Here is a 230,686-nt window from a genome sequence, read left to right as displayed (position 1 = left end):
CCCAGCGCGCCTGCGGCCAGGGCACCGCCGCCGGCGCCAGACAACAGCCCGCTCAAGGCGCCACCTTGGTTGCCGGAAGGCTTGGCGGCCTTGTTTTGCAACAGGTCCTGGCCGGATTTAAGTAGCTGGTCGAGCAGGCCGCGGGTATTCATGGTGACCACCTCAAGGGGCAAAAAAGACTGCCTTGAGGTTATGACGAAGCCGAACGGAGCGCTGCCAAGGATTTGCTTCCAGATGTTGCTTGAGCAAGCCTGGCCATTGATTAAAAAGATATACACTGCCTGCCATACATAAAACGCGCTCACCGAGTAGCCCCGTCATGATGACCTTGCGCCAGATCCGCCATTTTATCGCGGTGGCCGAAACCGGCTCGATCTCCGCGGCCGCCCAGGCCGTGTTCATTTCCCAATCGACCCTGACCCTGGCCATCCAGCAACTGGAGGAAGAGATTGGCGTGAGCCTGTTCAACCGCCACGCCAAGGGCATGACCCTGACCCACCAGGGTCATCAGTTCCTGCGCCAGGCGCACTTGATCCTGGCTACCGTGGACAACGCCAAGCGCAGCCTGCAGCAAAGCACCGACCAGGTGGCTGGGCAGTTGATCGTCGGGGTGACCAGCCTGGTGGCCGGCTACTACCTGGCGGACCTGGTGACCCGCTTCCAGCGTGCCTACCCCAATGTCGAGATTCGCGTGATGGAGGACGAGCGCCCCTACATCGAGCATCTGTTGGTGAGCGGCGAGATTGACGTCGGCGTGTTGATTTTGTCCAACCTGGAAGACCGCCATGCGCTGCAGACCGAAGTGCTCACCCACTCGCCCCATCGTTTGTGGCTACCCGCACAACACCCGCTGCTGGAGCACGACAGCATCAACCTGGCCGACGTGGCGCGTGAGCCGCTGATACAGCTCAATGTCGACGAAATGGACCGCAACGCCCAGCGCATCTGGGCCGGCGCGGGCCTGGCGCCGCATATTACCTTGCGCACCGCGTCCACCGAGGCTGTACGTAGCCTGGTGGCGGCGGGGCTGGGGGTATCGATCCAGCCGGACATGACCTACCGCCCCTGGTCGCTGGAAGGCGACATCATCGAGGCCCGGCCGTTGGCCGACCTCAGCCAGACCCTGGACGTCGGCCTGGCCTGGCGTCGCGGCACCGCCAGGCCGGCGTTGGTCGACCCGTTTTTGACCGTCGCCCGCGAACAACCGAACGGTGGGCGCAGGCTATCGATTTAATCGAATGCTGCGTTCAGTATTTAGAATTTGTAGACCGCCTGCCCGCGCACTAGTCTCTTCCCATCCAGACGCAAGGGCGCGAGGCCGGCTTCAAGGAGCCACACCTTGCCTTCCGATGACAAGAGATCCCGCAAAATGGCCAGCGCCCCCACTCCCCTGCCCACCCTGTTGTTGATCGACGGCGAACTGGTCGCAGGGCTGGGCGTGGCCGAGGCCATCATCAACCCGGCCACCGCCGAAGTGCTCACCCACATCGCCGAAGCAAGCCCCGAGCAGGTGGAAACGGCGATTTTGGCCGCCCACCGGGCCTTCGCCGGCTGGTCGCGGACCACGCCGCAGCAACGCGCCAACATTCTGCTGGCCATTGCCGACGCGGTGCTCAAGCACGCCGACCACCTGGCCCGCCTGGAAGCGCTGAACTGCGGCAAGCCCTTGCACTTGGCGCGCCAGGACGACCTGAACGCCACGGTGGACGTGTTTCGCTTTTTCGCCGGTGCCGTGCGCTGTCAAACCGGGCAATTGGCCGGTGAGTACGTGCCGGGCTACACCAGCATGGTGCGCCGCGACCCGATCGGCGTGGTGGCCTCCATCGCGCCGTGGAACTACCCGATCATGATGGCCGCCTGGAAAATCGCCCCGGCCCTGGCTGCCGGCAACACCCTGGTGTTCAAGCCGTCCGAGCACACGCCGCTGTCGATCCTGGCCTTGGCGCCGATCCTCAATGAACTGCTGCCGCGCGGTGTGCTGAACATTGTCTGTGGCGGCGGCGAGGGCGTTGGCAGCCACCTGGTCAGCCACCCGAAGGTGCGCATGGTGTCGCTTACCGGCGACATCGTCACCGGGCAAAAAATCCTTCAGGCCGCGGCCAAGACCGTCAAGCGCACCCACTTGGAGCTGGGTGGCAAGGCACCGGTGATTGTCTGTGACGATGCCGACATCGACGCCGTGGTGCAGGGCGTGCGCAGCTACGGCTACTACAACGCCGGGCAGGATTGCACCGCCGCGTGCCGCATCTACGCCCAGGCCGGCATCCACGACAAGCTGGTGGCCGAACTCGGAGCGGCAGTCAGCAGCCTGCGCTTTGCCGGCAAGCGCGACGCCGACAACGAACTGGGCCCGCTGATCAGCTCGCGCCAGCGCGACCGCGTGGCCAGCTTCGTGGAACGCGCCCTGAGCCAACCGCATATCGAACGCATTACTGGAGCCGCCGTTCATTCGGGCCCGGGCTTCTTTTATCAACCAACGCTGCTGGCCGGCTGCAAGCAAACCGACGAGATCGTCCAGCGCGAGGTGTTCGGCCCGGTGGTCACCGTGACCCGCTTCGAGCACCTGAGCCAGGCGGTGGATTGGGCCAATGACTCGGAGTACGGCCTGGCTTCGTCCATCTGGACCCAGAACCTGGACAAGGCCATGCAAGTGGCCGCGCGCCTGCAATACGGCTGCACCTGGATCAACAGCCACTTCATGCTCACCAGCGAGATGCCCCACGGCGGCCTCAAGCGCTCGGGCTACGGCAAGGACCTGTCCAGCGATTCGTTGCAAGACTACAGCGTGGTGCGCCACATCATGGCGCGCCACGGCGACCACCTGAATTGACCCGACTATTCTAATAACCAGCTGCACCGCTGCACCCGTTCGACACTGCCCCGACCATAATTTAAAGAAGAGGGAAAACCATGTACGTGCACAAGACGGCACTGCTCAGCGCTTTGACCACCGCCCTGCTGGCCAGCGCCAGCCTGCAGGCCGCCGAGCCGCTCAAGGCGGTGGGCGCCGGTGAAGGCCAGCTGGATATCGTGGCGTGGCCTGGGTACATCGAACGGGGCGAAAGCGACAAGGCCTACGACTGGGTCACCGGCTTTGAGAAAGAGACTGGCTGCAAGGTCAACGTCAAGACCGCCGCCACCTCCGACGAGATGGTCAGCCTGATGGCCAAGGGCGGCTACGACCTGGTCACAGCCTCCGGCGATGCGTCGCTGCGGTTGATCGTGGGCAAGCGCGTGCAGCCGATCAACACCGCCTTGATCCCCAACTGGAAAAACCTCGACCCACGCCTCAAGGATGGCCCGTGGTACGTGGTCAACAAGCAGACCTACGGCACCCCGTACCAGTGGGGCCCGAACGTGCTGCTGTACAACACCAACACCTTCAAGACCGCGCCCACCAGCTGGGGCGTAGTGTTCCAGGCCCAGGACCTGCCCGATGGCAAGCCCAACAAGGGCCGCGTGCAGGCCTACGACGGGCCGATCTACATCGCCGATGCGGCGCTGTACCTCAAGAGCGCCAAGCCGGAGCTGGGCATCCAGAACCCCTACGAGTTGACCGAAACCCAGTACAAGGCCGTGCTCGACCTGTTGCGCGCCCAGCATCCGTTGGTGCACCGCTACTGGCATGACGCGACCGTGCAGATGAGCGACGTGAAAAACGAAGGCGTGGTGGCGTCCAGCTCCTGGGGCTACATGGTCAACGGCCTGAAAGCCGACAACCAGCCCGTGGCCTCGACCATTCCCAAAGAGGGCGCCACCGGCTGGGCCGACACCACCATGCTGCACGCCGACGCCCAGCACCCCAACTGTGCCTACAAGTGGATGGACTGGTCGCTGCAACCCAAAGTGCAGGGCGACGTGGCCGCCTGGTTCGGCTCCTTGCCTGCCGTGCCGGCCGCTTGCCAAGGCAGCGAGCTGCTGGGCGCCGAGGGCTGCAAGACCAACGGGTTCGATCAGTTCGACAAGATTGCCTTCTGGAAAACCCCGCAGGCCGAGGGCGGCAAGTTCGTGCCGTATAGCCGCTGGACCCAGGATTACATCGCGATCATGGGCGGCCGATAGGGCCGACTCGCGGATAAATCCGCGCCTACCGTTTGTGTAGGAACGGATGTATCCGCGCCCCCTTCACATCGATTCAACTGACCACCAGAAGTCCATGGCCGGGCCTTTTGTGCCGACCCGCGCCTATCCGGAGCACCGCATCATGACGCTTGCAGTCCAATTTACCCACGTTTCCCGTCTATTCGGCGAAGTGAAGGCCGTAGACCGGGTTTCCATCGACATCCAGGACGGCGAGTTCTTTTCCATGCTGGGCCCATCGGGCTCGGGCAAAACCACCTGCCTGCGCCTGATTGCAGGCTTCGAACAACCCAGTGCCGGCTCCATCCGCATCCATGGCCAGGAGGCCGCAGGCCTGCCGCCCTACCAGCGCGACGTGAACACCGTGTTCCAGGACTATGCGCTGTTCCCGCACATGAACGTGCGCGACAACGTGGCCTACGGTTTGAAAGTAAAAGGCGTGGGCAAGGCCGAGCGCCTGCAACGCGCCGAAGAGGCGCTGGCGATGGTCGCGCTGGGCGGCTATGGCGAGCGCAAGCCGGTGCAATTGTCCGGTGGCCAGCGCCAGCGCGTGGCCCTGGCCCGCGCCCTGGTCAACCGCCCGCGGGTGCTGCTGCTGGATGAACCCCTGGGGGCCCTGGACCTCAAGCTGCGCGAACAGATGCAGGGCGAATTGAAGAAGCTGCAACGCCAACTGGGCATTACCTTCATCTTCGTCACCCACGACCAGACCGAAGCGCTGTCCATGTCCGACCGCGTGGCCGTGTTCAACAAGGGCCGCATCGAGCAGGTCGACACCCCGCGCAACTTGTACATGAAGCCAGCCACCACCTTCGTCGCCGAATTCGTCGGCACCTCCAACGTGCTGCGCGGCGAACTGGCCCGGCACTTGAGCGGCAGCGACCAGCCCTTCTCGATCCGCCCGGAACACATCCGCCTGGGCGATGCCACCGTGGCCAGCCACGAAGTCGCCGTCAGCGGCCTGCTGCACGACATCCAGTACCAAGGCAGCTCCACCCGTTACGAGCTCAAGCTCGATGGCGGCCAGACGCTTGCCATCAGCCAGGCCAACAGCGAGTGGCAGGCCCACGACAGCCCTCTGCAACCCGGCCAGCGCCTGAACGCTCGCTGGGCCCGCGAGGCCATGACCGCCTTGCGCGACACGGCCGCGAGCGAGGGCCTGTAACATGACCCTGGCCCTGGAAAAACACCTGCCGGCGCAGAACGTCTCGCCACTAAGGCGCTTCTCGAACCTGTTGTACCGCAAGCCCAACCTGTACTTGGCGATGCTGTTGATCGCGCCCTTGATCTGGTTCGGTGCGATCTACCTGGGCTCATTGCTGAACCTGTTATGGCAAGGGTTCTACACTTTCGACGACTTCACCATGGCGGTCACCCCCGACCTGACCCTGGCCAACTTCGCGGCGCTGTTCAACCCGGCGAATTTCGACATTATCCTGCGCACCCTGGGCATGGCCGTGGCGGTGTCGATCGCCAGCGCCATCGTCGCCTTCCCGATCGCCTATTACATGGCGCGCTACACGACTGGCAAAACCAAAGCGTTTTTTTACATCGCGGTGATGATGCCGATGTGGGCCAGCTACATCGTCAAGGCCTATGCCTGGACGCTGCTGCTGGCCAAGGGCGGCGTGGCGCAGTGGTTCGTGCAGCACCTGGGCCTGGCGCCACTGTTGCAGCTGGTGCTGCAGATTCCGGGCGTGGGTGGCAGCACGCTGTCCACCTCGCACCTGGGGCGGTTTCTGGTGTTCGTCTACATCTGGTTGCCGTTCATGATCCTGCCGATCCAGGCATCGCTTGAGCGTCTGCCGCCTTCCTTGCTGCAAGCCTCCGCAGACCTGGGCGCCAAGCCACGCCAAACCTTCCTGCAGGTGATTTTGCCGCTGTCTATCCCGGGCATCGCCGCAGGTTCCATCTTCACCTTCTCGCTGACCCTGGGCGACTTCATCGTGCCGCAACTGATCGGCCCGCCGGGTTACTTCATCGGCAGCATGGTGTACGCCCAGCAAGGCGCCATCGGCAACATGCCCATGGCCGCGGCCTTTACCTTGGTGCCCATCGTGCTGATCGCCGTTTACCTCTCAATCGTCAAACGCCTGGGGGCTTTCGATGCACTCTGAAAAGGCTTCACTGGGGCTGCGCATCGCCGCCTGGGGCGGGCTGGTGTTCCTGCACTTCCCGATCCTGATCATCTTTTTGTACGCCTTCAACACCGAAGACGCGGCCTTCAGCTTTCCCCCCCGGGGCTTCACGCTCAAGTGGTTCAGCGTGGCATTCGCCCGGCCTGACGTGCTGGAGTCGATCAAGCTGTCGCTGCAGATCGCCTGCGTGGCCACGTTGATCGCCATCGTGCTCGGCACCCTGGCTTCGGCCGCGTTGTACCGGCGCAACTTCTTCGGCAAGGAAGGCATCTCGCTGATGCTGATTTTGCCGATCGCCCTGCCGGGCATCATCACCGGTATCGCCCTGCTGTCGGCGTTCAAGACCCTGGGGATCGAGCCTGGCATGTTCACCATCATCGTCGGCCACGCCACCTTCTGCGTGGTGATCGTCTACAACAACGTGATCGCCCGCCTGCGCCGAACCTCGCAAAGCCTGATCGAGGCCTCGATGGACCTGGGCGCCGACGGCTGGCAGACCTTTCGCTACATCATCCTGCCCAACCTCAGCTCCGCGTTGCTGGCCGGCGGCATGCTGGCGTTCGCGCTGTCGTTCGATGAAATCATCGTCACCACCTTCACCGCCGGGCACGAACGCACCCTGCCGATCTGGTTGCTCAACCAGCTCAGCCGGCCGCGCGACGTCCCGGTGACCAACGTGGTCGCCATGCTGGTGATGCTGGTGACCATGCTGCCTATCCTGGGCGCCTACTACCTGACACGCGGCGGCGAAAGCGTGGCCGGCAGTGGCGGCAAATAAACCCTCTGTCACGGGAACAACACCATGCAAACCCAACTTTTAATCAACGGCCAACTGGTCACCGGCGAAGGCCCTGCACAAGCGGTGTTCAACCCTTCGCTGGGCCGCGTGCTGGTGGAAATCAACGAAGCCAGCGAAGCCCAGGTCGACGCGGCCGTGCGCGCCGCCGACAACGCGTTCGACAGCTGGTCGCAAACCCCGCCCAAGGACCGCTCGCTGCTGTTGCTGAAATTGGCCGACGCCATTGAAGCCCACGGCGAGGAACTGGCCAAGCTTGAGTCGGACAACTGCGGCAAGCCCTACAGCGCCGCGCTGAATGATGAGATCCCGGCGATTGCCGACGTGTTCCGCTTTTTCGCCGGTGCCAGCCGCTGCATGAGCGGCTCGGCCGGGGGCGAATACCTGCCGGGCCACACCTCGATGATCCGCCGCGACCCGGTGGGCGTGATCGCCTCCATCGCGCCGTGGAACTATCCGCTGATGATGGTCGCCTGGAAGATCGCCCCGGCCCTGGCCGCCGGCAATACCGTGGTGCTCAAGCCGTCCGAGCAAACCCCGCTGACTGCCCTGCGCCTGGTTCAACTGGCCAACGACATCTTTCCCGCCGGCGTGCTCAACCTGGTGTTCGGCCGCGGCCCAAGCGTGGGCAGCCCGCTGGTAACCCATCCGAAAGTGCGCATGGTGTCGCTCACCGGCTCCATCGCGACCGGCGCCAACATCATTTCCAGTACCTCGGACAGCGTCAAGCGCATGCACATGGAACTGGGCGGCAAGGCGCCGGTGATCATCTTCGACGACGCCGACATCGATGCCGCCGTGGAAGGCATCCGCACGTTCGGGTTCTACAACGCCGGGCAAGACTGCACGGCTGCCTGCCGCATCTACGCCCAAGCCGGCATCTACGAAGCGTTCGTCGAGAAACTCGGCGCCGCCGTCAGCAGTATCAAGTACGGCTTGCAGGACGACCCGGCCACCGAGCTGGGCCCGCTGATCACCGCCCAACACCGCGACCGCGTCGCCGGTTTCGTCGAGCGCGCCGTGGCCCAGTCGCATATCCGCCTGGTCACCGGTGGCAAGGCAGTGGAGGGCAATGGCTTTTTCTTCGAGCCCACCGTACTGGCCGATGCACAGCAGGACGATGAGATCGTGCGCCGCGAGGTATTCGGGCCGGTGGTATCGGTCACGAAATTCGACAACGAAGCCCAAGTGCTGGGCTGGGCCAACGACTCGGACTACGGCCTGGCCTCATCGGTCTGGACCGCCGATGTCGGCCGCGCCCACCGCCTGGCCGCCCGCCTGCAATACGGCTGCACCTGGGTGAACACCCACTTCATGTTGGTGAGCGAGATGCCCCATGGCGGGCAGAAGCTGTCGGGTTACGGCAAGGACATGTCCATGTACGGGCTGGAGGACTACACCACCGTGCGGCATGTGATGTTCAAGCATTGATGTGAAGAACGGCGCGTAAGAACCCGAGTGTAGGAGCGGATTTATCCGCGAACCAAACAACTCGCATACCACTGAAAAAACAACAATCAGGGGCGGCCGCAAGGCACGCCCCCAGCTCCTTACAACCAGAATCTGCCGACCCAACGGAGACAGACACACATGAGCACTTCCCCCGACATGGCCGCCGCCGAACGCGACGCCGAACAGCTCAGGCAACTGGGCTACACCTCCAACTTCAACCGCAGCATGAGCCTGTGGGAAAACTTCGCCCTGGGCTTCACCTACCTCTCGCCGGTGGTGGGCGTGTACACCTTGTTCGGGCTGTGCCTGGCCGCCGGCGGGCCGCCGATGTTCTGGGCCTACCTGCTGGTGGGCATCGGCCAGATGCTGGTGTGCCTGATCTTTGGTGAAGTGGTCTCGCAGTTCCCGATTTCCGGTGGCGTGTACCCGTGGGCGCGCCGCCTGGTGGGCAAGCGCTGGGCGTGGATGGTCGGCTGGATCTACTCCATCGCCCTGTGCGTGACCATTGCCGCCGTGGCCGTGGGTGCCGGGCCTTACCTGGCGGTGATGCTGGGTTTTGAACCGAGCAACAACACCAACATCGTCATCGCCTTGGTGCTGACCCTGTTCGCCACCCTGGTGAACCTCAGCGGTACCAAGGTGCTGGCACGCATCGCCATGTTCGGCTTCATCTGCGAACTGGTCGGCGCGCTGATCGTCGGTGTCTACCTGTTGATCTTCGAACGTCACCAGCCGTTCAGCGTGCTGTTCAACACCTTCGACATCAGCGTCAACGGCTCTTACCTGCCGGCCTTCCTCACCGCCTCCCTGGCGGGAATGTTCCTGTACTACGGCTTCGAAGCCTGCGGCGACGTGGCCGAGGAAACCCCCAACCCCAGCAAGAAAATCCCGGTGGCCATGCGCATGACCATTTGGATTGGCGGCATCTCGGCGATGTTCGCCTGCCTGGCACTGATCCTGGCCGTGCCGGACATGCAGGCGGTGATCAACGGCACCGACAAGGACCCGGTCACCACCGTGCTCAACAACGCCTTCGGCAGCATTGGCTCGCGGGTGATCATGGCCGTGGTGATGGTCTCGTTCATCTCCTGCGTGATCAGCCTGCAAGCGGCCGCCAGCCGCCTGTTGTACTCCTACGCGCGCGATGAAATGGTGGTGGGCAGCGGCCTGCTCAAGCGCCTGTCGGCCAGCACCCAGGTGCCGGTGAACGCCCTGTTCGTGGCCGGCGTGCTGCCAGCGCTGATCATCATCCTCGGGTTTTTCCTGCAGGACGCCGTGGCCACCATCGTCAGCTTCGCCGCCATCGGCATCTACCTGGCGTTCCAGATGATCGTGCTGGCCGCGCTGTACGCCCGCACCCGTGGTTGGAAACCCAGCGGTCAATTCACTCTGGGCGCCTGGGGCCTGCCGGTGAACATCGGCGCGCTGCTGTATGGCATCAGCGCCATCATCAACATGGCCTGGCCACGCACGCCGGATGCGGCGTGGTACATCAACTACGCGATGGTGGTGACCACCGTGGTGGTGATCGGCCTCGGCCTGGTGTACATGTGGCTGGCCAAGCCGTATGACAAGGGCACTGCGCCGGCGGGAGACGCCTGGAAGATCGGCCGCTAAGGGCTTCACCCGATACCCTTTTGGATGACACCGGCCGCACACGCGGCCGGCTCTGAGGTAAATTCCTGAACCGTTGTAATCCCCTTCCGAACCGCCTTTCAGTGGGTTGCAGCGGCCTGGAACTCAAGCCATATTGCCCCTGCAACGCCCCTATCCCTTCTCAACGCAGACACCGGCGAACAGGACGTATATACTATGCGTATATCCTTTAGTGAGATATTTGCAATGACCTTCGCCCGAGTCTTTCAATCCGGCAACAGCCAGGCCGTGCGCCTGCCAAAAGAATTCCGCCTGGATGTCGATCGCGTCGAGATTTTTCGTCGCGGTGACGAGATCGTCCTGCGTGAACACCCCGTCAATGCCAGCGCTATCTTCGACGCGCTCACGCAATTGCCCGCCGATTTCATGGAGGGGGGCCGCGACGATAGCGCACCACAAGAACGCGAGAACTTCTGATGAGCGTGCGCTACCTGCTGGACACCAATATCTGCATCTACATCGCCAAGCACAACCCGGCCTCGGTCAGGGAGCGCTTCCAGCGCCATAGTGCCTCGGAACTGGCAATGTCCGTCGTCACGCTGGGGGAACTGCGCTTTGGTGCACAAAAAAGCCAGGCAAGGGAACGCTCCCTGCTTGCCGTCAACCATCTGCAGTCCTTGATCCAAGTGGCTGAACTGCAACCCTGCGTGGGTGAGCACTACGGGGAAATCCGTGCGCAGCTTCAGGCCAGCGGTCAGGTCATTGGCAACAACGACCTCTGGTTGGCCGCCCATGCTCGCAGCAATGATTGGATTTTGGTCAGCAACAACGTGCGCGAATTCGAGCGGGTACAGGGCCTTCAGGTAGAAAACTGGGTCCCGTAACAGCGGGTGCATGCCCCTGTTGCATCAAGTTACATACGAAGTTTTTTACCGCGCTTGCGAACCGATCGCCCGTTTTGTTATCTCTTATGGGTTGGTTGCGTTTGGCCGAGGGCATGTCCAGACCTCTACTCCGATCCTCTCGGGCTGCCAGGATGCGGCGCGGGGTTCTATACAGGCTTTATCTATGCACCGCAGGCACCTCCTCAAGGCATCCATGGCCCTGGCGGCCTATACCGGGCTGTCGGCCAGCGGGCTGTTTGCCGCTCACGCCCTGGCGGCCACCGCCGATGGCGAGGCCGAGAGCTTCGACTTCGATTGGCTGCAGGCCCAGGCTAAAAAGCTCGCGGCCGCAGGCTACGTGAACGGCAAGCAAACCCTGCCGCCGACGCTCGCGAACATGACGCCGCAGCAGTTCAACGCCATCCAGTATGACGCCAAGCATTCCTTGTGGAACGAGCTCAACGGCCAGTTGGACGTGCAGTTTTTCCACGTGGGCATGGGCTTCAAGCAACCGGTGCGGATGTACAGCGTGGACCCGGCCAACAAAAAGTCCCGCGAAGTGCATTTCCGCCCGCCGCTGTTCAACTACCAGAACACCGGCGTAGACACCGCGCAGCTCAAGGGCGACCTGGGCTTTGCCGGCTTCAAACTGTTCAAGGCACCGGAGATGGCCAGCCATGACGTGCTGTCGTTCCTGGGCGCCAGCTACTTCCGTGCCGTGGATTCCACCGGCCAGTACGGCCTGTCGGCACGCGGCCTGGCCATCGACACTTACGCCAAGAAGCGCGAGGAGTTTCCTGACTTCACCAAGTTCTGGTTCGAGACACCGACCAAGGACAGTACCCGCTTCGTGGTCTATGCCCTGCTCGACTCACCGAGCGCCACCGGCGCCTATCGCTTTGACATCGACTGCCAGGCCGAGCGCGTGGTGATGGAGGTGGACGCCCACGTGTTCGCCCGTACCGCCATCGAGCAACTGGGCATCGCGCCGATGACCACCATGTTCAGCTGCGGCACCCACGAGCGCCGCATGTGCGACACCATTCACCCGCAAATCCACGACTCCGACCGCCTGGCCATGTGGCGCGGCAACGGCGAGTGGATCTGCCGGCCGCTGAACAACCCGGCCAAGCTGCAGTTCAACGCCTTCGCCGACAAAGACCCGAAAGGTTTCGGCCTGGTGCAGACCGACCACGAGTTCGCCAGCTACGAAGACACCGTGGACTGGTACAGCAAGCGCCCAAGCTTGTGGGTAGAACCCACCACCGCCTGGGGCGAGGGCTCGATCGACCTGCTTGAGATCCCCACCACCGGCGAGACGCTGGACAACATCGTGGCCTTCTGGACACCGAAAACCCCGGTGGCCGCCGGGGACACCCTGCATTACGGCTACAAGCTGTACTGGAGCGCCCTGCCCCCGGTAGGCACGCCACTGGCACGGGTACACGCCACCCGTTCCGGCATGGGCGGGTTTATCGAAGGTTGGGCACCTGGCGAGCATTACCCCGAGGTGTGGGCCCGGCGCTTTGCCGTGGACTTCAAGGGCGGTGGTTTGGAACGCTTGCCCGAAGGCACCGCGATCGAACCGATCGTCACGGCGTCCAACGGCAAGGTGCAGGACTTCAACGTGCTGGTGCTGCCAGACCGCGGCTATCGGATCACCTTTGACTGGTACCCGACCAATGACAGCGTCGACCCGGTGGAACTGCGCTTGTTCATCAAGACCAGCGACCGGACGTTGAGCGAGACGTGGCTGTATCAGTACTTCCCGCCGGCGCCGGACAAGCGCAAGTACACCTGATAGGCCCTTAGCGTGTTTTTCGCGAGTAAATCCGCTCCTGCAGGAGCGGATTTACTCGCGAACCGCTCAATCGCGCAAATCGGATTCGTGAATCGGCTGATCCCGATGCGTCGCCCGCTGGTACTGCGCAGGCCACGTTGCCTGCTTGCCGCCCAGGTCATCGTCGGCATGCAACGGCCAGTACGGATCACGCAACAACTCCCGCGCAAGCAAAATGATGTCTGCCTGGCAGGTGCGCAAAATGTGCTCGGCCTGGGCAGGCTCGGTGATCATGCCCACGGTGCCGGTGGCAATCCCCGACTCCTTTTTCACCCGTTCGGCAAAGCGCGTCTGATACCCAGGCCCAGTTGGGATCTCGGCATTGGCCGCGGTACCGCCCGACGACACGTCGATCAAATCCACCCCGATAGCTTTCAGGCGCTTGGCCAACTCCACGGTTTCGTCCGGGTTCCAGCCATCTTCCACCCAGTCGGTGGCCGACACACGCACGAACACTGGCAAGTCTTCAGGCCACACGGTACGAATCGCCTCGGTCACCTGCAGGGTCAGGCGAATACGGTTTTCGAACGAGCCGCCGTAGGCATCCTGGCGCTGGTTGCTGATGGGCGATAAAAATTGATGCAGCAGGTAACCGTGGGCAGCGTGCACCTCGACCACCTTGAAATTGGCCGTCAGCGCACGGCGGGCCGCCTCGACGAAGGCCAGGATCACTTCCTGGATCTGTGCTTCGTCTAACGCCGTGGGCGCCGTGTGGCGCGGGTCAAAGGCGATTTTCGATGGGCCGACCGGCACCCAGCCGCCCTCGCTCACCGGAATGCTGCCGGGTTTGGCCAGCCAGGGCTTGTAGGTGGACGCCTTGCGCCCGGCGTGGGCCAGTTGAATGCCCGGCACCGCGCCTTGGGAGATGATGAAACGGGTGATGCGCTGCAAGGGCTCGATCTGTTCGTCGTTCCACAGGCCCAAGTCTTCGGGGGTGATGCGGCCATCGGCGGTCACCGCCGTGGCTTCGGTAAAGACCAGCCCGGCGCCACCGGCGGCGCGGCTGCCCAAATGCACCAGGTGCCAGTCGTTGGCCAGGCCGTCGACACTGGAATACTGGCACATGGGCGAGACGGCAATGCGGTTGGGCAGGGTCAGGTTGCGAATGGTGTAGGGTTCAAGCAGCAAACTCATGGGTCACCTCTGGGGGCAGTGTTCGGACGTCAACACATCAGCGTGTTTAGAGCCTAGTCGACAACACCGCCGCCGGGAGGGTTCAGCGCGTTTTCTCAGCGCGGCTCCATGTGCGCGATCATCAACTGCACGGTTTCGTTGCCGCGAAATTCATTGAGGTCCAGCTTGTAGGCCAGCTCTACCCAGCGCACGGTGGGGTTGGGCCAGATCTCGCGGTCGATGCCAAAGGCGATACCGTCGAGCTTGACCGAGCCGCACTCGCTCTTGAGTACCACTTTCAGATGCCGCTCGCCCACCACGCGCTGCTCCACCAACTGGAACACACCGTGGAACAGCGGCTCGGGGAAGTGCTGCCCCCACGGCCCGGCATGGCGCAACGCGCGGGCCAGTTCCAAGTGAAATTCCTCCACGGCCAGGCTGCCGTCGGTCAGCAGGCGGCCGGTCAGGTCTTCTTCCTGCAATTGGCGGCGCACTTGCTGATCGAAAGCCTCGGCAAACGCCGGGAAGTTGCCTTCCGGCAGCGACAGGCCAGCGGCCATCGCATGCCCGCCGAACTTGCTGATCAAATCCGGGTGCTTGGCAGCCACCGCGTCCAGCGCATCACGGATATGAAAACCTGGCACCGACCGTGCCGAACCCTTGAGCATGCCCTCCCCGGCATCAGCGAAGGCGATGGTGGGCCGGTGATATTTCTCTTTCAGGCGTGAGGCCAGAATCCCGATCACGCCTTGGTGCCAGTCCGCATCGAACAGGCACAGGCCGAACGGCATCGATTCCAGCGGCAAATCCTTGAGCTGGGCCAGCGCCTCGCGCTGCATGCCTTGCTCGATGGATTTACGGTCCTGGTTCAACTCGTCCAGTTGCCCGGCCATTTCCCGCGCCAGCGCCGTGTCGTCGGTCAACAGGCATTCGATGCCCAGGCTCATGTCGTCCAGGCGCCCTGCCGCGTTCAACCGCGGGCCGAGGATAAAGCCCAGGTCGGTAGACGTGATGCGGCTGTGGTCACGCTTGGCTACCTCCAGGATCGCCTTCAACCCCGGCCGCGCCCGCCCGGCACGGATGCGCTCCAACCCTTGGTGCACCAGGATGCGGTTGTTGGCGTCCAGCGGCACAACGTCGGCGACGCTGCCCAAGGCGACCAGGTCGAGCAATTCGCCAATGTTCGGCTGTGGCTTGCTGTCGTAGTGGCCCAGGCTGCGCAAGCGCGCGCGCAGGGCCATCAGCACGTAGAAAATCACACCCACGCCTGCCAAGGCCTTGCTGGGAAACTCGCAACCGGGCTGGTTGGGGTTGACGATGGCATCGGCCGCCGGCAGTTCGTGGCCGGGCAGGTGGTGGTCGGTAACCAGTACCGTCAGCCCCGCCGCCTTAGCCGCCGCCACGCCTTCGACGCTGGAAATACCGTTGTCCACCGTTACCAGTAAGTCGGGCTGGCGCTCCAGGGCTACCTTGACGATTTCCGGGGTCAGCCCGTAGCCGTATTCGAAGCGGTTGGGCACCAGGTAGTCGACGTGGGCCGCGCCCAGCAAGCGCAGGCCCAGCAGGCCCACGGTGCTGGCAGTGGCGCCGTCGGCGTCGAAATCGCCGACGATGAGGATGCGTTGGCGACGCTCCAGCGCGACCACCAGCAAGTCTACCGCCGCATCGATGCCCTTGAGCTGCTGAAACGGGATCAACCGCGCCAGGCTCTTGTCCAGCTCGGCCTCCGATTGCACCCCGCGAGCCGCGTACAGGCGGGTCAGCAGGGGCGGTAATTCACCGAGAAAGGGCAGGATGGCAGGTAGTTGACGCGGTTCGATACGCATTGGGTGGCGGCGGCTTCTCTGGTTTAAAAAGTGGATAGGGGCAAAGGCGACGACTCAGCCGCGCTCGCCCATCAGCCATTCAAGCTGGACTTCATGCTGGCCACGGTCGTCGGTGACGAAAATCGTGCCTTCACTGATCATCACATCCCACTTGATCACGCGCGGCATGTCTTTGGCCAGGGTCTCCAGGACTTCCTGGGGCACGCCGGCGACGTTGACGTTTTTCAGGTTTTTCACCGTGTCCAGCACTCGGGTCTGCCAGACACGCAGGCTGCCGTAGGCCAGCAGGCTGGTGCGTTCGGTGCGGCGCGAACACCAGGTCAGGCGATCGGCGTCAGGCTGGCCCACTTCGATCCAGTGCAGCACGCGATCGTCCAGGCTTTTTTCCCACAAGGCAGGCTCATCGACGTCCGACAGGCCGCGACCGAAGGACAACTGTTCGTTGTACCAGAAGGCATAGGCCAGCAGGCGCACGGTCATGCGCTCTTCGGTTTCGGAAGGGTGGCGGGCGATGGTCTGCTTGACGCTCTCGTAGACCCCACGATCCAGGTCGGTGAGGTTGAGTTCGAATTTATAGGTCGTGGAGGGCTGTGCCATGAAAGGGGCTTCTTGCTGCGAGGAAAGTCGCACAGTCTAACCGAATGCGTGGCGCTTCACCGAATCGCAGGCAAAAGAAACCCCGGGCAGTGGGGAGGCTACCCGGGGTTAAACAGAGCCCCATTGGGGCCCGCACGACAGGGAGACAATCACCGGAGCTCAATGGTTGCCCCCTGCCCTTACTGAATCTGAGCATAGGTGCGCAAGAAGGTTCCCTACGCGTGCAATGAATTCATGGAAGCTGTCTGCGCAGCGTTGCGCAGGGCGGCAATCATGCACGGTTGCAGGCGACCTTCGGCCACCATCAGGTCGCGATGCAGGCCGTCGACCACATCGGTCAGGGCGCGCTGCTCGCTCAATTGATGGGCGCTGACCTGGCGTTCCAGGACCACTGCCCCCTTTGAATCACGCAACACCACGCGGCATTGCTGTTCCAGACCCGACGCCGTCACAGTGACCTGGTAGGGCGTCAGCGCTCGGCTAAGCAATAAGCTGATTCTTTCCATCTCGATCACCACTCAATTGTTATAAACCAAAGGTGTCTATCAAAGACTACGGCCAGGTGCGAAAAGTTCTAAACCTGCCGCGTCTTGAACGTGAACCAGCTATCAGAGCTTGCCCTTGGAATATGACAGATTTGCTGCGCCTGTCGAAAGCCCCGCTGGGCTGCGGAACCACCGTGTAGGCAACGGACTACAAAAAACGCCGACATCGGAACAGATGTGCCAGACTTTGCCGCAGGAAACGGACCGCCCGGAGTGCTGCACGCCCTTGAATGCCCCAACCCATACCCCCCTGCGCATCCTCCTTGCCGACGATCACCCGATCTTTCGGATCGGCTTGCGCGCCGTGATTCAGCAAGACCCCGGGCTGACCGTGGTCGGTGAGGCCAGTACCCCGCTGGAGGTCACCCAATGGCTGGCCGAAGGCGAATGCGATTTGCTGATCACCGACTTCATGATGCCAGCGGAAAACCAGAACGACGGCCTGCGCCTGCTGGAAACCATTCGCAGGCATTGGCCCGACCTGCCGATTCTGGTGGTCACCATGCTCAGCAATCCCGGGCTGTTCCGCGAAATGCTGGCGCTGGGGGTAAAGGGCGTGTTGAACAAGGCCAGCCTGGTGAGTGAGCTGCCCATTGCCATTGCCCATGTGCAGCGCCAGAAGGTGTTCATTGCCGAATCCATCAGCCAGGCGTTGCTGCAAGACGGCGAGGTGCGTCCCGACAAGCTGCTGGAGCGCGACCCGTTGTCCCCGCGCGAGCTGGAGGTGACCCGGCTGCTGGCGGGCGGGCTGTCCGTGAGCGAGATCGCCGCGCAGCTCAACCGCAGCAAACAGACCGTCAGCGCGCAAAAGGTCAACGCCATGCGCAAGCTCGGCGTGCCCAATGATGCCGCGCTGTTTATCTACCTGCAGGAACACGGCCTGAGCTGAGGCTCAAGCCGGGCAGTCCTCGGCCGCATTCCAGACGTGAGCCTGGGCGTTGGCCAGCCATTGCTCCAGTGCCGCGCGGGGCATTGGCCGGGCCACGTAGTAACCCTGCAACGCGGGCGCTCCCAAGGTACCCAGCGCCTGGTAATCGCTGGCCGTCTCGATGCCCTCCACAACCACGTCCAGGCTCATGCGCCGGGCCATGATCAGCGCCCCGGCCACCACCGCCGCCTTGCGCCCATCCTCAGCCATGCCGCGGACGAACTGGCTGGGGATCTTGATCTCGGAAAACGGCAACTCCAGCAGCCGCTGAATGTTCGAGTCCCCGACCCCATAGTCGTCCAGGCTCAGCCGACAACCGATCATGCGCAAGCGCAGCAGGGCTTCGACCTGCTCCTCGCTGGCCGTGGTCTCGCGGTTCTCCACCACCTCCAGGGTCAGCACCCGCGCCGGCAACCTATGCTGCTTGAGCAACGCCACGAGCTGAGGCGCAAACGTGCGATGCTCCAGCATCGCCGGCGGGATGTTGACCGACACTGACAGGTGCCGGCCGCTGGCATCACGGGTGTGCGCGCTGAACTGCAGCGCCGTGTCGAGCATGTGCCAGGTCAGGGGTTCCATCAGGCCGGCGTAGCTCACCAACGGCAAGAAGCTTGCCGGTGACAGCACGCCACGCTGCGGGTGGTGCCAGCGCACCAGCGCCTCGACCCCCAGCAGTTGCCCGTCCATCGCCACCTTGGGCTGGTAGTAGGCTTGCCATTGGGCTTTGAGCTGCGGCAACTCCTGCTCGGTCAGTTCGCTCAAAGGCACCAGCTCGTGCACTTCAAGCAGCGGTGGCAGGCGCTCGGCCTGCACGTCGCGCTGGCGATAGCTTTCCAGCAGGCGATGCAAGGTAGCCGGGGACGCAGGCTTTTGCAGCGCCGCCAGCACCCTCAAGCCCAGGTGGCGTGCCAGTTGCGCGACGTTGTCGAGCACGTTGCGCTCCACGCTGCTAAGGATGATCAGGGCCTTGGCCTGGCCGGTGCTGGCCAGGTGGCGAATCATGTCCAGCCCATCGGCGCCTTCCATTTGCAGGTCGCAGATCGCCACGTCGACGGCGCCGCGGCGCTCCAACGAGCGGCACGCTGCCTCGACGCTTTCAGCCGTCAGCACGTCGAACACGCCGCTGGCATTGAGCATCTGATGCAGGGCCATCAGCTGGAACGGGCTGTCTTCGAGAATCAGGACTTTAAGTGAGTGCATGGGAATACCTCCAGGGCATCAGGCGCGACCAGTGGGTTGCGTCTGATGCCACTGTAGGATTCGAGACAATCCTGTCCCATAGGACAAGTCTGAAAGTAGTGCGGGAAAAATCTAAAGATAGGTTTTTATGTCTTGCCGCAAACGCGCGATGGCCATTTTCAGCGCAGGCCAGCGGGCGTCCAGTTCTGTTGCTGATGCCTGTTGGCGAACGGCATCGAGCCCGGCGCAACCGCGCGCCAACTCGCCCGCATCGATCAGGCAGGCGACCCCCTTGAGCCGGTGGAGCGCAGCCTTGAGGGCTTTCCAGTCGCGGGCTTGCACGGCCGGTTCCAGGGCGTCGTACTCTTGCCCAAGGTTGTTGAGCAACTCTTCGAGCATCTGCCGCATGACAGCAGGGTCGGCCTGGGTCATGCGGCGCAAGGTATCGATGTCGAAGGCGTGGCCGGCGCTTACCTGCTCCAACAGTCGGGCCAGGTGCTCCAGGGCCAAGGGCTTGACCAGGCATTCGTCCATGCCGGCTTGCAGGCAGCGCTCGCGCTCATCGCTCATGACATTGGCGGTGCAGCCGATGATCGGCGTGCGCGCCCGTCCCTCCTGGGCCTCTGCGCTGCGGATAGTGTGCGCCAGGGCGTAGCCGCTGATGCCGGGCATGTTGCAGTCGGTAAGGATCACGTCGAACGTCTGCTCACGCCATAGCCGCAAGGCGCTTTGCCCGCCTTCCACGGCCTGCACCGTGTGCCCCAGGTAGTTAAGTTGCTGGCTCAACACCAGCCGGTTGGCCGACAGATCATCCACCACCAACACCCGCAAGGGCCGCAGCGGCCCGCGCGGTGCTTCGACGCTGCCGGCCTTGGCCTCGCGGGCGCGGCTCAAGGGTATTTCGATATGCACCGTAGTGCCTTGGCCGGGCTCACTGCGAAGGGTGATCTGCCCGCCCATCAACTCGATCAATTGCCGGCAAATACTCAGGCCCAGACCGGTGCCGCCCTGGTCGCGCGCCGCAGCCACGTTCGCCTGGGCATAGGGTTTGAACAAGCGCGCTTGCTGCTCGTGGCTGATGCCCATGCCCGTATCGCTGACCACGATGCTCAAGGCATGGGGCGACTGCCAACCCACCTGCAAGGTCACCCCACCCTGCTGGGTGAACTTCAGGGCATTGCTCAACAGGTTATGCACCACTTGGCGCAAACGCAGCGGGTCGAACCAGTAATTGCCCTCGATCCGTGGTGCCATCTCCAACGTCAGGGCTAACTGCTTGTTGGCTGCCTGCACGGCGAACAGCTTGACCATGCCCTCGAAAAACGGCCGCAGCGCCGTGGCCTCCGAGACCAACTGCAGGCTGCCTGCCTCGATCTTGGCCAGGTCCAGGCTGTCACCGATCAGGGCGATCAGCTCGCGGGCTGATTGGTAGGCCACCTCCATCGCCTCTGAAGGTGCCTGCCCGTTGGCGCGCGCGGTTTCCCGCTCCAGCTCCAGCAAGCCGATGATCGCCGCCATGGGGGTGCGGATCTCGTGGCTCATGGTGGCCAGGAAAGCGCTCTTGGCCTGGTTGGCTTGCTCGGCCACCAGGCGCGCTTCCACAAGTTCCACCTCCAATTGCTTGCGCTCGGATATGTCGATCCAGCCACCCAACAGCCCTTGCAACTTCCCGTCGGCCCGGTAGAACGGCACCATCCATTGCCAGGCGTCCATCCGCCGACCTTGCAGGGTCAGTTGGCGGTCTGCAAACAGCGGCTTTTGATCGGTCAACAACCGCAGGTAGTCAGCGTGCATCTGCGCGGCCATGTCCGGGGGCAGCAGCTCGACCTCTGGCAGCAGGCGACCTTGCACCCGCTCGAAGCGGGTCGAGAACACTTCTTCATATTTTTTATTGCAGGAGATCAACCGACCTTGCAGGTCGCGCACGTACACCGGGTTGGGGATGCCATCCAGCAATGCCCGCTGGAACGCCAACTGGTCGCTCAGCGCCTCTTCGGCTTTTTCCCGTTGCAGGATCTGCACCTTGAGGCGGCTGCTCCAAATCAGCGACAGCAGACCGAACAACAGTGCCGCGGCCACGGCCCACCACACCCACTGGGCAATGCGCTGCCAGACCGGCTCGGCGTTGTTGCCCGCGCCCAGCCACTTGAGCCGAACGGCGCGCAACTCGGCCACGGGGTACGCCTCCAAGGCCTTGTTGAGGATGCTCAACAACAGCGGTTCAGCGCTCGCCACCGCAAAGCGTTCCGGCGCCCAGAGCCCATCCACACTGCGACCCACCTTCAACTCCCCAGGCGCATAGCGACCCACGGCGCGGTAGGCGCCCACCTCACTGTCGATGGTGGCCGCCGCCTCACCCTTGCGCACCAGTTCGCGCGCCTGCTCCAGGCTTTGCACCAGGCGCAACCTGACGTGCGGATACTGCTCGCGCACGATCGCCTCCATGGCATGCTGGGCCGGCAAGGCCAGAACCCGGCCATTCAACTCTTCCAGAGAGTTGATGGGCAGGTCTTCATCGCGCACGATAAACACCCAGGCCTGGCCGCCGAAGGAGTGGGTGAAATTGAGGAACTGCTTTCTATCCGGGGCTTCCGACAGTGTCGTGTTCATGTCGGCCTGGCCGCTCTTGAGCATCTCCAGGCTCTGGGCAATGGAGCCGGACGGCAAATAATCGAACTGCAGGCCGGTCAGTTGCGACAGGGTCGACAGCACGTCGTTGTTAAGCCCCACCCAGCTCCCCTGGCGGTTGCGATACAGGTAAGGCGAGTACTCGGTGGCTGCCACGCGAATGTGCGGGTGGGCCTTGATCCAGTCCTGCTCGACGCGGCTCAGTTCGATGCGTCGCTGGGCGATGTCCATGCCCAGGCCTGTAGTCCAACGTTGCAACACTTCACGGCGCAGGGGTTCGTCGATGCTGGCCAGGGCTCGATCGACCATCGCCCCCAGCGGCCCGTCTCTGGCGCGGGTGGCAAAACTGAAGTCGGCCGCAGGCAAGGCGCTCAGGCCCACCACGCGCAAGCCCATGTAGGGGCGCAGGGCATTGTAGGATCGCACGATCACTTCGTTGCCGATAAACCCATCGACCTCGCCCTCTTTCAGCGCCTCCAGGCCACTGGCAAGGCTGGGGGCGATGATGATCTCGCTGTCGGGGTAGGCGCCATGGATCGTCTCCAGGTTGCAGTAACCATCCACCACCGCGATTTTCTTACCCACCAGGCCTGCAGTGGGGCTTTCACCCGCGCGCATCACCATGACCGCGCGGTCGGCCATGTAGCCCTTGGAGAACTGCAGCCCGGCGGCATTGCGTTCGAACCCATTGGCGCTGGTAAGCAGGTCGATATCGCCGCTCTGCAAGGCCTGCACGGCTTCTTCGCGGCGCGTGTAGCCCATGACCTGGAACGGTTCGTCCAGGCGCCGGCCGATCAGGCTGAGAAAGTCGGCGCTCACGCCCTTGTAGCGGTTGCGGTCCACGGTGATGTCGACCGGCTCGTAGTCGGCGATGGAAATACCCACCCGCAGCACCCGGTGCTCACGCAACCAGGCGTGCTCGGCCGGGCTCAGGGGCATGCGCTCGAGCTCCACCAGCGGCGCCACCAGGTTGAACGGCAGGCTTTGCGCCGCCCGCACCGTTGCGCTGGCGCCCAACAGCCACAGCAGGCTCAGGCACATCAGCACCCCACAGCGTCGTCGTAACCCACTCATCCGCGCATCCCTGAACCCCAATCAGCCTGTCCATCCGATGAGCAAGTTTGACACGTACCAACGAAAAAGCCCGTCGGGCGACGGGCTTTTAAGTGTTGCAGATCTAGTCAATCACAGCGGTTTGCCGCGGTTGCCGTGTTGGGCCACAAAGGCCTGCACGGTTTTCAGGTCGTTGGGCAGCACGGTGTACTTCTCTTCGCGCTCAAACAGGTCGGTCAGGTGCGCCGGCAGTTCCAAGGCCTTGCCAACGCCGGCCTTGAGCACGGCATCGGGGAATTTCACCGGGTGCGCGGTGCCCAGGATCACCATTGGGGTGTCCAGGCTGCGGCGGCACTCGCGCGCGGCCTTGACGCCGATGGCGGTGTGCGGGTCCAGGACCTCGCCCGTCTGGGCGAACACTTCGGCGATGGTCTCGCAGGTTTGCTCGTCGCTCACGGCCAGGGAATCGAACAGCTTGCGCGCCTCGGTCCAACGGTCCTGGTCAACGCTGAACGAACCGGTTTGCTTGAAGGTGTCCATCAAGCCGGCCAGGGTAGCGCCGTTGCGGCCATGCAGGTCGAACAGCAGGCGTTCGAAGTTCGACGAGACCATGATGTCCATGGACGGCGACAGCGTGGCGTGCAGGGTTTCCTTGGCATACTGGTTGCCGCTCATGAAGCGGTGCAGGATGTCGTTGCGGTTGGTCGCCACGATCAGTTGGCTGATCGGCAAGCCCATGTTGCGCGCCAGGTAGCCGGCGAAGATATCGCCGAAGTTGCCGGTAGGCACCGAGAACGCCACCGAACGTGCCGGGCCGCCCAACTGCAGGGAGGCGTGGAAGTAGTAGACGATCTGGGCCATGATCCGCGCCCAGTTGATCGAGTTGACTGCCACCAGGCGCGTGCCCTTGAGGAAGCTCTGGTCGGCGAAGCTGTTCTTGACCATCTCCTGGCAGTCGTCGAAGTTGCCTTCCACGGCGATGTTATGCACGTTGTCACCAAACAACGTGGTCATCTGCCGGCGTTGCACCTGCGACACGCGCTGGTGCGGGTGCAGGATGAAGATGTCGACGTTTTCGCAGTGCTTGCAGCCTTCGATGGCGGCGGAGCCGGTGTCACCGCTGGTGGCGCCGACGATCACCACGCGCTCGCCACGCTTGGCCAGCACGTAGTCCAGCAGGCGACCGAGTAGTTGCAGGGCGAAGTCCTTGAACGCCAGGGTGGGGCCGTGGAACAGCTCCAGCACCCATTCGTTGCCATTGAGCTGGCGCAACGGCGCGACAGCACTGTGGGCGAAGCCTGCGTAGGTGTCTTCGAGGATTTTTTTGAAGTCGGCATCTGGAATGCTGCCGGTGACGAACGGGCGCATCACCCGGAACGCCAGTTCGTGGTACGGCAGGCCGGCCCACGAGGCAATTTCTTCCTGGGTGAAGCGTGGCAGGTTTTCTGGCACGTACAGGCCGCCATCGGTGGCGAGGCCTGCAAGCAGCACGTCTTCGAAATTCAGGGCCGGCGCTTTACCGCGAGTACTGATGTAACGCATTTTTCAAACCTTTCTGGTTTGAGCTTCAGGCTTGAGCCTCAAGCTGCAGGTGGGCGGCATGCGGCGCGCCTCCTCTTGCAGCTTGCAGCTTAGCGCTTGCAGCTCCCGTTAATTAAGGTGTTCCACGCGGATACGAACCACCGGGGCAACCACGTCCTGCAGGGCTTGCAGGGCGGTAATGGCATCGTTCATGCGCTGCTCGACCACGCGGTGGGTCAGCAGGATCATCGGCACCAGGCCGTCCTGCTCTTCCACTTCCTTCTGCATGATCGACTCGATGTTGATGCCGCGCTCCGAGAGGATGCTGGCCACCTGGGCGAGCACGCCGGGGTGGTCCTTGGCCTGGATACGCAGGTAGTAGGCGCTTTCGCAGGCTTCGATCGGCAAGATCGGGTGCGCCGACAGCGAGTCCGGCTGGAAGGCCAGGTGCGGCACGCGGTTCTCAGGGTCCGAAGTCATGGCACGAACCACGTCCACCAGGTCGGCAATTACCGAGGAGGCGGTCGGCTCCATGCCGGCGCCAGCGCCGTAGAACAACGTGGAACCGGCCGCGTCACCGTTGACCATCACCGCGTTCATCACGCCATTGACGTTGGCGATCAGGCGATCGGCAGGGATCAGCGTCGGGTGCACGCGCAGTTCGATACCGCTGGCGGTGCTGCGGGCCACGCCCAGGTGCTTGATGCGGTAGCCCAGCGCCTCGGCGTAGTTCACGTCGGCGGTGGTCAGTTGGGTGATGCCTTCGGTGTAGGCCTTGTCGAACTGCAGCGGGATACCAAAAGCGATGGAGGCCAGGATGGTCAGCTTGTGCGCCGCATCGATGCCTTCGACGTCAAAGGTCGGGTCCGCTTCGGCGTAACCCAACGCTTGGGCTTCGGCCAGCACGTCCGGGAAGGTACGGCCTTTCTCGCGCATCTCGGTGAGGATGAAGTTACCGGTGCCGTTGATGATGCCCGCCACCCAATTGATGCGGTTGGCCGACAGGCCTTCGCGGATCGCCTTGATCACCGGGATGCCGCCGGCCACGGCCGCTTCGAAGGCGACGATAACGCCCTTTTCGCGGGCCTTGGCGAAGATTTCGTTGCCGTGCACGGCGATCAGCGCCTTGTTGGCGGTGACGACGTGCTTGCCATTTTCAATGGCCTTGAGCACCAGATCACGAGCGACGGTGTAGCCGCCTATCAGCTCGATGACGATGTCGATCTCCGGGTTCGTGGCCACTGCGAAGACATCGTTGGTAATGGGGGTACCGGTAATCTGGCAATTCGGGTTGGGCGAACGCATGGCAATTTGAGCCACTTGGATTCCACGCCCGGCACGGCGGGCAATCTCCTCGGCGTTGCGCTGAAGTACGTTGAAGGTGCCGCCACCGACGGTACCTAACCCACAGATGCCTACTTTGACCGGTTTCACTCTGAACTCCCCAAGAAACGGCCGACGCTGAGTCGGCCGTGGTAAACAGCCGCACACCGGGTGCGGCTCAGTGTTTATGGCCTGGCGGTACTTTCCGTCAGGCCTTGATCTTTGACGCCTTGCACATTACGACTTGCCTTCCAGGGCCAGCTTGGTCACCTGTGGCGCCGGCTGGTAGCCGGGGATCATCTGGCCGTTTTCCAGGATGATGGCCGGGGTGCCGCTGACACCGATCGACTGGCCCATCTCAAACTGCTTGCTGACCGGGTTGGCGCACTTGGTGGCGCTCACGTCCTTGCCATTGATCAGCTTGGTGAGGGCGCCCTTGCGGTCGCTGGAGCACCATACGGCCTGCAATTGCGCGTCACCTGGCGAACCCAGGCCCTGGCGCGGGAAAGCCAGGTAGCGCACTTCGATGCCCTGCTTGTTCAGCTCTGGCACTTCTTCGTGCAGCTTGTGGCAATACGGGCAGGTGGTGTCGGTGAAGACGGTGATGTGGGCCTTGGTTTCGCCGACTGCAGGGAACACCACCATTTCATTGGCAGGGATCGCGTTGATGGTCTTGGCGATGGCCTGGCGCTCGGTTTTCTCGGTCAGGTTGACCGGCTTGCCGTCTTGCATCTGGAACAGGTAGCCCTGCATCACGAACTGGCCATCGGCACTGGCGTACAGCACGCGGCCACCCTTGAGCTTGACCTCATACAGGCTGTTGAGCGGGCTTGCGCTCACGCTTTCGATCGGGACGTCCAGCTGCAGAGACTCAAGCGTCTTGCGGATGGTCTGCTCGGCCGTGTCGGCCAGGGCAAAAGTGCTGACCAACGCAATGGCTGCGGCGGCGAAAATCTGGGTCACGCGCATTGAGAACTCCTGAGGCGGCGGACAAAAGGGGGCCCGAAACACGATGAGCATCGCCAATAGAGGATGCGCGTTCGGTGCCCGCTTTACAAACCCGCCAAGCCTACCACATTCGGGCTGCATGGCCGACTCCGGCTGACGCAAAGCCTGTGCGCTGATCGGCAGTCAGCCCCGTGGATGATGCTGGGCGTGCAAGTCTTGCAGACGCGCCCGCGCCACATGGGTGTAGATCTGTGTGGTGGACAGGTCGCTGTGGCCCAGCAGCATCTGCACCACGCGCAAATCGGCGCCGTGGTTGAGCAAATGGGTGGCGAACGCGTGGCGCAGGGTGTGCGGCGACAGCGACTTGCTGATCCCGGCCACCTGGGCCTGGTGCTTGATGCGGTGCCAGAAGGTCTGGCGGGTCATTTGCTCGCCACGCAGGCTGGGGAACAGCACATCGCTGGGGCGCCCGTTCAACAGGTCGTTACGCCCGTCGCGCAGGTAGCGCTCGACCCAGTTGATGGCCTCCTCGCCCATGGGCACCAGGCGCTCCTTGCTGCCCTTGCCCATCACCCGCAGCACGCCCTGGCGCAGGTTGACCTGATCCAGGGTCAGGCTGACCAGTTCGGTCACCCGCAGGCCGCAGGCGTACAACACCTCCAGCATGGCGCGGTCGCGCTGGCCGATCGGTTCGCTCAGGTCGGGGGCCTTGAGCAGCGCCTCAACGTCGGCTTCCGACAGGGATTTAGGCAATGGCCTACCCAACTGCGGCATATCGATTTGCAGGGTCGGGTCTACCGTGATGAGCTTTTCACGCAACAGATAGCGATAAAAGCCACGCACGCCGGAGAGGAATCGGGCCGTGGAGCGAGGTTTGTAGGCTTGGTCCACGCGCCAGGCCAAATGATCGAGGATCAGTTCGCGCGCGGCGCTGTCCAAACTCACCCCGCGCTCCTGCAACCAGCCGTTGAACAGCGCCAGATCACTGCGGTAAGAGTCACGACTGTTGTCGGACAGGCCCTTTTCCAACCATAAGGCGTCCAGGTACTGGTCGATCAGGGGGTGTTCGATGGCGGGCATGGCAACTCGGATTAAAAACTCGGACTAGGCTTGGTTAGCCTACCCATTCTCAAGGAAGCCTGAATGAATGAACAACAGATATTACTGGCGATAGGCGGCATCGGGCTGGCCGCCCTCGGCAGCCAGTGGCTAGCCTGGCGGCTGAAGCTGCCAGCAATTTTGTTTCTGTTGCTGAGCGGCATTATGGTGGGGCCGATCCTCGACTGGCTAGACCCAGAGCTGTTGTTCGGGCCGTTGTTGATGCCGTTGGTGTCTTTGGCCGTGGCGCTGATTCTGTTTGAGGGCAGCCTGACGCTGCAGCTGTCAGAATGGAAAGAAATCGGCAGCGTGGTACAACGGCTGGTCACGGTGGGCGCCCTCTCCACTTGGGTGGTCATCACCCTGGCCACTCATTGGCTACTGGGTTTCGACTGGCTACTGGCCCTGCTGTTTGGCACCCTGACCCTGGTCACCGGGCCCACGGTGATCGTGCCCATGTTGCGCGTGGTGCGCCCCAAGGCGGCCATTGCGAACATCTTGCGCTGGGAAGGCATCGCCATCGACCCGATTGGTGCCCTGCTGGCAGTGGTGGTGTACAGCTTCATTATCGCCAGCGCCGCGGGCGAGGGCCTGAGCCACAGCTTGCTGACCTTCGCCGGGGTGATTGGCTGCGGCGCCGTGTTCGGCATCGCCGGCGGCTGGCTGCTGGGCACGGTGATGCGCAACGAATGGCTGCCCGAATACCTGCACAACCTGGCGTCCCTGGCCTCAGTACTGGCGATCTTTATTGCCGCCAACGAAGTGATGCATGAATCCGGCCTGCTGGCAGTTACGCTGATGGGGCTGTGGCTGGCCAATATGAAAGACGTGGACGTGCGGCAGATCCTGCACTTCAAGGAAAACCTCAGTGTGCTGCTGATTTCCGGGCTGTTCATACTGCTGGCGGCGCGCCTGGACCTGATCGCGTTGATTGCCCTGGGCCCGGCAGTGCTGGCCCTGCTGGCGGTGATCCAGTTTATCGCCCGGCCGATCAACGTGCTGCTGTCCACTGCCGGTTCCAGCCTCAACTGGCGCGAACGGGCCCTGCTGTCGTGGATCGCCCCTCGGGGTATTGTCGCCGCGGCAGTGTCGGCGGTCTTCGCCATCCGCCTGGACGAAGCCGGCCACGAAGGCGCGCTGTTGCTGGTGCCACTGACGTTCGCGGTGATCATCGGCACTGTGCTGCTGCAGAGTGCCACCGCCCGCCCCCTGGCGCGCTTGCTGAAAGTGGCAGAGCCGGCACCCAGTGGCTTTTTGATTGTAGGCGCCAACCCGCCGGCCCGGGTCGTGGCCAAAGCCTTGCAACAGTTGGGCAGCCGGGTGATGTTGACCGATTCGAGCTGGGAAAATATTCGCGCCGCGCGCATGGACAACCTGCCCACCTACTTCGGCAACCCGGCTTCGGAACACGCCGATGCGCACCTGGACCTGGTCGGCCTTGGGCACCTGCTGGGCCTGTCGCCGGCAGGTGAACTCAATACCTTGGCCTGCACGCGCTTTCGCCATGACTTTGGCCATCGCCGGTTGTTTTCCCTGGCCAGTGGCCTGGAGACTACCCGCAGCGACAAACACCGGGCCAGCCACGAACACCGCGGCGAAACCCTCGGCAGCCCGGCGCTGACCTATACCCAACTGGCCCAGCAACTGCACCAGGGTGCCGAGATATACAGCACCCAACTCACCGAGGGCTTTGGCTGGGATGACTATCAGGCCCTGCACGGCGAGCGTGCCACCTTGTTGTTTGCCCGGGACAACAGCGGTTGGGTGCATGTGATCACCGATGGCAACCCCATGGACCCAGGGCCAGGGTGGACCCTGGTGTCATTGATACGCCAAGCGGGCTAACCCGGCCTGTGCGCGAGCCCATCCGCGAACAGGTCGAGACAAAACACACAGGCACAAAAAAGCAGCCCGAAGGCTGCTTTTTTTGCATCGGGTCAGACTGGACTCAAGCCAGTTTTTCCTTGATGCGAGCTGCTTTACCGGACAGGTCACGCAGGTAGTACAGCTTGGCTTTACGCACGTCACCACGACGTTTCACGGCCATGCTGTCGATCTGCGGGCTGTAGGTCTGGAAAGTACGCTCTACGCCAACACCGTTGGAGATTTTACGAACAGTGAAAGCACTGTTCACACCACGGTTACGCTTGGCGATAACAACGCCTTCGAACGCCTGCAGACGAGCGCGATCGCCTTCCTTCACTTTCACCTGAACGACAATGGTGTCGCCCGGGGCAAAGGTCGGGATCTCTTTGGTCATCTGCTCGGCTTCGAGTTGCAGAATGATTTTGTTGGTCATGCTGTGCTCCTAAGGTAAATCACTCGATCTACCATCGATACGTTAACTATCGTTCCGCTCACTAAGGTACTCAGCGAGCAGCTTGTTCTCTTCTCCAGAAAGCGAGCGTCTTTCCAGAAGATCGGCGCGTCGTTCATAGGTCCGCCCAAGGGACTGCTGCAAACGCCATCGCCGGATGTGTGCGTGATTGCCGCTAAGCAATACGTCGGGAACACGCTGATCCGCATATACCTCCGGTCGGGTGTAATGCGGGCAATCCAGCAGCCCATCCGTGAAGGAATCTTCCTCCGCGGAGTCCGCATGCCCCAAAGCTCCGGGCAGCAGTCGTGTTACCGCGTCTATCAGGACCATCGCCGGCAGCTCACCGCCAGACAACACATAGTCACCAATCGACCACTCTTCATCGACATGAGCCTGAATAAACCGCTCGTCAATGCCTTCGTAGCGACCTGCAATCAGAATCAAAGACTCCGACGTTGCCAGCTCGCGTACCGCCTGCTGATTCAGCTGACGGCCTTGTGGCGACAGGTAAATCACCTTCGCCGACTCCCCCGCCGCGATCCTGGCCTGGGCCAGTGCGTCTTCCAGGGGCTTGATCTTCATCACCATGCCCGGACCACCGCCAAACGGCCGATCGTCCACGGTGTGGTGGCGATCTGTGGTGTAGTCCCGCGGATTCCAACAGGTCAGCGTGAGCAGACCCTGTTTCACCGCACGGCTGGTAATGCCGTACTCGCTGATAGCGGAAAACATCTCGGGGAACAGACTGATCACTTCTACGCGCAGGCTGGCCATTGCCTAGAAGTCCGCATCCCAATCAACCTTCATCTCGCCCGCACCCAGGTCGACAACCAACACGCATTGCTCCGTATAGGGCAACAAGCGTTCGCGATCATCCAGGCTGCCAGCGCAAGGCCGCACCACCATCACATCGTTTGAGCCGGTCTCCAACAGGTGATCGATCTTCCCGAGCAGTTGCCCAAGTTGGTCGATAACCTTAAGACCTTCCAGTTGGTACCAGTAGTACTCGCCGTCGGTCAAATCAGGGAACAGGTTACGCGGCACGCAGATCTCATAACCGGCCAGAAGCAACGCTTCGTCACGGTCTTCGAGACCCTTGAGCTTTGTGACCAGGAACTTGCTTTGTTGCAAGCGTCCACTGACCAGCTCTACCTGCTTGTCCACGCTGCCTTCACGCTTGAGCGTCCAGGTTTTGTAGCCCAACAGGTTGTCAATCGGATCAGTAAAGGAATACACCTTCACTTCGCCGCGAACGCCGTGAACCGAAAAAATCTTGCCGATAACGATCAAATCATCAGCAGTAGTTGGCGTCGCGTTCATATTGCTCAGGCCGCAGCCTTGGCATTTTCCTTCAGCAACTGAGCAACGCGCTCAGAAGGCTGTGCACCAACGCTCAACCAGTGGTTGACGCGCTCTTGGTTCACGGACAGGCGGATTTCCTGACCACGAGCAACGGGGTTGAAGAAACCAACGTGCTCTTTGTGGGAACCGTCACGCGGGTTGCGGGAGTCGGTTACGGTCAGTTGGTAAAATGGGCGCTTTTTAGAGCCGCCACGGGCAAGACGGATGGTTAGCATTGAACATCGTTCCTGTAGTCGGTGCTGCAAATCATAATGCACAGCGGGCACACGGGTGCCCGAAAGGCCGCATATTCTCAATGAATACACGGACTTTTGCAAATGCCTTTTTCCGGCGCCCAACAGCGCGCCTGGCCGATCTGCTTGAAAGCCATCACCTGGATGGCAAATGGACCCGCATTACCGCGGGTTTGCTGCATCGCCCGCATCGCTGCAGGCGAAAGCACGGCCTTGAAGGCCCGCGCCAATTCGATCACATCTTGGGCATGCCACCGCCGCCGGGCAGCATGCCGCCCATGCCGCGCATCATTTTGGCCATGCCGCCTTTGGCAGAGAACTTCTTCATCATCTTCTGCATCTGCTTGTGCTGCTTGATCAAGCGACCGATATCCTGCACCTGCGTGCCGGAGCCCATGGCAATGCGGCGCTTGCGCGAACCACTGATCAGCTCAGGGTCACGGCGCTCGGCCGGGGTCATGGAATTGATGATGGCTTCCATCTGCTTGAATTGCTTCTCGGCGGCGTTCTGGGCGCTGCCCATTTGCGACAGGTTCACGCCGCCCATGTTCGGCAGTTTGTCCATCAGGCCGCCCAGGCCACCCATGTTCTTCATTTGTTGCAGCTGGTCACGGAAGTCTTCGAGGTCGAAGCCCTTGCCCTTCTTCAGCTTTTTGGCCAGTTTGTCGGCCTTGTCCTTGTCCAGGGTCTGCTCGGCCTGCTCGATCAGGCTGAGCACGTCGCCCATGCCCAGGATCCGCGAGGCGATACGATCCGGGTGGAAGGGCTCGAGCGCATCGCTCTTCTCGCCCATACCAATGAACTTGATCGGCTTGCCGGTGATGGCACGCACCGACAGCGCGGCGCCGCCACGGGCGTCGCCGTCGACCTTGGTCAGGATCACGCCGGTCAGCGGCAACGCATCGCCAAAGGCCTTGGCGGTGTTGGCGGCGTCCTGGCCGGTCATGGCGTCGACCACGAACAAGGTCTCGACCGGCTTGATGGCCGCGTGCAAGTCCTTGATCTCGCCCATCATCTGCTCATCGATGTGCAGGCGACCGGCGGTGTCGACGATGACCACGTCGATAAATTTCAGCTTGGCTTCTTTAATAGCAGCCAGGGCGATGTCGACAGGCTTCTGGGAAAGGTCGGATGGGAAGAAGGTCACGCCCACTTCGCCGGCCAGGGTTTCCAGTTGCTTGATCGCCGCCGGGCGGTAGATGTCGGCCGACACCACCATCACGGTCTTTTTCTTGCGCTCTTTAAGGAAGCGCGCCAGCTTGCCGGCGGTGGTGGTTTTACCCGCGCCCTGCAAGCCTGCCATCAGCACCACGGCCGGTGGCGTGGCGTTGAGCGACAAATCTTCGTTGGCCGCGCCCATCAGGGTTTCGAGTTCGATCTGCACGATCTTCACGAATGCCTGGCCCGGCGTCAGGCTGCGCGATACCTCGGTACCGACCGCACGCTCCTTGACCTTGTTGACGAAGTCCTTCACCACCGGCAAGGCGACGTCGGCTTCAAGCAACGCCATGCGCACTTCACGCAGGGTGTCTTTGATGTTGTCTTCCGTCAGCTTGGCCTTGCCAGTAACGTGGCGCAGCGTCTGAGAAAGACGGTCGGTAAGGTTTTCAAACATGCGCGATCCTTTCAGGCTCAGTTGAACCGAGGTTTAAGCAGCCCGGCCCACAAGTATGCTCAGGGAGCCTGCGGCAAGGGCAGGTCGGCGATTATAGCGAAGAGTGTTGCTTACGGACACCTTGACGCTTGCAGTCTTTCACGCAACCCAGCTTCTATGCCAAACTCAGCGCCTTTAGAGCTCGCTTCACAGGACTTATGCTCCCCTTGTCACCCAGTTTGCTACCCAGCATCGCCGCCGCCGTCCTTTATGCCGCTGCGACCACTTATCAGGGAATCCGTGTCAGCCAGGGCGCCAAGGCCGATCAACGCCTGCTGTACCTGCTCGGCGCACTGGCCGTCGTGGCCCAGGCCTACGCCCTGGCCTCGCAAATGATCACGCCGCTGGGGCTGAGCCTGAATTTTTTCAGTGCCGCCAGCCTGATCGCCGCCGCCGTGATCACCCTGACCCTGGTGGCCTGCACGCGCATCCCGGTGGCCAACCTGCTGTTGCTGCTGTTCCCGCTGGGCTGCGCGACCACCCTTATCGCCCAATTCGTGCCCTCCGGCACTGTGCCGCTGATCAACGAAGAGCCCGGCATCCTGGCACACATCCTGTTGTCGATCCTGGCCTACGGCATGTTCACCATCGCGGTGTTCCAGGCCTTGTTGCTGCTGGTGCAGGACTATCAACTCAAGCACAAGCACCCCAGCGGGTTAATCCGCAACTTCCCGCCACTGCAAACCATGGAAAGCCTTTTGTTCGGCTTTTTGTGGGCCGGCTGGGGGCTGCTGTCGTTGTCGCTGATTTCCGGCTGGCTGTTCCTGGACAACTTGTTTGCCCAGCACCTGGTGCATAAAACCTTGCTGGCGTGCCTGGCCTGGATCGTCTTCAGTGTGTTGTTGTGGGGCCGTAACCGCCTGGGCTGGCGCGGCCACAAGGCCATCCGCTGGACGCTCGCCGGTTTCTGCCTGCTGATGCTGGCCTATTTCGGCAGCAAGCTGGTCCGCGAATACATTCTGCATATCTGACGACAGGGACTATGGACAATCTGCCGTTAGGCCCCCTGCTTGGCGTTCTCGCACTGGCGCTGCTCTGGTCGGCGCTGTTCAGCGCCGTGGACGCTGCCCGCCAGGTGATCGGCAGCCAGCGCCCTCACGAACGCTCTGGTGACCGCCCCACCCTGGATTTCCCGCTGGAAAGCCTGATATTGGCCACCACGGTGAGCAAGGTGATTGTCGTGGTGCTGGGCACCGTGCTGGCCACCTGGCAGTGGCAAGCCCACGGCTTGTGGGTCGCAGGCCTGGTGGCCACCTGCAGCTTGCTGGTGTTCGCCGAATACCTGCCGCGCCTTCTGGCCACGCGCCACCCCGAAGCCTTCATTACTCTGGGCAATGCCTTGCTGCGGCCGATCTTCAAGGCGCTCGCGCCCGCTGCCTGGCTGCTTAATGGCATCGCCCGGCTGATCCTCAAGCCGTTCGCCAGCAAGCCCGGCCCGGTCAACCAACATGGCGACGACGACAACCTCACCAGCCAGTTGATCGAAGAACTGGCCCAGGACGCCCGCGCCAACAAGCCGCACCTGCTCAGCGGCATTCACGCGCTGGACAGCATCACCGTGAACGATATCCTGGTGCCGCGCAGCGAAGTGGACGGGATCAACCTGGACGAGCCGATCGAAAAGATCATCGAACAGCTGATCATTAGCCGCCACACCCGCCTGCCGGTGTATCACAACGATATCAACCAGGTGGAACGGGTGCTCAACACCCGGCAGATCAGCCACCTGCTGCCCAAGGCCGAACTGACGATCGAGCAACTGCTGGCGGCCTGCTACGAAGCCTATTTCGTGCCGGAAAGCACGCCGCTGCAACTGCAACTGCTCAACTTCCACAAGCAACAGCGGCGCCTGGGCGTGGTGGTGGACGAATACGGTGAAGTGCTGGGCCTGGTGACGCTGGAAGACATCCTCGAAGAAATCGTCGGCGAATTCGAAGACGAGCACACCGTGGACAACCCGCACATCCATCCACAGGTCGACGGCCGCTTTGTGGTCGACGGCGCTGCCTCCATTCGCGAGTTGAACAAGAGCCTGGGCTGGCACCTGCCCAGCGATGGCCCGAAAACCCTCAATGGGCTGGTGACCGAGGCGCTGGAAAGCATCCCCGATTGCGCGGTGTGCCTGAAAATCGGCCGCTACCGCCTGGAAATCCTGCAAGCCGAGGAAAACCGCGTTACCCGCGTGTTGATCTGGCACACCAGCGCCCTGCCCAAAGTCATCTAGACGTGAGCGCAAGCGCTTCCCTATAATCGGGACGCTTACCCAGCCCCGCCGGAACGCGTGCTTACCCGCACTTCGCGTGCCCCGGCCAGTCAGCCGCCAGGCTGAACCCCGTGTTACCTCGCGCCAGCCTTCACACCTTGAACGGCTATTCGCGCCCGGCCCTACCCTCCCCGGCCTAGAATCAGCACCACACCTATAAAAAATTCTGTCAGGGATACCCACATGACAAGCACTTATGCTGCCAGCAGCGCCGACAAGCCGGTGAATTCCACCGCGCGGGTCGCCACCGCCAGCTTTATCGGCACGGCCATCGAGTTCTACGATTTCTACGTGTACGCCACCGCGGCTGCGCTGGTGATCGGCCCGGTGTTCTTCCCGCAAACCTCCGGCACGGCGCAGATGCTCTCGGCGTTCCTGACCTTTGGCATCGCCTTCCTGGCACGCCCGCTGGGCTCGGCGCTGTTCGGCCACTTTGGCGACCGGGTCGGCCGCAAATCCACCCTGGTAGCCTCGCTGTTGCTGATGGGCATCTGCACCACGCTGATCGGCGTGCTGCCCGGCTACGACAGCATTGGCGCCTGGGCACCGATCCTGCTGTGCGTGCTGCGTTTTGGCCAAGGCCTGGGCCTGGGCGGCGAATGGGGCGGCGCGGCGTTGCTGGCCACCGAAAACGCCCCGAAGGGCAAACGCGCCTGGTTCGGCATGTTTCCGCAACTGGGGCCATCGATCGGCTTTCTGGCGGCCAACGGGTTGTTCCTGACCCTGGCCATGACCTTGAGCGACGAGCAATTTCGCAGCTGGGGCTGGCGCCTGCCGTTCCTGCTCAGCGCCCTGCTGGTGATGGTGGGCCTGTACGTGCGCCTGAAACTGGAAGAAACCCCAGTGTTCGCCAACGCCGTGGCCCGCCACGAGCGGGTGAAGATGCCGCTGTTCGAACTGTTCGGCCAATACTGGAAGCCGATGCTGCTGGGCGCCGCCTCCATGGTGGTGTGCTACGCGCTGTTCTACATCTCCACGGTGTTTTCCCTGAGCTACGGCGTCACTACGTTGGGTTATAGCCGTGAAAGCTTCTTGGGCATGCTCTGTTTCGCGGTGCTGTTCATGGCCCTGGCCACGCCGATTTCCGCCTGGCTGAGCGACCGCTACGGGCGCAAGCCGGTGCTGGTATTCGGTGGTGTGCTGGCCATTGCCTCGGGCTTTTTGATGGAGCCGCTGCTGACCCAGGGCTCGACCACCAGCGTGGCACTGTTCCTGAGTATCGAGCTGTTTTTGATGGGCTTCACGTTCGCCCCGATGGGTGCGTTGCTGCCGGAGCTGTTCCCGACCCGCGTGCGCTATACCGGCGCTTCGGCGGCGTACAACCTGGGCGGTATCGTTGGCGCGTCGGCTGCACCCTTTGCGGCGCAAAAGCTGGTCGCGATGGGTGGGCTGAGCTGGGTGGGCGGTTATGTGTCGGCAGCGGCGCTGCTGAGCGTGATTGCCGTGCTGTGCCTGAAAGAGACGCGGCATGACGATTTGAACAAAATCGCCTGAGGCGGGCGCCCTTGCGGACGCCATCGCAGGCAAGCCTTGCTCCCACAAGTTCAGGTAATCCGCTCTTGTGGGAGCGAGGCTTGCCCGCGACGGGCCCCCTGAGCCTTACAGTTCTACTTTAACCGCCTGGGATGCACGGGTGGCCTTGGAGCGTGCGGCGTCGATCGACTCGTCACGCGCCAGGGCAACACCCATGCGGCGCTGGCCGGCGACTTCTGGCTTGCCAAACAGGCGCAAGGCGGTGTCCGGCTCGCTCAAGGCGGCGCCCAGGTTGGCGAAGGCGGTTTGCGTGGAGTTGCCTTCCACCAGGATCACCGCCGAGGCCGATGGGCCGAACTGGCGGATCAGCGGGATCGGCAGGCCGAGGATGGCGCGGGCGTGCAGGGCAAACTGCGACAGGTCCTGCGAGATCAGCGTGACCAGGCCGGTGTCATGCGGGCGTGGCGAGACTTCGCTGAACCACACCTGGTCACCCTTGATGAATAATTCCACGCCAAACAGGCCACGCCCCCCCAAGGCTTCGGTCACAGCCTTGGCCACGCGCTCGGACTCGGCCAAGGCCACTGGGCTCATGGCTTGCGGCTGCCAGGATTCCTGATAGTCGCCCTTCTCCTGGCGATGGCCGACCGGCGCGCAGAAGGTGGTGCCACCGATGTGACGAACGGTCAGCAGGGTGATCTCGTAGTCGAAGTCGATAAAGCCTTCGATGATGACCCGGCCTTTACCGGCACGGCCGCCTTCCTGGGCGTAATCCCAAGCCTTTTGCACGTCATCGACGCTTTTGAGCAGGCTCTGGCCCTTGCCCGACGAGCTCATCACCGGCTTGACCACACAGGGGAAGCCCAAGTCGTCGACGGCCTTGCGGTAGTCTTCGAAGGTGTCGGCAAAGTGGTACGGCGAGGTCGGCAGGTCCAGCTCTTCGGCAGCCAGGCGGCGGATGCCTTCGCGGTTCATGGTCAACTGGGCGGCGCGAGCAGTCGGGATCACCGTGAAACCTTCGCTTTCCAGCTCCACCAGGGTGGCGGTGGCGATGGCTTCGATTTCCGGAACGATGAAGTGCGGTTTCTCGGCCTCGATCACTGCGCGCAGGGCCGCACCGTCGAGCATGTTGATCACATGGCTGCGATGGGCAACCTGCATGGCCGGCGCATTGGCATAACGGTCCACGGCAATGACTTCAACGCCCAGGCGCTGCAGTTCAATGACCACTTCCTTGCCAAGCTCGCCGCAGCCACACAGCAATACGCGCGTCGCGGTGGGCGACAATGGAGTTCCGATACGGGTCATTTCAGGTCCTCAGGGGAACGGATGATCGAGGGCCGCCCAGCGTGCAGCCCACCAAGGGGCGGCATTTTACATCAATCAGCCGGCCACTGCGCTGCGGCGAGCGCGCCAGGCCATCGCCAGCCACACGCAGGTCACGCCGGCGAACTTGGAGGCCAGGGCGGTGAGGATCACCGGCGCCGTGAAGGCGTCGATCATGCCGAAGAAAATGAAGGTGTCCAACGGGATGCTCAGCGCCGAGCTGATCCACAGGCGGTCATGCAGCGGGCGCTTGGTAATGGTGAACACCAGCCAGTCGATCAGCTCGGAGGTACCAAACGCCACGGCGCTGGCCAGGGCGATGGCAGGGTCGGAGGTGACGTAGGACAGTACCAGCGCCACCAGCATAGCGATGAACGCGCCATGGCCGAAGCGGGTTTGCACCATGTCGCGCAGGATAAACACCAGCCCGCCCCAGGCCGACCAGATGATGTCCAAGTGCGGCGCGGCAGAGAAGGCGAAGTTGATCAGCACGACGCTGGCAATGTAGGCGGTGAGGAACAGCATGGGAACTCGGCGTAAAAATTGAGAGGGGATAACTTTTCGCGGATAAATCCGCTCCTACACGCTCAGGAGCGGATCTATCCGCAAAAGGAACACAGCAGATTACGACCCTACGGAAAACAGCATGCCGCTGGCCTTCGCGCGCTCGTAGCACAACACCAGCACCTGGCGGCGCTCGATATTGTCCATGCGGCCCCAGCGGGTGATTTCGTCGGCGGTGCGCTGGCAGCCGGTGCAGATATCGTCGTCATCCAGTGCGCACACTTGCACGCAGGGCGAGGCGACGGGGCGTTCGCTGGTCATCAGTCTTCCTGTACGGCCAAATCCCGCGCATAGCGCTGGGCATTGTGAACATAGTGGGCGGCGCTGGCTTCAAGCATCTGCTTCTGGGGCTCGGTCAGCTCGCGGACGATCTTGCCCGGCGAACCCATTACCAACGACCCGTCGGGGATCTCCTTGCCTTCGGCGATGAGCGCGTTGGCGCCGATGATGCAGTGCTTGCCGATTTTCGCGCCGTTGAGGATCACCGCATTGATACCGATCAGGCTGTAATCGCCCACCGTGCACCCATGCAGCATCGCGTTATGGCCAATGGTAACACCCTTGCCGATGGTCAGCGGGATGCCTGCGTCGGTGTGCATCACCGTGCCGTCCTGCACGTTGCTGTTCTCGCCGATGTCGATCAGTTCGTTGTCGCCGCGCAGCACCGCGCCAAACCACACGCTGGCACCGGCCTGCAAACGCACCTTGCCGATCAGCGTGGCGTTGGGTGCGGCCCAACTGGTGGGGTGGGTTTCGACGCGAAAGTCGCCCAAACGGTATTTCATCGGCACATCCTCAGGGTCAGGCGGATCAAGGCGGCTCGAAGCTCCGCTCAAATTGAAGTGAAATGCTCAGGGGGCCGGTGCAGGCTGATGTCGGCGTCGTACACCAGGTTGATCAGCTCCACGATCATGATCGCCGACAACCCCCAGATCTTGTACTCGCCAAACCGATAGCTGGGCACATACCAACTGCGGCCCTGGTAGTCGATGCGATGGGTGTGCTCGCGCGGGTCCTGGCGGAAGAACTCCAGTGGCACGCTGAACACTGCGGCGATCTCGGCATCGTTGGCACGGTATTCGACAAAATCGGGAATCAGGCCGACGAAGGGCGTTACCTTCAGGCCATGCTTGGAAATCAGCGGGCTGAGCGGCCCGATGATTTCGACCAGCCCGGGCGGCAGGCCGATTTCTTCTTCGGCTTCGCGCAGGGCGGTGAACACCAGGTCCGGGTCTTCGGGGTCGCGGCGCCCGCCAGGGAAGGCCACCTCGCCGCCATGGGTAGACAGGCCCGAGGCGCGCAAGGTCAGCACCAACTCCGGCGACTCGCTGCGGGTGATGGGCAACAGTACGGCAGCCTCGGGGAAACGCTTGTCGGTCTCCAGGTTACGCGGCGTGTGGCTGCTCACTCGGCGAAGTAGCTCGTCCAGCATGGGATCTCTCATTGTTCTGCCTACCCTGCATCATGCACCAAAGCCGCTCCCTTGCCCAACCCCTGCGCATGCAATCGACGGCTTGCGAATCAAGGGGTATAGGCGCCAAGATAGGTCGAGCGTTCAGGAAGCCCGACATGAAATTCTGCAACCAGTGCGGCAACCCCGTAGACCAGCGCATCCCCCAGGGCGATACGCGCCTGCGCTATGTGTGCGGCACCTGTGAAGTCATTCACTATCAAAACCCCAATATAGTCGCCGGTTGCATCCCCGTGTGGGGCGAGCAGGTGTTGTTGTGCCGCCGCGCCATCGAACCGCGCCTGGGCTACTGGACCTTGCCCGCAGGTTTCATGGAAAACGGCGAGACCCTGGCGCAGGCCGCCGCCCGTGAAACCGACGAAGAGGCCTGCGCGCGCGTGCGCGACCTGCACCTGTACACCCTGTTCGACCTGCCGCACATCAGCCAGGTGCACGTGTTCTTTCGCGCGCAGCTTGCCGACATTGACTTTGCCGTGGGCGAAGAAAGCCTGGAAGTGCGGCTGTTTCACCAAAGCGAGATCCCTTGGGCGCAGCTGGCTTTCCCAACGGTGGGGCGTACCTTAGAATGTTACTTCGCCGACCGGCTGGAACAGCACTACCCGGTGCGCAATGAATTTCTGGGCCCCCTGCTGGCCATCAAGCCGCAGCCCTGACACAGACAGACTTAATTTACCTGCAGGATTGATCGTTAACATGCGTTGGTTGCTCGCCTTTTTCTGTCTGTCGTTTGCGTCGCTGTCTTCGGCTGCGTTCACCCAAACCATCGTCACCAAGCCCCTGTCCCAGGTGCCCGCTGCCGTGACCCCGGCCCTGCCACCTTTGGACCAGGCGCAGATCGACAAGGTGCTGGTGCTCAAGTCCAGCCGCCAACTGCAACTGATCAGCCACGGCCAGCCACTCAAGAGCTACCGCATCTCCCTGGGTAAGCAACCGCGTGGCACCAAGGAGCACGAAGGCGACCGCCGCACCCCAGAGGGTTTCTACTGGCTGGACTGGCGCAAGGTGAGCGACCGCTTCAACCTGGCCATCCACGTGTCGTACCCCAACATCGGCGACGCCGCCCGCGCCCGCCGCGAAGGCGTGGACCCGGGCGGCATGATCATGATCCACGGCACGCCGATCAACGATGAATACCCGGAGTGGTACTTTAATACGCTGGATTGGACCGATGGCTGCATTGCCATGAAAAACGGCGACATGCAGGAGGTGTGGAGCCTGGTGAAGGATGGGACGATGATTGAGATTCGGCCTTGACCTGATAGACCTAGGCGTACGCTTCGCGGATAAATCCGCTCCTACAGAGTGGTAGTGTTCCTGTAGGACTTAACCGCGAAAAGGCTACCGCAGCGGCTCAGGCCAACGGGCAATGCTCACAATGCCCCACCCACTCCACCTTGTACGCCAGGCAGCACGCACGCCGCTGACGCGCGCCATCGGCCTTGTACCGTACCGGCGCGTATAAAGGATTAATCCGCCCATCCGCAGAGCGCCGCGATTCCAGCAAAGCCTGCGCCGGTGCAACGTTGAGCCCCAAAGCCTGCAGCCGCCGCACATTCAACTCCAGGTAATCCCCGGCATTGCCCCACAGCACCGCAGGCGGCACCTCGCCGTAGGCACTCAGCTGCTCGATGAACGGTCGCAGGTTGGCTTGCACCCAAGGCTCCAGCGACTCATCCGCCGCCCCCGGCTCGCCAGCGTGCAGCAAAACAATCGCCTTGGGCAAGCCGCGCTCATCCAGCACCATGCCGATTTCATCCAGCGCCAAAGGCAAATACCAGCCGTAGGCTAACTGCGACACCAGCATCGCCGGCAGCCAGTGCATGAAGTAGTACTTGGCCCACTGCGACACCAGCACGGGCTTCTGGCTGGGCATCAGGTCCGGGCCGTAGATGTCGATCAACATGACGTCCAGGCGCGTCGGTTGCAGCAATTGGGGCAAGGGTTCAAACGGTTGATCGTCAACCAGTGGCAGCAACCCGCCCATGAACGAGGCATACGGGCCCGCTTGCCAATCCGGCCAGGGGCTCATGCGTCCTCCTGCCGGCGCGGCCAGACCAAGGTGAAGCACGCGCCGCCCAGTTGCTTGCCGTGGCTGATCGATACCCGGCCGTTATGCCAGTGAATGATGCGCCGCACGATCGACAGCCCCAAGCCGTGCCCACCCGAGGCGCGGGTGCGGCTGTCGTCCAGGCGGGTGAACGGCGTGAAGAGTTTTTCCCAAGCGGTTTCCGGCACGCCCGGGCCATCGTCCTCGACGTCGATGCGACAACGCTGCAAACCGATGCGAAAGCTCAAAGTGACCTGGCTTTCAGCATGGCGCAGGGCATTGCTCACCAGGTTCTGCACGGCCCGGTGCAGGTAGCGCGGCGCCGCCTCCACCCAAGCGCCATCATCACTGGCGTGCACGCAGCTGCCGCGCTGCACGCGCACGCCAGGGCGCAGCGGCGAGAGCTCGGCGATCACCTGGTCGAGCAACGCCTCCAGGTCCACCCGTTGAAAATCCAGCGCCGGGGCATCGCCCTCCAGGCGCGCGTAGGTGAGCATTTCGTCCACCAGCCGGTCCAGGTCCTGGATGTCGCCGTCCATGCCCATCAGGTATTTGTGCCGCGCTTCATCGCTGCGGGCGCTGCCGAGCATCTCCAGGCCAAAGCGCAACCGTGCCACCGGCGTGCGCAGTTCATGGGACACCGCCCGCACCAACTCGCGCTGCATGTTCAGTGAGCGCTGCAAGTGCTCGGCCATGCCATTGAAGGCCGCCGCCAGGCGCCCTACCGAACCGCCCTCGCCGCTCGGCACGCGGGTGTCCAGGTTGCCTTGGGCGATATGAGTGGCGGCGGACTCCAGCACCGATAAACGCCGCTCCAGGCGCCGCACCAACAGGTAGACGATCAAGCCCACCAGGCACAGCCCCAACGCAGCGATCAGCACCAGCAACTGAGGCGGGTATGGGTTCATCTGGTACAGCGGGCCGATTTCCAACACCCATGGGGTGCGGGCGATACCGGCGAACACGCGGATCGAATCGCCATCGCGGCCCAGCGCCATCACCGTGTCGCCCTCGTCCACCCGACGGCGCTGGTCGGTGTCCATGTCGGCGCGCTCCGGGGTCATCAGCCGCACCTCGAAGCCGAAGCCCTTGTCCTGCTTGAGCTGCGCGAGGCGCTGAGGTTGTTCGTTGATGGGGAAGCGCATCAGTTCGTCGGCCAGCAGGTAAATGGTCGCCCGCGCCAGTTGCTCGCTGATCTGCTGCACTTCACCGGTGAGCATCAGCGCTTGCTGGCCAATGCGCCGATAAACCTGCACCGCATGGGGGCCAGTGGGTGTTACCAGCGCCATGCCCTGCAGCACTTGGTTGCGCTGGCCACTGTCCAGGCCGGCGCCTTCCAGCGGCTCGATGCTCAAGGGGATGCCCAGCAAGCGCCCCCACAGGGCCAAGGCGCGCTGGCGTTCGATGGCGTCCATGGGCGCCAGGTTGTCGGCCATTAGGGTCATGGTGCCGTGGGCCAGGCGCTCACGGTATTGCTGGCTGCGATGCTCATTGAGCCAATGCAGGCTGAGGGTCGCCAACACGGCCACCAGCACCATGGCCGCCAGCATGCCGCCATAGATGCGCAGGAAAATCGAGTTCACGGCAGCATCGCCGCGGCAGCCTGCGCCACGAACAGGTAGCCCTTGCCACGGATGGTCTTGATCAGCCGCGGGTGGTCGGGGTCGTCGCCGATGCGCGGGCGAATCCGCGAAATGCGGATGTCGATGGAGCGGTCCTGACCGTCGTAACCGGTGCCGCGCAGGGCCACGAAGATTTCCTCGCGCGACAGGATGCGACCGGCATTGGCCACCAGCAGCCATAAAAGGTCGAACTCGGCACTGGTCAGCTCCACCCCATGGCCGCGCAAGGTGGCCTCGCGCAGCACGCTGTCCACCACCAGCGGGCCATACTGTGCACGGGTTGCCGGCAACGGGCTTTCGCGGCGGCGCAGTAGCGCCTGGATGTGCGCCAGCAATAGGCGCGGCCGTACCGGCTTGCACAGATAGTCGTCGGCGCCGGTGTCCAGCCCCTCGACCTGGTCGAGTTCGTCAGTGCGCGCGGTCAACATCAGGATCGGCCCGGCATAGCCGTCGCGCACCTTGCGGCACACGCTCAGGCCGTCTTCGCCAGGCAGCATCAGGTCGAGTACCACCAGGTCCGGCTGCTCGGCCAGGATACGCTGCACCGCCACGCTGCCGTTGCCTTCGATGGTCACCTGCAAGCCGTTGGCCTGCAGGAACTCGGCGGTTAACTCAGCCAGCCTTTGGTCATCTTCCACGATCAATACTTGCCAGGCGTGGGGCTGCACGGGCACCTCTGCATTCGATGGGATAGGCGGCATTCTAGCAACGCCGGGGCAGGTGCACACGCGGGATTAAAAACGGCTCGGTGAAACGTTTTTTCTGTGGTAGGGTGCGCGCCCGCCGAATTCCAGCAGCCTGTTTTCAGCCGTGAAAATCGATGACAAACGGTCCCGCGCAGGCCAGATAAGGCCTACAAGGGATTCAGGTGTTTCACACACAAATTACCCACAAGTTATCCACAGATCTCAATCTTGCATTACCGCCCCGACCGCACTATCTTGTATCCCCAGCGCGGGAAAACACTACATGTTGGGTTTTGATCAAAAACCCAAGCACAAGTCTGGCGCTAAACTCAAGTCTTGACTCGGCATTTTTTACCCCCCGAGCAAGCGTTTTTTTCATGCCCTGGCGCACACGCGAAAGGCAGCAGTGAAGCGGTACGGGTGTTGCAACGCAGAACGTGCAGGCCTAGCAGTTTTCAACCAGGGATGGGATTTCGAAGAAGCCTATTCCAGACCATTCGTAACATGAACACCCGGCGATCCGGGGGGTGTGACAACGTCGTGCAGCACAGGGCCCCAGTCAATGGCGTGCCCCGTTGCCACGTTCTTGTGCCACAGGTCGCCCGGTGCGCTGCTTCGAGATGGAACGGTAGGCACCCCCATGGTGCCTAAACAAACATTAAGAATGTGGAGACACAGATGCAAACCGACACAACTCGCGAGAACCCGCAAGGCCAGGTGCCCCAGGCAACAGACTCCAACCAGGATCTGAACGCCACCGCGCCCGGTCAATTGCGTGTGATCAAGCGTAACGGCACTGTCGTTCCTTACACCGATGACAAGATCACCGTCGCCATCACCAAGGCCTTCCTCGCAGTTGAAGGCGGCACCGCTGCTGCCTCGTCGCGCATCCACGACACCGTGGCGCGCCTGACCGAACAGGTCACTGCCACCTTCAAGCGTCGCATGCCTTCGGGCGGCACCATCCACATCGAAGAAATCCAGGACCAGGTCGAACTGGCGCTGATGCGTGCCGGCGAGCAGAAAGTAGCCCGCGACTACGTGATCTACCGCAACGACCGCTCCAAGGAACGCGCCACCCGCGCCCCGTCCGAAGCCCCGGTCGAAGCCCACCCAAGCATCCGCATCACCCGTGACGACGGCAGCTTCGCGCCGCTGGACATGGGCCGCCTGAACACCATCATCACCGAAGCGTGCGAAGGCCTGGAAGAAGTCGACGGCGACCTGATCCAGCGCGAAACCCTGAAAAACCTCTACGACGGCGTCGCCCTCAAAGACGTCAACACCGCCTTGGTGATGACCGCGCGCACCCTGGTGGAGCGTGAGCCGAACTACTCGTTCGTTACCGCCCGCCTGTTGATGGACACCTTGCGTGCCGAAGGCCTGAGCTTCCTGCAGGTAGCGGACAGCGCCACCCACCACGAAATGGTCGACATGTATGCCAAGGCCCTGCCTGCCTACGTCGCCAAGGGTATCGAATTCGAACTGCTGAACCCGGTGCTGGCCACCTTCGACCTGGAAAAACTGGGCAAGGCGATCAACCACGAGCGCGATCAGCAATTCACCTACCTGGGCCTGCAAACCCTGTACGACCGCTACTTCATCCACAAGGATGGCGTGCGCTTCGAACTGCCACAAATCTTCTTCATGCGCGTGGCCATGGGCCTGGCGATCGAAGAGAAGAACAAAGAAGACCGTGCGATCGAGTTCTACAACCTGTTGTCGTCCTTCGACTACATGTCGTCGACCCCAACCCTGTTCAACGCCGGCACCCTGCGCCCGCAACTGTCCAGCTGCTACCTGACCACCGTGCCAGACGACCTGTCGGGCATCTACGGCGCCATCCACGACAACGCCATGTTGTCCAAATTCGCCGGCGGCCTGGGCAACGACTGGACGCCTGTGCGTGCACTGGGTTCGTACATCAAGGGCACCAACGGCAAGTCGCAAGGCGTCGTGCCGTTCCTGAAAGTGGTGAACGACACCGCCGTCGCGGTCAACCAGGGCGGCAAGCGCAAAGGCGCCGTGTGCGCCTACCTGGAAACCTGGCACCTGGACATCGAAGAATTCATCGAGCTGCGTAAAAACACCGGTGACGATCGCCGTCGTACCCACGACATGAACACGGCCAACTGGATCCCCGACCTGTTCATGAAGCGCGTCTTCGATGACGGCAAGTGGACCCTGTTCTCGCCCAACGAAGTGCCTGATCTGCACGACCTGACCGGCAAGGCTTTCGAAGAGCGCTACGAGTACTACGAAGCCCTGACCGAGTACAACAAGATCAAGGTGTTCAAAACCATCCAGGCCAAAGACCTGTGGCGTAAAATGCTGTCCATGCTGTTTGAAACCGGCCACCCATGGCTGACCTTCAAAGACCCGTGCAACCTGCGCTCCCCGCAGCAGCACGTGGGTGTGGTCCACAGCTCGAACCTGTGCACCGAGATCACCTTGAACACCAACAAGGACGAGATCGCCGTTTGCAACCTGGGCTCGATCAACCTGCCGAACCACATCGTGAACGGCAAGCTGGACACCGCCAAGCTTGAGCGCACCGTGAACACCGCAGTACGCATGCTCGATAACGTCATCGACATCAACTACTACTCGGTGCCACAGGCCAAGAACTCCAACTTCAAGCACCGCCCGGTGGGCTTGGGCATCATGGGCTTCCAGGACGCCCTGTACCTGCAGCACATCCCGTACGGCTCGGACGCTGCCGTCGAGTTCGCCGACAAGTCGATGGAAGCGGTCAGCTACTTCGCCATCCAGGCTTCTTGCGACCTGGCCGACGAGCGCGGCGCCTACGAGACGTTCCAGGGTTCGCTGTGGTCCAAAGGCATCTTGCCACTGGACTCGCAACAGATCCTGATCGAAGCCCGTGGCCAGAAGTACATCGATGTGGACCTCAACGAATCCCTGGACTGGGCGCCGGTACGTGCCCGCGTTCAGAAGGGTATTCGTAACTCCAACATCATGGCCATCGCACCGACCGCCACCATCGCCAACATTACTGGCGTATCGCAGTCGATCGAACCGACTTACCAGAACCTGTACGTGAAATCGAACCTGTCGGGCGAATTCACCGTGATCAACCCCTACCTGGTTCGCGACCTGAAAGCCCGCGGCCTGTGGGACTCGGTCATGATCAACGACCTGAAATACTACGATGGTTCGGTGCAACAGATCGAGCGCATCCCGCAAGAGCTCAAAGACCTCTACGCGACTGCTTTCGAAGTGGACACCAAGTGGATCGTCGACGCCGCCAGCCGTCGCCAGAAGTGGATCGACCAGGCTCAGTCGCTGAACCTGTACATCGCCGGCGCCTCGGGCAAGAAGCTGGACGTGACCTACCGCATGGCTTGGTACCGTGGCCTGAAAACCACCTACTACCTCCGTGCCCTGGCCGCGACCAGCACCGAGAAGTCGACCATCAACACCGGCAAGCTGAACGCCGTGTCGAGCGGCGGCGACACCTCGCCGCATCCAAACCGCCCCGGCCGGCCCAGCGCCCGTGCCAAAAGCGTGCGCGATCGACGAGCCGGATTGCGAAGCTTGCCAGTAAAGCGTAGCTAGCAACACGATAAGGCCAACCTTCGGGTTGGCTTTTTTGTGCCTGCTCGGTAACTGTGCAAGCAAAGCTTGCCCGGTAAACTGTGGGAGCAGAGCTTGCTCGCCAGAGGCCTTTCCCTGCTGGTGCAATACCAAAAACTGCTACCCTCCCGCCTAATCCCGTCGACCTCGTGAAACCTCCCATGGTCAAAACCGCTCGCCCGAAAAAAAGTCCGCCAAACCTGCTGGTTTTGCACATTGAACTGCAGGCCACCGAACCCGACGGCCTCCTGCCGATTAACAATCAAGCCCGCAAAACCCTGACCAAGGCCCTCAGCGGCACCAAGGCCTTCGACTACCTGTACGACTTCGGCGACGGCTGGGAACACCGCATTACCGTCGAAACCACCATCCCTGCTCCACCTCGCAAACGCGTGCCCTACTGTATCGAAGGCGCCAACGCCTGCCCGCCGGAAGACGTGGGTGGCCCACACGGCTACGAAGACTTTCGCGCCGCAATGACAGACTACAACCACCCTCGCTTTCATGACGCTCAAGACTGGTACGGCCCATGGCTGTTCAACCCGGAGCGGTTCAATCTGCGCGAAACCAACGAATACCTCAGGGACCTGCTGCCCTAACTCGCGCGGTGTAGCCGCTGCTGCCAGCCTGCGCTGGCAGGCACAGGCCGCTACACCCCCTGTGAGACCGGACGAAGCTTGGAAAACACCTACAATCTACACACCCAACCCCGCCGCGCCCTATCGCCGCATCGTTAGAAACTTCTCGCAAACAACCTTGCGATCCCGCCCCCAAAACACTATATTTAGTGCCTACAAACGACCGTTAACACCACATACGCGATTCATACGCGTATCCAGGCAAAATCTGTTTGCAAATCAAGGGCCCCAAAAAGCCCCACCCTAAATAGCGAATTGATTGCGCTACGATGAACACGGACGCTGCAATATTCCGTATAATCGCATCCCCCAACATAGGGCAAAAACCATGATGACTTGCGTACCTGATTTCGGCCTCAACCCCGCCGTTCCTCGCAAGCGTCACTGCTGATTCCGATCATCCGCAGCGGTTGCCGCGAAACGTAGCAACTGGGCAAATCCGAACCCATTAGAAATGCTGTCCGTCGAGCCTTCGTGCGCTAAACGGCCAACGGCAACCTCATCTTAAAATCCAAACGGTCACCCCCGCGTGACCCTCGAGCAGGAGCCTCATCACCATGCTGAGCTGGGACGAATTCGACAAAGAAGACGCAGCAGAACCCGCCAAAGGCGCAAACGCTGGCCACGCCAGCGAAGCGGCCATGGACAAACTCGACAGCGCCGGTGCCGGTGCTGCCCAGGAAGCCCGTGCCGTCACCGCCAATGACTCTGCCGCGATCATCAAGGCCAAGGCCGCCCTCGACAAACTCGACGTCGCCGAAGGCCTGGCCGAGCTCGAAGGCTCCGCGGCCCGTGTCGCCGTTGACGAAAAGCGCATGATCAACTGCCGCGCCGACCTCAACCAACTCGTACCCTTCAAGTACGACTGGGCCTGGCAGAAGTACCTGGACGGCTGCGCCAACCACTGGATGCCGCAAGAGGTCAACATGACCGCCGACATCGCCGTGTGGCGCAACCCCGAAGGCCTGACCGACGACGAACGTCGCATCGTGATGCGCAACCTGGGCTTCTTCAGCACCGCCGACTCCCTGGTTGCCAACAACCTGGCGCTGGCCGTGTACCGCCTGATCACCAATCCGGAGTGCCGCCAGTACATCCTGCGCCAGGCCTTCGAAGAAGCGATCCACACCCACGCCTACCAGTACTGCATCGAATCGCTGGGCATGGATGAAGGCGAAATCTTCAACATGTACCACGAGATCCCATCGGTCGCCAAAAAGGCAGCCTGGGGCCTGAAATACACCCGCGCCATCTCCGACCCGGAATTCAACACCGGCACCGTCGAGACCGACAAAGAGCTGCTGCGCAACCTGATCGCCTACTACTGCGTACTGGAAGGCATCTTCTTCTACTGCGGCTTCACCCAGATCCTTTCCATGGGCCGCCGCAACAAAATGACCGGCGTGGCAGAACAGTTCCAGTACATCCTGCGCGACGAGTCCATGCACCTGAACTTTGGCATCGACGTGATCAACCAGATCAAAATCGAAAACCCGCACCTGTGGGATGCTGAGTTGAAGGAAGAGGCTTCGCAGATGATTCTGCAGGGCACTCAGCTGGAGATCGAATACGCACGTGACACCATGCCTCGCGGCGTGTTGGGCATGAACGCGGCGATGATGGAAGATTACCTGAAGTTTATTGCTAACCGTCGGTTGTCGCAGATTGGGTTGAAGGAAGAGTATCCAGGGACTACTAACCCGTTCCCTTGGATGAGCGAGATTATGGACTTGAAGAAGGAGAAGAACTTCTTTGAGACTCGGGTTATTGAGTATCAGACGGGTGGGGCTTTGAGCTGGGATTGATGTTCAATCTAGCTTAGGTCTTATAAAGGAGGTCGCCGAGAGGCGGCCTTTTTTTTTGCCAATCGATTAGAACCCACATCTGACGGACCGATGACGGCTGAAGCTATCGAGGATGCCTCTGCGGCGTTTAAAAAGGCTCTGATTCGGGCAAATCAACCGTGGTGAAGTGACGATATTTACTGGAAGGATCCTTGAGCATCATAGTAGGTTACTCTATCGTGAATGTGACCAATTCAAATGTCGGAAGCGCTACGCACTAAAACATCTATTAAGGGGAGATCAGTGCGGTCTACAACCGTTCTTAGTACGAAGCTGGAGCGCAGGCTCTTTATGCCCAATACTGGGCCAAGTGTTTCTGCCAAAAAAGACTGGAAATGATCAATATCGCGTATGACAAGTTTCATCATTGACCCTTAAATAGCGACCACAAGATAGGGTTTAATAAACTGATAGGATTCCACCATCGAACTGATGGTAGAGAATGCCAGCAACCCGCCCATGGTGATGTTGAATATCGCTACGGCGCGACCGCTGTTCAACAGCGTTTGAAAGCGCTCGCCGACCAAAGCCCATACGCCTACGCTGGGGATACTGATGATTCCGTAAATCAAGCCAATCAACAAAAAAGTTGAAACATGGCTGCCGCTATTGGTATAGGTGGTGATAGCCCCCATGGTCATGATCCAGGCCTTGGGATTGATCCATTGAAACACCGCCGCGTTGATAAAGCCCATGGGCCGCTCGACTTTACCTTCACCCGTTGCCGCTCCGGCGTTGGCGATCTTCCACGCCAGATACAACAAATAGACAATGCCCACCACCCGCATGGACTCCAACAAAACGGGCGATTGAATCAGAATGCTGCCCAAGCCGAACCCGACCATGGCTACCATCAGGCCAAAGCCAAAGCCAATTCCCACTATATGTGGAATACTCCTTTTAAAGCCGAAATTAACCCCCGATGCGGTTAGCATAAAGTTGTTGGGGCCAGGCGTTACCGAAGTAACAAAAGAATAAATAACAAATGAGATAAGCGTTGCAGCTTCCATAATATCCCCCACCGAGTGAGGCTGCGCCGCAGCGCAGCCCATTACTTATAAGCGACCGAGTCGAGCAAATTGCCAATGCGCTTGAAACCTTCCTGCAACTGCGCCGCATCGCGGGCGTAGGTCACGCGAATTCCTTGGGTATAGCCGAACACTTCTGCCGGCATCACCAGCAACCGTTCTTCGGCCAATAGCCGTTCGGCGAACGCCATGGAGGTCATCGGCAGGTTCAAGTTAAACCAGGCAAATGGCGTATTCTGTGCCGTAATCAGTGTCAGTGAATCCTTGTATTGCTCACTGAAGCTCATTAACTGCGTCAAGCCCGAGGTTAAATATTCGTTATAGCGCGCAATATTGCCAGGCGCATTGTCCAGTGCAGCAATCTAAATATTTTCACACAGCAGTGAATTGGAAACGCTGGTATAACGCTTGTAATTGACCATTTTTTCAATAGTGCTTTTATCGCAAACTGCCCAGCCGATCCGTAACGCAGGCAGGCCGAAAACCTTGGAAAGACCGCTGACCAAATTCGAATCGCTCGCCAGGGAGGCAACCGATTGTTTAAAGTCCGTCAGGTATTCCTCTTCGTTGAGCACGCGAACCCCTCGTGCACTGCAAAGCTCGTGAACCTCGTGCCACTCACGCGGGCTGATGGCCGAACCTATCGGATTACTCGGCGAGTTCAAAATCAGCAGCTTGGTATTGGAGGTAACCGATCGCCTCAACTCATCGATTGGGAAGGGGCTACCCGGCTTCCACGTTAGCATGATGACCATAACGTCCCTGAAGCCATTGCCTGGGATTTTGTGAGTGATGGGCGTTGTGTAATGCTCAAGCGATTGATCATCGATAAGCAACGCCGCACCTGGCTCCAACTCGCAGTTGAACAGCTCAGTTGCTGCTCGCTGACCCACCGGGCGAAGGAGCGTGAGGCCACCGTAAATATTTTTAGCCGCCAGGCTGACGATCAGGAGGTGCTCAAATCCATCACGATGAAACCCTTCCGGAGCGGGCCGACCGATGTCCTCCTCGGACACGGTGATCCGAATCTGATGGCAACCCAGTTCAAGCTTCTGCTGGCCGCCAGGCTCAAAACAGGGGATGGCCGTAACCAGTTGCTGGACAGCGCCTCGTGTGGCAGCCGATAGCGGATCGAATACCCGACTTACGCCGCCCATGTAGGCGTTCAAGCTGGGGGACTGAATAAAATCACAATCTTCCTGCCAGTAGATCTCGTGCCCCACCAGCAAGCCTTGAGAAAAGGCCCGGAACCGGTAGGTATTACCGGGTTTCATGTAGCGATCTTGGCTCAGCGTTTCAAACGAAGCGAACAGCGCCTGGGGAAGGCTGCTGATATCAAACGGCAGTAAACGGTAAGGCGAGTCTTTCAAAACGGCTTCTAGCATCATGCTGACCTTATCCGAATGGTCTAGTTACACCCCCTATTCCTTAGCGATCACCGGCAGCCAGCCGGCAGGACAGGGAAAAATAGTACACCCTCTCAATCATCGCTAGGCTTACAGGCCTGATGGATGAGAGCCGGAGGAATTTACGCAAAGGAGACAACATTGTCTACCCTACCAGAAAAAAGTGTTTTCCGTTGACTTTCCAAACCACCTGAATTAATTTCCGTGCGCCTCAAATAATGCAACGCTTACTCACAACTACAACAAACACCCTGAAAATGGAATCTTGCACGCTTGTACAAGGTGCTCAATGGAGCTGTAGATGCTGGTTTCTATCAAAAAAACAATGTTCTCAATGATCCTATATCTGCAACGGTCGACGCGACTGCCAAGCCGCACACGCTTGTGCTTCAGTGGCCTTTACAGGTAGGCATCGAACATATTATTCAGCAATTGGACTTAGATAGTTTTCTCGCGCAAGATGCCAGTTTTTGTCAAGCGCATTGCGCTCAGGTAAAAATACATTGGCGAACGCCTTTACGTCCAACGACACTAATGCGCTGTTCGAAATCCATGCGAGCTTGTACCTTCTTTATTCACTGCATACCTGCCAACCTGAAAACCCCGCTGCATTCAATCAATACAACCCGCACCTCACGACTTTCAGGCTGATGATCGAGTCTGAATGGATGGCCTTTTTAACTCGAGAAGCCCCGCCTATTCAAACCGGCGGCTCCGAGTTGATCGTATCTAACATAACGAGCCTGTGGAAAAACCATCGAGCGTCCCACCACCCGCTGTTTGACTTCTTGGAAACGAATGCAAACCGAGCGCAGATGATTAAGTTTTTTGAATCAGACAGCGCCTTGAACTTGCGCTTCTTCGATTTAATTGCATTAAGCCTAGTAGGTACGCAGGACAGCGCTAGGGCAGAGTTGGTCCAGAATCTCTGGAATGAGTCAGGCATAGCCGCAGAAACAATCCAGTATTACTCAGAGCACATTACAGTCGACGTGGTACACGGGCAGGGCTGGTTAGACAATGTCATCCAACCTACGGTACTGAGAACCCCCAACGCTGAATCGGAAATTCTATTAGGCGCCTGCCTTCGCCTTGCGTCGTGCGCCCGGTATTACGATACCCTGCTGGACACCATCAACGCGCTAGACCTTCCCTGAATCCATTGAAAAACGACCGGTTTCATTCCGGTCTTTTATATCAACGTGATACCATCTGCCACCCTTAATTTTTAGCAGGTGGTACACGTTTGGACAAGCGACAGCACATCCTCGATACCGCCCTGACGCTATTTAACCAGAGCGGTTATCATTCGGTTGGTATAGATTCTATTATCTTGGCAGCCGGCGTTGCGAAAAAAACCTGCTACCGCTATTTCCCTAGCAAGTCCGATCTGATTTGCGAAGTGCTTGAACAACGGCTTGAAGCTTGCCAAATATCCCTGACAGCGTTTGTCATGCCGGCCCACACGCCAATGGCTCGCCTGGAACGGGTTTTTGACTGGCACGCCGAGTGGTTTTTACACCCTGATTTCTTTGGATGCATGTTCGCACTGGCGGCAGCTGAGTTTCCCGATAGAACCAGCCGAATGCATATTATCAGCGCACGTCAAAAGCGTGGGCTGATCGCTTTCGTTCGCGACCTTCTTGTTCCCCTTTGCTCCCATCAGCGCGCCGAACAACTCGCCCCGATACTAGTTATGTTGCTGGACGGCGCGACCCTGGCAGAAAAAATTTTGGGTGAGAAGAACTCCGCGCAAGAGGCGTGGAAAATTGCCGCTCAGTTGCTGACTGAGCCGTGCGGTTGAGAAGCCATTCACCTGATCGGGCATCGTTGCAGAGGGAGCCCATTTAAAAGCGGCTGAACAGGCTCTGGATGCCTTCGAAAATGAGCCTGGTATTCGAGTGATTCCCCCATTTTTTCCGCTAAAGGTATTCATTGATCTGCCTAGCTCTACCACACCCCGTCAATACCCACATCAACACCCGACACTTCCTGCCACACAACTCGCCCGCCATCACGACCCCACGCTGCTGCAGATCGATTTCCCCACCCGCATACCCATATTCCCTGTACGCCGTACTCCCCTCGCCCGTTCGCGTGGCCACGACCACTGGCAGCACCTCGGCGATGGCGCCTAATCGTTGCGCCCAGGGCTCAGGCACATGCCCGGCACCGAACCCGTTCACTACCAAACCCGCATACCCCAACGGCACCACTTGGTCGAGCACCCTGGTTTGCGCACCCAACGTGGCTTCCAATAAGGCCACGTCGTGATCGGTATGTTCGGGTACCGGCAGCGGCGTGCGCGCTTCGGGCGCCCGTATGTAAACCAAGTGCCCTTGGGCCATGACGCCGACCGGGCCGTGGCCTGGTGAGGTGAAGGCGTGCAACGCCAGGCTGTGGGTCTTGCGTACGTGCCGGGCGGTGTGAACGCGTTCGTTCATCACAACCAGCACGCCACGGCCGCGGCTTTGCGGGGCCAGGGCGACGGTAGCGGCGGTAAGCAGGTTGGCGGGGCCGTCGGGTTGCGGGTGGCTGGCCGGGCGCATGGCGCCGGTGAGGATCAGCGGGGTGTCGTGGGGCCAGAGCAGGTCCAGGAACCAGGCGCTTTCTTCGAGGGTGTCGGTGCCTTGGGTGATGATGACGCCTTGTACGCCAGCTTTCACTTGAGCATCAGCCCAGTGCAGTGCGTCGAGCAGTTGCTTGAAGCCGAGCGAGGCGCTGGGGACCAGTTGCAGCGTTTCAGCGTGCACCTGGGCCAGGTGGGCGAGTTGCGGTATGGCTTGCACCATGGCGAGTGCGTCCATGGCGGGAACCACGCCGGCGTTAGCGTGGTTGGCTTTCATGCTGAGGGTGCCGCCCAGGGCGGCGATGGCGAGTGTGGGTAGTGGCATGGAACGCTCTAGCAAGTAGTTGGCGGTGATCAGGAGGTCTCGATGGACGCGGCGATGGCGCTGCACCAGGACCGAGCACACCACGCCAGGTGGGTTTAGCGCGGCAGCAATGGGTGTAGGTGGTAGCCGAGCATGCTGTCGTACAGATCGCTGCGGCGGTTGCGAGGCAGGTCGTTAAGGCTGTTCCAGATTGGCGCGCTGCGGGCGTCCATGAGGTCGACGTCGGCGTAAAGGATGGTCTGCTCTTCCGCCGAGGCCACTTCGCTGATGGGCCAGCCACCGGTGCCGGCGATCAGCGAGCAACCCAGGAAGCGCTCGCCGCGGTCGCTGCCGATGCGGTTGGCGGCGGCAATGAACACGTTGTTGACGTGGGCAGCGGTGATGGTGAGGTATGAAGCCATACACTGACCGCTGGCATCGAACAGGGGCGGTGGTGTCCACACCCAGTTGTTGAGGGTGCAGATGATGTCGGCGCCCTGCAGGGCCAGCAGGCGTGGCGCCTCGGGGAACCAGATGTCCCAGCAGATCAGCAGGCCGATGCGGCCAATGGGAGTATCGAATACCGGGAAGCCGAGGTTGCCGGGGGTGAACCAGAGTTTCTCCTGGTTCCACAGATGGGCCTTGCGGTACTTGCCGATGAAGCCGTCGGGGCCGACTAGGGCCGCGGTGTCGTAGAGCATCACGTCGTCGCGCTCGACCAGGCCTACGGTCAGGTAAACACGGTGCTCACGAGCAAAGTCGCGAAAGCGCTTCATGGTCGGGCCGCTGGGCACGTGCTCGGCGTGGGCGAACGCTTCTTCTCGGTTGGTGAAGGCGTAGCCGGTGGTGGCCAGTTCGGGCAGCACAATCAGATTGGCACCCTGCTCTACTGCTTGGTGGGCCAGGAGCAGGACGTGGGCGAGATTGGTCTCGCGCTTCTCCGTGCCGACCTGAGGGTCGAACTGAATGACGGCGATACGAACCGGGCTGGCTGGGGTGGACATGGGGGCTGACCCTCTTGTTTTTCACTCGGGTGAACGGGGTTCCCATAAGAAACTATTCCCGAGAGTGAGCCAGTCAGCGGTTTCCGGTAGGCCCGTAAGACTGTTCCCAAGTGGAGAATGCAGCCGTTGCCAGGCTGGGAGAGAGGGATTGGGGAGCGAAGATCGTCGCGTGGTGTTTCTTGGGGTGGGTGTGCTTTTCGCGGCTGAATCCGCTCCTACAGGGATCGCCGTCTGTAGGAGCGGATTCATCCGCGAAAAGATCACCACACATCCATCAAGCCAGAAAAGACAAAACCCCCACCTGCGTTAGCAGATGGGGGTTTCGGAATTTAATCTTGACGATGACCTACTCTCACATGGGGAAACCCCACACTACCATCGGCGATGCATCGTTTCACTGCTGAGTTCGGGATGGGATCAGGTGGTTCCAATGCTCTATGGTCGTCAAGAAATTCTGTAGCCAGGATGCCGTTGCGGGCACTCCAGCGAATCGGGTATGTGATGTTTGTGAGTTACAAATTTTCGGATAATGCGTCTTCACAACACCGCAATCTGGTCGTTCGACTCAAATTGCTTGGGTGTTATATGGTCAAGCCTCACGGGCAATTAGTATTGGTTAGCTCAACGCCTCACAGCGCTTACACACCCAACCTATCAACGTCGTAGTCTTCGACGGCCCTTTAGGGAACTCAAGGTTCCAGTGAGATCTCATCTTGAGGCAAGTTTCCCGCTTAGATGCTTTCAGCGGTTATCTTTCCCGAACATAGCTACCCGGCAATGCCACTGGCGTGACAACCGGAACACCAGAGGTTCGTCCACTCCGGTCCTCTCGTACTAGGAGCAGCCCCTCTCAAATCTCAAACGTCCACGGCAGATAGGGACCGAACTGTCTCACGACGTTCTAAACCCAGCTCGCGTACCACTTTAAATGGCGAACAGCCATACCCTTGGGACCGGCTTCAGCCCCAGGATGTGATGAGCCGACATCGAGGTGCCAAACACCGCCGTCGATATGAACTCTTGGGCGGTATCAGCCTGTTATCCCCGGAGTACCTTTTATCCGTTGAGCGATGGCCCTTCCATACAGAACCACCGGATCACTAAGACCTACTTTCGTACCTGCTCGACGTGTCTGTCTCGCAGTCAAGCGCGCTTTTGCCTTTATACTCTACGACCGATTTCCGACCGGTCTGAGCGCACCTTCGTACTCCTCCGTTACTCTTTAGGAGGAGACCGCCCCAGTCAAACTACCCACCATACACTGTCCTCGATCCGGATAACGGACCTGAGTTAGAACCTCAAAGTTGCCAGGGTGGTATTTCAAGGTTGGCTCCACGCGAACTGGCGTCCACGCTTCAAAGCCTCCCACCTATCCTACACAAGCAAATTCAAAGTCCAGTGCAAAGCTATAGTAAAGGTTCACGGGGTCTTTCCGTCTAGCCGCGGATACACTGCATCTTCACAGCGATTTCAATTTCACTGAGTCTCGGGTGGAGACAGCGCCGCCATCGTTACGCCATTCGTGCAGGTCGGAACTTACCCGACAAGGAATTTCGCTACCTTAGGACCGTTATAGTTACGGCCGCCGTTTACCGGGGCTTCGATCAAGAGCTTCGCGTTAGCTAACCCCATCAATTAACCTTCCGGCACCGGGCAGGCGTCACACCCTATACGTCCACTTTCGTGTTTGCAGAGTGCTGTGTTTTTAATAAACAGTCGCAGCGGCCTGGTATCTTCGACCGGCATGAGCTTACGGAGCAAGTCCTTCACCCTCACCGGCGCACCTTCTCCCGAAGTTACGGTGCCATTTTGCCTAGTTCCTTCACCCGAGTTCTCTCAAGCGCCTTGGTATTCTCTACCCAACCACCTGTGTCGGTTTGGGGTACGGTTCCTGGTTACCTGAAGCTTAGAAGCTTTTCTTGGAAGCATGGCATCAACCACTTCGTCGCCTAATGGCAACTCGTCATCAGCTCTCGGCCTTAGAATCCCGGATTTACCTAAGATTCCAGCCTACCACCTTAAACTTGGACAACCAACGCCAAGCTGGCCTAGCCTTCTCCGTCCCTCCATCGCAATAACCAGAAGTACAGGAATATTAACCTGTTTTCCATCGACTACGCTTTTCAGCCTCGCCTTAGGGACCGACTAACCCTGCGTCGATTAACGTTGCGCAGGAAACCTTGGTCTTTCGGCGTGGGTGTTTTTCACACCCATTGTCGTTACTCATGTCAGCATTCGCACTTCTGATACCTCCAGCAAGCTTCTCAACTCACCTTCACAGGCTTACAGAACGCTCCTCTACCGCATCACCCGAAGGTGATACCCGTAGCTTCGGTGTATGGTTTGAGCCCCGTTACATCTTCCGCGCAGGCCGACTCGACTAGTGAGCTATTACGCTTTCTTTAAAGGGTGGCTGCTTCTAAGCCAACCTCCTAGCTGTCTAAGCCTTCCCACATCGTTTCCCACTTAACCATAACTTTGGGACCTTAGCTGACGGTCTGGGTTGTTTCCCTTTTCACGACGGACGTTAGCACCCGCCGTGTGTCTCCCATGCTCGGCACTTGTAGGTATTCGGAGTTTGCATCGGTTTGGTAAGTCGGGATGACCCCCTAGCCGAAACAGTGCTCTACCCCCTACAGTGATACATGAGGCGCTACCTAAATAGCTTTCGAGGAGAACCAGCTATCTCCGAGCTTGATTAGCCTTTCACTCCGATCCACAGGTCATCCGCTAACTTTTCAACGGTAGTCGGTTCGGTCCTCCAGTTAGTGTTACCCAACCTTCAACCTGCCCATGGATAGATCGCCCGGTTTCGGGTCTATACCCAGCGACTAAACGCGCTATTAACACTCGCTTTCGCTACGCCTCCCCTATTCGGTTAAGCTCGCCACTGAATATAAGTCGCTGACCCATTATACAAAAGGTACGCAGTCACAGAACAAAGTCTGCTCCCACTGCTTGTACGCATACGGTTTCAGGATCTATTTCACTCCCCTCTCCGGGGTTCTTTTCGCCTTTCCCTCACGGTACTAGTTCACTATCGGTCAGTCAGTAGTATTTAGCCTTGGAGGATGGTCCCCCCATATTCAGACAAAGTTTCTCGTGCTCCGTCCTACTCGATTTCATGACTAAGAGATTTTCGCGTACAGGGCTATCACCCACTATGGCCGCACTTTCCAGAGCGTTCCGCTAATCTCAAAGCCACTTAAGGGCTGGTCCCCGTTCGCTCGCCACTACTAAGGGAATCTCGGTTGATTTCTTTTCCTCAGGGTACTTAGATGTTTCAGTTCCCCTGGTTCGCCTCTTAAGCCTATGTATTCAGCTTAAGATAACCATCTTATGATGGCTGGGTTCCCCCATTCAGACATCTCCGGATCACAGTCTGTTTGCCGACTCCCCGAAGCTTTTCGCAGGCTACCACGTCTTTCATCGCCTCTGACTGCCAAGGCATCCACCGTATGCGCTTCTTCACTTGACCATATAACCCCAAGCAATCTGGTTATACTATGAAGACGACATTCGCCGAAAACTTGTAATTACTCACAAATTTTACCTTAGCCTGATCCGTTACCAGTGAAAGTAACGTTCAGTCTATCTTTCTATCACATACCCAAATTTTTAAAGAACGATCTAATCAAAAGACTAGAAATCAATATTCTCAATGGAATACTCATTTCTAAGCTTTCAGAAGCAGTTTATGGTGGAGCCAAACGGGATCGAACCGTTGACCTCCTGCGTGCAAGGCAGGCGCTCTCCCAGCTGAGCTATGGCCCCATACAAAATTGGTGGGTCTGGGCAGATTCGAACTGCCGACCTCACCCTTATCAGGGGTGCGCTCTAACCAACTGAGCTACAGACCCAATTTCGAGCGCGTAACTGTTAGCGTTGAGCTATCAGCTTGGAGCTTAAAGCTGCTTCTATCGTCTTCTTCAATGAATCAAGCAATTCGTGTGGGAGCTCATGATACAGCTGATGTCGTCGATTAAGGAGGTGATCCAGCCGCAGGTTCCCCTACGGCTACCTTGTTACGACTTCACCCCAGTCATGAATCACACCGTGGTAACCGTCCTCCCGAGGGTTAGACTAGCTACTTCTGGTGCAACCCACTCCCATGGTGTGACGGGCGGTGTGTACAAGGCCCGGGAACGTATTCACCGCGACATTCTGATTCGCGATTACTAGCGATTCCGACTTCACGCAGTCGAGTTGCAGACTGCGATCCGGACTACGATCGGTTTTGTGAGATTAGCTCCACCTCGCGGCTTGGCGACCCTCTGTACCGACCATTGTAGCACGTGTGTAGCCCAGGCCGTAAGGGCCATGATGACTTGACGTCATCCCCACCTTCCTCCGGTTTGTCACCGGCAGTCTCCTTAGAGTGCCCACCATAACGTGCTGGTAACTAAGGACAAGGGTTGCGCTCGTTACGGGACTTAACCCAACATCTCACGACACGAGCTGACGACAGCCATGCAGCACCTGTCTCAATGTTCCCGAAGGCACCAATCCATCTCTGGAAAGTTCATTGGATGTCAAGGCCTGGTAAGGTTCTTCGCGTTGCTTCGAATTAAACCACATGCTCCACCGCTTGTGCGGGCCCCCGTCAATTCATTTGAGTTTTAACCTTGCGGCCGTACTCCCCAGGCGGTCAACTTAATGCGTTAGCTGCGCCACTAAGAGCTCAAGGCTCCCAACGGCTAGTTGACATCGTTTACGGCGTGGACTACCAGGGTATCTAATCCTGTTTGCTCCCCACGCTTTCGCACCTCAGTGTCAGTATCAGTCCAGGTAGTCGCCTTCGCCACTGGTGTTCCTTCCTATATCTACGCATTTCACCGCTACACAGGAAATTCCACTACCCTCTACCATACTCTAGCTTGCCAGTTTTGGATGCAGTTCCCAGGTTGAGCCCGGGGATTTCACATTCAACTTAACAAACCACCTACGCGCGCTTTACGCCCAGTAATTCCGATTAACGCTTGCACCCTCTGTATTACCGCGGCTGCTGGCACAGAGTTAGCCGGTGCTTATTCTGGCGGTAACGTCAAAACACTAACGTATTAGGTTAATGCCCTTCCTCCCACCTTAAAGTGCTTTACAATCCGAAGACCTTCTTCACACACGCGGCATGGCTGGATCAGGCTTTCGCCCATTGTCCAATATTCCCCACTGCTGCCTCCCGTAGGAGTCTGGACCGTGTCTCAGTTCCAGTGTGACTGATCATCCTCTCAGACCAGTTACGGATCGTCGCCTTGGTGAGCCATTACCTCACCAACTAGCTAATCCGACCTAGGCTCATCTGATAGCGCAAGGCCCGAAGGTCCCCTGCTTTCTCCCGTAGGACGTATGCGGTATTAGCGTTCCTTTCGAAACGTTGTCCCCCACTACCAGGCAGATTCCTAGGCATTACTCACCCGTCCGCCGCTGAATTCAGGAGCAAGCTCCTGTCATCCGCTCGACTTGCATGTGTTAGGCCTGCCGCCAGCGTTCAATCTGAGCCATGATCAAACTCTTCAGTTCAATACTGCAATTAGGTTTTGAGAAAACCTTATAAACTTGGCTCAGCAATCGTTGGTTACATCTTTGATTTCTCGCGGAGGTAACTTGTGATGCTGATAATCTTTTTGACTATCAGTCTGAGTCACAAGCACCCACACGAATTGCTTGATTCAATTGTTAAAGAGCGGTTGGTTGATTCTTTCGTCTCAACCGAGGCGCGCATTCTACGCTTTCCTCAGAGCCTGTCAAGCGTTTATTTTACGAAGTTTTCAGAGATTCTCTAAGAACTTCAAACACTTGGCTCGCTTCGATCTCTCGTTGCGGGAGGCGAATTCTACAGCGTTTCAAACCGCTGTCAACCACCTTTTTCACCGCTTCCGATCTACAACATCGAAGCACTTCCTCACTGCTTACTTCGCTTAACTCTTTGTTTCCAAAGAAGTTTTCCGTTTCGTCTGCGCCGGAAGTGGGGCGAATTATAGAGAGATCCACAGAGGCGTCAAGCGCTTATTTCAAAATGCTGCAAGCTTTAAGCTACAAGCCGCAAGAGGAGCGCCTACCGCCTTCACTTGCAGCTTTTAGCTGGGAGGTTCAAGCTGAACTACTATTAAGGTAGCTACGCCCTGAAGCAGCTCGGTCCCCACGGCGGCCGGGCAGGTGGCGCAGGCACAACCGCCGTCATGGGTCCTTAGCGGGCACGCATCATGAAAACTGTCTCGATCAAGCGCTGTATTCTAATGAGTGTGGTCCTGGCGTTTGCAGGCCTGTCATTACCCGTGTCAGCCGGTGGTTACTACGGCCATGGCGGTGGGGGCGGCTACCACGGTGGCGGCGGATGGCATGGCGGGGGCAGTTGGCACGCAGGTAACTGGTGGGGGTTTGGGCTGGGCGTGGGGTTAGGCTACCTGGGCGCAAGCGCCGTCAATTCCTATTACTACTCAAGCTACCCGACCTATTACTACCCGGCGACGCCTGTGTACTACGCCCCGGCGTACAATTACGTCCCCGTGCAAACAGCCCCGACCTACACCTACCAGGCCGTGCCTGTACAGACGGCAGCCAGCCCTCCCTCACCACCACCCTCGGCACCTAGCTGGTATTACTGCGCTTCGGCCAGGGGCTACTACCCCAACGTGCGTGAATGCCGCGAAGCCTGGCAGATTGTACCTTCCACCCCACCTGGCGCCATACGCTGACACGCGTTGCGCCAAGCGATCCAGTGTTTGGCGCAACACTCTATATAGAGTAGAGACCTGCAAGATCAGCCCCTGGGCGCCATGACCACGCCCTGGCCAATATCACTTTCATCACCTTGGCCAGCAAACAGGTCGACACGCGCATGGGCAATCAGCTTGGCCCTCACATTGCTGGCGTTGGCTTTTTTGCCGGTACGCGTGATGGCTTCCCACCACAAGGCCGCCACGCCGGCCACGTGCGGGCAAGCCATGCTGGTGCCGCTCAGCGTTGTGAAGGTGCCGCCGCGCCGCGCAGACAAAATATCCACACCCGGCGCGCAGACACTGGGCAAGGTGTTGGAAAAGTCTGCGACTTTAAAGCGATCGCCCTCACGCCCTACTGCCGCCACGGATAAAACATCATCGGCTGCCGCGGGTAGTGACGCCGCGATACAGAATTTTCCGTCCACTTGGCGGCGACTTTCGTTGCCAGCCGCTGCTACCACCAGCGGGCACACACCAAAGGCAGCGCGCGCCTTGAGCAGCCCCATGATGGCGTCGAACATGCGCAGGTTACCCCGGTAGGCTTCCAGCGCATTGGAGGTGGCCAACTCGACGGGCCAACCGCTACTGGTCATTGCCTTGACCATCCCAGGGAAATCAAAGCCCAGCGATAGGGAAATAATGTCGGCTTTCATGTGGTACGCCCACAACAAGCCGTCAAACACCATGTCGGAGGTGCCATCACCATCGTTCTGCAGCACCTTGCCAATCAAAGCCTGCTTGATGCCGGGGGCGACGCCTATGCGCACAGGGTTGCCACGCCCAAAGATCGTACCGGCGCAGTGAGTACCATGCCCATCGGTGTCACCGTTACCATCCCCGCTAAAGTCTTTTTGTATGAGTTCGACGCCCTCGAACGCCGGGTGCTTGGCCTCGATGCCGGTGTCCAGCACTGCCACGGTAACGCCCGCACCTGTATAGGGCGTATCGTTAGCCCCCACGGCTGCAAGCCCCCATGCGCTGCCCGCCTCACCGGCACCACTGGCGGCGGGTCGGATCAGGCTGATTGGCATTTTGGGGGCGAGCACCTGTACTTCGGGGTCGGCTTGCAGTTCAGCCACGGCTTTGTCCGGGATACGCTCGACGGCGAGGTTTATCTGCTGGCCCTCGACGCTGCTTGCCCCCGCCTTACCAAACAAGCCGCGGGCAGGCGTGGCCACACTGCGGCGCAATACGATGTAGTCCTTCATCAGGTCGTTCCTTAAACGGATGCATGAAGGTCGTAGACTGCGCCTGATGGGCGCTAAAGAGCGGCTGGAATGGTTTCCGTGAAATCGGGGCGCGTTAGTCAGCGGCCCCACAGCACTTTTTGTACTTCTTGCCACTGCCACAGGGGCATGGGTCGTTACGGCCTACCTTGGGCTCTGAACGAACAACCTCGGCCGGCGCGTCTTGCTCCGGCGGGCGCAGTGCGAACCAATAGTCGAACAGCGTAACCGCAGCCACGTGAATAAGGCCGGTCACCGCTTCCTCGGTGCTGACCGCGTCCTCGGTGCTGACCTCTTGATCGGCTTGGTCAGCGCCGATCACGTCCACACCCAACGTGTGCATCGTGATCATCTGCAAATACCCGGCTTCGGATTCGGGCAGTTGCGCCCAACCATCGCCCAGGGCCGTGCCGCGCTCATACCCCTGGCACCAATCGCGGATATCCAGCCCCTCGCGGTGCTCCGCCTCGTTATAGATCGGCGAAAAGTCGTCAGGGTATTCGCCGAGCATCAGCGATACCTGATTTAGATGCTGGATCAACAGGTCAAAGAAGCGCTGATAGACCTGCTCGCTTTTCCACTTGGGCAAACAGCGCGGCCCACCCCAAAACGCGGCGTACCAGTCATTGAAGTGGATGGCTTCTTTATAGGAGATGACCGCCGCGAAAAAACCGTCCATTTCCGAGATGGAGCGCACCGATACGTCGGTGGCATGCAGGTCCAGTTGGTCTTGGATGAAATCGAACTGCTCGAAGGTCAGCGGCTCGTTGCTGATGGTGTAGGCCATGGGGTACTCGTGGATGTAAGACGTTAGGCTCTGTACGGAACGATCCAAGGATATCACCCAGTCAGCATCACACCCGCACTTGGGTAATCCCCAGCAACCCGGCCTGCTGCACAATCTCTCGCGGCGAAGCATCTGCCGTTGGCATGATCAAGCTGTTTTCCGAATCCCCGAAGTGCAGTTGCAACAGGTGCAGCGCCGCCAAGTGCTCGGGCAGCACGTCGTCCTCCAGCTCGAAGGTATGTTGACGCGGTTCGCCATTGAAGGCGTAGCTGACGGGGTATTGATGCAAGACAGTCATGGCAGGCCTCTATGTAATTCACCAGGTAGATGCACTACAGACTGCCAAGGCGGGCGCGGATTCAATGAGATTTGCCGGGCACAAAAAAAGGCGACCCTATTGGATCGCCTTTTTCACACCGCCCAGCAGAGCGGATTTTGTTTGGTAGGCGCGATTGGACTCGAACCAACGACCCCCACCATGTCAAGGTGGTGCTCTAACCAACTGAGCTACGTGCCTGCTGTGGGGCGGCATTTTACGCACTTGTGATTGGCTGTCAACTGACAGGATGCAAAACCTGTAGGATGCGCTCCACAATCAACACACCCGTTTCTGATCTGGCATTCCCATGAAGGCCACGCACCAGGAGATCCAAGTGACCACCGCTGCCGTCAAGACCACCCTGATCACCCTGCTGCTGGCGCTTCTGCTGGCTCCACAGGCCCAGGCACAAACCCACACGCAAGCACACGCCAAGCACCCGGCCAAACACGCGCCGGCCAAACCCAAGGTGCTGAAAGTGTCGACGCTCAAGGGCAGGTTCAGCTTCACCCTGCCCAACGACTCCAAAGGCTACAGCGCCAATGCCATGCAGGATGGCGATGAAGCCTCCGGCGCCCAGGGGGCCAAAGGCACGATGTACACCAACCCGACTGAAAAACGCGTGGTCATCGTGTCGCAAATGCCTACGCCCACGGGGCAGAAAGTCGGGGACTATGACGCGACATTCCTGGACACCACCGTGGCCGACTACCTGAGCCAGCAAAGCGCTGCCCTGCCTGACTTCAAGAAGCTGGGCGACAAGGAGTTCACGGTAAAGGGCTTAGGTGTGCGGCAGATCGACAGTTCGGCCACCCAGGGCGGAGGCCGGACGTTGGCGACGACGTTTTTGGCCGCCTCCGGTACCACTCTGTCCATCGTGCAGGTGATTTCCCGGTTCGATGATCAAAAAGGGCATGACGCCTTGGTCAAGAAGATTGCGGGCATGCGCTGAGGTACGCCCTGCTCCCTCAATGCAAACAACACTGCTTATACTTCTTGCCACTGCCACACGGGCACGGGTCGTTGCGCCCCGCCCGCACTTCGGCGCGGGCCGGTTGCGGTGCCGCGCGGCGTTGCAGCCAGTAGGCGTGCAGCGCGATGGCGATACCGTGCAGCTGATCGATGGTGTCTTCGATGTCTTCGTCCGGCAGTTCCGTGCCCTGAAGGTCTTCTTCGTTCAGGGTGTGGATGGTGACGAAGGCCAACAGGTCTTGCTCATCATCGGGCAGGCCGTTCCAGCCGCCGCCCATGTCCACGCCGCGCTCATAGCCCAGGCACCAGTCGCCCACGCTCAATTGCGAGGTTTGCTGTTCATCATCGAAGATTTCGCTGAAGATCGGTTCGTATTGTGTTTGGTCTTCTTCCAACACCGTGGCCAAGTGGTTCATGTGCTGGATCAGCAGGTTCATGAACCGCTCGAATTCCTTTTCGCTGTTCCATTTGGGCAGGTAGCCCGCGCCGCCCCACAACGCCGCGTACCAGTCGGAGAACTGAATGGCGATGGGCCCGGAGACGATGGCGGTGAAAAAACCGTCCAATTCGGACACGGTGCGCACCGACTGTTCGCTGGGGTAACGCTCAAGGGCTTCCTGGATGAAATCCAGCTGGTCGTCGTTCAGCGGCTCGCTGCTGAGGGTGATGGACATGGGCGGGGCTCGCTGTGGGTAAAAGGCATTAATGGTCATATTAGAAGCCAAAACTGACGCAACGGCCAGACTTGCCTGACGCCTTCTTCATGCAGTGCCGGGGAACACCAGCCTGCATCGCGCACTCGTACCACCAGAGGCTGAACGATTCAGCCCTCCTCACTCACCCTCAGGAGCGCGCGGCATGGCAGGTACAGTGGCAGATTTCATCACTCAATCGCTCAAGCAGGTTGGCGTCAAGCGGGTATACGGCGTGGTCGGTGACTCGCTGAACGGCTTCACCGATTCGCTGCGCCGGTTGGGCGGCATTGACTGGATACACATGCGCAACGAGGAGTCGGCCGCCTTTGCCGCTAGCGCCGAAGCGCACCTGACCGGCGAGTTGGCCGTGTGTGCGGGTAGTTGCGGGCCGGGCAACTTGCACCTGATCAACGGCCTGTTCGATGCTCACCGCAGCGGCGTGCCGGTATTGGCCATCGCCGCGCACATTCCCAGCAGCGAAATCGGCATCGATTATTTCCAGGCCACCCACCCGGAAAGCCTGTTCAAAGACTGCAGCCATTACGTTGAACTGGTCAGCCGCGCCGACCAATTGCCGCAAATACTGGAACGCGCAACCCGCGTGGCCATCGCCCGCCGCGGCGTGGCCGTGGTAGTGATCCCTGGTGACGTGGCCTTGGAAAAAACCGAGGCCAAGGTGCCCAAATGGCAGGCGCCTGCCCCTGCACGGGTATTGCCCAACGAGGAGGAAATCCAGCGCCTGGCGCAGTTTCTCAATGCTGGCAACAAGGTCACTTTGCTGTGCGGCGCCGGGTGCGCCGGCGCTCACGCCGAGGTGATTGCCCTGGCCGAGCGCCTGCAAGCGCCGATCGTGCATGCATTGCGCGGCAAGGAGCACATTGAGTACGACAACCCTTACGACGTTGGCATGACCGGGCTGATCGGCTTCGCCTCGGGCTACCAGGCGATGATGAGTTGCGACACCCTGTTGATGCTGGGTACCAACTTCCCCTACCGGCAGTTCTACCCCGAGCATGGCCGTATCGCCCAGGTCGACCTCAAGCCCGAGGCCTTGGGCAACCGCTGCCCGTTGGAGCTGGGCTTGCTCGGTGATGTGAAACAAACCTTACAGGCTTTGCTACCCAGCCTTACGCCACACACCGACACCTCCCACCTGGCCACGGCACGCAAGGACTACCAGGATACCCGCCGCAAGCTCGATGCACTGGCGGAAAGCGGCCCCAACAGCGGCACAATCCACCCGCAATACCTCAACCGCCTGGTGAGCGAGTTGGCCGCAGACGATGCAATATTTACCTGCGACGTCGGCACCCCCACGGCCTGGGCGGCGCGCTACTTGAAAATGAACGGCAAACGGCGGCTGGTGGGCTCGTTCAACCACGGCTCCATGGCCAATGCCATGTTGCAGGCCATTGGTGCCCAGGCCACGTACCCCGGCCGGCAGGTCATTTCGCTGTCGGGCGACGGCGGTTTCGCCATGATGATGGGCGACTTCCTGACCCTGAGCCAACAGAAGCTGCCCGTCAAAGTGATCGTGCTGAACAACGGCACCCTGGGTTTCGTCGAGATGGAAATGAAAGCCAGCGGCCTGGTGGATGTCGGCTGCGACCTGCACAACCCCAACTTTGCCGCAATGGCCCAAGCCATGGGGGTCAAAGGCATCCGCGTGGAGAAACCCCAAGACCTGGAAGGCGCCCTGGCCGAGGCACTCGCCCACGACGGGCCAGTGCTGGTAGACGTGGTCAGCGCCCGCCAGGAACTGATCATGCCGCCGAACATCACCGCCACCGAAGCCAAGGGCTTCAGTTTGTTCATGCTACGGGCGGTGATGGATGGCCGAGCCGGGCAGCTGATTGACTTGGCCAAGGTCAACCTGCTGCGCTAATCGAAACCGGGCGGCCTGGCGCCGCCCTTGTTCAAAGTGTCATAAAGCCATCATCTAAGCCTGTTACAAACCGGGTCGTAGTTCTCAAACGAGCCTGGCCCTGTGAAAGTACTGTCGCTTTTTGCCCGCACCTCCCCCACCACGCTGCCGGTGCTGCGCCGTCTGAGTATCGGCCAACGTCTGCTGGCAGGCTTTGGCCTGTGCGCCGCTTTACTGATCGCACTGGGGGCGTTCTGTATCGTGGAAATGCAGCAGTTGCGCCACCAAGGCGAGTTGATCGAGCAAGGCCCGCTGTCGAGCATTGCCCAGGCCGATGCAATTGCCCTGGACCTGAGCAAGTTGCGCACTGAGGCGGCGCTGTTGCTGGTGTACGCCAACGATCCGGCGGAGCTGTCCAACCGCAAGATCGCCCTGGAACAATTGTCGGGTGAAGTGGAGCAGGGCTTCGGCCATTACCTGGCCCAAGTACCGGAGGGCACGGAGCGTGATTCGATCAAACTGCTGCAAGACGCCGCCCAACAGTTTGTCAGCCTGTTCAAGAACGCCATCGCGCTGGTCGAGCAGAAACAACTGGCTGAGGCCACCCACCTGTACAGCAACGACCTGACCAACCAGGGCGGCATGATGGACATGCAAGTGCAGTTGCTGCGCGAGTTGAACAAGCAAACCTCGGCCCAGGCGCTTGAAGTGTCTGCGCACACCTTCGAAAAAACCCGCCTCGCGGTCCCCGCCACTGTGGCCGTAGCCCTGGGGTTGATGTTGCTGTTGGCCTGGCGCCTGAGCGTGAGCATCACCCGCCCCCTGCGCCAGGCGCTGCACGTGGCCAAGACCGTGGCTGCCGGCGACCTCAGCCAGCCAGTGGTAGCCCACGGGCAGGATGAAGTGGCGCAACTGTTGCGCATGCTCGGGCACATGCGTGACCAGTTGCACGGCGTGATCAAACAGATCGGCGGCGCGGTGGGCCGACTCAACTCGGCCACCCAGGAGATGGGCGCGATCATGCACGACAGCGCCCAAGGCTTGCAGCAGCAATACAATGAGATCGAACAGGCGGCCACGGCCGTGACGCAGATGAGCCAAGCCGTGGAAGAGGTGGCGGGTAACGCGGTATCCACCTCGAGCGAGTCGCGTTCATCCAGTGCGGCGGTCAACGAAGGCCAGCAACAGCTCGATGCCACCATGGCCGACATCAGCGAACTGGCCGATCAGGTTGAGCAGGCCAGCGAGCGCGCGCAGCACCTGGCGGAAAAAACCCTGGGCATCAGCAAGGTGCTGGAAGTGATCCGCTCCGTGGCCGACCAAACCAATCTGCTGGCCTTGAACGCGGCGATCGAAGCGGCCCGTGCCGGTGAGGCCGGGCGCGGTTTTGCGGTGGTGGCCGATGAAGTACGCGGGCTGGCCCATCGTACCGGGGCTTCGACCCGCGAAATCGAACAGATGATGGCCAGCATTCACAGCGGCACCGGGCAGACGGTTCAGGCCCTGGCTGACAGCGCCGCCCAGGCCGGCCGTACGCGCCAGCGCGCGCAAGTGACCAAGGATGTGCTGGGCAGTATTTCCCGTTCGGTCAATGGCATCGACCAGCGTAACCAGGTGATCGCCAGTGCTGCCGAACAGCAGGCCCAGGTGGCGCGGGAAGTGGACCGCAACCTGGTGCGCATCCGCGACTTGTCGTTACAGACGGCCACCGGCGCGACCCAAACCAGTGCCGCCAGCCAGGAATTGGGCCGCCTGGCCAATGAGCTGGACGGGATGCTGGGGCGCTTTTCGCTGTGACAGCCTCGACACAATTACTTACAGCCATTAGATTAGCCGCGCTCCCGGGAATGACTCCCGGGCTTTTACCGATGGAGCTTCACTTGAAAAGCGCTTACAAAACCCTCGCCGCCCTGCTGTGCACCGCCGCCCTCGCCGCCTGTACCGGCACCCCGATGAAAACCCAGCAGTTGGACAGCCAGCAATACACCGTGATCGGCCACAGCGAGGCCAGCGCCACCGGCATCATGTTGTTCGGCATTATCCCGATCCAGCAAAACACCCGCTTCGTGCGCGCCCAGCAGGCAGCCATCAAGGCCAAGGGCGGCGATGCCCTGGTCAACACCCAGGTTCAGGAAAAATGGTTCTGGGCATGGGTATTGAGCGGTTACACCACCACCGTTTCGGGTGACGTGGTCAAACTCAAGAACATTCAGTAACACCGCACACATGCTCCTGTAGGAGCGGATTGATCCGCGAAGGGCGCGCCGCGGTATGCTTTTCGCGGATCAATCCGCTCCTACAGGGCTAGGTTAACCTTTAGGTAGTTCCAGCCTCACCCCACCCGGATGTTGCCCAAGCACGCTCCACGGCAGTACCGACCATTCTGGCGATTCGCAGGCGCGCATCACCCGCGCGAACCCAGGCCCGAAATAGATGCCCTTGGCCGTGAAGTGCCAGGACGGAAAATTCCAGATTTGCGGGTCGCTGTAGTCGCAGTCGTTTTCATCCGCTGGCTTTTTCATTTCCTCGGGGTACAGCTTCTGAAATTGCTGTACGAGGAACGGCGCCAGGTACTTTTCCCGATAAGCACTGTAGGTATCGAACGTAACCGAGCCGTCCTCGGCATCGCCGTTGCCATCGGGCCGGTCATAGTGCCAAGGCGCACCGTCGCCCAGCCACAGCACGTCTTCCAGGGCCAGGGCCTGGCCGGTGTTCACGTTAAGGTTGATCGGGTTGTCGCCGAAGTCGGGGTGGGCCCCGCCGCAGAAGTAACTGGTGAACACGCTGGCACTGAGCACCGCTGGCGAGAAATAGGTCGGCGTCACGGTCTGTTCGAAATCACCCTCGCCAAACCGGCTGCTATTAAGCATGCACTCCTGGTAACTGATGACCTCACTCCACAGGCGCGCGCGCAAGACCGGGTTGACCCGTGCCAACGCGTCGGCGGGGTAGCCCGAGGTGACCTCGAACAGGCTGATTTTCGACTCGGTCTCGGCCTGCCACTTCAAGCCATACCCCATGAACGTCTCGGCCTTCCCGGCGGCCAGCGGCAGTTGTGACAACCGCAGGTATTCATAAGGGTCGTGCTCGCGCAATTGCACGAAGAACGGGTCGGCATTGCCCGCCGGCGGCAGTTCGGCCCGGTGCAGTTTGACCGCCAGGACCTTGCCCTTGGGGTCGAGCCACTGGCCCTGCCAGCCCCCGGCGTTATCGCGCGTTAGGTTGAGTTTGGGCCGGGGGGTATCCTGATAGTCATCCTGGCCTTCATCCAGGCTCAGCTCATCGTTTTGCAGGGCACCGCTCAGGGCCAGGTCGCGGTGGTACTTCACATAGAAGTAGCGCCCGCTGACCTGCGCCGGGTCGGCCAGTTGCAGTTCCACCACGACGGGCATCGCGCCCAGGGTGCCGCTGTACACCTGATTGATGTCGGCGGCGTAAAGACGGTTGCAAAGCAAGCCCAGCAACAACAGCCAAGGGCGAAGGCGTCCGTGTGACATAACAATTCCCTGCATGAATTCGTGGCGTGATTATGATTCAGCCCACAAGCCTGCGATAGCTTAACCAATGGGCCTGGCGGTACCGAACAGGCTGACCTGAGCCAATTGACCGCCCGTTTCGGTCAGGCGCAACGGCGCGGTGCCGCCCGGCATCAGCACTTCGACCTGCCCAGCCGTGACCCAGCCGGCCTGCCACGCCGCCGAAGCCACCGCACTGGCACTGGTACCGGACGACTCGGTGGGCCCTTCGCCGCGCTCGAACACACGGGCCATTACCCGTTGCACACCGGTCAATGCCGCCCATTGCAGGTTGACCCCGGCCGGGCAGGGTTCGCCGCTGCCCTGGCCATTGTCGCGGGCATAGGCAATGCGGGTCAGCGCGGCGCCCAACACCGGCGCACGCAGCTGCGCCATGCTCGGCAACTGCTCGGGCGCAGCCAGCAAGGTGACGCAATGGGGGTTGCCAATACGCACGAACTGGCTGGTGTGCCAAGCCGGGTCCAACGCCTGCAGGGGGGCAACAGTCACGGGCAGGGGTGTCTGGGCAAACCCTTCGGCGCCCACCGCCAGCGGTCCGAAGCCGGGTGTACCCAGCTCCAGCCAAAAACCCTGCACGCCATCGACGGTCGCCGGGTCAACCTGCACCGGTGCCAGCGCACCGGCTTGATCGTGATGCACCCGCAGCGCGAAGGGAGCCGTGCCCACCACCCCGCTGTCGGTCAGTGCCTGGGAAAAAATCGTCAGGCCATTGCCACTGCGTTCAGCCAGGCTGCCATCGGTGTTGACGATCAACAGGTCGAACGGTGCCTGCTGTTCAAAGGGCCCCACCAGCAAGCCGTCGCTGCGATGGCCCTTGGCACCGGCCGGGCGGGTGCCAGCCGGCCAGGCGCAAATGGCCTCGATGGCCGCCATCGCCCACTGCTCGCGATGCTGGGCGGCAGCCTGGGGCGTGGCGGGCAGGTCGATACCCAATTGGCGCAGATGGTCAGGGCTGGCAACGGCATACAGGTTGCCACGGGCGTCGTAGAGAGTCGGCATGGAAGGGCTCGATAGGCATGGGACAATTCTTGCAACATTAACGGTTTTACCGCAGCCGCGCCCAGCCCAGTAACATGGCCCTTTACGCAGCCCAGGGCCTGCCCCATGACCGCCTCCCCTACCCGCCGCCCTCGATGGTGGCCGTTGCTCGCATTGACCGTGTTAATTGGCATCGGCCTGCCTTATGGATGCTCGCGCCTGGCCTACAAGGAGCGCGAGCTGATCTTCAGCATCGAACCGGGCACTGCCAGCTGGTTCACGGGCGTACCCAGCGGCGTCAAGCAAATGGACATCCCCTTGGCCACGGGGCTTTCCAGTAGCCAATACATTCACGGCTGGTGGTGGCCGGCCAGCCGTGCCGACGCGCCCGCCGTGCTGTACCTGCACGGCACGCGCTGGAACCTGACCGCGCAGGTGCGGCGCATTTCCACCCTGCGCAGCCTGGGTTTCTCGGTGCTGGCCATCGATTACCGAGGCTTTGGCGACAGCCCCGGCGACCTGCCTTCCGAACGCAGCGTTTACCAAGACGCCCAAGCCGCCTGGCAACGCTTGGTAGCGCTGCAGCCGGCCGCCGACAAACGCTACATCTACGGCCATTCCCTGGGCGGGGCGATCGCCGTGGACCTGGCCGAACACCTCAACCAAGAACACGAACCCAAGGCTGCCGGGCTGATCATCGAGTCCACCTTCACCGACATGGGCGCCGCCGCCCAGGCCGTGATCAACACGTCGCTACCGATCCGCTGGCTCATGTCGGAGAAGTTCGACTCCATCGACAAAATTGGCGACGTTGGCCTGCCCGTGCTGATCGTGCACGGCACGGATGACCGCTACGTACCTTCGCGTTTCAGCCGCGCTTTATTCGACGCGGCGGCACCGCCCAAGCAGCTGTTGCTGGTGCCCGGCGGCACGCACAACAACAGCATGTCCATCGGCACCGCCCAATACGCCCAGGCGTTGAACGAAGTGTTCGGTTTGCAGGCGCGGTGACGCAACTATCCGCTGCCCCCCGGGGTCATTGATGTAGGGCGACAGCCTTGTCGCCATCGACCTTAACTGGATCCAGGCAGCCCCATGGAAAATGACCAAGGCAAGACCCCGGGACTCTCTGCCAGCGAGCAGCAGGAAGTCCACGAAAGCCAGCCACCACGCGCCGCCGTGCTGCACGAAATCATCCGCACCGAAGGCGATCACGAGCTGGAGCGCAGCGTAGCCGCCCTGTGGTGGTCTGCCCTGGCCGCAGGCTTGACCATGGGCCTGTCGCTGATGGCGATGGGCTTGTTCAATTCGCGCCTGCCCGAAGGCGAAGCCAGCAAGGTGATTGCCAGCCTGGGCTATTCGGCGGGCTTCCTGGCGGTGATCCTGGCGCGCCAGCAACTGTTTACCGAAAACACCCTGACGGCGGTTTTGCCGGTCATGACCAAGCCCACGCTGACTAACGCCGGGCGCTTGCTCAGGCTGTGGGGCGTGGTGCTGGCGGGTAACCTGGTGGGCACATTGCTGGTGTCCTACGTGATGCTGCACTTACCGATTTTCGACAGCAAGACCGACGCCGCCTTTCTGGAAATTGGCCGCAAGGTGATGGAAAACGACATGGGCCAGATGTTCTCCAAAGGGATCATCTCCGGCTGGATGATCGCCACCATGGTCTGGATGATCCCCTCGCTGGAAAGCGCCAAGGTGTGGGTCATCATCCTGATCACCTACCTGATGGCACTGGGCGACTTCACCCACATCGTCGTGGGGTCCGCCGAGACCTCTTACCTGGTATGGGCAGGTGAATTGTCGTGGCGGGATTTCTGGGTAGCCTTTGCCGGGCCTACGCTGGCAGGCAATATCATTGGCGGGAGCTTCATCTTCGCGCTGATCAGCCATGCGCAGATCCGCAGCGAGAGTGGCAAACCGCCGGAAGAGAAGCCGGCGGCGGCACGCTCCAAAAAAACCTAGGCCTTTATCGAAGCTCCCCCGGGGCACCGGGCCGCACTTGGGGCTGCTGCGCATCGCCGCTCGCCCCACCCAGCATCCACCACTTGCGGCCCGTTTGCGGGTTCAGCAGGTCCACCCGTTCGCCCATCTGTGGCGTACTCACCGGCACCTGCCGGGCCTCGGCCAAGGCTACGATGCGCTCGAACGGCTCGTTCCAATCGTGGATCGACAAATCGAACGTGCCATTGTGAATCGGCAGCATCCACTTGCCACGCAAATCGATATGCGCCTGCAGGCTTTCTTCAGGCTGCATGTGCACATGGGACCAATTGACGTTGTAGGCCCCCGTTTCCATCAGCGTCAGGTCAAAGGGCCCGTAGGTGTCGCCAATGGTCTTGAAACCGTCGAAATAGCCAGAGTCGCCGCTGAAAAATACCCGCCAACCCGGCTCGATCATTACCCAGGAAGCCCAAAGCGTGCTGTTGCTGTCGAACAGCGTGCGCCCGGAAAAATGCTGGGTAGGTGTGGCCGCAAAGCGCGTGCCGTCGATTTCGGTCTCTTGCCACCAGTCCAACTGGCGGACCTTTTGCGCGGGGATGCCCCACTCGATCAACCGATCACCCACCCCAAGGGTGGTGAGAAAATATTCGGTCTTGCCGGCCAACTGCCTGACCGCCTGTTCGTCGAGGTGATCGTAGTGGTCGTGGGAAAGGATCACCGCCTTGATCGGCGGCAGCTCGGCAATGCTGATGGGCGGCTGATGAAAACGCTTGGGGCCGGCCCACTGCACCGGCGAGGCGCGCTCGCCGAACACCGGATCGGTAATGAAAAAACACTGGCTTACCTTGAGCAAAATGGTCGAGTGGCCCAGGCGCCAGAGGCTGTTGTCGGGTGCCGCCAGCAATTGCTCGCGGGTCAGCGCCTGCACCGGCAGCGGCGCCTGAGGCCGGGTACCCTTGGGTTTGCTCAGTAACAGGTATTTGATGCCGATGCGCAGCTTTTTCAGAAAACTGTCACGGGGCAGCACGCGCTGATTGCGATACTGGCCATCCTGCTTTTGCGAGGCCATGTCTGAAACAGGGACGGCAGGGGTCGGTGAGTCGAGCATAAGCAACAGTACTCCGAAGATCAGGGCAGCGTGTAGAGCATACGCTTGTGTACAAGGCAATGAAGCCTGTAAACGTGACAAAGCATTTATCTTTGAAAAAGGGACGTCCGGCTGCTGAATAGGCTTGCAAGGCCACTTTCAATGCCGCCCCAGTTGCCTGACAATGCGGGAGAAATTAAGGCGACAAACGGTACTTCCTGTACAGCTAGACTTTTCTTGTACAGGAAACAGGAAACTCCGTGGCCAGGTGAACCGCGCATTATGGAAAATAACATCGGCAAAGGGCTTTCGTTTGCCAGGCGTATCTATGTACCGCGCATCATTGGCACGGCCTTCAGCCTGCTCAGCGTGTATGTGGCCGTCACCCCGCTCAACCTGCCCACCTGGCTGTTGGTACTGCTGTTGATCAACGGCCTGGCCTGGCCGCACCTGGCCTATCAACTGGCCTGCCGCTCGCCCACCCCGTTCGCTGCCGAACGGCGCAACCTGTTAATGGACTCGCTGTTCTGTGGCTTTTGGGCCGCGGCCATGCAATTCAACCCACTGCCGGCCGCCACCATCCTGTCCATGGTCACCATGAACAATGTCGCGGCAGGCGGGCCGCGGTTGTTCATCAAAGGGTTGATGGCGATGCTTGCCGGCTGCCTGGGTGCCATTGCCCTGCTGGGCCTGGGCTGGCAGCCGGTCACGACGCCCCAGCAAGTGCTGGCCTGCCTGCCCATGCTGACGCTCTACCCGCTGGCCGTGGGCACCGTGTGCTACCGCCTGGCAATTCGCCTGTCGGAACACAAACGCACGCTCAGCACCCTGAGCCGCACCGACAGCCTCACCGGGCTGCTCAACCATGGCGCCTGGAAAGACCTGCTGCATATGCGCTATCACCACTGCCGGCAAGCCCAGGACCACGCCATCATCGGGCTGATCGACATCGATCACTTCAAATCCATCAACGACAGCTTCGGCCATATCGTCGGTGATGACGTGCTGCGCCACTTGAGCCAGGAGTTACGCAACAACGTGCGCCCCAGCGATCTGGCCGGTCGCTATGGCGGTGACGAGTTCTGCGTGATCCTGCCGAACATGACCATGAAGCAGGCGCGCGAGGTCATGGAGCGTCTGCGCCAGGTGTTCGCCAACTATCGCCACCCGCGCGCGCCACAGTTGCGCGTCAGCCTGAGCATCGGCCTGGCGACCTGGCGTCGCGAATTTGCCGACGCCGCGACCTGGCTCAACGAAGCCGACAAAGCCTTGTACGTGGCCAAGAACACCGGGCGCAACCGGGTCAATGTATGCGCGGCCGACTTGCTGCTGCCCAAGTAACCCGTTCCCGCCCTCGCCCGGACGACCGGTAGGGGGTCAGAGGAACAAAAGGGATCCACGGCCGTCGACATGCACAGGGCTATCAGAAACCGCCCTGCCGGCCCGTGCTCAGCCGTTGAAGACGAACAGGGTCATCACGTTGTTCCATGGATTGTTTCGTACGTGACGAAAGTCAGTAAGGACCAGCACAGCAATGGACATCGCCGCTGACACTTATGGGTCTGCCTCTGCTCATAGCCTGCACACCCGTAAATTGATCGCCCTGATCGGCGGGCTGTTCGCCCTGGCGTTTGCCATCGCCATCGCCGCCCTGGTGCACATCGCCTACCGGTTGAATGCCGACGAGAGCCAACAGAGTTACTTTTACGCCCAGAAAGCCTTGCAAGCGCGCATCACCACTTCGCAAAACCTGCTGACCAGCTATGCAGTGTGGAATAGTGCCTACCAGCATCTCAATGCGGCCGATGCCAGGCGCTGGGCGTTTGAGGAGCGCAACCTGGGCGAGTCGCTGTTCACCCTCAACGGTTACGAAGGCGTGTTCGTGCTGGACCGCCAGGCCACCCACTATGCGCTGTTCAACGGCCAACCCACCAATGCGCAGGCGCAAACCTTCGTCGGCACGGCACTGCTGCCGATCATCGAGGCGGCCCAAGCGCACAGCGAAAGCGCCGCGCCTGTCAGCCGGTATGCCCTGTTCAACGGTTGGCCGGCCCTGCTCAGTGCCTCGGCGATTTTGCCGGACGACGGCAGCGCGGTACCCGACGCCGCGCGCACTCGCGTATTGCTGTTCGCCGACCTGCTGAGCCCGGAAAAAGTCAGCCGCCTGGGCGACGATTACGACCTGCCCCATTTGCTACTGGAAAGCCATGACACGGGCCTGGCGGGCAAACCGCGCCTGCCGCTGGGCGACACTGGCTACGACCTGACCTGGGAACCGCGCCGGCCTGGCTCGCAACTATTGTGGTCAGTGGTGCCGCCACTGACTGCCGCCGTGGTGGTGCTATGCCTGTTGATGGCCTGGCTGTTTCGCTACGCGCTGCGCACCTCGGAACAAATCGACGACAGCTACCGCGTGCTGAAAATCAGCAACCGTGCGCTGGAAGCCAGCGAAGAGCGCTTCCGCGCCGTGGCCGAGGCGGCCTCGGACTGGATCTGGGAAACCGACGCGCAGGGCCGCCTCAGTTACCTGTCCACGCGCTTTACCGTGGTCACCGGGTTTACCGGCCAGGACTGGCTCGGCCAGCCCATCGAAAAACTGCTGACGTGCGAAACCATGCCGCTGGGCCAATGGCTGCGCACCCTCGACGGTACCGGCGGCAGCCTGCGTTGCGCCTACCGCGACCATGCGGGCCAGTTGCGCTACTGCAGGGTTTCTGCCAGGGCGATCCATGGCGACGGCCAGGTACAGGGGTTTCGTGGCACGGCAAGCGATGTGACCGATGAAGTGGCAGCCCATGCGCAAATTCAACACCTGTCGCTGCACGACGCCCTCACCGGGCTTGCCAACCGCAACAAGCTGACGCGCTACTTCGAGGAGGCTGGTGCGCGGCTCCCCGGCCCGACGCCGTTGACGCTCATCCTGCTGGACCTGGACAACTTCAAGCCGATCAATGATGCCCTGGGCCACCCCGTGGGCGATGCGGTATTGCTGGAGGTGGCCACGCGCCTGCGCGAATGCACCCGTGAACACGACCTGGTCGCCCGGTTAGGCGGCGATGAATTCGTGCTGGTGCTCAATGCAATCGACAGCGACAAGGAAATCGATCGCTTCTGCGCGCGGTTGATCGAAAGCCTGCACCGGCCCATCCTGCACCAGGGCCAGCGGTTGCACATCGGTGCCAGCCTGGGCATCGCCCAGTCCAGCCGCCAGGGGCTGGGCGTGGACGAGTTGATACGTTGCGCCGACATCGCCCTTTATCAGGCCAAGGCAGCCGGCAAGAACACCTGGCGGTACTTTTCCGAACACATGAACCAGCAGATCCAGCAGCGTCGCCATCTGGAAAACGAACTGCGCCAGGCCATCGGCAACCAGGAGTTCGTGCTGCACTTCCAACCCCGCTATCGGGTCGATGACATGCAGATCGTCTCGGCCGAAGCGCTGGTCCGCTGGCAGCATCCGGTGCGCGGCCTGTTGGGCCCGGACACCTTTATCGCGCTGGCCGAACAAACCGAATTGATCGTGCCGCTGGGCCGCTGGGTGCTGCACCAGGCCTGCCTGACCGCACGCCAATGGCCGGAGCCCATGCAAGTGTCGGTCAACCTGTCACCGGCGCAGTTCAGCCACGGCGACGTGGTCCACGACGTGCGCGAGATCCTTATGCAAACCGGCTTCCCTGCCCACCGGCTGGAACTGGAGGTGACCGAGAACGTCATGTTCAATGATGTCGACGGTGCCCTGCATACGCTCAAGGCCCTCAAGGAGCTGGGCGTACGCCTGAACATGGACGACTTTGGCACCGGCTATTCGTCGCTGGGCTACCTGCGCACCTATCCATTCGACAGCCTGAAGATCGACAAACGCTTCATCGCCGCCATGGACCGCAGCGGCGGCGACCGCGCCGTGGTGCAGGCCATCATCAACCTGGGCAAGGCCATGGGCCTGATGGTCACGGCAGAAGGGGTGGAAACCGAACAGCAACTGCACAGCCTCAGCCTGGACCTGTGCCATGAAGTACAAGGCTTCTACCTCAGCCGGCCGCTGGACGCACGGGCCTTGGAGCTGTTGTTCGAGGCGCAAAGCCCAGCCCGCGCAATGCCTGTGATCGCCCCTGCCTGACTGCCCTGCAAGCAACAATGGCAAAACATTCGATACAGATCGCGCCCGCCTCGCTAAACTCATCGAAAATAACTCTGGTGCGAGCGCGTGTTCGCCCTCCGTTTTGCGAAGTGAAGGCTCATGGGGAACTCTGTCGCCAACGATATTGCCACGATTGGCCGTATCCATGCTGTGCCCGCCATCCTGCAAGTGATCTGCGAGACCACCGGCATGCGCTTTGCCGCAGTGGCCCGGGTCACTGAAAACTCCTGGACCACCTGTGCGGTGCTCGACACCCTGGGGTTCGGCTTAAGCGTGGGCGGCGAACTGGACGTCACCACCACCCTGTGTCACGAAATCCGCAGCAGCCACCAGACCGTGGTGATCGACAAGGCCAGCGAAGACGACCAGTACTGCAACCATCACACGCCGCGCATCTACAGCTTCGAAAGCTATATCTCGGTGCCGGTGTTTCGCGCCGACGGCAGTTTTTTCGGCACCATCTGCGCGCTCGACCCGCGCCCGGCCAACCTCAAGGGCAGCGCCATCCAGCCGATGATGGAGTCTTTCGCCCGGGTGCTGTCGATCCAGATGGAGAGCGAAGAGAGCCACCAGCGCACCGAAGTGGCGTTAGCCAAGGAACGGGAAAAAGCCGACCTGCGCGACCAGTTCATTGCCGTGCTCGGCCATGACCTGCGCAACCCGCTGTTTGCCATCACCGCAGGCGCCGAATTGCTACAGCGCAGGCTCTTGGATGCCAAGAGCCAGACCATCGCCCAGCACATCCTCACCTCGGGCCTGCGCGCCACGCGCCTGGTGGAAGACGTGCTGGACTTCGCCCGCGGGCGCCTGGGCGAAGGCATTACCCTGAACCGCGCGCCGTGCGAGGACTTGTCGGCGGCAATGATCCACGTGGTGTCGGAAATTCAGCGGGTGCACCCTGACCGGCTGATCCGCCTGCGCATCGGCGATTTGCAGGCCATCGACTGCGACCGAGAGCGGGTCACGCAACTGCTGTCCAACCTGGTGTCCAACGCCATCCATCATGGCGCCCCCAACGGGCCGGTGGACGTCTCGGCCGATTTACTCGAAGACACCTTCGTGCTGGGCGTGCACAACCTGGGCAAACCGATCGAGGCCGCCGTGCACGCCAAGCTGTTCCAGCCCTTTACCCGCCTGAGCAACGACGCCCCGCAAAGCGGCCTGGGCCTGGGCCTGTACATTGCCAGCCAGATCGCCGTGGCCCATGGTGGGCGCATGGAAGTGCTGTCTACCGCTGAGGCCGGCACGTTGTTTACCTTCCGCATGCCGCTGGCCTGAGCCGCCGCCTTACCAGGTGGTTGCCTGCCCGAAGCGGTTGAGCTCGAACACCTTGGCCTGCGTGAACCGCTCGCGCAGCCAGCGCGCCGCAGTGCCGGGGTGGCCATCGCGGGCCCACAGCAGGTCCACCCCCACCAGCCAGTCGGTGTGTGGGTAGGCCTGCAACTGCAACTCCACCAACTCACCGGCGGCCAGCTCCCGTTGCACCAACTGGTGCGGCAAGGTTGCCCAACCCAGCCCCGCGCGCACCATCGCCACCAGCGCCAGGTAACTTTCGGCTCGCCATAGCTGGGTGGACCGCAGGTATTCGCTGCTCGGCAATTTATCGGCGTGGGCACTGAACGCCAGGCGCCGATGGGCATGCAGGTCGGCAAAACTGACCTGGGCTTGCCGCGCCAACGGGTGATCGGGGTGGGTCACGTGGGCCATGATCAATTTGCCCATCTGCACGAAATCCAGCGCCTGCGGGTAGTTGGGCTGCGAGAACGCCAGGCCCAGGTCGGCCTCGCCCTTCATCACCAACTCGCTGACGTCGCCATGCACCGGGTGGCGCACCACCAGGTCGACGTAGGGAAACACCTCGGCGAACTCGCTCAACACTGGCATCAACTGGGTGTAAGGCACCTCGATCGCCAAGGTAAGGCTGGCCTCGGTGTGTTGCGCCAGGCTGTCGGCATGCCCCTGCAACGCCAGGCAGCGCTCTAACACGGCCTCGGCCTCGATCAGCAACGTGCGCCCGGCGGCGGTCAGCGTCGGTAGCCGGCTGGTGCGATCAAACAACTCCACGCCCAGGTCCGCTTCCAGGTTGGCGATGCCGGCACTGACCGTCGATTGGGTTTTGCCCAGCGAGCGCGCCGCTGCCGAAAACGAGCCGACCTTTACCGCCATCACAAACAGTTGCAACTGATCAAAGGAAAAGCGCACCCATCACCCCGCCAACCATCGTTTTAACCGATGGTTACTCATTTGTTCCATCGTCTGCAACCGGTGAATATCCCATCAGGCCAGCCCGCTGCCCGTGGATCCGTCGCTGAGCCGCTCACCCCAAGGCACTTAGAACCTAACAAAGCCCTCCAGGAGTATTTGCCATGAGCCGCAAACGGATTCACCCGGTGGATGAGCTATTGCCCGCCCGCCAACTGTTGACCTTCGGCCTGCAACACGTATTGGTGATGTACGCCGGCGCCGTCGCTGTGCCGCTGATCCTGGGTAGCGCCCTGGGTCTGACGCCCGAACAGGTGGTGCTGTTGATCAATGCCAACCTGCTCACCAGCGGCATCGCCACGCTGATCCAGACCTTGGGCGTGTGGAAGTTCGGTGCGCGGTTGCCGCTGATCCAGGGCTGCTCGTTCATTGCCTTGGCGCCGATGATCATGATCGGCAAAAGCTTTGGCCTGAACGAAGTGTTTGGCGCGGTGATCGCCGCCGGCGCCATGACGATCCTGCTTGCGCCGGTGTTCAGCCGCCTGTTGCGTTTTTTTCCGCCGGTGGTGATCGGCAGCCTGATCACCATCATTGGCATCTCCTTGATGCCCGCCGCAGCCATCTGGGTGGGCGGCGGCAACCCGGACAGTGCCGATTTCGGCGCGCCGGCCAACCTGCTGCTGGGCCTGGCAACCATTGCCGTGACCTTGCTGATCTATGCCAAATGCTCGGGGTTGGTCGGCAACCTGAGCGTGTTGCTGGGGCTGATCGTCGGCAGCCTGATCGCCGCCGCCTGTGGCATGACTGACTTCCAGCACATGAGCCACGCTGCCTGGTTCGAGCTCAGCTCGCCCATGGCCTTCGGCGCGCCGAAGTTTTCCCTCACGCCCATTTTGATCATGACCCTGGCCATGCTGGTGATCATGGCCGAGACCACCGGCAACTGCCTGGCCATTGGCAAGCTGGTGGGCAAACCCACCACGCAGCAAACCTTGGGCAATGCATTCCGGGCCGATGGCCTTAGCACCCTGCTCGGTGGCTTTTGCAACAGTTTCCCCTACAACGCCTTCACCCAGAACACCGGCCTGATCGCCCTTTCCAACGTCAAGAGCCGCTTCGTGGTGGCCGCTGCCGGCGCGATCATGGTGTTGATGGGGCTGTTCCCCAAACTGGGCGCGCTGATCGCCGCCGTGCCCACCCCGGTGCTCGGCGGCTGCGCCATCGTGATGTTCGGCATGACCACCGTGGCTGGCATCCAGGAGCTGTCGCGGGTGACCTTCGAAGGTACCCGCAACGGCATCATCGTCGCGGTGTCGGTGAGCGTCGGCGTGCTGCCGATGTCCTTTCCCGCGTTGTTTGCCCATGTTCAAGGGCCGCTCAAGCTGGTGCTCGACAGCGGCATCTTCCTCGGCGCGATTTGCGCGGTGGTGCTGAACCTGTTGCTCAACCCCCAGAGCCGATCCGCATCGGCCACCCTGCCACACCAGGAGACTGTATGAACGCCCTGACCACTGCCCCAGACACCCTCACCGCCTTGGACCTGGATTTGCTGCGCCAGTCGATTGCACTCTCGCAGGCGTCGCGCGAGCGCGGCCGCCACCCCTTCGCAGCGCTGGTGGCCGACCGTGAAGGCACGGTAATCGCCAGCGCCGGCAATAACTCCATGCCGCCGCAAGGCGACCCCACCCAGCACGCCGAGTTGGTGGCCGTGGCCCAGGCCGCCAAGCTGCTGAGCCCGGCAAAGCTGGCCGAGTGCACCCTGTACAGCAGTGCCGAACCTTGCTGCATGTGCGCCGGCGCCGTGTACTGGACCGGCGTGGGGCGGGTGGTGTACGCGCTGTCGGAGCATGCATTGCTGGGCCTGACGGGCAGCCACTCGGAAAACCCGACCTTTGCCCTGCCCTGCCGCGAGGTGTTTGCCCATGGGCAGCGTACGATCGCGGTGCACGGGCCGCTGCTGGAAGCGCAAGCAGCGCAGGTGCACGAAGGCTTCTGGCGGTAGCTCAGCGCATCCCGACGGTCACCAACTCCACCAACCGATCCAGGCTCTGGCCCCAGCCTTCATGAAAGCCCATTTCTTCATGCGCCTGGCGATCGGCGGCTGTCCAGTGCAGGGCGCGGGCGGTGTAGCGGGTCTTGCCATCGACGTCTTCCAGGGTAATCACCGCAGTCATGAACGCCCGAGGCGAAGGCACCCAGCCCGGCTGGAAAGCGTCGGTAAAAATCAGTTTCTCGGGGGCTCGGATCTCCAGGAACACCCCAAGGTTGGGGTACTCGCTGCCATCGGGTGCGCGCATCACCGTGCGAAAGGCGCCGCCCACCCACAACTCCAGTTCGCACACCGGCGTGGTCATGCCGTGGGGGCCCCACCATTGGCGCAGCAGGTCAGGCTCTACCCAGGCGCGAAATACGGTTTCACGGGGGGCGTCGATCAGGCGGGTGATGGACAGTTCGAAATCGGCACTGGGCGCGCCGGCGGGGTGAAGGCTCATTTTATTGTTCTCCTTCGAAGGCTTTCGGGCAGTCGAGCAACTATAGGCTGCGCCCTGCCATTTGGGCGACCAGCCGATATCTGGCACGGTTGTTCCGCTCGACCACGCGACGCTGTATCTTCGCCGCTACAAATCTCTCAAGGACTGAACCGTGTCGATCCACCTGGCGTGCCACAGCACACTGACAGGCGCGCAACGTGAACAGCTGTTGACGCTTGACGTGCTGCCCGAACAGAAAGCTTTCTGCGGCGACATCCATGGCGCGCTGTACACGCTGCTGGACCGCCCCAACCCGAACATTCGCGGCTTTGCCCTGCTGCACGATGCGGTGCCGGTGGCTTTTTTGCTGCTCAAGCGCCCGCCGTTCCTACCACCCTGGGCCGATGAAGACGCCGCCACCCTGCATGCCTTGCAGGTGGACGCGCGCCTGCAAGGTCGCGGTTACGGCCGCGCCTGCCTGCAAGCGCTGCCCGCCGTGGCCCGCCAGGCATGGCCGCAGGTCAACCAACTGATGCTGTCGGTGGACCAAGGCAACAGCGCCGCCCATGGCCTGTATCTGAGCGAAGGCTGGGTCGACACCGGCACCGCTTATCGGGGGCGCGTCGGTTACGAACGGCGCCTGGCGCTCACGCTGCCGGCGTGATGCGATAGGCGCAGCGCCGGGCGTTGGCCAGCAGGTGCTCCACGCGCTCCACCCGCGCCTGCAACACGGCCTGGAACACGGCAAGCTCGGCTCGGCAAAAACCTTGGCAGGCCGTGGCCGCGGCGCAGATCGGGCAGTGATTTTCCACCAGCAGCAGCGAACCATCGGGCGCCTCGCTCCATTCGGCCATGTAGCCTTCCTGGCTACGCAACGCCACCAGCCGGGCAACGCGCTCGCGCAGTTCGTCGACACCGGCCAGCGCCTGCCGATAGGTGTCCTGGGTCTGCTGCTCGCGAACCTCGATCAAGCGCTCGATGGCCGCCTCGCCGAACGTCTCGCGCACCGTGTTCAACAACTGCACGGTGAGTTCGGAATGGGTGTCGGGAAAGCGCCCGTGGCCAGCGGTGGTCAGTTGCCAGTGCTGCGTGGGCCGACCTACCCCTTGTGCCTGCGCCCGCGCCTGGACCAGCCCGCTGGCGGCGAGTTTGACAAATTGCTGGCGCGCCGCTTCCGCCGTGGTGCCGAGCAGTTTGCCGGCATCACTGGCCTGCAATGGCCCGCGTGTCTTTAGCAGGTACAACAGTCGCTCGGCGGCCGATTGGAGATTTTCCACGTTTTGCGTTGACAAATTATTGGATCCTGCATTTCAATAGAACAAGAAAAAGCTTGGTTAATTTAGCGCACTGCGCCCGATCGAGCAATCCGAATCAGCCTTGAGAGACTGCCATGAACACGCAAGCAAGCACCTGGAGTGAATTGCTGTCGGGGCGCAATGCCGCGCGCTCGGTCGCCCTGTCCGGCGGGGTCGCCCTGCACGCGATCAATATCTACATCGCCACCACCATCCTGCCCTCGGTGGTGCAGGACATCGGCGGCTTGCACCTATACGCCTGGAACACCACGTTGTTCGTGGTGGCCTCGATCCTGGGCTCGGCCCTGACCGCGCGCTTGTTGCAACGCGCCGGCCCGCGGGGTGCCTATGGCGTGGCCGGTGGCCTGTTCCTGCTGGGCAGCCTGGCCTGCAGCCTGGCGCCGAACATGCCGTTGATGCTGGTGGGGCGCTCGGTGCAGGGCCTGGGTGGTGGGCTGTTGTTCGCGTTGTCGTACTCGATGATCCAGCGGGTGTTCGACGAACGCCTGTGGCCGCGGGCCATGGCGTTGATTTCAGGCATGTGGGGCATCGCCTGCCTGATTGGCCCGGCCATCGGCGGCATCTTCGCCGAACTGCACGTCTGGCGCGCCGCCTTTGGCAGCCTGATCCCTATCACCCTCGCCTACCTGCTGCTGACCTTCAGCGTGCTGCCACGTGCTGAAGCCCAGCGCCCGGCCGCCGGCCGCTTGCCGGTCACGCAATTGCTGTTGCTGGTGGCCGCGGTATTGGCGATCAGCCTGGGCAGCCTGTCGCAGGCACCCCGGTGGAATCTGGCCGGCATGGGCGTGGCGGCCGTGCTAATGGCCTGGCTGCTGGCCAAGGAGTCGCGCAGCGCTACCCGCCTGCTGCCCAAAGGGGCGTTGCATCCGCGTTCGCCGCTGTTCGCCCTGTACGGCACCATGGCGCTGTTGATCATCGGCATGACCGGTGAAATTTTCGTGCCGTATTTTTTGCAACTGCTGCACGGCCAAACACCCCTGCTAGCCGGCTACCTTGCCGCATTGATGGCAGTGGGCTGGACCACGGCCGAGCTGCTCAGTGCCGGGTGGCTGGGCGCGGGCGTTCGCCGCGCGATCGTCGGCGGCCCGGTGTGCGTGCTGATCGGCCTGGTGTTGTTGGCTGTGTTCAGCCCCGTTGCCGGTGGCGGCGATTGGACAGTGCTCGGCCCGATTTGCCTGGGCCTGACCTTGATCGGTTTCGGCATTGGCCTGGGCTGGCCGCACCTGCTGACCCGGGTGCTGCAAGTGGCGCCACCTGAGGAGCAGGAAGCGGCGGCCTCGTCGATCACCACCGTGCAGTTGTTCGCCACCGCCCTGGGCGCGGCAATCGCGGGCATGATTGCCAACCAGGCCGGGCTCAATGCACCGGGTGGCGTCGAGGGCGCGGCGCAGGCGGCGCGCTGGTTGTTCGGGGTGTTGAGCGTGGCGCCGTTGCTGGCAATCGCATTGGCGATAAGGAGTGCAGCGATTCGTTTTTAACTGGCGCGTGCCCGCCCACCGACTGTTACGATTGTGTTTCACAATATTTTGATCCGTCCACCACTAGAGTGGCAGCCCCCGCGAAGGGGTCAAATTGATCAAAGACAACAGAACCAAAGAAATGGGGTGCGTGGCAGATGAGTCAGGGCAGACGGTTACCGAGTGTCAGTTCCACTCGGCTAGTGGTGATGTTTTCATTGGCGTTGGTGCTTTTTTACAACCTGGCCACTTGGCACGCACTGGCTGACCTGATCACGCTGCAGGGCGCCAAACGGATGGGCTTCTACCTGTCCTTCGGGCTGTTCCTGTGGGCGGCCATCACCCTGTTGCTGACGCTGGTGTCGTTCCGGCCACTGCTCAAGCCGGTGCTCACCCTGGTGGCGCTGCTGTCTGCGGCGGCCGCCTACTTCATGAACAACTACGGCATCGCCATCGACACGGTGATGCTGCAGAACGTGATCGAAACCAACCCTGGCGAAGCCAAGGCGCTACTCAGCCCGAAACTGTTTGGCTACCTGCTGGTGCTGGGGGTGTTGCCGTCGGCCTTGATCTGGTGGCTACCGGTCACCTATCGGCGCTTCTTTACCGGGCTGTTGAACAAAATCCTGGTGATCGTCGGGTGCCTGGTGGTGGTCGCCGCGTCCGTGGCTGCGTTCTACTCCACCTACGCGCCGATCTTCCGCCAGGAAGACAAGCTCACCCACTTCATCAACCCCACCAACTATATCTACGCGGCCGGCAAACTGGCCAAGGGGCGGCTGGGCATCAAGCAGAACTTCGTGGTGCAACCGGTGGGCGAAGACGCGGTGATGAGCCCCCAGGCCAAAGAGCGCAGCAAGAAGAACCTGATGATTTTCGTTGTGGGTGAAACCGCCCGTGCCGATCACTTCTCGCTCAACGGTTACGGCCGCGATACCAACCCGGAATTGGCCAAGCTGGACATCCTCAACTTCACCCAGGTGCACTCGTGCGGGACCTCCACGGCTGTCTCGGTGCCGTGCATGTTCTCCAAGTTCCCGCGCAGCGACTACAGCGACAAGAAGGGCAAGACCAACGAAGGCCTGCTGGACATCCTGCAGCGCTCCGGTGTGCAAGTGCTGTGGCTGGACAACAACAGCGATTGCAAGGGCACTTGCCTGCGCGTGCCTCATCGCGACATTCCCAAGGACCAGCCGAGCAAGTTCTGCGACGGCACCAACTGCCTGGATGAATCCTTGCTGGTGGGCTTGCAGGACACCATCGACAGCCTCAAAGGCGACGCGATCATCGTGCTGCACGCCGATGGCAGCCATGGCCCCGAGTACTACGACCGCTATCCCAAGGAGCTGGAGAAGTTCAAGCCGGTGTGCCACACCAACCAGTTGGGCAGCTGCACCACCGATGAGCTGGTGAACGTGTACGACAACACCATCCTCTACACCGACTATTTCCTGTCCAAGGTGGTGGGCTTGCTCAAGACCAACCAGGAACGGTTCGACACCAGCATGATCTACGTGTCAGACCACGGTGAGTCACTGGGCGAGAACGGCATGTACCTGCACGCGGCGCCCTACGCCATTGCCCCAGAAGCGCAGATCCACGTGCCCATGGTGATGTGGTTCGGCCAGAACGCCTTGACCGACCAAGGCATCGACCGCAAGTGCCTGGCCGCCAAGCGTGACGAAAAGGACTTGAGCCACGACAACCTGTTCCACTCGGTGCTGGGCCTGTTCCAGATCCAGACCGGCGTGTACCAGTCTGGCCTGGACATGTTCCACGACTGCCGCCAGGTCAGCCCTTGAGCGGCAACCACACTTCCAGCACGCCGGTGTCGGTGAGCGGGTCGTAGTCACTGCTGTAGCGCTCGAACTCCGGTGCCTCGGCCACCTGTAAACCGGAGTTGGGCAGCCAGTCGTTCCAGATGCTCTGGAACGTCTGGCCTATCCCCGAGATATGCCCCTCGTGCTTGAACACCGCGTAACGGCGGGGCGCCAACTTGATCCAGCGAAACTCGTCGGGCAGGCCTTTCTCGGTCTCCACTTGTACCCCGGCGATGTATTCGAAGCCGCCTTCGCCATCGGGGTTGCAGCACACGCCGTAACTTTCGTGCCCCACCTGCCCTGGCACCTTGCCCAGATATGGCTGGAAGTCCTTCCACAGCGCGGCGATACCACTGTTGGTTTCCAGGGTGTAGCGCTCGCCAAATCCGGCAACGATCAGGGCCGGGCCTTGTTCAAAACGGTCCGGTTGAAGACCGGTATCAGGTGCATCCGACATAATCACCACTCATCCATAAAAGGGTTTTGCAACTCTAGCCGTTTATGGCCTGGTTGCCATCACGGGGGGCCTTGCGTTAATTTTCAGACCCTTCCCCCTGCGCAAAGGTCCGCCATGGCCCTGATTACCGAACAGTGGCTGGCGGGCACCGTCGTCGAATCCTCGTGGGTACGGGCCCAGGCGGCCAGTTTCCCGCGCCACACCCACGACGAATACGTGCTGAGCGCCAACCTGGCCGGCCATGAGCGGATCTGGCTGGACGGCCAGACCCTGGACGTACCACCGGGCAGCGTCACTTTGTACAACCCCATGGCCGTGCAGGGTTCGGAATTCGGCCCGCTAGGGGTCGAATACATCAGCCTGCACCTGGATGCCGAGGCCGTGCGCCGGGTCATCGTCGACAACCACCTGCCAGGCCCCAACCGTTGCCCGGAGTTTGCCCAGGGTGTGTTGCAGGGTGAGGGGCTATACAGCGCCATCGTCGAGTTTGCCCAGGTAGCACCGGGGCGCGTGGCCGAGCAGGAGGAGGCGTTGCTGGGTTTGCTGGGCCAATTACTGGAACCGGCCACCACGGCCGCCGGGGAGCATGCGCTCGCCATGCGCCAGGCCACGCATTATCTGCGCGCGCATCTGGGCCAGAAAGTGGAGTTGGACGAGGTGGCGGCCGCCGTGGGCCTGAGCAAATACCACTTTGTACGCTGCTTCAAGAAAGCCACCGGGCTTGCGCCCTTGCAGTACCTGATGCAACTGCGCCTGATCGAAGCGCGCCAACGGCTGCGCAAGCGCCAGCCGGCAGTGGATATCGCCGATGAGCTGGGGTTTTACGACCAAAGTCATTTCATCAATGCGTTTCGCAAGGTGATGGGGGTGACGCCTCAGGTCTATGCGGCGGCGCACCACCCTTACCCGGGCGGGTTTAAGCAAATTATATAAACGCTACAAGAAAGACCCCTCTCCTTGAGGGAGAGGGCTGGGGTGAGGGGGATAACAATCACAGCATCAAATCAATGCTCGCCAAGGGTTCCGACATTCACTTTCTTGACGTGCTTCTCTTTGCGTTTCTCTTCGGCTGTACGAGTCGGCTTCTTCTTGCCGGCCTTTTTTGCATCCATACCTTTCATGGACGTGCCCTCCGCGTGATGGATGTCCTATAGGTATATCACCTATTACAGAACAGCCATCGCCTGCGAGCCTTGCACGATGAATTCCCGATAGCCGGACATGATCACGTACACCGCGAAGTAACAGAAGATCGCCGCCGAGGCCATGTACGAGTATTTCAGCAGGCGATTGCCCAGCAACTTGCCGCCTTGGCTGGCCGCCGTGCAAATGAACACGCACCACAGCACCCCGGCGCAAAAGAACCCGGCCAGGAACAACCCCGCGCTCATCCCGCCGCCGCCACCGGAACGCGAAATCAGCGTGCCGCCCACTGCCGCGAACCACAGGATCGCCGTGGGCGAAGACACCGCCAGGAAAACCCCACGGCCAAATTCCTTCAACCCCGAATTGGCCACCACCTCGCCGGATACGGGCAGCCCAGTACTGGGGTGCAGCGCCGTCAGAATCATCTTCAGCGCAAAATACACCAGCAGCACCGACCCACCAATCCACAACACCCAGCGCACCCACTCGTACTGCAACAGCACGGTCATGCCCGCCAGCGCCAGGATGGCGTAGAACAAATCCCCAAAACAGGTGCCCAGGCCCAGCCAGAAACCCTGCAGGTAACCGCGCTGCATGGCCAGGGTGATCATGGCGATGTTGGCCACGCCAATGTCCAGGCACAACGACAGGCTCAGTAAAAAACCACTGGTGAACTGCATGCAAAAAACGTCCGCTGATCGAAAGTGGCGCTATTAAGCCAGAAGCGGGGGGTGGGGGTATTGGAAGAAATTGCGCTTGGGCACAGGTTCTGCAACAGCAAATATATCGCGCTGCATCATATATCGCGTCACGATGTACAGGTTCGACAAACCCCTAACTGATATGCACCCAATTGATATCAGATAGTCCGCCACCCGGGCTTTATTAATAGCCCACCCCCTCATAGGATGGACTGCATCACTCCCCCTCGAGTACTGCCCCCATGAACGACGCGCTCCAGACGCTGGGTATCGGCACCCCGATCATCCAGGCCCCCATGGCGGGCACGGCAACACCGGCCATGGCTGCAGGCGTCAGCAATGCCGGTGGCCTGGGCTCCATTTCGATTGCGGCGGTGAACGCCGAAGCAGGCCGCGCGATGATTGGCGAGTTGCGCAGCCTGACCGACGCGCCGTTTAACGTGAACGTGTTTTGCCAGGTGCCGTCCACGCCCAACGCCGCCATCGAGCAGGCTTGGCTCAAGCACCTGCACCCCTGGTTCGCCGAACTCGGCGCTGCCACGCCCGGCTCCCTCCACGACATTTACTCAAGCCTGTACAACGACGAGGCGCAATTGCAGGTACTGCTGCAAGAACGCCCCGCCGTGGTCAGCCTGCACTTGGGGTTGCCGCCACAAGCGTGCATCGACGCCCTCAAGGCGGCCGGCATCGTACTGCTCGCTTCGGCCACCTCCCTTGAAGAGGGCTTGCGGGTCCAGGCAGCCGGGATCGACATGGTGGTGGCGCAAGGCTTCGAGGCAGGCGGCCACCGCGGGATTTTCGACACCCAGGCGGTGGATCAGCAATTGACCACCCATCAATTGGTCAGCCTATTGGTGCAACACCTGGATGTTCCGGTGATCGCCGCTGGTGGCCTGATGGACGGCCAGGACGTGGCCGGCGTGCTCGCCCTGGGCGCTTGCGCCGCGCAATTGGGCACTGCGTTCGTGCTGTGCCCGGAGTCTGCCGCCAACGCCGGCTACCGGCAGATGCTCGCCAGCCCAAGGGCCTCTGAAACGCGCCTTACCACGGTGATTTCCGGGCGCCCAGCGCGGGGCATCGTCAATCGCTTTATCCAGGAAGTCGGCGCACCAGGCCACCCACCGGTGCCAGGTTTTGGCATTGCCTACAACGCCGGCAAAAAGCTGATCGAGGCGGCCAGCAAGGCCGGCACCCCCGAGTTCGCCGCGCACTGGGCCGGCACCGGAGCGACTCGCGCGCGCAGCTTGCCGGCCGGCGAACTTGTGCAGGTGCTGCACGACGAATACCTGGCCGCGAGGTCTACTCTGTGAAGCGATAACCACTAAAAAGGGGTTTCACATGAGCAAGGATTCGACACTGGGCATGCGCACGCTGGCGGTGCATGCCGGGCAAACACCCGACCCGACCACGGGCGCCGTGGCCACCCCCATCAGCACCGCCTCGGCCTACTCCTACGGCGACTTCGATAACGGCGAGCGGCGCTTCTGCGGCGAAAGCCCGGGATACGTCTACAGCCGTTTCGCCAACCCCACGGTCGCCGTTTTCGAAGCCAAGATGGCTGCCCTGGAAGGTGGCGAGAGCGCGGTGGGCTTTACCAGCGGCATGTCGGCAATCTGCTCGACGGTCATGGCCCTGGTGTCGGCCGGTGATGAGGTGATCCACGTGGGCACCCTATATGGCGGCACCGAAGGGGTCATGCGCAACCTGTTGCCACGCTTCGGCGTGCGCTCATTGCACGTGGCCACCGCCGCCCAATTGCAGGCCGCGATCACCCCCAACACCCGGCTGATATTCACCGAAACCCCGGACAACCCCATGCTCGGCATCGTCGACCTGCAGGCCGTGGCGCAGGTGGCCAAGGCGGCGAAGATCCTGACCGTGGCCGACAACACCTTTGCCACCCCCTGCCTCACCCGGCCGCTTGAATGGGGCATTGATGTGGTGGTGCATTCGGCCACCAAGTTCATCGGCGGCCACGGCGACGCCACAGGTGGCGTCGCCATTGGTAGCAAAGTTTTGATGGAAAAGGTCCGTACGGTAGGCCTCAAACAGTTCGGCGGTTGCCTGAGCCCGTTCGAGGCCATGATGTTGATCCGCGGGTTGAAGACGCTGCCGTTGCGCGTCGAAGCGGCCTCGATCAGTGCCGAACGCATCGCCCGGTTGCTGGCGGCGCACCCGGCCATCGACCGGGTGTTTTACCCAGGCCTTGAAAGCCACGCCGGCCATGCCGTCGCCAAACGCCAGATGAGTCGCTTTGGCGGCTTGATGTCGTTCGAGCTCAAGGGCGGGCGGGCAGCGGCCCGAACTTTCCTGGACCGCTTGGCCTTGGTCACTCAGGCCGTATCACTGGGCGACACCGATTCGCTGGCCTGCCACCCCGCCTCCACCACCCACAGCGCCGTGGCCGCAGACATTCGTTTGCAGTACGGCGTAACCGAGGGTTTGGTGCGCTTGAGCGTGGGGATCGAAGACGTGCAAGACCTGGAAAACGATATCCGCCAGGCATTGGCGGCTATCGTTTAGCAGGCTTCAGACGCGGCCGCTGTCGGCGCGTTGCAGCAAGTTCCAGGCAAAGCCTGCCAGCCAGATCAGCTCGGCAAAATAGTTGATGCGCTGGTAGGCACCAAAGCCCACGTCACCTTTGGTGGCCGCGAACATCAGCGGCATCGCCGTAACGGCTACCAGCGTACACACGATGGAGAAAAAGCCGAACCCGCGCCAGCCGTCACGGCGCACACCCACGAACATCCAGATCGTACTGGCCGCCAGCAGGCTGAGCAGCATGACCAGGCCGGACAGGTTGTGGATATTCTGCGAAACAGAAGGAATCGATGGCGCGCAACCCGCGTCACACGAGAACAACCCGGTGCTCAGGCTGCCCAGGCCGTGAAGGATAATCAGCAGGCCGCTCAAGCGCACCCAACCGCCTTGCTTGAAGGTCAACACCACGCCCAGGCCAAAGGCGATGAACAACAAACCCAACGGGAAGTTGTTAATCAATGGCGACAACACATGAACGGGGGAATCGACCGCGCCGAGCACACTCATGGCATGGTTGATTTGACTGTAACCGGGGTAATAACTGCTGGCGATAATCAACCCCAGCAATAGCCATATCGGGGTAATCAACCCTGCCCAGTACAATGGTTTTAACGTGCTTGCCTTCAACGGTTTCACTCCTGGCCTATGGACGGCGACGGCCGACCTTACTACAGGGAGCGAATCGGGTCACGATGAAAGCGCGTGGCCGATGCGCACACCTACCGCTTGAAGGGTGTGCGAAGGCCCGCAGGGCTTAGCTCTGGCTGCACCCGTTACCCATCACTTTGTATTCGATGGTGTGGCGCTGACCCTGGTGGTCTTCGTAAGTCATGGTCGCCGGCACCACTTCACAGACATTGGGCACGGTTGACATGTCGATGACCTTGGCAATATCCAAGTGGGTAGAATAAGTGTATTCCTGAACAGCCGATTTGTTGGAACTTTCCACGCTGGCCGCTGCCGCAAAAGTGGAAACACCCATCAACGCAAGTGCAATTAAACTTTTCATTTTGAGGAAGGCCTTTAAAGCAATCTCGGTGATTGACTTCATTTGCCGGTGCTGGCTGGAAGAAGTTGTTACGCAGACTTAACAGTTAGGCGTAACACGAAGTACCTGTCCCGCCGTTATTGCGTGGGGACAGGTATATATTACAACCTGCGGATAAATATTAAAGATCAAACACGGACATGCACTGTTGTAAAAACCGTAACAATACCTAGACCTGTGTGCCATTCACCGCGCTGGCGAGCGCATCGCGGCACTCGCCCAGCGCCTGCTTGATGAACTCATGCTGGGCCTTGATCCGCCAGGCCGGCCCCACCAGCGAGATGGCATAGGCCCCCTGCTCGGTGTACAAACCGGTTGCCACGGCGCCGACGCCGACCATGTGCTCCTCGCGGTCGTAGGCGAAGCCTTCAGCGCGCACCTGCTGCAGTTCCTGCAACAACTGCGGCAGGGTCAACGTATTGGGCGTGAGCGGCTCGACCAAGCCTTCGAGCAGTTGCGCCACGGCTTCATTGGACTGGCGTGCCAACAGCACCTTGCCCCCGGAAGAGGCAAACACCCTGAGGAAGTTGCCGGTGCTGGGCGCCACGCGCAATTCCTGGGTCGACACCACCGAGTGCAGAATCAGCAAGTCGCTGCCGCCACCGTAATACAGCACCGCGGTCTCGCCGCTGCGCCGGGACAAGTCTTCCAGATAAGGCCGGGCCATTTGCGAAAAGTCGACATGGCTGTGCGCGGCCAGGCGCATCAAGGCCGGGCCCAGGCGCACGCCACCGGCGCCGCGCACTTCCAGCAACTGCTCCAGCGCCAGTGCATCGACCAGGCGCTGCACCGTCGAGCGGGGCAGTTCAATGCGCTTGGCGATGGCTCCTAGACTCAACCCCGCAGGCTCGCTCTCCAGGCAGCGCAGAATGGCGGCCGCTCGGGAGATGACCTGTATACCGCTTCGGTCGGATTCTGAAATCATACGATTGCCTCATGTATCACTGGACAGTACACTGTACCGATTATGCCATTCATTGCGCTGCGGCGCTTGGGATATTTCGTGTCTGCTCCCCCTGCTCCCCCACCCAGCCCGGCCCCCTTCGGTTGGCGGCTGGCCCTCGGCCTGGTCGGCGTGCTGATCGCTGCCCTGACCTCGGGCATCAATGATCGCGTCACCGACATCGCCCTGCCAGACCTGCTGGGGGTATTCGGGCTGGGCCATGACGAAGGCACCTGGATCACCTCGGCCTACAGCGCGGCTGAAGTCGCGACCATGTTGATCGCGCCCTGGCTGGCGGTGACCTTCTCGTTGCGACGCTTTGCAATCGTCGTGACATTGCTCTTTAGCCTGTGCGGCGCACTGTGCCCGTTTGCGCCCAACCTGGAAAGCCTGCTGGCCTTGCGTGTGCTTCAAGGCATGGCCGGCGGCTGCCTGCCACCGTTGCTGATGACCGTGGCGCTGCGCTTTTTGCCTTGGCACATCAAGCTGTACGGGCTGTCGGCCTATGCCCTGACGGCAACCTTCGGGCCCAACCTGGCCATGCCGCTGACCGCCCTGTGGACCGAGGGCTCGGATTGGAAGCTGGTGTTCTGGCAGATCATTCCTGCGGGGCTTATGGGCGCCGCGTTGATTGCCTTCGGCCTGCCCCAGGATCCGCTGCGCCTGGAGCGCTTCAGGCAACTGGACTGGCGCGGCATGCTGCTGGGCTGCGGTGGCATCGCCATGCTGGTCATCGCGCTCACCCAAGGCGAGCGCCTGGATTGGTTGGAGTCGCCGCTGATTTGCGTGTTGCTGCTGGGCGCGGGCGTGACCTTGCCATTGTTTCTGATCAACGAATGGTTCCACCCGCTGCCGCTGTTCAAGCTGCAATTGCTGGAGCGGCGCAACTTTGCTTTCGGTATCACCACCCTCACCCTGTTCATGTTCGTGAGCCTGGCCGGCAGTGCCATCCCTGCCGCCTACCTGACGGGCGTGCAGGGCTACCGGCCGTTGCAAACCATGCCGATCGCCCTGTGCATCGCCCTGCCGCAACTGATTCTGGCGCCCATGGTGGCCTGGGTGATCAACCGCAATTGGGTGGATGCTCGCTACGTAATCGCTGCCGGGCTGGGCCTGTTGAGCCTGGCCTGCCTGGGCGGTTCGCTGCTGACCGGCGAGTGGGTTCGCGAGGATTTCTATGCCTTGCAAGCCCTGCACGCCATCGGCCAACCGATGGTGGTGGTGCCGCTGTTGATGCTCGCCACCGGGGTGATTCACCCGATGGAAGGCCCGTTCGCCTCCTCTATGGTGAACACCCTGCGCGCGCTGTTCTCGGTGATTGCCGGCAGCGTGCTGGAAAACTTCATTACCGCCCGCGAACACTTTCATTCCAACACCCTGCTCGACCAGTTGGGCAAAAGGGCCCAAGGCTTGAGCCCCGAAACACTCGTCGGCATTGCCGGGCGCGTGCGCGGGCAAGCCTACGTGCTGACCTTCAGTGATGCCTTCATAGGCTTGCTGGCAGTGATTGCGGTGCTGTTGATCGTGCTGCTGACCTTGCCCAAGCGGGCTTACCCACCGCAACCTCCGGTATCGCCATGAACCATAGAACCGCTGTCTCCCTCGCCGTCGTCGCCGTCGTTTTGTGTGCTGCCTATGGTGGCTACCGCTTGCTGGGCCACAGCTCGGTGCAAAGCACCGACGACGCCTACGTCACCGCCGATTCAGTGCGGGTATCGGCCCGGGTTTCCGGGCAAGTGACCGCCGTGGCGGTGCAAGACAACCAGTCGGTCAAGGCCGGGCAACTGCTGGCGCAACTGGACGACCGCGATTACCTGGCCACCCAGGCCGCCGCCACGGCGAACGTCAACGCCGCGCAGGCGCAACTGAAAAACCTGGCCGCCGGCATCGAGCGCCAGGGCGCCGAGATCGACCAGGCCAGCGCGCGTATCCGTTCCACCGCCGCCTCCCTGAAGTTCGCCGAGGCCAACGCCCAGCGTTACCGCAACCTGTCCAACAATGGCGCCGGTACTCAGGAAGAGCGGCAAAAAGCCGAGTCCGAGCTGCTGGGCTGGCAAGCATCCCGTGACCGCGACGATGCCGCCAAGGTCGGGGCGCAAAAGAGCCTGGACGTACTCAAGGCCCAGCGTGAAGTGGCCCAGGCTACCCTGGCCAAAGAGCAAGCGGCGCTGCAACAGGCCGACCTGAACGTGTCCTACACCCGCATCCTTGCGCCCGCAGACGGCATGGTCGGCCAGCGCTCGGTGCGCACCGGCGCCTATGTCACCCCAGGCATGCCCTTGCTGGCCCTGGTGCCCTTGCATGATGCCTACGTGGTCGCCAACTTTCGCGAAACCCAATTGGCACACATGGCCTTGCAGCAACCGGTGCAAGTGCGTGTCGACAGCTTCCCGGACAAGGTCTTCAAGGGCCACCTGGACAGCGTCGCCCCGGCCACGGGCCTGGCCTTCTCGGCCATCGCCCCGGACAACGCCACCGGCAACTTCACCAAGGTGGTGCAGCGCATCCCGGTGAAGATCGTCTTCGAACCCGACCAGCCTGGCCTGGATCATTTGCGCGTGGGCATGTCGGTCATCGCCCGTGTCGACACCGCCCGGGAGCAACACTGAGATGAAACGCGCGGCACTTTTGCTCACCCTGGCCAGCCTTGGCGCCTGCAGCGTGGGCCCCGATTTTCAGAAACCCCAGCCGGCCCTGCCGGCCCACTGGGGCCCGGCCACCCGCAGCGCGGCCGTCGACCGCCAGTGGTGGCAGCAATTGGGCGACGCCCAGTTGACCGCCTTGGTGGAGCGCGCCGCCGAAGCCAACCTTGACGTACGCACCGCCGCCAACCGCTTGGAGCAAAGCCGTATCGCCCGCCAGGTCAGCGGCAGCCAGCAATTGCCCGGCGTGAGCCTGGGCGGCAGTTACCAGCGTGAACGCAACAGCGCCGTCGGCCTGCTGGATGCCTCCAACCGCAGCGGCAAATCGTCGTTCGACCTGTGGAGCAGCGCCGTCGACGCCAGTTGGGAAGTCGACCTGTGGGGCCATGTGCACCGCAGTCTCGAAGTGGCTGATGCCGAGGTCGACCTGAGCCGGGCGCAGCGCGATGGCGTGCTGCTGAGCATCAGCGCCGAAACCGCCGCCGACTACCTCAAGCTGCGGGGCGTGCAGGCGCAGATCGCCGTGGCCCGGCAGAACCTGGACATTGCCCGGCACAGCCAACAGCTGACCCAGACGCGCTTCGAGAACGGCGTGACCACCAACCTGGACACTGCCAACTCGGCCGCGTTGGTGGCCACCATCGAGGCGCGCCTACCGATGCTGCAGGCCGAGCAGGCGCGGTTTATCAACGCCCTGAGCTTCTTGCTCGGTGCTGCCCCCGGCGCCTTGAACGACGAATTGCACGAGCCCAAGCCCATTCCAAACCCGGCCCCCGACGTGCCCCTGGGCCTACCCTCGGAACTGGCGCAACGGCGCCCCGACATCCAGCAAAGCGAGGCCGCCCTGCACCGTGCCACCGCCGCCATCGGCGTGGCCAAGGCCGATTTTTACCCGCGGGTCAGCCTGGGCGCCAGCTTCGGGTTCCAGGCCATTGACGGCTCGGACCTGGGCGCCTGGAACTCGCGCCAATGGAACTACGGCCCCAGCCTGTACTTGCCGATCTTCCAGGGCGGCCGCCTGACCGGCACCCTGCAGCTGCGTGAACATCAGCAACAGGAAGCCGCGCTCAACTATCAGAAAGTGGTGCTGGGCGCTTGGCATGAAGTGGACAACGCGCTCACCGACTACAGCGCCGAGCAGCAGCACCATGCGGCCCTGAGCGAGGCGGTACGGCAAAACGAATTGGCCCTGACCACCGCCCGGGAACGCTACCGGGGCGGCGCCATCGATTTCATCAACGTACTGGGCGTGCAGCGCTCGCTGCTGGAAACCCAGAGCGCCCTGGTGGACAGCAGCACCCAGGCCGCCCTCGACCGGGTGCTGCTGTATCGCGCCCTGGGCGGCGGTTGGCCGCAATGAACATCGGCCCGCTGGATGAACCCCAGCGCCCGCTGCTGGCCAAGTTCTACAAAGCCCATCGCTCGGCCATGCGCGCACCCGCCCAAGCGCAGCCGTGGGTGGCTCGCGCGCCGCACATTATTGGCGGCCTGTGCCTGACGCCGGTGGCCGACGGCGCTTGGCTGACCGGGCTATTGGTCGATCCGGCCTGCCGCGGGCAGGGCGTTGCCAGCCAATTGATCGGGCAGGCCCTGGCGCAACAGGCCGGTGCCGTGTGGCTGTTCTGCCACCCGGACCTCATGAGCTTTTACGCCCGATCAGGCTTTGCCGAAACCGGCCGGCTGCCACCACCACTGGCCGACCGCCTGGCCCGCTACCAGCGCAGCAAACCGTTGCTGGCCATGGTGCGCTTAGAACCGCCAGCAAGGTCGACCGAACAAAAAGTGTGATCGCCAGGATTGCCCTGCGTGCTAGTGTCCAGAGCAGTCTGAACACATCAAGGATCGGTATGAAATTCACTTCAATGGCCGCCCTGGCCTTTGCAGCACTGGCACTGCCGCAGGCCCAGGCGGCCTCCTCCGACATCGCTGCGCACACCTGGGACCAGGTGCTGCAGGGCAGCTGGCGCGCACCGGAAAACAGCGTGCGCGATACCTACCGTCACCCGCGCGAAACCCTGACCTTCTTCGGTTTGAAGGCCAACCAGAAAGTCATCGAGATCACCCCGGGCGGTGGCTGGTACAGCGAAGTGCTGGCCCCGTTGCTCAAGGACCATGGCCAGTACATCGCCGCCCTGCAGGCACCGGCCAGTGGCGATTACTTTAAAAAGGCCGCCGCCGGGCTCAAACAGAAGTTCGCCGCCGACCCTGCACACTACGCCAAGGCCACTTCGGTGGAATTCGACCCCAAGGCCCCACGCTTCGGCGCGCCCAATTCGGTCGACAGCGTGCTCACCTTCCGCAACGTACATAACTGGGTGATGGCCGACACGGCACCGGCCATGTTCAAGGGCTTCTACAGCGTGCTCAAGCACGGCGGCACCCTGGGCGTTGTGGACCATCGTGGCAAGCCGGGTGAATCGGTGGATGAGATCAAGCAAAGCGGCTACCTGCCCACCGACTACGTGATCAAATTGGCCACTGATGCCGGCTTCAAACTGGCCGGGCAAAGTGAGGTGAACGCCAACGCCCGGGACACCAAGGATTACCCGCAAGGGGTGTGGACCCTGCCGCCCGTGTTGCGCGAAGGCGACAAGGACCGCGCCAAATACGTGGCGATCGGCGAATCGGACCGCATGACCTTGCGGTTCGTCAAACCGTGAGGGCGTAGCGCCTGGTTCGCGGTGTCTGGGAAAGCCTCACTGTAATTCAGACGATAGGAGCGGATTTATCCGCGAAGAAAGCGGCGCGGTGTGTCTGATGCTCTGCAGTATGGCTTTCGCGGATTAATCCGCTCCTACGGGGTGATGGGTATGCCTGGGGGTAACTTATCAACCGAAGCCCCACCACCGCTTTCCCTGACCCAACGCAATCAACCCACAAATCCGCTGCGCTACACTCCCTGCGTTCACTTCAAGGAGCGTCGCCATGGGCACCATTGTGTTCAGCAGCCAACACTACGACCAAGACAGCTTCACCTCGGCCAATACCCAAGGTGTCGAGCTGCACTTCCAACCGGCCCGCCTGACGCTGGACACCGCGCCGCTTGCCAAAGGCCATGAAGTGGTCTGCGCCTTCATCAATGACGACCTTGGCACCCAGGTGCTGGAAGTATTGGCCGCCGGCGGCACACGGCTGATAGCCCTACGCTCGGCCGGCTTCAACCATGTCGACCTGCCCACCGCCAAGCGCCTGGGCCTGAGCGTGGTGCGGGTGCCGGCCTACTCGCCCCACGCCGTGGCCGAGCACGCGGTGGCGCTGATCATGGCGCTGAACCGCTGCACCCACCGCGCCTACAACCGCACCCGCGATGGCGACTTCACCCTGCACGGGCTGACGGGCTTTGACCTGGTCAACAAGACCGTGGGCGTGGTCGGCACCGGGCAGATCGGCGCCACCTTCGCCAAGATCATGCAAGGCTTCGGTTGCCAGTTGCTGGCCCACGACCCCTACCCCAACCCGCAGGTGCAGGCACTGGGCGCGCGCTACCTGCCGCTGGATGAACTGCTGCAACAGGCGCAGATCATCAGCCTGCACTGCCCATTGACCGAAGGCACCCGGCACCTGATCAACCGCCAGTCCCTGGCGCACATGCAGCGCGGCGCCATGCTGATCAATACCGGGCGCGGCGCCCTGGTCGACACGCCGGCCTTGATCGATGCGCTCAAGGTCGGCCAACTGGGCTACCTGGGGCTGGACGTGTACGAAGAAGAGGCCCAGCTGTTTTTCGAAGACCGCTCCGACCTGCCGCTGCAGGATGACGTGCTGGCACGGCTGCTGACCTTCCCCAACGTGATCGTCACCGCCCACCAGGCCTTCCTCACCCGCGAAGCCTTGGCCGCCATCGCCGAGACCACCTTGGGCAATATTTCCGACTGGGCGCACGGCCGCCCGCGCAATCTGGTCGAGGCTTGAGCGCCGGGCGTGCTAGCATGCCGCGCAGATTTGGAGGACCCATGGTCGAACACGATTTTCGCTACAGCCTGCTTAACCCGCACCACACCCTGATCGAATGCCGCGCCCTGGCGCCGGGTCGTTATCAGGTCACCGGCAACGGTGGCTCCATCCACAACGACGACGTGTTGCTGGTCACGCTCAAAGGCAGCAAGGACTTGTCCATGCGCCTGACCGTGGAAAAAGTACGCCACTTGATCAACCCGCCCGGGCAATGGGTAGCTGTGTCGCGCGGCCCGGTGTTCGGCGAGTTGGCCATCCACCAGTGGAAAGTGCAGTGCAACAGCTGCAACAAGGAAATGGAGTTTGAGTTCGCGGTGGATGCAAAACTCGGCACCAAGGCACAAAAGCCGGCCGCCGCCGCACGCATTGCCGAACTGGGCTGGGCCAGCCAGGGCGACAAGCACCTGTGCCGTCAATGCCAGGGGGCCAAGCCGTGAGATGCGTCCTGCTGTTGGCCGCCGTGGGCGGCGCCTTGGCGTTGGCTGGCTGCGCCGACAAACCACCGCGCCTGAAGCCTGAGCGCAGCTATGTGCTGGAGTGGATCGGTGATCGCCCGCTGATCGACAACAGCCACGTGACCCTGACCCTGGGTGACGACGGCCGCGCCTATGGCAACGCCGGCTGCAACCACTGGTTCGCGCCGTACACGCTGCACCACCACACCCTGACCTTCGGCGAAGTGGGGCACACGCGCAAACTTTGTGCGCCGGCCTTGATGGAACAGGAAAACCGCTTTGTAGCGGCCCTGGAAACCGTCAAGCGCTGGGACGTGTCGCCTACCCAGCAGATCCGCCTGTGGCCCGAACAGGGCGAACCGCTGCGGCTCTGGCCAGAAGAAGAGTAAGCGGTCAAGCCAGGCTCGCCGCGGCAGCTGCCGCTTCGCGAGCCTGGGCGTCGGCCAGGCGGTACAACTCGATCGTGCCGTCCCAATGCTCGATCAGTGCCGTGCAAGACTCCACCCAGTCGCCGCAATTGAGGTACTCCACCTCCCCCACCCGGCGAATCTCGGCGTGGTGAATGTGCCCGCACACCACCCCATGAAAACCGCGCTTCACGCATTCGTGAGCAATGGCCTCTTCAAAGTCACTGATAAAACTCACCGCCGTCTTGACCTTGTGCTTGAGGTACGCCGACAGCGACCAGTAGCCATAGCCATAGCGCGCCCGCCAGTGATTGAGCCAACGGTTCAGCGTGAGCGTGAACTCGTAGGCCGAATCGCCCAGGAACGCCAGCCAACGGTGATAGCGGGTGATCACATCGAACTGATCACCATGGATCACCAACAAGCGACGACCATCGGCGGTCAGGTGCTCGGCCTCGTCCACCAGTTGGATATTGCCCAGCACCAATTTGGAATAACGCCGTAGGAATTCGTCGTGGTTGCCGGTGACGTAGATCACCTCGGTGCCGCGCTTGCTCATGGTCAGCAGGCGGCGGATCACGTTGGTATGCGCCTGGGGCCAGTACATGCCGCCGCGCAGTTTCCAACCGTCGATGATGTCGCCCACCAAGTACACCTTGTCGGCGTGGTAGCCCTTGAGGAAGCGCGACAAGTGTTCGGCCTGGCAGTCCCGCGTGCCCAGGTGCACATCGGAAATCCACAGGGTTCGCACGCGTTGCTTGCGGCTGGGGCGAGCGTGTTCGGCGCTGGTCATCGGCATGTTCCCAGTAGGGTTTGCCAGAGCTTGGCGGCACGCAGTGAAAGCCATATGACGCTCGCGCGGCAATTCGATGACAACGCGCCAGGGTGTAGACTGCGCCACGGCCCGGCCATCAAAAGGACTGCAATGAACCACCGTACCGCACTTGGCGCCATTCACCTGGGCGCACTGTTGTTTGGCCTGAGCGGCGTGCTGGGCAAGCTGGCCATGGCCTCGGCAGTGGTCGTGGTGTTTGGCCGGGCCGTGTTTGCCGTGCTGGCGTTGGGCGTTTTCACCGGCGTCTCCGGCGCCTGGCAGCCGATGGCGCGCCGCGACGTTCGTCGGCTGGTAGTGGCCGGGGGCTTGCTGGCGGCCCACTGGGTCAGCTTTTTCATCGCCGTGAAAGTGGCCGGCGTGGCTGTGGCCACCCTGGGCTTTGCCAGCTTCCCGGCGTTCACGGTGATCCTGGAGGGCTTGGTGTTCCGCGAGCGGGTGCGCCGCCACGAACTGTTCATGGTGCTGCTGGTAAGCGTCGGGCTGGCGCTGGTCACCCCCGCCTTCGACCTGGCCAGCCAAGCCACCAACGGCCTGCTGTGGGCAGTGCTCTCTGGCCTGACCTTCGCCATGCTGTCGTTGCTCAACCGCGCCGGCAAAGGCGTGCCGGCGGTGCAGTCGGCGCTATGCCAGAACGCCGTGGTCGCCCTGTGCCTGCTGCCGTTCGCCATGCCACAGCTCGGTGCGGTGCGAGCCTTGGATTGGCTGTGGATCGGTTTGCTGGGCATCTTTTGCACGGGGCTTGCCCACAGCCTGTTCGTCGCCAGCCTGAAAGTGATCAAGGCGCGCACCGCGGCGGTGATCTTTGCGCTGGAGCCGGTGTATGGGATTGGCCTGGCGTGGCTGATCTTCAGCGAGACGCCGACAGCGCGGATGTTGCTGGGGGGAGTGTTGATTGTGCTGGCCATTGTTTTAGCCAGTTGGATAGCACCAGGGCCCCGCGCTAAACCCGATCGTTATGCCCCAGGTCACGCACCGGATCGATAAGGTCGCGCACCCGCTGCTTCAACACCTTGGCCTCTGGGAACCCGCCATCGGCCTTGCGCTCCCAAACCTGCACGCCATCGCAGGTGATGCGAAACGCCCCGCCCGTGGCCGGCTCCAGCGCCACGCGGGCGAGGTTGTCACTGAAGGTGCTCAACAGTTCCTGGGCCAGCCAGGCTGCGCGCAGCAGCCATTGGCACTGCGTGCAATAAGTGATGACAATTTCGGCTTTGGATTCGCTCATGGGCGCAGGGCTCGTCGAAGGGTACAGGGGCTTATAATACCCGCCTTTGTCGCTAGCCCGGATGCCGTCGATGCGCCGCTTCATCTCCTGCCTGTTGTTGATCCTCGTACCGCTGCTGGCCGAGGCTGTCGAAACACCCCGCCCCAAAATCGGCCTAGTCCTATCCGGTGGCGCAGCCCGTGGCCTGGCCCATATCGGTGTGCTCAAGGCGCTTGAAGAACAGGGCGTCCAGATCGACGCCATCGCCGGCACCAGCATGGGCGCGGTGATCGGTGGCCTTTACGCGTCCGGCTACAAGATCGATGAGCTGGAAAAGCTGGCCTTGAAGATCGACTGGCAGCAAGCCCTGTCCGATGCCCCGCCCCGGCGCGACGTGCCGTTTCGACGCAAGCAGGATGACCGCGACTTTTTGGTCAAACAGAAACTGAGCTTTCGCGACGACGGCAGCCTGGGCCTGCCGCTAGGCGTGATCCAAGGCCAGAACCTGGCACTGCTGCTGGAAAGTCTGCTGGCCCACACCAGCGACACCCGCGATTTCGACAAACTGCCCATCCCCTTTCGCGCCGTGGCCACCGACATTGCCAGCGGCGAAAAAGTGGTGTTCCGCCGTGGCCACCTGCCCCAGGTGATTCGCGCCAGCATGTCGATCCCGGCAGTGTTCGCCCCGGTGGAACTGGACGGCCGCCTGTTGGTGGACGGCGGCATGGTCGACAACATTCCCCTGGACGTGGCGCGCCAGATGGGCGTGGACATCGCCATCGTGGTCGACATCGGCACCCCCTTGCGCAATCGCAAGGACCTGACCACGGTGGTAGACGTGCTCAACCAGTCCATCACCCTGATGACCCGGCGCAACTCCGAAGAGCAACTGGCCGCGCTCAAACCCACCGATATCCTGATCCAGCCCTCGCTGGCAGCCTTTGGCGTGACCGACTTCGGCCGTGCCCAGGCCATGATCGACGCCGGCTACCGCGCCACTCGCGTGCTGGACGCGCGCCTGGCGGCCTTGCGCCCGGCGCAACCGCAAAGCAGCGAACTGGCCGTGGCCCGCTCACCCAGCCAGCGCACGCCGGTGATCACCGCGATCAAGGTGGAAAACGACTCCAAGGTCAGCGATGGGGTGATCCGTTATTACATACGCCAGCCCATCGGCCAGCCGCTGGACATGGGCCGCCTGCAAACCGACATGGGCACCCTGTACGGCCTGGATTTTTTTGAGCGCGTGCAATACCGCGTGGTGCACAAGGGCCAGGACAACACCCTGGTGATCAGCGCCCGGGGCAAGCGCAGCGGCACCGATTACCTGCGCCTGGGGCTTAACCTGTCCGATGACATGCGCGGCGACAGCGCCTTCAACCTGGGTGCCAGCTACCGGGTCAACGGCATCAACCGCCTGGGCGCCGAGTGGCTGACCCGGGCCCAGCTCGGCGACCAGCAAGAACTCTACAGCGAGTTCTACCAGCCCTTGGACGTGGGCTCGCGGTATTTCGTGGCGCCCTACCTGAGCCTGGAATCGCAGAACGTCGAAAGCATCCTCGACAACGACCCGGTGGCCGAATATCGATTGGAACGCTACGGTTTTGGCCTGAACCTGGGCCGGCAAATCGGCAACAGTGGCGAGGTGCGTTTCGGCATCGGCGAGGCCTGGGGCAAGGCCGACGTGCGCATCGGTGACCCCGACCTGCCCAGCGTCAGCTTCACCGAAGGCTTCTATGCGCTGAAGTACTCATTCGATACCTTCGACAACGTGTACTTCCCCCATGATGGCGAAGACATCAGCCTGAGCCTGCACCAGTACGACCCAAGCCTTGGGTCCGACCAGCGCTACCGGCAGTGGGAATTCAAACTGGACAAAGCCTTGAGCCAGGGCCCCAATACCTGGGTATTGGGCGGGCGCTATGGGCGCACCCTGGACACCGCCGAAGTGGTGACCTCAAGCTTTTTGATCGGTGGCGCTCGCCAATTGTCAGGCTTTCGCCAGGACTCCCTGGCCGGGCAGAACGTCAGCCTGATGCGCGCCGTGTACTACCGCCGCCTGACGCCGCGCTCCTACCTGCCGCTGGATTTCCCGCTGTACATCGGCGGCTCGCTTGAACGCGGTCGGGCCTGGAACAACGACAATGACTTTGACAGCGGCTACATCAATGCCGGCAGTATTTTCGTGGGTTTCGACACACCGCTGGGGCCGCTGAACTTCAGCTACGGGTTGAATGACAACAACGAGAAGGCGCTGTACCTGAACCTGGGGCAGACCTTCTAGCCTGCCCCGTGGCGATCACGCTCAGGCGATGCGTGCGAGCAACTGGCGTGCGGCGTGCTTGCACGACTCGTCGCCTTCGCGCAGCAATTCGTGCAGCAAGTCGGAGGCGCTTTTCAGGTCGCCCAGGTCGATGCAGCTTTGCGCCTGCTCAAGTTTTTCAGCAGACTCCTGCTGGCTGTCCAGGGCGTCAAAGTCGACAGTCAGGGCGTCCAGTTCCGGCAGGTCGGCATCGGCCACGAAGTTATCGAGGAACGCGTCGTCCAGGCCATCGATATCCTTGTCGCTGGCCTCATCAGCCTGCAAGAAGGTCTCGTCGCTGTCGGCGAAATCGCTGAGGAACTGCTCGTCGGGCATTTCGACCACCTCGGGCAGCTCCTTGAGGTTGGAGGCGAACGCCGCATCGACCATGCCGGGTTCATCGTCCAGATCCAGTTCGGGGGTCGACTTGCCACGTGTCGGCACGGCGGTTTCGAACGGGCTGACCAAATCCCAGTCGGCATCCATGGACAAGTCGTCCAGGTTCAATTGGAACTCGTCGAGGTGTTCGCCAGCGGCCTCTTGCGGCGCCGGTTCAGCGATTGCCGCGACCAAGGGCGCAGCGGCTGCCACCACCACCGGCGTGACCACCGCCAGCTTGGGGTAGCGGCCATGGATCTCATCGATGATCTGGGCGCTGTAGCCCATGCCCAGCAGTGCCTGGCGCTCGTGCTCGAAGCCTTCGACGTTACCCTGCATGCCCAGCACTTCCAGCTTGCGTACGCGCAAGTCGGTGCGCTCGGGCTCCTTGCCCAAGCCGTCGTCGAGAATGCCCAGGGCCTCGTTGAACCGACCGTAGGCGATGTAAATGCTCGCGCCATCCAGCGCGTCGGTGGTAGGCGAGGTTTCCCGGCGCACGGCCGAGGTGGCCAGGGACGCGGCCACCGACTGCGAGGCTTCGGCGGCCATGGCGCCCAGCACCGTGGCCGATGCCATGGGCGCTGAGGGTAAGTCGTCCTGCTCGGCCAGCCATTGTGCATTGGCCAGCGACTGTTGACGCTTGCGTCGCTGCAACAGCACCAATGCCACCAGCAAGGCAATTACCGCGGCGGCGGCGAGTACCTGCAACCAGGGGAAGTCGGAACCTTCATCGATGGGCTCAATTGCGATCGGAGCAGCTGGCGTCACCGCCGGCCTGGCTGGCGGCACTAGCGCAGCAGCAGGTGCCGGGGCCTTGTTGGCTGCCAGTTGGCTCTCAAGGTCCGCGACGTGCTTGTCCTTGTCGGCCACTTGGCTTTCCAGGCTTTGGAGGCGCGCTTGCAGGGCATCGAAGTCTTTTTGCAACTGCTGGTTTTCCAGCACGGTCGACGCCAGTTGTTCAGGGGCCGCTGGCGCTTGCTCGGGCACCGCCACTGGGGCCACCGCAGGCGCTGCAGCGCCACCCGGCAGCACTGCCGCGTCTGGCAACAACAGGCTCTGGCCCACCGCCAAGTGCACGGACTCGGGGTTCAGTGCACGAATCTCGCGCACCAACTGGTTCATCGGCACGGTGGTGCCGGCCGCCTGCAGGCGCTTGCCGATGGACCAGAGGTTGTCACCCTTGGCCACCACGTAGCGTTTGCCTTGGCTGGCTGCCGGCAACGGGCCAGCTGTCGCTGTCGCTGCCGCTGCCGCTGCCCGTGGGACTGGTGGATTGTCCTCGGTGGAGGTCGGCCCGGTGTTGGCCGCGACCCGCGCCGTGCCAAACGCAGGCGTCGGGAACGGCGCCGGGGCCAAGGCGGCGGTACCAGGCGGGTCGAGCAGCAGGGTGAACTCGCGCAGCAACTGGCCACCCGGGCGGTTTACCTGTACCAGGAAATTCAGGTAAGGCTCGGTGACCGCCTTGCTCGACACCACGTGAATCACTTTGCGCCCATCACGGAACATCGGCGTGAAGCGCAAGGTGTTGAGAAAGAAGATACGATCCACGCCGGCCCGGGCGAACTCGTCGGCACTGGCCAGGTTGGCCGTAAGGTCCGCTTCTTCAAGGCCTGCAGTGTCCACCAGTTCGATGTCGGCGTTCAGCGGCTGGCCCAGCGAGGAGTGCAAGGTGATATCACCCAGCCCCACGGCGCCGGCCAAGGTCGAACAGCCCAAGGCACCGATTGCCAGCAGCCGCGCCAGAGGTTTGTGCAAGGAAGATTGCGGGGTGCGCCTGAAACAGGCCATGAAACGCTCTAGCATGAGTATCCCTTGAAAAACCGGCATCCAATCACTCTGTTATAGCGGGCTTGGCGGCCTTTCTCAAAGGCCGGGGACACCACTTCAATCAGGACTTCTTTTCCAGGTTGGCAAGAATCTGGGTGTGCACGCGCATGGCAATGCGCATGTCCTCTTCTTCGATGCCCACGAACAGTTCGATCCGCAGTTGGTTGGCGATCGCCTCGATCTGCTCGATCAACGGCCGTGCCGGCGCGCACAGCAGAATTTTCTTGGCCCGGCGATCTTCCAGCACCGCCTGCCGCGCTACCAGCCCCTGAGACTCCAGGCTATCGAGCAAGCGTGCAAGCGTGGGGCCTTCGACACCCACGCTCTGGGCCAATTCACGCTGGGTGGGCGCCTCTTCGAAACGGGCCAGGTGCAACAACACCAGCCAGCGTGCCTGGGACAAGCCCAAGCCAGCCAAGCGACGGTCCAGTTCAGCTCTCCAGCCCCGCGACATGTGGGCCAGCTGCATTCCAAAGCGGTGTTGATCAGTCAACGGCATAAGCAACTCATGGGTGAAAGTCGATACTAATTATTAGTCAGCTAACCATGACCTTCGTCCAGAGGCAAGACTCATGCCTGTACCTTTTTGTTAATTGCAATACACCCTTGTTCAGCCTGCAAGAATTCAGACCTCGAACTCTGATTGCAGAGCGGCCCGCACACAATAAAGCACCCCCTCGGGCACACGGCCGCTGAACAGCGGGGCAATCTGCGCGACCGGTGGCAACTCACCCTCGCCGTCCAGGAACGCGTCCTGAATCTCGCCCAGCAAGTCTTCGGGCAGGTCCAGCGCCTGCTCGATCGACAATTGCTGCTGGCCGATGGCTTCGGCCAGCAGCGAATAGACGTTTTTCTCGCTGCACTGCAATTGGCCAGCGATCTGCGCAGGCGTCATGCCGGCGCGGGCCAGGCTGATCAATTCGTGACGGATATCGACCACCACCTTGGGCGCCTCGGCCTGGCCACCCAGCACCTCCAGGAACGCCTCGCCGTAACGCTCCAGCTTGCGCGCCCCCACGCCACTGACCCGGGCCATCTCGGCCATGCTGGTGGGTTGGCTGCGCAGCATTTCGAGCAACGTGGAGTCGGGAAAAATCACATAAGGCGGCACCGCATGCTCTTCGGCCAGCTTGCGCCGCAGGGCGCGCAGGGCTTCCCACTGCTCGCGCTCCTCGCCACGCACCAATTGGCTGGCGGGGCTACCGGAACTGCTGCTGGCGGCTTTTTGCGGTTTGAGCTCCTTGCGCAGCTCCAGGGTCACTTCACCGCGCAGCAACGGCCGGCAGCTGTCGCTCAGGCGCAGGCCGCCGTAGCCTTCAAGGTCAACGTCGGCCAGGCCCCGGGCAACCAGTTGGCGGAACAGGCTGCGCCATTCGTGCTCGCTGCGCGCCTTGCCCACGCCCCACACCGCGAGCTTTTCGTGGCCGAAGCTGCGGATCTTTTCGTTGTCCTTGCCCAGCAGCACGTCCACCAGGTGGCCGACACCGTAGCGCTGGCCAGTGCGGAAGATCGCCGACAAGGCCTGGCGTGCCGGCTCCGTGGCGTCCCAGGTTTGCACGCCGTCGACACAGTTGTCGCAATGGCCGCATGGGTTGGGCATGTCTTCGTCGAAGTAGCCCAGCAGCGACTGGCGCCGGCAGCGGATCTCTTCGCACAGCGACAGCATGGCATCGAGTTTGTGCTGTTCGACACGCTTGTGGCGCTCGTCACCCTCGGAGTTCTGCAGCATCTGCTTGAGCATCACCACGTCTTGCAGGCCGTAGGCCATCCAGGCGTCCGCCGGCAAGCCGTCACGGCCGGCCCGGCCGGTTTCCTGGTAGTACGCCTCAAGGGACTTGGGCAAGTCCAGGTGGGCGACAAAGCGCACGTTGGGCTTGTCGATGCCCATGCCGAAGGCGATGGTGGCGACCATGATCAGGCCCTCCTCGTTGAGGAAGCGCTTCTGGTTGGCCGCGCGGGTATCGGACGGCAAGCCTGCGTGGTACGGCAGCGCCGGGTAGCCTTGTTCACACAGGAAGGCGGCCACCTCGTCGACCTTTTTACGCGACAGGCAGTAAACGATACCGGCATTGCCGCGCCGCTCGGAGAGGAACACCTGCAACTGCTTGCGCGGTTGTTCCTTGGGCACGATGCGGTAAAAAATGTTCGGCCGGTCGAAGCTGGACAGGAAACGCTCGGCGTTCTGCAAGTGCAGGCGCTCGACGATTTCTTCGCGGGTGCGCTTGTCGGCCGTGGCGGTCAGGGCGATGCGTGGCACGTCCGGGAACTGTTCGGCCAACTGCCCCAGTTGCAAGTATTCGGGGCGGAAGTCATGGCCCCATTGCGACACGCAGTGCGCTTCGTCGATGGCGAACAGGGCGATTTTAAGGCCGCGCAAAAAGTCCAGCATGCGCGGCTGCACCAGGCGCTCGGGGGCCAGGTACAGCATCTTCACCTCGCCACGACGAATGCGTGCGGCCAGGTCGCGCTGCTGCTCGGCGTTCAAGGTGGAGTTCAACGCCGCCGCAGCCACGCCCAGTTCATCGAGGGTGGCGACCTGGTCGTCCATCAGTGCGATCAGCGGCGATACCACCACCGCCAGGCCTTCGCGCAACAGCCCGGGCACCTGGAAACACAGCGACTTGCCGCCGCCGGTCGGCATCAGCACCAGGGCGTCGCCGCCGTTGGCCACGCGCTCGATAATGGCACCCTGGCGACCGCGAAAGCTGTCATAGCCGAAGATGTCTTTAAGGACGCGCTGTGCCTGTTCGAGCATAAAAACTCCAAAAATCGCGGAACACTCCAGGCCTTGCAGGCTGGACGAAAATCTCGTTCATATCACGTGCAAATACGTAAGGGGCCATTGCTGCCCCGCCGTGTAACGGCGTGAAACGATGAAAGCTGGGCAGTATACCCGACCGCTCAAGCCCTCAGGGCGCCGTCGATAAGCCCATGTTTTACGTCGCGGGTGGCGCGCAGGCCTCAACAAGGCCTAGAATTCACTATCGATATTCTTCAAGGTAGCTTTTTAATGTCCTTCGCTGAGCAATTAACCCGCCTGCAAGCCTTCCTCGACGCCGACGAGCTGCATGACGAGGCGCTGGACTATGTCGCCGCCCACGGCTATCTGACCGCCTTGGCGATCTGCTCCGAAGTGGTCCCGGACCGCGAATGGATCGACGCGCTGTTCGCCGAAGAGCCGCATTACACCGATGACGCCCAGCGCGCCGAGATCGAAGCCACGCTGATCAAACTCAAGGAACACGTGGGCCGTCAGCTGGCCAGCGAAGAAGAGTTCGAGCTGCCGTGCGACCTGGACCTGGGCGACGACCCGGACGATTCCGAGCTGCGCGGCTGGTGCATCGGTTTCATGGAAGGCGTGTTCATGCGCGAAGCGGCGTGGTTTGAAACCGCTGAAGACGAAGTGAGCGAGATGCTGCTGCCGATCATGGTGGGGTCCGGCCTGTTCGACGATCAACCGGAGTTTTCCGACATCGCCGCCGATGCCAACCTGATGGACGACATGATCGTACAAATCCCCGAGGCGCTGACTGCGCTGTTCCTGCTGTGCAATGCCCCGGACGAGAAGCCGGCGATCCTCAAGCCTCGCCATCACTGATAGCGGTGCGCCCTTCGCGGATAAATCCGCTCCTACAGGGAGCGGATTCTTCCGCGAAGCAAATCCCACCACCCTGTAGGAGCGGATTCATCCGCGAAGCAGGCAACTCGGTTACATCAAGAACAACGTCGCCAACCCCAGGAAAATAAAGAACCCGCCACTGTCGGTCACCGCCGTGATCATCACGCTGGAGCCCATGGCCGGGTCGCGGCCCAGTTTGGCCAGCGCCATCGGAATGGTCACCCCCATCAGCGCCGCCAGCAACAGGTTGAGCGTCATCGCCGCCGTCATCACCAGCCCCAGTGACCAGCTGCCGTACAGCAGGTAGGCGACCACGCCAATCACCCCGCCCCAGATAATGCCGTTGATCAACGACACCGCCAGCTCCTTGCGCAGCAAGCGCGAGGTATTGCCCGTGCTCACCTGGTCCAGCGCCATGGCGCGCACGATCATGGTGATAGTCTGGTTGCCCGAGTTGCCGCCAATCCCTGCAACGATGGGCATCAACGCGGCCAAGGCCACCAGCTTTTCAATGGAGCCTTCAAACAGGCCGATGACCCGCGAGGCGATGAACGCCGTGATCAAATTGACTGCCAGCCACGACCAACGGTTGCGCAGCGAGCGCCACACCGAGGCGAAGATGTCTTCCTCTTCGCGCAAGCCAGCCATGTTGAGGACTTCGGTTTCGCTTTCTTCACGAATCAGGTCGACCATCTCGTCGATGGTCAGGCGGCCGATCAGCCGCGAATTCTTGTCGACCACCGGGGCCGAGATCAGGTCGTAACGCTCGAAAGCCTGCGCAGCGTCGTAGGCGTCTTCATCGGGGTGGAACGACACCGGGTCGTTGGCCATGACTTCGCCAACCTGCTTGTCCGGGTCATTGACCAGCAAACGCTTGATCGGCAGCACGCCCTTGAGGATGCCGTCGGTGTCCACCACGAACAGTTTGTCGGTGTGGCCTGGCAACTCCTTGAGGCGGCGCAGGTAACGCAACACCACTTCCAGGCTGACGTCTTCGCGGATGGTGACCATCTCGAAGTCCATCAACGCACCGACCTGCTCCTCGTCGTAGCTCAGGGCCGAACGCACGCGTTCGCGCTGCTGGGCGTCGAGGGTCTCCATCAGCTCGTGAACGACGTCACGGGGCAGCTCGGGGGCCAGGTCGGCCAGTTCATCGGCGTCCATCTCCTTGGCCGCGGCCAGGAGCTCGTGATCGTCCATGTCGGCGATCAGGGTTTCACGCACCGAGTCGGACACTTCGAGCAGGATGTCGCCGTCGCGTTCGACCTTGACCAACTGCCAGACGGTCAGGCGGTCTTCCAGGGGCAAGGCTTCGAGTATGTAGGCAACGTCGGCGGAGTGCAGGTCATCGAGCTTGCGTTGCAGCTCTACCAGGTTTTGCCGGTGTACAAGGTTTTCCACGCGGTCATGGTGCTGACCTTCCTGACGGTGGGTCAGGTCTTCGACGACACGCTGACGCTGCAGCAGCTCGACCACTTGGGCCAGGCGGTCCTGCAGGCTGTCTTGCGGCTTTCTTACTTCGATTTCAGTCATAGGCGAACTCCATCCCCAGCAGCGGAGCACGCCTGGGGATCAATCAGTCGATTCTTGATTGGTGACACAAATTATTGAGTAACTACTGGGTAAGTCCATGGAAATGTTCCAAAGCCCCGGCGGGGCTGACGGGCGCAATCATACACCGCTTGTAACGGGGTGCGGCTAAAAAAACTGGCTAGAACAAGTGGTTGCGACCGTTTTCTCATATGGGATGAGACGACAAGCCTTGAAGGAAAAACACACGTTTCGGGATGTGTCGGTGCCCGCCGAAAAAACGCGGACAAAAAAAAGCCCGAATCTTTCGATTCGGGCTTTTCGGTGTATGGTGCACTCGACAGGATTCGAACCTGTGACCGCTCGGTTCGTAGCCGAGTACTCTATCCAGCTGAGCTACGAGTGCACGATGGTATTTTAGTACAGCACCAGGTTACCACTGGCTTGAAGCAGAAACCTCTTTCGTTACCGAAACAGACTTCTTAAATGGTGCACTCGACAGGATTCGAACCTGTGACCGCTCGGTTCGTAGCCGAGTACTCTATCCAGCTGAGCTACGAGTGCATTTGTTGCCGCGCATTATAGGTCGTTAATTTCTTTTGTAAAGCACTTTTTCTAGTAATTTCAAACACTTACCGAAGAAGCCAGAATCTAACGCACTAAACAAATAATGGCGGAGAACGGGGGATTCGAACCCCCGACACCCTTTTGAGGTGTACTCCCTTAGCAGGGGAGCGCCTTCGGCCACTCGGCCAGCTCTCCGCAACACGGGGCGTATAATAACCATCCTTTTCCCCGTTTGCAAACCTAAAATTCAATAAAAATTAATGACTTGGTTCTTCGTCCTTCTCTTTCTTGATTCTCAGGTAAATTTCCTCACGGTGAACGGCTACCTCCTTGGGGGCGTTGACACCGATCCGCACTTGATTTCCTTTGACGCCGAGCACGGTCACGGTGATTTCGCCATCGCCAATGATAAGGCTCTCTGCGCACCGACGAGTCAGAATCAGCATACCTTTCTCCTCACGCAATACAGTTCAGGGACACACAGTCTGCAAAAAAGGGCTTGGGCCTACAGCCAGTTGGCCATAGCCCTACGCCTAAGTATTGACCAGCGCGCGCAAAACACGCGCACCGCTCAAAAAAACAAAAGGCGCGGACTAGCCGCGCCTTTTGGAAAACGTGTTACTCGCCCTGTCGGGCCGCGTCCAGCTCGAAAGCGGTGTGCAGTGCACGCACGGCCAGCTCCAGGTACTTCTCTTCAATGACCACCGACACCTTGATCTCGGAGGTGGAGATCATCTGGATATTGATGCTCTCCTTGGCCAAGGCCTCGAACATCCGGCTGGCCACACCTGCGTGCGAACGCATGCCAACGCCTACGATCGACACCTTGGCGATCTTGGTGTCGCCGATCACCTGGCGCGCGCCGATTTCGCTGGCGGTGTTCTCCAGCACCTGCAGGGCCGCCTGGTAGTCGTTGCGGTGCACGGTGAAGGTGAAGTCGGTGGTGTTATCGTGCGAGACATTCTGCACGATCATGTCGACTTCGATGTTGGCCGCGCTGATCGGGCCCAGGATCTTGAAGGCCACGCCCGGGGTGTCTGGCACGCCACGGATGGTCAGCTTGGCTTCATCGCGGTTGAAGGCGATGCCGGAAATGATCGGCTGTTCCATGGATTCCTCTTCATCGATAGTAATGAGGGTGCCCGGACCCTCCTGGAAGCTGTGCAACACGCGCAGCGGGACGTTGTACTTGCCGGCGAACTCGACGGCACGGATCTGCAACACCTTGGACCCGAGGCTGGCCATTTCCAGCATCTCTTCGAAGGTGATCTTGTCCAGGCGCTGGGCGCTGGAAACGACGCGCGGGTCGGTGGTGTAGACACCGTCGACGTCGGTGTAGATCTGGCACTCATCAGCCTTCAGCGCGGCCGCCAGGGCCACGCCAGTGGTGTCCGAGCCGCCACGACCCAGGGTGGTGATATTGCCGTGCTCGTCCACGCCTTGGAAACCGGCCACGACAACCACACGCCCGGCCTTCAGATCGCCACGAATCTTCTGATCGTCGATCTGCAGGATGCGCGCTTTATTGTGCGCGCTGTCGGTGAGGATGCGAACCTGGTTACCGGTGTAGGAAACGGCCGGGATACCGCGCTTGATCAGCGCCATGGCGAGCAAGGCGATGGTGACCTGCTCCCCGGTGGACACGATCACGTCCAGTTCTCGTGGAACCGGCTGATCACTGATTTGCTTGGCCAGTTCGATGAGGCGATTGGTTTCGCCGCTCATCGCAGAGAGTACAACCACCAGGTCGTCACCGGCTTCGCGGAATTTTTTAACCTTCTCGGCCACCTGCTCGATGCGCTCGACGGAGCCGACGGAGGTGCCTCCGAATTTCTGTACGATCAAAGCCATTTCAATGCCGCCTCAGCCCGTGAAGGGCGCCCATTAAACATTCATGCTACGTAAAGCACCTGGCGCCGCTACTAGACAACGGCCCCAGGGACGGCTCAGGCCAGGGTCACAGACCCTGTTCGACGAATGGCACGGTCAGCGCCAGCGCGGCATCCAGTGCGCCGGCATCGATGCCGCCACCCTGGGCCATGTCTGGACGGCCACCGCCCTTGCCACCGACTGCCGCAGCAGCCTGTTTCATCAGATCGCCAGCTTTAAGCTTGGCGGTCAGATCCTTGGTTACGCCGGCAACCAGCACAACCTTGTCTTCGTGAACACCGCCGAGCAGGATAACGCCCTGGCCCAGTTTGTTCTTCAACTGATCGACCAGCGCGAGCAATGCCTTGCCGTCCTGGCCATCCAGGCGGGTAGCCAGCACCTTGACGCCTTTGACGTCCACGGCGGCGGCCGACAGGTCGTCACCGGCAGCGCTGGCGGCCTTGGCCTGCAGTTGCTCCAGCTGTTTTTCCAGGGTGCGGTTGCGCTCAAGCACCGCCGACAGCTTGTCGATCAGGTTGTCGCGGCTGCCCTTGACCAGTTGCGCGGCTTCCTTGAGCTGCTCTTCAGCGGCATTCAGGTAAGCCAGGGCATTGGCGCCGGTGACTGCTTCGATACGGCGCACGCCGGAGGCCACGCCACCTTCGCTGGTGATTTTCAGCAGGCCGATGTCGCCGGTACGCTTGGCGTGGATACCGCCGCACAGCTCGACGGAGAAATCGCCGCCCATGGTCAGCACGCGCACGGTGTCGCCGTATTTCTCGCCGAACAGCGCCATGGCGCCCTTCTCACGCGCCTGGTCGATCGGCATTTCTTCGGTCTGCACCGGGGTGTTCTTGCGAATCTCGGCGTTGACGATGTCTTCCAGCGCCTTGATCTGCTCAGGCTTGATCGACTCGAAGTGGCTGAAGTCAAAGCGCAGGCGCTGGCTGTCTACCAACGAGCCTTTTTGCTGGACGTGATCGCCCAATACCTGGCGCAGGGCAGCGTGTAGCAAGTGCGTGGCCGAGTGGTTCAACGAGGTGGCCTGCTGCAGGCTTTCGTCGACCACGGCGCTGACGTCGGCGCCGACCTTGAGGTTGCTCAGCACTACCACGCCGTGGTGCAGGAACGCGCCGCCGGTCTTGGTGGTGTCGCGTACGTCAAAGCGCGTACCGCCAGCCAGCAGGTAGCCACGGTCACCGACCTGGCCGCCGGACTCGCCGTAGAACGGCGTGCGATCGAGGATCACCACGCCCTCCTCGCCTTCTTTCAACTCTTGTACCGCGGCGCCGTCTTTATAGAGGGCCACCACTTTGCCGTTGCCGTGGGTGCTGTCGTAGCCGGTGAACACCGTGGCCACGTCGACCTTGATCAGGCTGTTGTAGTCCAGGCCGAACGAGCTTGCCGAACGGGCGCGCTCGCGCTGGGCCTGCATTTCACGCTCGAAGCCGGCTTCGTCCAGGGTCAGGTTACGCTCACGGGCGATATCGCCGGTCAGGTCCATCGGGAAGCCGTAGGTGTCATACAGCTTGAACACCACGTCGCCCGGCACCACGGTGCCCTTCAACTCGGCCAGGTCGCCTTCGAGAATTTTCAGGCCCTGCTCCAGGGTCTTGGCGAACTGCTCTTCTTCAGCCTTCAGCACGCGCTCGATATGAGCCTGCTGGGCCTTGAGTTCCGGGAAGGCTTCGCCCATCTCGCCGACCAGTGCGGCGACGATCTGATAGAAGAAGCTGCCCTTGGCGCCCAGCTTGTTACCGTGGCGGCAGGCGCGACGGATGATGCGGCGCAGCACGTAGCCACGGCCTTCGTTGGACGGCAGTACGCCGTCGGCAATCAAAAAGCCGCACGAACGGATGTGGTCGGCCACCACTTTCAGCGAAGCCTGGGCTTCGTTGGCGCAACCGATGGCCTTGGCCGAAGCGGCCAGCAGGCTTTGGAACAGGTCGATCTCGTAGTTGGAGTTCACGTGTTGCAACACGGCACTCACGCGCTCCAGGCCCATGCCGGTATCCACCGATGGCGCTGGCAGCGGGTGCAGCACGCCATCGGCGGTGCGGTTGAACTGCATGAACACGTTGTTCCAGATCTCGATGTAACGGTCGCCGTCTTCCTCTGGCGAGCCGGGTGGGCCGCCCCAGATGTCGGCGCCGTGGTCGTAGAAGATCTCGGTGCAAGGGCCGCACGGGCCGGTATCGCCCATCGTCCAGAAGTTGTCGGACGCATACGGGGCGCCCTTGTTGTCGCCGATGCGCACCATGCGCTCGGCCGGCACGCCGATTTCCTTGGTCCAGATGTCGTACGCTTCGTCGTCGCTGGCGTACACGGTGACCCAGAGTTTTTCCTTGGGCAGGTTCAGCCACTGCTCGGAGGTCAGGAAGGTCCAGGCGTAGGTGATCGCGTCACGCTTGAAATAGTCACCGAAGCTGAAGTTGCCGAGCATTTCGAAAAAAGTATGGTGACGGGCGGTGTAGCCGACGTTTTCCAGGTCGTTGTGCTTGCCACCGGCACGCACGCATTTCTGGCTGCTGACCGCACGGGTGTAGGCACGCTTTTCCTGGCCCAGGAAGCAATCTTTGAACTGGTTCATGCCCGCGTTGGTAAACAGCAGGGTCGGGTCGTTGCCCGGGATCAAGGAGCTGGAGGCGACACGGGTGTGGCCTTGCTCTTCGAAGAAGCGAAGGAAGGCTTCACGGATTTCTGCGCTTTTCATAGGTTCTTCCACGGAGACTGCGGCCAGAGGCAAGTGCATAACGTCAATTGACGTAGCGACGGCAAAGGGCCGCATTATATCGGCCCTTGCGCCTCGGTACAGTGTGTTTATACGTTCTGGGCCGTCTATTGGACGGCCAGTCGGTCATTTACGGGCGAAATCGGCGAATAAGGCGATGACTGCGTCGATTTGCGCGGTGTCTACATTCAAATGGGTGACCATGCGCAAGCGTGCAGCCGCACTCAGGGCGATGCCTCGCTCGGCGGCCAGGGCCTTCAGGGCCTCGGCACGCTCGCCCAAGTGCACGTACACCATGTTGGTTTGCACCGGCTCCACCTCATAGCCCAATGCAAGCAGGCCTTCGCCCAAGCGGGCGGCGTTTGCATGGTCCTGGGCCAGGCGATCCACCTGATGATCCAATGCATACAGCCCGGCCGCCGCCAACACACCGGCCTGGCGCATGCCGCCACCCACCATCTTGCGCAGGCGGCGAGCCTTGCCGATCAGCTCGGTGGAACCGCACAGTACCGAACCCACTGGCGCGCCCAGGCCTTTGGATAGGCACACCGACACCGAGTCGAAATGCCCGGCGATCACACGGGCGTCAACCCCCAGTTTAACCGCCGCGTTATACAGCCGCGCACCGTCCAAGTGCAGGGCCAAGCCGTGTTCACGGGTCAGCCGACGAGCGGCTGCCAAGTAGTCGAGCGCCAGCACCTTGCCTTGCATGGTGTTTTCCAGGGCTAGCAGACGGGTGCGGGCGAAGTGAAAATCATCGGGCTTGATCGCTGCAACCACCTCGGCCAGGTCCAGCGAACCATCGGCCTTCACGGTCAAGGGTTGCGGCTGGATCGAACCGAGTACCGCCGCGCCGCCGCCTTCGTACTTATAAGTGTGGGCTTGCTGGCCAACGATGTATTCATCGCCGCGTTCGCAATGGGCCATCAACCCCAGCAGGTTGCTCATGGTGCCGGTGGGCACGAATAGCCCGGCAGCAAAACCTAGCCGCGCGGCAAGCTCTGCCTCCAGGCGGTTGACGGTCGGGTCTTCGCCGTACACGTCATCGCCCAATGGCGCCTGGGTCATGGCGTCAAGCATGCCGGCGGTGGGCAGGGTGACAGTGTCGCTTCGAAGGTCGATGGCGGGCATGAAGGCTCCTCGGGGTAGGGTCGCACGATGGCTACAGGTGGCGATTTTCCATGTGCCACCGCTTATTACTGAGGCCTTGCGTGTTGATAATCAAGAACAAATGGATGAATACAGCTTCACCTACGACTAAATCGTTAGTTGCCAAACGATGCACTTATTCAAAATATGTGATAAAAAATCCCCGCCGCCACGCAAAGGCGGCAACGTTCTCAGGGCGGGGTGCGATTCCCCACCGGCGGTAATGGCGCGCAATGCGTCTAGCCCGCGAGCGCTTGGCAGGCCAACAGCCTGGCAAGGTCAGCAGACCCGGTGTGATCCCGGGGCCGACGGTCATAGTCCGGATGAAGAGAGAACGGGATTGGCACCGAAGGGCCGCAGGCGCACGCCGCGTACCCTGGAATCCCATTCGATCCAACTGCCCTGTTTTTTTATTAAACAGGAGTCAACGTAAATGCAACCCACTGCAATCGATAGCAAAAGCCACCCGAACGAGCGCATCGCCTTTATCCAGGCCTGCTGGCACAAGGATATTGTCGATCAGGCCAAAAAGGGCTTCCTCGAAGAAATCGTCAAGCTTGGCTATCAGGAAAGCGATGTCGACGTGTACGAAGTCGGCGGCGCCTTTGAGATCCCCCTGCACGCCAAGCTGCTGGCCAAGACCGGCCGCTATGCCGGTATCGTCGGTGCGGCCCTGGTGGTGGATGGCGGGATCTACCGCCACGACTTCGTCGCAGGCACGGTGGTCAACGCACTGATGCAAGTGCAGCTGGAAACCGAAGTGCCGGTGTTCTCGGTGTCGCTGACGCCGCACAACTTCCATGGCGAAGAGCATCACCACTATTTCTTCAACCACTTCCTGCACAAAGGCCAGGAAGCGGCGCGTACCTGTGCCGATACCCTGCAAAAGGTGCGTGCGCTGCGCCGGTTGCAGCCACAGCACAAAGTCGCGGTCTGATCGATTGCGTTGAATGCATCGCGGATAAATTCGCTCCTACCGGTGTAGGAGCGGATTTATCCGCGAAAAGGACCACCCGCTCTTAAACCAACTGCGCCCCATCACTGGGCACAACCAGTATCCCCGCCCGCAGCCCATTCTTCACCTTGGGGTTCGGGAAAATAATCCGCGCCCCCTCCTCCTCTACCACCCAGCGGGTACCGGCCAAATCATCGGCCAGCAAATAGCCCTTGGGCAGCTCAGAAAAATTCTCGATATCGGCCGGCAAATGCAGGCGGAAGGCATCGCTGTGCTTGATGATTTCCCGCGCCACGCTGAATAGCTGCATGCCATTGAGCGATTGCGCCTCATGGGCCGGCTCCTCGCCCGCGATCAATTGCTTGAGGCGGGTTTCCAGGCGTTCCAGGTTCACCAGCTGGTTTTGCCCGAAAGGCCGCGCCTTGCCCAGTTCCAGGGTAAAGGCCTCGGCATCGAGCGTTTCATAGGTGAAGGCGGTGAAGGTGATCGACGCCTTGCTTTGCAGCAGCACCGCGTCCATGCCGGCGGCACTCAGGCGGGCCAGTTCGCTGCGCGAGTGGGCGCGGCCTTCCTTCCAGGGGTACAGGGCAAACTGCTCGATGCGCGAACCGCGAATCGCCGTGTGCAGGTCATAGTGCAGGCGGGTGCGGTCGGGCACGCTGAAAAAGGTCTTGGCCAGGCGTTCCAGCTCGCAGGCGCGCATGGCTTCGAAGCCGCTGGACATCTCGTGCCGGCCATTGAACAGGCGGTTGACGTCCTGCTCCAGGTACCGCTCGCCGCGACGAATCGCTTCGGGGTTGCCGAACAGGAACAAAATACGGGCGCGGGGCTTGAGATCACCCCGGGCGATGTCATGCAAAAGGGTATCGAGCAACTCGATCGGCGCTGTCTCGTTACCATGGATGCCCGCGGACAGCAGCAGGTCCATGCCGTTATCGCGAGCCTCGGGCGGGCGGACCTCCAGGGCCCCCTCGCCCAACCAGCGCATTCGCACGCCTTCGACGGTCAGCTGAGTTTTCTCTGCGGGCTCACGGCCGGCGAGGGTCAATTCAAGCAGCTTGCCGAGGGCGAGCATAGGCGTCAGTCCTTAGTGTTGGTGGCCACAATCCGGGCCATGGACATGATCGTCCTCCTCGCCAGCGTCGGCGGGTTCCATTTCCAGTTGCAGGCTGACCAGGTTGGTGGCCAGGGGGCGCAACAGCAGGTTGGCGTATTCGGCGTCGTCTTCTTCGACGTCGACACCGATCAGCAACTGGCCGCGGCCGTCTTGCTGGATCCATACCTCTTTGCCTTGCCAGATCACCGCAAGGCGGGTGCAGGAGGTTTCCAGCTGGGTGCCGTCGGTGTCTTCAAGAATCAGCCGCAGGGCGTCGGTCATAGGGGAAATCTCTTCAAGGTTGGAGTTGGAATGGATAAACCGCGCCCAGTTTAAGGATTTGCGTCAGTTCATCCAATGCCGTCCGGCATTCCACCAGCAATTTAGGGTCGGCCAGGTCGCTTTCGCTGAGGCGATCGCGGTAGTGCTTGTCGACCCAGACCGTCAGCGTGTCATACAGCGACGGCGTCATGATCACCCCCGGGTTGACCGCGGCCAGCTCGGTTTCATTCAACGCCACGCGCAGGCGCAGGCACGCCGGGCCGCCGCCGTTCTGCATGCTCTGCTTGAGGTCGAACACCTTGACCTCGGCAACCGGCCCGCCCTGGGCGGTCAATTGCTGCAGGTACTGCCAGACGCGCTCATTGGCGCGGCACTCCTCGGGCACGATCAATAGCATCGAGCCATCGGCGCGGCTCAACAGCTGGCTGTTGAACAGGTAGGAACGCACTGCGTCCTCCACCGCGACCTGGGCGCGCGGCACGCACACCGATTGGAAATTGCCGCCACGTTTTGCCAGTTTAGCCTGCAGTTCGCCAAGCATCGCCTCGGTATCGAGGAAGGCGTCTTCGTGATGGAACAACAGCTCGCCATTGCCCACCGCGATCACGTCGTTATGGAACACGCCCTGGTCGATCACCGCCGGGTTCTGCTGTGCGTAGACCACGCCGTCATCACTCAGCCCGTGCAAGCGCGCAACGGCCTGGGACGCTTCCAGGGTCTGGCGCGCGGGGTATTTTTGCGGCGCTGGGTAGCGCGTGTCGAAGGCGCTGCGGCCAAACACGAAGAACTCGACCCCGGCCTCGCCATAGCGGCGGCAGAAGCGCGTGTGGTTGGCCGCACCTTCGTCACCGAACTGACCAACGGCCGGCAACGCGGCGTGATGGGCGAAGTGCTGGTCATTGGCGAACATGGCCCCCAGCACGCGGCTGGTGGTGGGGTGTTCGATGCTGCGGTGGTATTTGCAATTGAGGTTGGCGGCGGTGAAGTGCACGCGACCATCAGCCGTGTCGGCACTGGGGCTGACCGTGGCGGCGTTGGCCACCCACATGCTCGATGCCGAGCAACTGGCAACCAGCAGCGGCATCGCCTCGCGGGCCGCGCGCTCGATCACCTGGGCATCGCTACCGGCAAAGCCCAACTTGCGCAGGGCGGCGACGTCCGGGCGCTCCTGGGGGGCCAACACGCCTTGCTGGAAACCCATGTCCATCAGCGCTTTCATCTTGGCCAGGCCTTGGCGCGCCGCTTCCCGCGGGTTGGAGCCCTGCTGGCTGTTGCTCTGCGAGGCCACGTTGCCGTAGGACAAACCACCATAGTTATGGGTCGGCCCTACCAGACCATCAAAATTCACTTCATAGGCTTTCATCGGCAAGGCTCCATGGATCTGATTTTTATAGGCAACGTCACAGCGTGATACCGGGGCTCAGGGTGGCGGGCAAGGTCACCTGCGGGGCTTCCAGCGAGGCCACCGGGTAGGCGCAGTAGTCGGCGGCGTAATAAGCACTGGCGCGGTGGTTGCCCGAGGCGCCGACGCCGCCGAAGGGTGCACTGCTGGCCGCACCCGTCAGTTGCTTGTTCCAGTTGACGATGCCGGCCCGGCTTTGCAGCCAGAACTGCTGGTAGCGCGCTTCGGAGTCCGACAGCAGGCCGGCGGCCAGGCCGTAGGCGGTGTTGTTGGCCTCGGCGATGGCCGCGTCGAAATCGCGGTAGCGCAGCACTTGCAGCAACGGCCCGAACAGCTCCTCATCAGGGCGATCGGCCACGTCGGTCACGTCCAGAATGCCGGCGGTCAGCAAGGCGGCGCCAGGCTGTGGCTGGGTCATGGCCAACAGGCTGGTCGCGCCCTTGGCCAGCAGTTGTTGCTGGGCCTCAAGCAAAGCCTGTGCGGCCTGCAACGACACCACCGAGCCCATGAAGGGCGCAGGCTGTTGGTCGAATGCGCCCACCGTCAGGCTGGCGGACACTTGAACCAGGCGCTTGAGCAACGCGTCGCCCCACGCGCCCTGCGGCACCAGCAGGCGACGGGCACAGGTGCAACGCTGGCCGGCGGAAATGAACGCCGACTGGATGATGGTGTACACCGCAGCCTCCAGGTCTTGGACCTGATCGACCACCAGCGGGTTGTTACCGCCCATTTCCAGGGCCAGGATCTTGTCTGGGCGCCCGGCGAACTGGCTGTGCAGCAAGTTGCCGGTGCGGCTGGAGCCGGTGAAGAACAACCCGTCAATACCCGCGTGGCCAGCCAGGGCTACGCCGGTTTCGCGGGCGCCTTGCAACAGGTTCAGCACGCCAGCCGGCAGCCCGGCTTCGATCCAGCACTTGACCGTCAGCTCGGCAACCTTGGGCGTCAGTTCGCTGGGCTTGAACAGCACCGCGTTACCGGCCAGCAGCGCCGGCACGATGTGCCCGTTGGGCAGGTGACCGGGGAAGTTGTAGGGGCCGAACACCGCGACCACGCCATGGGGCTTGTGCCGCAACACGGCAGTGGCATCAGCCAGCGGGCCACTTTTCTCGCCCGTGCGCTCGCGGTAGCTTTGCACCGAGATCGCCACCTTGTTGACCATGCTGGTGACCTCGGTGGCCGCTTCCCACAGGGGCTTGCCGGTTTCTTCACCAATGCACCGGGCCAACTCGTCGGCATGGCTTTTCAGGCTGGCGGCGAAGGCTTCCAGTACCCCGATGCGCTCTGCAAGCGAGCGCTTGGCCCACGCCGGGAACGCCTGGCGTGCGGCCTGCACGGCCTGGTCGACCTGCTGCGCCGTAGCGCCGCGGCCTTGCCAGATGACCGCCTGGCTGACCGGGTTCAAGGAATCGAACGCCTCACCGGCACCCGCCTGCCACTGACCATTGATGTACACAGTGCTCATCATTTGCCCTCCCGGGCAGACATCGGTACGGCGCGGACCTGATCGCCAGCGCTCAGGCGCAGGCGCTTGGCGGTCAACGGGTCAACCACCAAGGTGCCGGCCGCCAGGCGCGCCGGCGCTGCGGTCACGCGACAGTCCTCGCGTTTGCGGTTGTGAATGAGGTACGGCGTGGCGTCGTCGCCCGGCGTGCCGATGGCCAGCACCAGCGCCTGACTGTCGTGCACGGCGCGGATCTTGTTGGTCGGGCATTCCACCGACGGGCCGGCGTCGAAGATGTCGACGTAGCCTTGATAGATGAAGCCCTCGCTCTTGAGCATGCTCAGGGCAGGCTCGGTGTCGGTGTGCACGCGGCCGATCACGTCACGTGCCGGTTGCGACAGAAAGCAGGTATACAGCGGGAACTTGGGCATCAGCTCGGCGATAAAGGCTTTGTTGCCCACGCCGGTCAGGTAGTCGGCCTGGCTGAACTCCATCTTGAAGAAGTGCCGGCCCAGGCTTTCCCAGAACGGCGAGCGGCCATTTTCATCGGACATGCCACGCATCTCGGCAATGATCTTGTTGCCGAACAATTGCGGGAACTCGGCAATGAACAGCAAGCGCGCCTTGGCCAGCAACCGGCCATTGAGGCCCGTGCGGTAGTCGCCATGCAGGAACAGCGAGCACAACTCCGAGTTGCCGGTCAGGTCGTTGGCCAGGAAAAGCGTCGGGATCTCCCGATAAATGTTCAGCTCCTGGGAAGCGCTGACCGTCAGCCCCACGCGGTAGTTGTACCAGGGCTCACGCAAGCCCACCGCGCCTGCGATGGCGGAGATGCCGACCACCCGGCCGTCATCGTCTTCCAGCACAAACAAGTAGTCCGCGTCGCCCCGCTCGGCCTCGCCGCGAAAGGTCTTCTCGGCCCAGCCTACGCGGTGCGACAGGCGCTCCTCGTTGGCCGGCAAGGTGGTCAGGCCGGCGCCGGTGCTGCGCGCAAGCTCGATCAGCGCGGGTAAATCGCTGCTGCGTACGGGACGAACGATCATGCTTTCTCCTTGCGCAGGCCTGTTTGCAGGCCCGCTAAACTCGACCTGTGCTTAAACCGCGACCAGGCGCACGCTGGCGCCCTCGCCCACACCCAATGCCTCGGCTGCCGCAAGGCTCAGGCTGACCGGCTTGCCGGGTACCCAGTCCAGTTCCAGCAGCACCGCGCGGTAATCCTGCAACTGCGCGTTGGCCACCAGGTACTGGCGCCCGCCCTTGTTGCTGACGTCTTCGATTTTTACCGGCACCACGCGGCTCTGGGCGATCGAGCGGATGCCCGAAACCCTGGCGTGCAGGGTGGGCCCGCCGTCGAAGATGTCGATGTAGTGATCGGTTTCGAAGCCTTCGCGCATCAGGATGTCGAAGGTGATCTGCGCCCGCGGGTGCACCTGGCCCATGGCTTCCTGGGCGGCATCGGGCAGCAGCGGCACGTAGATCGGGTAATGCGGCATCAGCTCGGCCAGGAACGTGCGACTTTTAAGCCCGCACAGGCGCTCGGCCTCGGCATAGTTGAGGTCGAAGAAGTTGCGCCCGATGGCGTCCCAGAACGGCGAGTCGCCCTGCTCGTCGCTGTAGCCGACGATCTCGGTCACCACCGAATCGGCAAAGCGCTCCGGATGGTTGGCAACGAACAGCAGGCGGCCACGGGAGTTGAGCTCCGACCAAGCGCTGCCGACCAGGTCCGGCACCACGTAAAAGCTGGTCAGCAGGCTGTTGCCGGTCAGGTCATGACACTGCGACAACACGTGGATCTTGTTATGGATCTTCAGCTCGCGCGAAGCGTGCACGAAGGTCTCATTACGGAAACTGTAGAACGGCTCGGAATACCCGGCCGAGGCAACGATGGCCGAACAACCGACCAGGCGACCGGTGTCGCTGTCCTCGAGCACGAAGAAATAGCTTTCCTCGCCATTGAAGCTGACTTCGGCGGCAAACGACGCCTCGGAGGCGGCGATCTTGTCGCTGAGGCGGTCGACATCGTCCGGCAAGGACGTGACACCAATCGGGCTGTCCGCGGCCAGGCGCTGTACTTCACCCAGGTCAGCCATTTGCGCGGGGCGCATCACCAGCATGGTGTCACTCCTTGAATAATACCGGTCAAAAGTGGCGAACCCGCAGCGCAGGCCCGCCCGAATGCCTGAAATCAGGCTTGAGTCAGGGACGCCACCGCTTTCTCGAAGCGGTTAAGCCCCTCATCGATGTCTGCGTCTTCGACTACCAGGCTTGGCGCGAAACGCACCACGTCGGGGCCAGCCTGCAGAATCATCAGGTCATGCTTTTCGGCGGCGTTGAAAAAGTCCTTGGCCTTGCCCTTCCAGGCATCGCTCAACACGCAACCAATCAACAGGCCCATGCCGCGTACTTCGGTGAATACGCCGTAGCGCTCGCCGATCTGCTCCAGGCGGGCCTTGAAGCGTTCGTGCTTGGCTTTGACGCCGCCCAGCACCTGCGGGGTGTTGATCACGTCGATCACCGCTTCCGCTACCGCGCACGCCAGCGGGTTGCCGCCGTACGTGGTGCCGTGGGTACCAACGGCCAGGTGCTTGGCCAGGGCTTCGGTGGTCAGCATGGCGCCGATCGGGAAGCCGCCGCCCAGGCTCTTGGCGCTGGAGAGGATGTCTGGGGTGACGCCGTAGTGCATGTAGGCGAACAGCTCGCCGCTGCGGCCCATGCCGCTTTGCACTTCATCGAACACCAGCAGCGCGTTGAACTGGTCGCACAGCGCGCGGGCGCCCTCAAGGTAAGCCTGGTCGGCTGGCAGCACGCCGCCCTCACCCTGGATAGGCTCCAGCACCACGGCGCAGGTCTTGTCCGAAACGGCGGCTTTCAATGCGTCCAGGTCGTTGTACGGAACATGGGTGATGCCGGTGATCTTGGGGCCGAAGCCGTCGGAATACTTGGGCTGGCCGCCCACGCTCACGGTAAACAAGGTGCGGCCGTGGAAGCTGTTGGTGGCGGCGATGATTTCGTATTTGTCTTCACCGAAACGATCGAATGCCACGCGGCGGGCCAGCTTGAACGCGGCCTCGTTGGCTTCGGCGCCGGAGTTACAGAAGAACACGCGCTCGGCAAAGGTGGCGTCGACCAGCTTGTGCGCCAGGCGCAGGGCCGGCTCGTTGGTGAACACGTTGGAGACATGCCATAGCTTGTTGGCCTGTTCGGTCAGCGCGCCAACCAGCGCCGGGTGGGCGTGGCCCAAGGTGTTGACGGCAATGCCACCGGAGAAATCGACCAGTTCGCGACCGGCCTGGTCCCAGACTCGGGAGCCTTCGCCGCGCACGGGAATGAAAGCGGCCGGGGCATAGTTGGGGACCATTACCTGGTCGAAATCGGCGCGTTGCACCTGGGCATGCTCAACGGACATCGGAGTCTCCTGATGAGGGCCGCCTGCCGGATAATGGCAAGCGATGGGGGGATTGTAAGGACAGATTCGCGCCCGACCTTGCCGCCAAGCGACAACTTCTTATAGCGCCAAACCGGGAAATATCGGGGTTTTCAAGGATGCGACATATAGGGTCGCAAAGGCGCAGTTTAAACGCAGACGCGGGGAATGTCCGTACGGGTTCATCAGGCGGTTCGCGGGGTGTTTTTCGCGGACCAATCCGCTCCTGCAGGGAGCGAATTGATCCGCGAAGGGTTCACCCTCGCTCGGCAGGCACCGACGACAACTCGAACGGGCTGCTGCTGCGCCGGTGGTTGCGATCTTCACGCGGCGTTGCGCCGAAGAAATTGCGGTAGGCGCTGGAGAAGTGCGGGCCCGAGGAGAAGCCGCACGACAGGCCGATCTGGATGATCGACTTGCTGGTTTGCATCAGCATCTGCCGGGCCTTGTTCAGGCGCAGCTCCAGGTAGTACTGGCTGGGCACGCGGTTGAGGTACTGCTTGAAGATCCGCTCCAACTGGCGGCGGGACACGCACACGTGCTGGGCGATTTCGTCGGTGGTCAGGGGCTCTTCGATGTTCGCCTCCATCAGCAACACCGCCTGGGTGAGCTTGGGGTGGCTGGAACCCAGGCGGTTCTGCAGCGGGATGCGTTGGCGCTCACCGCCTTCGCGGATGCGCTCCACCACCAGCTCTTCCGACACCGCGCCAGCCAGCTCCGCGCCGTGGTCGCGGGCCAACACGGCGAGCAACAGGTCCAGTACCGACAGGCCGCCACAGGCGCTCATGCGGTCGCGATCCCAGTCGAACAGGTGGCTGGTGGCGATGACCTTGGGGAAGCGCTCGGCAAAGTCATCCTGCCAACGCCAGTGCACGGCGGCGCGGTAACCATCCAGCAGGCCCAATTGCGCCAGCGGGTAAACCCCCGCCGACAGGCCACCCACCACGCCGCCGGCACGCACCAGCTGCTTGACCGCACTACCCAGGGCTTGCGACAAGGTGCCGGGCGGCTCGTCGGCCAGCAAGAACAGCTTGGCGCAACCCTCAAGGCGCCCCACCCAAGGTTCGCCCGGCAACTGCCAGCCGCCTTCGGTGGGCGGCTCGGCCTGCAAGAACAGCAGCTCGTAGACCACTTCGGGGTGCACTTTCTGGGCGACGCGCAGCGCCTCCTCGGCCAGCGCCAGGGTCAGGGCCTTGGTGCTGGGCCAGATCAGAAAACCGATTCGTTGGGCTGTCATGGAGTGCGGTCCGAAACCTGTTCAGGGTCAATGCCGAATGCCGTATTGCACTCTAGCGGGTAAAGCCGGCATTGCCCGAGTCAAAACCCGCAGCATGCACCTTTGCGGGCCGCAGTGGCAGCCCGCAACTGTTTCAAACGACGACTACTTCAAGCTGCCGGACAGAAACTGCTGCAAGCGCTCGGACTGCGGGTTCACCAGCACTTCGCGCGGGTTGCCGCTTTCCTCGACCCGCCCCTGATGCAAGAACACCAACTGGTTGGAGACTTCGCGGGCAAAACCCATTTCGTGGGTGACCACGACCATGGTGCGGCCTTCCTGGGCCAGCGACTGCATCACCTTGAGTACGTCACCCACCAGTTCCGGGTCAAGCGCCGAGGTCGGTTCGTCGAACAGCATCACCTCAGGCTCCACCGCCAACGCCCGGGCGATCGCCACGCGCTGCTGTTCACCGCCAGACATATGGCCGGGGTAGGCACCCTTGCGATGGGCCACACCGACTTTGTTCAGGTAGTGCTCGGCCTTTTCCAGGGCTTCCTTCTTCGGCACGCCCAGCACGTGCACCGGCACTTCGATGATGTTTTCAAGGGCGGTCATGTGCGCCCACAGGTTGAAGTGCTGAAACACCATCGACAGGCGCGAGCGCATGCGCTGCAACTGCTTGGCGTCGGCGGCGCGCAGGGCGCCATCCTTGCCGGCGACCAGCTTCAACTCTTCATTGTTGAGCAAAATCTTCCCGGCGTGGGGCTGTTCCAGCAGGTTGATGCAGCGCAAAAAAGTACTTTTGCCCGAACCACTGGAACCAATGATGCTGATCACATCGCCAGCCTTCGCGGCCAGCGACACGCCCTTGAGCACTTCATGGCTGCCGTAGCGCTTGTGCAGATCCTGGACTTCAAGTTTGTACATGTTATCGGCTCTCACAAAAGCGATCAGTCGTTGAGCAGGCGCCCGCGACGAAGTGGTTGGCGCCCCGCTACCTTGGCCAGCCAGAAACCGGGCTGGGCATAACGCAGTCGTTCAATGGCGAAAAGCACACCGGCGGTACCGGCGCACATCGTGGTCACGCGATCGGCCAACGGGTCGATCACTTCGAACAAGGGATCACCCACCTCCACCCAGTCACCGGGTGAACGCAGGAAGGTGATCACGCCCGCATGGGGCGCAAAGATCAATTCGGTGCCTTCGAACGGCATGCCTTCGCACGCCTCGGCCACGGCTGCCGGCCAGTCACCTTCGATAAAGCCTTGCTCGGCGAGAAAGGCCAGGATGCCTCGGGCGTGGGCCTCGGTCTGCGCCTTGCCCGTGTCAGCCTGGCCACCCAGTTCCAGGGTGGTCGCCAGGCACGCCAGCGGGATCTGCGCCTCGGGGAACAGGCGCGACAAACGCAACCAGGGCAGCGAGCAGGCTTCGTCGAACGAGCTGCCACCGGAGTCTTCGGCCAACAGGCCGACCTTCATGCCCAGGTGCGCCGCCAACGAGCGCCACTGCGGCCAGTGCTGCGGCAGGGCGTACATGTGCAGCGCAGCATCCGCGTCGCAGTGCAGGTCCAGCACCACGTCGGCGTCGCAGGCATGGCCGAGCAGTTCGCGCTGCATGCCTTGCAACTGGCTGGCCGCCGGTGGCAAAGCCGCCAGGGTGTCGCGCATCGCCTGGCGGATCAGCTGGATATTGGCGTGCGCGTCATCGCCCAACTGGCCGGCCAGGGCCTGGGCCACCGGCGCGCTCAGCTCGACGAAATCGCGGTTGAAGTTCTTGCCGCTGCCAAACTCGAAACGGCCTTGGTGGGCGCCTTGCAGCAACTGCCCCAGGCCCAACGGATTGGCCACCGGCACCAGTTCGATGACGCCCTTCAGGGCACCCTTGGCCTCAAGCGCCAGCAAGGCCTGTTTCAGCTCCCAGGCGGTACGCATGCCGGGCAGTTCGTCGGCGTGCAGGCTGGCCTGGATATAGGCCTTGCGCTCGCCGCTGCCAAAGCGGAACACGCTCAACTGGCGCTCGGTGCCCAGGGTGCTCCAGGGCAATGAATGGTCGATACGTTGCATGTGGTCAGCCCTTGCGTGGTGCCAGGTAACCCAGCCAGCGGCGTTCGGCCAGCTTGAACAGGCGTACCAGGATGAAGGTCAGGCACAGGTAGAACGCACCTGCGGTGATATAGGCTTCGAACGGCAAGTAGTACTGGGCGTTCACCGTGCGCGCCGCGCCAGTGATGTCGATCAGGGTCACGATGGACGCCAGGCTGGTGGTCTGCAGCATCATGATCACTTCGTTGCTGTACTGCGGCAGCGCCCGGCGCAGGGCCGAGGGCAGCAGGATGCGCCGGTACATCTTGGCCCGCGACATGCCCATGGCCTTGGCCGCTTCGATCTCGCCATGGGGCGTGGCCTTGAGGCTGCCGGCGATGATTTCCGCGGTGTAGGCGCTGGTATTGACGGCAAAGGCCAGGCACGCGCAGAAGGTCGCACTGGACAACCACGGCCACAGGAAGCTCTCGCGCACGGCCTCGAACTGGGCCAGGCCGTAGTAGATCAGAAACAGCTGCACCAGCATCGGCGTGCCACGGATCACGTAGGTGTACAGCCAGGCAGTGAGGTTCACCAGTGGCTGCCTGGACACCCGCATCAGCCCCAGCGGCAGCGCCGCCAGCAGGCCGAACAGCAGCGACAGGCCAAGCAGCTTGAGGGTTTCCAGCAGGCCGCTGAAGTACAGCGGCAGCGCATCCCAGACAACGTTGTAGTCAAAGATCATAGGTCTGCCGCCTTAACGCCTGCCGAGTAGCGTTTTTCCAGGTAACGCAGGGCCAGCAGCGAAACGCTGGTGAGCACCAGGTACAGCGCTGCCACGGCCAGGAAGAAGGTGAAGGGTTCGCGGGTGGCATCGGCCGCCTGCTTGGCCTTGAACATCATGTCTTGCAGGCCCACCACGGAAATCAGTGCAGTGGCCTTGGTCAGTACCAACCAGTTGTTGGTAAAACCGGGAATCGCCAGGCGGATCATCTGCGGCACTAATACGCGGAAGAACACTTGCCGGCCGCTCATGCCGTAGGCAAAGCCTGCCTCTGCCTGCCCCTTGGGGATGGCCATGAAGGCGCCACGGAAGGTTTCGGACAAGTAGGCACCAAAGATAAAGCCCAGGGTGCCAATGCCAGCCGCCATCGGGTTGAGGTCGATGTAATCATTGAAGCCCAGCAACGGCGCCACGCGATTGAGCAAATCCTGGCCGCCGTAGAAAATCAGCAGGATCAGCACCAGGTCCGGGATGCCGCGGATCACCGTGCAATACAGGTCGCCCAGCCAAGCCAGCCAGCGCACGGGCGACAAGCGCAAGGCAACACCGATCAGGCCGAGTACGATGGCCAGGGCCATGGATGACAAGGCAAGTTGCAGCGTCAGCCCGACACCCTCGAGGATGACAGCCCCGTAGCCTTTTAACATGTAGTGATCCTCGACCGTTGCGATGAAAAAATGGTGCATGCCTCAGCGCTTGCGGCGTGCACCATCTGTCAGGTGACCCTGGGACGACTTACTGGCCGTAGATGTCGAAGTTGAAGTACTTGTCCTGGATTTGCTTGTATTTGCCGTTGGCGCGAATGGCCGCGATGGCTGCGTTGATCTTGTCCAGGTCTTCCTTGTCGCCCTTGCGCACGGCAATGCCGACGCCGTCGCCGAAGTACTTGACGTCGGTGAAGGATGGGCCTGCGAACGCGTAGCCCTTGCCGGCGTCGGTGTTCAGGAAACCGTCCTGCAGCAAGGTGGCGTCAGCCAGGGTGCCGTCCAGGCGGCCAGCGGTCACGTCCAGGTAGATTTCGTTCTGCGAGCCGTATGGCACCACTTCGGCGCCTTTGGGGGCCAGCACTTCGCGGGCGAAGCGTTCATGGATCGAACCGCGCTGCACACCGATCTTCTTGCCCTTGAGCTCAGCCAGGCTGTCGCTGACGGTCACGCCATCCTTGAGCACCAGGCGTGCCGGGGTCAGGTAGTAGCGGTTGGTGAAATCCACGGACTTCTTGCGGTCTTCGGTGATGGACATCGAGGACAGGATCGCGTCGATCTTGCGCACTTTCAGCGCCGGGATCAGGCCGTCGAATTCCTGCTCGACCCATTGGCACTTGACCTTCATCTCTTCGCACAGGGCGTTGCCGATATCGTAGTCAAAACCGACGATGCTACCGTCCGGCGCCTTGGAGGCGAACGGAGGGTAGGCGGCTTCGATACCGATTTTCAGCGGCTTTTCGTCAGCGAACGACGACAGGGACAGCACGGACAGCGCCAGGGCGCCAAGAAGCACGAGTTTCTTCATCTCAGGACTCCATCGGTAAAGGGCATTAAATGGCAGAGTGAGCAACAGCCCAATATGCGAATGGGTACAACGCAGATAGCGCCGCCGGGCCTGGCAGGTACGCAAGGCCTTCAGCGAGTGCTGGGCATTTTAACGAGAGCCCGGAAGCCGATATTTCTTCAATGCGACAACTAGTTACAGATGCGCCGGAAATACGGCCCGAGACGATTGACAGGCCCTGCTGTTTATGCAAAGGCAAAAGACGGGCAACCGATCTATCAAGCAAATTGCGCGCCTATTATTGGCAAACCCTTGTAATCCGGCAACCCTGGCGTGCGCCGGGTTTTTTCGGGAGGGCAAAATAGCACCAAAAACAGACGAGCTGTAGCGCAATGCCCCGAATGGAGGCGCAGGCCGTTACAGATTTGGTTACCGGAAGATTCGCGGGTAACAGTAGGAAAGGTTGGGGATTGGTCGATATATCTCGAGTGGCTGCGGCCCTCTCCCCAGCCTTCTCCCAAAGAGAGAGGGGGCTAAAAGCTGATCGCATTGACACCCCGGGCCGTGACGCACTCCCAAAAAAAAGCCGCCCACCCTGATCAAGGGCAAGCGGCTTTTTGCGTCACCTACCTGGAGGTCAAGCCACCTTCATGGTCTTGTGCGTATCAATCAAATGCTGCACCACGCTTGGGTCCGCCAAGGTCGAGATATCCCCCAGCGCGTCGTATTCGGCCGTGGCGATCTTGCGCAGGATGCGCCGCATGATCTTGCCCGAGCGGGTCTTGGGCAGGCCTGGCGCCCACTGGATGACGTCCGGCGAAGCGATTGGGCCGATTTCCTTGCGCACCCAGTTTTTCAGTTCCAGGCGCAATGCCTCGCTCGGCTCTTCACCGCCATTGAGGGTCACGTACACATAAATGCCCTGCCCTTTCAGGTCGTGGGGCACCCCCACCACGGCCGCCTCGGCGACTTTCGGGTGGGCGACCATGGCACTTTCGATCTCGGCCGTGCCCATGCGGTGGCCAGACACGTTGAGCACGTCGTCGACGCGGCCGGTAATCCAGTAGTAACCGTCTTCATCGCGACGGGCGCCGTCACCGGTGAAGTACATGCCACGGAAAGTCTTGAAATAGGTGTCCACGAACCGATCGTGGTCGCCGTACAGGCTGCGCGACTGGCCCGGCCAGGAATCGAGGATCACCAGGTTGCCCTCGGCGGCACCCTCGATCAGGTTGCCCAGGTTGTCCACCAGGCCCGGCACCACGCCGAAGAACGGCTTGCTCGCCGAACCCGGCTTGAGCGCGGTGGCGCCCGGCAACGGGCTGATCAGCACGCCGCCAGTCTCGGTTTGCCACCAGGTATCGACGATCGGGCAGCGCTGCTTGCCCACGGTGTTGTAGTACCAGTTCCAGGCCTCGGGGTTGATCGGCTCGCCCACCGAGCCCAGCAGGCGCAGGCTCGACCCATCGGCGCCTTCGACGGCGGCGGTGCCTTCGGCCATCATCGCACGGATCGCGGTAGGCGCGGTGTAGAGGATGTTGACCTTGTGCTTGTCGATGATCTTCGACACGCGGGTGATGTCCGGGTAGTTCGGCACGCCTTCGAACAGCAGGGTGGTCGCGCCATTGGCCAGCGGGCCGTAGACGATGTAACTGTGGCCGGTGACCCAGCCGACGTCGGCAGTGCACCAGTAGACTTCGCCAGGGCGGTAGTCGAACACGCGCTCATGGGTCAGCGCGGCATATACCAGGTAGCCGCCGGTGGTGTGCAGCACGCCCTTGGGCTTGCCGGTGGAGCCGGAGGTGTAGAGGATGAACAGCGCCTCTTCGGCACCCATTTCCTTTGGCGCGCACGTGCTGGACGCTACTTCCAGCAGGGTGTGGTACCAGATGTCGCGATGACGGTTCCACTCGATCTGGCCGCCGGTGCGCTTGGCCACGATGACCTTCTGCACGCTGCTGGTTTCCGGGTTGGTCAGCGCGCGGTCGACGTTGGCCTTGAGCGGGGTTTTCTTGCCGCCACGCAGGCCTTCATCGGCGGTGATGACAATTTTCGATTTGCAGTCGATGATCCGACCGGCCAGCGCTTCCGGCGAGAAGCCGCCGAACACCACCGAATGGATCGCGCCGATGCGGGTACAGGCCAGCATGGCGACCACCGCTTCCGGGATCATCGGCATATAGATGGTAACCACGTCACCGCGGTGCACGTCCTGGCCGCGCAAGGCGTTGGCGAACTTGCACACTTCTTCATGCAGTTCGCGGTAGGTGATGTTGCGGTGCTCGGAAGGGTCGTCGCCTTCCCAGATGATCGCCAACTGATCGCCACGCTCGGCCAGGTGGCGGTCCAGGCAGTTGGAAGAAACGTTCAAGGTGCCGTCGGCAAACCACTTGATGTCGACATGATGGTCGTCGAATGAGGTCTGCTTGACCTTGGTGAACGGCTTGATCCAGTCGAGACGCTGGGCTTGCTCGCGCCAGAAACCGTCGGGGTTGACCACCGACTGCTGGTACATGGCCTTGTAGGTCGCTTCATCGGTCAGCGTGGTGGCTGCCACTTCAGGACGAACGGGGTACAGAGAAGCCGCACTCATCTTTCTTACCTCGGGGAAATGTAGTTGTTTTTGTATGAACTCGTTGTAAGACGATATGGAAACAGATGCTATTCGACGATGGTAGTAACTTTTGCGCAATCGCCGCCCGCCGCCGACGGCAAGCGCTCAAGCACCGTGGTTTGCGCGGTGTCGCGAGCCGCTCTTTTTTTCAAATTAAAAAGCCTGCTAACGATTAAGCCGAGACGATTGTTACCGTTTCGGATAAAACTGTTTATCAAAACCCGCTCTGTTTAGTCAGCAGGTACCCGCCTAGAATTCGTCCTGCCAACACGGCAACGCGACTAACACATGCAACAGCCCCCACGAAGGCCGTTAATCGCAACTCTCCACTCTGGCTTCACACGCAACTTTACAAAAGTGGCGTGACCTCTGACGACTGTATAAAGGGTAAAACGTAAATGAAAGCTCTGCTTGTTCTGGCACTCAGTACTGTTTGCGCCACTGCCATGGCCGACGAAGTTACCACTGATGCAGCACAATCAACACCGGTCGAGTATTACAACTACTCGCAACACCTGGACATTGCCAAGGTCGTGTCCATGACCGAGATCCCCAACGTCTGCGAAGTGGTCCCGGCACGCATGACCTACCTGGACTCCACTGGCCAGAAACACATTCTCGAATACAAGGTGATGGGCAACGGTTGCTCCAACGGATAATCGAAGAATGCTTGCGGCGCCTCCTGGAAAGTTCGGGAGGCGCGCCGTCGATTTGATCGACCTGTTTATTTTAATTAAAACCCGTCTGTTTTTTTATTGATTTCATATTCACGCAACTTGTTGGCAATGGTGGTATGCGACACCCCCAGGCGTTTGCCCAATATACGACTGCTGGGATGTTCGCTGTATAAACGCTGTAACACCGCCTTTTCAAATCGCCCGACAATCTGCTGCAAACCCCCCTCTAGTGAAAACTCCCCCAGCGGCCGGCGCGCGCCGTAGTCCGGCAAACGAATATGCTCGACCTTGACCACGCCCCCCTCACACAACGACACCGCTTGAAACAGCACGTTCTCCAACTGCCGTACGTTGCCCGGCCAGTGGTACTGCGCCAGCCGTTCCATTGCCGTGGGGGCCAAGCGTGGCAGGCTGCAGCCGATCTGCCGGCTGGCCTGGTCGAGAAAGTGCTCCACCAGCGGGCCCAGCCCATCCAGGCATTCGCGCAGCGGCGGGATGTGCAGCGAGAGCACGTTAAGGCGGTGGTACAAGTCCTGACGAAACTCGCCGCGGGCGCACAACTCCGACAAATCGACCTGGGTGGCGCAGATCACCCGCACATCCAGGTACACCTCTTCATCGCTGCCAACGCGACGAAAGCAACCGTCTTGCAAAAACCGCAGTAACTTGGCCTGCAGGCGCGGGCTCATCTCACCCACCCCATCGAGAAACAAGGTGCCGCCGGCAGTCAGCTCCAGCAAACCCAGCTTGCCCTCGGCGCGCGCCCCTTCGAAGGCGCCCGGCCCATAGCCGAACAGCTCGGTCTCGGCCATGGACTCCGGCAGCCCGGCGCAATTGAGCGCCATCAGCGGCGACTGGCCTCGCGGGCTGGCCAGGTGGCAGGCGCGCGCCAGCAACTCTTTGCCGGTGCCGGTTTCCCCCTCAATGAGCAAAGGCGCATCCAAAGGCGCCATGCGTCGGGCTTCACGCACCACGGCGGCCATCACTTTCGAGCTTTGGAAGATGCTGTCGAAGCCACGCAGCTCCTGCTTGCGCACATGGTAGATGCGCTCGCCAATGCGATCGGCGCGGTGCAAGGTCAGCACCGCGCCGGCGAGCGCCTCACTGTCATCGTGCTGGGCTTGCAACGGAGCGATATCGGCCAGGAACACCGCGCCACACACCTTTACCCGCAAGCCATTGATCCGCGACTGGTTGCTGCGCACCAGCGCCGGCAGGTCGAAGTCCTCGGCGTAGCGCGCCAACGGGATGCCCGGCACCTCGTCCACCCGCACCCCGATCAATTGCGCCGCGGCACGGTTGGCCGCGACGATGGAACCGGCCATGTCGATGGACAGCACCGGGAACTCCAGCGCGCCGAGCAAGGCGTTGAGCTCCATGTGCCGACGCTCGCTGGGCATCAGGCCTACGCGCTTGACGCCGAACACTCCGGTAATGGCCTCGAACTTTGGCCTCAAGGCCTGGAATTGCAAGTTGATCAGGTTGGGGCAGTGCAGATAGATGGCGTTGCCGTGCTCGCCTCCCACCTCGCCGCGGGCGACGTTGATACCGTAGCTCACCAGCAGGTTGAGAATGTCGCGCAGGATGCCGATGCGGTTCTGGCAGTGGACTTTAATACGCATGTAGGGCCTGAAATTGTGATTAGGGTGGCCAGGGCGGTGCGACTTTGTGCAGGTCGCCCACTTTTACCGTCAAGAATATGTGACGAATTCGGCCTTCAGCAAGCCATCCACATCCTTTGAAACGAGCTTTTCTCTTCATACGTAAACTATTCGTTACGAAATGAGCGCCAAGCACGCACCAAATGCTCATTGATGGGCGTGCACTGGGCTCCTCGCGGGTTTATTACTGATGCATCGCTGCACATAACAATAAAGACCCGCAGGAGAGCTGTATGAAGCAGACGCACTACGTGGCTCGAGAGCCCGATGCGCAGGGATTCATCCACTACCCCGAGCAAGACCACCGGGTATGGAATACCTTGATCACCCGCCAGCTTGAGGTGGTGCAAGGGCGCGCGTGCCAGGAGTACCTGGATGGCATCGATCAGTTGGGCCTGCCCCTCGAGCGCATTCCGCAACTGGGCGAAATAAACCAGGTACTAGGCCGCGCCACGGGTTGGCAGGTGGCCAGAGTACCGGCGCTGATCCCCTTCCAGACCTTTTTCGAACTGCTGGCCAGCAAGCAATTTCCGGTGGCCACGTTCATTCGCTCCGAAGCGGAACTGGACTACCTGCAAGAGCCCGATATCTTTCACGAGATATTCGGCCACTGCCCGCTGCTGACCAACCCCTGGTTTGCCGAGTTCACCCACACCTATGGCAAGTTGGGCCTCAGCGCCAGCAAGGAACAGCGGGTCTACCTGGCGCGGCTTTACTGGATGACCATCGAGTTCGGCCTGGTGGACACCTGCCAAGGCCAGCGCATTTACGGCGGCGGCATCCTGTCGTCCCCCAAGGAGACGGTCTACAGCCTCTCGGCCCAACCTGAACACCAGGCATTCGACCCGGTCGAATGCATGCGTACACCCTACCGTATCGATATCCTGCAACCGGTGTACTTCGTGCTGCCCGACCTCAAGCGACTGTTTGACCTGGCACATGAAAACATCATGGGCAGGGTGGAGCAGGCCAGCGTGCTCGGCTTGCATGCGCCCAAATTTTCGCCAAAAGCCGCCTGAAGCCTTTTTTATTCAAGGAGCCCCCATGAACGCCCTGAACCAAGCCCACTGCGAAGCCTGCCGCGCCGACGCCCCACAGGTCAGCGAGGAAGAATTGCCGGCGCTGCTCAAACAGATCCCCGACTGGAACATCGAAGTGCGCGACGGCGTGATGCAGTTGGAAAAACTGTTCACGTTCAAGAACTTCAAACAGGCCTTGGCCTTCACCAATGCCGTGGGCGAAATTGCCGAAGCCGAAGGCCACCACCCGGGCCTGCTGACCGAGTGGGGCAAGGTGACCGTGACCTGGTGGAGCCACTCGATCAAGGGGCTGCACCGCAATGACTTCATCATGGCGGCAAGAACCGATGGAGTGCAGCCCCACGCTGCAAGTTGAACGCCAAGAGCTGCAAGCTGCTGCACCGCGCTCGGCTTGCAACTGGCAGCTCATAACTTGCATCTGCCCCCCCTGCGACCAATGACCGCAGGAAAATTCTGATTGTCATCCTCACTGATGTATCCTGTGCCGGCTTTGCAAAAGCATGCGCTTTCCGATCAACCTTCAACCAGCACTTGTGAGGAGTGACGACGATGCACGAAATCCCTAACTTCCCCTTCCCAAGCCTGCACGAACCAGAGCAGTCGAAACCTTCCCAGTCCGCCAGCCAGGCAACTGACACCAAGGCTAAATCCGAGCCTGATGAAAGCCTGCGCACAGATCGCGAAGACTAGCGGGTAAAGACTACGGTCCAAGCCCGGCGCTATAATAAGGGGTGGCGTGATCCGCTGAGGGGCTCAAGCCCGCAGATCACCCCGCCTCAAGCGCTCGCCCTACAGGACACGGCCATGACCGATGCTTTCGACGACACCCAGGCTGGCCTGATGATTGACACGGCGCAACAGATGATCGACATCTGGAACCGCCTGACCCCGGAAAAACAAGCCGCCCTGCTACAACGCTTCGGCACCCAGGAAAACGCCCTCGCGGCCCTGGTCGCCACTCGCCTGCTGGCCCCTGCCAAGCCCTGATTACCCCCCCCGCTGGATGAAAGTTTTCCACGCGTGCGGAACAATGTGCCCAACGGCTCTATCATAGGCGTCTAGAGTTACTGCTAGGCTCTGTACGAAATGTATCCCAGCTCGGCCATGCTGCGTTGAAAACAGGCTCGTGCGCGAGTCCGATCGGAATGCTCATTGACAACCGGTCAAGTCGAGCGCGACCCCGGTCCTTTCCTCGCCTGTTTTCGCCTTGCCTGACCTTCGCTGGAACACATTTCGTACAGAACCTAGCACTTACCGCCCCTACTTGGATCTTCCCATGCCCGTACAACAACGACCCATGGCAGTTACGCTGCAAGTCGTTTCCATCGTTTTGTTTACCTTCATCGGCTACTTGAACATCGGCATCCCCCTCGCCGTGCTGCCAGGTTTCGTGCACAGCCAACTGGGCTTCGGCGCCGTGATCGCCGGCCTGGTGATCAGCGTCCAGTACCTGGCCACGCTGCTCAGCCGGCCTTACGCCAGCCGCGTGATCGACATTCAGGGCAGCAAGAAGGCCGTGATCATCGGCATGTGCGGCTGCGGTTTGAGCGGCGTGTTCATGCTGGCGGCCGCCTTGCTGCAAAGCACGCCGATGGCCAGCCTGATCAGCCTGTTGCTGGGCCGCCTGGTGCTGGGCACGGCAGAAAGCCTGGTGGGCTCTGCGTCCATCGGCTGGGGCATTGGCCGAGTGGGCGCGGCGCACACCGCCAAGGTGATTTCCTGGAACGGCATCGCCAGCTACGGCGCCTTGGCCATCGGCGCACCTGCGGGTGTTTTGCTGGTGCAGCACTTGGGCCTGTGGGCCATGGGCGTGAGCATCCTGCTGCTGGCAGCGCTGGGCATTGCCTTGGCCTGGAACAAAACTCCCGCCCCCATCGTGGTGGGCGAGCGTATGCCGTTCATGCACGTGCTCGGCCGCGTGCTGCCCCATGGTTGCGGCCTGGCGTTGGGCGGGATCGGTTTTGGCACCATCGCCACCTTTATCACCTTGTACTACAGCACCAACCATTGGGAAAACGCGGCCCTGTGCCTGACCGTATTCGGCGCCTCGTTCATTTGTGCGCGCTTGCTGTTCGGCAACCTGATCAACCGCATCGGCGGCTTTCGGGTGGCCATCGCCTGCCTCTCGGTGGAAACCCTGGGTTTGCTGTTTCTGTGGCTGGCACCGAGCGCGGAACTGGCCATGGCTGGCGCCGCCCTCAGCGGTTTCGGCTTCTCGCTGGTGTTCCCGGCGCTTGGCGTGGAGGCCGTCAACCTGGTGCCGGCGTCCAGCCGTGGGGCGGCCGTGGGCGCCTACTCGCTGTTCATCGACTTGTCGTTGGGGATTACCGGGCCTGTGGCGGGCGCCATTGCGGCAGGGTTTGGCTTCTCGTCGATCTTTCTGTTTGCCGCGATTGCCTCGTTGAGCGGCCTGGGCCTTAGCCTGTACCTGTATCGCCAGGCGGCAAACGCGCCGCGCCACGCTGACGAGCCGCTCTAGAAATCGATCTTGCCTCGGCCGGCCTTAATCACGCCGCGCTTGCTCTTGCCTTCCAGCCGACGGGTTTTGGAACCCAGCGTCGGCTTGGTGGGCCGGCGCTTCTTCTCGACCTTGGTCGCCGCCAGTATCAGTTCACGCAAACGCTCCAGGGCGTCGGCGCGGTTCTGTTCCTGGGTGCGGTATTGCTGGGCCTTGATCACGATCACGCCGTCGCTGGTGATGCGGCTGTCGCGCAGGGCCAGCAGCCGCTCCTTGTAGAACGGCGGCAATGACGAGGCCTGGATGTCGAAGCGCAGGTGCATAGCGCTCGACACCTTGTTGACGTTCTGCCCGCCCGCGCCCTGGGCGCGGATGGCGCTCAGTTCGATTTCGGCGTCGGGCAGGTGCACGTTGTTGGAGATTTCCAGCATCAATCAGGCACTCTGGGTATGCGCCAGTTTGCGCGGGCCACGCAGGCGATAACAACCCCACATCACCAGCACCCACACCGGGATCGCATACACCGAGAGGTTGATGCCTGGAATCAGCAGCATGATGCCCAGGATAAACACCACGAACGCCAAGCAAATGTAATTGCCGTACGGCGACCACAGCGCCTTGAACAGTGATTGCTGGCCGGTGCGCTGCATGTGCTGGCGGAACTTGAGGTGCGAATAGCTGATCATCGCCCAGTTGATCACCAACGTCGCCACCACCAGGGACATCAGCAACTCCAGTGCATCATGGGGCACCAGGTAGTTGAGCAGCACGGCGATCAATGTCACCGCCGCCGAAACCAGGATCGCCCGTACCGGTACGCCGCGCTTGTCGATCTTGGCCAGGCCTGCCGGCGCATCACCCTGTTCGGCCATGCCCACCAGCATGCGGCTGTTGCAGTAGGTGCCGCTGTTGTACACCGAGAGCGCCGCCGTCAGCACCACGAAATTGAGGATGTGCGCGGCCGTGTTGCTGCCCAGCATCGAGAACACCTGCACGAAGGGGCTGCCACTGTAGCTGTCGCCGGTCGCATTGAGCGAGGCGAGCAGGCTGTCCCATGGGGTCAGCGACAACAGCACCACCAAGGCACCGATGTAGAAGATCAGGATGCGGTAGATCACCTGGTTGATCGCCTTGGGGATCACGGTTTTCGGGCTGTCGGCCTCGGCGGCGGTAAAACCGAGCATTTCCAGGCCACCGAACGAGAACATGATGATGGCTAGCGCCATGACGAGGCCCTTGACCCCATTGGGGAAGAAGCCGCCATGCTCCCACAGGTTGCTGACCGACGCCTGCGGGCCGCCGCTGCCGCTGACCAGCAGGTAGCTGCCCAGGGCGATCATGCCGACGATGGCCAGCACCTTGATGATCGCGAACCAGAACTCCGCCTCGCCGAACACCTTGACGTTGGCCAGGTTGACCAGGTTGATCATCACGAAAAACACCGCTGCCGACACCCAGGTCGGGATCTCCGGCCACCAGTAGTGCACGTATTTGCCAACCGCGGTCAGCTCCGACATGCCCACCAGGATGTACAGCACCCAGCAGTTCCAGCCCGACAGAAAGCCGGCGAAGCCGCCCCAGTACTTGTGCGCGAAATGGCTGAAGGAGCCGGCCACCGGCTCTTCGACGATCATCTCGCCCAACTGGCGCATGATCATGAAGGCGATGAAGCCGCAAATCGCGTAACCGAGGATCATCGACGGGCCGGCGGATTTCAACACGCCGGCGGAGCCGAGAAACAGCCCGGTACCGATCGCGCCACCCAGGGCGATCAGTTGAATATGACGATTCTTCAGGCCGCGTTTCAGCTCGCCTGAGGATGAGTCGTGTGCACTCATGGAGGGGGTCACCTTATTTGTTTTTATCTGTGACGGAACAGGGATTTGCAAAATGCGCGGTAACGCAAGGTGCCACAGGTAAAACGCCGCGCATTGTACACGGCGAGCATCTGATCGTGAGTGCTGGGTATCAGCAATGCCCTATGCCCACTGCAAATACGGAAACTTCCGATAAGCTGGCAAGATTTTATTACACCTGTAGGCGCGGATTTATCCGCGAAGAACGCACCGCAACCTTCCAGGCAAACTGCGGCGAGCTTTTCGCGGATAAATCCGCGCCTACAGGGGGTGCAAAGAAATGTTTACGGCGCGTAAAGCAAAACGCCAGCCCGAAGGCTGGCGTTTCGTTTAAAGCCTTACATCACTCAGGCTTGGGCTTGCGCTTGCCAAAGCCGGGGCGCTGGCCGCTGCCAGCTGCCGGGCCGCGACGCTTGCCCGATGGGCCGTCCTGCACCAGGGAGATACCCGGGCGCTTTTGCACAGGCTTGCCAGGGCGCTTGGCGGTGTCGCTCGGGCGCTCGGCCACAGGCGAGCCACGCGAGTCCTTGCGCGGTGCCGGGGCATCGCCACGGCGCGGGGCCTTGTCTTCACGCGGCTTGCGCGCCGGGCGATCGCTGCTTTCTTCCAGGCGCGGGCCACGTGGCGCGCGGGCCGGAGCAGCCGGTGCGGCGCCGTCGTGCGCCGGGCGCAAGGTACGCACCACGCGTTCGCTGCGGCCCAATGGGCGTGACGATTTACGCTGCAGGCGGTCCAGCTTGTCCTTGCTCTTGGTGCTCATCATCGGCTGCGCGACCGGAGTCAGGCCGACTTCGGCGCTGAGCACGTCGACTTCGCCCTGGGTCAGTTCACGCCAGCGGCCCATCGGCAGGTCGGAGTTGAGGAACACCGGGCCGAAGCGCACGCGCTTCAGGCGGCTGACCACCAAGCCCTGGGATTCCCACAAACGACGCACTTCACGGTTACGGCCTTCCATCACCACGCAGTGGTACCAATGGTTGAAGCCTTCACCGCCCGGGGCGATCTGGATGTCGGTGAAACGTGCCGGGCCGTCTTCCAGCAGCACGCCATTCTTCAGGCGCAGCAGCATGTCGTCGTCCACTTCACCACGCACACGCACCGCGTATTCGCGGTCCATCTCGAAGGAAGGGTGCATCAGGCGGTTGGCCAGCTCACCGTCGGTGGTGAACATCAACAGCCCCGTGGTGTTGATGTCCAGGCGGCCGATGTTGATCCAGCGGCCTTCGCGCGGGCGCGGCAGGCGGTCGAATACGGTTGGGCGGCCTTCCGGGTCGTCACGGGTGCAGATCTCGCCGTCGGGCTTGTTGTAGATGATCACGCGGCGCACGTTTTCCGAGGCCTCTTCGCGTTTGATCACCTTGCCGTCGACAGAAATGGCGTCGTGCAGGTCGACACGCAGCCCCAGGGTCGCGGCAACGCCGTTGACCTTGACGCGGCCTTCGCCGATCCAGGCTTCCACGTCACGACGCGAACCGACGCCGATACGGGCGAGTACTTTTTGCAGTTTTTCGCCGGCTGGGCCAATTTCCTGGCTGCCTGGCTTGTCTTGGTCACTCATCTAAGCACCTCCCGGTGGGTCAAAAATCTAGGATTCATGGCGAACAGCTCGCCAGAGGGTCGCGAATCATACGCTCATGCGCGCTGATGCGCACCAAAGACTAGTTGAAATAGCCGCACCCGACGGCTATTTCTTTTTCCGCCGACCGGTGGCGCCCAAGCTGCGCAGCCGCTGCTGGGCCTGGGCCAGGATGGCCTTGCGGTCGCTCTTGTCGAGTTTTTTCCAACCCTTGATCTCGCGCTTGGTGCGCCCGCAGCCAATGCACACGTCGTCATCGAACTTGCAGACACTGATGCAAGGGTCTTTCATGGCGGCTACTCGCGCTGGGGATCGGGTTCCTCGTCCCACTGCCGCTCATCTTCATGCTCGCCGTCGGACGCGGGCAAGCTGGGCAGCAAATCGTCGAAGTCAGTCTTCAGACCCTCCTCCATGCTGTCGAGTTCGACCAACAAGGTGCGGAAGCTGGTTTCCTCGCGCGGCTCCTGCGGCTCCCCAGGCTCGGCACTGGCATCGGCCAGGGCCTGCAAATGCGCAGGCACCGGCGGGTCGTCGTCCTCAAGCCCGGCAATGGGCTCGGGCTCCATTTCGCGCAACTCGGCCAGCGGCGGCAATTGGTCCAGGCTCTTGAGGTTGAAGTGGTCGAGGAACGCCTTGGTGGTGGCGAACATCGCCGGGCGCCCGGGCACCTCACGGTAGCCCACCACTCGAATCCATTCGCGCTCAAGCAAGGTCTTGACGATGTTGCTGTTCACCGCCACGCCCCGCACGTCTTCAATCTCGCCGCGGGTAATCGGCTGGCGGTAGGCGATCAGCGCCATGGTTTCCAGCAGTGCGCGGGAATAACGCTGGGGGCGCTCCTCCCATAGGCGGCCGACCCAAGGCGCGTATTTCTCGCGAATCTGCAGGCGGTAGCCGTTGGCGACCTCCACCAGCTCGAAGGCGCGGTTTTCGCAGGACTTGCGCAGTACGTCCAGGGCCTTCTTGAACACCGGGGGCTCGGGCCGCTCGGCTTCTTCGAACAGTTCAAACAGCCGCTCCATGGACTGCGGCTTTCCAGAGGCCAACAGAAAAGCTTCGAGCAGGGGCGCAAGCTCGCGGGGTTCGGTCAAATTCATGGTTCAGCTCTTTATTCGGCTCTTGCCCGTACGTGGATCGCCGCAAAGGGCTCATTTTGCACCAGTTCCACCAAGGATTCCTTGACCAGTTCAAGGATGGCCATAAAAGTGACCACTACCCCCAGCTTGCCTTCCTCGGCGGTGAACAGTTCGACAAAGGGCACGAAGCCGCCGCCCTTGAGCCGCTCCAGCACATCGCTCATGCGCTCGCGGGTGGACAGTGCCTCGCGGCTGACCTGGTGGCTTTCGAACATGTCGCCGCGGCGCAGCACCTCGGCCATGGACATCAGGATCTCTTCGAGCATCACATCGGGCAACAACTTGCGCGCCTTGGCCTGCGGCGCATCGAGCTTGGGCACGTAGATATCGCGGCCTACCCGCTTGAGCCCGTCCAGGCCTTCGGCGGCAGCCTTGAAGCGTTCGTACTCCTGCAAGCGGCGGATCAGCTCTGCACGCGGGTCGCCTTCTTCCTCCTCGATCTCGGCCGAGCGCGGCAACAGCATGCGCGACTTGATCTCGGCCAGCATCGCCGCCATCACCAGATACTCTGCGGCCAATTCCAGGCGCACGGTCTTCATCAGTTCGACGTAGCCCATGTACTGCTTGGTAATTTCGGCGACCGGGATATCGAGGATGTCGACGTTCTGCTTGCGGATCAGGTACAGCAGCAAGTCCAGAGGCCCTTCAAAAGCCTCCAGGAAGACCTCCAGGGCGTCCGGCGGGATGTACAAGTCCACCGGCATCTCGGTGAAGGCTTCGCCATACACCAACGCCAGTTGTTCGGGGGCCGGGCGTTGCGGCAGGGTTTCTTCGACAGCCGTCACTTAACTCATGCCTCGACCATGAAGGGCGAAGGGTCGCCGCAGCCCACCCGCACCACTTCTGGCTCGCCATCGGCCAGGTTGATGACCGTGGAGGCTTTAAGCGTGCCATTGCCGCCATCGATGATCAGGTCGACCTGCTTCTCAAGCCTTTGGCGGATCTCGAAGGGGTCGCTCATCGGCTCACTGTCGCCCGGCAAGATCAGGCTCACGCTCATCAACGGCTCGCCAAGCTCTTCAAGCAGCGCCTTCAAGATCGGGTTCTGCGGCACGCGCAGGCCAATGGTGCGGCGCTTGGGATGCATCAGCAGGCGCGGCACCTCGCGGGTGGCGTTCAAAATAAAGGTATAGGGCCCGGGCACGTGGGCCTTGAGCAGGCGGAAGGTCGCGGTGTCGATCTTGGCGAACAGGCCCAACTGCGACAGGTCGCAACAAATCAGCGTGAAGTTGTGCTTGGGGTCTAGTTGACGCAGCCGGCCCACACGCTCGATCGCCGTCTTGTCGCCTATCTGGCAACCCAGGGCGTAGGAGGAGTCGGTGGGATAGACCACCACCCCGCCCTTGCGGATAATCTCCACGGCCTGTTTTATCAGGCGCGCCTGGGGATTGTCCGGATGAATCTGGAAGAATTGACTCACGTTCTCTACCTGTTCTTCAAACGACAGTGTGCTGCTCATGTTTGAATCGACACCATAAAGGTGGCAGATCCTCCGGCAGCGCCCGGTAGCTACCGATCTCGCCCCAGGCACCAGGACCATGGAAATCACTGCCGGCACTTACCAGCAGACCGAATTCACGCGCCAATATCGACAGTGTCCCTACTTGCTCGGCCGGCGCCATGCCGTTGACCACTTCAATGGCGTGGCCACCCGCTTGAATATAGTCGCCAATCAGCTTGCGGCGCTTGCTGCGGGTAAAATCGTAATGCAGCGGGTGCGCAAGGCTGACCCAAGCATTGGACTGGCGCAAGGTCTCGACAGTTTCCTCAAGCGTGGGCCAATGCTGCTTGACGTCGCCCAGCTTGCCGGCGCCCAACCACTTGCGAAACGCCTCGGCGCGATCCTTGACGTAGCCCTCGCGCACCAAAAAGTCAGCGAAATGCGGGCGCGCCGGCGCATTGCCGCTGTCGCCCAGCTCTTTTTGGATGGCGCGCGCGCCTTCCAGCGCCCCTGGCATGCCCTTGAGCGCCAGCTTGCGGCTGATTTCCTCGGCGCGTAGCCAGCGGCCGTGGTGCAACGTTTCGATTGCGGCGACCAACGGTGGCGCGTCGAGCTTGAAGCCGTAACCCAGCACGTGGATGGTCGCGCCCCCCCACGTGCAGGACATCTCGACGCCACTGACCCACTGCATGCCCAGCGCAAGCGCCGCGGCACGGGCCTCGGGCAGCCCTTCAAGTGTGTCATGGTCTGTCAGGGCCAGGGTCTGCACGCCATGCTCATGGGCACGCGCGACCAGCACCGTGGGGGACAAGGCGCCATCGGACGCCGTACTGTGGCAGTGCAGGTCAATATTCATGGCACTATCCCAGTCTTTGATGTTTGTTATTATGCCGTCACATCCTGCTTCTGGCTGCCATTGTGAAACAATTCATCGACTTCATCCCGCTGCTGCTGTTCTTCATCGTCTACAAACTGGACCCACGCGTTATCGACGTGGCCGGCCACGACGTGACCCTGGGTGGCATCTTCAGCGCCACGGGCGTGCTGATCGCCAGCTCCGTGGTGGTCTACGGCATCCTGTTCATCACCCAGCGCAAGCTGGAAAAAAGCCAATGGCTGACCCTGGTCGCCTGCCTGGTCTTTGGCAGCCTGACCCTGGCTTTCCATAGCGAAACCTTCCTCAAGTGGAAAGCGCCGGTGGTCAACTGGCTGTTCGCCCTGGCCTTCATCGGCAGCCACTTCATCGGCGATCGCGTGCTGATCAAGCGCATCATGGGCCACGCCCTGCAATTGCCCGATGCGGTGTGGACACGCCTGAACGTGGCCTGGATCTGCTTTTTCATCTTCTGCGGCGCTGCCAACCTGTTCGTGGCGTTCACCTTCCAGAGCTTCTGGGTGGACTTCAAGGTGTTCGGCAGCCTGGGCATGACCGTATTGTTCCTGGTGGGCCAGGGCATCTACCTGTCCCGCCACCTGCACGACAGCGATACCTCCACTCCAAAAACCGAGGACTGACATGCTTTACGCCATCATTGCCACAGACGTTGCCGACTCGCTGGAAAAACGCCTGAGCGTGCGCCCCGCACACCTCGCGCGCCTGGAAAAACTCAAGGCCGATGGGCACCTGGTCCTTGCCGGCCCGCACCCGGCCATCGAAAGCAATGACCCAGGCGCTGCAGGCTTCACCGGCAGCCTGATCGTCGCCGAGTTCGAGTCCCTGGACGCGGCCCAAGCCTGGGCCAGCGCCGATCCTTACATCGCCGCCGGCGTATACGCCGACGTGCTGGTCAAGCCGTTCAAGCAAGTCCTGCCTTAATTCGCCCTGCCCTGCACGCAAGCCAACGAGGTTTTGCGTGCAAGGCGCGAACCGATCCTGTTAAAAAGCATCCAACAATGGCTCATCATTAGCCAACGACTGCCGACAACCTGCCCAATACTGACGGCAACCAGGCGTCTGCGGTATTTTTGCAAGCGGCGGGCGCAGGCCGCGTCGCCAATGGCTGAATTGAGAGATTCATGAGCGATCTGTTACTGATTGACGACGACATAGAGCTGTGCGAACTGCTGAGCAGTTGGCTGAGCCAGGAAGGTTTCCAGGTGCGCGCTTGCCATGACGGCAACAGCGCCCGCAAGGCACTGGCCGAGGCTGCCCCGGCGGCGGTGGTGCTGGACGTGATGCTGCCCGACGGCAGTGGCCTGGAATTGCTCAAACAACTGCGCAGTGAACACGCCGACCTGCCCGTGCTGATGCTTTCGGCCCGGGGCGAGCCACTGGACCGTATCCTGGGCCTGGAGCTGGGCGCCGACGATTATCTGGCCAAGCCCTGCGATCCACGCGAATTGACCGCACGCCTGCGCGCCGTGCTGCGCCGCAGCCACCCGGCCACTGCCACCAGCCAGATCGAACTGGGCGACCTGTGCTACAGCCCGGCACGTGGGGTGGTGAGCATCGATGAGCATGACATCAGCCTGACCATCTCCGAGAGCCGCTTGCTGGAGGCGCTGCTCAAGCAGCCCGGCGAGCCGCTGGACAAGCAGGAGCTGGCGCAGATCGCCCTGGGCCGCAAGCTGACCTTGTACGACCGCAGCCTGGACATGCACGTCAGCAACCTGCGCAAAAAAGTCGGCCCCCACCCCGACGGCCGCCCGCGCATCGTGGCGCTGCGCAGCCGCGGTTACTACTACAGCGAGTAAATTCGCGGTGCCTGGTTCGCGGATAAATCCGCTCCTACAGAGAAACCCGCCCTCTGCAGGAGCGGATTGATCCGCGAAAGCCTCCCCCCGCTCCATGTGTGTAAACCTGCGGTTAAATCCTCTTTACCGAAGCTTTACCGTCGCCTGACCGCCGCTGACCTTGATCTCCCTAAACTGAGCTCATCCGGTAACACACCGGCAACGAGACAAGGAGATTCACCATGCGCAAGACTCTGATCGCCCTGATGTTCGCTGCTGCCCTGCCCACCGTGGCCATGGCCATGCCTCAAGGCGGCCCTGGCGGCGACATGGGCCCCGGCGGTCCTGGGTTCGGCCCCGGCCACCACGGCCGTGATGCCTTCAGCCAACTGGACCTGAGCCGCGAACAGCGCGAGCAAATCGGCAAGCTGATGGGTCACGAGCGCTTCGGCGACCGCGAAATCATGCACAAGTATCTGGAAAAGCTGCCGGCAGCCGACCAGAAAGCGATGAAGGATGAAATCGACGCCAAGCGTGCCAAAACTCAGGCTGAGGTGCGCGCCGTGCTCAACCCCACCCAACAGAAGCAGTTCGACGAGTTGAAGGTCAAGCAGGATCAGCGCCGGGCCGAATGGAAGGAATTCCAGGCCTGGAAAGCGCAAAAGGCCCAAAAAGCCCAGTAAACTCAAGGCCATTGTTCACCCAGCCCGGCACGCCCACGCGTGTCGGGCTTTGCTCATTTGAGGTATTCCCTTGCGCTCATTGTTCTGGCGGATCCTGGCCAGTTTCTGGCTCGCCATCGCCCTCGTTGCCGGGCTGTCCATCCTGCTGGGCCACATGCTTAACCAGGATGCCTGGATTCTCAGCCGCCACCCCGGCCTCAAGGACCTGGCCCAGAACTGGACCCAAAGCTTCGAGAAAGACGGTCAGGACTCCGCCCAGGAACTGCTCGAGCAACTCAAGCGGCGCTATCACATCGACGTACAAGTGCTGAACGAAAGCGGCGAAGCCGTGGTACCGGGGACGTTCCCGCGCCGCGCCGCCGCCTTCGAGGCCCGGCAAAACAATGACGACCGCCAATTGCCCTGGCGCCGCTTGACCACCGAATACAGCAGCCCCACCACCGGTGACACGTACCTGTTCATCTACCGAGTACCGCACCCCGAACTTGATGCCTGGCACCGCGAAAGTCTGCTGTGGCCGCTCAGCGCACTGGGCATCGCGCTGGTGGTACTGACCTTGTTCAGCCTGCTGGTCACCCTGTCGATCACCCGTCCTTTAAGCCGCCTGCGTGGCGCCGTGCATGATTTGGGGCAAACCACCTATCAACAGAACAGCCTGGCCAAGCTTGCAGGCCGGCGCGATGAATTCGGCGTGCTGGCCAACGACTTCAACCGCATGGGCGCACGCCTGCAAAGCCTGATTGGCAGCCAGCGGCAATTGCTGCGCGACGTTTCCCACGAACTACGCTCACCGCTGGCACGCTTGCGCATCGCCCTGGCGCTGGCCGAACGCGCCGAAGGCGAGCAACGCGAACGCCTGTGGCCACGCCTGACCCGCGAGTGTGATCGCCTGGAAGCCTTGATCAGTGAGATTCTGGCGCTGGCCCGGGTAGATGCCGAACATGCCACCGCCGAAACCGTGGACATCAACCTGATCCTCAGAAGCGTGCGTAAAGATGCGCACATGAGCGCCCCTGAACAATTGATCGCCCTGGACGCCCCGGCCGGCCTGACCCTGCACGGCTGGCCCAGCATGATCGAACGTGCCGTGGACAACCTGGTGCGCAACGCCGTGCGCTTCAACCCGCAAGGCCAACCCATCGAGGTCAACGCAAAACCGGTGGGCGATCGCATCGAACTGAGCGTGCGCGACCATGGCCCGGGCGTGGGTGAAGAACATTTGGCACAACTGGGCGAACCTTTTTACCGCGCACCCGGGCAAACATCACCCGGCCACGGCCTGGGCCTGGCCATTGCCAGGCGCGCGGTGGAGCGCCATGGTGGCACGCTTAACCTGGCCAACCATCCGCAGGGCGGGTTTGTGGCAACGCTGGACTTACCTCTGGTGCCCAACGCCAGTGCCTGAAACGCGCTGCAAGGCCAAGTGAGGCCTTTGTCACGGTATTGATAATGTTTTGACACAATTTTGAACTTTCTTGAAATGAAAGGCTCATACCGCGCGATCGATGTTGTTTTGCCTTCAGTCAAGGCATACACGGTCAGTGGTTGGCATCGCCAAGGTCGGCGCCTTTTATTCTCAAGGAAGCGAAATGAAGTCCATCACCAGGCCTGTAAAAAGCCTGATCAGCACCTCTGCGGCCGGCCTCACGCTATTGGGCGTTTTTACCAGCGAATGCGCCCAGGCCGCCGATCTTCCCCTGCCCGCGCAACCCCTGCTGCAACAACAGGAGCGCGACCGCGCGTTGCGCGAGCAACTTGAGCCCACGCACGATGTGCGGCTGCAACTGCCCGCCGAGCCACTGGGGGGCAACCGGCTGATCAAGGATCAAGCGCCGTGCTTTCCCATTCGCAAGATCGTACTGGGGGGCGAGGCCGCCGCGCAGTTCCAGTGGGCGCTGGCCAAGGCTGACCCCAAGGATGACCCTGCCACCGGCCAGTGCCTGGGCGCGCAAGGCATCAACCTGACCATGAAGCGTATACAGAATGCGATCATCGAGCGCGGCTATGTCACCACTCGGGTGCTGGCCCAGCCTCAAGACCTGCGCAGCGGCGTATTGCAACTGACCGTCATCCCCGGTCGCATCCATGCCATTCGCTTTGCCGCGGGCACCTCTTCACGGGCCAATGCCTGGAACGCGCTGCCGGCAAGCCCGGGCGACCTGCTCAACCTGCGCGATATCGAACAAGCGCTGGAAAACTTCAAGCGGGTGCCCACCGCAGACGCCGACATCCAGATTGCCGCCACGCAAGGCGCGAACGCCAAGCCCGGCGAGAGCGACCTGGTAATTGCCTGGAAACAGAAACTGCCAGTGCGCTTTAGCCTGTCCATGGACGACTCCGGCACCGATGCCACGGGCAAGTACCTAGGCACCGCGTCGGTGTCACTGGACAATATCCTGAGCCTCAACGATTTGTTTTACGCCAGCTACAACCATGACCTGGGTGGCGGCGACTCCGGCGACCGCGGCTCGCGTGGCCATACCCTGCACTACTCGGTGCCCTACGGTTACTGGCTGCTGGGCGTGACGTCCAGCGAATACGACTATCACCAGTCGGTGTCCGGCGCCAACCAGAGTTACCTGTACACAGGTACCAGCAAAACCAACGAGATCAGCCTGTCGCGCTTGCTCTACCGCGATGCGGTGCGCAAGACCACGGCCACGTTGAGCGGCTGGACGCGCAGCTCGCAGAACTACATCGATGACACCCAGATCGAAATCCAGCGTCGGCGCATGGCTGGCTGGGCATTCGGGCTCAGCCATCGCGAATTCATCGGTACCGCGACACTGGACGTAGGCGCCAATTACAAGCGCGGCACGGGTGCACGCAATGCCCTGTCCGCGCCTGAGGAGACACTGAACCAAGGCACTTCAAGGGCCGAGATCATCACCTCCGACGCCCAGCTGTCGATACCGTTCGGCCTGGGCAGCCAGCGCCTGCGCTACACCAGCACGTGGCGCGCGCAATGGAACCGCACCCCCTTGGTACCCCAGGACCGCTTCTCCATCGGCGGGCGCTATTCGGTACGTGGCTTCGACGGAGAAAACATCCTCTCGGCAGACCGCGGCTGGCTGAACCGCAACGACTTGGCGTTGGCCCTGGGCAACAGCGGCCAGGAAACCTACCTGGGTGTCGATTACGGTGAAGTCGGCGGGCAGTCCAGCCGCTACTTAAGCGGCACGCACCTGGCCGGCGCCGTGGTGGGTTTGCGTGGCGGTTACCAGAGCATTTCCTATGACGTGTTTGTCGGGCAACCCTTGAGCAAGCCGAAAGGGTTCGACACCGCCAGCACCACCGCAGGCTTCAGCCTGACCTGGTCTATGTGAGCACCGCCATGCTGATCGATGACTTTGAATTGATTGCACCCGGTTTTACCGACGCCCCCTGGAGCGAAACACAGGCGCTGGGCTGCGCGGTGTGGCTATGGATGCACTCCAAAGCCCACCGGGACATGCCCTTGCACGCCCTCAACAAGCTGCTGTTGCCAGCCCTGCGCCAGCGCCAATTCATGATTGGCAGCCAGCAGGGCCGGCCGGTGTTCTACGTGTCCTGGAGTTACTTCAGCGCCGAGGCCGAACGTCGCTACCTGGATAACGCTGCGCTCGAACTGCCGGAGCACGACTGGAACAGCGGTGAACGAATGTGGTTTCACGATTGGGTCGCCCCGTTTGGCCACAGCACGCAAGTCGCTCGGTTGCTGCAACGGCGCTTTTTTACCGACCGTTGCATGCGCGGGCTGTACCACCGCGGTGACGAACGTGGGCTGCAAATCAAACAGTTCCAAGGCATCAAAGTAATGCCCGCCGAGGCCCGCGCCTGGTTTGCCACCCATGCCGTGGCCCGCAGCGCGTAAGACGTCGCACGCTAGAATTCAAAGGGATTTGTATGAACAAGCATCTGTATCGCATTGTTTTCAACAAGGCACGCGGCCTGTTGATGGTGGTTGCCGAAAACGTTCTGGGTAGCCGTAAAGCCGGTGGGCGCGACTCGCCCAAAGCGGTCGCGACGGCAAATGGACCGCTGCTGACCTTGCGCCCGCTACGCTGGTCGCTCATGGCGGCTCTGGGGCTGATTGCCTTGGTTGCTCAGCCCGCCTGGGCCGATATCGTTGCCGACCATGGTGCGCCGGCGGGGCAACAGCCCGGCGTGATCACTACCGCCAATGGTGTGCCGCAAGTCAATATTCAAACACCCAGTGCCGCGGGCGTGTCGCACAATACCTATAGCCAGTTCGACGTGAATACCCAGGGCGCGATCCTCAACAACTCGCGCACCAACGTGCAAACCCAACTGGGCGGCTGGATCGAAGGCAACCAGGCGCTGGCCAACGGCACCGCGCGGGTCATCCTCAACGAGGTCAACGCTACCAACCCCAGCCAATTGCGTGGCTACGTCGAAGTGGGCGGTGATCGCGCGCAGGTCGTCATCGCCAACCCGGCGGGCATCGCCTGCGACGGTTGCGGTTTTATCAACGCCAACCGCGCCACATTGACCACCGGTACCGTGCAAATGCAGGACGGGCAAATCCAGGGGTATCGGGTGGGCGGCGGCAAGGTTTCCATCACCGGCAAAGGGCTGGATGCCGGACAAACCGACTACACCGACGTGATCGCCCGCTCGGTAGAGGTCAATGCCGGTGTCTGGGCCAACGATTTGCGCGTGACTGCCGGGGCCAATCAGGTCAATGCGGACAACACCACGGCCACCCCCATCGCAGGAACCGGCGACACCCCTAGCGTTGCCATCGACGTCGCGCAACTAGGCGGCATGTATGCGGGCAAGATCAAGCTGGTGGGTACCGAGGCCGGCATGGGCGTGCGCAACGCCGGGCAGATCGGCGCCAGCGCGGGTGACGTGGTCATCAGTGCGGATGGGCAACTGAGCAACCGTGGCCAGATCAGCAGCACCGGTAACCTGCAACTGACCGGCCAACGCGGTATCGATAACAGCGGTGACCTTTACAGCCAAGGCGACGCCACACTAACCACCGCCGGCACCCTGGCCAACAGCGCGCAGGTCGCTGCCGCGCGGCATGTCACCCTGTCGGCCGCCCAGGTCAGCAACAGTAACAAGGGTTTGCTGGCCGCCGGGGTGAACGCCGACGGGCTGGTCACCGGCAATGGCACGCTCAATGTCAGCGCGCAGCAGGCGATCAACAATCAGGGCAGCGCCCTTGCCGCTGGCGATGTGAGCTTAAACGCCGCTCAACTGAATTTGGCTGGCAGTGACAGCTCGGGGCAAAACATTAACCTGCACGCCGGCAACGGCGACATTGACCTGGCAGGCGCCACCGTGGACAGCGCGCAAACCCTGAGCGCCTCCGCCAGCCAGGCGTTAAAAACCGACGCCGCTAAAATCAAAGCACAGCGTATCCAACTGACCGCCCGCGACCTGAGCAACCGCCAGGGCAAAATCCTGCAAACGGGCGCTGGCACGCTGCAAGTGACGGTCAGCGGGCTGCTGGACAACAGCGGCGGCACCCTGGCCAACGAGGGCGACATCAGGCTCGCCAGCGGCCGCTTGCTGAATCAGGGCGGCACCTTGGGCTCCGTCAGTGGCGAGCTCCATGTGACTGCCAGCGACCTGTTCGATAACACCAGCGGCGTAGCCCTGGCCCTCGGCGCAATCACGATCAACAGCCAAGGGCTGACCAACACCAACGGCCAGGTCAGCGGCGCCGACCTGCATCTGAACAGTGGCGGGCAAGCGCTGCTCAACCACGGCGGCCTGGTGCTAGGCAAGGCCGTGGACATCCAAAGCGGCGAGTTGAACAACCAGGCGGGGCTCATTCAGGCCAGCGGCTTGTTGACCGTGAACACCCACGGCCAAACGCTACTCAACAGCGACTCGGGCACCCACAACGGCCTGCTCGGGCAGGGCGGCCTGGCCTTGTACGCGGGCCTGTTGAACAACAATGCCGGCTTTATCGGCAGCCAAGGTGATATCACCCTGGCTGCCTCGCAGTTTGACAACACCGCCGGGGCCACCCTGACCGGCGAGAAGTCACTGACCCTGAACGCCGCAGGCCTGAACAACCAAGGCGGGGCAATCCAGACCCTGGGCGCCGCCAGCCTGAACCTTGCCAATGGCCAGTTGAGCAATGCCGGCGGCCTGCTGCGCGCTGGCGGCAGCCTGGATATTGTCGCAGGCATACTCGACAACCAAAACACCCGAGGCACTGACCTGGGCATCGAAGGGCGCGCCCTGCTGATTGACGCGGCGCAGGTCAACAACCAAAGCGGCGCGCTGCGTGCCGACGAAACCCTGACCCTGCAAAGCGCCGGCCACCTGGATAACAGCCAAGGCCTGGTGTCCTCAAGCAAGCAATTACTCATCAAGGATACCCAGGCCCATCGCACGCTGGCAGTGACCAACAACGGCGGCACCTTGATCGCAGGCGATCAGCTCAGTATCACCAGTGCCAGCCTGGGCGGCACCGGTAGCACCCTCAGTACCGGCGATATCAACCTGGACCTGGGCTCAAGCCTGGTCAACAGCGGCACGCTACAAGCCAACGGCACCATCGATATCAAGCTGCAAGGCAGCCTCGACAACCAGGCAGGCTTGCTGGCAGGCAATGCCTTGAAGGTATCGGCCAGCAGCGTGACCAACCGCGCGAACGGTGAGATCAGCGCCGCCCAAGTCACCCTCAATGCCACCGGCAACATCGACAACCGCGGCCTGATCGACGCACAAATCACCCGCATCAACAGCAGCGTGCTGAACAACCTGGGCAGCGGCCGCCTCTATGGCGATCAAGTGTCGATTGCCGTGCAAACCTTGAACAACGACGTGGAAAACGGTCAGGCCGCGGTGATCGCTGCGCGCAACCGCCTGGACATCGGCGCCCAGTCGATCCTCAATCGTGAGCATGCATTGTTGTTCAGTGCCGGCGACCTGCATATCGGCGGCGCCCTGGATGCGGACGGCCACGCCAGCGGCCAAGCGGCCTTGCTGCAAAACGCCAGTGCCACCATTGAGGCGCTGGGCGATTTGAGCCTGGCCAGCGCGGTGATCCGCAACACCAATGAGCATTTCAGTACCCACCAAGTAGTGGTGGGTAGCCAGACGCTGCAAGACTATCAACTGACCGGCTCGCCCACGCGCTACCAGCCCAGCGAGATTTCCATCTACAACGATGAAGTCGATCACCTGCGCACTCCCGCCGGCAATAACGACAACTTCAACCGCTACGACTACACCCGCACCACCACTGAAACCCAGGTACTGACCTCTGACCCCGGCCAGATCCTGTCCGGTGGTTCGATGCTGCTCACCGCCAACACGGCGCTGAACGACAACAGCCAGATCCTTGCCGGTGGTGTGCTGACCGGCAACATCGGGCAGTTGAACAACACCGAAACCGCAGGGCAGCGCGTCACCACCGACAGCGGCACGGTGTCCCATTTCTACCGCATCCAACGCAAGGGCCGCGACCGCCAGGGCCGCGACACCACGGCCTACAACCCGGCTGCCAGCGTTGTGGATATCTTCGTGCAACCCACGCGCTACACGGGCAATACCAACCAGGGCGGCAGTGGCACGCAGTTGGCCGATCGCCAGGTTAACCAGGTCAACCAGCAGGCGACGGGCGCCCAAGGTGCCAACGTCAACCTGGCCAATGGCCGCAACGTCACCCCGGTTGAAGAAGTGACCGCGTTGCAAGGCACCAGTGGCGACAGCGAATCGATCCGCAGCGGCGGCATCAACGTGCAACTGCCCGACAACAGCCTGTTCCATGTCGACCCCCAGGCCACGCCCGGCTATATCGTGGAGAGCGACCCGCGCTTTACCAGTTACCGCGATTGGCTGTCGTCGGACTACATGCTCGACCGCCTGTCCCTGAACCCGGCCCTGACCCTGACTCGCCTGGGCGATGGCTTCTATGAACAGAAACTGGTGCGCGAGCAAGTCGCGCAACTGACCGGCCGCCGCTTCCTGGATGGCTATGCCAGCGACGAGAGCCAGTACCGCGCGCTGCTCGACAACGGCCTGACCTACGCGGGCCAGTGGAACCTGGTGCCTGGCGTGGCCTTGACCACCGAACAAATGGCGCAACTGACCAGCGACATTGTCTGGCTGGTGGAAAAGGACGTGACCCTGCCCGACGGCACTGTCGGTAAAGCCTTGGCGCCCGAGGTCTACGTGCGCGTGCGTGACGGTGACATCAACGGCGCGGGTGGTTTGCTCAGCGGTAATGCAGTGGACTTGAACGTCAAGGGCGACCTGGTCAACAGCAGTACCCTGGCTGGGCGCAGCGTGCTGGCGATCACCGCGCAAAACATCCAGAACCTGGGTGGCCGGCTGTCCGGTGGCGAGGTTGGCGTGCAGGCGCTCACCGATCTGAACAACCTGGGCGGCATAATCGACGCCAGTAAAAGCCTGACGGTCAGCGCAGGCCGCGACATTAACCTGGTGTCCAGCACCCGTGACACCCAAAGCACCCAAGGCACCGCCACCCAAGTCTCCCGGGTGGCCGGGCTTTACGTCTCTGGCCCCGCCGCCTCGCTGGTGGCCAGCGCCGGGCGCGACATCAATATGCAGGCTGCACAGGTCACCCAGATTGACGAGGGCGGCACCACGACCCTCAATGCAGGCCATGACCTCAACCTGGGCACGGTGACCGAGAAACGCAGCCAAAGCGTGAAATGGAACGCCAGCAACTGGCGCGAAGACACTAGCCGCACCGAAGTCGGCAGCACCGTGGATGGCTCAGGCGATGTGCGCTTGCTGGCCGGCAACGACATCAATGCGCGCGGCGCCAGCCTCACCAGCGCACAGGGTGCGGTGCAAGCGGCGGCCGACCATGACATCAACCTGACTGAGAGCCGCCAATACAACAGTGTCGACGAGGCGCACAAGGTCAAGGGCGGCAACAGTCTGTTCTCCAGCAAAACCACCACCACGCGCGACACCCTGGCCGAAGATCGCGCCAAGGGCACCACTGTCAGCAGCGAGTCGGCTTACCTGCAAGCCGGCAATGACCTCAGGCTCCAAGGCAGTAACGTGGTGTCCACTGACGGAACCACGCTGACCGCCGGGCACGACGTGCAAATACTGGCCGCCACTGACACCGTCAACGAAAAGCACACCAAGGACGTCAAGCAAAGCGGCCTGTTCAGCGGCGGCGGTGTCGCGGTGACCATGGGCACGCAGCAACAAAGCGCGAAAAACACCTCTGACATCGACAGCAGCGCGGCCAGCACCGTGGGTGCCACCAACGGCAACGTCAATATCATCGCCGGCAATAACTACCGCCAAGTGGGCAGCGACGTCTCCGCCCCGGTCGGCGATGTGAATATCCAGGCGCAGAAAGTCGACATCCTGGAGGCCCAGAATGCCCAACATGCCACCCAGGAAAGCCGCTTCAAGCAGAGTGGCCTGACCGTCACGCTGACTAACCCGGTGGTCACGGCCCTGCAAACCGCCCAACACATGGGCAATGCCGCGGGCGACACGGATGATAACCGCCTGAAAATCCTGGCTGCCGCCAACGCCGGGCTCGAGACTGCAAGCGCCTACAGCGCCGTGGTAGCCAACCCGGCCCAGGCCGGTGGCATCAACGTGAGCATTTCCATCGGCACCAACAGCAACGAAAGCCAGAGCGAGCAAACCGGCAGCAAAGCGACCGGCTCTTCGGTGCGCGCCGGCGGCGACGTCAATATCACCGCCACAGGTGCAGGACAGGCCAGCGACATTACCGTGCAGGGCAGCGAAATCACTGCCGGGCGCGACGCCAACCTCAAGGCCGATGGCGACATCGCGTTGTTGGCAGCACAAAATACCGTCGAGTCCCATGGCACCAACAAGGGTAGCAGCGCCAGCCTGGGCATCGGCTTCGCGGTGGGCGGCACGCAAAATGGTTTTACCCTCAATGCCGGCGCGTCGATGAACCGCGGCAACGCCGACGGCAATGACCTGGTATGGAGCAACACCCACGTCAATGCTGGCAACAGCGTGTTGCTGCAATCGGGTGGCGATACCCAACTCAAGGGCGCCGTGGTGGCCGCGCCGCAAGTGCGCGCCGATGTGGGCGGCAACCTCAGCATCGAAAGCCTGCAGGACACCAGCACCTACGCCTCCAAGCAAAGCAGCACCGGCGTGGGCGTGAGCCTGTGCATTCCGCCGTTCTGCTACGGCATGTCCAGCGCCAGCGTCAGCCTGAACAACAGCAAGGACAAGTCCGACTTCGCCAGCGTGCTCGAACAAAGCGGCATCCAGGCCGGCGACGGCGGCTTCGATGTGCGCGTCAAAGGCAACACCGACCTGGTGGGCGGGGTAATCGCCAGCAGTGACGCGGCCATCGCCAATGGCAAGAACACCTTGAGCACCGGCACCCTGACCACCGCCGACCTGCTCAACCGCTCCAGCGCCAGCGCCAGTACCAGCGGCGTGTCGTTGAGCTCGGACATGTTTACCCAAGGCAAATATGGCGCAAGCAAAGGGATCGTCAGCACCTTGCTCAACAATGGCCAGGACTCCAGTTCCTCGCAAGGCGCTACCCGCAGCGCCGTGAGTGCCGGCAACGTGGTGATCGGCGATGGGTCCGGGCAGTGGCTGCTGACCGGCCAGGACGCCAATCAGACCATCGCCGGCCTGAACCGCGACACCGCCAATGCGCAGGACGCCGTGGGCAAGCAGGACGTGGCCAAGCTGGCCAAGTCTGCCGCGGCCCAGCAGGCGATCAAGAACGAAACCTACCGGCAGATGGTGCAGTTCACCGACGAGGCCTACCGCACCATGTTCGTGAAAGAAGCCAAGATGTTCGTGGTGCTCACGGACGAAAACGGTAAGGTGATTACCGACGACAACGGTATCCCACAACGGCGGGAACTGAACGCGGACGAAAAAGCCAACCTGCAACGCAGCTCCGATAACAAGGTGCACCTGGCCGACAACGGTATCTTCAATGACGAAGACGGCGCGGCAAAATACGCGGTCCAGCACCGTGACCCCGACGTCACTGGCCCACAGTATTTCATCTGGTTCCCGCAGGCCGACAATTCGCTTTCGGAGCTACTGGTCGCCGCTTACCAGAAAAACCTGGAAAACAACTTCTGGGGGCTGGCCAACGCTACCGAGCAAACCCGCACCGCCATGCTCAACTACGGCGAAAGCGGCCTGCACCTGGACGGCCATAGCCGCGGCACGATGACGGTGGGCAACGCCATGGGCTCCATTATGTCGCTGCCCGATGCCGTCGGCAGCCTGAGCGACACCCAGATCAATTTCTTTGGTGCCGCGTACAGTGTCTACAAGGCCGACGAGCAATTGGCGACCCTGCAAAACCGCGATGCCGTGAGCAGCCCGAGCAAAAGAGACGACATGGTGCTGCAGTATCAGATCCACGAGAACGATCCCGTGGGCCGTTCATTCTTCGTCGGCGACAACCCAAGTACGGGCGGTGTATTGCCAGACACCACCAATGGCTTCAAAGAGTTTCTTAACGTGCTTGGCGGCACCTACACCGTGCACAACTGTTACGGTGCGGCAGCGCCCGCTGCCTGCCAGCAGTATTGGACCGACCAGAAAGACAACAAAGCCCACTACGTCAAAGTCAATGCGAAGCAGGAGTAATCCCCATGCGCCTCAGCGCCCTTGTTTGTATCGCAACTGCGCTGCTGATCAGCGCCTGCCACGCCAAACCCTTTCAACCGCCGCCGGCAGACGTCGAAATGTGGCAAAAACCGGGGGGCAACAAAGACGATGTCCGCCAGGCGATGACCGCCTGCGGCTACCCGAACTATTCGGGAATGGATGGTAAAGCGACCACTGAACAGCAGGCCGAGCGCTTCGAATGCATGAAGCACGCGGGGCTAGTGCGCACAGATGGCTTTGACCTGTGCACCACTTTACGCGCCCAGAAAATCATGGCCTGCCAGCCGCATAACTGAACGTCGGCCACACGGGCCGTGACAAGGAGGTAACACGATGAAATACCTGACAAACCTGGCCCTACTGCTGTCCTTGGGCGGATGCGTGACCCTATCCGGCGATTACGACGTCAGCGCCAAGGATGCTTCGGGCAAGGCGCAGGGCTACACCATTGCCACCCAGGGGCGCGGCATCTACACCGCGCGCAACGCCTTGTGTTCGGCCTACCCAGGCGCCGTGGTAACCATCGTCGACAGCCACAGCGGCAAGGAACTGGGCAGCGAAAGCCCTTACCGTTGCCGTTGACCGGAGGCGTGCCCATGAAGTATTTGACGTGTGCCTGCGCGGCCGCCCTGCTACTGGCCGGCTGCGGTAACCTGGCCAACGTGCGCGCCTATTCGACACCTTATGGCGAACCGCAAAGCGGTGACACCGCGCGCCTGCGGGTGATCACCAACGGCATGCTGCGCGCGGTCCCCGGGCGCGACTGCATCGATTGGCGCAGCCCGGGGGCGGGCGTGATGGCCGTGACCCAATCCGGTTTCGCCAACCGTAATAACCAGGTGTTGGGCATGCCGCCCGGCACCATCGAGGTGCACGCGCAGGGCGACTCAGTGGCGCGTACCGAACTGAAGATCCCGGCGGGCAAACCCACGGCTTTCAACTTCCAGAGCGAGGGCAGCGTTTCCGGCGGCTACCGCTACAGCTGCCAGCAATCGTTCCGCTTCACACCCGAAGCGGGCAAGGACTATCAGTTGATCGTGCTGGAAGGCGGCCAATGCCAGCTCAACCTGCAAACACTGGGCGGTGGCGAAAGCCAGGTGGCGTTGCAAAAAGCGTCGTTGTGCAACGCGGCAGACGCCTTTTAACGCGGCGGCAAAGGGCCGAAAGGCCCTGTTGCTCAATCTGCAGACGAAAAAAAGCCCGCACAAGGCGGGCTTTCTTTTGAAATCAGGCGTTCAGTGGTCCTGATCTCTAATATGGCGCAGCGGACGGGACTCGAACCCGCGACCCCCGGCGTGACAGGCCGGTATTCTAACCGACTGAACTACCGCTGCGCGATACACTTAGAGAGAATGGTGGGTGATGACGGGATCGAACCGCCGACCCTCTGCTTGTAAGGCAGATGCTCTCCCAGCTGAGCTAATCACCCTTTGTCTCTCGGTGTGGCGCGCATTCTACGGACGCACCTATAGTCTGGCAAGCACTTTTTTAAATTATTTTACGAGGCCTTCCAAAGACTTAGCACAGGGTTGGCCTGAGGCCTCACACGGAGAATAATGCCCCCCTTATGTGCTGAGGAGTGATTCACCCCATGTGGTTCAAAAACCTGCTTGTCTACCGCCTGACCCAAGATATTCCTTTCGACGCCGAAGCACTGGAAACCGCATTGGCCACCAAGCCGGCCCGCGCCTGCGCCAGCCAGGAGCTGACCACCTACGGCTTCGTCGCCCCCTTCGGCAAAGGCGAAGACGCCCCACTGGTTCACGTCAGCGGCGACTTCCTGCTGATTGCCGCCCGTAAAGAAGAACGCATCCTGCCGGGCAGCGTCGTGCGCGACGCGGTCAAAGAGAAGATCGAAGAGATCGAAGCCGAGCAGATGCGCAAGGTCTATAAGAAAGAACGCGACCAGATCAAGGATGAGATCATCCAGGCCTTCCTGCCCCGCGCCTTTATCCGCCGTTCGGCCACCTTCGCCGCCATCGCTCCCAAACAGGGCCTGGTGCTGGTGAACTCGGCCAGCCCCAAGCGCGCCGAAGACCTGCTGTCCACCCTGCGTGAAGTGATCGGCTCGCTGCCGGTGCGCCCGCTGACCGTGAAGATCGCCCCGACCGCGACCATGACCGACTGGGTAAAAACCCAGAAAGCCGCCGACGACTTCTATGTGTTGGACGAGTGCGAGCTGCGTGACACCCATGAAGACGGCGGCATCGTGCGTTGCAAGCGCCAGGACCTGACCAGCGAAGAGATCCAGCTGCACCTGAGCACCGGTAAGCAGGTCACCCAACTGTCCCTGGCCTGGCAGGACAAGCTGTCCTTCGTGCTGGACGACAAGATGGTCATCAAGCGCCTGAAGTTCGAAGAGCTGCTGCAGGATCAGGCCGAAGAAGACGGTGGCGAAGAGGCCCTGGGCCAGTTGGACGCCAGCTTCACGCTGATGATGCTGACCTTCGGCGACTTCCTGCCGGCGATCTTCGAGGCATTGGGCGGCGAAGAGATCCCGCAAGGGATCTGAGTCGACCTTTTCGCGGATAAACCCGCTCCTACAGTCGGAGCGGATTTATCCGCGAACCGCTGCACCGCACTATTGCGCCTTCTATAAAGAAGGCGCTTTCATATTTATAAGAAGGAAACACCGCCATGCGCGCATTGGCCGCCTTGAGCCGCTTCGTTGGAAACACTTTTGCTTACTGGGTGCTGCTGTTTGCCGTACTGGCCTTTCTTTTACCTGAATGGTTCATCGTGCTGAAAGTCGCTATCGTGCCGCTGTTGGGCCTGGTGATGTTCGGCATGGGCCTTACCCTCAAGCTCGACGACTTCGCCGAGCTGTCACGCCACCCCTGGCGCGTGTGCCTGGGCGTGGTCGCACACTTCGTGATCATGCCGGGCATGGCCTGGTTGCTGTGCCAGCTGTTCCACCTGCCGGCCGAAATTGCCGTGGGCGTGATCTTGGTAGGCTGCTGCCCGAGCGGCACCTCGTCCAACGTCATGACCTGGCTGGCCAAGGGCGACCTGGCGCTGTCGGTGGCCATCGCAGCGGTCACCACCCTGCTCGCCCCGCTGCTGACGCCGGCGCTGATCTGGCTGCTGGCCTCGGCCTGGCTGCCGGTGTCCTTCATGGAGATGTTCTGGTCGATCCTGCAACTGGTGATGCTGCCGATCATCCTCGGCGTGGTTGCCCAGCGCCTGCTGGGCGAACGGGTGAAACTGGCCGTGGAAGTGTTGCCGCTGGTGTCGGTGGTCAGCATCGTGATGATCGTCTGCGCCGTGGTCGCCGCCAGCCAAGCGAAGATCGCCGAGTCCGGCCTGCTGATCATGGCCGTGGTGATCCTGCACAACAGCTTTGGCTTTTTGCTTGGCTACTTCACCGGCAAAGCCTTCAAGCTGCCACTGGCCCAGCGCAAGTCGCTGTCGCTGGAAGTGGGCATGCAGAACTCGGGCCTGGGCGCCGCCCTCGCCAGTGCGCACTTCTCGCCCCTGGCCGCCGTGCCGAGCGCGCTGTTCAGCGTGTGGCACAACATTTCCGGGGCCTTGCTGTCGACCTGGTTCCGCAAGATGGAGGAGCGTCGCTAAGGCAAAAGTTGTCCTTGCGATCAAAAAAGTGCATTATAGTGCGCATCGCAAGGACGGCCTTGCGGCTCTATTCGAGTACCACTGCGGGGACGGCCCCATCATCCGATGGAGGTTTCCCATGTCCTGGCTCATCCTGCTTCTCGCCGGCCTGTTCGAGGTCGGCTGGGCCGTCGGCCTGAAATACACCGACGGCTTCACCCGCCCCCTGCCCACCGTACTCACCGTCGCGGCCATGGCCACCAGCCTTGGCCTGCTGGGCCTGGCCATGAAAGACCTGCCGCTGGGCACCGCCTACGCGATCTGGACGGGCGTGGGCGCCGTCGGCACCGTGATAGCCGGCATTCTGTTGTTCGGCGAATCCGTGGCCCCGCTGCGTATCATCAGCGTGGGCCTGATCATCGCAGGCCTGGCCGGCCTCAAACTCAGCGCGTAGCGCCACGCAACACGCTGACCTGCTCGCGCAACTGCGCGGGCAGCGCGGCGTCCGGCACCACGGCAGGCCCGGCTACCAGGGTAACCCGCGACCACAACCGGCGCAGGAAACCCTTGTTCGGGTCGCGACTGAAAAAGCTCCCCCACAACCCCTGCAAGGCCAACGGAATGACCGGCACCGGTGTCTGTTCGAGGATGCGCGACAGGCCGCCCCTGAACTCATCGATGTCGCCATTGGTGGTCAGCTTGCCTTCAGGAAAGATGCACACCAACTCCCCATCGGCCAGGTACTCGGCGATTTTCTTGAACGCCTGATCGTAGATCAGCAGGTCTTCGTTACGCCCGGCGATGGGGATGGTGCCGGCGGTGCGGAAGATAAAGTTCAGCACCGGCAGCCGATAGATCTTGTAGTACATCACGAAGCGAATCGGCCGCCGTACTGCCCCACCGATCAGCAAGGCATCGACAAAGGAAACGTGGTTGCACACCAGCAAGGCTGCGCCCTGCTCTGGAATCTGCTCCAGCCCACGGTGCTGCACGCGGTACATGGAATGGCTGAGCAGCCAGATCATGAAGCGCATGCTGAACTCGGGCACGATCTTGAAGATGTAGGTGTTGACCGCGATGTTCATCAGCGACACCACCAGGAACAATTGCGGGATTGATAACTTGGCCACGCTCAACAACACGATCGAGACGATGGCCGAAACCACCATGAACAGCGCGTTGAGGATGTTGTTGGCAGCAATCACCCGGGCCCGCTCGTTTTCGGCGGTACGCGACTGAATCAGCGCATACAGCGGCACGATGTAAAAGCCCCCGAACACACCCAGGCCAAGGATATCCAGCAGCACCCACCAGGCCTTGCCAACCCCCAGCACGGTCAGCCAGTCGTTGGGCACGGCGCCCTGGGCGAACACACCGGAGTGCCACCACAGCAACAACCCGAACAAGGTCAGGCCGAAGGAGCCGAACGGCACCAAACCGATCTCAACCTTGCGCCCCGAGAGTTTCTCGCACAGCATCGAGCCCAGCGCGATGCCTACCGAAAACACCGTGAGGATCAGCGTGACCACGGTTTCATCGCCGTTGAGCCACTCCTTGGCATAGGCCGGGATCTGCGTCAGGTAGATCGCCCCGACGAACCAGAACCAGGAGTTACCGACAATCGAGCGTGACACCGCAGGCGTTTGCCCCAAACCCAGGCGCAGGGTGGCCCAGGACTCGCTGAAGATATTCCAGTTAAGCTTCATGCCCGGCGTAGACGCCGCGGTGCGCGGTATGCCGCGGCTGGCCAGGTAGCCGAGCACGGCCACCAGCACAATGGCCGTGGCCACGATAGGTGCGTAATGAGCCGACGACATCATCACCCCGGCGGTGATGGTACCCGCCAGGATCGCCAGGAACGTGCCCATTTCCACCAAGCCATTGCCGCCCACCAACTCCTCTTCACGCAGGGCTTGGGGCAGGATCGAATACTTGACCGGGCCAAACAGCGCCGAATGGGTGCCCATGGCGAACAGGGCCAACAGCATCATCCACAGATGATCGAACATGAACCCCGTGGCCCCCACCGCCATGATGGCGATCTCGCCCAGCTTGATCACCCGGATCAGCGCATCCTTGGCGAACTTTTCCCCAAATTGCCCGGCCAACGCCGAGAACAGGAAGAACGGCAAAATGAACAGCAAGGCACACAGGTTGACCCAGATCGAACGGTCGCCAGCGATGCTCAGCTTGTACAGAATGGCCAGGATCAGCGATTGCTTGAACACGTTGTCGTTGTAGGCGCCCAGTGACTGGGTGACGAAGAACGGCAAAAAGCGCCGCTTCTTTAACAGGCTGAATTGCGAGGAGTGACTCATCGTCCGTGGTCCTGCTTTATTTAGTCGACGCTAGAGTACTCAACTGCGCTGACATTTAGCGACACTGATGCATGGAGAAACAAACAACTCCCCCCGCCAGGCCCCACGCACGGTCTTGCCAAACACCATCAGCCACATCAACGCCAACACCACCACCAACACCTGCCCCACCACCGTGAAGAAGCTCATGTGCAGTACCTCGCCCAGGCGCACCGTGGCCAGGGTGTAAACGCCCAACGGGAAGATAAAGCCCCACCAGCCCAGGTTGAAGGGGATGCCGCTGCGCAGGTAGCGCAAGGTGATCAGTACCGCCAGCAGCATCCACCACAGGCCAAAGCCCCACAGGCTGATGGCCGCGATCACGCCCAGGCCCTGGGCCACCTGGCCCACCACCGGCAGGACCGCGTTGGCCGCGAACACCTGCGGCGCATGGGCCCCCAATACCAGCATGCCCAGCGCACCGGTACCAATCGGCCCCAATGCCAGCCAACTCGAAGCGGCCATGTTTTCATGGGGCAGTTTGTGCAAGGCCATGCGCAGCAGCAGGATGGTGAGGATGGCGAACGCGACCGGCACCGAAAAGGCCCACAGCACGTAACTGGTGACCAGCACGCGCAACTGCGCCGCCGGGTCGGCCAGGTGCGGCGCCAGCAACCCGCCACTGGCCGCGGCCACTTCGGCGGCCACCACCGGCAAAAGCCAGACCGCAGTCATCTGGTCAATGCTATGGGCCTGGCGGGTAAACATCAAAAACGGAATGCCCACGCCGCACAGCAGCGCCATGCCCACGTCCAGCCACCAAAGCGCCTCGACCAGCGGCACGGCGCCATCGCCCCACTGCGGCAGGCCGAACAACCAGTACCCGTTGAGCAACGTGGCCAGGCCCATGGGGATGGTGCCAATGAACATCGACACCGTGGAGTGGCCGAAAATGCGCCGCGCCTCGTCAAAAAACAACACCCAGCGCGCCAGGTACAGCGCCGAAAACAGCACGAATTGCGCCATGCCAAGCAACCACAGCCCGCGCGCCAACGCGTGCACTGCGGGCCACGTGGGTGACATCAGCGACAAGGCGAGGGCCAGCACCCCGGTGCCCATCACCACGGCAAACCAGTTGGGGGTGAATTGGCGAATCACTTCGCGGGGGTGCTGCAGTTGGCTGAACGGCCGGGTGGCCGTGAATACGGGGCGTTGCATGGCGGTCTCCTGTCCTCGTGTGAGGTCAGGCCATGGTAGGCCCCTTTCGAATATCTACTAAACGGGTAATTTCTCTATAACCCATAGATTTAACCGATATGCGATTCAAGCCAGCGCCCGCGTCGCGCGGCGCCGCCACATGCCGAACAACGCGACGCTGCACAACAGGATTTGCAGCAGGCCGTAGCCATTGCTGGTTTCGATCAGCCCGGCGCTGCGCACCATAAACCCGGCCAAGATCGCTGGCACGCAAAAAGCCAGGTAGCTGAGCACATAAAAGGTCGCCATCAAACCGGCCCGTTCATGGGCGTGCGCCAGCGGCAATACACTGCGCGCCGCGCCCAGGAAGCCCGAACCAAAGCCCGCGCCGGCCACTACCGCACCGATAAAGAACAGGCTCAGGGTTGCCGTGTCGGCCGCCACCAACACCATTGCGACCCCAGTGGCCAGCAGCATCGCGCCCAGGGTCAGGGATTTTTCAGCGGGCGTGTTGCGCAAGCCATAGATCGCCGCCGCGCCGCTCAAGGTCAGGGTCGCGACCAAGGCACCGCCCAGCAGGTTGGAGGTGGACCCCGTCGCTGCGCGTACCAGCGACGGTGCCAGCGAGAGGAAGAAACCACCGGTCATCCACACCGCCATGTTCACTGGCAACATGCGCCACACTGCTGCCCGCGCCTGCGACGGGATGCTCAGCTTGGGCCGCAACGAAGCCCAGGCCCCGGGTTGGGCACTGACACTCTCCGGCAAGCACACCAGCAAAATCGCCTGCACGGCCAAAAGGCCCAGCAGCACTTCGTAGGTCAGGTGCATCGGTTGCGGCGCATATTCCACCAGCAGCCCAGCTCCCAGACCGCCCACGGCCATCCCCAGCAAAGGCGCCAGGCTGTTGAGCAGCGGGCCTTTTTGCCGGTCGTTGTCCAACAGCGCAGCCCCCAGGGAGCTGGTCGCCATGCCGGTGGCAAACCCTTGCAGGATGCGCGCGGCCAGCAACCAGCCCACGTCATGGGCGTAGATAAACAGCAGCATGGAGACCATGTTCAGCAACAAGGCTGCGCGCAGCACCGGCCGGCGACCGATGTAGTCCGACAAGGCCCCCACTGTCAGCAACGCCACCAACAGGCTCAAGGCGTACACGCCAAAGACCAGGGTGAGCATGGCGGGTGAGAACTGCCAGGTCTCCTGATACAGGTGGTACAAGGGCGTCGGCGCGCTGGAGGCGGCCAAAAAGGTCAACAACACCACCGACAGGTAGGTCAGGCTGGTGCGATGAGAAAAGACAGGTATCATGAGCATGCTCCACAAAAGCTACTTTTTTGCGTTAACAGAGTCTGCACCCCCATCACGCTTAAAGCAAACGCTTTGTGTTAAGGTCTAAGCCATGGCTATTAAAGAAGGTATCCGCACGGGCGGCCGCAGTGCCCGCGTGCAAGAATCGGTGCACGCCGCCGTGCGCGCCCTGCTCATTGAACAGGAGCGCGACGACCTGACCGTGCCCATGATCGCGGCGCGCGCAGGCGTCACGCCGTCGACCATTTACCGGCGCTGGGGCGAACTGTCGGCGCTGCTGGCCGACGTCACCCTCGCCCGCCTGCGCCCAGACACCGACCCGGCCGACACCGGCAGCCTGCGCGGCGACCTGGTGGCCTGGGCCGAACAGTACCTGGACGAAATGACCTCCGAGCCTGGGCGCAACATGATGCGCGACTTCATCAGCAGCGGTTGCTCCAGCCAATGCGCCTCGGTGCTGCGCGGGCAGTTGCAGAGCATCATCGTGCGCGCCCAGGCTCGCGATGAGCAAACCCCAAGCACCGATCACCTGCTGAACCTGATCGTGTCACCCATCGTTTACCGCACCTTGTTTGCCGAGGCGCCACCCAGTGTCGAGCAGATTCATGGGTTCGTGGACTTGAGCCTGGGGCGATAGGCCGCAGTCAGACCTTGGTCGGCGCTGACGAACGGCGTGGCTTCGTGCCAGACTGATGGATCGCGAACACGTTCACCGCGCCACCCTGCTACCCCCGGAGTCCCCAGATGTCGCTGTCCAGCGGGCTGATCGCCGCCGTCGCCCTGGCCTACATGGCCGTCATGTTCGCCATCGCCTTTTACGGCGACCGCCGCGGCACGCCCCTGCCCCCTCGGTTGCGGGCCTGGGTGTACAGCCTGTCGCTGGCGGTGTACTGCACCAGTTGGACCTTCTTCGGTGCCGTGGGCCAGGCCGCCGAACAGCTCTGGTCATTCCTGCCGATCTACTTGGGCCCCGTACTGCTGATGGTGTTTGCACCGTGGGTGCAGCAAAAGATGGTGCTGATCAGCAAGCAGGAAAACATCACGTCCATCGCCGACTTCATTGCCGCGCGCTACGGCAAGTCGCAAACCCTGGCCGTGGTGGTGGCGCTGATTTGCCTGGTCGGCGTGCTGCCCTACATTGCCTTGCAACTGAAGGGCATCGTGCTGGGGGTCAACCTGTTGATCGGCGCCAGCGCCGACGCCACCGGCTCGCGCGTGCAGGACACGGCCATGGTGGTGTCGCTGATACTGGCGCTGTTCACCATCGTGTTCGGTACCCGCAGCCTGGACGTCACCGAACACCACCGCGGCATGGTCCTGGCGATCGCGTTCGAGGCATTGGTCAAGCTGTTCGCCTTTCTGGCGGTTGGCGCGTTCGTCACCTACGGGCTGTACGACGGCTTCGGCGATCTGCTCAACCAGGCCGAAATCGCCCCACGCCTGGAAACCTATTGGCAGGAAACCATCAACTGGCCGTCCATGGTGGTGCAGACGGGCGTGGCGATGATGGCGATCATCTGCCTGCCGCGCCAGTTTCACGTCACCGTGGTGGAGAACAGTGACCCGCAAGACCTGCGCCTGGCGCGCTGGGTGTTTCCAGCCTACCTGATCCTGGCCGCGCTGTTCGTGGTACCCATCGCCCTGGCCGGGCAAATGCTGCTGCCCGACTCGGTGATCCCCGACTCCTTCGTCATCAGCCTGCCCCTGGCCGAGGCGCACCCGGCGCTGGCCTTGCTGGCATTCATCGGCGGTGCGTCGGCCGCCACCGGCATGGTCATTGTCGCCAGCGTGGCCCTGTCGACCATGGTGTCCAACGACATGCTGCTGCCCTGGTTGCTACGCCGGCACAATTCCGAGCGCCCGTTCGAGCTGTTCCGCCACTGGATGCTGACCGTGCGCCGGGTCAGCATCGTGGTGATCCTGCTGCTGGCCTACGTGTGCTATCGCTTGCTGGGCAACACCGCGAGCCTGGCGACCATCGGCCAGATCGCCTTCGCCGCCGTCACCCAACTGACCCCGGCCATGCTCGGCGCGCTGTACTGGAAGCAGGCCAACCGCCGCGGCGTGTTCGCCGGCCTTGCGGCGGGCACTTTCCTTTGGTTTTACACGCTGATCCTGCCGATTTTCGCCCACAGCCTGGGGTGGCCGCTCAAGACCTTCCCGGGCCTGACCTGGCTGCACGGCAACCCGCTCAACCTGCCCATCACCCCGCTCACCCAGGGCGTGGTGCTGTCGCTGGCCGGCAACTTCATCCTGTTTGCATGGGTTTCGGTGCTGTCGCGCACGCGGGTGTCGGAACACTGGCAGGCCGGGCGCTTCATCGGCCAGCAAACCCCGGCACGCCCCGGCAGCCGGCCGCTGCTGGCGGTGCAAATCGATGACCTGTTGCAACTGGCGTCGCGTTTCGTCGGTGAAGAGCGCGCACGGCAAAGCTTCATCCGCTTCGCCTATCGCCAAGGTAAGGGTTTCAACCCCAACCAGAATGCCGACAGTGACTGGATCGCCCACACCGAACGCCTGCTGGCCGGTGTGCTGGGCGCCTCGTCGACCCGTGCGGTGGTCAAGGCAGCCATCGAAGGCCGCGACATGCAGCTGGAAGATGTCGTGCGTATCGCCGACGAAGCCAGCGAAGTGCTCCAGTTCAACCGCGCCCTGTTGCAAGGCGCCATCGAAAACATCACCCAGGGCATCAGCGTGGTCGACCAGTCGTTGCGCCTGGTGGCCTGGAATCGCCGCTACCTGGAGTTGTTCAACTACCCCGATGGGCTGATCAGCGTGGGGCGGCCGATTGCCGACATCATCCGTTACAACGCTGAGCGTGGCCTGTGCGGCCCCGGTGAGGCCGAAGTGCACGTGGCCCGGCGCCTACACTGGATGCGCCAGGGCCGCGCGCACACCTCCGAAAGGCTGTTCCCCAATGGCCGGGTGATCGAACTGATCGGCAACCCCATGCCCGGCGGCGGCTTCGTCATGAGTTTTACCGACATCACCGCGTTCCGCGAGGCCGAGCAGGCCCTCAAGGAATCCAACGAGAGCCTGGAGCAGCGGGTCGCCGAACGCACCCACGAGCTGTCGCAGTTAAACCTGGCACTGACCGAGGCCAAGGGCACCGCCGAGGCCATCAGCAAATCCAAGACGCGCTTCCTGGCCGCGGTCAGCCATGACCTGATGCAACCCCTGAACGCCGCCCGATTATTTTCTGCCGCGCTCTCGCACCAAGGCGACGGGCTGTCGGCCGAAGCGCGGCAATTGGTGCAGCACATGGACAGTTCATTACGCTCGGTGGAAGACCTGATCAGCGACCTGCTGGACATCTCGCGCCTGGAAAACGGCAAGATCACCCCAGACCGCAAGCCCTTCGCGGTCAACGAGCTGTTCGACATCCTCGGTGTCGAGTTCACCGCCTTGGCCCAGCAACAAGGCCTGGACTTTCACGTGCAGGGCACCGGGCTACGTATCGACAGCGACGCCAAGCTGCTGCGGCGCATCCTGCAGAATTTCCTGACCAACGCCTTTCGCTACGGCAAAGGGCCGATCCTGCTGGGCGTGCGGCGCAAGCACAACGCATTGAGCCTGGAAGTCTGGGACCGCGGCCCGGGCATCCCTGATGACAAACTTCAAGTCATCTTCGAGGAGTTCAAGCGCCTGGACAGCCACCAGACCCGCGCCGAAAAAGGCCTGGGCCTTGGCCTGGCGATCGCCGACGGTTTGTGCCGCATCCTCGGCCACCCATTGCAGGTGCGCTCGTGGCCGGGCAAGGGCAGCGTGTTCAGCGTGCTTGTGCCACTGGCCAGCGCCGAACCTGCACCCGCGCCACGCTTGGCGCCCAGCACCGGGCAAAACCTCGCGGGCCTGGGCATCCTGTGCATCGACAATGAAGACAGCATGCTTGCTGGGCATGCAAAGCCTGCTCAGCCGCTGGGGGTGCGAGGTGTGGACGGCGCGCAACCGCGATGAGGTCGTCGCCTGGCTGGACGCGGGCGTGCGCCCGCACCTGGTTCTGATCGACTACCACCTGGACGCTGGCGATACTGGCCCGCAATTGATGGGGTGGTTGCGCATGCGCCTGGGCCAGCCAGTGCCCGGCATGGTAATCAGCGCCGATGGCCGCGCCGAGGTGCTGGCCAACGTGCATGCCGCCGGGTTGGACTACCTGGCCAAGCCGGTCAAGCCCGCCGCGTTGCGGGCCTTACTCAACCGGCACCTCAGCCGGAATTGACACGCCGTCGGCGTCGGTCATGGCCCGCTCCAGCAGGTCGGCCGGCAGGCTTTTGCTGGCCCGCGCGCCCAACAGCTTGAGCTGCTCGCTGCGGCTGACCAGGTTGCCGCGCCCCTCGGTCAGCTTGTTGCGGGCCGCGCTGTAGGCTTTGTCCAATTGCTGCAAGCGGTTGCCAACCTCGTCCAGATCTTGAATGAATAAGACGAACTTGTCGTACAGCCAACCGGCGCGTTCGGCGATCTCGCGGGCATTCTGGCTCTGGCGTTCCTGCTTCCACAAACTGTCGATGACCCGCAACGTGGCCAGCAGCGTGGTAGGGCTGACGATGACGATCTGGCGGTCGAAGGCTTCCTGGAACAGGTTGGGCTCGGCCTGCAACGCCGCCGCAAACGCGGCCTCGATGGGCACGAACAGCAAGACGAAATCAAGGCTATGCAGGCCCTCCAGGCGGTTGTAATCCTTGCCCGACAAACCTTTGACATGGTTGCGCAATGACAGCACGTGCTGCTTGAGCGCGGCCTGGGCAATGTCTTTGTCATCGGCGGCAATGTACTGCTGGTAGGCCGTGAGGCTGACCTTGGAGTCCACCACCACTTGCTTGTCGCCGGGCAGCATGATCAGCACGTCGGGCTGGAAGCGCTCGCCATCGGGCCCTTTCAGGTTGACCTGGGTCTGGTATTCGCGCCCCTTCTCCAGGCCCGCGTGCTCCAGCACCCGCTCCAAAATCAGCTCGCCCCAGTTACCTTGGGTTTTCTGGCCCTTGAGCGCCTGGGTGAGGTTGGTAGCCTCATCGCTCAGGCGTTGGTTGAGTTGTTGCAGGCGCTCCAACTCCTTGCTCAGGGAGAAGCGTTCGCGAGCCTCTTGCTGGTAGCTTTCCTCGACCCGCTTCTCGAACGACTGAATCCGCTCCTTCAAGGGGTCGAGCAACTGCCCCAGGCGCTGCTGGCTGGTTTCGGCAAAGCGCTGCTCGCGCTCATCAAAGATCTTGCCCGCGAGTTCGGCAAACTGCGCGCGCAGTTCATCACGCGAGCCCTGCAGGTCGGTCAGACGTTGCTGATGGCTGTCCTGCTGCTCACGCAGTTCGGCGCTCAGGCCGGCACACTGCGCGCCCAGATGGCGCAGCTCCGACTCCTTGGCGGCGCGCTCGATCGACCAGGCATGGGCAGCGTCGCGGGCATTGTCGCGTTCAACCTGGAGCATCTCGAGCTCACGGCGCTGGGCGGCCAGTTCGGCCTGCTTGGCGCCATTGGCCTGGCCCAGGTCGCTGATCTCGTCACGGCAGGCATCCAGTTGCGCGCTCAAGCCGTCCTGGGCCATCTGCGCGGTGCTCAAACGCTCATCCAGCAGCGCGCTGTCGGCCTGCAAGCGGCTTAGCCGGCGCTGCAACTGCCACGCTAGCCCCAGGCTCGGCAACGCCGCCATCAGCAGCCCCAACAACACACTGGTCATGTCCAACGCCATAACGACTCCATCAGGTACCTGCCAAGCACACAGTCTGCACTGTGCTTGCGTAAAAGCGCGCCACTGTAGCGTTTTTTTTCCGTGCGGGCGTGCGATAGACGCACTCTTTCAAGCAATTTCAAAAAATATTTTTTGACGCGCCTCGGGTTGAAACATACCCCGTGAACAGGCCTTCAGAATTTTCCACAGCGCCTGTCAGACACATGAAAAAAGCCGGTACGCCCGTGCTAGAGCAAGCGCTCGGGACAATCCACAGAAGCTGTGGATAACTCAGTGGACAACATCCCTTTACGCCCCGCAAACCCCTGTAGAATGGGGCTTGCAGTCAAACTGACGATTTTTTCACCAGTTTAAAAAAGCGTTTTTTTTCATTGACTTAAAAATTGAATGGCGGCTAGGGGGTCTGTGCAGGGTCGCGTCTCAGGTCCGTGACACATTAGGGGCACGATGTGCACAACCGCCCCAAACAGAGGCAAACCCTCGCACCATTTTTGCTCTGCAAGTCAAGCGTTTCGATGAAATCGACCTGCAGATGGGGTTCACAAGGTCGATTAAAACAGGCAAACTGGTCTGCTGTCGTATTGCAACGCAATGATTAGCCATTTTTCAGCTTCAGCGCCCCTCGATACAAATCGCCTATCGTTTTCGTCTTTACCTATTGCCAAATCATCTTAAAAAATGCTTGCCTATCTCGATAAGCTTGGGTAGTATTGATCAGGTTAGTACCAAGTCGAAAGTCAATTTTTGGCCGACACGTCCTCCAGCGCGGCGACTGCAGCAAAGCAGACCCCCGCTGAAACAAAGGACCCCGGCCTACTCGATGGTTTCCAGGTAAAACTTCCACTGTTACCGAACAGTCTGCGAAGAAGGCTTTAAAGCCCTTTACTCTGACCGAACCAACCTGCCGATTGATCAGGATCTTCACCTAGCGAGCAGTGAACCTTTGCTCCGGTGTGTTGCCTGACCTCCTAAGTACCTACCAGTCAGCCCAAGCGCCACATATTGAATGCGCTTACCACTGGCTGCTTTGTTCCAGTCAGGTTCTTCGTCCGGCCAATGGTGGCCCGCGTTACTGGAACGTTTTTAGTGCGCACAGATCAGATCTGTGTCTTTTGCAGGAACATCCAATAATGACTCATATCCACACTCAAGATGCCATTCGCACCCTGACTTCCGCCTTTGCACCAATGAACTGCCTGATCATGGCCGCTCGCAAAGGTTGCTTCAGCTTCACGATCGTCAACGAACACGGTATTGCCCGGCACAGCGAACGCCTGTACCCGGAACAATACTCCAGCGCCGAACCGCTGCAGGCCGTGATCGATCGTACCCGTCAGGCCTTGGTTGCCTGACTGCGTAGCGCATCACCCAAAGCCCCGTCTCGAACGGGGCTTTTTTATGGCCGCTCGTTCTTGCTGGCCTAGCCCTAGGCCTACCTGTTTTTAAAAACCTGAGGGCATATGCAGCTTTGTAAGAAACCGGAAATAATTTAAAAACAGGCCTTTACAGCACAAATATGACACTACACTTCAATTCAAGCGGCTTACCCCGCTTCCGGCGGGCCTGACCGATTCACTGCTGCCAAGCGCCAAGGCCCTGCCGGCCATATTGAAGTCAGAGGGCTTTATGGGAATCGCCGCCTGCGAACTGAGCCAGTACGTGATCCGCCCTACCCTGATTTACCTGGGGCGCGACTGCCCGACTGCCGAGGCGCTGTTGCTGGGCATTGCCGCCAGCCAATCGGCCCTGGGCTCGGCGCTGCACGATCGACGCGGCCACGGCCTGTACCGAATCGGCGAAACCCGACACAACGCCCTCTGGGACCACTACCTGGCCCACGACCCCGATCTGGCCAGCCTGGTGCGAGGCCTTGCCAGCCAACATGCTTTTTTAAGTGGCCCGCACATCGAATTGACCGTTAACCTGCGTTACGCAACGGCCATCGCCTGGCTGTTGATCGAAGAGCAAAACACGCCCTTGCCGGATGCCGATGATGTACTTGGCATGGCGAGAATATGGCGCCAAACCTTCCAGCCACAGGGCCGTTTAAGGGATTTCACCGCCGCCTGGGCAACCTGTGTAACAGCCCTGCAACCATTGGCCAGCTGATTGAGCAGCCATTCACAACCTGGATAAGCACTGGATCTTGGTCGGATTGTCCTACAAAACCGCTCTATCTCCTGTGTTACAGGCTATAGCGCTGCGGCAAAAATGTTGGTAATTTCCGATCCGGTGATCACAAGGAGTTCTAATAATGAAAAAAGTAATGCTCAAGACCACACTTAGCCTCGCTGTTACACTTGCATCTTCGCAATTGTTTGCTAGTGGCTTCGCCATCAACGAACAAAGCATCAGCGGCATGGGTACCGGTTTCGCCGGCCGCTCCTCTTCTGCCGATGATGCCAGTACCGTGTATGGCAACCCTGCCGGTATGTCGCGACTCAAGCAAGAACAGGTCAGCGTGGGGGCTGCCACTATCGTCGCAAAGACCGACATCAGTGACACCCGCAGCACGTTTGGCGGCAAGGAAGACGGCGACATGGTCCCCGTCACGACCGTGCCAATGGGCTACTACGTCAAACCAATCGATGAGCATTGGGCATTCGGCCTGGGCTTTTACGTGCCCTATGGCCTGATCACCGACTACGGCAGCGACTTTGCCGGCCGTTACTTTGCCAACAAGAGCAAGGTTTCGGTCATGACTTTCCAGCCTACCGTCAGCTATGCCTTCAACGACAAGGTATCGATCGGTTTCGGCCCGACCATCAACCGCATTGACGGCGAACTGACCTCCCAAACGCTGACCACCAGCTCCCTGGGCCGCAACGACGGCAAGGTCAAGATCAACGGTGACGACACCGCGATCGGTTTCAACGCCGGTATCCTGATCCAGGCCACCGACCGCACCCGCGTCGGCATGACTTACCATTCCAAGGTCGCTTACCACCTGGATGGCGACACCAAGGTCTCCGGGGGCACCTTCGCCCTGGCCGGCTTGAGCGGTCAGAGCTACGACGCCAAACTGGACCTGACCACTCCTGAGTCGGTCGACTTCTCGGTCACCCACCAGTTGAACGATGACTGGACTCTGTATGTGGGAAGCACCTGGACTCGCTGGAGCCGCTTGAAAGACATCACCGTGGAAAACAGCGGGGTCAGCCCACGCCTGGGCGGCACGCTGAACACCATCACCGAAGAACAGAATTGGCACGACACTTGGGCCCACGCCATTGGCGCGTCCTACCAGTTGAACAAACAATGGGTACTGCGTACCGGCTTGTCGGTTGACCAGTCGCCTACCAATAACACCAACCGTTCGCCGCGCATCCCGACGGGCGACCGCACGGCCATCAGCTTTGGTGCTGGCTGGACGCCGGTGGATAACGTCACCGTTGACCTGGCCTACTCCTACCTGTGGGAAGAGGAAGTGCGCGTCAATGACGTCAACGCTTCCAAAGGGGCTTACAGCTCCAAGTACAAAAACAGCGCCAGCGGTTTTGGTACTTCGGTTACCTATCGCTTCTGATAGAACCGACGCTGCATGAAAAACCCCGCCTAGGGCCTAGGCGGGGTTTTTCATTGCCTGCCGGGGCTCAAGGCTTGGAAGCGATGGCCTTTTCAACCGCTGCGACGAACTCCGGGTCATCCGGCTTGGTCAGGCTGGAGAAGTTGGCAATCACCCTGCCCTGACGGTCCACCACGTATTTGTAGAAATTCCACTTCGGTGCGCTGCTCTGCTCGGCCAGCACTTTGAACAGGTGCGTCGCATCGCTGCCACGCACCGGCTGTGGCTGGGTCATGGTGAAGGTCACGCCGTAGTTGGCGTAGCAGACCTTCTGGGTCACGGCGAGGTCCTTGTCTTCCTGGTTGAAGTCGTTGGACGGCACGCCCATCATTTCAAGGCCCTGGCCTTTGTAGCGTTTGTACATCGCTTCAAGGCCATCGAATTGCGGGGCAAAACCACAGTGGCTGGCGGTATTGACCACTACCAGCGGCTTGCCGGCGAACCGCTGGCACAGGTCGATCTGTTGCTTGCTGCGCAACTGGGTCAGTTCGCCCTGCAATAGTTCGGGGCAGTCGGCGGCCCAGGCAGGGGCACTGCCGGCGAGTAACAATAGGGGGATGGCTAACCAGCGCTTGAGCATGATGGATGTCCTTGGGCAGGGGCTTCAGGGCCAGTGTATGCCTTTGGAAAGGTGTCGTCTGGTTCGCGGATAAATCCGCTCCTACAGGAGACACGCCCTTGTCCGCGAAAAGGATTTCACACTGCCCAGGCCACCAAAACAGCCACTTCCAGCAGCTCAAGCAATGCCCCTGCCGTATCACCCGTGGCGCCGCCCAGCCGGCGGCACATCAGGTGCCTGAGCCAGCAGAAGCCTGCGGCCGCAACCAACACCACCCACCCCCCGCCCAGCAGTGCACAGGCCAGCGCCACGACGCACAGGACAAGCTTGCCCGCGGTGCGTGGCAGGTGATCGGCCAAGGCTTGGCCCAACCCGCCGGCGCGCACGTAGGGGGTGCACAGAAAAAGCCCGAGCATCGCACTGCGAGCGATCACCGGCGCCAGTAGCAGAATCAGCGTGTGCCCCGACTCGATCACCGCCAGCATTGCACAAAACTTGATCAACAGTACCAGCACCAGGGTCACCACCGCGATGGGGCCGCTGCGCGGGTCTTTCATGATCTGCAGGGTGCGCTCGCGGTCGCCAAAGCCGCCCAGCCAGGCATCGGCGCTATCGGCCAAGCCATCCAGGTGCAAACCGCCACTGAGCAGCACCCAGGCGCTGAGCAGCAGGGCGCCATGCAAGTACAGCGGCGCCCCGCCCAACAGGGCGTTCAGGGCCAGCAGCACGCCACCGAACACCAGGCCCACCAGTGGATAGAACAGCAGCGAGCGGCCCATGGCCTGGGGCGCTGGCATGCCGCTCAGGCTTACCGGCAAGCTGCTGAGAAATTGCAGGGCGATCCAGAAAGGCAACATGCTCAAGCCGGCTCGCGCAGCACGCCATCAGCCTCGACGGCCAAGGCAAACAGGCTGCCATTGGCGGCTTCGACCTGCAGCAGCTGTTCACGGGGCAAGCCGCGTGCCCGGGCCAGCAACAGGCGCATCACCCCACCATGGCTGATCAGCAAGACCCGCTCACCCGCGTGGGCTGCGTGCAGGCGCTCGATGGCGGCCAGCACGCGGGCGGAAAACGCCTCGACCGGCTCGCCACCCGGCGGGGTAAAACCATAGGGGTCTGACCAGAATTGACCCAGCCCGGCCTCGTCGGTTTTCATTAATTGAGCGGCACTTCGCCCTTCCCATTCACCGAAATGCAGCTCCTGCAAATGCGGCTCGTAGCTCAAGGGCAACCCCAACTGGGCCGCCAACTCCTCGGCAAACAACCGGCAGCGCTGCAATGGCGAACTGACCAGGCGATCCCATGGGCCGGCCACCGCCACCGCCGCACGCATCTGCGCCCAGCCCTGCGCGGTCAGGGCGTCATCCAGGCTGCCACGCAGGCCGCCGCCCAGTTCGGTCTCGCCATGGCGCAGCAGGTCCAGGTGCAAGGTCATTGCGCGCGATCAGCCACGGCCGCCTCGGCGAACGTCGCCATTTGCCCGTGCAGGTCGCACGCCAGGCGCAGCATCGGCACGGCCAGCGCCGCACCACTGCCCTCGCCCAGGCGCAACCCCAGGTCTAATAGTGGCAGGGCTTGCAAGGCCTCGAGCACATGCCGATGGCCAGGCTCGGCGCCACGGTGGCCGAACAGCAGCCAGGCACGGCACGACGGATTCAAGCGGGTGGCAACCAGCGCCGCCACGGTGCAAATGTAACCGTCGACCAGCACCGCGACACCGGCCTGGGCGCTCGCCAGGTACGCGCCCACCAACGCCACCACTTCAAAGCCACCGAAGCAGAACAGCCGCTGCAGGGGATCTTCAGGCAACTGCGCGTGGGTCGCCAGCGCGCGCTCAATCACCTGCACCTTGTGGCTGACCCCTTCGGGGTTCAAGCCCGTGCCGGGCCCCGTCAGGTCACTGACCGGGCAATTGAGCAGCGCACACGCCAGGGCCGCGGCCGAGGTGGTATTGCCGATGCCCATCTCACCACCGATATACAGGTGGGCGCCGGCAGAATGCGCACGCAGCGCACTTTCACGGCCGGCCTGCAATGCTTGCAAGCCCTGCTCATGGGTCATGGCAGTGGTCTGGGCAAAGTTGCGCGTACCGGGGCCGACGCGCTCGTGGCGCACACCTGGCATGTCCTCGGTCAAGGTCGCGGTGCCCAGGTCAATCACCTCCAACGTGGCGTTCAACTGCCGTGCCAGCACGCTAATCGCCGCCCCGCCATTGACGAAGTTGAGCAGCATTTGCGCGGTGACTTCCTGCGGAAAAGGCGAAACACCCTCGGCGACGATGCCGTGGTCGCCGGCAAAAATACCGATCCAGACGTTGTCCACACAGGGCTTGAGCTGTTTTTGCAAGCCGGCCAATTTCACCGCGACATCTTCCAGTTGGCCGAGCGAACCGGCAGGCTTGGTCAACTGTCGTTGTCGCTCCAGGGCTTGCTCATGAACGCTTTCGTCAACGGGCTGACAAGGTTGCAGCCACCAGGCATTGCTCATAGTGCGGATCCTTTCAAAGTAAGGGGCAGCCCGGCCACGGTCAGCACCACGCGGGTGCAGCGTTCGGCCAAGGCTTGGTGCAACCAGCCGGCTTCATCCGACGTAGCGGCGGGTCAGTTCACCCAGCGGCACCACGCCAAGACCGGTCTCGTTGCTGACAAAAATGATTTCACCGGGCAGCGTCGCCAGGCACTGCAACAGCGCCTCTCGCTCGGCCACCAGGCGTTCGGGGTTATCGAGCATCAACAGGTTGGTCAGCCAAAGCGTCAGGCAATCCACCAACAGGCAGCGCTCGGCCGTGGCGTGTTCACGCAATACTCGGGCCAGCGCCAGGGGCTCTTCCACCAGCCCCCATTCGTCAGGGCGACGCTCGCGGTGCAGTTGCACCCGCTCGTTCATCTCCCCGTCCAGCGCTTGGCTGGTGGCGATGTAGGTGACGCTTAGCCCGGTTTCCATGGCCAGCTTTTCAGCCAGGCGGCTTTTGCCCGAGCGCGCCCCGCCCAGAATCAGTTGCTGCATGCCAACGCCTCCAACCCGCACAGCTGGCCCAGGCGGGCCGTATCCAGGTGGCGCTCCACCAGGTCGGCCAGGCGCTCGATGTCCAGCTCACGCAAGGCGTGGTAATCGACTGCCTGCACGTTCTCAAGGCCAGCCCAGCGCAGCAGCGCGCTGCTGCTGGCCGGGGATTCGAACAGGCCGTGCAGGTAAGTGCCGATGACTTGGCCGTCGGCGCTCATGGCACCGTCATGGCGACCGTCCTCCAGCACCACCGCGGCCCAGGCCAGCGCCGCCCCACGGGTGACGCCGGCATGTATCTCGTAGCCACTGACCTCGGCGTCTTCCAGCACCAGCCGCCCACGCACGTTGCGCAACTGTTTCTCGCGCTCCAGGGTGGTGTCGAATGCCAGCAGGCCCAGGCCCGGGCTGGAACCGGCAGCCCCTTCCAGGCCCAACGGGTCGTGCAGCTGCTCGCCGAGCATCTGCAGGCCACCGCAGATACCCAGCACCTTGCCGCCGTAGCGCAAGTGGCGGCTGATGGCCGCCTCCCAACCCTGGGCGCGCAAGTAGGCAAGGTCGCTGCGCACGCTTTTGGAGCCCGGCAAAATGATCAGGTCGGCTGCCGGGATGCGCTCGCCCGGCCCGATGAACTGTAAATCCACCTGCGGGTGCAAGCGCAGCGGATCGAAATCGGTGTGGTTGCTGATGCGCGGCAGCACCGGCACGATCACCTTGAGTACCTGCGCGGCCTTGTCGGACTGGCGCCGGTCCAAGCCATCCTCAGCTTCCAAGTGCAGGTCCATCACGTAAGGCAGCACGCCGATCACCGGTTTGCCGGTGCGCTGCTCCAGCCAGTCCAGGCCCGGTTGCAGCAGCGCAATGTCGCCCCGGAACCGGTTGATGATGAACCCTTGGACCCGCGCCTGCTCGCTGGGCGACAGCAGCTCCAGGGTGCCGACCAGGTGGGCAAACACCCCGCCGCGGTTGATGTCGGCAATCAACAGTACCGGGCAGTCCACCGCTTCGGCGAAGCCCATGTTGGCGATGTCGCCGGCGCGCAGATTGATCTCGGCCGGGGAACCGGCCCCCTCCACCATCACCACGTCGTAGGCCGCGCTCAAGCGCTGGTGCGAAGCCAGCACCGCCTGCATGGCGATGGCCTTGTAGTCGTGGTAGGCCACGGCGTTCATGGTGGTGACCGCACGGCCGTGGATGATCACTTGTGCGCCGGTGTCGCTGTTGGGCTTGAGCAGCACCGGGTTCATGTCGGTATGCGGCGCCAGGTACGCGGCCTGGGCCTGCACGGCCTGGGCGCGGCCAATCTCGCCGCCATCGGCGGTCACGGCGCTGTTGAGGGCCATGTTCTGCGGCTTGAACGGCACCACGCGCACCTGCTGGCGGGTCAGCCAACGGCACAGCGCGGTCACCAGGGTGCTCTTGCCGGCATCGGAGGTGGTGCCTTGCACCATCAGGGTGGTCATGGGTATTCCTTGCGATATTCGCTAAAAGCCTGCTCCAGGCGCTGCCAGTCGCCGGCCGTGTGCGGCAGGCCGAAACGCAGGCTGCTGCTGGCCACGAACAGGCGCAACAGAATGCCGCGCCGAGCCATGTAGTCGTGCAGTGCTTCGGCGCGCTCAGTCACCGACCACTGGAACAGCGCGCAGCCGCCTTGGGGCCCCAGGCCGAAACGGCCAAGCAACGCCGCCAGGCGCGTGCTGGCCAAGGCGCAGCGCTCGATCATTCGCTGCTGTTCGGCCACGTCCTGCAGGCACGCCTGGCCCAGCACCCGGGTCGGGCCACTGACGGCCCATGGGCCTACTTGCTCGGCGAGCAATTGCAGCAATTTGCGCTCGGCCAGCACAAACCCCAGGCGCACCCCGGCCAGGCCGAAAAACTTGCCGAACGAACGCAGCACGATCAGCCCGACCCGCTCGGTGTGGGCAGCCAGGCTTTGGTCCTGGGTGTTGTCCATGAATGCTTCGTCCACCACCAGCCAGCCACCGCGCTGGGCCAGCCGCGCGTGCCACTCCAGCATGCGCTCGGGCGGCAGGTGGCGGCCGGTCGGGTTGTTGGGGTTCACCAGCACCAGCACGTCGAGGCTGTCGAGAAAGAAATCCACCTCGCTTTCATTGATCTCGCGCACCACGTGGCCCGCCCGGCGCCAAGCCTCGGCATGCTCGGCGTAGCACGGCGAGAGCACGCCGATCTTGCCACCACGGCGCAGGCGCGGCAGCAGCTGGATCGCGCACTGCGAGCCCGGCACCGGCAATACCCGTGGCGCCCCGTAATAGACGCAAGCGGCCTGTTCAAGGCCGTCGTCGGTTTCCGGCAGGCGTGCCCAGGCGCGATCAGGGATCGCCGGGATCGGAAAAGACCAGGGCGCGATGCCACTGGAAAGGTCCAGCCAATCGGCTTCGGCAATACCGTACTGCTGCGCGGCAAGGCGCAGGCGGCCACCGTGTTCAAGCATAAAATTCAGTTCCCACACACAGAATCAACAGCCACAACCATACGCCGCGCTGCACCAATTGCCAGCCACGGTCGATGGAGCCGGCGTCGGCCGCCGGGCCTTCGCCCAGGCTGGCCCGCTGGTGCAACTCGCCGTGGTAGATCGCCGGGCCGCCCAGCTCCACGCCCAAGGCACCGGCACCGGCCGCCATCACCGGGCCGGCGTTGGGGCTGTCCCAGGCCGGGGCTTGCTGGCGCCAGCATTGCAGGGCCAGGCGGGTTTTGCCCAGCAGCGCGTAGGTCAGGGCTACCAACCTTGCGGGGATGTAATTGAGCACGTCGTCGATACGCGCGGCCGCCCAGCCAAAGCGCTCGAAGCGCTCGTTGCGGTAGCCCCACATGGCGTCCAGGGTGTTGCTCAGGCGGTAGAGCACCACGCCGGGTGCGCCAGCCACGGCAAACCAGAAGATCGCCGCGAACACCGCGTCACTGCCGTTTTCCAGCACCGACTCGGTGGCAGCGCGGGCCACGGCGGTGGCACCCAGCTCGTCGGTCTGGCGGCTGACCAGGTAACCGACACGCTTGCGCGCCTCGGCCAGGTCGCCACCGCGCAATGCCTGGGCCACCGGCTCCACGTGCTCGCCCAGGCTGCGCAGGCCCAGTGCACAATACAGCGCGAGCATGTCCACCAGCCAATCGATATACGGCAGCCACGACAGCAACGTGACCAACAGGGTCAATGGGACCACCGCCAGCACCCAAGCCGTGACGCCATGGCTGCGCCAGCCGCGACCATCGGTGTTGAAGCGCTTTTCCAGGCGATTGGCCAGGCGCCCGAAGGCCACCAACGGATGACGCCGCTGGGGCTCGCCGAACAGGGCATCCAGCGCCACGCCGGCGACAGTCAGTAACGCCACGCTCACGGCTTAACCCCCCACTGGTTCTCGTACAGCAATTCACTGAGCGGCCGCTCGGTGGCCCAGCCCTCCAGCACCAGCATGGGTGCCGGGTAGAACTCTGCAACCGGCCCCAGGCACAACACCGCCAACGGCTTGGCCCCTGCGGGCAAACCCAGCAGATCGGCCAGGGCCTGCGGCTCGAACAGCGACACCCAGCCCATGCCCAGGCCCTCGGCGCGGGCCGCAAGCCAGAGGTTCTGGATGGCACAGGACAGCGAGGCCATGTCCATTTCCGGCAAGGTGCGCCGACCAAAAATATGTCGCTCGCGATCATCCATCAAGGCGGCGACCAGCACCTCGGCGCAGTCGTTGATGCCTTCGACCTTGAGCTTCATGAATTCGTCGGAGCGCTCACCCAGGGCCTCGGCGGTGCGTACTCGCTCCTCCTCCACCAACCCCTGGATTTTGCCGCGCAAGTCACGGTCGCTGATGCGGATAAAACGCCAGGGCTGCATTAACCCGACACTGGGCGCGTGATGCGCGGCCTCCAGCAGGCGCGCGAGCAGCTCAGGGGCCACGCTGCCACCTATAAAGTGGCGCATGTCACGGCGCTCGCTGATCACCCGGTAAAGGGCCGCGCGCTCGGCCTCGCTGTAAGCCTGGTCAGTCATCAAGGGTGCTCGTGGGCGCCAGCAAGCGCGCGATGGCCGCCGGGTTGGACGGGAAATAGAAGTGCACGTACGACGCCGTCAGGCGCCCATCGCGGTACACCGCTTCTGCGCCGCGACCGCCATTGGGGCTGACGCCACGGGCGATCGGCTCCAGGCTGGTGGCGGTCAGCGAGTGATGGTAGGTGTGCCCCCGCAGCAAGCCTTCCGGCAACACCACGCTCTGCAAGGCCAGGGCCGCCAGGCGTTTCTGCATCACCGCTTCACCGGTCAGCAACCCCAGCAGTTCGGCGCGCTGGCCGTCGACGTCGGTCAGCGCATCCAGCAAGTAGAGCATGCCACCACATTCGGCCAATAAAGGTTTGCCGGCCTGATGGTGAGCGCGGATGGCCGCCAGCATCGGCGTGTTGGCCGCCAGCACGGCGTGGTGCAGTTCCGGGTAACCACCGGGCAGGTACAGGCTGTCACAGGGCGGCAGTTCGCGGTCGTGGATCGGCGAGAAGAATGATAGGTGCGCGCCCATCGCGGCCAAGAGGTCGAGACTGGCGCCGTAGGTAAAGGCGAAGGCTTCGTCGCGGGCAATGGCAATGCGCACGCCGGCCAACAATGGCTCGGCCGGCACCACGGTCGGCGCGGCGAAAGTCACGGCCGGCGGCAAGGCCACTTCGCAGCTCTCGGCCAACGCCGCCGCCGCGGCATCCAGGCGTACGTCCAGGTCATTCAGTTCGCTGGCCTGCACCAGGCCCAAGTGGCGGCTGGGCAGTTCGATACCCGTCTCGCGCGACAACGCGCCGTACCAGCGCAAGCCTTCAGTCAGGCTGCCTTCCAACAGTTGCGCGTGGCGCAGGGTGCCGACGCGGTTGGCCAGCACGCCGGCAAACGGCAGGTCTGGCTGGTAGCGCGCCAGCCCCAGGGCCAGCGCGCCAAACGTCTGGGCCATGGCGGTGCCGTCGATCACGCCCAACACGGGCACGCCAAAGTGGCGCGCCAGGTCGGCGCTGGACGGCGTGCCGTCAAACAGCCCCATCACCCCTTCGATCAGGATCAGGTCGGCCTCGCCGGCCGCCTCCCACAGCAACCGACGGCTTTCCTCGGCGCCCACCATCCACAGGTCCAGCTGATACACCGGGTGGCCGCTGGCACGTTCCAAAATCATGGGGTCGAGGAAGTCTGGGCCGCACTTGAACACGCGTACATTGCGGCCCTGGTTGCGATGCAAACGGGCCAGCGCCGCGGTGACGGTGGTCTTGCCCTGGCCAGACGCCGGTGCGGCAATCAGCACCGCCGGGCAATGTCGCGCATCACTCACAGCTCGATCCCTTTCTGGGCACGAATACCGGCCTGGAAGGCGTGCTTGAGCATGCCCATCTCGGTCACGGTATCGGCCAGCTCGATCATTTCAGGCTTGGCCCCGCGCCCCGTGACAATCACGTGTTGCATCGGCGGGCGCGCCTGCAAATCGGCCAGCACCTGGTCAAGGTCCAGGTAGCCGTGTTTGAGGGCGATGTTCAGTTCGTCGAGGATCACCAAGCCGATGCTCGGGTCGCGCAACAGCTGGCATGACACTTCCCAGGCCGCCTGCGCGGCGGCGATGTCGCGTTGGCGATCCTGGGTTTCCCAAGTAAAGCCTTCACCCATCACGTGGTAGCTGACCTGCTCGGGGAAGCGGCGGAAAAACAGCTCTTCGCCGGTGCTGTTGCGGCCCTTGATAAACTGCACCACGCCGCACTGTAGGCCATGGCCCATGGCCCTGGCCAGCATGCCGAAGGCCGAGCTGCTTTTACCCTTGCCGTTGCCGGTGAGCACCAGCATCAGCCCGCACTCGTTGGGCGAGTTGGCGATGCGTTCATCGATTATGGCTTTCTTGCGCAACATGCGCGCCACATGGCGCTCGTCACGTTCCTGGGATTCACTCATCGCAGCGCTCCGCTACACCTGCGCGCAGGGGGCATCGACGAGACACCGCTACCCGGCCGGGTGCAGCGCACAATCGTCAATGCCGCTCTCACCCGCGCGACAGAAGAATTGAAAAGGCCCACGGGCAATGCCAACGTGATGCCATCGAATGTCCCAGGCCGGTCTCCGGGCTCATGAGCGGGGCACACACACCCAGACCGCGCGCCTTCCCGGAACCATCCTGGCCCAGTGGCGCAATGCGCGGTATTGACTCATTTACCGTTGCGGGGGCAGCGCCGGGATCATCTGCATGGCAGGCTCACCGGCTTCCCTGTTTCACCCTGCCAGCTTCAACGCTACAAGGCACCTGGAACAACCCGCGAAGGGTAGAGGGTTGGGGGTGGAGCGTCAATTAAAGGCGCTCTGTAAGACCGCAAAGGTGAAGTGGCCTCCTCCCTCCGGCGTCGCTCAAGCGGATGACGGCCCGGGCGCTTGATGGGGCACACAATCAAGATCAAGAGCAGATCAGAGCAGGCAGGAAATTGGCTTGAACCTCCGAGCTGCGACACGTCTCTACTCTACATAACCCCAATGCGCACCCGGGAGCACCCGCTATGCACAAGACCCGCCTGGCCCTCGTCATCCTCACCACCGTCGCGCTTGGCGCCTGCGGGGAATCCTCCACGCTGTAAAGTTTCCGACGGCACCGGCCCCTCACCGCAGCTGCCGGCACCGAACAAAACCCTGATCCCCACCGTCAACATCGCCAACGCCGTTGGCTGGCCTCAAGGCGAGAAACCCCAGGCTGCGCAAGGCACCCAAGTGGACGCGTTCGCGGAAAACCTCGACCACCCACGCTGGCTGTACGTACTGCCTAACGGCGACGTGCTGGTGGCGGAAACCAACGCCCCGCCCAAGCCCGACGACAGCAAGGGCATCAAGGGCTGGGTGATGAAGACCGTGATGGGCAAAGCGGGCGCCGGCGTACCCAGTGCCAACCGCATCACCTTGCTACGGGACAAGGACGGTGATGGCGTGGCAGAAACCCGCACGGTGTTCCTGACCAATCTCAACTCACCGTTCGGCATGACCCTGGTCGGCAACGACCTGTACGTGGCCGACACCGATGCGCTGCTGCGCTTCCACTACGAGCCGGGCATGACCGCCATCAGTGGCACCGGCACCAAAGTGGTCGACTTGCCAGGCGGCACCCTCAACCACCACTGGACCAAAAACGTCATCGCCAGCCCCGACGGCAAAAAGCTCTACGTCACCGTGGGCTCCAACAGCAACGTCGGCGAAAACGGCCTGGACGCCGAGAAAGGCCGCGCGGCCATCTGGGAGGTGGACCCGGCCACCGGCCAGCACCGCATCTTCGCCTCCGGCCTGCGCAACCCCAACGGCATGGGCTGGGAGCCCACCAGCGGGCAATTGTGGACGTCGGTGAACGAGCGTGACGAAATTGGCAGCGACCTGGTGCCCGACTACATCACCTCGGTCAAGGATGGCGCCTTCTACGGTTGGCCCTTCAGCTACTACGGCCAGCACGTGGATGCCCGGGTTTCCCCGCAGAACCCGGAAATGGTCGCCAAGGCCATCGCTCCGGACTACGCCGTAGGCCCGCACACCGCGTCCATCGGCATGACCTTCGCCGAGGCCGACGGGTTGCCGGCACCGTTCAACCACGGCGCCTTCGTCAGCCAGCACGGCTCCTGGAACCGCAAACCGCACAGTGGCTACAAAGTGATCTTCGTGCCCTTCACTGCCGGTCGTCCGACCGGGCAGCCGGTCGATTTCCTGACCGGTTTCCTGGATGACAAGGAAGAGGCCATGGGGCGGCCAGTGGGCATCACCAGCGACCATAAAGGCGGAGTGCTGGTGGCCGATGATGTGGGAAACAAGGTGTGGCGAGTGACGGCGGCCAAGTAAGCCAGTGCGCAGCGGCCCTAACCCCAAAACTAAGGGTTATGTGCCAAATGCTCCGGCTGTAACACCCGCTTGGCGTTCAGGTAAGCCTTCTGCCAATACGGCTTGTTCAGGTAATCCAGCCGCACCGTCCCGCCCGTGGCCGGTGCGTGCACGAATCGCCCCTCGCCCACGTAGATGCCTGCGTGGCTCACCTGCGAGCCGCCACCGGTGGCAAAGAAGATCAAATCGCCCGATTGCAGCGCGTTCTGATTTACATCAGGGAGCGCGCATGCTGATCATCTCGCGAGTGGAGCGTGGCAGGCTGATACCGGCCGCATCCCGATAGACGTAGCCAATCAAGCCGCTGCAATCAAAGCCTGAGTCCGGCGTGTTGCCGCCCCAGCGATAGGGCGTGCCGACCAAGCCGATCGCACGTATCAGCACGTCATCAGCCATGGGCGACGCCGGCGCCTGGTCGACGACAGGGAAAGGTTGCGGCACCACCTGCCGGTTAGGCGGGGGCGTGTGGCTGGCGCAGGCACCGAGCAGTGCCGCGCATAGAACCGGAACAATGCGAAACAGACGCGACATATGCAGAACCATCCTGATTCAACTGCCGTTGAAGACTAGCTTGTTATTCCAGAAACACACACGGCGACAGGTTTTTACACCGGTCGCCGTGGTTTTACCGCCTGTTTTTTGCCTTACTTGCGCGAGATCACGGTGGTTGGCGCCATGGCCAAGGCCCGCTTGGCCTCGATGAAGGTCTTGCTCCAGTAGGTGTCATCGAGGCTATCGATGCGCACGCCACCGCTGCGTTTGCTGCTGGAGTGGATGAACTGGTCATCGCCCAGGTAAATCCCGGCATGGCTGACACGTCCGCGGCCACGGGTGCTGAAGAACAGCAGGTCACCGGGCTTGAGGTTGTTGCGTGCTACCAGCGGGGCTTTTACGTTGATCATTTCGCGAGTGGAGCGTGGCAAGGTCATGCCCGCTTCTTCGCGGAACAGATAGCCGATGAAACCGCTGCAGTCGAAGCCCGATTCGGTGGTACCGCCGAAACGGTAACGGGTACCGATCAGGGACTTGCCACGTTCAAGGATGCTGTCGGCCAATACAGGCAGCTGGTAAGGCTTGCTGTCGGAGAATTCGTTGATTTCGTCTTCAGTCGCCAGTTCTTCCTCTTGGAAGCTGGCGCCGGCCTTGGCCTGGGCTTGGGACTGGGGAGTAACCGGGTTCAGAGCCTGCTGCTGCGAAACTGGCGAGTGGGCCGCGCAGCCAAAAAGCAGGGTGACGAGTGCGAGGGGCACGAGGGGTGCGAAGCGCTTTAGCATGGGCACGACCGTGTCTGAATATTTAAGAAGGAGCGACTATGCCTTCTATCGACCTCATTTGCAAATTCAATCGAATAAAATGTGACTTATCGGTTTCGCCCAAACATCTAACGCACTACACCCGAGATAGACACCTGCGCGCTGGATCCACCGCCTGCGCAGGGCCGACTGTCGATAGAATTTTACGTAAAGATTTCGAAAAAACGCCCTACCAGCCCAGCGTTTCCTTCAGGAAAGGGATCGTCAGCTTGCGTTGCGCCTGCAGCGAAGCCTGGTCCAAACGCTCCAAGAGATCGAACAAGGCACTCATGCTGCGAGTACCGCGCGTGAGGATGAAATGCCCCACTTCGTCCGACAATTGCAGGCCGCGACGCGAGGCGCGCAACTGCAGCGCGCGCAGCTTGTCTTCGTCCGACAGCGGGCGCATCTGGAAAATCAGCGCCATGGTCAACCGTGACTTGAGGTCCGGCAGCTTGATGGCCAGTTCGCGCGGCGAATGCGATGCGGCGATCAGCAAGCGCCGGCCGCTGTCACGCAGGCGGTTGAACAGGTGGAATAGCGCTTCCTCCCACTCCGGCTTGCCAGCGATGGCCTGCAGGTCGTCCAGGCACACCAACTCGTATTGCGCCAGGTAATCAAACAGTTCGATGCCACGGTCCATCAATTGCGCCAGCGGCAGGTACACCGCCGGTTGCCCCATCTGTTCGAAACGCAGGCACGCGGCCTGCAGCAGGTGCGTACGCCCCACGCCCTGCTTGCCCCACAAATAAATCAGGCTTTCGGTCCACCCGGCGTCGGCTTCGCACAGCCGCTCGACATAGCCGAGTGCAGCGGCATTGGCGCCTGGATAGTAATTGATGAAGGTGGCGTCATCACGCAGACGCACACCCAGGGGCAGCTGAATCGGTTTCATGCTGGCTGAACGATCCTGACGAACCGTAAAGGGCCTCTTTGAGAAGTGTGCAAAGTCTATACCCGTGAGGTTAGCCGCACAATGCGGCAGACCTCAAGCAAAATCAAAGGTTTGCGTTAAAGATCGGGGTCTTCCTGGCCGCTGTAGATATCCGACTCTTTATACAAGTCATGAACATGGCGCACCAACACCATGATCACCGCTGCCACCGGCAGGGCCAGTAGCACCCCGGTAAAGCCAAACAACTCACCGCCGGCCAGGATCGCGAAGATCACCGCCACCGGGTGCAGGCCGATGCGGTCGCCCACCAGCAACGGGGTCAGCACCATGCCTTCCAGGGCCTGGCCCACCATGAACACGGCGGCAATGCCGATCAAGTGGTAAGGCTCGCCGCCAAACTGGAACAGCCCGGTGATCATCGCCGCGCTGATGCCAAAGGCAAAGCCCATGTACGGCACGATGGCCGCCAGCCCCGCCAGCAGGCCGATCAGCAGGCCGAATTCGACACCCACCAGCATCAGCCCCGCAGCGTAGATCACACCCAGCGCCAACATCACCAACAGTTGCCCGCGCACAAACGCGCCGAGCACTTCGTGGCATTCCTTGGCAAGGCCGACGATCTTGTCTTCGTTCTGACGCGGCAGCAGCGTGCGGATCTTGGCCATCATCAGGTCCCAGTCACGCAGCAGGTAGAAGCTCACCACCGGCACCAGCACCAGGTTGGCCAGAAAGCCGATCAGCGCCAGGCTCGACGCCGTGGCCTGGGACAGCACCACGCCGACCACGTCACTGGTCTGACCCATGTGCTCGGAGATGGCCGCCTTGATCTTGTCGAACTTCCAGAACCCGTCGGCCAGCCCCAGCTTGGACTGCGCCCAAGGCAAGGCCGTGTGCTGCAGCCAGTCGAGCATCACCGGTGCCAATTCATACAGGCGCACCACTTGCTTGGCCAGCATCGGCACCAGCACCAGCAAGGCCACCATCAGGATCGCCGTGAACAGCGCGAACACCACGACCACGCCCAAGGTGCGTGACAGGCCGAGCTTTTCCAGGCGATCGACCAGTGGGTCGCCCAGGTAGGCCAGCAATACGCCCACCAGGAAAGGTGACAGGATCGGGTGCAGGAAATACACGAACACACAAAGAACCAAGGCGGCAATCAGCCAGACCCAACGGCGCATATCAGTCATCGATCAACCCTTAATTAATAAAAAACGACCTACCAGTGGAAACGCAATCCGGCGGCTGGCTTGAGTTGAGGGGCGGGCGCTGCAACGGGCGCACCGGGGGCCGCTGCTGCGGGAATGGGCGCGGGCGCGACTTCGGCCGGCATCTCCTGAAGTTTGGCCAAGCTCAGTTGCGCGCGCAATTGATCGACACTGCCGGTCACCTGGAACACCGCCTTGTCGCCGTCCACCGACTTGAGGTGGCTGCCAAAGGGCTCCAGCAAGCGCCCAAGCTCAGCGTAGTGATCCAGGGTCATGCCTTCCACTTGCAAGGTCATGTCGGTGCTGGCGCCTGGCTTGGCGACATAACGCGGCGCCAGGCGCTCACTGACCGCCAGCATCACGGCGTCGGCCAAGGCCGCCTGATCGGCACCCTCGGCGCTGCCCGCCTCTTTCTGATCGCCCAGCCACAGGCGCCATTTGGCTTGCCACTTGCCGTCGGCCTGGGTGGCGTGAACCGCCAGCAGCGCGTCGGCGTTGTAGCGCTCGGAGGCCGAACGCAGGGGCAGGGGGTCGGTGCCTTCGAGGTTTTTCGCGGTACCCACCAGTTGCTCGCTCAAGTCGGCCAGCGGCAGGCGCAATGGCAACCCGCGATGCTTGGCGGCCTGGCGCAATGGCTCGGCGGTGGCCTGGCCATCACCGACCAGGTTGGCGCCGTCTGTGCCTTCATTCAACCACCAGCCCAGGATGGCCGGGCGGTTGCTACCCCACAGCGCAAGGCCCGCCGAACGCAGGGCCTTTTCAGTGCTGACCGGGTCGAAGTCCACGCGCAGTTTTTCCGGCGTGCCGGTCTCGTAGCCAAACTGGCTGATGATTTGCTGCGGGTCTTTGCGAATCGCCGCCAGGCCCGGGTTACCAGAGGCCTTGGGGTCGCCGGTAAGGCGCAGCACCAGGGTCTCGAACGCCTGCTGGGTGGCGGTGTTGCGCTCATCAGGCGTTTGCCCGCTGACCGGTTCGCGCACCTGATACAGGTTATTCACCGTTTCGGCGTGCCCGGCAAGGCTGAACAGGGTGAGGCAACTGGCTACGAGGTACTGAGACAAACGCATGGAAGATTCCCGAGGAACAATAAGCAGGCTGAGCCTTGTGACCACAGTTTCGGTCAAAACATTCAACCGGCCCATTGAAGTTTTCGTAATGTGCCTACTATAGCTGGTAGCGCCTGCCAATGCGGATAACTCCCTGTAGCGGCGATCCGACGTTTCGCCTTATCGGCGACGGCATCACTTCGGTGTACCTGCTACTGCGTGTCGGCTTTTTCTCGGATAAATCCGCTTCTTCAGGGAAGGTTGCGCCGCCTGCCCCTCTGCCTGGACAAAAGCAGAGCCTGCCCAAACCCGCTTTAACCATAATTTTTGCCTTATATAGGCCCTGCCCGTCGGCCTGAGGATGGCCGCATAGGGTCAAGCCTGATAAAATCGCGCGCCTTCGCAGACCGCAACGGTTGGCCGAATGGAAACACCCACGAGGTATTTCCGGGCAGCCCCCCGCTCACGGTCGATTTTCCGAATCCCTCCCTCTAAAGGCCTGGATCATGAGCAAGCAACCCTCCCTGAGCTACAAGGACGCCGGTGTAGACATCGACGCCGGTGAAGCATTGGTCGAACGCATCAAGAGCGTCGCCAAGCGCACTGCGCGCCCCGAAGTCATGGGCGGCCTGGGCGGTTTCGGCGCCCTCTGTGAAATCCCGGCCGGCTACAAGCAGCCCGTTCTGGTGTCCGGCACCGACGGCGTGGGCACCAAGCTGCGCCTGGCGCTGAACCTGAACAAGCACGACAGCATCGGCATCGACCTGGTGGCCATGTGCGTCAACGACCTGGTGGTGTGCGGCGCAGAGCCGCTGTTCTTCCTGGACTACTACGCCACTGGCAAGCTCAACGTCGAGACCGCGACCCAGGTCGTGACCGGCATTGGCGCAGGCTGCGAACTGTCGGGTTGCTCGCTGGTGGGCGGCGAGACCGCTGAGATGCCAGGCATGTACGAAGGCGAAGACTACGACCTGGCCGGCTTCTGCGTCGGCGTGGTGGAAAAAGCCGAGATCATCGACGGCTCGAAAGTCGCCACCGGCGACGCACTGATCGCCCTGCCGTCCTCCGGCCCACACTCCAACGGCTACTCGCTGATCCGCAAGATCATCGAAGTGTCGGGCGCCGACATCGAAAACACCCAGCTGGACGGCAAGCCGCTGACCGACCTGCTGATGGCCCCGACCCGCATCTACGTCAAGCCCCTGCTCAAGCTGATCAAGGACACTGGCGCCGTCAAGGCCATGGCCCACATCACCGGCGGCGGCCTGCTGGACAACATCCCGCGCGTGCTGCCAAAAGGCGCCCAGGCCGTGGTTGACGTGGCCAGCTGGCAGCGCCCGGCGGTATTCGACTGGCTGCAAGAGAAAGGCAACGTCGACGAACACGAAATGCACCGCGTGCTGAACTGCGGCGTGGGCATGGTCATCTGCGTGGCCCAGGCCGACGTCGACAAGACCCTGAACGTGCTGCGCGAAGCCGGTGAACAACCGTGGGTGATTGGCCAGATCGGCGTTGCCGCCGAAGGCGCTGCCCAGGTCGAGCTGAAAAACCTCAAGGCACACTGATGCACGCGACCTGTGATGTAGTGGTGCTGCTTTCCGGCACCGGCAGCAACTTGCAGGCCTTGATCGACAGCACGCAGGCCGGGGACAACCCGGCCCGCATCCGCGCGGTGATCTCCAACCGCGCCGACGCCTATGGCCTGCAGCGCGCCCAGGACGCCGGTATCGCTACCGCCGTCCTCGATCACAAGGCATTCGAGGGCCGCGAGGCCTTCGACGCCGCACTGGTCGAACTGATCGACAGCTTTTCCCCGAGCCTGGTGGTCCTCGCCGGTTTCATGCGCATCCTCAGTGGCGACTTCGTGCGCCACTACCAAGGCCGCCTGCTGAATATCCACCCCTCCTTGCTGCCCAAATACAAAGGCCTGCACACCCACCAACGGGCGCTGGAAGCCGGCGATGCCGAACACGGTTGCAGCGTGCACTTCGTCACCGAGGAACTCGATGGCGGACCACTGGTCGTACAGGCAGTAATACCGGTAGAGTTGGAAGATACGCCAGCCAGCCTGGCGCAGCGGGTTCACGCCCAGGAACATCAGATTTATCCGCTGGCGGTTCGCTGGTTCGCCGAAGGCCGTTTGAGCCTTGGCCCACTTGGCGCACTATTGGATGGCCAAGCCCTCGCGGCCAGCGGCCACTTGATTCGACCCTAGGAGATTTTATGCGTCGCGCCCTGCTCTTCGCCCTCGCCCTGCTGACATTGCCCGTGCATGCCGCAGAGCTCAAACCCTTTACCGCCAGCTACACCGCTGACTGGAAGCAGCTGCCCATGAGCGGCACCGCCGAGCGCAGCCTGACCAAGGGCAACGACGACACGTGGACCTTGAGCTTCAAGGCCTCGATGATGATCGCCAACCTGTCCGAAGACAGCACCTTCACCGTCGACAAGGACGCGCTGCTGCCCAAAACCTACCACTTCGAACGTGGCGGCCTGGGCAAGACCAAGAAGATGGACCTGGACTTCGATTGGTCGCAGAAAATGGTCACCGGTACCGACCGTAATGACCCGGTCAAGGTCCCGCTCAACCGTGGCATGGTCGACAAGTCGACCTACCAACTGGTGTTGCAGCGTGACGTGGCTGCCGGCAAAAAGAGCATGAGCTACCAGGTGGTGGACGGCGGTGACGTCGACACCTACGACTTCCGCGTACTGGGCACCGAGCAGGTCGAAACCAAGGCTGGCAAGGTCGATGCGATCAAGGTCGAGCGCGTGCGCGACCCGACGCAGAACAAGCGCATCACTGTGCTGTGGTTCGCCAAAGACTGGGATTACCTGCTGGTTCGCCTGCAACAGGTGGAAACCGACGGCAAGGAATACAACATCATGCTGCAAGACGGCACGGTGGCGGGCAAGGCTGTCAAAGGCAGCTGAACCTGAGGTGGATTGGCAAAAAGCCCGCAGCGATGCGGGTTTTTTTGTGCCTGGCGATGTTCGCGCCCGTAGGAGCGGATTCATCCGCGAAGGCCGCGCCACGGTAATACCCGATACACCGCGAACAGCCCCGAACAGGTTCCCCCTGCAAACATGACAAAAGTTTCACATACCCCTTTAGTCGTGCGACAAAGCGTCGCAGCCCAGCAACCACGGGGCTTTCAGGATTCCGGCATTTTTCGCAAGAAACCCTTTCCAAAATCGGTCGTTTACTTAGCAAGCTACCAAATTATATAAAAGAGCCCTGCAGAGCCTTGCTGCAGCAAATACCGAAATTGGAGCTTTCAAATGACTGTTAAAGTAACCGAACGCGACGATTCACACATGTCCCACGAAGGCCTGGCTGCCGGTATCCGTATCTGGGACGTGCATCAACAAGACATGCTGGTAGGGATGTTCCACAACGAGAACGACGCCCACAGCTATAAGCAAGAGCTGGAGATTCTGGAATCCCAGCGCCATCAAGAATAAGTCATCTTTTCCACTGCCATTAAAAAACCCCGCTTCGGCGGGGTTTTGTTTGTCACCACATCAGATCGTCAGGGATCTGGTAGGCCGCATACGGATCATCAGCATCCGGCGCCTCGGTTGCTACGTTCAGCAGCACGATACGTTGTGGGTCGCGCTCCTGGATCTTCAGCGCGGCCTCACGCGGGATCACCTCGTAGGCGCCGCCGTGGCGCACGATGGCCAACGAACCACTGCTGAGCTTGCTGCGCATCAGGCTGTTGACCGACAGGCGCTTGACCTTTTTGTCGTCGACGAAGTTGTAGTAGTCCTCGGTGGTCAGCTTGGGCAGGCGCGACACCTCGATCAATTGCTTGACCTGGGCGGACTTGGCCTTCTGCTCGGCTTTCTCCTGCTGCTGGCGGTTGAGTTCCTGGTCACGCTTGACCTTCTCGGCCATCGCTTCCTGAGCCAGGCGCTGCTGGGTGTCGTCGACCTCGACCTGGCCCTTTTGCTCCAGGCGTTTCTGCTTTTGCTGGGTCTTGCTGACCTGCTTGACTTGCTTCTGGTTGACCAGACCGGCTTTCAGCAATTGGTCGCGAAGGGAGATGCTCATGGTGCTCTGCTCACTTACTCAACGGGCTCAGCCACAGCTGGGCAGGTTCTTTTCCTGACGTTTGGCTTCGCCCCACAGGGCGTCCAATTCTTCGAGGGTGCAATTTTCAATGGGACGCAGGGTATCGCGCAATGCCTGTTCGATGAAACGAAAGCGTCGCTCAAATTTCCGGTTGGCGCCACGCAGGGCGTTTTCCGGGTCGACCTTGAGGTGACGGGCCAGGTTGACCACCGAAAACAGCAGGTCACCGACCTCATCGGCCAGGGCCGCGCTGTCATTGTCAGCCATCGCCTCCAGCACTTCATCCAGCTCTTCGCGCACCTTGTCCAGCACCGGTAACGCCTGGGGCCAATCAAAGCCCACGCTGCCCGCACGCTTTTGCAGCTTGCCGGCGCGGGCCATGGCCGGCAGGGCCACGGGTACGTCATCCAGCAATGACAGCTGCTGGGGGGCCACGGCCTTTTCGGCGCGCTCCTGGGCCTTGATCTCGTCCCAGCGCAGCTTGACCTGCGCTTCGCTGAGCTTGGGCACATCCAGTGGCGCGTACAAGTCGCCCGTGGGGAACACGTGCGGGTGGCGGCGGATCAGCTTGCGGGTAATGCTGTCGACCACGCCATCGAACTCAAACCGGCCTTCTTCGCGCGCCAGTTGGCTGTAATACACCACCTGGAACAGCAGGTCGCCCAACTCACCCTGCAAATGCTCGAAGTCGCTGCGCTCGATGGCGTCGGCCACCTCGTAGGCTTCCTCCAGGGTGTAGGGGATGATGCTGGCGTAGGTTTGCTTGATGTCCCAGGGGCAACCGTACACGGGGTCGCGCAAACGGGCCATCAGGGCAAGCAAGTCTTGGAGTGTGTACATGGAGTCTCCTTTTGGTCGCAGCCTCGAGCGTTAAGCTGCAAGCTGAAAGCCGCGTACATCAGCTCACAGCTTGCAGTTCACAGCTGCGCCTCAAGGCGTCCTGTTACGCCGCGTCTCGATAATGTTCGGCAACTGCGAGATGCGCCCCAACAACCGGCCCAGCGCATCAAGCCCGGGAATCTCGATGGTCAGGGACATCAGCGCGGTGTTGTCTTCCTTGTTGGAGCGGGTGTTCACCGCCAGCACGTTGATGCGCTCGTTGAGCAACACCTGGGAGACGTCACGCAGCAAACCGGAACGGTCGTAGGCGCGGATGATGATGTCCACCGGGTACGTGAGCACCGGCACCGGGCCCCAGCTGACCTGGATGATGCGCTCAGGCTCACGCCCCGACAGTTGCAGCACCGAGGCGCAGTCCTGACGGTGAATGCTCACGCCGCGGCCCTGGGTGATGTAGCCGACGATGGCGTCGCCCGGCAGTGGCTGGCAGCAGCCGGCCATTTGCGTCATCAGGTTGCCCACGCCCTGGATCTGGATGTCGCCGCGCTTGCCGGGCTTGTAGCCGGTGGCCTTGCGCGGAATCAGTTCCAGCTGTTCGTTGCCGCGCTCCGGTTCGACCAGTTGCTGGGCCGAATTGACCAGGTGCGCCAGGCGCAGGTCCCCTGCCCCCAGTGCCGCGAACATATCCTCGGCGGTCTTGTGATTGGCTTTTTCGGCCAACTGCTCGAAGTCCACCTGCGGCAGGCCCAGGCGGCTGAGTTCGCGCTCAAGCAAGGTTTTGCCAGCGGCGACGTTCTGATCGCGTGCCTGCAACTTGAACCAGTGGACGATCTTGGCCCGCGCCCGCGAGGTGGTCACGTAGCCCAGGTTGGAGTTCAACCAGTCGCGGCTTGGCGTGCCGTGCTTGCTGGTGATGATCTCGACCTGCTCGCCGGTCTGCAGGCTGTAGTTGAGCGGCACGATGCGCCCGTTGATCTTGGCGCCACGGCAATTGTGGCCGATCTCGGTGTGTACCCGGTAGGCGAAGTCCAGCGGGGTGGCGCCCTTGGGCAGGTCGATAGCGTGGCCGTCGGGGGTGAACACGTAGACGCGATCGGGCTCGATGTCCACGCGTAACTGTTCGGCCAGGCCGCCGATGTCGCCCAGCTCTTCGTGCCATTCGAGCACTTGGCGCAGCCAGGAAATTTTCTCTTCGTAATGGTTGGACCCGGACTTGACGTCGGTGCCCTTGTAGCGCCAATGCGCACACACGCCCAGCTCCGCCTCCTCATGCATGGCATGGGTGCGGATCTGCACCTCCAACACCTTGCCCTCAGGGCCGATCACCGCAGTGTGCAGCGAGCGGTAGCCGTTTTCCTTGGGGTTGGCGATGTAGTCGTCGAATTCCTTGGGGATGTGCCGCCACAGGGTGTGCACGATACCCAGCGCGGTGTAACAGTCGCGCATTTCCGGCACCAGCACGCGCACTGCACGCACGTCGTAGATCTGGCTGAACTCCAGGCCCTTGCGCTGCATTTTGCGCCAGATCGAATAGATGTGCTTGGCGCGGCCGCTGATATCGGCCTTGACCCCGGTGGCCAGCAACTCGTTCTGCAATTGGGTCATCACGTCGGTGATGAAGCGCTCGCGATCCAGCCGCCGCTCGTGCAGCAACTTGGCGATCTGCTTGTACTGATCGGGCTCCAGGTAGCGGAAGGACAGGTCCTCCAACTCCCACTTGATATGACCGATGCCCAAGCGGTGGGCCAACGGCGCGTAGATGTCGAACACCTCGCGGGCGACACGGTTGCGCTTTTCTTCGTCGGCGTTCTTCACCGCGCGGATCGCACAGGTGCGTTCGGCCAGCTTGATCAGCGCCACGCGCACGTCGTCGACCATGGCCACGAGCATCTTGCGCAGGTTCTCGACCTGCCCCTGGCTGCCCAGCACCAGCGACTGGCGCGGGCTCAGGGACGCGCTGATGGCGGCCATGCGCAGCACGCCGTCCACCAGTTTGCTGACCACCGGGCCAAAGCGCTCGCTGACGTCGGCCAGGGTCACCCGGCCTTCACGCACGGCGCGGTAGATGACCGCAGCCACCAGGGTGTCCTGGTCCAGCTTGAGGTCGGCGAGGATTTCGGCGATTTCCAGGCCAGCCTGGAAACACGAAGTCCCGTCGGCCCAGGAATGCTTGGCCGTGTTGCCTTGTTGCTCGGCCACCAAGGCGAATTCGCAGGCGGTCTTGAGGGCCTCACGGTCCAGCGCCAGATCGACACTGACGATATGATCGAGCCATGCATCGAGATTGATACTGCCGTCGGTGTTGATCGGCTGGTGTGCTCTCACCTGTACCATCTTTTACCTTCCCTATGACGCGTTGCTAACGCGCCCACAGTCGCTGGTTCGGACCTTCGCTGGGCTGGCGAAGGGCTGCTTTTCAAGCACCAGTCGGATTAAACGAGCGTCCTAGCTCGCTTCAAATAACGCCATCGCCTCGACATGCGCGGTTTGCGGAAACATATCGAGAATTCCGGCACGTTTTAACCGGTAGCCCTGCTTGATCAATTCGACCGCATCGCGAGCCAAAGTTGCCGGGTTGCAGGACACATATACCAATCGCTTGGCACCCAGGGCAGACATCCCTCGCACCACCTCAAACGCACCGTCTCGCGGTGGGTCCAAGAGTACCGCACAAAAGCCTTCTACAGCCCAATCGCTGCCCGCCAGGGGCTGCGATAAATCGGCTTGAAAAAAACGCACGTTATGCAAATTATTACTGACGGCATTCGATGCAGCCCGATCCACCATGGCCTGCACACCCTCGACCGCCACCACTTCGCGCACCTGGGTGGCCAGCGGCAGGGCGAAATTGCCAAGCCCACAAAACAGGTCCAGCACCCGCTCATCGGCCTGCGGCGCCAGCCAATCCAGCGCCTGGGCGACCATGGCCGTGTTGACGGCGGCGTTCACCTGGACGAAATCGCCCGGGCGGTAGGCCAGCGTCAGGTGCCAGGGCTCCAAGGCAAAGCCCAGGGGCTGGTTGGGGTCCTGCGGCGCCGGCTCACCGTCGCCATGCAACCACAGCTGTGCGCCGTGTTCGGCGCAAAACTGTTTCAAGACGTTTAGATCATGATCGTTCAACGGCGCGGTATGGCGTAGCAGCACGGCCAGTGCCGTACCGGCAAACAATTCAACGTGCCCAATGACTTGCGGCTTGCTGAAGCGGCGCAACAGCTCAGGCAAGCCACGCATGATTGGCTGCAAGGGCTGTACCAACACCGGGCAGTCGTCGATGGCGACGATGTCCTGGCTGGCCTTGGCACGAAAGCCCACGTCCAGGCGTTTGGCCTTGACGTCCCATCGCACGGCGATGCGGGCACGGCGGCGGTAGCCAAGCTCGGGGCCGACCAAAGGCTGTGCCCACTGTTCGGGCACGATGTTGCCGGCGCGCTGCAATTGCTCGGCGAGCATGCGCTGTTTCAGGGCCAGTTGTTCATCGTGGGGCAGGTGCTGCACGCTGCAGCCACCGCACACATCGGCACGCGCGCAAGGTGCGGGCCGACGCATCGGGTTGGCTGCATGCACTTTTTCGGTGCGCGCCTCCACCACTTTGCCATGGGCGTTGAGCACGCGCACATCGACGTCTTCACCGGCCAGGGCACCCGTCACAAACCAGGTGCGCCCCTCCAGGAAGGCCACGCCGCGGCCATCGTTGCTCAAGCGTTCGATGGTCAAACGCTGCTTCTTGCCCGTCGGCACTTGCACGGCACGCTGACCGCCTGCGGGTTGAAAGCGCAGGCCGGTGGGTTTCTTAGCCATCAGTTGGGCGCATCGAAAATGCCGCTCGACAGGTAACGGTCGCCACGGTCGCAAATGATCGCCACGAGGGTCGCGTTCTCCAGTTCCTGAGACAGGCGCAACATCGCTGCCACTGCGCCGCCCGAAGACACGCCACAGAAAATGCCCTCTTCGCGAGCCAAGCGACGGGTCACGTCTTCAGCCTCGCTCTGGGCCATGTCGACGATGCGATCGACGCGGTCGGCCTGGTAGATTTTGGGCAGGTATTCGTGGGGCCAGCGGCGGATGCCGGGGATGGCCGAGCCTTCCATCGGTTGCAGGCCAACGATCTGCACCGCCGGGTTCTGCTCCTTGAGGTAGCGCGACACGCCCATGATGGTACCGGTGGTGCCCATTGAGCTGACGAAATGGGTGATCTGCCCGCCGGTTTGGCGCCAGATCTCCGGGCCCGTGCTCACGTAGTGGGCCTCGGGGTTGTCGCCATTGGCGAACTGGTCCAGCACCTTGCCATGCCCCTGGGCCTGCATGCGCTCGGCCAGATCACGGGCGCCTTCCATGCCCTCCTCGCGGGTGACCAGGATCAGTTGCGCGCCGTAGGCGGTCATCGCCGCCTTGCGCTCGGCGGTGGAGTTGTCCGGCATGATCAGGATCATCTGGTAACCCTTGATCGCCGCGGCCATGGCCAAGGCAATGCCGGTGTTGCCGGAAGTGGCCTCGATCAGCGTGTCGCCGGGCTGGATCTGCCCACGCGCCTCGGCACGGGTAATCATCGACAGCGCCGGGCGATCCTTGACGGAGCCGGCCGGGTTGTTCCCTTCCAGCTTGAGCAGCAAGGTATTGGTGGTGTCACCGGCCAGGCGCTGCAAGCGCACCAGCGGCGTGTTGCCGACGCAATCGGCGATGGTAGGGTACTGCAGGGTCATGGCGTATTCGCAATCCGGACTGCGGGGGGCACTATCATACCGGCAAACGCCGCCAGCCCATATCACGCAAAGTGCGCGCCTTATCGCTTTCAGCTATAAGCGGCATTCAACAACAGGTTCAAGCGCAGCCCGTTGCCGCCGTTCTGTGCCCACAGGCGGCCACCCTGATGGGCCACGGCATTGCGCGCGATGCTCAGGCCCAGGCCAAAGCCGCCGTGGCCGGGCCGCGAGCCGTCCAGGCGGATGAAGGGGTCGAAAATCCGCTCAAGGTCGGCCTCGGCCACCCCGCCGCCTTCGTCTTCCAGCCACAGGTGCCAGGTGCTGCCGGTGCGACGCCCCTGCAAGGTGACCCGACCACCGGGCGGCGAATGGCGGATGGCATTGCGCAGGATGTTCTCCATAGCCTGGGCCAAGCTGTTGAGATTGCCCTGCACCCAGCACTCGGCGGGCACCGCGCATTCCAATTGATGCGCGGGCCAAGCGCTTTCGAACCGGGCGTCCTCGGCCACCATTTCCCACAGCGCCTGCACCTGGATCGCCTCCTGGGCCTGCGGCGTGCGCTCGGCGTCCAGCCAGGCCAGTTGCAGGGTGTCCTCGACCAGGCGCTGCATGCCGTCCACCTCACGGGCCAGGCGAGCGCGTAGGCCACCCAGTTCCTGTTCACTGTCGCAGGCCACCCGCAAGCGGCTCAGCGGCGTGCGCAGTTCGTGGGACAGGTCGCGCAGCAGTTGCTGCTGCAGGGCCACGGTGCTTTGCAGGCGCTCGGCCATGTGGTCGAACGCCCGGCCCAGTTCACCCAGTTCGTCCGGGCGGCTCACGGTTTGTCGCGACAGGCGTTTATGCAGTTGATCGGCACGCCAGGCATTGGCCTGTTCGCGAAGCTGGTTCAAGGGGGCGATCAGCATGCGGTACAGGCCTACGCACAACAGCACGGTAAACAGCCCCGGCACCAGGCCCGTGATCAGGATGTGCCAGACCAGCGCGTAGCGCCCAGGCTGGAACCGCTCGGGCAATTGCATCACCACCGCGCCCAGGGAGGGATCGTTGGGAAAGGGGATTTTCAGCCACGGCGGCGTGGTGGAGTGGCGGCTGACGGGCCAGTCCAACCCACGCAGAAACGTCAGGCGCTGGGTCTGGGCATCGCTCAATGGCACGCTGCCCAGCGCTTGCAGGTCGCGGCCGATCACCCCGACAAAGGCTTTTTCGCGCGCCCCCATGCCGGCCAGCCAGGCGTCCAGCGCCGGCTCGCCACCGCGGGTCCAGGCCTGCTCCGCTTCCCCGGCGTAAGCGCCCAGGGCGGTGCGTGCCTCGCGTGACAGGAAAGCGTTCTGGGTTTCCGCGTAGCGCCCCCACGACAGGCTCAACCAGATCATCAACAGGCAAAACCCCACCAGCAGGGTCACAAGCTTCCAGAACAGTGAATGCTTGCCCGGCATCACTTACTGCTCCTCGGCGCAGGCCGTGAGCACATAGCCCTTGCCCCACACCGTGCGAACTTGACGCTCCAGGTAGCCCATGGCCTTGAGCTTGCGGCGGATCTGGCTGACGTGCATGTCCAGGCTGCGGTCATGCTGGGCGTAGCCGCGCTGCAACACGTGCTGGTACAGAAACGCTTTACTCAACACCTCTTCGGGGTGGCGATCGAGGGTTTCCAGCAAGCGATATTCACTGCGTGTGAGACCCGCGTACTGACCGCCCAGGCACGCGTCGAACAGCTCGGCATCCAGGTGCAGGTCATCCAACGGGGCCATCGTGACCGCTTCTGGTTCACTGCGCCGGCGCTCCATCGCCACCCGGCGCAGGATGGCTTCCACCCGCACGTGCAGCTCGTCGACGCTGAACGGTTTGGGCAAATAGTCATCGGCGCCGCGCCGGAAGCCATTGATGCGATCGCTTTCCGAGCCCAGTGCCGACATCAGGATCACCGGCGTGGCCGAGCGCTCGCGCAGATGCTGCAGCACGTCCAGGCCGTTCATGCCGGGCAGCAGCACGTCCATCAGCACCACGTCGAAGGCCTGGCCGCGGGCCAGGGCCAGGCCATCCCGGCCGTCCTGGCACCAGGTCACCTGAAAACCGCAACGGCCCAACTGCTCGTGCACGTACGCGCCGAGGACAGGGTCATCTTCGATGGCCAGTATGGTGGGGGGCTGCATGATCGCGGGACTCATTGGCGTCTGCTAGTAATTCTCAATCATGAATTATTCTTCATTGAGCGTCATCCGGCAACCGTCGCCCGACACAAAGCCCATCAAGTGAGTGCGCTGGCGCCTCAGTCGCGGTATTTTCCCCGGCATACACGTATTCATGGCCAGGGTCGGGAGACAGGGCGTGCTGAGAAAATTGGGGATCAAGGGCCGCGTGGTGCTGCTGGCGCTGCTGCCGGCCAGCCTGATCGCGCTGCTGCTGGGCGGCTATTTCACCTGGCTGCAACAAAACGAACTGCAGTCGCAGTTGTTGCGCCGTGGCGAAATGATCGCCGAACAGTTGGCCCCGCTGGTCGCCCAGGGCCTGGCGCATAACGACGCGCAACTGCTCGAACGCATTGCCACCCAGGCTCTGGAGCAGGCCGACGTGCGCACCGTGTCGTTCCTGGCGCCCGACCGCACGCCGTTGGCCCACGCCGGCCCGAGCATGCTCAACCCGGTGCCGGTCGGCAGCAGCACGCACTTGCTGCAGCGCACCGGCAATGACGCCACCCGCTATTTGATGCCGGTGTTCGGCCACCACCGCGACCTGGCCGGCGACGTCGTGCCCAGCGAAGAGGACCGCCTGCTGGGCTGGGTGGAAGTGGAACTGTCCCACGACGGCACCCTGCTGCGAGGTTACCGCAGCCTGTTCGCCAGCTTGTTGCTGATCATCACCGGGCTGGTTGCCACCGCGGCCCTGGCGCTGCGCATGAGCCGCGGCATCAACGAGCCGATCCGGCAGATCAAGCACGCGGTCACCCAACTCAAGGACGGCAACCTGGAAAGCCGCCTGCCGGCCTTGGGCAGCCACGAACTGGACGAACTGGCCGCCGGGATCAACCGCATGGCCGAAACCCTGCAAGGCTCCCAAGAAGAATTGCAGCACAGCGTCGACCAGGCCACCGAGGACGTGCGCCAGAACCTGGAAACCATCGAGATCCAGAACATCGAACTGGACATGGCGCGCAAGGAAGCCCTGGAAGCCAGCCGCATCAAGTCTGAATTCCTCGCCAACATGAGCCACGAGATCCGCACTCCGCTCAACGGCATCCTGGGCTTTACCCACCTGCTGCAGAAAAGCGAGCTGACCCCGCGCCAGTTCGACTACTTGGGCACCATTGAAAAGTCGGCCGGCAGCCTGCTGGCGATCATTAACGAGATCCTCGACTTCTCCAAGATCGAAGCCGGCAAGCTGGTGCTCGACAGCATCCCGTTCAACCTGCGCGACCTGTTGCAGGACACCATGACCATCCTCGCCCCGGCCGCCCATGCCAAAGACCTGGAGCTGGTGAGCCTGGTGTACCGCGACACGCCGCTGTCGCTGATCGGCGACCCGCTGCGGCTCAAGCAAATACTCACCAACCTGGTCAGCAACGCGATCAAGTTCACCCGTGAAGGCACCATCGTCGCGCGGGCCATGCTCGAGGACGAAAACGAAGACGGCGTGCAACTGCGCATCAGCGTGCAGGACACCGGCATCGGTTTGTCCAAGCAGGATGTGCGCGCGCTGTTCCAGGCCTTCAGCCAGGCCGACAACTCACTGTCGCGCCAGCCGGGCGGCACGGGCCTGGGCCTGGTGATTTCCAAGCGCCTGATCGAGCAGATGGGCGGCGAGATCGGCGTCGACAGCACGCCCGGAGAAGGTTCGGAGTTCTGGGTCAGCCTGCGCCTGCCCAAGGCCCGCGACGATGTCGAAGACCTGCCAGCGGCACCGTTGCTGGGCCGCCGCGTGGCCATCGTCGAAAGCCATGAACTGGCGCGCCAGGCCTTGCAGCACCAACTGCAGGACTGCGGCCTGGAGGTAATCCCCTTCGCCAACCTGGAAAAACTCAACGTTGGCATTACCGCCGCGCACCTGGCCCACCACCCCATCGACCTGGCGGTGCTGGGCATTACCCACCACGAAGTGGGCCCCACCGTCCTGGCTCAGCACCTGACGGACATCGAGCAACAAGGCTGCCATGTGTTGGTGCTGTGCCCGACCACCGAGCAGTTGCTATTCCAGGCCGCGGTACCCCATCACCACAGCCAGTTGCAGGCAAAGCCTGCCTGCACGCGCAAGCTGCGCCGCAGCCTGAGCGACCTGATCAACCCCAAGCGGCTGCGCAGCGAGCTCCACGAGCCGCTGGGCAACCGCGCACCCAAAGTGCTCTGCGTGGACGACAACCCGGCCAACCTGCTGCTGGTACAAACCCTGCTCGAAGACCTGGGCGCCGAAGTGCTGGCGGTGGACACCGGCCTCGCTGCGATCAAAGCGGTGCAGGACGACAGCTTCGACCTGGTGCTGATGGACGTGCAGATGCCCGACATGGATGGCCGGGAGACCACCGAGAAGATCCGCCTGTGGGAAAGCGGGCATTCCGGCACGGCGCTGCCCATCGTGGCGCTGACCGCCCATGCCATGGCTAATGAAAAGCGCGCGCTGCTGCAAAGTGGCATGGACGATTACCTGACCAAGCCTATCAGCGAACGCCAGTTGGCCCAGGTGGTGTTGAAGTGGACCGGCCTGGTGCTGCGCCAGCACACCAGCGAAAGGCTTGAGGAAGTGCCGGTGCAAGCCAGCGAGCCGTTGGTGCTAGACCCCGAGGAAGGCCTGCGCCTGGCGGCCGGCAAGGCCGACTTGGCCGCCGACATGTTGGCGATGCTGCTGGCATCGCTGGACGAAGAGCGCGTGGCCATCCGCGAAGCCCGCGACAGCCAGGACCAGACGGCGATGATCGAACGCGTGCACCGCCTGCATGGCGCCACCCGTTATTGCGGGGTGCCACAGTTGCGTGCAGCGTGTTTGCGCAGCGAGACCTTGCTCAAGCAGGGGGACCCCACGGCCATGGTGGCGCTGGATGAGTTGGAAATAGCGATTACGCGGTTGGAAGAGCAGGCGCGGGAGAGTGCCTGAAAGGCCTGGGTCACCGGTTCGCGGATTTATCTGCGAACCGGGCGACGCCGTTTCAATCGTCGCCAGCGGGGTCCAACCCCGGGAACAGCACCTCGGTAAATCCGAATTTGCTGAAGTCACTGATGCGCGAGGGGTACAACCGCCCGATCAGGTGATCGCACTCGTGCTGCACCACACGCGCATGAAACCCTCGCGCCTCGCGCAGGATGGGATTGCCCTGCAGGTCGAAGCCTTCGTAGCGAATATGCTCGTAACGATCCACCGCCCCGCGCAGCCCCGGTACTGACAAACAGCCTTCCCAGCCCTCCTCGGTCAACGGGCCAAGCGGGGTGATCAGGGGGTTGAGCAGCACGGTTTGCGGCACCGGCTCGGCGTCGGGGTAGCGCTCGCTGCGCTCGAAGCCGAAGATCACCAATTGCAGGTCGATGCCGATCTGCGGCGCCGCCAGGCCCACGCCGCCCACGTGTTCCATGGTCTGGAACATGTCGGCAATCAAGTCGTCCAGCGCTTGGCTGCCGAACATCGAGGCGGGTACCGCAGGGGCGATACGCAACAAGCGCTCATCGCCCATTTTCAGGATGTCACGAATCATCGAGGGTCCTTGCGTTGATCAGGCCTGCTCGGCATCAGGCTTGATCGAATGATCGCGGCCCAACCCCGAAACATGCTTTTTATCATGCTCGGCCTCATCCTCGGGAAACTCTTTGTGGCCAGGTTCCTTGCCCTCTTCGGACATATGCTCGATCACCGCGTTCATCTCTGCGCCCAGCAACAGCACGGCCGACGAGATATAGAAGTACAACAACAGCACGATAATCGCACCGATGCTGCCGTACATGGCGTTGTAGTTGGCAAATGTCTTCACGTAGTACGCAAAACCCAGCGAGGCAATGATCCACACCATCACGGCCAGCACCGAGCCTGGGGTAATAAAGCGAAACTTCTGGCGCACGTCGGGCATCACGTAATAAATCAAGGCCACCGCCACCATCATCAGAATCACGATCACCGGCCAGCGTGCCACGGTCCACAGGGTCACGATAAAGTCTTCCAGGCCCACCTGCCCGGCGATCCAGCCCATCACCTGCGGGCCCAGCACCATCAATGCGGCGGCCGCCAGCAGCATGCCGGCAATGCCCACGGTGTAGAAAATGGACAGCGGGATACGCTTCCAGATCGGCCGTTCCTCGACCACGTCGTAGGCCGCGTTCATGGCGCTCATCATCAGCCGCACACCGGCCGAGGCGGTCCACAGGGCGATCACGATACCGAAGGACAATAGCCCGCCCTTGGACTGTTGCAATTGATCGATCACGGGGTTTACCTGATCCAGCGCCTGGGGCGGCAGCACCAGTTCGGCCTGCAGGCGCAGCCAGGAAAAGAAGTCTGGCAGGTGCAAAAAGCCGATCAACGCGATCAGGAACAGAATGAAGGGAAACAGCGAAAACAGCATCTGGTAGGCCAATGCCGACGCGTAAGTCGACATTTCGTCGTCAAGGAACTCCTTGACGGTGCGAATCATTACCTGGCCCAAGGGCAATTCACGCAATTCCGGGAAAATCATAGCGTCTCCTTTCGCCGCTGGCTGTCGGTACAACGAGTGAAACGCCGGGTTTTAACTCAAAGTAGCTCAAATGACGAGACATGAAGCTTGTCATTTGATGTCCTGACAGCAAGGCGGCCATCCGCAGATGGCCGCCTTGTGTGCAGCAAGCACACGGCATCAGTGCTTTTTAACAGCATCCTTGACCTTGCCTTTGACTTGCTGGGCGTCGCCCTTGGCTTCTTGCACAACACCTTCGGCGCGCATTTTGTCGTTGCCAGTGGCCTTGCCAATGCCCTGCTTGACATTGCCCACTGCTTCATTGGCCATACCTTTCACTTTGTCTTTAGTACCACTCATGGTATTTCTCCTCGGGGTAAAGAACAGTGTCTGAAGTCGACATAGAGATTGACTCACTGCGCTGCGCCAGAGTTTCATAAAAATTTGCATGTCATCCGCCAGCCGATGAACTGCAAAACACAACAGCGGTTATCGGAATCTGAATCCATGCGTGTTACTCCCGTCTTGGCAGCGTTGCTGCTGGCTTTGCCTGTGGCCAACCTCCAGGCCGCCGTTACACCGACACCCGATACGCCAGAGACCTTGGTGGTCAAGAACTATGGCGACGAAGGCGAAGGCACCTTGCGCTGGGCCATCGAGCGCAACAACCAGAACCCCGGCCACTACCGCATCGAGATCCGTGCGGTGGGCGGCGCGCCTTACGTGATCAAGCCGAACAAGGAACTGCCGGCGATCATGGGCCCGGTGACCATCGAAGGCAGCGCCTGGAAGCGCAGCGGCGACTTCATCGCCATCGACGGCTCGAACTACGTCAAAGGCAACTGCCCAGGCGCGGTACAGGGCGAGTCCGGCGTGAACGTACGTACCCTGGTCAACCCCGGCCTGACCCTGCGCGATACCCAGGGCGTGGACATCAGCGGCGTGGAAGTGCGTAACTTCTGCATCGGCATCCTGGTCAACCGCGCCAGCAACAACGTCATTCATGACAGCCGCATCATCGGCAACAAGGGTGGCGCCGGGATCATGCTCACCGGCGACGACGGCCAGGGCAATTCGACGCCCACCAGCACCGTCAACAACAAGGTGCTGCGCAACGAGCTGATCAACAACGGCGATGGCCTGGAGCTGACCCGCGGCGCGGCATTCAACCTGATTGCCAATAACCTGTTCCGCGCCGACAAAGCCAACGAGCAGGCTTCCCAAGGCATCGAGATCCTCTGGGGCAATGACAACACCCTGACCCGCAACCGCTTCGAGAACTACTCCGACGGCGTGCAAATCAATTGGGGTAACCGCAATTACCTTTCCGACAACCTGTTCACCGGTAACTCCATCGGTGTCAGCGTGACCGGCGCCGATAACGTGCTGGACGGTAACGTGGTGCATGGCAACCGCATCGGCATCGCCCTGCGCCCCGAGCCCACCTCCAACAACACCCGCCTGACCGCCAACCGCATCTGGGACAATGCCCAGGAAATCCGCCGTTGCCAGTCCGGTGGTTCGTGCTTGCCGGCCCAGCGCCTGGGCGCCATCGTGTTCGGCGTGCCGGCAGCGGAGCACGCCATCTACGTGGGCGCCCGCGGCACCGGTGTAGACCCGGCGACCAGCGGCCGTGCGATCATCTGCAGCGCCAAGGGCCCGGCCATCGCCGGTTGCCAGCCGATGCCCAACCAGAACCTGCAGCCGCCGCACCTGCGCGCCATCGCCGCCGGGCGCCTGCACGGCGAGGTCAAGGGCCAGCCGCAAAGCCGCTACCGCGTCGAAGTGTTTGGCAACCCCAAGGGCATGGCCAGCGAGGCCGAGAACTTCCTGGGCCAGGTGTACGTGTCGACCAACACCAAAGGCACGGCCAACTTCAGCTTCCCGCTGGACGTGAAGGAAACCAGCCGCTCGTTCACCGTGACCGCCACCAGCCCTGATGGTGCTACCTCCGAACTGAGCAAGGCCCTCACCCGCTAGACGATCGGTAGGAGCGGATTTATCCGCGAAGGCCTCAACGCGAGCCGCCTGATGGGGCGCGGTGGGGCCTTCGCGGATAAATCCGCTCCTACAGGGGGGCAAGTGGCGCTTGGCAGGGTATTATGGGGGCAGGATTCAGACTCAGCGCTGAAGCATCATCTCTGTAGGAACCCCATGAAACTCGACAAACCCCAGGCCATCGCGCGCCGTAACAAAGAACTCGGCGGTGCGGTGCTCGGCGTGAACAACTGCCATTTCACCCTGCTCGACAAGAAACGCAACATCTGGTGGTTCGACCTTCCGGTCGGGCGTATCCAAGTCGGCCAATACGAGTGGGTGCACCTGCTGCTGCACAACGAAGCCACTGACCAACTGCTGCATTTGAAGGTCACCACCGCGTTCTTGCGCGAGCGCATCGAAGGCCTGACCGTGCGCAATGCCGGCAAGCGCAACGCCAGCATCAGCCTGGAGTTGAGCGCCGACAAGGATTCGTTCCTCAAGGATGTACGGCCTACCGGCAGCGGTATCAGCTTGGCGCCGTTCGTGCAGGCCTGATCAGCCTAGCTTTCGGCCCACGGCAAACCCCACGCTGGCGGCAATCGCCGAGGCCAGCATGCCCCACGCCATGTCGATAAACACCAACAGCGGCGGCCAGCCCGTCAGGGTCGCCCAATTGGTCAGGTCGTAGGTGCCGTAGGCGGCGAGGCCCAACAGCGCGGCGTTGCCAGCGGCACGCAAGGCGCTGGTGCCGCGCAAGGCCGGCCACACCGCGAACCAGACAAGGGCGGCGGCATACATCAGGTAAAAGGCCGCAGCGGGCCCCAGCAGAGGGCTGGGCAGCATCAGCGAGCCCAGCAGGGTGCGGTAGGTGGGCGCCATCAGCACGCCCAACCAAAGGCCATCCAGCACCAGCAACGCCAGCAGGGTGCCGGCGTAGGTGACAAGCGGCTTTTTCATGGCGGGTTCCCCGATCAATGGTTAAACCGTTCGACCGTGGAACCTGCCGATCAGCTCAACTCGATTCGGTCGGCATGGATCACCAGCTTGCCTTCCTTGTACAGCGCGCCGATGGCCTTCTTGAAGTTGCCCTTGCTCACGCCGAACAAACCGCTGATCACGGCCGGGTCGCTCTTGTCGCTGACCGGCAGCACGCCGTTGTTCTCGCGCAACTTGCTCAGGATCTGGGCGTTCAGGCTGCTGGTAAGCTGCTCACCGATCGGTTGCAGGCTGAGGGCAATCTTGCCGTCGCTGCGCAGCTCCTTGATAAAGCCTTTTTCCTGTTTGCCGGAACGCAGGAACTTGAACACTTCGTTCTTGTGGATCAGGCCCCAGTGCTTGTTGTTGATAATGGCCTTGAAACCCATGTCGGTTTCCTCAGCCACCAGCAGGTCAACTTCCTGGCCCACGCTGTAGTTGGCCGGCACCTTGTCCAGGTAGCGGTCCAGGCGCGCGGTGGCGGTGATGCGGCGGGTACGCTTGTCGAGGTAGACATGTACCACGCAGTATTCACCCTGGGCCATCTGGCGCTTTTCTTCGGAATACGGCAGCAGCAGATCCTTGGGCAGGCCCCAGTCGAGGAACACGCCGATGCTGTTGATTTCGACAACCTTAAGGCTGGCAAACTCACCGACCTGAACTTTCGGTTTTTCCGTGGTGGCGAGTAATTTATCTTCGCTGTCCAGGTACACGAACACATTCAGCCAATCTTCATCTTCGCTGGGAATGTCTTTGGGAATATACCGATTAGGCAGCAGTATTTCGCCGTCGGCGCCACCGTCCAGATATAAACCGAAGTCCGTATGTTTAACCACTTGCAAACTGTTGTAGCGCCCGACTAAAGCCATGTGTAAAACCCTCATTACGTGGCGCGCATTCTACCCGAGATCGCGGGCGCTCGCTGTGCTGCCTGCAAGCCCTTGATTTTCTAGGGGCGCAGCCATTCGTCAGGTCACTCCAGGCCGGCACGCCCGTGGCAATTCCCCAGGCACCGATAACTTTCAGTTAAAACAGGGAGTTAGCGAAGCCTGCCAGGGGTGTTTATTTGTCCAGCAAAAACTGGATATTTCGTGTACAATTGCTGGCCCTATTAATTTCCTGAACAGGTTAATGGCAGCCATGCGCGTAAAAGCATCCACCACCAAAGCAAAACCAGCTCCGGCCGTTGAAACCAGCGAGTCGATCAATGCGCAAATTGCTGCGTTCCTGAAATCCGGTGGCGAGATCCAGCAGATCGACAAAGGCGTGAGTGGCCAAACCTACACGCCGACCAAGCACATCAGCCTGGGCAAGAAGTAATTCCCCGCAACACCGCGCTACATCCTTGAGGTCAGTGGGCACCGCCTGATTCCTTCAGCATACGCCCACCGCCTCCAGTACCCTCCCCGCTTCAAACCTCTTGTGCAAATACCTGCGGATCGCTCAACGCCTCCTTCAGTGCGTCGTACACCAGCCTGACCCGTGCCGAAACGGGCCCGCGCTGCGGCCTGTATACGTAGAGGTCCCAAGGCGCCGGGCGTAGTTCGTCGAGCACCGCCACCAGGCGGCCGGCCCGTATGTGCGGGATCACCAGAAAACTTGCGGTCTGGGTAAAGCCAAGCCCGGCAATCGCCGCATCGCAATCAGCCCCGGCGTCATCGCAAATGAACACCGGTGCCTGCGGCAAGAATTGACCGTCGATAAACGTCCAAGGCCATGGCCGACCCGTGGTGCGTTCTACCAGCGCCGTCAACGGTGCCTGTTGCAGCTGTTGCAGGTTACCCGGCAACCCCACCCGCGCGATCAGCGCCGGCGCCCCCACCACCATGAACGAGACCTTGGCCAGCGGCCGGGCGATAAAGCGCGAATCGCGCAGCGGACCAATGCGCACGCCAATGTCGATACGCTCATCCACCGCATCGGCATGCTGATCGTCCAGGCGCACGTCAAACACCAACCGTGGGTATTGCTGCGCCAGGCGCTGCAGGATCGGCATCACCACCGAGCGGCCCATGACCATGGGCACGGTGATTTTCACCAACCCCGCCAGTGCCTGCGACTCTTCGCCCTGCCCCTCGAACAATTGGTCGACCCCAGCCAGCACCGGCCGCGCCTGGGCCGCCAAGCGCTCACCGGCAGCGGTGATCTGCACCTTACGGGTGCTGCGGTGGAACAACAGCTCGCCAAACATTGCTTCCAACTGATGCACCGCCCGGGTGACCGCCTGGGGCGAGAGGTTCAATCGTGTGGCCGCTTCACGGAAATTGGCGGTGTCGGCAGCTGTGCAGAAGATACGCAGCAACTCTGTGCGGTTGAGCATAATTATTCCAATATTGGGAATTCTTAAATCCAGATTAATCCATTCCAAGGATCAATCCCAGCATCGATACTGGCGCCACTTCCTATCCCTACCGGAGCTTCCCCATGAGCGACAACATCCGCGACAAAGTCATCGTCATTACCGGCGCCAGCAGCGGCCTGGGTGAAGCCACCGCCCGCCTGCTGGCTGCCAAGGGCGCCCGCGTGGTGCTCGGTGCACGCCGCAAAGACCGCCTCGACACCCTGGTCAGCGAAATCGCCGCCGCCGGTGGCCAGGCCGTGGCGTTCGAAACCGACGTCACCCAGCCCGCCCAGGTTCAAGCACTGATCCAAGGCGGCGTGAAAGCCTTTGGCCGCATCGACGTGTTGGTCAACAACGCAGGCCTGATGTCCATCGCCCCCATGAGCGAAGTGCGCACCGACGAATGGGACCGCATGATCGACATCAACATTAAAGGCGTGCTGTATGGCATCGCCAGCGCCCTGCCGGTGTTCCAGGCGCAGAACAGCGGGCACTTCATCAACGTGTCGTCAGTGGCGGGCGTCAAGGTGTTCAGCCCAGGTGGCACCGTGTACAGCGGCACCAAGTTCGCCGTGCGGGCAATTGCCGAAGGCCTGCGCCATGAAGTGGGCGGCGCGATTCGCTCCACCATCATCTCCCCGGGCGCGGTGGACAGTGAACTTAAACACGGCAGCTCCCACGCCGACAGTGCCAAGGCTGTGAACGAGTTCTACAAACAGGCCATCCCGGCCGATTCCGTGGCCCGCGCCATTGCCTATGCCATCGAGCAGCCTGCGGACGTGGACATCAACGAGATCGTGCTGCGGCCGACCGTGCAGGACTTCTGAAAACAGAAATCGACGAACGGTTCTTTATTGGCCTCAATCGCCGGTATGCTGGGACGCTCTAGAACGGGCCTCCCAGCACTGGACGCATCAATGCTCAGACCCAGCCTCCTGATGGCCGCCACACTCTTGATGTACACCGACGCCCACGCGCAGATCTATCAGCGCGAGGTAGGTGACTACAGCCTGAAATTCGGCACCAGCCCCGCGCGCAGCATGGCCCAAGGCCTGGTGCAGCCGGCCACCGGCGGCTCCTTTCACGGCGGCCTGGACCTGAGCAGCGACGAAGGTTGGTACGTGGGCCAGTGGACCCCCAGCATGGGCCTGACCAACCCGCAAACCCGCGAAGTCGACACCTACAGCGGCTTCAAGCAGCCCTTCGACCAGACCCTGGGCTACGAAGTGGGCTTGATCCACTACACCTTCCCGGACCTGACCACCGGCGACAGCCACGAGGTGTACGCCGGCCTGACCATCCTGGACAGCAAGTTCGGCGCCGCCTACCGTGACGAAGACAGCCAGCGCGCCAGCACCCTGTTCGCCAACCTGGGCGGCTTGCCCATGCTCGACCTGGGCTTTACCGTCAAAGTCACCAGCCACCAGCTCACGACCCCCTTCACCATTGGCGATGGCAGCGAAATACGGGGTTTCAACGACTGGTCGGTGCAACTGTCGCGGGCCTTCATGGGCGTGGACCTGGACCTCATCTACAGCGGCTCCAGCCTCAGTGGCGCCGACTGCGTGGCGTATTCGGGGCAAAACGCGCAGTGTGATGCGGCGCTGATGCTCAAGGCCGAACGGCCACTCTTCTAAAGGGGCTGAACTGCCTTGGCGCACGCGGCTCTAAACAAGCACGCCAGCCATTGCAAGGATCGCCCAATGCCTTCGAGCCTCAAGTACCTGTACACCTTATTGCTCTGCGTGTTCGCCATGGCTGGCTGTACCCGCGTGGATATTGCCTACCGCAACCTGGACGTGATCATCCCCTGGTCCATGAACGACTACCTGGACCTGGATCGCGAGCAGAAGGCCTGGTTCAATGAGCGCCTCAAGGAACACCTCAGTTGGCATTGCACCACGCAATTGCCCGGCAACCTCAAGTGGCTGGACAGCCTGCAACAGATGGTGGCCAGCAACCAGGTCACCGATGAGCAGTTGCAAGCGCGCACCGTCGAGGCCAAGCAGGCTATCGCCCAGGTGGCCGCCGAGGTCACGCCGTCTGCCGTGGAGTTCTTGCGAGGGCTGGACGACAGCCAGGTGCGGGCCATGCAGCAAGCCTTCGCAGAAGACCTGGCCAAGCGCCGCGATGAATTCGTCAAACCGCCGCTGGCCGAACAGATTCAGGACCGCGCCAAGCGCATGATTAAGCGCCTGACACCGTGGTTCGGCGACCTGAGCGCCAGCCAGCGGCAACGGGTGCAGGCCTGGTCGCAGCAATTGGGTGAGCAGAATCGCGAATGGATCGACAACCGCGAGCACTGGCAAGGGTTGTTTATCGACGCGTTGAACCACCGCCAGGACGCAGGCTTCGATCAGCGCATCGCCACCTTGCTGCAGCAGCGCGAAAGCCTGTGGACGCCGCAATACGCGCTCGCCTACGCGCACACCGAACAAGCCGCGCGCACGCTGCTGGTAGGTTTGATGGCCGACAGCACGCCAACCCAGCGCCAGCGCGTGCAGGAACGCCTGGCAGACCTGCACAAGGACTTCAACCAGCTCAAGTGCCTGAAGGCGGCCAGCCAGTAGTCATTCGCTATCGCGCCCCTTGCGCCGGTAGGGGAACACATCGATCACCTTGCCATCCAGGATCGCCCCCTGCAGGCCCTTCCAGTAATCGGCGTCGTACAGCTCGCCATGCAACTGGCTGAACAAGCGCCGTTGGCCCGCATCGGCAAACAGGAACGGCGGGAACTCCTCGGGGAACACGTCGTGGGGCCCGATCGAATACCAGGGCTCGCTAGCCATCTCGTCCTCGGGAAAGCGCGGCGGTGGGATATACCGGAAATTGGCCTCGGTCAGGTAGCAGATCTCGTCGTAGTCATAGAACACCACCCGCCCATGGCGCGTCACGCCGAAGTTTTTCAGCAGCATGTCGCCGGGGAAGATATTCGCCGCCGCCAATTGCTTGATCGCCAGGCCGTAGTCCTCCAGCGCCTCATGCACTTGGGCTTCGCTGGCGGCTTCCAGGTACAGGTTGAGTGGGGTCATGCGCCGTTCGGTCCAGCAGTGGCGCACCAGCACCGTGTCGCCCTCCACCTGCACCGTGGACGGCGCCACCTCCAATAGTTCGGCCAGGCACTCGGGCTCGAACTTGCCGATGGGGAAACGGAAATCGGAAAACTCCTGGGTGTCAGCCATGCGCCCGACCCGGTCGACGCTTTTCACCAGCCGGTATTTCTCGATCACCGTGTTGCGGTCGACGTTCTTTGACGGCGAGAAGCGGTCCTTGATCAGCTTGAACACGGTGTTGAAGCCCGGCAGGGTGAACACCGTCATGACCATGCCACGCACCCCCGGGGCCATGATGAAGCGATCGTCGGTGTTGGCCAGGTGACTGATCAGCGCACGGTAGAACTCCGACTTGCCGTGCTTGTAGAAGCCGATCGAGGTGTACAGCTCAGCGATGTGTTTGCCGGGCAGGATGCGCTTGAGGAAACCGATGAATTCGGCCGGCACCGGCACGTCGACCATGAAGTAGGAGCGCGTGAAGGAAAAAATGATCGAGACATCGGCCTCGTCAGTGATCAACGCATCGATCTGGATGCCCTTGCCTTCGCGGTGCAGGAAGGGAATCACCAACGGCCATTGCTCCTCCTGGGTGTAGATGCGGCCCACCAGGTAGGCGCCCTTGTTGCGGTACAGCACCGAGGAAAACAGCTCCACGCGCAGTTCGTTGTCTTTGCACACCCAATCCGGCAGGTTGTCGCGCAGTTGGCCTTCCAGCCGCGCCAGGTCGCCGGGCAGGTCGGCATAGGGCACCTCAAAACCGTAGTCGCTGAACACTTGCGCGAGCATGGCCGAGAGCTTGCCGTTGGGCCGATAGGTGCGGGTTTGCGCCGCCCGCTCGCCGCGCAGGGAGGGCCGCGTGGTGTGGATGAACATGCAGCCATCGCTGATCAGGTCGTGGCTGAACAGCCCGCAGAAAATCGAGTTGTACCAGGTTTCGGCCAGCTCATCGTCAAAGCGCACGTCGATCAGCCGGATGTAGGCGCTTTTCACCAGCGGCCATTGCGCCACGTCCATCAGCACATCACTGGCAAAGCGCTCGCGCAGCCGGCTGACCACCTCGGCGACCTTGTCTTCGTACAGGTTGATGCGCGCGGCCGACGCGTGTTGAATCTCCTGCCAATGGGCCAGCTCGAAGCGCGCCCGGGCGCCGTCGGTGATGATGCCGAAATGCTTGCGGTAGTCGTCGAAGCCATCGAGCACGGTACGGGCGATGTCGGCGGCGGGCCATGGGTGCGGCATGGTTGGACCTCTGGCGGGTTCGGTGAACCCCAAGCTTAGCCCGCCTGCACCACCTGTAGGAGCGGATTGATCCGCGAAAAGCACGCTGCGGTGAGTCAGACATACTGCGGCGTGCTTTAGGTACAATACGCCGGCCGTTAAATGTAGTCACGGCCACCACCGGCCGCCCGCGCGGCCTATTCCCGGATGAATCCAGTCCTACAATTGCTGCAACGCGCCATGGCCTGCCGCAGAGGCGTTGCCCGCCCTCGGAGCCAATTTTGAAACCCGCTTCCCTCATCAACATGCTACTGCTCGCCGCCGTCTGGGGCGCCAGCTTTCTGTTCATGCGCATCATCGCCCCGGTACTGGGCGCCTTGCCCACCGCGTTCTTTCGGGTGTCTATCGCCGCCAGCGGCCTGCTGCTGATTCTGGCCCTGCTGCGCGTGCGCTGGGATTTCCAGGGCAAGCTCAAGACCTGCCTGCTGTTGGGTATGATCAACTCCGGGCTGCCGGCCACCCTCTACGCCATCGCAGCGCAAGTATTGCCGGCCGGCTACTCGGCGATTTTCAATGCCACCACGCCGCTGATGGGTGTGTTGATCGGCGGGTTGTTCTTTCATGAACGGCTGACGCCGCTGAAGCTTGGCGGGGTATTTCTCGGCTTGCTCGGCGTGGCCGTACTGACCCGTGCCGGGCCGGTGGCCTTTGATGCCAACCTGCTGATGGGCGCGGTGTCGTGCTTGCTGGCCACCACCTGCTATGGCTTTGCCGGCTTCCTGGCCCGGCGCTGGCTGGACCAACAAGGCGGCCTTGACCCACGCCTCTCGGCACTGGGCAGCATGCTAGGCGCCACGCTGTTGTTGTTGCCGCTGTTTGCCATCAGCGTGTTCCGGCAACCGCCCGCAAGTTGGGGCGGCGTGGAGGTGTGGTTGTCGTTGCTGGGCCTGGGCCTGGTGTGCACGGCCTTCGCCTACATCCTGTATTTCCGCCTGCTGAGCGAGATTGGCCCGGTCAAATCCAGCACCGTGACCTTCATGATCCCAGGCTTCGGTGTGCTCTGGGGCGCCATGCTGCTGGGCGAGCCGCTGTCCTGGGCGCACGTGTATGGCGGCATCCTCATCGCCCTGGCGCTGTGGCTGGTGCTGATGCCGCACAACAAGCGGGCTAGCCGATAATTTCCTTCACCCGGTACCAGAGCATGCCCAGCGCCAGCAACGGCGAGCGCAGGGCCTTGCCACCGGGGAAGGTCATGTGCGGCACCTTGCTGAAAATGTCCAGGCCCTGGCTGTGCCCGGCGTGAATACCTTCGGCCAGCAGCTTGGCAGTCCAATGGGTAACGTTGACCCCATGGCCTGAATAGCCTTGGGCGTAGTACACGTTCGGGTACTGCTGCAAGCGGCCCACCTGCGGAAAGCGATTGGCGGTAATGCCGATCTTGCCTCCCCACTGGAAGTCGATGCGGGTGTTGGCCAGTTGCGGGAACACCTTGAGCATCTTCGGCTGCATGTAGCCGGCGATGTCGGCCGGGTCACGGCCGGAATAGTGGCAAGCGCCGCCAAACAGCAAGCGGCGATCAGCCGAAAGCCGGTAGTAATCCAAGCCGACTTTCTGGTCGCACAGCGCCAGGTTTTCCGGGATCAACTGCTTGGCAACCGCCTCGCTCAACGGCTCGGTGGCGATGATGTAGCTGCCGGCCGGCAGCACCTTACCGCTCAGGCGCGGCTCCAATTCTTCCAGGTGGGCATTGCAACCCAGCACCAGGTGCCCGGCGCGCACAGTACCGGTGGCCGTGCGCACCTGCACGGTGTCGCCGTGGATCAGTTCCAGCACCGGGCTGTGCTCGAAGATTTTCACCCCCAGGGAAGCCGCCGCCCGCGCCTCGCCCAACACCAGGTTGAGCGGGTGCAAGTGCCCCGAGCCCATGTCGATCAACCCGCCGGCATAAGCATCGGAGCCGACCACTTCATCCATGTGTTCAGGGCCCACCAGGCGCGTGGCAAACGGGTAGGCCTGGGCATCCGGGCTGTCCTGTTGGGCCTTGAACGCGGCAAACTGCGCCGCGGTATTGGCCAGCTCGCAGAAGCCCCAGCGCAGGTCGCAGTCGATGCCGTGCTCGGCGATGCGCCGGCGCACCACCTGCACCGACTCATCACCGGCGTGCTTCAAGTACTGCACGCCCTCCTGCCCCACGTACTGGGCAAAGCCGTCCACCTCGTGGCCAATGCCGCGGATCAGTTGCCCGCCGTTGCGCCCACTGGCGCCCCAACCGATGCGCCGCCCCTCCAGCAAAATCACCGAGAGCCCGCGCTGGGCCAGCTCGATGGCGGTATTGACGCCGGTAAAACCGCCGCCGATCACGCACACGTCAGCAACCTGGTCCGCGCTCAGCCGGGGGTATTCCGGCATCGCGCTGGCGGAATTCAGGTAGTAGGAACGGGCGTGTTCCGAAGGCATTGCCATGGCAGTTTCTCGCATCAGAGATTGGACTTCACTTTGCTCCAGGAGCGGGTCATCAGGCGCATTGTCGCAGGGGTGGGGGTGGTCGAGATATACAGCTTGTCGAGCACTTCCTGGGACGGGTACACCTCTGGGTTGTTCACCAACTCCGGGTCCATGAAGGCTTTGGCTGCGGGGTTAGGGTTGGCGTAGCCCACGGTGGCGCTGACCTTGGCGATCACCTGCGGGTCGAGCAGGTAATTGATAAAGGCGTGGGCCTCTTTGACGTTACTTGCGTCGGCCGGGATGGCCAGCAGGTCAAACCACAGGTTACTGCCTTCCTTGGGAATGGCGTAGGCGATGTTAATGCCGTTCTTGGCTTCCTTGGCGCGGTTGGCGGCCTGGAACACGTCACCCGAATAACCGAAGGCTACGCAGATGTTGCCGTTGGCCAGGTCCGACACGTACTTGGAGGAGTGGAAGTAGGTGATGTACGGGCGCAGGGTCAGCAGCTTGGCTTCAGCCTTGGCGTAGTCGGCCGGCTTCTCGCTGCGTGGGTCCAGCCCCAGGTAGTTGAGCATCGCGGGGAACACTTCGTCGGCCGAATCCATCATCGACACGCCGCACTTGCTCAGCTTTTTCAAATTCTCGGGTTCAAACAATACCGCCCAAGAATCGATGTGGTCGATGCCCAGCACTTCCTTGACCTTGTCGACGTTGTAACCGATGCCGTTGGTGCCCCACAGGTAAGGCACCGAGTGCTCGTTGCCCGGGTCGTTCTTTTCCAGCAACGCGAGCAGCTTGGGGTCAAGGTTCTTGAAATTCGGCAGTTGCGAGCGGTCCAGTTTCAGGAACGCGCCGGCCTTCACCTGGCGCGCCAGAAAGTGGTTGGAGGGCACCACCACATCGTAGCCGGTGCGCCCAGCCAGCAACTTGCCCTCCAGGGTTTCGTTGGAGTCGAATACGTCATAGACCACCTTGATACCGGTCTTGGCCTGGAAATCTGCCAGGGTGGTATCACCGATGTAGTCGGTCCAGTTGTACACACTGACCGTGGGTTGCGCATGGGCGGTGGTGCTGAACAACAAAGCCAATGCAACAGGAACGACTGATTTCAATAGACGCATATCGACACCCCTTTAGTTTTTTTTGAGTTTTATAAAAGCCATCACACGCTCAGCAGCAGAAACTCCCGTTCCCACGAACTGATCACCCGCTTGAAGTTTTCATGCTCGGCGCGTTTCACCGCGACATAGCCGCGGACGAACTTCTCGCCCAGGTATTTCATGACCGTGTCGCACTCTTCCATGTGGGCCAGTGCGTCTTCGATAGTGATCGGCAGGCGCAGGTTGCGGCGCTCGTAGGCGCGGCCCTGCACGGGCGCGCTCGGGTTGATACCTTCGACCATGCCCAGGTAGCCACACAACAAGCTCGCGGCAATGGCCAGGTACGGGTTGGCGTCGGCGCCCGGCAAGCGGTTTTCCACACGCATGGCATCGGGGCTTGAGGTGGGCACGCGCAGGCCCACGGTGCGGTTTTCTTCACCCCACTCCACGTTGACCGGCGCCGAGGTGTCGGGCAGAAAGCGGCGGAACGAGTTCACGTTGGGCGCGAACATCGGCAGCAGCTTGGGGATGTACTTTTGCAGGCCGCCGATGTGCTGCAGGAACAGCTCGCTCATGCTGCCGTCGTCGTTGACGAAGATCGGCTTGCCGGTAACGATATCGACCACGCTCTGGTGCAGGTGCATGGCGCTGCCCGGCTCGTCGGCCACAGGCTTGGCCATAAAGGTGGCGGTCACATTGTGCTTGAGCGCCGCTTCACGCAAGGTGCGCTTGAACACGGTGATCTGGTCGGCCAGGTCCAGGGCATCGCCATGGCGGAAGTTGATTTCCATCTGCGCCGGGCCGTCTTCGTGGATCAGCGTGTCCAGGTCCAGGCCCTGGGCTTCGCACCAGTCATAGACGTCCTCGAACAGCGGGTCGAATTCGTTGGCGGCATCGATGGAGAACGACTGGCGGCCACTTTCGGCAGCGGCCCGAACGGCCCAGCGGCGCCTTCAAAGGCAAGTCCGGGTCTTCGCAGCGCTGGGTCAGGTAGAACTCCATTTCTGGTGCGACGATCGGCTTCCAGCCCTTGTCGGTGTATAGCTTCAGCACTTTTTTCAGCACGTTGCGTGGCGACAGTTCGATCGGGTTGCCAACCTTGTCGAAGGTGTCATGGATGACGATGGCGGTCGGCTCGATCGCCCACGGGATCACGTAGATGGCCGAGGCGTCCGGGCGGCAGATCATGTCGATGTCGGCCGGGTCCAGCAGGTCGTAGTAGATATCGTCGTCGACGAAGTCCCCGGTTACCGTTTGCAGAAGGACACTTTCCGGCAGGCGCATGCCTCGCTCATGCAGGAACTTGTTGGTGGGTGCAATTTTGCCGCGGGCGATGCCAGTCAGGTCACTGACAACACACTCGACTTCGGTAATCTTGTGTTCTTTCAGCCAAGAAGACAGCTGATCGAAAGGGACATTCATAAAGACCTCGTTGTGGGTTTTATTCAGCGCCACCATCTGACGGGAGTCTTCCCATGGGGCGCGTTGGCGGCTATCTTGGGCAAACAGCGTGACTGCATCTATCCACTTCCTGCCAAATAGAACGCACCATAA

General features: G+C 61.9%; 198 protein-coding genes, 8 tRNA genes, 3 rRNA genes, 7 pseudogenes and 2 riboswitches (1 of these 218 running past the window's edge). Of the genes and pseudogenes, 91 read left to right on the top strand and 125 right to left on the bottom strand.

From position 1 onward, the window contains the following. A protein-coding gene (locus L9B60_RS18995) for a tellurite resistance TerB family protein (RefSeq protein ID WP_249672275.1) crosses the window boundary here: on the bottom strand, positions 1-152 show its 5' portion. The gene continues 529 nt to the left of window position 1, outside the view; 152 of the gene's 681 nt are visible here — the first part of the coding sequence; the start codon lies at positions 150-152; the stop codon falls past the left edge of the window. Between the two features lie 167 nt (positions 153-319). On the opposite strand from L9B60_RS18995, the gene L9B60_RS18990 reads away from it, so the two are divergent. The 11 genes from L9B60_RS18990 to L9B60_RS18940 all read left to right on the top strand — a co-directional run bounded on the left by L9B60_RS18990 (position 320) and on the right by L9B60_RS18940 (position 12,747). Continuing rightward, positions 320-1,234: a LysR family transcriptional regulator gene (locus L9B60_RS18990; RefSeq protein WP_249672274.1), complete on the top strand. Its 915-nt coding sequence runs from the start codon at positions 320-322 to the stop codon at positions 1,232-1,234. 135 nt (positions 1,235-1,369) lie between these two features. Next, entirely contained in the window at positions 1,370-2,830 is a 1,461-nt protein-coding gene (locus L9B60_RS18985) for a gamma-aminobutyraldehyde dehydrogenase (protein WP_249672273.1), read from the top strand. A gap of 80 nt (positions 2,831-2,910) precedes the next feature. Continuing rightward, complete coding sequence (gene ydcS / locus L9B60_RS18980) at positions 2,911-4,062, top strand: putative ABC transporter substrate-binding protein YdcS (RefSeq protein ID WP_249672272.1); 1,152 nt, start codon at positions 2,911-2,913, stop codon at positions 4,060-4,062. A 142-nt stretch (positions 4,063-4,204) separates the two neighbouring features. Then, a complete protein-coding gene (locus L9B60_RS18975) occupies positions 4,205-5,245 on the top strand; it encodes an ABC transporter ATP-binding protein (protein WP_249672271.1) in 1,041 nt (346 codons plus the stop codon). A 1-nt stretch (position 5,246) separates the two neighbouring features. Further along, complete coding sequence (locus L9B60_RS18970) at positions 5,247-6,197, top strand: ABC transporter permease (protein ID WP_249672270.1); 951 nt, start codon at positions 5,247-5,249, stop codon at positions 6,195-6,197. Then, positions 6,187-6,996: an ABC transporter permease gene (locus L9B60_RS18965; RefSeq protein ID WP_249672269.1), complete on the top strand. Its 810-nt coding sequence runs from the start codon at positions 6,187-6,189 to the stop codon at positions 6,994-6,996. The genes L9B60_RS18970 and L9B60_RS18965 overlap by 11 nt, the downstream gene beginning before the upstream one ends. Positions 6,997-7,020: 24 nt before the next feature. Beyond that, positions 7,021-8,445 carry a gamma-aminobutyraldehyde dehydrogenase gene (locus L9B60_RS18960; protein WP_249672268.1) on the top strand — a complete coding sequence of 475 codons (1,425 nt, stop codon included), beginning with the start codon at positions 7,021-7,023 and terminating at the stop codon, positions 8,443-8,445. A 159-nt stretch (positions 8,446-8,604) separates the two neighbouring features. Further along, the gene (locus L9B60_RS18955) at positions 8,605-10,083 is read left to right on the top strand and encodes an APC family permease (protein WP_249672267.1); all 1,479 of its coding nucleotides are present in this window, start codon (positions 8,605-8,607) and stop codon (positions 10,081-10,083) included. A 225-nt stretch (positions 10,084-10,308) separates the two neighbouring features. Further along, positions 10,309-10,539: an antitoxin gene (locus tag L9B60_RS18950; RefSeq protein WP_249672266.1), complete on the top strand. Its 231-nt coding sequence runs from the start codon at positions 10,309-10,311 to the stop codon at positions 10,537-10,539. Next, a complete protein-coding gene (gene vapC, locus L9B60_RS18945) occupies positions 10,539-10,946 on the top strand; it encodes a type II toxin-antitoxin system tRNA(fMet)-specific endonuclease VapC (RefSeq protein WP_249672265.1) in 408 nt (135 codons plus the stop codon). Before L9B60_RS18950 ends, vapC begins: the two co-directional genes overlap by 1 nt. Before the next feature lie 184 nt (positions 10,947-11,130). Next, the gene (locus L9B60_RS18940; RefSeq protein WP_249672264.1) at positions 11,131-12,747 is read left to right on the top strand and encodes a glucan biosynthesis protein D; all 1,617 of its coding nucleotides are present in this window, start codon (positions 11,131-11,133) and stop codon (positions 12,745-12,747) included. A 66-nt stretch (positions 12,748-12,813) separates the two neighbouring features. On the opposite strand, the gene L9B60_RS18935 is transcribed toward L9B60_RS18940, so the two are convergent. The 4 genes from L9B60_RS18935 to L9B60_RS18920 form a co-directional block, all read right to left on the bottom strand. After that, a complete protein-coding gene (locus tag L9B60_RS18935; protein ID WP_249672263.1) occupies positions 12,814-13,920 on the bottom strand; it encodes an NADH:flavin oxidoreductase/NADH oxidase in 1,107 nt (368 codons plus the stop codon). Between the two features lie 95 nt (positions 13,921-14,015). After that, on the bottom strand, positions 14,016-15,725 hold the full coding sequence (recJ, locus tag L9B60_RS18930) for a single-stranded-DNA-specific exonuclease RecJ (protein WP_249672262.1): 1,710 nt from the start codon (positions 15,723-15,725) through the stop codon (positions 14,016-14,018). 54 nt (positions 15,726-15,779) lie between these two features. Next, complete coding sequence (locus L9B60_RS18925) at positions 15,780-16,322, bottom strand: YaeQ family protein (protein ID WP_249672261.1); 543 nt, start codon at positions 16,320-16,322, stop codon at positions 15,780-15,782. A 215-nt stretch (positions 16,323-16,537) separates the two neighbouring features. Then, the gene (locus tag L9B60_RS18920) at positions 16,538-16,828 is read right to left on the bottom strand and encodes a DUF3509 domain-containing protein (RefSeq protein ID WP_249672260.1); all 291 of its coding nucleotides are present in this window, start codon (positions 16,826-16,828) and stop codon (positions 16,538-16,540) included. A gap of 265 nt (positions 16,829-17,093) precedes the next feature. Between L9B60_RS18920 and L9B60_RS18915 the strand changes: the two genes are divergently transcribed. Continuing rightward, positions 17,094-17,756 (top strand): response regulator, encoded by a 663-nt coding sequence (locus tag L9B60_RS18915; protein WP_249672259.1) that lies wholly within the window; start codon positions 17,094-17,096, stop codon positions 17,754-17,756. Between the two features lie 3 nt (positions 17,757-17,759). Here the strand turns inward: L9B60_RS18915 and L9B60_RS18910 are convergent, their stop codons facing one another. The 6 genes from L9B60_RS18910 to xerD form a co-directional block, all read right to left on the bottom strand. Continuing rightward, a complete protein-coding gene (locus L9B60_RS18910) occupies positions 17,760-18,995 on the bottom strand; it encodes an EAL domain-containing response regulator (protein ID WP_249672258.1) in 1,236 nt (411 codons plus the stop codon). A gap of 111 nt (positions 18,996-19,106) precedes the next feature. After that, positions 19,107-22,676 carry an ATP-binding protein gene (locus L9B60_RS18905; RefSeq protein WP_249672257.1) on the bottom strand — a complete coding sequence of 1,190 codons (3,570 nt, stop codon included), beginning with the start codon at positions 22,674-22,676 and terminating at the stop codon, positions 19,107-19,109. 111 nt (positions 22,677-22,787) lie between these two features. Further along, a complete protein-coding gene (gene thrC / locus L9B60_RS18900) occupies positions 22,788-24,197 on the bottom strand; it encodes a threonine synthase (protein WP_249672256.1) in 1,410 nt (469 codons plus the stop codon). A gap of 108 nt (positions 24,198-24,305) precedes the next feature. After that, positions 24,306-25,610 carry a homoserine dehydrogenase gene (locus tag L9B60_RS18895; RefSeq protein ID WP_249672255.1) on the bottom strand — a complete coding sequence of 435 codons (1,305 nt, stop codon included), beginning with the start codon at positions 25,608-25,610 and terminating at the stop codon, positions 24,306-24,308. A gap of 126 nt (positions 25,611-25,736) precedes the next feature. Beyond that, the gene (locus L9B60_RS18890) at positions 25,737-26,468 is read right to left on the bottom strand and encodes a thioredoxin fold domain-containing protein (protein ID WP_249672254.1); all 732 of its coding nucleotides are present in this window, start codon (positions 26,466-26,468) and stop codon (positions 25,737-25,739) included. 162 nt (positions 26,469-26,630) lie between these two features. Next, positions 26,631-27,527: a site-specific tyrosine recombinase XerD gene (xerD, locus tag L9B60_RS18885; RefSeq protein ID WP_249672253.1), complete on the bottom strand. Its 897-nt coding sequence runs from the start codon at positions 27,525-27,527 to the stop codon at positions 26,631-26,633. A gap of 63 nt (positions 27,528-27,590) precedes the next feature. Here xerD and L9B60_RS18880 point away from each other — a divergent pair, with 63 nt between their 5' ends. Then, on the top strand, positions 27,591-29,390 hold the full coding sequence (locus L9B60_RS18880) for a cation:proton antiporter (protein WP_249672252.1): 1,800 nt from the start codon (positions 27,591-27,593) through the stop codon (positions 29,388-29,390). A 103-nt stretch (positions 29,391-29,493) separates the two neighbouring features. Here the strand turns inward: L9B60_RS18880 and rplS are convergent, their stop codons facing one another. From rplS to ffh, 5 genes are all read right to left on the bottom strand, one after another. Then, entirely contained in the window at positions 29,494-29,844 is a 351-nt protein-coding gene (gene rplS, locus L9B60_RS18875) for a 50S ribosomal protein L19 (RefSeq protein WP_249672251.1), read from the bottom strand. 42 nt (positions 29,845-29,886) lie between these two features. Then, positions 29,887-30,639 carry a tRNA (guanosine(37)-N1)-methyltransferase TrmD gene (gene trmD / locus L9B60_RS18870; RefSeq protein ID WP_249672250.1) on the bottom strand — a complete coding sequence of 251 codons (753 nt, stop codon included), beginning with the start codon at positions 30,637-30,639 and terminating at the stop codon, positions 29,887-29,889. Between the two features lie 3 nt (positions 30,640-30,642). Then, complete coding sequence (rimM, locus tag L9B60_RS18865; RefSeq protein WP_249672249.1) at positions 30,643-31,185, bottom strand: ribosome maturation factor RimM; 543 nt, start codon at positions 31,183-31,185, stop codon at positions 30,643-30,645. 5 nt (positions 31,186-31,190) lie between these two features. Beyond that, entirely contained in the window at positions 31,191-31,442 is a 252-nt protein-coding gene (gene rpsP / locus L9B60_RS18860) for a 30S ribosomal protein S16 (RefSeq protein WP_043193034.1), read from the bottom strand. Positions 31,443-31,695: 253 nt separating this feature from the next. After that, positions 31,696-33,075 carry a signal recognition particle protein gene (ffh, locus tag L9B60_RS18855; RefSeq protein ID WP_249672248.1) on the bottom strand — a complete coding sequence of 460 codons (1,380 nt, stop codon included), beginning with the start codon at positions 33,073-33,075 and terminating at the stop codon, positions 31,696-31,698. A 197-nt stretch (positions 33,076-33,272) separates the two neighbouring features. Between ffh and L9B60_RS18850 the strand changes: the two genes are divergently transcribed. From L9B60_RS18850 to L9B60_RS18840, 3 genes are all read left to right on the top strand, one after another. After that, positions 33,273-34,085: a cytochrome C assembly family protein gene (locus tag L9B60_RS18850; protein ID WP_438865993.1), complete on the top strand. Its 813-nt coding sequence runs from the start codon at positions 33,273-33,275 to the stop codon at positions 34,083-34,085. A gap of 11 nt (positions 34,086-34,096) precedes the next feature. Further along, the gene (locus L9B60_RS18845; RefSeq protein WP_249672246.1) at positions 34,097-35,338 is read left to right on the top strand and encodes a transporter associated domain-containing protein; all 1,242 of its coding nucleotides are present in this window, start codon (positions 34,097-34,099) and stop codon (positions 35,336-35,338) included. A gap of 222 nt (positions 35,339-35,560) precedes the next feature. Further along, positions 35,561-36,871, top strand: a complete 1,311-nt coding sequence (locus L9B60_RS18840) for an MFS transporter (RefSeq protein ID WP_249672245.1) — start codon at positions 35,561-35,563, stop codon at positions 36,869-36,871. A 105-nt stretch (positions 36,872-36,976) separates the two neighbouring features. On the opposite strand, the gene purT is transcribed toward L9B60_RS18840, so the two are convergent. From purT to L9B60_RS18815, 5 genes are all read right to left on the bottom strand, one after another. Next, on the bottom strand, positions 36,977-38,158 hold the full coding sequence (gene purT, locus L9B60_RS18835) for a formate-dependent phosphoribosylglycinamide formyltransferase (protein WP_249672244.1): 1,182 nt from the start codon (positions 38,156-38,158) through the stop codon (positions 36,977-36,979). Between the two features lie 75 nt (positions 38,159-38,233). After that, entirely contained in the window at positions 38,234-38,701 is a 468-nt protein-coding gene (locus L9B60_RS18830) for a preQ0 transporter (RefSeq protein WP_249672243.1), read from the bottom strand. 99 nt (positions 38,702-38,800) lie between these two features. Then, the gene (locus tag L9B60_RS18825; RefSeq protein ID WP_249679780.1) at positions 38,801-39,004 is read right to left on the bottom strand and encodes a DUF1289 domain-containing protein; all 204 of its coding nucleotides are present in this window, start codon (positions 39,002-39,004) and stop codon (positions 38,801-38,803) included. Continuing rightward, positions 39,001-39,525, bottom strand: a complete 525-nt coding sequence (locus L9B60_RS18820) for a gamma carbonic anhydrase family protein (RefSeq protein ID WP_249672242.1) — start codon at positions 39,523-39,525, stop codon at positions 39,001-39,003. The genes L9B60_RS18825 and L9B60_RS18820 overlap by 4 nt, the downstream gene beginning before the upstream one ends. A gap of 47 nt (positions 39,526-39,572) precedes the next feature. Beyond that, the gene (locus tag L9B60_RS18815) at positions 39,573-40,172 is read right to left on the bottom strand and encodes a CoA pyrophosphatase (protein WP_249672241.1); all 600 of its coding nucleotides are present in this window, start codon (positions 40,170-40,172) and stop codon (positions 39,573-39,575) included. Between the two features lie 137 nt (positions 40,173-40,309). On the opposite strand from L9B60_RS18815, the gene L9B60_RS18810 reads away from it, so the two are divergent. Beyond that, positions 40,310-40,864 carry an NUDIX hydrolase gene (locus L9B60_RS18810; protein ID WP_249672240.1) on the top strand — a complete coding sequence of 185 codons (555 nt, stop codon included), beginning with the start codon at positions 40,310-40,312 and terminating at the stop codon, positions 40,862-40,864. 40 nt (positions 40,865-40,904) lie between these two features. Continuing rightward, positions 40,905-41,465 (top strand): L,D-transpeptidase family protein, encoded by a 561-nt coding sequence (locus L9B60_RS18805; protein ID WP_249672239.1) that lies wholly within the window; start codon positions 40,905-40,907, stop codon positions 41,463-41,465. Positions 41,466-41,562: 97 nt separating this feature from the next. Here L9B60_RS18805 and fhuF read toward each other — a convergent pair whose 3' ends face one another. From fhuF to L9B60_RS18790, 3 genes are read right to left on the bottom strand one after another with little or no spacing between them, the layout of a single operon-like run. After that, the gene (gene fhuF / locus L9B60_RS18800; protein WP_249672238.1) at positions 41,563-42,240 is read right to left on the bottom strand and encodes a siderophore-iron reductase FhuF; all 678 of its coding nucleotides are present in this window, start codon (positions 42,238-42,240) and stop codon (positions 41,563-41,565) included. Then, positions 42,237-43,841 carry an ATP-binding protein gene (locus L9B60_RS18795; protein WP_249672237.1) on the bottom strand — a complete coding sequence of 535 codons (1,605 nt, stop codon included), beginning with the start codon at positions 43,839-43,841 and terminating at the stop codon, positions 42,237-42,239. The genes fhuF and L9B60_RS18795 overlap by 4 nt, the downstream gene beginning before the upstream one ends. Beyond that, complete coding sequence (locus L9B60_RS18790; RefSeq protein ID WP_283780518.1) at positions 43,838-44,548, bottom strand: response regulator transcription factor; 711 nt, start codon at positions 44,546-44,548, stop codon at positions 43,838-43,840. Before L9B60_RS18790 ends, L9B60_RS18795 begins: the two co-directional genes overlap by 4 nt. 696 nt (positions 44,549-45,244) lie before the next feature. On the opposite strand from L9B60_RS18790, the pseudogene L9B60_RS18785 reads away from it, so the two are divergent. From L9B60_RS18785 to L9B60_RS18775, 3 genes and pseudogenes are all read left to right on the top strand, one after another. Beyond that, positions 45,245-48,131, top strand: a pseudogene (locus L9B60_RS18785) (ribonucleoside-diphosphate reductase subunit alpha). Between the two features lie 190 nt (positions 48,132-48,321). Beyond that, positions 48,322-48,759, top strand: coding sequence for a plasmid pRiA4b ORF-3 family protein (locus L9B60_RS18780; RefSeq protein WP_249672235.1), 438 nt, complete (start codon positions 48,322-48,324; stop codon positions 48,757-48,759). Positions 48,760-49,355: 596 nt separating this feature from the next. Continuing rightward, positions 49,356-50,603, top strand: coding sequence for a ribonucleotide-diphosphate reductase subunit beta (locus tag L9B60_RS18775; RefSeq protein ID WP_249672234.1), 1,248 nt, complete (start codon positions 49,356-49,358; stop codon positions 50,601-50,603). Between the two features lie 233 nt (positions 50,604-50,836). On the opposite strand, the gene L9B60_RS30570 is transcribed toward L9B60_RS18775, so the two are convergent. The 3 genes and pseudogenes from L9B60_RS30570 to L9B60_RS18760 all read right to left on the bottom strand — a co-directional run bounded on the left by L9B60_RS30570 (position 50,837) and on the right by L9B60_RS18760 (position 53,055). After that, complete coding sequence (locus tag L9B60_RS30570) at positions 50,837-51,007, bottom strand: Lrp/AsnC ligand binding domain-containing protein (protein WP_369077124.1); 171 nt, start codon at positions 51,005-51,007, stop codon at positions 50,837-50,839. Between the two features lie 9 nt (positions 51,008-51,016). Beyond that, positions 51,017-51,652, bottom strand: coding sequence for a LysE family translocator (locus L9B60_RS18770; protein ID WP_249672233.1), 636 nt, complete (start codon positions 51,650-51,652; stop codon positions 51,017-51,019). Between the two features lie 41 nt (positions 51,653-51,693). Next, positions 51,694-53,055, bottom strand: a pseudogene (locus L9B60_RS18760) (2OG-Fe dioxygenase family protein). A 491-nt stretch (positions 53,056-53,546) separates the two neighbouring features. On the opposite strand from L9B60_RS18760, the gene L9B60_RS18755 reads away from it, so the two are divergent. Both L9B60_RS18755 and L9B60_RS18750 read left to right on the top strand, forming a co-directional pair. Beyond that, the gene (locus L9B60_RS18755; RefSeq protein ID WP_249672230.1) at positions 53,547-54,233 is read left to right on the top strand and encodes an iron-containing redox enzyme family protein; all 687 of its coding nucleotides are present in this window, start codon (positions 53,547-53,549) and stop codon (positions 54,231-54,233) included. Positions 54,234-54,322: 89 nt separating this feature from the next. Continuing rightward, entirely contained in the window at positions 54,323-54,880 is a 558-nt protein-coding gene (locus L9B60_RS18750) for a TetR/AcrR family transcriptional regulator (protein WP_249672229.1), read from the top strand. 118 nt (positions 54,881-54,998) lie between these two features. Here the strand turns inward: L9B60_RS18750 and L9B60_RS18745 are convergent, their stop codons facing one another. The 7 genes from L9B60_RS18745 to L9B60_RS18715 all read right to left on the bottom strand — a co-directional run bounded on the left by L9B60_RS18745 (position 54,999) and on the right by L9B60_RS18715 (position 62,473). After that, a complete protein-coding gene (locus L9B60_RS18745; RefSeq protein WP_249672228.1) occupies positions 54,999-55,970 on the bottom strand; it encodes an asparaginase in 972 nt (323 codons plus the stop codon). A 95-nt stretch (positions 55,971-56,065) separates the two neighbouring features. Further along, positions 56,066-56,953 (bottom strand): nitrilase family protein, encoded by an 888-nt coding sequence (locus tag L9B60_RS18740; RefSeq protein WP_249672227.1) that lies wholly within the window; start codon positions 56,951-56,953, stop codon positions 56,066-56,068. Positions 56,954-57,286: 333 nt separating this feature from the next. Continuing rightward, positions 57,287-57,402, bottom strand: a 5S ribosomal RNA gene (rrf, locus tag L9B60_RS18735). A 136-nt stretch (positions 57,403-57,538) separates the two neighbouring features. Continuing rightward, positions 57,539-60,431: ribosomal RNA gene (locus L9B60_RS18730) — 23S ribosomal RNA — on the bottom strand. Between the two features lie 220 nt (positions 60,432-60,651). Then, a tRNA-Ala gene (locus L9B60_RS18725) sits at positions 60,652-60,727 on the bottom strand. Between the two features lie 9 nt (positions 60,728-60,736). Beyond that, positions 60,737-60,813, bottom strand: a tRNA-Ile gene (locus L9B60_RS18720). Positions 60,814-60,936: 123 nt separating this feature from the next. Beyond that, positions 60,937-62,473: ribosomal RNA gene (locus tag L9B60_RS18715) — 16S ribosomal RNA — on the bottom strand. Together the 16S, 23S and 5S rRNA genes with 2 tRNA genes alongside form the textbook arrangement of a ribosomal RNA operon. Before the next feature lie 683 nt (positions 62,474-63,156). Here L9B60_RS18715 and L9B60_RS18710 point away from each other — a divergent pair. Beyond that, the gene (locus tag L9B60_RS18710; protein WP_249672226.1) at positions 63,157-63,648 is read left to right on the top strand and encodes a hypothetical protein; all 492 of its coding nucleotides are present in this window, start codon (positions 63,157-63,159) and stop codon (positions 63,646-63,648) included. Between the two features lie 65 nt (positions 63,649-63,713). On the opposite strand, the gene L9B60_RS18705 is transcribed toward L9B60_RS18710, so the two are convergent. The 4 genes from L9B60_RS18705 to L9B60_RS18690 form a co-directional block, all read right to left on the bottom strand. Then, complete coding sequence (locus L9B60_RS18705; RefSeq protein WP_249672225.1) at positions 63,714-64,880, bottom strand: S8 family peptidase; 1,167 nt, start codon at positions 64,878-64,880, stop codon at positions 63,714-63,716. Positions 64,881-64,974: 94 nt separating this feature from the next. Continuing rightward, the gene (locus tag L9B60_RS18700) at positions 64,975-65,685 is read right to left on the bottom strand and encodes a UPF0149 family protein (protein WP_438866145.1); all 711 of its coding nucleotides are present in this window, start codon (positions 65,683-65,685) and stop codon (positions 64,975-64,977) included. Positions 65,686-65,752: 67 nt separating this feature from the next. Further along, positions 65,753-65,983, bottom strand: a complete 231-nt coding sequence (locus tag L9B60_RS18695; protein ID WP_438865992.1) for a hypothetical protein — start codon at positions 65,981-65,983, stop codon at positions 65,753-65,755. A 142-nt stretch (positions 65,984-66,125) separates the two neighbouring features. Then, a tRNA-Val gene (locus tag L9B60_RS18690) sits at positions 66,126-66,202 on the bottom strand. A gap of 136 nt (positions 66,203-66,338) precedes the next feature. On the opposite strand from L9B60_RS18690, the gene L9B60_RS18685 reads away from it, so the two are divergent. Continuing rightward, positions 66,339-66,956 carry a DcrB/PsbP domain-containing protein gene (locus tag L9B60_RS18685; RefSeq protein WP_249672223.1) on the top strand — a complete coding sequence of 206 codons (618 nt, stop codon included), beginning with the start codon at positions 66,339-66,341 and terminating at the stop codon, positions 66,954-66,956. Between the two features lie 16 nt (positions 66,957-66,972). Here L9B60_RS18685 and L9B60_RS18680 read toward each other — a convergent pair whose 3' ends face one another. Beyond that, positions 66,973-67,650 (bottom strand): UPF0149 family protein, encoded by a 678-nt coding sequence (locus tag L9B60_RS18680; RefSeq protein WP_249672222.1) that lies wholly within the window; start codon positions 67,648-67,650, stop codon positions 66,973-66,975. 184 nt (positions 67,651-67,834) lie between these two features. Between L9B60_RS18680 and poxB the strand changes: the two genes are divergently transcribed. The 3 genes from poxB (at position 67,835) to L9B60_RS18665 (ending at position 71,751) form a co-directional block, all read left to right on the top strand. Next, positions 67,835-69,556 carry a ubiquinone-dependent pyruvate dehydrogenase gene (gene poxB / locus L9B60_RS18675; RefSeq protein ID WP_249672221.1) on the top strand — a complete coding sequence of 574 codons (1,722 nt, stop codon included), beginning with the start codon at positions 67,835-67,837 and terminating at the stop codon, positions 69,554-69,556. Positions 69,557-69,706: 150 nt separating this feature from the next. Then, complete coding sequence (locus L9B60_RS18670; protein ID WP_249679776.1) at positions 69,707-71,332, top strand: methyl-accepting chemotaxis protein; 1,626 nt, start codon at positions 69,707-69,709, stop codon at positions 71,330-71,332. Between the two features lie 83 nt (positions 71,333-71,415). Beyond that, entirely contained in the window at positions 71,416-71,751 is a 336-nt protein-coding gene (locus L9B60_RS18665) for a hypothetical protein (RefSeq protein WP_249672220.1), read from the top strand. Positions 71,752-71,844: 93 nt separating this feature from the next. Here L9B60_RS18665 and L9B60_RS18660 read toward each other — a convergent pair whose 3' ends face one another. Continuing rightward, positions 71,845-73,032 (bottom strand): hypothetical protein, encoded by a 1,188-nt coding sequence (locus L9B60_RS18660; protein WP_249672219.1) that lies wholly within the window; start codon positions 73,030-73,032, stop codon positions 71,845-71,847. A 60-nt stretch (positions 73,033-73,092) separates the two neighbouring features. Next, positions 73,093-74,070 carry a diaminopimelate epimerase gene (locus tag L9B60_RS18655; protein WP_249672218.1) on the bottom strand — a complete coding sequence of 326 codons (978 nt, stop codon included), beginning with the start codon at positions 74,068-74,070 and terminating at the stop codon, positions 73,093-73,095. Between the two features lie 105 nt (positions 74,071-74,175). On the opposite strand from L9B60_RS18655, the gene L9B60_RS18650 reads away from it, so the two are divergent. Both L9B60_RS18650 and L9B60_RS18645 read left to right on the top strand, forming a co-directional pair. Next, positions 74,176-75,060 (top strand): alpha/beta hydrolase, encoded by an 885-nt coding sequence (locus L9B60_RS18650; protein ID WP_249672217.1) that lies wholly within the window; start codon positions 74,176-74,178, stop codon positions 75,058-75,060. 84 nt (positions 75,061-75,144) lie between these two features. Then, on the top strand, positions 75,145-76,017 hold the full coding sequence (locus L9B60_RS18645) for a formate/nitrite transporter family protein (RefSeq protein ID WP_249672216.1): 873 nt from the start codon (positions 75,145-75,147) through the stop codon (positions 76,015-76,017). A 4-nt stretch (positions 76,018-76,021) separates the two neighbouring features. Here the strand turns inward: L9B60_RS18645 and L9B60_RS18640 are convergent, their stop codons facing one another. Next, positions 76,022-77,104: an MBL fold metallo-hydrolase gene (locus L9B60_RS18640; RefSeq protein ID WP_249672215.1), complete on the bottom strand. Its 1,083-nt coding sequence runs from the start codon at positions 77,102-77,104 to the stop codon at positions 76,022-76,024. Between the two features lie 261 nt (positions 77,105-77,365). Here L9B60_RS18640 and L9B60_RS18635 point away from each other — a divergent pair, with 261 nt between their 5' ends. The 3 genes from L9B60_RS18635 to L9B60_RS18625 all read left to right on the top strand — a co-directional run bounded on the left by L9B60_RS18635 (position 77,366) and on the right by L9B60_RS18625 (position 82,499). Next, a complete protein-coding gene (locus tag L9B60_RS18635; protein WP_249672214.1) occupies positions 77,366-78,424 on the top strand; it encodes a diguanylate cyclase in 1,059 nt (352 codons plus the stop codon). A gap of 193 nt (positions 78,425-78,617) precedes the next feature. Beyond that, on the top strand, positions 78,618-81,200 hold the full coding sequence (locus L9B60_RS18630) for a bifunctional diguanylate cyclase/phosphodiesterase (RefSeq protein WP_249672213.1): 2,583 nt from the start codon (positions 78,618-78,620) through the stop codon (positions 81,198-81,200). Positions 81,201-81,320: 120 nt separating this feature from the next. Continuing rightward, a complete protein-coding gene (locus L9B60_RS18625) occupies positions 81,321-82,499 on the top strand; it encodes a GAF domain-containing sensor histidine kinase (protein WP_249672212.1) in 1,179 nt (392 codons plus the stop codon). Between the two features lie 9 nt (positions 82,500-82,508). Here the strand turns inward: L9B60_RS18625 and L9B60_RS18620 are convergent, their stop codons facing one another. After that, positions 82,509-83,423: a LysR family transcriptional regulator gene (locus tag L9B60_RS18620; RefSeq protein ID WP_249672211.1), complete on the bottom strand. Its 915-nt coding sequence runs from the start codon at positions 83,421-83,423 to the stop codon at positions 82,509-82,511. A gap of 164 nt (positions 83,424-83,587) precedes the next feature. On the opposite strand from L9B60_RS18620, the gene L9B60_RS18615 reads away from it, so the two are divergent. Together L9B60_RS18615 and L9B60_RS18610 are read left to right on the top strand one after the other, a co-directional pair. After that, a complete protein-coding gene (locus tag L9B60_RS18615; RefSeq protein WP_249672210.1) occupies positions 83,588-84,922 on the top strand; it encodes a nucleobase:cation symporter-2 family protein in 1,335 nt (444 codons plus the stop codon). Beyond that, positions 84,919-85,425: a nucleoside deaminase gene (locus L9B60_RS18610; protein ID WP_249672209.1), complete on the top strand. Its 507-nt coding sequence runs from the start codon at positions 84,919-84,921 to the stop codon at positions 85,423-85,425. The genes L9B60_RS18615 and L9B60_RS18610 overlap by 4 nt, the downstream gene beginning before the upstream one ends. 1 nt (position 85,426) lies before the next feature. On the opposite strand, the gene L9B60_RS18605 is transcribed toward L9B60_RS18610, so the two are convergent. Continuing rightward, positions 85,427-85,915 carry an SRPBCC family protein gene (locus L9B60_RS18605; protein WP_249672208.1) on the bottom strand — a complete coding sequence of 163 codons (489 nt, stop codon included), beginning with the start codon at positions 85,913-85,915 and terminating at the stop codon, positions 85,427-85,429. Between the two features lie 151 nt (positions 85,916-86,066). On the opposite strand from L9B60_RS18605, the gene L9B60_RS18600 reads away from it, so the two are divergent. Continuing rightward, on the top strand, positions 86,067-86,558 hold the full coding sequence (locus L9B60_RS18600; RefSeq protein ID WP_249672207.1) for a GNAT family N-acetyltransferase: 492 nt from the start codon (positions 86,067-86,069) through the stop codon (positions 86,556-86,558). Here L9B60_RS18600 and L9B60_RS18595 read toward each other — a convergent pair. After that, positions 86,542-87,186: a helix-turn-helix transcriptional regulator gene (locus L9B60_RS18595; RefSeq protein WP_249672206.1), complete on the bottom strand. Its 645-nt coding sequence runs from the start codon at positions 87,184-87,186 to the stop codon at positions 86,542-86,544. The two genes, L9B60_RS18600 and L9B60_RS18595, sit on opposite strands and share 17 nt — an antisense overlap. A gap of 98 nt (positions 87,187-87,284) precedes the next feature. Here L9B60_RS18595 and L9B60_RS18590 point away from each other — a divergent pair, with 98 nt between their 5' ends. Beyond that, on the top strand, positions 87,285-88,688 hold the full coding sequence (locus tag L9B60_RS18590) for an MFS transporter (RefSeq protein WP_249672205.1): 1,404 nt from the start codon (positions 87,285-87,287) through the stop codon (positions 88,686-88,688). A gap of 137 nt (positions 88,689-88,825) precedes the next feature. After that, positions 88,826-90,469: a phosphoethanolamine transferase gene (locus L9B60_RS18585; protein ID WP_249672204.1), complete on the top strand. Its 1,644-nt coding sequence runs from the start codon at positions 88,826-88,828 to the stop codon at positions 90,467-90,469. Here L9B60_RS18585 and L9B60_RS18580 read toward each other — a convergent pair. Then, entirely contained in the window at positions 90,459-90,944 is a 486-nt protein-coding gene (locus L9B60_RS18580; protein ID WP_249672203.1) for a GyrI-like domain-containing protein, read from the bottom strand. The two genes, L9B60_RS18585 and L9B60_RS18580, sit on opposite strands and share 11 nt — an antisense overlap. A gap of 114 nt (positions 90,945-91,058) precedes the next feature. Here L9B60_RS18580 and L9B60_RS18575 point away from each other — a divergent pair, with 114 nt between their 5' ends. Beyond that, positions 91,059-91,877, top strand: coding sequence for a helix-turn-helix transcriptional regulator (locus L9B60_RS18575; protein WP_249672202.1), 819 nt, complete (start codon positions 91,059-91,061; stop codon positions 91,875-91,877). 233 nt (positions 91,878-92,110) lie between these two features. Here L9B60_RS18575 and L9B60_RS18570 read toward each other — a convergent pair whose 3' ends face one another. Further along, positions 92,111-92,770, bottom strand: a complete 660-nt coding sequence (locus tag L9B60_RS18570; RefSeq protein WP_249672201.1) for a LysE family translocator — start codon at positions 92,768-92,770, stop codon at positions 92,111-92,113. Positions 92,771-93,033: 263 nt separating this feature from the next. Here L9B60_RS18570 and L9B60_RS18565 point away from each other — a divergent pair, with 263 nt between their 5' ends. Both L9B60_RS18565 and L9B60_RS18560 read left to right on the top strand, forming a co-directional pair. Next, positions 93,034-94,101 (top strand): NAD(P)H-dependent flavin oxidoreductase, encoded by a 1,068-nt coding sequence (locus L9B60_RS18565; RefSeq protein WP_249672200.1) that lies wholly within the window; start codon positions 93,034-93,036, stop codon positions 94,099-94,101. A 28-nt stretch (positions 94,102-94,129) separates the two neighbouring features. After that, on the top strand, positions 94,130-95,314 hold the full coding sequence (locus L9B60_RS18560) for a trans-sulfuration enzyme family protein (protein WP_249672199.1): 1,185 nt from the start codon (positions 94,130-94,132) through the stop codon (positions 95,312-95,314). 6 nt (positions 95,315-95,320) lie between these two features. On the opposite strand, the gene L9B60_RS18555 is transcribed toward L9B60_RS18560, so the two are convergent. From L9B60_RS18555 to L9B60_RS18545, 3 genes are all read right to left on the bottom strand, one after another. Then, a complete protein-coding gene (locus L9B60_RS18555) occupies positions 95,321-95,920 on the bottom strand; it encodes a DUF998 domain-containing protein (protein WP_249672198.1) in 600 nt (199 codons plus the stop codon). A gap of 166 nt (positions 95,921-96,086) precedes the next feature. Further along, complete coding sequence (locus tag L9B60_RS18550) at positions 96,087-96,341, bottom strand: DUF2790 domain-containing protein (protein ID WP_249679775.1); 255 nt, start codon at positions 96,339-96,341, stop codon at positions 96,087-96,089. 208 nt (positions 96,342-96,549) lie between these two features. Next, positions 96,550-97,305 (bottom strand): IclR family transcriptional regulator, encoded by a 756-nt coding sequence (locus L9B60_RS18545; protein ID WP_249672197.1) that lies wholly within the window; start codon positions 97,303-97,305, stop codon positions 96,550-96,552. A gap of 42 nt (positions 97,306-97,347) precedes the next feature. Here L9B60_RS18545 and L9B60_RS18540 point away from each other — a divergent pair, with 42 nt between their 5' ends. From L9B60_RS18540 to L9B60_RS18505, 8 genes are all read left to right on the top strand, one after another. After that, positions 97,348-98,904 (top strand): MFS transporter, encoded by a 1,557-nt coding sequence (locus L9B60_RS18540; protein ID WP_438865991.1) that lies wholly within the window; start codon positions 97,348-97,350, stop codon positions 98,902-98,904. Continuing rightward, on the top strand, positions 98,901-99,932 hold the full coding sequence (locus L9B60_RS18535; RefSeq protein WP_249672195.1) for an HlyD family secretion protein: 1,032 nt from the start codon (positions 98,901-98,903) through the stop codon (positions 99,930-99,932). Before L9B60_RS18540 ends, L9B60_RS18535 begins: the two co-directional genes overlap by 4 nt. A 1-nt stretch (position 99,933) precedes the next feature. Further along, entirely contained in the window at positions 99,934-101,325 is a 1,392-nt protein-coding gene (locus L9B60_RS18530) for an efflux transporter outer membrane subunit (protein WP_249672194.1), read from the top strand. Beyond that, a complete protein-coding gene (locus tag L9B60_RS18525) occupies positions 101,322-101,753 on the top strand; it encodes a GNAT family N-acetyltransferase (protein ID WP_249672193.1) in 432 nt (143 codons plus the stop codon). Before L9B60_RS18530 ends, L9B60_RS18525 begins: the two co-directional genes overlap by 4 nt. 59 nt (positions 101,754-101,812) lie before the next feature. Further along, entirely contained in the window at positions 101,813-102,625 is an 813-nt protein-coding gene (locus L9B60_RS18520) for a class I SAM-dependent methyltransferase (protein ID WP_249672192.1), read from the top strand. A 265-nt stretch (positions 102,626-102,890) separates the two neighbouring features. After that, positions 102,891-103,877: a 2-hydroxyacid dehydrogenase gene (locus L9B60_RS18515; RefSeq protein WP_249672191.1), complete on the top strand. Its 987-nt coding sequence runs from the start codon at positions 102,891-102,893 to the stop codon at positions 103,875-103,877. 41 nt (positions 103,878-103,918) lie between these two features. Beyond that, on the top strand, positions 103,919-104,356 hold the full coding sequence (locus L9B60_RS18510; RefSeq protein ID WP_249672190.1) for a hypothetical protein: 438 nt from the start codon (positions 103,919-103,921) through the stop codon (positions 104,354-104,356). Next, entirely contained in the window at positions 104,335-104,763 is a 429-nt protein-coding gene (locus tag L9B60_RS18505) for an META domain-containing protein (protein WP_438865990.1), read from the top strand. Before L9B60_RS18510 ends, L9B60_RS18505 begins: the two co-directional genes overlap by 22 nt. A gap of 4 nt (positions 104,764-104,767) precedes the next feature. Here L9B60_RS18505 and L9B60_RS18500 read toward each other — a convergent pair whose 3' ends face one another. Further along, the gene (locus L9B60_RS18500; RefSeq protein ID WP_249672188.1) at positions 104,768-105,574 is read right to left on the bottom strand and encodes a UDP-2,3-diacylglucosamine diphosphatase; all 807 of its coding nucleotides are present in this window, start codon (positions 105,572-105,574) and stop codon (positions 104,768-104,770) included. A 132-nt stretch (positions 105,575-105,706) separates the two neighbouring features. Between L9B60_RS18500 and L9B60_RS18495 the strand changes: the two genes are divergently transcribed. After that, the gene (locus L9B60_RS18495) at positions 105,707-106,600 is read left to right on the top strand and encodes a DMT family transporter (protein ID WP_249672187.1); all 894 of its coding nucleotides are present in this window, start codon (positions 105,707-105,709) and stop codon (positions 106,598-106,600) included. Here L9B60_RS18495 and L9B60_RS18490 read toward each other — a convergent pair. Then, positions 106,557-106,841: an Rdx family protein gene (locus L9B60_RS18490; protein WP_249672186.1), complete on the bottom strand. Its 285-nt coding sequence runs from the start codon at positions 106,839-106,841 to the stop codon at positions 106,557-106,559. The two genes, L9B60_RS18495 and L9B60_RS18490, sit on opposite strands and share 44 nt — an antisense overlap. A 70-nt stretch (positions 106,842-106,911) precedes the next feature. On the opposite strand from L9B60_RS18490, the gene L9B60_RS18485 reads away from it, so the two are divergent. Beyond that, positions 106,912-109,101: a patatin-like phospholipase family protein gene (locus L9B60_RS18485; RefSeq protein ID WP_249672185.1), complete on the top strand. Its 2,190-nt coding sequence runs from the start codon at positions 106,912-106,914 to the stop codon at positions 109,099-109,101. A gap of 21 nt (positions 109,102-109,122) precedes the next feature. Here the strand turns inward: L9B60_RS18485 and L9B60_RS18480 are convergent, their stop codons facing one another. The 3 genes from L9B60_RS18480 to recQ form a co-directional block, all read right to left on the bottom strand. Further along, positions 109,123-111,300 carry a FimV/HubP family polar landmark protein gene (locus L9B60_RS18480; RefSeq protein ID WP_249672184.1) on the bottom strand — a complete coding sequence of 726 codons (2,178 nt, stop codon included), beginning with the start codon at positions 111,298-111,300 and terminating at the stop codon, positions 109,123-109,125. Positions 111,301-111,385: 85 nt separating this feature from the next. Continuing rightward, positions 111,386-111,823: a MarR family transcriptional regulator gene (locus L9B60_RS18475; protein ID WP_249672183.1), complete on the bottom strand. Its 438-nt coding sequence runs from the start codon at positions 111,821-111,823 to the stop codon at positions 111,386-111,388. Between the two features lie 126 nt (positions 111,824-111,949). Then, entirely contained in the window at positions 111,950-114,079 is a 2,130-nt protein-coding gene (gene recQ, locus L9B60_RS18470; RefSeq protein ID WP_249672182.1) for a DNA helicase RecQ, read from the bottom strand. 255 nt (positions 114,080-114,334) lie between these two features. Here recQ and L9B60_RS18465 point away from each other — a divergent pair, with 255 nt between their 5' ends. Continuing rightward, positions 114,335-114,922 (top strand): UPF0149 family protein, encoded by a 588-nt coding sequence (locus tag L9B60_RS18465; protein ID WP_249672181.1) that lies wholly within the window; start codon positions 114,335-114,337, stop codon positions 114,920-114,922. A 111-nt stretch (positions 114,923-115,033) separates the two neighbouring features. Here the strand turns inward: L9B60_RS18465 and mgtE are convergent, their stop codons facing one another. The 8 genes from mgtE to ltaE all read right to left on the bottom strand — a co-directional run bounded on the left by mgtE (position 115,034) and on the right by ltaE (position 122,771). Next, entirely contained in the window at positions 115,034-116,476 is a 1,443-nt protein-coding gene (gene mgtE, locus L9B60_RS18460; RefSeq protein WP_249672180.1) for a magnesium transporter, read from the bottom strand. Positions 116,477-116,802: 326 nt separating this feature from the next. Next, positions 116,803-116,879, bottom strand: a tRNA-Arg gene (locus tag L9B60_RS18455). Positions 116,880-116,960: 81 nt separating this feature from the next. Next, positions 116,961-117,037 (bottom strand) — tRNA-Arg (locus L9B60_RS18450). A 107-nt stretch (positions 117,038-117,144) separates the two neighbouring features. After that, positions 117,145-117,235, bottom strand: a tRNA-Ser gene (locus L9B60_RS18445). A 62-nt stretch (positions 117,236-117,297) separates the two neighbouring features. Continuing rightward, the gene (gene csrA / locus L9B60_RS18440; RefSeq protein WP_002554426.1) at positions 117,298-117,486 is read right to left on the bottom strand and encodes a carbon storage regulator CsrA; all 189 of its coding nucleotides are present in this window, start codon (positions 117,484-117,486) and stop codon (positions 117,298-117,300) included. A 172-nt stretch (positions 117,487-117,658) separates the two neighbouring features. Then, positions 117,659-118,891: an aspartate kinase gene (locus tag L9B60_RS18435; RefSeq protein ID WP_249672179.1), complete on the bottom strand. Its 1,233-nt coding sequence runs from the start codon at positions 118,889-118,891 to the stop codon at positions 117,659-117,661. Positions 118,892-118,997: 106 nt separating this feature from the next. Next, positions 118,998-121,622, bottom strand: a complete 2,625-nt coding sequence (gene alaS / locus L9B60_RS18430) for an alanine--tRNA ligase (RefSeq protein ID WP_249672178.1) — start codon at positions 121,620-121,622, stop codon at positions 118,998-119,000. Between the two features lie 144 nt (positions 121,623-121,766). Continuing rightward, the gene (gene ltaE / locus L9B60_RS18425; protein WP_249672177.1) at positions 121,767-122,771 is read right to left on the bottom strand and encodes a low-specificity L-threonine aldolase; all 1,005 of its coding nucleotides are present in this window, start codon (positions 122,769-122,771) and stop codon (positions 121,767-121,769) included. 201 nt (positions 122,772-122,972) lie between these two features. Then, a riboswitch (FMN riboswitch) is annotated at positions 122,973-123,129 on the top strand. A 93-nt stretch (positions 123,130-123,222) separates the two neighbouring features. Between ltaE and L9B60_RS18420 the strand changes: the two genes are divergently transcribed. Beyond that, positions 123,223-123,726 (top strand): 6,7-dimethyl-8-ribityllumazine synthase, encoded by a 504-nt coding sequence (locus L9B60_RS18420; protein WP_249672176.1) that lies wholly within the window; start codon positions 123,223-123,225, stop codon positions 123,724-123,726. Between the two features lie 82 nt (positions 123,727-123,808). Here L9B60_RS18420 and astE read toward each other — a convergent pair whose 3' ends face one another. From astE to acs, 14 genes are all read right to left on the bottom strand, one after another. Beyond that, positions 123,809-124,819, bottom strand: a complete 1,011-nt coding sequence (gene astE / locus L9B60_RS18415; protein ID WP_249672175.1) for a succinylglutamate desuccinylase — start codon at positions 124,817-124,819, stop codon at positions 123,809-123,811. A 12-nt stretch (positions 124,820-124,831) separates the two neighbouring features. Then, positions 124,832-125,122, bottom strand: a complete 291-nt coding sequence (locus L9B60_RS18410) for a topoisomerase II (RefSeq protein WP_249672174.1) — start codon at positions 125,120-125,122, stop codon at positions 124,832-124,834. Between the two features lie 13 nt (positions 125,123-125,135). Beyond that, complete coding sequence (astB, locus tag L9B60_RS18405; RefSeq protein WP_249672173.1) at positions 125,136-126,485, bottom strand: N-succinylarginine dihydrolase; 1,350 nt, start codon at positions 126,483-126,485, stop codon at positions 125,136-125,138. 37 nt (positions 126,486-126,522) lie between these two features. Then, positions 126,523-127,989 (bottom strand): succinylglutamate-semialdehyde dehydrogenase, encoded by a 1,467-nt coding sequence (gene astD, locus L9B60_RS18400; RefSeq protein ID WP_249672172.1) that lies wholly within the window; start codon positions 127,987-127,989, stop codon positions 126,523-126,525. After that, positions 127,986-129,008 carry an arginine N-succinyltransferase gene (gene astA, locus L9B60_RS18395; protein ID WP_249672171.1) on the bottom strand — a complete coding sequence of 341 codons (1,023 nt, stop codon included), beginning with the start codon at positions 129,006-129,008 and terminating at the stop codon, positions 127,986-127,988. The genes astD and astA overlap by 4 nt, the downstream gene beginning before the upstream one ends. Positions 129,009-129,059: 51 nt before the next feature. Beyond that, positions 129,060-130,079, bottom strand: coding sequence for an arginine/ornithine succinyltransferase subunit alpha (gene aruF, locus L9B60_RS18390; RefSeq protein WP_249672170.1), 1,020 nt, complete (start codon positions 130,077-130,079; stop codon positions 129,060-129,062). A gap of 71 nt (positions 130,080-130,150) precedes the next feature. Then, complete coding sequence (locus L9B60_RS18385; protein ID WP_249672169.1) at positions 130,151-131,371, bottom strand: aspartate aminotransferase family protein; 1,221 nt, start codon at positions 131,369-131,371, stop codon at positions 130,151-130,153. Positions 131,372-131,645: 274 nt separating this feature from the next. Next, a complete protein-coding gene (argR, locus tag L9B60_RS18380) occupies positions 131,646-132,626 on the bottom strand; it encodes a transcriptional regulator ArgR (RefSeq protein ID WP_249672168.1) in 981 nt (326 codons plus the stop codon). A 144-nt stretch (positions 132,627-132,770) separates the two neighbouring features. Beyond that, positions 132,771-133,535: an ABC transporter ATP-binding protein gene (locus tag L9B60_RS18375; protein ID WP_249672167.1), complete on the bottom strand. Its 765-nt coding sequence runs from the start codon at positions 133,533-133,535 to the stop codon at positions 132,771-132,773. A gap of 23 nt (positions 133,536-133,558) precedes the next feature. Beyond that, positions 133,559-134,671, bottom strand: coding sequence for a M14 family metallopeptidase (locus tag L9B60_RS18370; RefSeq protein WP_249672166.1), 1,113 nt, complete (start codon positions 134,669-134,671; stop codon positions 133,559-133,561). 4 nt (positions 134,672-134,675) lie between these two features. Further along, the gene (locus L9B60_RS18365; RefSeq protein WP_249672165.1) at positions 134,676-135,374 is read right to left on the bottom strand and encodes an ABC transporter permease; all 699 of its coding nucleotides are present in this window, start codon (positions 135,372-135,374) and stop codon (positions 134,676-134,678) included. Then, a complete protein-coding gene (locus L9B60_RS18360; protein ID WP_249672164.1) occupies positions 135,371-136,060 on the bottom strand; it encodes an ABC transporter permease in 690 nt (229 codons plus the stop codon). Before L9B60_RS18360 ends, L9B60_RS18365 begins: the two co-directional genes overlap by 4 nt. Positions 136,061-136,148: 88 nt before the next feature. After that, a complete protein-coding gene (locus L9B60_RS18355; RefSeq protein WP_249672163.1) occupies positions 136,149-136,925 on the bottom strand; it encodes an ABC transporter substrate-binding protein in 777 nt (258 codons plus the stop codon). Positions 136,926-137,541: 616 nt separating this feature from the next. Beyond that, a complete protein-coding gene (gene acs / locus L9B60_RS18350) occupies positions 137,542-139,497 on the bottom strand; it encodes an acetate--CoA ligase (protein WP_249672162.1) in 1,956 nt (651 codons plus the stop codon). Between the two features lie 419 nt (positions 139,498-139,916). On the opposite strand from acs, the gene L9B60_RS18345 reads away from it, so the two are divergent. Continuing rightward, positions 139,917-140,177: a DUF2790 domain-containing protein gene (locus L9B60_RS18345; RefSeq protein ID WP_249672161.1), complete on the top strand. Its 261-nt coding sequence runs from the start codon at positions 139,917-139,919 to the stop codon at positions 140,175-140,177. Positions 140,178-140,251: 74 nt separating this feature from the next. On the opposite strand, the gene L9B60_RS18340 is transcribed toward L9B60_RS18345, so the two are convergent. Next, a complete protein-coding gene (locus tag L9B60_RS18340; RefSeq protein ID WP_249672160.1) occupies positions 140,252-141,817 on the bottom strand; it encodes a sigma-54-dependent transcriptional regulator in 1,566 nt (521 codons plus the stop codon). Between the two features lie 272 nt (positions 141,818-142,089). Between L9B60_RS18340 and phhA the strand changes: the two genes are divergently transcribed. The 5 genes from phhA to L9B60_RS18315 all read left to right on the top strand — a co-directional run bounded on the left by phhA (position 142,090) and on the right by L9B60_RS18315 (position 145,375). Continuing rightward, positions 142,090-142,875 carry a phenylalanine 4-monooxygenase gene (phhA, locus tag L9B60_RS18335; protein WP_249672159.1) on the top strand — a complete coding sequence of 262 codons (786 nt, stop codon included), beginning with the start codon at positions 142,090-142,092 and terminating at the stop codon, positions 142,873-142,875. A gap of 25 nt (positions 142,876-142,900) precedes the next feature. Continuing rightward, complete coding sequence (locus tag L9B60_RS18330; RefSeq protein ID WP_249672158.1) at positions 142,901-143,251, top strand: 4a-hydroxytetrahydrobiopterin dehydratase; 351 nt, start codon at positions 142,901-142,903, stop codon at positions 143,249-143,251. Between the two features lie 194 nt (positions 143,252-143,445). After that, positions 143,446-143,586 carry a hypothetical protein gene (locus tag L9B60_RS18325; RefSeq protein WP_249672157.1) on the top strand — a complete coding sequence of 47 codons (141 nt, stop codon included), beginning with the start codon at positions 143,446-143,448 and terminating at the stop codon, positions 143,584-143,586. A gap of 114 nt (positions 143,587-143,700) precedes the next feature. Continuing rightward, complete coding sequence (locus L9B60_RS18320; RefSeq protein WP_249672156.1) at positions 143,701-143,883, top strand: hypothetical protein; 183 nt, start codon at positions 143,701-143,703, stop codon at positions 143,881-143,883. A 289-nt stretch (positions 143,884-144,172) separates the two neighbouring features. Then, positions 144,173-145,375, top strand: a complete 1,203-nt coding sequence (locus L9B60_RS18315; protein WP_249672155.1) for an MFS transporter — start codon at positions 144,173-144,175, stop codon at positions 145,373-145,375. On the opposite strand, the gene arfB is transcribed toward L9B60_RS18315, so the two are convergent. From arfB to L9B60_RS18275, 8 genes are all read right to left on the bottom strand, one after another. Continuing rightward, a complete protein-coding gene (gene arfB / locus L9B60_RS18310; RefSeq protein WP_249672154.1) occupies positions 145,372-145,785 on the bottom strand; it encodes an alternative ribosome rescue aminoacyl-tRNA hydrolase ArfB in 414 nt (137 codons plus the stop codon). The genes L9B60_RS18315 and arfB overlap by 4 nt on opposite strands. A gap of 3 nt (positions 145,786-145,788) precedes the next feature. Further along, entirely contained in the window at positions 145,789-147,192 is a 1,404-nt protein-coding gene (locus tag L9B60_RS18305) for an amino acid permease (protein WP_249672153.1), read from the bottom strand. A gap of 361 nt (positions 147,193-147,553) precedes the next feature. Further along, a complete protein-coding gene (gene rluB / locus L9B60_RS18300; protein WP_249672152.1) occupies positions 147,554-148,768 on the bottom strand; it encodes a 23S rRNA pseudouridine(2605) synthase RluB in 1,215 nt (404 codons plus the stop codon). Positions 148,769-148,894: 126 nt separating this feature from the next. Next, a complete protein-coding gene (locus L9B60_RS18295) occupies positions 148,895-149,077 on the bottom strand; it encodes a DUF1289 domain-containing protein (RefSeq protein ID WP_249672151.1) in 183 nt (60 codons plus the stop codon). A gap of 5 nt (positions 149,078-149,082) precedes the next feature. Beyond that, positions 149,083-149,883, bottom strand: a complete 801-nt coding sequence (gene scpB / locus L9B60_RS18290) for an SMC-Scp complex subunit ScpB (protein WP_249672150.1) — start codon at positions 149,881-149,883, stop codon at positions 149,083-149,085. A gap of 11 nt (positions 149,884-149,894) precedes the next feature. Then, on the bottom strand, positions 149,895-150,707 hold the full coding sequence (locus L9B60_RS18285) for a segregation and condensation protein A (RefSeq protein WP_498371214.1): 813 nt from the start codon (positions 150,705-150,707) through the stop codon (positions 149,895-149,897). Between the two features lie 5 nt (positions 150,708-150,712). Then, positions 150,713-151,342, bottom strand: coding sequence for an L-threonylcarbamoyladenylate synthase (locus L9B60_RS18280; RefSeq protein WP_249679773.1), 630 nt, complete (start codon positions 151,340-151,342; stop codon positions 150,713-150,715). 16 nt (positions 151,343-151,358) lie between these two features. Continuing rightward, on the bottom strand, positions 151,359-152,219 hold the full coding sequence (locus L9B60_RS18275; protein WP_249672149.1) for a PHP domain-containing protein: 861 nt from the start codon (positions 152,217-152,219) through the stop codon (positions 151,359-151,361). 62 nt (positions 152,220-152,281) lie between these two features. On the opposite strand from L9B60_RS18275, the gene L9B60_RS18270 reads away from it, so the two are divergent. The 11 genes from L9B60_RS18270 (at position 152,282) to L9B60_RS18220 (ending at position 167,462) form a co-directional block, all read left to right on the top strand. Further along, entirely contained in the window at positions 152,282-152,878 is a 597-nt protein-coding gene (locus L9B60_RS18270; RefSeq protein WP_249672148.1) for a septation protein A, read from the top strand. 1 nt (position 152,879) lies between these two features. Further along, positions 152,880-153,179, top strand: coding sequence for a YciI family protein (locus tag L9B60_RS18265; RefSeq protein WP_249672147.1), 300 nt, complete (start codon positions 152,880-152,882; stop codon positions 153,177-153,179). A gap of 200 nt (positions 153,180-153,379) precedes the next feature. Beyond that, entirely contained in the window at positions 153,380-154,057 is a 678-nt protein-coding gene (locus L9B60_RS18260; protein WP_249672146.1) for a response regulator transcription factor, read from the top strand. A gap of 221 nt (positions 154,058-154,278) precedes the next feature. After that, positions 154,279-154,719, top strand: a complete 441-nt coding sequence (locus L9B60_RS18255) for an LTXXQ domain protein (RefSeq protein WP_249672145.1) — start codon at positions 154,279-154,281, stop codon at positions 154,717-154,719. A 70-nt stretch (positions 154,720-154,789) separates the two neighbouring features. Further along, positions 154,790-156,124 carry a sensor histidine kinase gene (locus L9B60_RS18250; RefSeq protein ID WP_249672144.1) on the top strand — a complete coding sequence of 445 codons (1,335 nt, stop codon included), beginning with the start codon at positions 154,790-154,792 and terminating at the stop codon, positions 156,122-156,124. Positions 156,125-156,308: 184 nt separating this feature from the next. Continuing rightward, positions 156,309-158,045, top strand: coding sequence for a ShlB/FhaC/HecB family hemolysin secretion/activation protein (locus L9B60_RS18245; protein ID WP_249672143.1), 1,737 nt, complete (start codon positions 156,309-156,311; stop codon positions 158,043-158,045). 8 nt (positions 158,046-158,053) lie between these two features. Continuing rightward, a complete protein-coding gene (locus L9B60_RS18240) occupies positions 158,054-158,572 on the top strand; it encodes a toxin-activating lysine-acyltransferase (RefSeq protein WP_249672142.1) in 519 nt (172 codons plus the stop codon). A gap of 32 nt (positions 158,573-158,604) precedes the next feature. Next, a complete protein-coding gene (locus L9B60_RS18235) occupies positions 158,605-166,296 on the top strand; it encodes a hemagglutinin repeat-containing protein (protein ID WP_249672141.1) in 7,692 nt (2,563 codons plus the stop codon). Between the two features lie 5 nt (positions 166,297-166,301). Further along, positions 166,302-166,613, top strand: coding sequence for a hypothetical protein (locus tag L9B60_RS18230; RefSeq protein ID WP_249672140.1), 312 nt, complete (start codon positions 166,302-166,304; stop codon positions 166,611-166,613). Between the two features lie 37 nt (positions 166,614-166,650). Beyond that, a complete protein-coding gene (locus tag L9B60_RS18225) occupies positions 166,651-166,899 on the top strand; it encodes a hypothetical protein (protein WP_249672139.1) in 249 nt (82 codons plus the stop codon). Between the two features lie 14 nt (positions 166,900-166,913). Further along, positions 166,914-167,462, top strand: a complete 549-nt coding sequence (locus L9B60_RS18220; RefSeq protein WP_249672138.1) for a hypothetical protein — start codon at positions 166,914-166,916, stop codon at positions 167,460-167,462. A 112-nt stretch (positions 167,463-167,574) separates the two neighbouring features. On the opposite strand, the gene L9B60_RS18215 is transcribed toward L9B60_RS18220, so the two are convergent. After that, positions 167,575-167,651: transfer RNA gene (locus L9B60_RS18215), tRNA-Asp, on the bottom strand. A gap of 19 nt (positions 167,652-167,670) precedes the next feature. Then, positions 167,671-167,746 (bottom strand) — tRNA-Val (locus L9B60_RS18210). Positions 167,747-167,908: 162 nt separating this feature from the next. Between L9B60_RS18210 and rdgC the strand changes: the two genes are divergently transcribed. From rdgC to sugE, 3 genes are all read left to right on the top strand, one after another. Further along, positions 167,909-168,829: a recombination-associated protein RdgC gene (gene rdgC / locus L9B60_RS18205; protein WP_249672137.1), complete on the top strand. Its 921-nt coding sequence runs from the start codon at positions 167,909-167,911 to the stop codon at positions 168,827-168,829. Between the two features lie 125 nt (positions 168,830-168,954). Further along, positions 168,955-169,887, top strand: a complete 933-nt coding sequence (locus L9B60_RS18200; RefSeq protein WP_249672136.1) for a bile acid:sodium symporter family protein — start codon at positions 168,955-168,957, stop codon at positions 169,885-169,887. Positions 169,888-170,005: 118 nt separating this feature from the next. Next, positions 170,006-170,320 carry a quaternary ammonium compound efflux SMR transporter SugE gene (gene sugE, locus L9B60_RS18195; RefSeq protein WP_249672135.1) on the top strand — a complete coding sequence of 105 codons (315 nt, stop codon included), beginning with the start codon at positions 170,006-170,008 and terminating at the stop codon, positions 170,318-170,320. On the opposite strand, the gene L9B60_RS18190 is transcribed toward sugE, so the two are convergent. The 3 genes from L9B60_RS18190 to L9B60_RS18180 form a co-directional block, all read right to left on the bottom strand. Further along, positions 170,310-172,184 carry an MFS transporter gene (locus tag L9B60_RS18190; protein ID WP_249672134.1) on the bottom strand — a complete coding sequence of 625 codons (1,875 nt, stop codon included), beginning with the start codon at positions 172,182-172,184 and terminating at the stop codon, positions 170,310-170,312. The genes sugE and L9B60_RS18190 overlap by 11 nt on opposite strands. Before the next feature lie 39 nt (positions 172,185-172,223). Next, complete coding sequence (locus L9B60_RS18185; RefSeq protein ID WP_249672133.1) at positions 172,224-173,381, bottom strand: TDT family transporter; 1,158 nt, start codon at positions 173,379-173,381, stop codon at positions 172,224-172,226. A 105-nt stretch (positions 173,382-173,486) separates the two neighbouring features. Further along, on the bottom strand, positions 173,487-174,668 hold the full coding sequence (locus L9B60_RS18180; protein ID WP_249672132.1) for an MFS transporter: 1,182 nt from the start codon (positions 174,666-174,668) through the stop codon (positions 173,487-173,489). Positions 174,669-174,759: 91 nt separating this feature from the next. On the opposite strand from L9B60_RS18180, the gene L9B60_RS18175 reads away from it, so the two are divergent. After that, on the top strand, positions 174,760-175,305 hold the full coding sequence (locus L9B60_RS18175; protein WP_249672131.1) for a TetR/AcrR family transcriptional regulator: 546 nt from the start codon (positions 174,760-174,762) through the stop codon (positions 175,303-175,305). 107 nt (positions 175,306-175,412) lie between these two features. Next, positions 175,413-178,887: pseudogene (locus L9B60_RS18170) on the top strand (hybrid sensor histidine kinase/response regulator). Here L9B60_RS18170 and L9B60_RS18165 read toward each other — a convergent pair. Further along, positions 178,858-180,234: a DNA recombination protein RmuC gene (locus L9B60_RS18165; protein WP_249679772.1), complete on the bottom strand. Its 1,377-nt coding sequence runs from the start codon at positions 180,232-180,234 to the stop codon at positions 178,858-178,860. The pseudogene L9B60_RS18170 and the gene L9B60_RS18165 overlap by 30 nt on opposite strands. A gap of 1,241 nt (positions 180,235-181,475) precedes the next feature. Here L9B60_RS18165 and L9B60_RS18160 point away from each other — a divergent pair. The 3 genes from L9B60_RS18160 (at position 181,476) to L9B60_RS18150 (ending at position 183,874) form a co-directional block, all read left to right on the top strand. Beyond that, positions 181,476-181,700, top strand: a complete 225-nt coding sequence (locus L9B60_RS18160; protein ID WP_249679771.1) for a hypothetical protein — start codon at positions 181,476-181,478, stop codon at positions 181,698-181,700. 274 nt (positions 181,701-181,974) lie between these two features. Beyond that, entirely contained in the window at positions 181,975-182,457 is a 483-nt protein-coding gene (locus L9B60_RS18155) for a hypothetical protein (protein WP_249672130.1), read from the top strand. A 145-nt stretch (positions 182,458-182,602) separates the two neighbouring features. Next, entirely contained in the window at positions 182,603-183,874 is a 1,272-nt protein-coding gene (locus L9B60_RS18150; RefSeq protein ID WP_249672129.1) for an OmpP1/FadL family transporter, read from the top strand. Positions 183,875-183,941: 67 nt separating this feature from the next. Here L9B60_RS18150 and L9B60_RS18145 read toward each other — a convergent pair whose 3' ends face one another. The 11 genes and pseudogenes from L9B60_RS18145 to cobO all read right to left on the bottom strand — a co-directional run bounded on the left by L9B60_RS18145 (position 183,942) and on the right by cobO (position 193,389). Then, a complete protein-coding gene (locus L9B60_RS18145; protein WP_249672128.1) occupies positions 183,942-184,493 on the bottom strand; it encodes a glutathione peroxidase in 552 nt (183 codons plus the stop codon). 116 nt (positions 184,494-184,609) lie between these two features. After that, positions 184,610-185,329, bottom strand: a complete 720-nt coding sequence (locus tag L9B60_RS18140; protein ID WP_249679770.1) for an adenosylcobinamide-GDP ribazoletransferase — start codon at positions 185,327-185,329, stop codon at positions 184,610-184,612. Between the two features lie 2 nt (positions 185,330-185,331). Next, positions 185,332-185,907 carry an alpha-ribazole phosphatase family protein gene (gene cobC, locus L9B60_RS18135; protein ID WP_249672127.1) on the bottom strand — a complete coding sequence of 192 codons (576 nt, stop codon included), beginning with the start codon at positions 185,905-185,907 and terminating at the stop codon, positions 185,332-185,334. Then, on the bottom strand, positions 185,904-186,959 hold the full coding sequence (gene cobT, locus L9B60_RS18130; RefSeq protein ID WP_249672126.1) for a nicotinate-nucleotide--dimethylbenzimidazole phosphoribosyltransferase: 1,056 nt from the start codon (positions 186,957-186,959) through the stop codon (positions 185,904-185,906). The genes cobC and cobT overlap by 4 nt, the downstream gene beginning before the upstream one ends. Further along, positions 186,956-187,478: pseudogene (cobU, locus tag L9B60_RS18125) on the bottom strand (bifunctional adenosylcobinamide kinase/adenosylcobinamide-phosphate guanylyltransferase). The gene cobT and the pseudogene cobU overlap by 4 nt, the downstream one beginning before the upstream one ends. Continuing rightward, positions 187,466-188,938 carry a cobyric acid synthase gene (locus tag L9B60_RS18120; RefSeq protein ID WP_249672125.1) on the bottom strand — a complete coding sequence of 491 codons (1,473 nt, stop codon included), beginning with the start codon at positions 188,936-188,938 and terminating at the stop codon, positions 187,466-187,468. Before L9B60_RS18120 ends, cobU begins: the two are co-directional and overlap by 13 nt. Then, positions 188,935-189,927 carry a threonine-phosphate decarboxylase CobD gene (cobD, locus tag L9B60_RS18115; RefSeq protein ID WP_249672124.1) on the bottom strand — a complete coding sequence of 331 codons (993 nt, stop codon included), beginning with the start codon at positions 189,925-189,927 and terminating at the stop codon, positions 188,935-188,937. Before cobD ends, L9B60_RS18120 begins: the two co-directional genes overlap by 4 nt. Further along, positions 189,920-190,828, bottom strand: coding sequence for an adenosylcobinamide-phosphate synthase CbiB (gene cbiB, locus L9B60_RS18110; protein ID WP_249672123.1), 909 nt, complete (start codon positions 190,826-190,828; stop codon positions 189,920-189,922). The genes cobD and cbiB overlap by 8 nt, the downstream gene beginning before the upstream one ends. Further along, positions 190,825-191,475: a 5,6-dimethylbenzimidazole synthase gene (bluB, locus tag L9B60_RS18105; protein WP_249672122.1), complete on the bottom strand. Its 651-nt coding sequence runs from the start codon at positions 191,473-191,475 to the stop codon at positions 190,825-190,827. The genes cbiB and bluB overlap by 4 nt, the downstream gene beginning before the upstream one ends. Continuing rightward, the gene (locus L9B60_RS18100; RefSeq protein WP_249672121.1) at positions 191,468-192,781 is read right to left on the bottom strand and encodes a cobyrinic acid a,c-diamide synthase CobB; all 1,314 of its coding nucleotides are present in this window, start codon (positions 192,779-192,781) and stop codon (positions 191,468-191,470) included. The genes bluB and L9B60_RS18100 overlap by 8 nt, the downstream gene beginning before the upstream one ends. Then, entirely contained in the window at positions 192,778-193,389 is a 612-nt protein-coding gene (cobO, locus tag L9B60_RS18095) for a cob(I)yrinic acid a,c-diamide adenosyltransferase (RefSeq protein ID WP_249672120.1), read from the bottom strand. The genes L9B60_RS18100 and cobO overlap by 4 nt, the downstream gene beginning before the upstream one ends. Before the next feature lie 139 nt (positions 193,390-193,528). Further along, a riboswitch (cobalamin riboswitch) is annotated at positions 193,529-193,754 on the bottom strand. Positions 193,755-193,982: 228 nt separating this feature from the next. Between cobO and L9B60_RS18090 the strand changes: the two are divergent. Continuing rightward, positions 193,983-195,297 (top strand): annotated as a pseudogene (locus L9B60_RS18090) (PQQ-dependent sugar dehydrogenase). Positions 195,298-195,326: 29 nt separating this feature from the next. Here L9B60_RS18090 and L9B60_RS18085 read toward each other — a convergent pair. The 5 genes and pseudogenes from L9B60_RS18085 to L9B60_RS18065 all read right to left on the bottom strand — a co-directional run bounded on the left by L9B60_RS18085 (position 195,327) and on the right by L9B60_RS18065 (position 199,798). Beyond that, positions 195,327-195,867 (bottom strand): annotated as a pseudogene (locus tag L9B60_RS18085) (C40 family peptidase). Positions 195,868-195,980: 113 nt separating this feature from the next. Further along, a complete protein-coding gene (locus L9B60_RS18080; protein ID WP_249672119.1) occupies positions 195,981-196,610 on the bottom strand; it encodes a C40 family peptidase in 630 nt (209 codons plus the stop codon). Between the two features lie 208 nt (positions 196,611-196,818). Beyond that, a complete protein-coding gene (hda, locus tag L9B60_RS18075) occupies positions 196,819-197,523 on the bottom strand; it encodes a DnaA regulatory inactivator Hda (RefSeq protein ID WP_249672118.1) in 705 nt (234 codons plus the stop codon). 116 nt (positions 197,524-197,639) lie between these two features. Then, on the bottom strand, positions 197,640-198,713 hold the full coding sequence (locus tag L9B60_RS18070) for an AI-2E family transporter (RefSeq protein WP_249672117.1): 1,074 nt from the start codon (positions 198,711-198,713) through the stop codon (positions 197,640-197,642). A 29-nt stretch (positions 198,714-198,742) separates the two neighbouring features. Beyond that, a complete protein-coding gene (locus L9B60_RS18065) occupies positions 198,743-199,798 on the bottom strand; it encodes a DUF2066 domain-containing protein (protein WP_249672116.1) in 1,056 nt (351 codons plus the stop codon). 485 nt (positions 199,799-200,283) lie between these two features. Here L9B60_RS18065 and purM point away from each other — a divergent pair, with 485 nt between their 5' ends. From purM to L9B60_RS18045, 4 genes are all read left to right on the top strand, one after another. Beyond that, complete coding sequence (purM, locus tag L9B60_RS18060) at positions 200,284-201,342, top strand: phosphoribosylformylglycinamidine cyclo-ligase (RefSeq protein ID WP_249672115.1); 1,059 nt, start codon at positions 200,284-200,286, stop codon at positions 201,340-201,342. Then, positions 201,342-201,992, top strand: a complete 651-nt coding sequence (gene purN, locus L9B60_RS18055; protein WP_249672114.1) for a phosphoribosylglycinamide formyltransferase — start codon at positions 201,342-201,344, stop codon at positions 201,990-201,992. Before purM ends, purN begins: the two co-directional genes overlap by 1 nt. 8 nt (positions 201,993-202,000) lie before the next feature. Continuing rightward, positions 202,001-202,711, top strand: coding sequence for a DUF3108 domain-containing protein (locus L9B60_RS18050; protein WP_249672113.1), 711 nt, complete (start codon positions 202,001-202,003; stop codon positions 202,709-202,711). Positions 202,712-203,059: 348 nt separating this feature from the next. Next, a complete protein-coding gene (locus L9B60_RS18045) occupies positions 203,060-203,242 on the top strand; it encodes a hypothetical protein (RefSeq protein WP_249672112.1) in 183 nt (60 codons plus the stop codon). 52 nt (positions 203,243-203,294) lie between these two features. Here the strand turns inward: L9B60_RS18045 and L9B60_RS18040 are convergent, their stop codons facing one another. The 7 genes from L9B60_RS18040 to L9B60_RS18010 all read right to left on the bottom strand — a co-directional run bounded on the left by L9B60_RS18040 (position 203,295) and on the right by L9B60_RS18010 (position 211,563). After that, on the bottom strand, positions 203,295-203,834 hold the full coding sequence (locus L9B60_RS18040) for a DUF2058 domain-containing protein (RefSeq protein WP_249672111.1): 540 nt from the start codon (positions 203,832-203,834) through the stop codon (positions 203,295-203,297). A 27-nt stretch (positions 203,835-203,861) separates the two neighbouring features. Then, on the bottom strand, positions 203,862-204,695 hold the full coding sequence (mazG, locus tag L9B60_RS18035) for a nucleoside triphosphate pyrophosphohydrolase (RefSeq protein ID WP_249672110.1): 834 nt from the start codon (positions 204,693-204,695) through the stop codon (positions 203,862-203,864). A gap of 90 nt (positions 204,696-204,785) precedes the next feature. Then, entirely contained in the window at positions 204,786-207,029 is a 2,244-nt protein-coding gene (relA, locus tag L9B60_RS18030) for a GTP diphosphokinase (protein ID WP_249672109.1), read from the bottom strand. A gap of 111 nt (positions 207,030-207,140) precedes the next feature. Beyond that, positions 207,141-208,493: a 23S rRNA (uracil(1939)-C(5))-methyltransferase RlmD gene (gene rlmD / locus L9B60_RS18025; protein ID WP_249672108.1), complete on the bottom strand. Its 1,353-nt coding sequence runs from the start codon at positions 208,491-208,493 to the stop codon at positions 207,141-207,143. Then, entirely contained in the window at positions 208,493-209,395 is a 903-nt protein-coding gene (gene cysM / locus L9B60_RS18020; RefSeq protein WP_249672107.1) for a cysteine synthase CysM, read from the bottom strand. Before cysM ends, rlmD begins: the two co-directional genes overlap by 1 nt. 89 nt (positions 209,396-209,484) lie before the next feature. Then, positions 209,485-210,831 carry a sensor histidine kinase gene (locus L9B60_RS18015; protein WP_249672106.1) on the bottom strand — a complete coding sequence of 449 codons (1,347 nt, stop codon included), beginning with the start codon at positions 210,829-210,831 and terminating at the stop codon, positions 209,485-209,487. Between the two features lie 3 nt (positions 210,832-210,834). Beyond that, positions 210,835-211,563 carry a response regulator transcription factor gene (locus L9B60_RS18010; RefSeq protein ID WP_249672105.1) on the bottom strand — a complete coding sequence of 243 codons (729 nt, stop codon included), beginning with the start codon at positions 211,561-211,563 and terminating at the stop codon, positions 210,835-210,837. Positions 211,564-211,723: 160 nt separating this feature from the next. Between L9B60_RS18010 and L9B60_RS18005 the strand changes: the two genes are divergently transcribed. Next, the gene (locus tag L9B60_RS18005; RefSeq protein WP_249672104.1) at positions 211,724-214,477 is read left to right on the top strand and encodes a response regulator; all 2,754 of its coding nucleotides are present in this window, start codon (positions 211,724-211,726) and stop codon (positions 214,475-214,477) included. 52 nt (positions 214,478-214,529) lie between these two features. Here the strand turns inward: L9B60_RS18005 and def are convergent, their stop codons facing one another. The 3 genes from def to L9B60_RS17990 all read right to left on the bottom strand — a co-directional run bounded on the left by def (position 214,530) and on the right by L9B60_RS17990 (position 216,380). Further along, positions 214,530-215,069: a peptide deformylase gene (gene def, locus L9B60_RS18000; RefSeq protein ID WP_249672103.1), complete on the bottom strand. Its 540-nt coding sequence runs from the start codon at positions 215,067-215,069 to the stop codon at positions 214,530-214,532. Between the two features lie 18 nt (positions 215,070-215,087). Then, positions 215,088-216,041, bottom strand: a complete 954-nt coding sequence (locus L9B60_RS17995; protein WP_249672102.1) for a YihY/virulence factor BrkB family protein — start codon at positions 216,039-216,041, stop codon at positions 215,088-215,090. A gap of 159 nt (positions 216,042-216,200) precedes the next feature. Then, on the bottom strand, positions 216,201-216,380 hold the full coding sequence (locus L9B60_RS17990; RefSeq protein WP_249672101.1) for a CsbD family protein: 180 nt from the start codon (positions 216,378-216,380) through the stop codon (positions 216,201-216,203). A 147-nt stretch (positions 216,381-216,527) separates the two neighbouring features. On the opposite strand from L9B60_RS17990, the gene L9B60_RS17985 reads away from it, so the two are divergent. Together L9B60_RS17985 and L9B60_RS17980 are read left to right on the top strand one after the other, a co-directional pair. Further along, positions 216,528-218,000 (top strand): NosD domain-containing protein, encoded by a 1,473-nt coding sequence (locus L9B60_RS17985; protein WP_249672100.1) that lies wholly within the window; start codon positions 216,528-216,530, stop codon positions 217,998-218,000. A 174-nt stretch (positions 218,001-218,174) separates the two neighbouring features. Beyond that, on the top strand, positions 218,175-218,555 hold the full coding sequence (locus L9B60_RS17980) for a hypothetical protein (protein WP_249672099.1): 381 nt from the start codon (positions 218,175-218,177) through the stop codon (positions 218,553-218,555). Here L9B60_RS17980 and L9B60_RS17975 read toward each other — a convergent pair whose 3' ends face one another. Further along, positions 218,556-218,957 carry a DUF2177 family protein gene (locus tag L9B60_RS17975; protein ID WP_249672098.1) on the bottom strand — a complete coding sequence of 134 codons (402 nt, stop codon included), beginning with the start codon at positions 218,955-218,957 and terminating at the stop codon, positions 218,556-218,558. 50 nt (positions 218,958-219,007) lie between these two features. Next, positions 219,008-219,844 carry a CvfB family protein gene (locus L9B60_RS17970; protein ID WP_249672097.1) on the bottom strand — a complete coding sequence of 279 codons (837 nt, stop codon included), beginning with the start codon at positions 219,842-219,844 and terminating at the stop codon, positions 219,008-219,010. A gap of 262 nt (positions 219,845-220,106) precedes the next feature. On the opposite strand from L9B60_RS17970, the gene L9B60_RS17965 reads away from it, so the two are divergent. Next, positions 220,107-220,295 carry a PFL_1563 family small protein gene (locus L9B60_RS17965; protein ID WP_249672096.1) on the top strand — a complete coding sequence of 63 codons (189 nt, stop codon included), beginning with the start codon at positions 220,107-220,109 and terminating at the stop codon, positions 220,293-220,295. 91 nt (positions 220,296-220,386) lie between these two features. Here L9B60_RS17965 and L9B60_RS17960 read toward each other — a convergent pair whose 3' ends face one another. After that, a complete protein-coding gene (locus tag L9B60_RS17960) occupies positions 220,387-221,295 on the bottom strand; it encodes a LysR family transcriptional regulator (protein ID WP_249672095.1) in 909 nt (302 codons plus the stop codon). A 104-nt stretch (positions 221,296-221,399) separates the two neighbouring features. Here L9B60_RS17960 and L9B60_RS17955 point away from each other — a divergent pair, with 104 nt between their 5' ends. From L9B60_RS17955 to L9B60_RS17945, 3 genes are all read left to right on the top strand, one after another. After that, positions 221,400-222,143: an SDR family oxidoreductase gene (locus tag L9B60_RS17955; protein WP_249672094.1), complete on the top strand. Its 744-nt coding sequence runs from the start codon at positions 221,400-221,402 to the stop codon at positions 222,141-222,143. Positions 222,144-222,233: 90 nt separating this feature from the next. Then, positions 222,234-222,953 carry a TorF family putative porin gene (locus tag L9B60_RS17950; RefSeq protein ID WP_249672093.1) on the top strand — a complete coding sequence of 240 codons (720 nt, stop codon included), beginning with the start codon at positions 222,234-222,236 and terminating at the stop codon, positions 222,951-222,953. A 66-nt stretch (positions 222,954-223,019) separates the two neighbouring features. Continuing rightward, the gene (locus L9B60_RS17945) at positions 223,020-223,886 is read left to right on the top strand and encodes a DUF6279 family lipoprotein (protein ID WP_249672092.1); all 867 of its coding nucleotides are present in this window, start codon (positions 223,020-223,022) and stop codon (positions 223,884-223,886) included. Here the strand turns inward: L9B60_RS17945 and aceK are convergent, their stop codons facing one another. Then, positions 223,887-225,608, bottom strand: coding sequence for a bifunctional isocitrate dehydrogenase kinase/phosphatase (gene aceK, locus L9B60_RS17940; RefSeq protein ID WP_249672091.1), 1,722 nt, complete (start codon positions 225,606-225,608; stop codon positions 223,887-223,889). A 284-nt stretch (positions 225,609-225,892) separates the two neighbouring features. Here aceK and L9B60_RS17935 point away from each other — a divergent pair, with 284 nt between their 5' ends. Continuing rightward, positions 225,893-226,765, top strand: coding sequence for a DMT family transporter (locus tag L9B60_RS17935; protein WP_438866144.1), 873 nt, complete (start codon positions 225,893-225,895; stop codon positions 226,763-226,765). Here L9B60_RS17935 and L9B60_RS17930 read toward each other — a convergent pair. From L9B60_RS17930 to L9B60_RS17920, 3 genes and pseudogenes are all read right to left on the bottom strand, one after another. Beyond that, entirely contained in the window at positions 226,755-228,050 is a 1,296-nt protein-coding gene (locus L9B60_RS17930) for an NAD(P)/FAD-dependent oxidoreductase (RefSeq protein WP_249672089.1), read from the bottom strand. The two genes, L9B60_RS17935 and L9B60_RS17930, sit on opposite strands and share 11 nt — an antisense overlap. 14 nt (positions 228,051-228,064) lie before the next feature. Continuing rightward, on the bottom strand, positions 228,065-229,153 hold the full coding sequence (locus L9B60_RS17925) for a polyamine ABC transporter substrate-binding protein (RefSeq protein ID WP_249672088.1): 1,089 nt from the start codon (positions 229,151-229,153) through the stop codon (positions 228,065-228,067). A 41-nt stretch (positions 229,154-229,194) separates the two neighbouring features. Beyond that, positions 229,195-230,554 (bottom strand): annotated as a pseudogene (locus L9B60_RS17920) (glutamine synthetase family protein). Positions 230,555-230,686 lie beyond the last annotated feature (132 nt).

The sequence above is a fragment of the Pseudomonas abieticivorans genome, from assembly GCF_023509015.1.
GTDB classification, from domain to species: domain Bacteria; phylum Pseudomonadota; class Gammaproteobacteria; order Pseudomonadales; family Pseudomonadaceae; genus Aquipseudomonas; species Aquipseudomonas abieticivorans.
Note: the sequence above shows the minus strand (reverse complement) of the source record. Positions and strands in the feature narration are given on the sequence as shown.

Bases quoted from the DNA above. Each gene is read 5' to 3' on its own strand.
- L9B60_RS18990 (WP_249672274.1), top strand. From the start codon at position 320: ATGATGACCTTGCGCCAGATCCGCCATTTTATCGCGGTGGCCGAAACC.
- L9B60_RS18985 (WP_249672273.1), top strand. From the start codon at position 1,370: ATGGCCAGCGCCCCCACTCCCCTGCCCACCCTGTTGTTGATCGACGGC.
- ydcS (WP_249672272.1), top strand. From the start codon at position 2,911: ATGTACGTGCACAAGACGGCACTGCTCAGCGCTTTGACCACCGCCCTG.
- L9B60_RS18975 (WP_249672271.1), top strand. From the start codon at position 4,205: ATGACGCTTGCAGTCCAATTTACCCACGTTTCCCGTCTATTCGGCGAA.
- L9B60_RS18970 (WP_249672270.1), top strand. From the start codon at position 5,247: ATGACCCTGGCCCTGGAAAAACACCTGCCGGCGCAGAACGTCTCGCCA.
- L9B60_RS18965 (WP_249672269.1), top strand. From the start codon at position 6,187: ATGCACTCTGAAAAGGCTTCACTGGGGCTGCGCATCGCCGCCTGGGGC.
- L9B60_RS18960 (WP_249672268.1), top strand. From the start codon at position 7,021: ATGCAAACCCAACTTTTAATCAACGGCCAACTGGTCACCGGCGAAGGC.
- L9B60_RS18955 (WP_249672267.1), top strand. From the start codon at position 8,605: ATGAGCACTTCCCCCGACATGGCCGCCGCCGAACGCGACGCCGAACAG.
- L9B60_RS18950 (WP_249672266.1), top strand. From the start codon at position 10,309: ATGACCTTCGCCCGAGTCTTTCAATCCGGCAACAGCCAGGCCGTGCGC.
- vapC (WP_249672265.1), top strand. From the start codon at position 10,539: ATGAGCGTGCGCTACCTGCTGGACACCAATATCTGCATCTACATCGCC.
- L9B60_RS18940 (WP_249672264.1), top strand. From the start codon at position 11,131: ATGCACCGCAGGCACCTCCTCAAGGCATCCATGGCCCTGGCGGCCTAT.
- L9B60_RS18935 (WP_249672263.1), bottom strand. From the start codon at position 13,920: ATGAGTTTGCTGCTTGAACCCTACACCATTCGCAACCTGACCCTGCCC.
- recJ (WP_249672262.1), bottom strand. From the start codon at position 15,725: ATGCGTATCGAACCGCGTCAACTACCTGCCATCCTGCCCTTTCTCGGT.
- L9B60_RS18925 (WP_249672261.1), bottom strand. From the start codon at position 16,322: ATGGCACAGCCCTCCACGACCTATAAATTCGAACTCAACCTCACCGAC.
- L9B60_RS18920 (WP_249672260.1), bottom strand. From the start codon at position 16,828: ATGGAAAGAATCAGCTTATTGCTTAGCCGAGCGCTGACGCCCTACCAG.
- L9B60_RS18910 (WP_249672258.1), bottom strand. From the start codon at position 18,995: ATGCACTCACTTAAAGTCCTGATTCTCGAAGACAGCCCGTTCCAGCTG.
- L9B60_RS18905 (WP_249672257.1), bottom strand. From the start codon at position 22,676: ATGAGTGGGTTACGACGACGCTGTGGGGTGCTGATGTGCCTGAGCCTG.
- thrC (WP_249672256.1), bottom strand. From the start codon at position 24,197: ATGCGTTACATCAGTACTCGCGGTAAAGCGCCGGCCCTGAATTTCGAA.
- L9B60_RS18890 (WP_249672254.1), bottom strand. From the start codon at position 26,468: ATGCGCGTGACCCAGATTTTCGCCGCCGCAGCCATTGCGTTGGTCAGC.
- xerD (WP_249672253.1), bottom strand. From the start codon at position 27,527: ATGCCCGCCATCGAACACCCCCTGATCGACCAGTACCTGGACGCCTTA.
- L9B60_RS18880 (WP_249672252.1), top strand. From the start codon at position 27,591: ATGAATGAACAACAGATATTACTGGCGATAGGCGGCATCGGGCTGGCC.
- rplS (WP_249672251.1), bottom strand. From the start codon at position 29,844: ATGACCAACAAAATCATTCTGCAACTCGAAGCCGAGCAGATGACCAAA.
- trmD (WP_249672250.1), bottom strand. From the start codon at position 30,639: ATGGCCAGCCTGCGCGTAGAAGTGATCAGTCTGTTCCCCGAGATGTTT.
- rimM (WP_249672249.1), bottom strand. From the start codon at position 31,185: ATGAACGCGACGCCAACTACTGCTGATGATTTGATCGTTATCGGCAAG.
- rpsP (WP_043193034.1), bottom strand. From the start codon at position 31,442: ATGCTAACCATCCGTCTTGCCCGTGGCGGCTCTAAAAAGCGCCCATTT.
- ffh (WP_249672248.1), bottom strand. From the start codon at position 33,075: ATGTTTGAAAACCTTACCGACCGTCTTTCTCAGACGCTGCGCCACGTT.
- L9B60_RS18850 (WP_438865993.1), top strand. From the start codon at position 33,273: ATGCTCCCCTTGTCACCCAGTTTGCTACCCAGCATCGCCGCCGCCGTC.
- L9B60_RS18845 (WP_249672246.1), top strand. From the start codon at position 34,097: ATGGACAATCTGCCGTTAGGCCCCCTGCTTGGCGTTCTCGCACTGGCG.
- L9B60_RS18840 (WP_249672245.1), top strand. From the start codon at position 35,561: ATGACAAGCACTTATGCTGCCAGCAGCGCCGACAAGCCGGTGAATTCC.
- purT (WP_249672244.1), bottom strand. From the start codon at position 38,158: ATGACCCGTATCGGAACTCCATTGTCGCCCACCGCGACGCGCGTATTG.
- L9B60_RS18830 (WP_249672243.1), bottom strand. From the start codon at position 38,701: ATGCTGTTCCTCACCGCCTACATTGCCAGCGTCGTGCTGATCAACTTC.
- L9B60_RS18820 (WP_249672242.1), bottom strand. From the start codon at position 39,525: ATGAAATACCGTTTGGGCGACTTTCGCGTCGAAACCCACCCCACCAGT.
- L9B60_RS18815 (WP_249672241.1), bottom strand. From the start codon at position 40,172: ATGCTGGACGAGCTACTTCGCCGAGTGAGCAGCCACACGCCGCGTAAC.
- L9B60_RS18810 (WP_249672240.1), top strand. From the start codon at position 40,310: ATGAAATTCTGCAACCAGTGCGGCAACCCCGTAGACCAGCGCATCCCC.
- L9B60_RS18805 (WP_249672239.1), top strand. From the start codon at position 40,905: ATGCGTTGGTTGCTCGCCTTTTTCTGTCTGTCGTTTGCGTCGCTGTCT.
- fhuF (WP_249672238.1), bottom strand. From the start codon at position 42,240: ATGAGCCCCTGGCCGGATTGGCAAGCGGGCCCGTATGCCTCGTTCATG.
- L9B60_RS18780 (WP_249672235.1), top strand. From the start codon at position 48,322: ATGGTCAAAACCGCTCGCCCGAAAAAAAGTCCGCCAAACCTGCTGGTT.
- L9B60_RS18775 (WP_249672234.1), top strand. From the start codon at position 49,356: ATGCTGAGCTGGGACGAATTCGACAAAGAAGACGCAGCAGAACCCGCC.
- L9B60_RS30570 (WP_369077124.1), bottom strand. From the start codon at position 51,007: ATGAAACTTGTCATACGCGATATTGATCATTTCCAGTCTTTTTTGGCA.
- L9B60_RS18770 (WP_249672233.1), bottom strand. From the start codon at position 51,652: ATGGAAGCTGCAACGCTTATCTCATTTGTTATTTATTCTTTTGTTACT.
- L9B60_RS18745 (WP_249672228.1), bottom strand. From the start codon at position 55,970: ATGCCACTACCCACACTCGCCATCGCCGCCCTGGGCGGCACCCTCAGC.
- L9B60_RS18740 (WP_249672227.1), bottom strand. From the start codon at position 56,953: ATGTCCACCCCAGCCAGCCCGGTTCGTATCGCCGTCATTCAGTTCGAC.
- L9B60_RS18710 (WP_249672226.1), top strand. From the start codon at position 63,157: ATGAAAACTGTCTCGATCAAGCGCTGTATTCTAATGAGTGTGGTCCTG.
- L9B60_RS18705 (WP_249672225.1), bottom strand. From the start codon at position 64,880: ATGAAGGACTACATCGTATTGCGCCGCAGTGTGGCCACGCCTGCCCGC.
- L9B60_RS18700 (WP_438866145.1), bottom strand. From the start codon at position 65,685: ATGGCCTACACCATCAGCAACGAGCCGCTGACCTTCGAGCAGTTCGAT.
- L9B60_RS18695 (WP_438865992.1), bottom strand. From the start codon at position 65,983: ATGACTGTCTTGCATCAATACCCCGTCAGCTACGCCTTCAATGGCGAA.
- L9B60_RS18680 (WP_249672222.1), bottom strand. From the start codon at position 67,650: ATGTCCATCACCCTCAGCAGCGAGCCGCTGAACGACGACCAGCTGGAT.
- poxB (WP_249672221.1), top strand. From the start codon at position 67,835: ATGGCAGGTACAGTGGCAGATTTCATCACTCAATCGCTCAAGCAGGTT.
- L9B60_RS18660 (WP_249672219.1), bottom strand. From the start codon at position 73,032: ATGTCACACGGACGCCTTCGCCCTTGGCTGTTGTTGCTGGGCTTGCTT.
- L9B60_RS18655 (WP_249672218.1), bottom strand. From the start codon at position 74,070: ATGCCGACTCTCTACGACGCCCGTGGCAACCTGTATGCCGTTGCCAGC.
- L9B60_RS18650 (WP_249672217.1), top strand. From the start codon at position 74,176: ATGACCGCCTCCCCTACCCGCCGCCCTCGATGGTGGCCGTTGCTCGCA.
- L9B60_RS18645 (WP_249672216.1), top strand. From the start codon at position 75,145: ATGGAAAATGACCAAGGCAAGACCCCGGGACTCTCTGCCAGCGAGCAG.
- L9B60_RS18640 (WP_249672215.1), bottom strand. From the start codon at position 77,104: ATGCTCGACTCACCGACCCCTGCCGTCCCTGTTTCAGACATGGCCTCG.
- L9B60_RS18635 (WP_249672214.1), top strand. From the start codon at position 77,366: ATGGAAAATAACATCGGCAAAGGGCTTTCGTTTGCCAGGCGTATCTAT.
- L9B60_RS18630 (WP_249672213.1), top strand. From the start codon at position 78,618: ATGGACATCGCCGCTGACACTTATGGGTCTGCCTCTGCTCATAGCCTG.
- L9B60_RS18625 (WP_249672212.1), top strand. From the start codon at position 81,321: ATGGGGAACTCTGTCGCCAACGATATTGCCACGATTGGCCGTATCCAT.
- L9B60_RS18615 (WP_249672210.1), top strand. From the start codon at position 83,588: ATGAGCCGCAAACGGATTCACCCGGTGGATGAGCTATTGCCCGCCCGC.
- L9B60_RS18610 (WP_249672209.1), top strand. From the start codon at position 84,919: ATGAACGCCCTGACCACTGCCCCAGACACCCTCACCGCCTTGGACCTG.
- L9B60_RS18605 (WP_249672208.1), bottom strand. From the start codon at position 85,915: ATGAGCCTTCACCCCGCCGGCGCGCCCAGTGCCGATTTCGAACTGTCC.
- L9B60_RS18590 (WP_249672205.1), top strand. From the start codon at position 87,285: ATGAACACGCAAGCAAGCACCTGGAGTGAATTGCTGTCGGGGCGCAAT.
- L9B60_RS18585 (WP_249672204.1), top strand. From the start codon at position 88,826: ATGAGTCAGGGCAGACGGTTACCGAGTGTCAGTTCCACTCGGCTAGTG.
- L9B60_RS18580 (WP_249672203.1), bottom strand. From the start codon at position 90,944: ATGTCGGATGCACCTGATACCGGTCTTCAACCGGACCGTTTTGAACAA.
- L9B60_RS18575 (WP_249672202.1), top strand. From the start codon at position 91,059: ATGGCCCTGATTACCGAACAGTGGCTGGCGGGCACCGTCGTCGAATCC.
- L9B60_RS18570 (WP_249672201.1), bottom strand. From the start codon at position 92,770: ATGCAGTTCACCAGTGGTTTTTTACTGAGCCTGTCGTTGTGCCTGGAC.
- L9B60_RS18565 (WP_249672200.1), top strand. From the start codon at position 93,034: ATGAACGACGCGCTCCAGACGCTGGGTATCGGCACCCCGATCATCCAG.
- L9B60_RS18560 (WP_249672199.1), top strand. From the start codon at position 94,130: ATGAGCAAGGATTCGACACTGGGCATGCGCACGCTGGCGGTGCATGCC.
- L9B60_RS18550 (WP_249679775.1), bottom strand. From the start codon at position 96,341: ATGAAAAGTTTAATTGCACTTGCGTTGATGGGTGTTTCCACTTTTGCG.
- L9B60_RS18545 (WP_249672197.1), bottom strand. From the start codon at position 97,305: ATGATTTCAGAATCCGACCGAAGCGGTATACAGGTCATCTCCCGAGCG.
- L9B60_RS18540 (WP_438865991.1), top strand. From the start codon at position 97,348: ATGCCATTCATTGCGCTGCGGCGCTTGGGATATTTCGTGTCTGCTCCC.
- L9B60_RS18535 (WP_249672195.1), top strand. From the start codon at position 98,901: ATGAACCATAGAACCGCTGTCTCCCTCGCCGTCGTCGCCGTCGTTTTG.
- L9B60_RS18530 (WP_249672194.1), top strand. From the start codon at position 99,934: ATGAAACGCGCGGCACTTTTGCTCACCCTGGCCAGCCTTGGCGCCTGC.
- L9B60_RS18525 (WP_249672193.1), top strand. From the start codon at position 101,322: ATGAACATCGGCCCGCTGGATGAACCCCAGCGCCCGCTGCTGGCCAAG.
- L9B60_RS18520 (WP_249672192.1), top strand. From the start codon at position 101,813: ATGAAATTCACTTCAATGGCCGCCCTGGCCTTTGCAGCACTGGCACTG.
- L9B60_RS18515 (WP_249672191.1), top strand. From the start codon at position 102,891: ATGGGCACCATTGTGTTCAGCAGCCAACACTACGACCAAGACAGCTTC.
- L9B60_RS18510 (WP_249672190.1), top strand. From the start codon at position 103,919: ATGGTCGAACACGATTTTCGCTACAGCCTGCTTAACCCGCACCACACC.
- L9B60_RS18505 (WP_438865990.1), top strand. From the start codon at position 104,335: ATGCCAGGGGGCCAAGCCGTGAGATGCGTCCTGCTGTTGGCCGCCGTG.
- L9B60_RS18500 (WP_249672188.1), bottom strand. From the start codon at position 105,574: ATGACCAGCGCCGAACACGCTCGCCCCAGCCGCAAGCAACGCGTGCGA.
- L9B60_RS18495 (WP_249672187.1), top strand. From the start codon at position 105,707: ATGAACCACCGTACCGCACTTGGCGCCATTCACCTGGGCGCACTGTTG.
- L9B60_RS18490 (WP_249672186.1), bottom strand. From the start codon at position 106,841: ATGAGCGAATCCAAAGCCGAAATTGTCATCACTTATTGCACGCAGTGC.
- L9B60_RS18485 (WP_249672185.1), top strand. From the start codon at position 106,912: ATGCGCCGCTTCATCTCCTGCCTGTTGTTGATCCTCGTACCGCTGCTG.
- L9B60_RS18480 (WP_249672184.1), bottom strand. From the start codon at position 111,300: ATGCTAGAGCGTTTCATGGCCTGTTTCAGGCGCACCCCGCAATCTTCC.
- L9B60_RS18475 (WP_249672183.1), bottom strand. From the start codon at position 111,823: ATGCCGTTGACTGATCAACACCGCTTTGGAATGCAGCTGGCCCACATG.
- recQ (WP_249672182.1), bottom strand. From the start codon at position 114,079: ATGCTCGAACAGGCACAGCGCGTCCTTAAAGACATCTTCGGCTATGAC.
- L9B60_RS18465 (WP_249672181.1), top strand. From the start codon at position 114,335: ATGTCCTTCGCTGAGCAATTAACCCGCCTGCAAGCCTTCCTCGACGCC.
- mgtE (WP_249672180.1), bottom strand. From the start codon at position 116,476: ATGACTGAAATCGAAGTAAGAAAGCCGCAAGACAGCCTGCAGGACCGC.
- csrA (WP_002554426.1), bottom strand. From the start codon at position 117,486: ATGCTGATTCTGACTCGTCGGTGCGCAGAGAGCCTTATCATTGGCGAT.
- L9B60_RS18435 (WP_249672179.1), bottom strand. From the start codon at position 118,891: ATGGCTTTGATCGTACAGAAATTCGGAGGCACCTCCGTCGGCTCCGTC.
- alaS (WP_249672178.1), bottom strand. From the start codon at position 121,622: ATGAAAAGCGCAGAAATCCGTGAAGCCTTCCTTCGCTTCTTCGAAGAG.
- ltaE (WP_249672177.1), bottom strand. From the start codon at position 122,771: ATGCCCGCCATCGACCTTCGAAGCGACACTGTCACCCTGCCCACCGCC.
- L9B60_RS18420 (WP_249672176.1), top strand. From the start codon at position 123,223: ATGCAACCCACTGCAATCGATAGCAAAAGCCACCCGAACGAGCGCATC.
- astE (WP_249672175.1), bottom strand. From the start codon at position 124,819: ATGCTCGCCCTCGGCAAGCTGCTTGAATTGACCCTCGCCGGCCGTGAG.
- L9B60_RS18410 (WP_249672174.1), bottom strand. From the start codon at position 125,122: ATGACCGACGCCCTGCGGCTGATTCTTGAAGACACCGACGGCACCCAG.
- astB (WP_249672173.1), bottom strand. From the start codon at position 126,485: ATGAAAGCCTATGAAGTGAATTTTGATGGTCTGGTAGGGCCGACCCAT.
- astD (WP_249672172.1), bottom strand. From the start codon at position 127,989: ATGATGAGCACTGTGTACATCAATGGTCAGTGGCAGGCGGGTGCCGGT.
- astA (WP_249672171.1), bottom strand. From the start codon at position 129,008: ATGATCGTTCGTCCCGTACGCAGCAGCGATTTACCCGCGCTGATCGAG.
- aruF (WP_249672170.1), bottom strand. From the start codon at position 130,079: ATGCTGGTGATGCGCCCCGCGCAAATGGCTGACCTGGGTGAAGTACAG.
- L9B60_RS18385 (WP_249672169.1), bottom strand. From the start codon at position 131,371: ATGTCCGTTGAGCATGCCCAGGTGCAACGCGCCGATTTCGACCAGGTA.
- argR (WP_249672168.1), bottom strand. From the start codon at position 132,626: ATGACAGCCCAACGAATCGGTTTTCTGATCTGGCCCAGCACCAAGGCC.
- L9B60_RS18375 (WP_249672167.1), bottom strand. From the start codon at position 133,535: ATGTACAAACTTGAAGTCCAGGATCTGCACAAGCGCTACGGCAGCCAT.
- L9B60_RS18370 (WP_249672166.1), bottom strand. From the start codon at position 134,671: ATGCAACGTATCGACCATTCATTGCCCTGGAGCACCCTGGGCACCGAG.
- L9B60_RS18365 (WP_249672165.1), bottom strand. From the start codon at position 135,374: ATGATCTTTGACTACAACGTTGTCTGGGATGCGCTGCCGCTGTACTTC.
- L9B60_RS18360 (WP_249672164.1), bottom strand. From the start codon at position 136,060: ATGTTAAAAGGCTACGGGGCTGTCATCCTCGAGGGTGTCGGGCTGACG.
- L9B60_RS18355 (WP_249672163.1), bottom strand. From the start codon at position 136,925: ATGAAGAAACTCGTGCTTCTTGGCGCCCTGGCGCTGTCCGTGCTGTCC.
- acs (WP_249672162.1), bottom strand. From the start codon at position 139,497: ATGAGTGCGGCTTCTCTGTACCCCGTTCGTCCTGAAGTGGCAGCCACC.
- L9B60_RS18345 (WP_249672161.1), top strand. From the start codon at position 139,917: ATGAAAGCTCTGCTTGTTCTGGCACTCAGTACTGTTTGCGCCACTGCC.
- L9B60_RS18340 (WP_249672160.1), bottom strand. From the start codon at position 141,817: ATGCGTATTAAAGTCCACTGCCAGAACCGCATCGGCATCCTGCGCGAC.
- phhA (WP_249672159.1), top strand. From the start codon at position 142,090: ATGAAGCAGACGCACTACGTGGCTCGAGAGCCCGATGCGCAGGGATTC.
- L9B60_RS18330 (WP_249672158.1), top strand. From the start codon at position 142,901: ATGAACGCCCTGAACCAAGCCCACTGCGAAGCCTGCCGCGCCGACGCC.
- L9B60_RS18325 (WP_249672157.1), top strand. From the start codon at position 143,446: ATGCACGAAATCCCTAACTTCCCCTTCCCAAGCCTGCACGAACCAGAG.
- L9B60_RS18320 (WP_249672156.1), top strand. From the start codon at position 143,701: ATGACCGATGCTTTCGACGACACCCAGGCTGGCCTGATGATTGACACG.
- L9B60_RS18315 (WP_249672155.1), top strand. From the start codon at position 144,173: ATGCCCGTACAACAACGACCCATGGCAGTTACGCTGCAAGTCGTTTCC.
- arfB (WP_249672154.1), bottom strand. From the start codon at position 145,785: ATGCTGGAAATCTCCAACAACGTGCACCTGCCCGACGCCGAAATCGAA.
- L9B60_RS18305 (WP_249672153.1), bottom strand. From the start codon at position 147,192: ATGAGTGCACACGACTCATCCTCAGGCGAGCTGAAACGCGGCCTGAAG.
- rluB (WP_249672152.1), bottom strand. From the start codon at position 148,768: ATGAGTGACCAAGACAAGCCAGGCAGCCAGGAAATTGGCCCAGCCGGC.
- L9B60_RS18295 (WP_249672151.1), bottom strand. From the start codon at position 149,077: ATGAAAGACCCTTGCATCAGTGTCTGCAAGTTCGATGACGACGTGTGC.
- scpB (WP_249672150.1), bottom strand. From the start codon at position 149,883: ATGAATTTGACCGAACCCCGCGAGCTTGCGCCCCTGCTCGAAGCTTTT.
- L9B60_RS18275 (WP_249672149.1), bottom strand. From the start codon at position 152,219: ATGAATATTGACCTGCACTGCCACAGTACGGCGTCCGATGGCGCCTTG.
- L9B60_RS18265 (WP_249672147.1), top strand. From the start codon at position 152,880: ATGCTTTACGCCATCATTGCCACAGACGTTGCCGACTCGCTGGAAAAA.
- L9B60_RS18260 (WP_249672146.1), top strand. From the start codon at position 153,380: ATGAGCGATCTGTTACTGATTGACGACGACATAGAGCTGTGCGAACTG.
- L9B60_RS18255 (WP_249672145.1), top strand. From the start codon at position 154,279: ATGCGCAAGACTCTGATCGCCCTGATGTTCGCTGCTGCCCTGCCCACC.
- L9B60_RS18245 (WP_249672143.1), top strand. From the start codon at position 156,309: ATGAAGTCCATCACCAGGCCTGTAAAAAGCCTGATCAGCACCTCTGCG.
- L9B60_RS18240 (WP_249672142.1), top strand. From the start codon at position 158,054: ATGCTGATCGATGACTTTGAATTGATTGCACCCGGTTTTACCGACGCC.
- L9B60_RS18235 (WP_249672141.1), top strand. From the start codon at position 158,605: ATGAACAAGCATCTGTATCGCATTGTTTTCAACAAGGCACGCGGCCTG.
- L9B60_RS18230 (WP_249672140.1), top strand. From the start codon at position 166,302: ATGCGCCTCAGCGCCCTTGTTTGTATCGCAACTGCGCTGCTGATCAGC.
- L9B60_RS18225 (WP_249672139.1), top strand. From the start codon at position 166,651: ATGAAATACCTGACAAACCTGGCCCTACTGCTGTCCTTGGGCGGATGC.
- L9B60_RS18220 (WP_249672138.1), top strand. From the start codon at position 166,914: ATGAAGTATTTGACGTGTGCCTGCGCGGCCGCCCTGCTACTGGCCGGC.
- rdgC (WP_249672137.1), top strand. From the start codon at position 167,909: ATGTGGTTCAAAAACCTGCTTGTCTACCGCCTGACCCAAGATATTCCT.
- L9B60_RS18200 (WP_249672136.1), top strand. From the start codon at position 168,955: ATGCGCGCATTGGCCGCCTTGAGCCGCTTCGTTGGAAACACTTTTGCT.
- sugE (WP_249672135.1), top strand. From the start codon at position 170,006: ATGTCCTGGCTCATCCTGCTTCTCGCCGGCCTGTTCGAGGTCGGCTGG.
- L9B60_RS18190 (WP_249672134.1), bottom strand. From the start codon at position 172,184: ATGAGTCACTCCTCGCAATTCAGCCTGTTAAAGAAGCGGCGCTTTTTG.
- L9B60_RS18185 (WP_249672133.1), bottom strand. From the start codon at position 173,381: ATGCAACGCCCCGTATTCACGGCCACCCGGCCGTTCAGCCAACTGCAG.
- L9B60_RS18180 (WP_249672132.1), bottom strand. From the start codon at position 174,668: ATGATACCTGTCTTTTCTCATCGCACCAGCCTGACCTACCTGTCGGTG.
- L9B60_RS18175 (WP_249672131.1), top strand. From the start codon at position 174,760: ATGGCTATTAAAGAAGGTATCCGCACGGGCGGCCGCAGTGCCCGCGTG.
- L9B60_RS18155 (WP_249672130.1), top strand. From the start codon at position 181,975: ATGGGAATCGCCGCCTGCGAACTGAGCCAGTACGTGATCCGCCCTACC.
- L9B60_RS18150 (WP_249672129.1), top strand. From the start codon at position 182,603: ATGAAAAAAGTAATGCTCAAGACCACACTTAGCCTCGCTGTTACACTT.
- L9B60_RS18145 (WP_249672128.1), bottom strand. From the start codon at position 184,493: ATGCTCAAGCGCTGGTTAGCCATCCCCCTATTGTTACTCGCCGGCAGT.
- L9B60_RS18140 (WP_249679770.1), bottom strand. From the start codon at position 185,329: ATGTTGCCTTTCTGGATCGCCCTGCAATTTCTCAGCAGCTTGCCGGTA.
- cobC (WP_249672127.1), bottom strand. From the start codon at position 185,907: ATGACCTTGCACCTGGACCTGCTGCGCCATGGCGAGACCGAACTGGGC.
- cobT (WP_249672126.1), bottom strand. From the start codon at position 186,959: ATGAGCAATGCCTGGTGGCTGCAACCTTGTCAGCCCGTTGACGAAAGC.
- L9B60_RS18120 (WP_249672125.1), bottom strand. From the start codon at position 188,938: ATGACCACCCTGATGGTGCAAGGCACCACCTCCGATGCCGGCAAGAGC.
- cobD (WP_249672124.1), bottom strand. From the start codon at position 189,927: ATGCTTGAACACGGTGGCCGCCTGCGCCTTGCCGCGCAGCAGTACGGT.
- bluB (WP_249672122.1), bottom strand. From the start codon at position 191,475: ATGACTGACCAGGCTTACAGCGAGGCCGAGCGCGCGGCCCTTTACCGG.
- cobO (WP_249672120.1), bottom strand. From the start codon at position 193,389: ATGAGTGAATCCCAGGAACGTGACGAGCGCCATGTGGCGCGCATGTTG.
- L9B60_RS18080 (WP_249672119.1), bottom strand. From the start codon at position 196,610: ATGCTAAAGCGCTTCGCACCCCTCGTGCCCCTCGCACTCGTCACCCTG.
- hda (WP_249672118.1), bottom strand. From the start codon at position 197,523: ATGAAACCGATTCAGCTGCCCCTGGGTGTGCGTCTGCGTGATGACGCC.
- L9B60_RS18070 (WP_249672117.1), bottom strand. From the start codon at position 198,713: ATGACTGATATGCGCCGTTGGGTCTGGCTGATTGCCGCCTTGGTTCTT.
- L9B60_RS18065 (WP_249672116.1), bottom strand. From the start codon at position 199,798: ATGCGTTTGTCTCAGTACCTCGTAGCCAGTTGCCTCACCCTGTTCAGC.
- purM (WP_249672115.1), top strand. From the start codon at position 200,284: ATGAGCAAGCAACCCTCCCTGAGCTACAAGGACGCCGGTGTAGACATC.
- purN (WP_249672114.1), top strand. From the start codon at position 201,342: ATGCACGCGACCTGTGATGTAGTGGTGCTGCTTTCCGGCACCGGCAGC.
- L9B60_RS18050 (WP_249672113.1), top strand. From the start codon at position 202,001: ATGCGTCGCGCCCTGCTCTTCGCCCTCGCCCTGCTGACATTGCCCGTG.
- L9B60_RS18045 (WP_249672112.1), top strand. From the start codon at position 203,060: ATGACTGTTAAAGTAACCGAACGCGACGATTCACACATGTCCCACGAA.
- L9B60_RS18040 (WP_249672111.1), bottom strand. From the start codon at position 203,834: ATGAGCATCTCCCTTCGCGACCAATTGCTGAAAGCCGGTCTGGTCAAC.
- mazG (WP_249672110.1), bottom strand. From the start codon at position 204,695: ATGTACACACTCCAAGACTTGCTTGCCCTGATGGCCCGTTTGCGCGAC.
- relA (WP_249672109.1), bottom strand. From the start codon at position 207,029: ATGGTACAGGTGAGAGCACACCAGCCGATCAACACCGACGGCAGTATC.
- rlmD (WP_249672108.1), bottom strand. From the start codon at position 208,493: ATGGCTAAGAAACCCACCGGCCTGCGCTTTCAACCCGCAGGCGGTCAG.
- cysM (WP_249672107.1), bottom strand. From the start codon at position 209,395: ATGACCCTGCAGTACCCTACCATCGCCGATTGCGTCGGCAACACGCCG.
- L9B60_RS18015 (WP_249672106.1), bottom strand. From the start codon at position 210,831: ATGCCGGGCAAGCATTCACTGTTCTGGAAGCTTGTGACCCTGCTGGTG.
- L9B60_RS18010 (WP_249672105.1), bottom strand. From the start codon at position 211,563: ATGAGTCCCGCGATCATGCAGCCCCCCACCATACTGGCCATCGAAGAT.
- def (WP_249672103.1), bottom strand. From the start codon at position 215,069: ATGATTCGTGACATCCTGAAAATGGGCGATGAGCGCTTGTTGCGTATC.
- L9B60_RS17995 (WP_249672102.1), bottom strand. From the start codon at position 216,041: ATGATTTTCCCGGAATTGCGTGAATTGCCCTTGGGCCAGGTAATGATT.
- L9B60_RS17990 (WP_249672101.1), bottom strand. From the start codon at position 216,380: ATGAGTGGTACTAAAGACAAAGTGAAAGGTATGGCCAATGAAGCAGTG.
- L9B60_RS17985 (WP_249672100.1), top strand. From the start codon at position 216,528: ATGCGTGTTACTCCCGTCTTGGCAGCGTTGCTGCTGGCTTTGCCTGTG.
- L9B60_RS17980 (WP_249672099.1), top strand. From the start codon at position 218,175: ATGAAACTCGACAAACCCCAGGCCATCGCGCGCCGTAACAAAGAACTC.
- L9B60_RS17975 (WP_249672098.1), bottom strand. From the start codon at position 218,957: ATGAAAAAGCCGCTTGTCACCTACGCCGGCACCCTGCTGGCGTTGCTG.
- L9B60_RS17970 (WP_249672097.1), bottom strand. From the start codon at position 219,844: ATGGCTTTAGTCGGGCGCTACAACAGTTTGCAAGTGGTTAAACATACG.
- L9B60_RS17965 (WP_249672096.1), top strand. From the start codon at position 220,107: ATGGCAGCCATGCGCGTAAAAGCATCCACCACCAAAGCAAAACCAGCT.
- L9B60_RS17960 (WP_249672095.1), bottom strand. From the start codon at position 221,295: ATGCTCAACCGCACAGAGTTGCTGCGTATCTTCTGCACAGCTGCCGAC.
- L9B60_RS17955 (WP_249672094.1), top strand. From the start codon at position 221,400: ATGAGCGACAACATCCGCGACAAAGTCATCGTCATTACCGGCGCCAGC.
- L9B60_RS17950 (WP_249672093.1), top strand. From the start codon at position 222,234: ATGCTCAGACCCAGCCTCCTGATGGCCGCCACACTCTTGATGTACACC.
- L9B60_RS17945 (WP_249672092.1), top strand. From the start codon at position 223,020: ATGCCTTCGAGCCTCAAGTACCTGTACACCTTATTGCTCTGCGTGTTC.
- aceK (WP_249672091.1), bottom strand. From the start codon at position 225,608: ATGCCGCACCCATGGCCCGCCGCCGACATCGCCCGTACCGTGCTCGAT.
- L9B60_RS17935 (WP_438866144.1), top strand. From the start codon at position 225,893: ATGCTACTGCTCGCCGCCGTCTGGGGCGCCAGCTTTCTGTTCATGCGC.
- L9B60_RS17930 (WP_249672089.1), bottom strand. From the start codon at position 228,050: ATGGCAATGCCTTCGGAACACGCCCGTTCCTACTACCTGAATTCCGCC.
- L9B60_RS17925 (WP_249672088.1), bottom strand. From the start codon at position 229,153: ATGCGTCTATTGAAATCAGTCGTTCCTGTTGCATTGGCTTTGTTGTTC.